Annotated in this window: 170 protein-coding genes, 1 tRNA gene and 1 other RNA gene (1 of these 172 running past the window's edge); 85 read left to right on the top strand and 87 right to left on the bottom strand. The window is 51.0% G+C overall.

The features are described 5' to 3' along the window. Positions 1-2,895, top strand: a 2,895-nt coding sequence (locus BLX24_RS32665) for a coiled-coil domain-containing protein (protein ID WP_177225809.1), incomplete at its 5' end; no start/stop codon positions are given. Positions 2,896-3,175: 280 nt separating this feature from the next. Here BLX24_RS32665 and BLX24_RS09060 read toward each other — a convergent pair. Then, the gene (locus BLX24_RS09060; RefSeq protein WP_071502769.1) at positions 3,176-3,553 is read right to left on the bottom strand and encodes a hypothetical protein; all 378 of its coding nucleotides are present in this window, start codon (positions 3,551-3,553) and stop codon (positions 3,176-3,178) included. Positions 3,554-3,884: 331 nt separating this feature from the next. On the opposite strand from BLX24_RS09060, the gene BLX24_RS09055 reads away from it, so the two are divergent. The 6 genes from BLX24_RS09055 (at position 3,885) to BLX24_RS09030 (ending at position 8,811) form a co-directional block, all read left to right on the top strand. Then, entirely contained in the window at positions 3,885-4,091 is a 207-nt protein-coding gene (locus BLX24_RS09055; RefSeq protein ID WP_071502768.1) for a helix-turn-helix domain-containing protein, read from the top strand. A 127-nt stretch (positions 4,092-4,218) separates the two neighbouring features. Then, complete coding sequence (locus BLX24_RS09050; protein ID WP_071502767.1) at positions 4,219-4,545, top strand: hypothetical protein; 327 nt, start codon at positions 4,219-4,221, stop codon at positions 4,543-4,545. A 160-nt stretch (positions 4,546-4,705) separates the two neighbouring features. Next, positions 4,706-5,044 carry a helix-turn-helix transcriptional regulator gene (locus BLX24_RS09045; protein ID WP_071502766.1) on the top strand — a complete coding sequence of 113 codons (339 nt, stop codon included), beginning with the start codon at positions 4,706-4,708 and terminating at the stop codon, positions 5,042-5,044. 621 nt (positions 5,045-5,665) lie between these two features. Beyond that, positions 5,666-6,283, top strand: coding sequence for a hypothetical protein (locus BLX24_RS09040; RefSeq protein ID WP_071502765.1), 618 nt, complete (start codon positions 5,666-5,668; stop codon positions 6,281-6,283). Between the two features lie 221 nt (positions 6,284-6,504). Beyond that, positions 6,505-7,323, top strand: a complete 819-nt coding sequence (locus tag BLX24_RS09035; RefSeq protein WP_071502764.1) for a hypothetical protein — start codon at positions 6,505-6,507, stop codon at positions 7,321-7,323. A 138-nt stretch (positions 7,324-7,461) separates the two neighbouring features. Next, positions 7,462-8,811: a toll/interleukin-1 receptor domain-containing protein gene (locus tag BLX24_RS09030; protein WP_071502763.1), complete on the top strand. Its 1,350-nt coding sequence runs from the start codon at positions 7,462-7,464 to the stop codon at positions 8,809-8,811. Between the two features lie 224 nt (positions 8,812-9,035). Here the strand turns inward: BLX24_RS09030 and BLX24_RS09025 are convergent, their stop codons facing one another. The 5 genes from BLX24_RS09025 to BLX24_RS09005 form a co-directional block, all read right to left on the bottom strand. Beyond that, positions 9,036-9,440: a hypothetical protein gene (locus tag BLX24_RS09025; RefSeq protein WP_071502762.1), complete on the bottom strand. Its 405-nt coding sequence runs from the start codon at positions 9,438-9,440 to the stop codon at positions 9,036-9,038. Then, positions 9,440-10,567, bottom strand: coding sequence for a hypothetical protein (locus BLX24_RS09020; RefSeq protein WP_071502761.1), 1,128 nt, complete (start codon positions 10,565-10,567; stop codon positions 9,440-9,442). Before BLX24_RS09020 ends, BLX24_RS09025 begins: the two co-directional genes overlap by 1 nt. Before the next feature lie 469 nt (positions 10,568-11,036). Further along, a complete protein-coding gene (locus tag BLX24_RS33600) occupies positions 11,037-13,304 on the bottom strand; it encodes a beta strand repeat-containing protein (protein ID WP_071502760.1) in 2,268 nt (755 codons plus the stop codon). A gap of 83 nt (positions 13,305-13,387) precedes the next feature. Next, the gene (locus BLX24_RS09010) at positions 13,388-15,244 is read right to left on the bottom strand and encodes a patatin-like phospholipase family protein (protein WP_071502759.1); all 1,857 of its coding nucleotides are present in this window, start codon (positions 15,242-15,244) and stop codon (positions 13,388-13,390) included. A 4-nt stretch (positions 15,245-15,248) separates the two neighbouring features. After that, positions 15,249-15,704, bottom strand: coding sequence for a T9SS type A sorting domain-containing protein (locus tag BLX24_RS09005; protein ID WP_071502758.1), 456 nt, complete (start codon positions 15,702-15,704; stop codon positions 15,249-15,251). A gap of 345 nt (positions 15,705-16,049) precedes the next feature. Between BLX24_RS09005 and BLX24_RS32660 the strand changes: the two genes are divergently transcribed. From BLX24_RS32660 to BLX24_RS08965, 10 genes are all read left to right on the top strand, one after another. Next, the gene (locus BLX24_RS32660; protein ID WP_071502757.1) at positions 16,050-16,277 is read left to right on the top strand and encodes a BACON domain-containing protein; all 228 of its coding nucleotides are present in this window, start codon (positions 16,050-16,052) and stop codon (positions 16,275-16,277) included. 124 nt (positions 16,278-16,401) lie between these two features. Next, complete coding sequence (locus BLX24_RS32655) at positions 16,402-16,623, top strand: hypothetical protein (RefSeq protein ID WP_177225808.1); 222 nt, start codon at positions 16,402-16,404, stop codon at positions 16,621-16,623. Further along, the gene (locus BLX24_RS34030) at positions 16,541-16,846 is read left to right on the top strand and encodes a T9SS type A sorting domain-containing protein (protein ID WP_083421872.1); all 306 of its coding nucleotides are present in this window, start codon (positions 16,541-16,543) and stop codon (positions 16,844-16,846) included. Before BLX24_RS32655 ends, BLX24_RS34030 begins: the two co-directional genes overlap by 83 nt. Before the next feature lie 156 nt (positions 16,847-17,002). Then, positions 17,003-18,190 carry a sialidase family protein gene (locus tag BLX24_RS08995; RefSeq protein ID WP_071502756.1) on the top strand — a complete coding sequence of 396 codons (1,188 nt, stop codon included), beginning with the start codon at positions 17,003-17,005 and terminating at the stop codon, positions 18,188-18,190. 496 nt (positions 18,191-18,686) lie between these two features. Beyond that, the gene (locus BLX24_RS08990; protein ID WP_229201744.1) at positions 18,687-19,388 is read left to right on the top strand and encodes an RNA polymerase sigma-70 factor; all 702 of its coding nucleotides are present in this window, start codon (positions 18,687-18,689) and stop codon (positions 19,386-19,388) included. Then, positions 19,385-20,392 (top strand): FecR family protein, encoded by a 1,008-nt coding sequence (locus BLX24_RS08985; protein ID WP_071502755.1) that lies wholly within the window; start codon positions 19,385-19,387, stop codon positions 20,390-20,392. Before BLX24_RS08990 ends, BLX24_RS08985 begins: the two co-directional genes overlap by 4 nt. 37 nt (positions 20,393-20,429) lie before the next feature. Then, entirely contained in the window at positions 20,430-23,915 is a 3,486-nt protein-coding gene (locus tag BLX24_RS08980) for a SusC/RagA family TonB-linked outer membrane protein (protein WP_071502754.1), read from the top strand. A 31-nt stretch (positions 23,916-23,946) separates the two neighbouring features. Continuing rightward, positions 23,947-25,410 carry a RagB/SusD family nutrient uptake outer membrane protein gene (locus BLX24_RS08975; protein WP_071502753.1) on the top strand — a complete coding sequence of 488 codons (1,464 nt, stop codon included), beginning with the start codon at positions 23,947-23,949 and terminating at the stop codon, positions 25,408-25,410. 144 nt (positions 25,411-25,554) lie between these two features. Next, positions 25,555-26,616 carry a cellulase family glycosylhydrolase gene (locus BLX24_RS08970; RefSeq protein WP_071502752.1) on the top strand — a complete coding sequence of 354 codons (1,062 nt, stop codon included), beginning with the start codon at positions 25,555-25,557 and terminating at the stop codon, positions 26,614-26,616. 1 nt (position 26,617) lies between these two features. After that, a complete protein-coding gene (locus tag BLX24_RS08965) occupies positions 26,618-28,327 on the top strand; it encodes an arylsulfatase (RefSeq protein ID WP_071502751.1) in 1,710 nt (569 codons plus the stop codon). Between the two features lie 475 nt (positions 28,328-28,802). On the opposite strand, the gene BLX24_RS08960 is transcribed toward BLX24_RS08965, so the two are convergent. Beyond that, complete coding sequence (locus tag BLX24_RS08960) at positions 28,803-33,032, bottom strand: hybrid sensor histidine kinase/response regulator transcription factor (RefSeq protein WP_071502750.1); 4,230 nt, start codon at positions 33,030-33,032, stop codon at positions 28,803-28,805. A gap of 91 nt (positions 33,033-33,123) precedes the next feature. On the opposite strand from BLX24_RS08960, the gene BLX24_RS08955 reads away from it, so the two are divergent. Both BLX24_RS08955 and BLX24_RS08950 read left to right on the top strand, forming a co-directional pair. After that, entirely contained in the window at positions 33,124-35,856 is a 2,733-nt protein-coding gene (locus BLX24_RS08955) for a PQQ-dependent sugar dehydrogenase (protein WP_071502749.1), read from the top strand. A gap of 140 nt (positions 35,857-35,996) precedes the next feature. Next, positions 35,997-36,854, top strand: coding sequence for a 3-keto-disaccharide hydrolase (locus BLX24_RS08950; protein ID WP_071502748.1), 858 nt, complete (start codon positions 35,997-35,999; stop codon positions 36,852-36,854). Between the two features lie 91 nt (positions 36,855-36,945). Here BLX24_RS08950 and BLX24_RS08945 read toward each other — a convergent pair whose 3' ends face one another. After that, on the bottom strand, positions 36,946-37,191 hold the full coding sequence (locus BLX24_RS08945; RefSeq protein WP_071502747.1) for a hypothetical protein: 246 nt from the start codon (positions 37,189-37,191) through the stop codon (positions 36,946-36,948). 426 nt (positions 37,192-37,617) lie between these two features. Between BLX24_RS08945 and BLX24_RS08940 the strand changes: the two genes are divergently transcribed. From BLX24_RS08940 to BLX24_RS08925, 4 genes are all read left to right on the top strand, one after another. Then, a complete protein-coding gene (locus BLX24_RS08940; protein ID WP_071502746.1) occupies positions 37,618-40,026 on the top strand; it encodes a PAS domain-containing protein in 2,409 nt (802 codons plus the stop codon). 193 nt (positions 40,027-40,219) lie between these two features. After that, a complete protein-coding gene (locus BLX24_RS08935) occupies positions 40,220-42,061 on the top strand; it encodes a 3-keto-alpha-glucoside-1,2-lyase-like domain-containing protein (protein ID WP_177225805.1) in 1,842 nt (613 codons plus the stop codon). Then, positions 42,061-43,632, top strand: a complete 1,572-nt coding sequence (locus tag BLX24_RS08930) for an MGH1-like glycoside hydrolase domain-containing protein (protein WP_229201743.1) — start codon at positions 42,061-42,063, stop codon at positions 43,630-43,632. The genes BLX24_RS08935 and BLX24_RS08930 overlap by 1 nt, the downstream gene beginning before the upstream one ends. Positions 43,633-43,720: 88 nt before the next feature. Continuing rightward, positions 43,721-46,516 carry a glycoside hydrolase family 95 protein gene (locus BLX24_RS08925; RefSeq protein ID WP_071502744.1) on the top strand — a complete coding sequence of 932 codons (2,796 nt, stop codon included), beginning with the start codon at positions 43,721-43,723 and terminating at the stop codon, positions 46,514-46,516. Between the two features lie 61 nt (positions 46,517-46,577). Here BLX24_RS08925 and BLX24_RS08920 read toward each other — a convergent pair whose 3' ends face one another. The 7 genes from BLX24_RS08920 to BLX24_RS08890 form a co-directional block, all read right to left on the bottom strand. Beyond that, positions 46,578-47,972 (bottom strand): sulfatase-like hydrolase/transferase, encoded by a 1,395-nt coding sequence (locus BLX24_RS08920; RefSeq protein WP_071502743.1) that lies wholly within the window; start codon positions 47,970-47,972, stop codon positions 46,578-46,580. 305 nt (positions 47,973-48,277) lie between these two features. Further along, a complete protein-coding gene (locus BLX24_RS08915; RefSeq protein ID WP_071502818.1) occupies positions 48,278-48,853 on the bottom strand; it encodes an outer membrane beta-barrel protein in 576 nt (191 codons plus the stop codon). A gap of 277 nt (positions 48,854-49,130) precedes the next feature. Continuing rightward, positions 49,131-51,770 carry an ABC transporter permease gene (locus BLX24_RS08910; protein WP_218160684.1) on the bottom strand — a complete coding sequence of 880 codons (2,640 nt, stop codon included), beginning with the start codon at positions 51,768-51,770 and terminating at the stop codon, positions 49,131-49,133. Then, positions 51,767-52,102, bottom strand: a complete 336-nt coding sequence (locus BLX24_RS08905) for a PadR family transcriptional regulator (protein WP_071502742.1) — start codon at positions 52,100-52,102, stop codon at positions 51,767-51,769. Before BLX24_RS08905 ends, BLX24_RS08910 begins: the two co-directional genes overlap by 4 nt. A 406-nt stretch (positions 52,103-52,508) precedes the next feature. Continuing rightward, entirely contained in the window at positions 52,509-53,819 is a 1,311-nt protein-coding gene (locus tag BLX24_RS08900) for a hypothetical protein (RefSeq protein ID WP_071502741.1), read from the bottom strand. 620 nt (positions 53,820-54,439) lie between these two features. Continuing rightward, a complete protein-coding gene (locus BLX24_RS08895) occupies positions 54,440-54,790 on the bottom strand; it encodes a hypothetical protein (RefSeq protein ID WP_071502740.1) in 351 nt (116 codons plus the stop codon). Positions 54,791-54,881: 91 nt separating this feature from the next. Further along, complete coding sequence (locus tag BLX24_RS08890) at positions 54,882-55,904, bottom strand: hypothetical protein (RefSeq protein ID WP_071502739.1); 1,023 nt, start codon at positions 55,902-55,904, stop codon at positions 54,882-54,884. A 204-nt stretch (positions 55,905-56,108) separates the two neighbouring features. On the opposite strand from BLX24_RS08890, the gene BLX24_RS08885 reads away from it, so the two are divergent. The 7 genes from BLX24_RS08885 (at position 56,109) to BLX24_RS08860 (ending at position 63,803) form a co-directional block, all read left to right on the top strand. Continuing rightward, entirely contained in the window at positions 56,109-56,483 is a 375-nt protein-coding gene (locus BLX24_RS08885; protein WP_229201742.1) for a type II toxin-antitoxin system HigB family toxin, read from the top strand. A 113-nt stretch (positions 56,484-56,596) separates the two neighbouring features. Beyond that, complete coding sequence (locus tag BLX24_RS08880; RefSeq protein WP_071502738.1) at positions 56,597-56,968, top strand: helix-turn-helix domain-containing protein; 372 nt, start codon at positions 56,597-56,599, stop codon at positions 56,966-56,968. A gap of 214 nt (positions 56,969-57,182) precedes the next feature. After that, entirely contained in the window at positions 57,183-57,758 is a 576-nt protein-coding gene (locus BLX24_RS08875) for an IS5 family transposase (RefSeq protein WP_229201741.1), read from the top strand. 52 nt (positions 57,759-57,810) lie between these two features. Continuing rightward, positions 57,811-57,960: a transposase gene (locus BLX24_RS33595; RefSeq protein WP_229201740.1), complete on the top strand. Its 150-nt coding sequence runs from the start codon at positions 57,811-57,813 to the stop codon at positions 57,958-57,960. Positions 57,961-58,034: 74 nt separating this feature from the next. Continuing rightward, positions 58,035-58,604 (top strand): hypothetical protein, encoded by a 570-nt coding sequence (locus BLX24_RS08870; RefSeq protein ID WP_071502737.1) that lies wholly within the window; start codon positions 58,035-58,037, stop codon positions 58,602-58,604. Positions 58,605-58,843: 239 nt separating this feature from the next. After that, complete coding sequence (locus BLX24_RS08865; RefSeq protein WP_071502736.1) at positions 58,844-62,629, top strand: nSTAND3 domain-containing NTPase; 3,786 nt, start codon at positions 58,844-58,846, stop codon at positions 62,627-62,629. Between the two features lie 340 nt (positions 62,630-62,969). Further along, positions 62,970-63,803, top strand: a complete 834-nt coding sequence (locus tag BLX24_RS08860) for a hypothetical protein (protein WP_071502735.1) — start codon at positions 62,970-62,972, stop codon at positions 63,801-63,803. 68 nt (positions 63,804-63,871) lie between these two features. Here BLX24_RS08860 and BLX24_RS08855 read toward each other — a convergent pair whose 3' ends face one another. Together BLX24_RS08855 and BLX24_RS08850 are read right to left on the bottom strand one after the other, a co-directional pair. After that, on the bottom strand, positions 63,872-64,342 hold the full coding sequence (locus BLX24_RS08855) for a hypothetical protein (RefSeq protein WP_071502734.1): 471 nt from the start codon (positions 64,340-64,342) through the stop codon (positions 63,872-63,874). Between the two features lie 473 nt (positions 64,343-64,815). Next, entirely contained in the window at positions 64,816-66,822 is a 2,007-nt protein-coding gene (locus tag BLX24_RS08850; protein ID WP_083421871.1) for an SUMF1/EgtB/PvdO family nonheme iron enzyme, read from the bottom strand. A 276-nt stretch (positions 66,823-67,098) separates the two neighbouring features. On the opposite strand from BLX24_RS08850, the gene BLX24_RS08845 reads away from it, so the two are divergent. From BLX24_RS08845 to BLX24_RS32100, 13 genes are all read left to right on the top strand, one after another. After that, positions 67,099-68,865: a PA14 domain-containing protein gene (locus tag BLX24_RS08845; RefSeq protein ID WP_083421870.1), complete on the top strand. Its 1,767-nt coding sequence runs from the start codon at positions 67,099-67,101 to the stop codon at positions 68,863-68,865. Positions 68,866-68,889: 24 nt separating this feature from the next. After that, positions 68,890-70,917 carry an auracyanin family protein gene (locus BLX24_RS08840; protein WP_071502733.1) on the top strand — a complete coding sequence of 676 codons (2,028 nt, stop codon included), beginning with the start codon at positions 68,890-68,892 and terminating at the stop codon, positions 70,915-70,917. A 73-nt stretch (positions 70,918-70,990) separates the two neighbouring features. After that, positions 70,991-72,778, top strand: coding sequence for a glycoside hydrolase family 9 protein (locus tag BLX24_RS08835; protein WP_071502813.1), 1,788 nt, complete (start codon positions 70,991-70,993; stop codon positions 72,776-72,778). Positions 72,779-72,859: 81 nt separating this feature from the next. Then, complete coding sequence (locus tag BLX24_RS08830) at positions 72,860-73,852, top strand: DUF8465 domain-containing protein (RefSeq protein WP_071502732.1); 993 nt, start codon at positions 72,860-72,862, stop codon at positions 73,850-73,852. Positions 73,853-73,986: 134 nt separating this feature from the next. Further along, positions 73,987-75,408: a DUF4403 family protein gene (locus BLX24_RS08825; protein WP_083421869.1), complete on the top strand. Its 1,422-nt coding sequence runs from the start codon at positions 73,987-73,989 to the stop codon at positions 75,406-75,408. Between the two features lie 46 nt (positions 75,409-75,454). After that, an RNA gene (gene rnpB / locus BLX24_RS08820) (RNase P RNA component class A) lies at positions 75,455-75,844 on the top strand. A 138-nt stretch (positions 75,845-75,982) separates the two neighbouring features. Continuing rightward, positions 75,983-76,504 (top strand): 30S ribosomal protein S16, encoded by a 522-nt coding sequence (locus BLX24_RS08815; protein WP_071502731.1) that lies wholly within the window; start codon positions 75,983-75,985, stop codon positions 76,502-76,504. A gap of 123 nt (positions 76,505-76,627) precedes the next feature. Next, the gene (gene rimM / locus BLX24_RS08810) at positions 76,628-77,212 is read left to right on the top strand and encodes a ribosome maturation factor RimM (protein ID WP_071502730.1); all 585 of its coding nucleotides are present in this window, start codon (positions 76,628-76,630) and stop codon (positions 77,210-77,212) included. After that, a complete protein-coding gene (gene trmD / locus BLX24_RS08805) occupies positions 77,202-77,909 on the top strand; it encodes a tRNA (guanosine(37)-N1)-methyltransferase TrmD (protein ID WP_071502729.1) in 708 nt (235 codons plus the stop codon). Before rimM ends, trmD begins: the two co-directional genes overlap by 11 nt. Before the next feature lie 198 nt (positions 77,910-78,107). Then, positions 78,108-80,846 carry a putative type IX secretion system sortase PorU2 gene (gene porU2, locus BLX24_RS08800; RefSeq protein WP_083421868.1) on the top strand — a complete coding sequence of 913 codons (2,739 nt, stop codon included), beginning with the start codon at positions 78,108-78,110 and terminating at the stop codon, positions 80,844-80,846. A gap of 33 nt (positions 80,847-80,879) precedes the next feature. After that, positions 80,880-81,734, top strand: coding sequence for an Rpn family recombination-promoting nuclease/putative transposase (locus tag BLX24_RS08795; RefSeq protein ID WP_071502727.1), 855 nt, complete (start codon positions 80,880-80,882; stop codon positions 81,732-81,734). After that, a complete protein-coding gene (locus BLX24_RS08790; protein ID WP_143092620.1) occupies positions 81,715-82,374 on the top strand; it encodes a hypothetical protein in 660 nt (219 codons plus the stop codon). Before BLX24_RS08795 ends, BLX24_RS08790 begins: the two co-directional genes overlap by 20 nt. Before the next feature lie 48 nt (positions 82,375-82,422). After that, on the top strand, positions 82,423-82,911 hold the full coding sequence (locus BLX24_RS32100; protein ID WP_143092619.1) for a hypothetical protein: 489 nt from the start codon (positions 82,423-82,425) through the stop codon (positions 82,909-82,911). Here the strand turns inward: BLX24_RS32100 and BLX24_RS08785 are convergent. Together BLX24_RS08785 and BLX24_RS08780 are read right to left on the bottom strand one after the other, a co-directional pair. After that, positions 82,815-83,477: a thiamine diphosphokinase gene (locus BLX24_RS08785; protein WP_071502725.1), complete on the bottom strand. Its 663-nt coding sequence runs from the start codon at positions 83,475-83,477 to the stop codon at positions 82,815-82,817. The genes BLX24_RS32100 and BLX24_RS08785 overlap by 97 nt on opposite strands. Positions 83,478-83,548: 71 nt before the next feature. Continuing rightward, positions 83,549-84,034, bottom strand: a complete 486-nt coding sequence (locus BLX24_RS08780; RefSeq protein ID WP_071502724.1) for a nucleoside deaminase — start codon at positions 84,032-84,034, stop codon at positions 83,549-83,551. Between the two features lie 46 nt (positions 84,035-84,080). Here BLX24_RS08780 and BLX24_RS08775 point away from each other — a divergent pair, with 46 nt between their 5' ends. Beyond that, entirely contained in the window at positions 84,081-84,914 is an 834-nt protein-coding gene (locus tag BLX24_RS08775) for a hypothetical protein (protein ID WP_143092618.1), read from the top strand. Here the strand turns inward: BLX24_RS08775 and BLX24_RS08770 are convergent. Continuing rightward, on the bottom strand, positions 84,911-85,519 hold the full coding sequence (locus BLX24_RS08770; RefSeq protein WP_071502722.1) for a DUF6992 family protein: 609 nt from the start codon (positions 85,517-85,519) through the stop codon (positions 84,911-84,913). The two genes, BLX24_RS08775 and BLX24_RS08770, sit on opposite strands and share 4 nt — an antisense overlap. 247 nt (positions 85,520-85,766) lie before the next feature. Between BLX24_RS08770 and BLX24_RS08765 the strand changes: the two genes are divergently transcribed. After that, positions 85,767-88,127, top strand: coding sequence for an ABC transporter permease (locus BLX24_RS08765; RefSeq protein WP_071502721.1), 2,361 nt, complete (start codon positions 85,767-85,769; stop codon positions 88,125-88,127). Positions 88,128-88,140: 13 nt separating this feature from the next. Here the strand turns inward: BLX24_RS08765 and moaC are convergent, their stop codons facing one another. Further along, on the bottom strand, positions 88,141-88,617 hold the full coding sequence (gene moaC, locus BLX24_RS08760) for a cyclic pyranopterin monophosphate synthase MoaC (RefSeq protein WP_071502720.1): 477 nt from the start codon (positions 88,615-88,617) through the stop codon (positions 88,141-88,143). Between the two features lie 67 nt (positions 88,618-88,684). Here moaC and BLX24_RS08755 point away from each other — a divergent pair, with 67 nt between their 5' ends. Then, positions 88,685-89,881: a molybdopterin molybdotransferase MoeA gene (locus BLX24_RS08755; RefSeq protein ID WP_071502719.1), complete on the top strand. Its 1,197-nt coding sequence runs from the start codon at positions 88,685-88,687 to the stop codon at positions 89,879-89,881. A 325-nt stretch (positions 89,882-90,206) separates the two neighbouring features. Here the strand turns inward: BLX24_RS08755 and BLX24_RS08750 are convergent, their stop codons facing one another. From BLX24_RS08750 to BLX24_RS08740, 3 genes are read right to left on the bottom strand one after another with little or no spacing between them, the layout of a single operon-like run. Next, entirely contained in the window at positions 90,207-91,310 is a 1,104-nt protein-coding gene (locus tag BLX24_RS08750) for a hypothetical protein (RefSeq protein ID WP_071502718.1), read from the bottom strand. 5 nt (positions 91,311-91,315) lie between these two features. Next, the gene (locus BLX24_RS08745) at positions 91,316-92,065 is read right to left on the bottom strand and encodes a hypothetical protein (protein WP_143092617.1); all 750 of its coding nucleotides are present in this window, start codon (positions 92,063-92,065) and stop codon (positions 91,316-91,318) included. Continuing rightward, entirely contained in the window at positions 92,037-92,594 is a 558-nt protein-coding gene (locus BLX24_RS08740) for an RNA polymerase sigma factor (protein WP_071502716.1), read from the bottom strand. Before BLX24_RS08740 ends, BLX24_RS08745 begins: the two co-directional genes overlap by 29 nt. Before the next feature lie 291 nt (positions 92,595-92,885). Here BLX24_RS08740 and BLX24_RS08735 point away from each other — a divergent pair, with 291 nt between their 5' ends. From BLX24_RS08735 to BLX24_RS08725, 3 genes are all read left to right on the top strand, one after another. Next, on the top strand, positions 92,886-93,980 hold the full coding sequence (locus tag BLX24_RS08735) for a Gfo/Idh/MocA family protein (RefSeq protein ID WP_071502715.1): 1,095 nt from the start codon (positions 92,886-92,888) through the stop codon (positions 93,978-93,980). A 58-nt stretch (positions 93,981-94,038) separates the two neighbouring features. Then, complete coding sequence (locus BLX24_RS08730) at positions 94,039-94,761, top strand: head GIN domain-containing protein (protein ID WP_071502714.1); 723 nt, start codon at positions 94,039-94,041, stop codon at positions 94,759-94,761. A 115-nt stretch (positions 94,762-94,876) separates the two neighbouring features. Next, positions 94,877-95,395, top strand: coding sequence for an acyl-CoA thioesterase (locus BLX24_RS08725; RefSeq protein ID WP_071502713.1), 519 nt, complete (start codon positions 94,877-94,879; stop codon positions 95,393-95,395). A 317-nt stretch (positions 95,396-95,712) separates the two neighbouring features. Here BLX24_RS08725 and BLX24_RS08720 read toward each other — a convergent pair whose 3' ends face one another. After that, positions 95,713-96,135, bottom strand: a complete 423-nt coding sequence (locus BLX24_RS08720) for a nuclear transport factor 2 family protein (protein ID WP_071502811.1) — start codon at positions 96,133-96,135, stop codon at positions 95,713-95,715. 89 nt (positions 96,136-96,224) lie between these two features. Here BLX24_RS08720 and BLX24_RS08715 point away from each other — a divergent pair, with 89 nt between their 5' ends. After that, on the top strand, positions 96,225-97,793 hold the full coding sequence (locus BLX24_RS08715; RefSeq protein ID WP_083421881.1) for a trehalase family glycosidase: 1,569 nt from the start codon (positions 96,225-96,227) through the stop codon (positions 97,791-97,793). A 59-nt stretch (positions 97,794-97,852) separates the two neighbouring features. After that, positions 97,853-98,593 (top strand): hypothetical protein, encoded by a 741-nt coding sequence (locus BLX24_RS08710; RefSeq protein ID WP_071502712.1) that lies wholly within the window; start codon positions 97,853-97,855, stop codon positions 98,591-98,593. Here the strand turns inward: BLX24_RS08710 and BLX24_RS08705 are convergent. The 7 genes from BLX24_RS08705 to pheS all read right to left on the bottom strand — a co-directional run bounded on the left by BLX24_RS08705 (position 98,573) and on the right by pheS (position 105,777). Beyond that, entirely contained in the window at positions 98,573-99,202 is a 630-nt protein-coding gene (locus BLX24_RS08705; protein ID WP_071502711.1) for a class I SAM-dependent methyltransferase, read from the bottom strand. The genes BLX24_RS08710 and BLX24_RS08705 overlap by 21 nt on opposite strands. An 8-nt stretch (positions 99,203-99,210) precedes the next feature. Continuing rightward, positions 99,211-100,470, bottom strand: coding sequence for a DUF418 domain-containing protein (locus BLX24_RS08700; protein ID WP_071502710.1), 1,260 nt, complete (start codon positions 100,468-100,470; stop codon positions 99,211-99,213). Between the two features lie 214 nt (positions 100,471-100,684). Beyond that, positions 100,685-101,584 (bottom strand): TspO-related membrane protein, encoded by a 900-nt coding sequence (locus BLX24_RS08695; RefSeq protein ID WP_071502709.1) that lies wholly within the window; start codon positions 101,582-101,584, stop codon positions 100,685-100,687. A gap of 93 nt (positions 101,585-101,677) precedes the next feature. Further along, a complete protein-coding gene (locus tag BLX24_RS08690; RefSeq protein WP_071502708.1) occupies positions 101,678-103,063 on the bottom strand; it encodes a DUF937 domain-containing protein in 1,386 nt (461 codons plus the stop codon). Between the two features lie 138 nt (positions 103,064-103,201). Next, positions 103,202-103,390, bottom strand: a complete 189-nt coding sequence (xseB, locus tag BLX24_RS08685; protein ID WP_071502707.1) for an exodeoxyribonuclease VII small subunit — start codon at positions 103,388-103,390, stop codon at positions 103,202-103,204. A 45-nt stretch (positions 103,391-103,435) separates the two neighbouring features. Next, a complete protein-coding gene (locus BLX24_RS08680) occupies positions 103,436-104,653 on the bottom strand; it encodes an exodeoxyribonuclease VII large subunit (RefSeq protein ID WP_071502706.1) in 1,218 nt (405 codons plus the stop codon). 86 nt (positions 104,654-104,739) lie between these two features. Further along, entirely contained in the window at positions 104,740-105,777 is a 1,038-nt protein-coding gene (pheS, locus tag BLX24_RS08675) for a phenylalanine--tRNA ligase subunit alpha (RefSeq protein WP_071502705.1), read from the bottom strand. 356 nt (positions 105,778-106,133) lie between these two features. Between pheS and BLX24_RS08670 the strand changes: the two genes are divergently transcribed. Beyond that, positions 106,134-106,562: a LytR/AlgR family response regulator transcription factor gene (locus tag BLX24_RS08670; protein ID WP_071502704.1), complete on the top strand. Its 429-nt coding sequence runs from the start codon at positions 106,134-106,136 to the stop codon at positions 106,560-106,562. A 260-nt stretch (positions 106,563-106,822) separates the two neighbouring features. Next, positions 106,823-107,236 carry a LytR/AlgR family response regulator transcription factor gene (locus BLX24_RS08665; protein WP_071502703.1) on the top strand — a complete coding sequence of 138 codons (414 nt, stop codon included), beginning with the start codon at positions 106,823-106,825 and terminating at the stop codon, positions 107,234-107,236. Between the two features lie 337 nt (positions 107,237-107,573). Here the strand turns inward: BLX24_RS08665 and BLX24_RS08660 are convergent, their stop codons facing one another. Further along, the gene (locus BLX24_RS08660) at positions 107,574-108,260 is read right to left on the bottom strand and encodes a porin family protein (RefSeq protein ID WP_071502702.1); all 687 of its coding nucleotides are present in this window, start codon (positions 108,258-108,260) and stop codon (positions 107,574-107,576) included. A gap of 229 nt (positions 108,261-108,489) precedes the next feature. Here BLX24_RS08660 and radA point away from each other — a divergent pair, with 229 nt between their 5' ends. Next, positions 108,490-109,869 carry a DNA repair protein RadA gene (gene radA / locus BLX24_RS08655; protein WP_071502701.1) on the top strand — a complete coding sequence of 460 codons (1,380 nt, stop codon included), beginning with the start codon at positions 108,490-108,492 and terminating at the stop codon, positions 109,867-109,869. 100 nt (positions 109,870-109,969) lie between these two features. Here the strand turns inward: radA and BLX24_RS08650 are convergent, their stop codons facing one another. The 8 genes from BLX24_RS08650 to BLX24_RS08615 all read right to left on the bottom strand — a co-directional run bounded on the left by BLX24_RS08650 (position 109,970) and on the right by BLX24_RS08615 (position 119,023). Further along, positions 109,970-110,542: a phosphatase PAP2 family protein gene (locus BLX24_RS08650; RefSeq protein WP_071502700.1), complete on the bottom strand. Its 573-nt coding sequence runs from the start codon at positions 110,540-110,542 to the stop codon at positions 109,970-109,972. A 39-nt stretch (positions 110,543-110,581) separates the two neighbouring features. Beyond that, positions 110,582-111,400, bottom strand: coding sequence for an alpha/beta hydrolase (locus tag BLX24_RS08645; protein ID WP_071502699.1), 819 nt, complete (start codon positions 111,398-111,400; stop codon positions 110,582-110,584). 155 nt (positions 111,401-111,555) lie between these two features. Continuing rightward, positions 111,556-112,536, bottom strand: coding sequence for a tryptophan--tRNA ligase (trpS, locus tag BLX24_RS08640; RefSeq protein WP_071502698.1), 981 nt, complete (start codon positions 112,534-112,536; stop codon positions 111,556-111,558). A 107-nt stretch (positions 112,537-112,643) separates the two neighbouring features. Then, positions 112,644-114,911: an NADP-dependent malic enzyme gene (locus BLX24_RS08635; protein ID WP_071502697.1), complete on the bottom strand. Its 2,268-nt coding sequence runs from the start codon at positions 114,909-114,911 to the stop codon at positions 112,644-112,646. 46 nt (positions 114,912-114,957) lie between these two features. Beyond that, positions 114,958-116,028, bottom strand: a complete 1,071-nt coding sequence (locus BLX24_RS08630) for a hypothetical protein (protein WP_143092615.1) — start codon at positions 116,026-116,028, stop codon at positions 114,958-114,960. A gap of 57 nt (positions 116,029-116,085) precedes the next feature. Continuing rightward, positions 116,086-116,820, bottom strand: a complete 735-nt coding sequence (locus BLX24_RS08625) for a DUF8737 domain-containing protein (protein WP_071502809.1) — start codon at positions 116,818-116,820, stop codon at positions 116,086-116,088. A gap of 110 nt (positions 116,821-116,930) precedes the next feature. After that, positions 116,931-117,791 (bottom strand): LytTR family DNA-binding domain-containing protein, encoded by an 861-nt coding sequence (locus BLX24_RS08620; RefSeq protein ID WP_071502695.1) that lies wholly within the window; start codon positions 117,789-117,791, stop codon positions 116,931-116,933. Between the two features lie 8 nt (positions 117,792-117,799). Beyond that, entirely contained in the window at positions 117,800-119,023 is a 1,224-nt protein-coding gene (locus BLX24_RS08615) for an exo-beta-N-acetylmuramidase NamZ family protein (protein WP_071502694.1), read from the bottom strand. A gap of 489 nt (positions 119,024-119,512) precedes the next feature. On the opposite strand from BLX24_RS08615, the gene BLX24_RS08610 reads away from it, so the two are divergent. Beyond that, positions 119,513-124,138 (top strand): beta strand repeat-containing protein, encoded by a 4,626-nt coding sequence (locus BLX24_RS08610; protein WP_177225804.1) that lies wholly within the window; start codon positions 119,513-119,515, stop codon positions 124,136-124,138. 117 nt (positions 124,139-124,255) lie between these two features. Next, complete coding sequence (locus BLX24_RS08605) at positions 124,256-127,513, top strand: RCC1 domain-containing protein (protein ID WP_071502692.1); 3,258 nt, start codon at positions 124,256-124,258, stop codon at positions 127,511-127,513. Positions 127,514-127,609: 96 nt separating this feature from the next. Here the strand turns inward: BLX24_RS08605 and BLX24_RS08600 are convergent, their stop codons facing one another. Further along, on the bottom strand, positions 127,610-128,326 hold the full coding sequence (locus BLX24_RS08600) for a LytR/AlgR family response regulator transcription factor (protein ID WP_229201739.1): 717 nt from the start codon (positions 128,324-128,326) through the stop codon (positions 127,610-127,612). Positions 128,327-128,647: 321 nt separating this feature from the next. Here BLX24_RS08600 and BLX24_RS08595 point away from each other — a divergent pair, with 321 nt between their 5' ends. The 3 genes from BLX24_RS08595 to BLX24_RS08585 are packed head-to-tail and all read left to right on the top strand — an operon-like array spanning position 128,648 to position 132,344. Then, positions 128,648-129,274, top strand: a complete 627-nt coding sequence (locus tag BLX24_RS08595; RefSeq protein ID WP_229201738.1) for an RNA polymerase sigma-70 factor — start codon at positions 128,648-128,650, stop codon at positions 129,272-129,274. A 9-nt stretch (positions 129,275-129,283) separates the two neighbouring features. After that, on the top strand, positions 129,284-130,333 hold the full coding sequence (locus BLX24_RS08590) for a FecR domain-containing protein (RefSeq protein WP_083421865.1): 1,050 nt from the start codon (positions 129,284-129,286) through the stop codon (positions 130,331-130,333). 49 nt (positions 130,334-130,382) lie between these two features. Continuing rightward, on the top strand, positions 130,383-132,344 hold the full coding sequence (locus BLX24_RS08585; RefSeq protein ID WP_143092614.1) for an STN and carboxypeptidase regulatory-like domain-containing protein: 1,962 nt from the start codon (positions 130,383-130,385) through the stop codon (positions 132,342-132,344). Positions 132,345-132,348: 4 nt separating this feature from the next. Here BLX24_RS08585 and BLX24_RS08580 read toward each other — a convergent pair whose 3' ends face one another. After that, a complete protein-coding gene (locus tag BLX24_RS08580; RefSeq protein WP_071502689.1) occupies positions 132,349-133,026 on the bottom strand; it encodes a LytR/AlgR family response regulator transcription factor in 678 nt (225 codons plus the stop codon). Then, the gene (locus tag BLX24_RS08575) at positions 133,019-134,092 is read right to left on the bottom strand and encodes a sensor histidine kinase (protein WP_143092613.1); all 1,074 of its coding nucleotides are present in this window, start codon (positions 134,090-134,092) and stop codon (positions 133,019-133,021) included. The genes BLX24_RS08580 and BLX24_RS08575 overlap by 8 nt, the downstream gene beginning before the upstream one ends. A gap of 196 nt (positions 134,093-134,288) precedes the next feature. On the opposite strand from BLX24_RS08575, the gene BLX24_RS08570 reads away from it, so the two are divergent. After that, positions 134,289-135,419, top strand: coding sequence for a TlpA disulfide reductase family protein (locus BLX24_RS08570; protein ID WP_071502687.1), 1,131 nt, complete (start codon positions 134,289-134,291; stop codon positions 135,417-135,419). A 66-nt stretch (positions 135,420-135,485) separates the two neighbouring features. Here the strand turns inward: BLX24_RS08570 and leuS are convergent, their stop codons facing one another. Then, positions 135,486-138,362: a leucine--tRNA ligase gene (gene leuS, locus BLX24_RS08565; RefSeq protein WP_071502806.1), complete on the bottom strand. Its 2,877-nt coding sequence runs from the start codon at positions 138,360-138,362 to the stop codon at positions 135,486-135,488. Positions 138,363-138,620: 258 nt separating this feature from the next. Between leuS and BLX24_RS08560 the strand changes: the two genes are divergently transcribed. The 4 genes from BLX24_RS08560 (at position 138,621) to BLX24_RS08545 (ending at position 142,807) form a co-directional block, all read left to right on the top strand. Then, complete coding sequence (locus BLX24_RS08560; protein WP_229201737.1) at positions 138,621-140,354, top strand: hypothetical protein; 1,734 nt, start codon at positions 138,621-138,623, stop codon at positions 140,352-140,354. Between the two features lie 221 nt (positions 140,355-140,575). After that, positions 140,576-142,021 carry a Fe-S cluster assembly protein SufB gene (gene sufB / locus BLX24_RS08555; RefSeq protein ID WP_071502686.1) on the top strand — a complete coding sequence of 482 codons (1,446 nt, stop codon included), beginning with the start codon at positions 140,576-140,578 and terminating at the stop codon, positions 142,019-142,021. Between the two features lie 65 nt (positions 142,022-142,086). Continuing rightward, a complete protein-coding gene (locus BLX24_RS08550) occupies positions 142,087-142,386 on the top strand; it encodes a nucleotidyltransferase family protein (protein ID WP_071502685.1) in 300 nt (99 codons plus the stop codon). Further along, entirely contained in the window at positions 142,379-142,807 is a 429-nt protein-coding gene (locus BLX24_RS08545; RefSeq protein ID WP_071502684.1) for a HepT-like ribonuclease domain-containing protein, read from the top strand. Before BLX24_RS08550 ends, BLX24_RS08545 begins: the two co-directional genes overlap by 8 nt. Here BLX24_RS08545 and lpxB read toward each other — a convergent pair. Together lpxB and BLX24_RS08535 are read right to left on the bottom strand one after the other, a co-directional pair. After that, positions 142,804-143,901, bottom strand: coding sequence for a lipid-A-disaccharide synthase (lpxB, locus tag BLX24_RS08540; protein ID WP_071502683.1), 1,098 nt, complete (start codon positions 143,899-143,901; stop codon positions 142,804-142,806). The genes BLX24_RS08545 and lpxB overlap by 4 nt on opposite strands. Before the next feature lie 43 nt (positions 143,902-143,944). Next, complete coding sequence (locus BLX24_RS08535) at positions 143,945-144,361, bottom strand: 6-pyruvoyl trahydropterin synthase family protein (protein WP_071502682.1); 417 nt, start codon at positions 144,359-144,361, stop codon at positions 143,945-143,947. Between the two features lie 246 nt (positions 144,362-144,607). On the opposite strand from BLX24_RS08535, the gene rfaD reads away from it, so the two are divergent. Further along, positions 144,608-145,573, top strand: a complete 966-nt coding sequence (gene rfaD, locus BLX24_RS08530) for an ADP-glyceromanno-heptose 6-epimerase (protein WP_071502681.1) — start codon at positions 144,608-144,610, stop codon at positions 145,571-145,573. A gap of 48 nt (positions 145,574-145,621) precedes the next feature. Here the strand turns inward: rfaD and BLX24_RS08525 are convergent, their stop codons facing one another. Beyond that, positions 145,622-147,151 carry a S8 family serine peptidase gene (locus tag BLX24_RS08525; RefSeq protein WP_071502804.1) on the bottom strand — a complete coding sequence of 510 codons (1,530 nt, stop codon included), beginning with the start codon at positions 147,149-147,151 and terminating at the stop codon, positions 145,622-145,624. Between the two features lie 253 nt (positions 147,152-147,404). On the opposite strand from BLX24_RS08525, the gene BLX24_RS08520 reads away from it, so the two are divergent. The 3 genes from BLX24_RS08520 to BLX24_RS08510 all read left to right on the top strand — a co-directional run bounded on the left by BLX24_RS08520 (position 147,405) and on the right by BLX24_RS08510 (position 149,388). Continuing rightward, the gene (locus tag BLX24_RS08520) at positions 147,405-148,097 is read left to right on the top strand and encodes a DUF2461 domain-containing protein (protein WP_143092612.1); all 693 of its coding nucleotides are present in this window, start codon (positions 147,405-147,407) and stop codon (positions 148,095-148,097) included. Positions 148,098-148,171: 74 nt separating this feature from the next. Next, positions 148,172-148,639, top strand: coding sequence for a RidA family protein (locus BLX24_RS08515; protein ID WP_071502680.1), 468 nt, complete (start codon positions 148,172-148,174; stop codon positions 148,637-148,639). A gap of 122 nt (positions 148,640-148,761) precedes the next feature. Next, positions 148,762-149,388, top strand: coding sequence for a hypothetical protein (locus BLX24_RS08510; protein WP_143092611.1), 627 nt, complete (start codon positions 148,762-148,764; stop codon positions 149,386-149,388). Positions 149,389-149,391: 3 nt separating this feature from the next. Here the strand turns inward: BLX24_RS08510 and BLX24_RS08505 are convergent, their stop codons facing one another. Then, on the bottom strand, positions 149,392-150,414 hold the full coding sequence (locus tag BLX24_RS08505; RefSeq protein WP_071502678.1) for a LacI family DNA-binding transcriptional regulator: 1,023 nt from the start codon (positions 150,412-150,414) through the stop codon (positions 149,392-149,394). A gap of 138 nt (positions 150,415-150,552) precedes the next feature. On the opposite strand from BLX24_RS08505, the gene BLX24_RS08500 reads away from it, so the two are divergent. Then, a complete protein-coding gene (locus BLX24_RS08500) occupies positions 150,553-151,431 on the top strand; it encodes an inositol oxygenase family protein (RefSeq protein WP_071502677.1) in 879 nt (292 codons plus the stop codon). A gap of 131 nt (positions 151,432-151,562) precedes the next feature. After that, complete coding sequence (locus BLX24_RS08495; RefSeq protein ID WP_071502802.1) at positions 151,563-152,171, top strand: hypothetical protein; 609 nt, start codon at positions 151,563-151,565, stop codon at positions 152,169-152,171. A gap of 57 nt (positions 152,172-152,228) precedes the next feature. Here the strand turns inward: BLX24_RS08495 and BLX24_RS08490 are convergent, their stop codons facing one another. From BLX24_RS08490 to BLX24_RS08470, 5 genes are all read right to left on the bottom strand, one after another. Further along, complete coding sequence (locus BLX24_RS08490; RefSeq protein ID WP_071502676.1) at positions 152,229-152,762, bottom strand: dihydrofolate reductase family protein; 534 nt, start codon at positions 152,760-152,762, stop codon at positions 152,229-152,231. Between the two features lie 159 nt (positions 152,763-152,921). Further along, positions 152,922-153,974: a sugar phosphate isomerase/epimerase family protein gene (locus BLX24_RS08485; protein WP_071502675.1), complete on the bottom strand. Its 1,053-nt coding sequence runs from the start codon at positions 153,972-153,974 to the stop codon at positions 152,922-152,924. A 40-nt stretch (positions 153,975-154,014) separates the two neighbouring features. After that, positions 154,015-154,389, bottom strand: coding sequence for a four helix bundle protein (locus BLX24_RS08480; RefSeq protein WP_071502674.1), 375 nt, complete (start codon positions 154,387-154,389; stop codon positions 154,015-154,017). Between the two features lie 55 nt (positions 154,390-154,444). Continuing rightward, positions 154,445-155,590 (bottom strand): Gfo/Idh/MocA family protein, encoded by a 1,146-nt coding sequence (locus BLX24_RS08475; protein ID WP_071502673.1) that lies wholly within the window; start codon positions 155,588-155,590, stop codon positions 154,445-154,447. Between the two features lie 226 nt (positions 155,591-155,816). Next, positions 155,817-156,953 carry a Gfo/Idh/MocA family protein gene (locus BLX24_RS08470; protein ID WP_071502672.1) on the bottom strand — a complete coding sequence of 379 codons (1,137 nt, stop codon included), beginning with the start codon at positions 156,951-156,953 and terminating at the stop codon, positions 155,817-155,819. A 258-nt stretch (positions 156,954-157,211) separates the two neighbouring features. Here BLX24_RS08470 and BLX24_RS31625 point away from each other — a divergent pair, with 258 nt between their 5' ends. Next, on the top strand, positions 157,212-158,600 hold the full coding sequence (locus tag BLX24_RS31625) for an MFS transporter (RefSeq protein WP_083421862.1): 1,389 nt from the start codon (positions 157,212-157,214) through the stop codon (positions 158,598-158,600). Positions 158,601-158,666: 66 nt separating this feature from the next. On the opposite strand, the gene BLX24_RS08455 is transcribed toward BLX24_RS31625, so the two are convergent. Then, a complete protein-coding gene (locus tag BLX24_RS08455; RefSeq protein WP_071502671.1) occupies positions 158,667-159,584 on the bottom strand; it encodes an LEA type 2 family protein in 918 nt (305 codons plus the stop codon). 129 nt (positions 159,585-159,713) lie between these two features. Continuing rightward, a complete protein-coding gene (gene bshB1 / locus BLX24_RS08450; RefSeq protein ID WP_071502670.1) occupies positions 159,714-160,433 on the bottom strand; it encodes a bacillithiol biosynthesis deacetylase BshB1 in 720 nt (239 codons plus the stop codon). 218 nt (positions 160,434-160,651) lie between these two features. Between bshB1 and BLX24_RS08445 the strand changes: the two genes are divergently transcribed. From BLX24_RS08445 to metF, 3 genes are read left to right on the top strand one after another with little or no spacing between them, the layout of a single operon-like run. After that, positions 160,652-161,626, top strand: a complete 975-nt coding sequence (locus BLX24_RS08445) for a nitrilase-related carbon-nitrogen hydrolase (protein WP_310590775.1) — start codon at positions 160,652-160,654, stop codon at positions 161,624-161,626. After that, positions 161,623-162,441: a phosphatase PAP2 family protein gene (locus tag BLX24_RS08440; RefSeq protein ID WP_229201736.1), complete on the top strand. Its 819-nt coding sequence runs from the start codon at positions 161,623-161,625 to the stop codon at positions 162,439-162,441. The genes BLX24_RS08445 and BLX24_RS08440 overlap by 4 nt, the downstream gene beginning before the upstream one ends. A gap of 12 nt (positions 162,442-162,453) precedes the next feature. Further along, positions 162,454-163,413: a methylenetetrahydrofolate reductase [NAD(P)H] gene (metF, locus tag BLX24_RS08435; protein ID WP_071502669.1), complete on the top strand. Its 960-nt coding sequence runs from the start codon at positions 162,454-162,456 to the stop codon at positions 163,411-163,413. A 36-nt stretch (positions 163,414-163,449) separates the two neighbouring features. On the opposite strand, the gene BLX24_RS08430 is transcribed toward metF, so the two are convergent. Further along, complete coding sequence (locus tag BLX24_RS08430) at positions 163,450-164,526, bottom strand: AMP-binding protein (protein ID WP_071502668.1); 1,077 nt, start codon at positions 164,524-164,526, stop codon at positions 163,450-163,452. 6 nt (positions 164,527-164,532) lie between these two features. Beyond that, entirely contained in the window at positions 164,533-164,979 is a 447-nt protein-coding gene (locus BLX24_RS08425; RefSeq protein ID WP_071502667.1) for a QcrA and Rieske domain-containing protein, read from the bottom strand. A 106-nt stretch (positions 164,980-165,085) separates the two neighbouring features. Between BLX24_RS08425 and BLX24_RS08420 the strand changes: the two genes are divergently transcribed. Next, positions 165,086-165,544 carry a DUF2452 domain-containing protein gene (locus tag BLX24_RS08420; RefSeq protein ID WP_071502666.1) on the top strand — a complete coding sequence of 153 codons (459 nt, stop codon included), beginning with the start codon at positions 165,086-165,088 and terminating at the stop codon, positions 165,542-165,544. 79 nt (positions 165,545-165,623) lie between these two features. Further along, positions 165,624-166,448 (top strand): 1,4-dihydroxy-2-naphthoyl-CoA synthase, encoded by an 825-nt coding sequence (gene menB, locus BLX24_RS08415; protein WP_071502665.1) that lies wholly within the window; start codon positions 165,624-165,626, stop codon positions 166,446-166,448. Positions 166,449-166,631: 183 nt separating this feature from the next. Here menB and BLX24_RS08410 read toward each other — a convergent pair whose 3' ends face one another. Then, positions 166,632-167,474, bottom strand: coding sequence for a sugar phosphate isomerase/epimerase family protein (locus BLX24_RS08410; RefSeq protein WP_071502799.1), 843 nt, complete (start codon positions 167,472-167,474; stop codon positions 166,632-166,634). A 217-nt stretch (positions 167,475-167,691) separates the two neighbouring features. On the opposite strand from BLX24_RS08410, the gene BLX24_RS08405 reads away from it, so the two are divergent. After that, on the top strand, positions 167,692-168,900 hold the full coding sequence (locus BLX24_RS08405) for a class I SAM-dependent rRNA methyltransferase (protein ID WP_071502664.1): 1,209 nt from the start codon (positions 167,692-167,694) through the stop codon (positions 168,898-168,900). Positions 168,901-168,975: 75 nt separating this feature from the next. On the opposite strand, the gene BLX24_RS08400 is transcribed toward BLX24_RS08405, so the two are convergent. The 6 genes from BLX24_RS08400 to BLX24_RS08375 form a co-directional block, all read right to left on the bottom strand. After that, on the bottom strand, positions 168,976-169,224 hold the full coding sequence (locus tag BLX24_RS08400; protein ID WP_071502663.1) for a hypothetical protein: 249 nt from the start codon (positions 169,222-169,224) through the stop codon (positions 168,976-168,978). A 126-nt stretch (positions 169,225-169,350) separates the two neighbouring features. After that, a complete protein-coding gene (locus BLX24_RS08395) occupies positions 169,351-170,211 on the bottom strand; it encodes an Rpn family recombination-promoting nuclease/putative transposase (protein ID WP_071502662.1) in 861 nt (286 codons plus the stop codon). Between the two features lie 136 nt (positions 170,212-170,347). Further along, positions 170,348-172,915, bottom strand: coding sequence for a PspC domain-containing protein (locus BLX24_RS08390; RefSeq protein WP_071502661.1), 2,568 nt, complete (start codon positions 172,913-172,915; stop codon positions 170,348-170,350). 29 nt (positions 172,916-172,944) lie between these two features. Then, entirely contained in the window at positions 172,945-173,379 is a 435-nt protein-coding gene (locus BLX24_RS08385; protein ID WP_071502660.1) for a PadR family transcriptional regulator, read from the bottom strand. A 253-nt stretch (positions 173,380-173,632) separates the two neighbouring features. Next, on the bottom strand, positions 173,633-174,886 hold the full coding sequence (locus BLX24_RS08380; protein WP_071502659.1) for a metal-dependent hydrolase family protein: 1,254 nt from the start codon (positions 174,884-174,886) through the stop codon (positions 173,633-173,635). Between the two features lie 49 nt (positions 174,887-174,935). Beyond that, complete coding sequence (locus BLX24_RS08375) at positions 174,936-175,715, bottom strand: LytR/AlgR family response regulator transcription factor (protein ID WP_071502658.1); 780 nt, start codon at positions 175,713-175,715, stop codon at positions 174,936-174,938. 14 nt (positions 175,716-175,729) lie between these two features. Between BLX24_RS08375 and BLX24_RS32095 the strand changes: the two genes are divergently transcribed. Then, entirely contained in the window at positions 175,730-175,942 is a 213-nt protein-coding gene (locus BLX24_RS32095; protein WP_143092610.1) for a hypothetical protein, read from the top strand. Between the two features lie 33 nt (positions 175,943-175,975). Beyond that, positions 175,976-177,130: a dioxygenase family protein gene (locus BLX24_RS08370; protein ID WP_071502657.1), complete on the top strand. Its 1,155-nt coding sequence runs from the start codon at positions 175,976-175,978 to the stop codon at positions 177,128-177,130. Positions 177,131-177,190: 60 nt separating this feature from the next. Here BLX24_RS08370 and BLX24_RS08365 read toward each other — a convergent pair whose 3' ends face one another. From BLX24_RS08365 to BLX24_RS08350, 4 genes are all read right to left on the bottom strand, one after another. After that, positions 177,191-177,601 (bottom strand): hypothetical protein, encoded by a 411-nt coding sequence (locus BLX24_RS08365; RefSeq protein ID WP_071502656.1) that lies wholly within the window; start codon positions 177,599-177,601, stop codon positions 177,191-177,193. Between the two features lie 248 nt (positions 177,602-177,849). Next, the gene (locus tag BLX24_RS08360) at positions 177,850-178,449 is read right to left on the bottom strand and encodes a bifunctional nuclease family protein (protein ID WP_071502655.1); all 600 of its coding nucleotides are present in this window, start codon (positions 178,447-178,449) and stop codon (positions 177,850-177,852) included. A gap of 254 nt (positions 178,450-178,703) precedes the next feature. Beyond that, positions 178,704-179,666, bottom strand: coding sequence for an electron transfer flavoprotein subunit alpha/FixB family protein (locus BLX24_RS08355; protein ID WP_071502654.1), 963 nt, complete (start codon positions 179,664-179,666; stop codon positions 178,704-178,706). Positions 179,667-179,691: 25 nt separating this feature from the next. Next, a complete protein-coding gene (locus BLX24_RS08350; protein WP_071502653.1) occupies positions 179,692-180,429 on the bottom strand; it encodes an electron transfer flavoprotein subunit beta/FixA family protein in 738 nt (245 codons plus the stop codon). A gap of 161 nt (positions 180,430-180,590) precedes the next feature. Between BLX24_RS08350 and BLX24_RS08345 the strand changes: the two genes are divergently transcribed. Then, positions 180,591-180,917: a tetratricopeptide repeat protein gene (locus BLX24_RS08345; protein WP_071502652.1), complete on the top strand. Its 327-nt coding sequence runs from the start codon at positions 180,591-180,593 to the stop codon at positions 180,915-180,917. Here BLX24_RS08345 and BLX24_RS08340 read toward each other — a convergent pair. Together BLX24_RS08340 and BLX24_RS08335 are read right to left on the bottom strand one after the other, a co-directional pair. Beyond that, positions 180,912-181,727, bottom strand: a complete 816-nt coding sequence (locus BLX24_RS08340) for a purine-nucleoside phosphorylase (protein ID WP_071502651.1) — start codon at positions 181,725-181,727, stop codon at positions 180,912-180,914. The genes BLX24_RS08345 and BLX24_RS08340 overlap by 6 nt on opposite strands. Positions 181,728-181,777: 50 nt before the next feature. Then, on the bottom strand, positions 181,778-182,584 hold the full coding sequence (locus BLX24_RS08335) for a phytanoyl-CoA dioxygenase family protein (protein WP_083421877.1): 807 nt from the start codon (positions 182,582-182,584) through the stop codon (positions 181,778-181,780). Between the two features lie 146 nt (positions 182,585-182,730). Here BLX24_RS08335 and BLX24_RS08330 point away from each other — a divergent pair, with 146 nt between their 5' ends. Further along, entirely contained in the window at positions 182,731-183,600 is an 870-nt protein-coding gene (locus BLX24_RS08330; protein WP_071502649.1) for an AraC family transcriptional regulator, read from the top strand. On the opposite strand, the gene BLX24_RS08325 is transcribed toward BLX24_RS08330, so the two are convergent. Then, a complete protein-coding gene (locus BLX24_RS08325) occupies positions 183,597-184,829 on the bottom strand; it encodes a BaiN/RdsA family NAD(P)/FAD-dependent oxidoreductase (RefSeq protein WP_071502648.1) in 1,233 nt (410 codons plus the stop codon). The genes BLX24_RS08330 and BLX24_RS08325 overlap by 4 nt on opposite strands. Before the next feature lie 24 nt (positions 184,830-184,853). Here BLX24_RS08325 and BLX24_RS08320 point away from each other — a divergent pair, with 24 nt between their 5' ends. Continuing rightward, the gene (locus BLX24_RS08320; RefSeq protein ID WP_071502798.1) at positions 184,854-185,930 is read left to right on the top strand and encodes a DNA/RNA non-specific endonuclease; all 1,077 of its coding nucleotides are present in this window, start codon (positions 184,854-184,856) and stop codon (positions 185,928-185,930) included. 99 nt (positions 185,931-186,029) lie between these two features. Here the strand turns inward: BLX24_RS08320 and BLX24_RS08315 are convergent, their stop codons facing one another. Both BLX24_RS08315 and purL read right to left on the bottom strand, forming a co-directional pair. Next, positions 186,030-186,587, bottom strand: a complete 558-nt coding sequence (locus tag BLX24_RS08315; protein ID WP_071502647.1) for a Uma2 family endonuclease — start codon at positions 186,585-186,587, stop codon at positions 186,030-186,032. Between the two features lie 369 nt (positions 186,588-186,956). Then, the gene (gene purL, locus BLX24_RS08310) at positions 186,957-189,230 is read right to left on the bottom strand and encodes a phosphoribosylformylglycinamidine synthase subunit PurL (protein ID WP_083421860.1); all 2,274 of its coding nucleotides are present in this window, start codon (positions 189,228-189,230) and stop codon (positions 186,957-186,959) included. Positions 189,231-189,352: 122 nt separating this feature from the next. On the opposite strand from purL, the gene BLX24_RS08305 reads away from it, so the two are divergent. Together BLX24_RS08305 and BLX24_RS08300 are read left to right on the top strand one after the other, a co-directional pair. Continuing rightward, positions 189,353-189,440, top strand: a tRNA-Ser gene (locus BLX24_RS08305). A gap of 216 nt (positions 189,441-189,656) precedes the next feature. Then, positions 189,657-190,940, top strand: a complete 1,284-nt coding sequence (locus tag BLX24_RS08300; protein WP_071502646.1) for a hypothetical protein — start codon at positions 189,657-189,659, stop codon at positions 190,938-190,940. Positions 190,941-190,998: 58 nt separating this feature from the next. Here BLX24_RS08300 and BLX24_RS08295 read toward each other — a convergent pair whose 3' ends face one another. The 7 genes from BLX24_RS08295 to BLX24_RS08265 form a co-directional block, all read right to left on the bottom strand. Further along, positions 190,999-191,874 carry a toll/interleukin-1 receptor domain-containing protein gene (locus tag BLX24_RS08295; RefSeq protein WP_071502645.1) on the bottom strand — a complete coding sequence of 292 codons (876 nt, stop codon included), beginning with the start codon at positions 191,872-191,874 and terminating at the stop codon, positions 190,999-191,001. Positions 191,875-192,045: 171 nt separating this feature from the next. Beyond that, positions 192,046-192,492, bottom strand: coding sequence for a hypothetical protein (locus BLX24_RS08290; protein ID WP_143092609.1), 447 nt, complete (start codon positions 192,490-192,492; stop codon positions 192,046-192,048). Between the two features lie 329 nt (positions 192,493-192,821). Further along, positions 192,822-193,145 (bottom strand): hypothetical protein, encoded by a 324-nt coding sequence (locus tag BLX24_RS08285; protein ID WP_071502643.1) that lies wholly within the window; start codon positions 193,143-193,145, stop codon positions 192,822-192,824. 2 nt (positions 193,146-193,147) lie between these two features. Further along, a complete protein-coding gene (locus BLX24_RS08280) occupies positions 193,148-193,336 on the bottom strand; it encodes a hypothetical protein (RefSeq protein WP_071502642.1) in 189 nt (62 codons plus the stop codon). After that, positions 193,333-193,560 (bottom strand): hypothetical protein, encoded by a 228-nt coding sequence (locus BLX24_RS08275; RefSeq protein ID WP_071502641.1) that lies wholly within the window; start codon positions 193,558-193,560, stop codon positions 193,333-193,335. The genes BLX24_RS08280 and BLX24_RS08275 overlap by 4 nt, the downstream gene beginning before the upstream one ends. 78 nt (positions 193,561-193,638) lie before the next feature. Continuing rightward, on the bottom strand, positions 193,639-194,130 hold the full coding sequence (locus BLX24_RS32090) for a hypothetical protein (protein WP_143092608.1): 492 nt from the start codon (positions 194,128-194,130) through the stop codon (positions 193,639-193,641). Positions 194,131-194,132: 2 nt separating this feature from the next. Next, positions 194,133-194,711: a recombinase family protein gene (locus BLX24_RS08265; protein WP_071502639.1), complete on the bottom strand. Its 579-nt coding sequence runs from the start codon at positions 194,709-194,711 to the stop codon at positions 194,133-194,135. 196 nt (positions 194,712-194,907) lie between these two features. Here BLX24_RS08265 and BLX24_RS08260 point away from each other — a divergent pair, with 196 nt between their 5' ends. After that, positions 194,908-195,855, top strand: coding sequence for a DUF5677 domain-containing protein (locus BLX24_RS08260; protein WP_071502638.1), 948 nt, complete (start codon positions 194,908-194,910; stop codon positions 195,853-195,855). A gap of 150 nt (positions 195,856-196,005) precedes the next feature. Here the strand turns inward: BLX24_RS08260 and BLX24_RS08255 are convergent, their stop codons facing one another. The 6 genes from BLX24_RS08255 to BLX24_RS08230 all read right to left on the bottom strand — a co-directional run. Further along, the gene (locus tag BLX24_RS08255; protein ID WP_071502637.1) at positions 196,006-196,221 is read right to left on the bottom strand and encodes a DUF6965 family protein; all 216 of its coding nucleotides are present in this window, start codon (positions 196,219-196,221) and stop codon (positions 196,006-196,008) included. 2 nt (positions 196,222-196,223) lie between these two features. Then, positions 196,224-196,868, bottom strand: coding sequence for a heavy metal-binding domain-containing protein (locus BLX24_RS08250; RefSeq protein WP_083421858.1), 645 nt, complete (start codon positions 196,866-196,868; stop codon positions 196,224-196,226). Positions 196,869-196,926: 58 nt separating this feature from the next. After that, positions 196,927-197,457: a hypothetical protein gene (locus BLX24_RS08245; protein ID WP_071502635.1), complete on the bottom strand. Its 531-nt coding sequence runs from the start codon at positions 197,455-197,457 to the stop codon at positions 196,927-196,929. 9 nt (positions 197,458-197,466) lie between these two features. After that, positions 197,467-197,955, bottom strand: a complete 489-nt coding sequence (locus BLX24_RS08240; RefSeq protein ID WP_143092607.1) for a hypothetical protein — start codon at positions 197,953-197,955, stop codon at positions 197,467-197,469. 17 nt (positions 197,956-197,972) lie between these two features. After that, entirely contained in the window at positions 197,973-198,314 is a 342-nt protein-coding gene (locus BLX24_RS08235; protein WP_071502633.1) for a hypothetical protein, read from the bottom strand. A 469-nt stretch (positions 198,315-198,783) separates the two neighbouring features. Continuing rightward, positions 198,784-199,812: the 3' end of a phage tail tape measure protein gene (locus BLX24_RS08230; RefSeq protein ID WP_177225802.1), read on the bottom strand. Its footprint extends 2,268 nt past the window's final position; only the last 1,029 of its 3,297 coding nucleotides appear in the window; its start codon lies off the right edge, out of view; it ends in the stop codon at positions 198,784-198,786.

Below are 199,812 nucleotides of genomic sequence, written 5' to 3'. Positions count from 1 at the left end.
AGTGTCCGGCCAAACAGGACCACCCCAGAAGCCTATGCCGATTCATTGGCGGATATTGAAGAGGCGACAAGAAAAGCCAGCGAAGAGCTTCAGAAGAATCGCCGGGTTGTTGAACTGCACAACAAAGCCACAGATGACACCAAAGGGGTTGTTACGCAGATGAGGGCTCAACTTTCTCTATTGAAAACACAGTGGGCGGGCTTATCCGAAGAAGAACTCAGGAATTTGCAGGTAGGCGGCAAGCTCATAAAGGAAATTAAGGCGCTTAATGGAGTGCTGAAGGCTTATGAAGAAGAAATAGGCGATACCGGCCGCAATGTGGGCAACTATGAAGAAGCGATCAGAAAAGCCCTTGGCGAACACGAAGGTTTCTTTAATAAGGTTTCTTCGGCAATCGACGTTTTAAAAGATTTTCGAGATAGATGGAAAGAGCAGGCGGCAGGCATTAAAGAATATCGTGCCAATATGCTTGCTCAGGTTTCTACTATCCGTGAAACCGTTAAAGGGATGACCGCAACAGAAGCGGCAAGTTTTGCAGCTGGGAAGGGTACGCAATTCTTAGGGCTGGCCTTAAAAGGGCTTGGTATCGGTTTGATTATTGCGGCACTTGCGGGGCTTGTGGCTTTCTTTACAAAGAGCCAGGACGGAGCCGATTATTTGGCCCGCAAAACGGCCGCTTTAAACGCAGTCTTTACGGTTCTGCTTAATCGGGTTGTGCCAATCGGCAAGGCATTAACAAAGGCCTTTACCGATCCGTTGGGAGCGGCTACAGACCTATGGAATATGCTGAAAGACAATGTCATCAACCGGTTTACGGCGTTCAAGGTTCTGGCTGAAGGTATTATCAATCTGGATTGGGGCAAAATGGCCGATGGGTTAATTCAGGGGTTTACCGGCTCCAAAGGTCTGGCAACCGAACTAAAAAAAGCTTCTGACGCTGCACAGGAGACCACAAAAAAAATGCAGGGGCTTCGGGAAGAAGAACGGGCGATTGAGGTACAGCGGGCGCAAAACAGGGCCGCAATTGAAAAGCAAAAGCTCATTGCTGAAGACACGACCAGGAGCCTGAAAGAGCGTGAAGCGGCGGCAAAGAAAGCCTTCAGCATTGAAAACGACTTGCTTAAAAAGCAAACAGATGTTCAGGGCAGAATTCTGAAAAATCTTCAGGATGAGGCAGACCGGAATAAGGTAAATGGAGAGCGGTCGGTAGAGTATCGGGATAAAATTGCTGAAGCAGAAATCAAACTGGCCGAGATTCAGGAAGACAGCCTAGGCAAACAGACAGAGCTTAACAACTCCCTGAACTCCATTCGGCAGGAAGCCGCCGACAAAGCCAAAGAAGCCGCCGACAAAATAGCCGAAGCCGAACAGAAAGAGCTTGATTTGCTGGCCAAAAAACTGGCCCTTCGTGCCGAAATCGTAAAGCTTCAGGGCAAGGATTCTACCAATCTGGAAGTTGAAGCAATCCGCGCCGCTGCCAAGGCTGAAGCCAATCAGTTCAAGGAAAATCAGGAGCTTAAAAAGCTAATTCTTGAAAAGGGAGAAGCTGAAGTTAATAAGCTGATTGTCGAAAAGGAAGCCGAACGGGCGACACTCATTGAAGAAACCCGTAAGGCGGGCATAGAAGCACAACTGGCGCTGGTAGAAAAAGGCACAGCCAAAGAACTTTACTTGCTGCAATTGTCAATCATGGCCGAAGCCGATCTAAAGCGGATTCAGGCTAAAGAACAGATTACGAATAAAGAGCGGTTAGACGCTGAACTTCGTAAGATTGACGCCCAAACCAAACGGTCTTTACTCGACGCCGAAAAGTCCTTCTATGACGATCAGGCAAAAATGGCCGAAGAATCAAAAGAACGGCAGGCCCGTATGAGCAAGAATCTGACTGACCGAATGGCACAGGATTTAGAGCAGCGGGATAAAAATGCACTTGATAGCATTCAGACAGCTATTTTAAACGCAAAAGAGGGAAGCCGTAAAGAACTGGATGAAAAAATAGCCCTGATAAATAAGGAGGAGGCTATAGCACTGGCAAAGGCTAAAAGTGACGAAGAACGGGCACGGATTCGGGCAGAAGCAGAGCGAAAACGAGAAGAAGAGCGGCTTAACTACCAGAAAAAGAAGTCAGAGCTAATTGTCGGCATTGTTGAGGCTACCAACAATGCGATCTCAAAGATGGTAGAAGCACAGGCCCAAATCCAGCTTGCCAATCTGGACAAGCAACAACAGGCGGCTTTAAACAGCGCTGGCCTCAATGCCGATATGCGGGAGAAAATTGAAAAGGACTTTGCAGGAAAACGGGAGAAAATTGAAAAGGACGCCGCCGAAAAGCGCAAAAAGATTGCCATAGCCGAGAGTTATATAGATGAGGCAAGAGCGATCATCAATATTCTTACAACTTCAGCTAAGAACCCGATTATGGCCGCCTTTTTGACCGCGATTACACACGCAACGGCGGCACAGAACCGAAATATTATCCGGATACAGCAATTCGCCGACGGTGGGTTTGTGTCGGATGGTCGCGGGGCAATGGTTCGGGGCGCAGGTACGGGCAAATCTGACAGTATACCGGCGCGGCTCTCGAACGGTGAAAGCGTCATTAACGCCAACAGCACTAAGATGTTTTTGCCGCTTCTCAGTTGGGTGAATGAATTAGGCGGTGGTAAACCGTTCCATCACGGCCCCGATTTGGGCGCGGTCGCAAGGGGGCTATCCACTGGCGGGGTTATTTCGCCGGGGGCTTCAACTGCACAGATAGACCCTGCACTAGCGGAATTGATTGAGACCGGCATGACGCGGGCGCTTGATCACCAGAAGCCGCCTGTTGTTGATGTTCAGGAAGTCACCAATAAGCAGAAGAAGATACAGGCAAGGGAGAGCAGACACGATTTGTAAATGGTAAGGGGCGTCGTTATCTGCGACGCCCCCTGTTTATGTCTTTAACAGTTGTCTTTTAACCAATCAAGGAATTGTTCCTTGGGTATTCCCATACTACGTAGATTGCTTTCGATATGAGTGAACGGGATTTCTTTCTTGTGAGTCCTGAATATTACGGGGCGGATAGTGTTAGGGCACTTCCATTTCTCGTGGGATGCTTCGGTTGACTTATAAGCGCAGCCACAAGATTCAAGAAAAGCAGTCCAGCATTTGTATTTAACCGGCCTGAAATTCCCCATTACACCTCTACAAATTCTTCGTGAATCTTTGTATCTTCTGCAAGGCTGAAGTTTCGCAGGACCCCGTATTTGTCTACATGAGCCGTGCTCTTATATTTCTTCGGGAAAATCCGGTCTTTAGCCCAACCGTATTTCTTTAGCTCATTGTACGCTTCAGTCGGTCCGGCTGCAATAAGCTGTTCGAAGTATTCACCCATGACAACTCGTAGCAGTGAATCTATCGCTTCTTTTGGCGTGTCGCCATAAGAAGAAAGGTCTAACGTAGGAATGTAGGCAATCTGGAATCCATTATCTTCAAAGGTGAAGACCTTGAACTTTCCATGTCCTTTCTTGTCATGGAAAGAGAGCCTAATAAAGTCCGTTGTTGTTGTTCTCATTGATGTTGAAACAGATTCAGACGCGCAATTTATAAGCCAGAGCCTAACTATCAACAATTTAATCTGAAATATTTCAAAATGGTTTTAAAACTCGATCCAACATGCATAACGCCTTTCGAAGATGAAAAATTGCTCTTGCCGTCACAATGCAGATGGATTGAGCACAAACTTTCTAAGTGTATGCCAAGCCGCTTAGGGGCTTAAGAAATCACCGTATACTAAACAGGTGTCATTTTGATCAATCGGCAGCCACCTAGTAAGCTATATTTCTCCTAAAGGAGTAATTTCGGCTGCTTATATCAGATATTGATAATTACAACCTCATCCGAAAATGTCAGAGATTACAGAACAGGTCGGGCAAATGATCCGGAATGCCCGCAAAGCGAAGGGATTAACACAAAAGGAATTAGGCTTAAAGCTTGGCTTGACGGAAGCTACAGTAAATGGCTATGAGGCAGGTAGGCAAAATTTAACCTTGGAAACCCTGCTTAAAGTCTCTGTTGCCTTAGATATGCAGCTTGAAATTAATCTCAAATAATTTTTTTTGCAGTAAAACTTAGGATATATTCTAAGTTTTACTTTACATTGCATTGTCAATCAGACAAAACAAAAGCCCTCTCGCTTACCGTCCAAAGCATAGCGAAAGGGCTATAAACTCAAAAATTATGAGATCAGAGCAAAATTACAGAACAGCAAAGTCTAACACAAGTACTAGGACTTTGCCTCAACAGGCAGGGACCAACGAGCAGTTTATAGAGCCGTTGGCAGGTTTATTCTTTGAGCACGACCCTGAATTTATCAAGTATGCGGTTTTCTGCATTCAAAAGGCATTTGTGAAGCATCCTGAAGCATTTAAAGCGACAGGGCTTGAAGATGAACTATTAAACGTTCTGGAAAACATTTATGGTTTTTGTGACGAGTATAGTACAGAACATGGCAAAAAGTATATTGCCGGCATTATTGAGTCTGGCTTTAGTCACGCCAAACGCTAGCAGAGGTAGCCTTACGGAACGCATTGAGCGGTAGAAATCAATCTGGCGAAACCCCGCCAGACAGCAACGGGACCCAACTAAAACAAAAATTAAGAAGTAATGCCTTGGTATTGATCCGTAGGTATGTCATGCATTATCAAATACTTAATCACTTTGTTTTATGAGTTCGAAGACTCTTGTAGCCGTTGACCCTGATTTTATTCAGGAATTGCAGAAACAGTTTGAAATAGCTGTTAAAGATTATAAAAAAACAGCCGAAGCACTAATTCAGGAGCAGCGACGGTCAAGAGGCCTTGAACTCTTGACTCTTGAAGAAGCCGCTAAATACCTAAAGGTGTCAGAATCGTTGGTTAGATACTACGAAAGGCGCGGGCTACCATACTATAAAACATGCACCAATAGCCGCTGGTATCGGCGATCAGAAATTGACGAATGGTTAGAAAGCGGGGCCGTTAACCGGCATCAACGGAAAAGAAAACTGACCCTTTTTCCCGACTAAAACAAAAATATACATCCGTTCAAAGGCCTTGGCATCAGTCAGGGCCTTTTTCGTTAACCGGTATAACCAAACCTCTGAACTATAACAAATTATGATAAAAATAACATTTATATGAAAATTTGTTTATTATGTTCAATAAGTATAAAATTGCTGTTAATCGCACTAATGTTTCATTCTGTATAGAAATTATAATACAATTGACATCAAAGAGGGGCTAAACCAGACGCTTATTGAATAAACAGGTTTTACCTGACACCTTTATGAACTTCAAAGATCACCTCAAACAACTTGTTGACAGGAGTGACCTTAATAAGACTTTCTTTCAAGCTGAAGAAGTGACAAGGCCGGCCATTATTTTACCTTTTTTGTACCATGTATAGGTTTTATCTGAATTTACTGGCCCAAAATACTAGGTTGATTAACTAATAATAAATATTATAATTAATTTGTTAGTAAACATTCTTAAGTTTTCAAAATTGAGTTATTTTTAAAAGAATATTAATTGTATATATCGTAAATATGTCAGGATATTTTTAACTTAAAATGTAAAATATGAGCAATTGTATTTTAAGTAATTTGTAGCTGTTTAGTGTTTTTTTTAACAATCAAATAATTGAAAATATGTACAAAGCAATCTACAAGGTTCAGGATCAAAATATTGATTCTGCCAATAATAGACTTTTCACGCCTTTTGTTAATTGTTACATTATTCACAGTGCTATTCTATACGTAAATGGTGTAGCTGGAGAGCAAGATGTTGATTTTGTTTTTAATGGGAATTATACAGAAACTAAATTAGGTTATGACCTTTCTGATGATGATTCATTTATACTTGATATTAATTATTTTTATATTAAAGAAAACACAAATATGTTTGATTTTTTAATTCAAAATTCATTTTCGAATAAAGTAAAAAGCAATGAAATTGTATCTAAGCACTACATAAATGGCCAGTTTTCACTTGATAACGGGCTTTATAAAAATGCAGTTATGAATTTTGGTACTGTATTGGAAGGACTATTAAATGAAGGCCTTTCAAAGGCTACATTAGCAACGTTAATAAAAAATTATTCAGTAACAAGTAGTAAGAAAGGATCAGCAGATAAAGCAGATATGGACTTTATAAGAAATTTGAGAAATAAAGTACACGCTAATACAATCAGCGCTACTCAGGATGTTTCTAGGCAAGAAGCAATCGAGGCTAGGAATAAATTGGAACTTATACTTAATAAGTTATAAAAATTATATAATTAATTTTTATAAGTAATAAGATTTTTTAAATAGAATTTTTAAGATTTTCTTCAATGAATTAATACTAAATAAAATTAGAAAAAAAACCAAGCAGATGGCTTATTGTATTTGAAAAATTGTTATTAATTTATGTTATATATTTTCGAATAAAATATTCGTTTACTTTTAAAGTAAGATGTATTAATGATCTTAAATAAGGCGTTTAGATTATGGATTTCGTTATCGAATTTTTGAAGAAACCTATAGTTATAATACTAATAGGAGCAATTATTGCTACTATAGGAGGTTTAATTACTGCTTTAGGTACATATTTAAATAATAAAAACTCATCTGCGAAGTCTTCAAGTATATTGACTGGCGTAAAAACTGGTATTGAAATTGGGACAAATACAAATGCAACAGTATTAAAGCTAAATGATAAAATTGAATCTCAAGCAGAGATAATAGATACGCTGAGATTAAGTAATTCAAAGTTGATAGGTCAAAATACAGAGCTTTTAGATTTAAATATTGAGATTGTGAATTCAAACAAGATTTTGAGTTCACAAAATGAAGGTATGCTTAAAAAAATTGATCAATATCAGTATGATATAGAGGAGCGGAATAAAACTATAGAGCAGTTAAAAGATGATTTGGTCAACGTTAAAGATTATACATATTACGCAACTCGTAATCATGTGGGGCTTGAAAGAGTATATTTTGGAGGTGACTTTACTGGATTTGATAACGATTTGTCTTCAAGAATGAATTTAATTCTATACCAAAAAGGATCAAATTTTGGAGTAATACGTAATCCGGATTTATTGCCAAAAATAAACGAAGTTATTGAGAAATATCCAAAGTTTCCTTTTTCTTATTGGGCTAAATATTTTTTAGAGCGCCAATATTTTCCTAATTCAAAATGGAAAGAATGTCTTAAAAAATGTATAGATATATTAGAGATAACTACAAAAATTGAAGGGCATCATGAAGACCATGATTTATTGCTTAAATTACTAAATAATGATTGGAATGCTCTTGATAAATAAATAATTTAAATATTATACTTTGTCTATGTGTTTTAATTTTGAACTGGGTTTTATATGTCTTTAATGATTATTGCTATTTTTTTATTCTGTAATGATTATTTAAGGCAATTAATATTTTTTAAAAAAAACTAAATTTATATGCCATTTAATGTAAAACATATACCTGAAGACTTATTAAAATCAATAATAAGTAAAAAAGCGGTGGCTTTTTGTGGGGCGGGCCTTTCAATGCCAATCCAACGCAGTAATTCCAAAAATTTACCAAATTGGCCTCAGTTATTGTTAGAATTAATTGAGCTTGCCCATAGAGATAGATATAATTTTTCTGGCTTATTGCCTGAGATTGAACTGGCAGTAAAAAACGGAAACTTATTAGCCGTTGCTCAAGAACTTCAAGAAGTTTTATCAAAACCTTCTATTGCTAAGTATTTGCGTGATATTTTTTTAGATAAGAAATTAAAACCAAACCAAACTCATAAAATTCTAGTACAAATTCCATTTATTGGGATTTTAACTACTAATTATGATACTTTAATAGAAGGAGCTTATACTCTTAAAAGAGATGGTCGCATTCCAGTAGTTCTTACACAAGAAGACCTTGATAAGGTGCCAAATCCTTTAAAGTTAGATGATGAATTCGTCTTTAAAATGCATGGTGATATTAATAGACCTGAAACTATTATATTAGGTAGCCATGATTATCAAAATATTCTTTTTAGAAGTACAGCTTATCGTTCTTTTCTTGAAACATTATTTACAATAAATACGGTTCTTTTTGTTGGTTTTAGTATGTCTGATCCCGATGTTGAAAATCTATTGGAACGATTATCTGGAATTTACTCGAGAAATAATGATTTTCACTATCTACTGGTTGAAAGAGGCCGGCTTAATGAGTTTGAAAAAAAACGCCTTGCCCTAGATAAAAGAATTTTTACTATAGAGTATAATAATCACGATGGAACACATAGTGAAGTATATGATTTTTTATTTCATTTAAATGAGTTGACAAGTTTGGATGGAAAATATAGGCGAGAATACGAAAGTAGATTTTATACTTTGCCTGTTAGTCAAACGAATGTAACTCGTATCAGCGCGTTTATTTCTTATTCTGGACATGATAAAGAATATGCTGTTAATATAGCGGAACTTTTAAGTGAAAATGGTATTCATGTGTGGATGGATGATTTTAATGTTAAAGTTGGAGATACTGTTGTGAGTACTATTGAGTCTGGAATTAAGGAATCAGATTATTTTATTGTTTTGCTATCTAATAATTCAATAAATAGTGATTGGGTAAAACAGGAGATTGAATTGGCGTATATAACTAATCATGAGCGAAACAAACCTAAAATTATTCCTATTGTTTTTGATAGTTTGATTAGAAATAAAATCCCTAAACTACTCATGGATATCAGATGGTTAGTAGTTAATGAAAGTAATATATTCCAAAAAATTCAGCGATTAATAGAGCAACTTAAAGCTTCATGAATTCATTTTTTACGGAGTCATAAGTGGATGAATAAATTTGTATTAAGATTTTTTAGCCTCCTCCTTATGCATTTTAATATACTAAAACTTTAGTATTAAATCAATACTGGTATTATATGCTATTTATAATATATAATATTGAGTTTGTTTTCAGTGAAAGAAAGAATTAAATTTTTTTAGTGGGAAATTTATTAAGAATAAGTATTGTACATAAATCATGTATTTTACTTATTCCTATACGACCATCCCCGCTTTATGGCAGTATCTCTTAGCTTTTGAGCTTTTATTTTTATTTGATTCTTACTCGATATTGCAGTAAAATCTATATAAGAATGACCGTCAAACGGATCATTATCCTCTGCTACTGACAATGGAGTTATCGAATCGCACTCTGACTTACTTATAGATAGGACTCCAAATGATGTAAATTTTTGTGTATAGTGGTCGTAGGCTTGTTCAGGTGTAAACTTATCACCATTATAAACTGATAATTTGTTATTATCAGACTCTTTTGGAACAAATGATAAGGAAGCAACGTCATTTTCCTTAATGAAGGCTTGTGTCGAAACTATTTTGTTTTGTACAAAGTTAGGGTGAATTTGCCTGTGTAGGAGTGTGTTCTCTTTCATTACATTGAAATGTTAATAATATTATTTAGTTTGATCCAATCATTCTGATCGTCAAGATTTAAATTTACTTCTTCAAATAAGTCTTCATCGTTAGATAAAAGAAGTTCAGAGTAGAACCCATTTCTGTATACCTCAAGTAACACTTTTGCTTTAGGTAAATTCCATTCAAGTTGAATATTTCCTTCAAGGGTAGGAAATATTGCTGGTAATGGCAAACTTAAATTATAATATGAAGCAAAGTATTCACCAAATTTCTTCAAGAATTCTACACCAGGCGCTACACCACTTCCTTCATACCAATTATCCTTAATTTCTGATAATTGATTGAGCCTGACTTTTACATCGTATGGATCTAAAATATCCATTGATTCGAATGCATCAATGTTAATTAGTTTATCTTGCTCATTATAAATACCTGTTGCTTTGATCGAAACTAAAGCACCTTTTTCGTATTCATTAAACGCTTGGGTAATTGTTTCAATAAAGTCGAAAGCTGTATCAATTTTACATGGAATAGTTTGATCTTGAATATTTAAGGTAAAAGTGTTATGTTTTTTGTCTATTGCTGATACAGAGGCATTTATTGATATTGAATCAGAATATTCAAATCTCTCGTTTCGAGAGAGTAGAAGTTTTTTTCTTACATTTTTGTCTAAAGTGGCTTTTCCACTGTGATCAAGTGAAAAATCTATAGATTCTCCTTCTTGGAGATTTTTGCCAATCCTATTGAAAAAATTCAAATACTTTTGGCCTAAGAGATTAGAGCTAAGATTGCCTTGTTTTGCATTACTAATTGTATCAATGATTCTATCCCTAGCCTTTTCTATGTAAGTCATTGAGTTAGGATTAGCATCAAGTAATAGCATTGAATTAAGTATAGTCACTAATACGAACTTAGGTATTGTACTACCTTCTTCAATTCCTGATAGCTTTAGACTTACGTTATCAGTAAAACCTTTAGGCACACGCTTTCTGTTTGGATTCTCTTCCAAGAAAATTTGTTTTGCGACCTCAAAAATAAGCTCTTCAAGGGCGGAAAAGTCCTCTAGTAGATTGACTGGTAAGGTATGATCTTCAAACCTAATCCCCTCTAACTTTGGTGCTAAAAAATCTATTTTTTTTTCCATTTGGGTCGAGACTTGGCGCAAGGTACCTATTTTGCTAATTCAGTCCTATGTGTTCATAGACTTTAACAATTTATTATTCAAGTTTATAAGAAATATAATAAATTATTTATCCTATGCATTTTATATATTAATTATGATAATAATTTAATGTATTAGGGGGAAGTTAAAAGTTTCAACTGTATGGGGATTGATACACAAAGAGGGTTAACTTGTATTTCTGGGTATTATTTGTACCGTTAGGGTTAGTAGTTTTACGTAAGTATTTGTTTATCAGTAATTTAGGTAAATTGTTTACTTTCTGTATCGGAAAGTAAGGGCTAAATACAGTCAATAAAAAGAATCATGTTTATTTCATTGTTCCTGTATCGGAGAGCGTTTTAAATAAATCACCACTTAGTTAGAATAAAATAAACAGTAAGTACCGCTGTTACTCGTTTATATTGAACAATAGCGGTACTGATCCTTTGCCTTATTTCTTGTCTAATAATTGCTTGACAAGTTGTTTTAATTGATTTATTTCAGCTTGCTGTTTTTCTGTCTGAATTTGCTGTTGCCTTTTGAGCGTCTGGTTTTCCTTCGCTAACTGAATACTGTATAGTGTTAATTCTTCAATCTTCTCGAGCAACCTGGCATTCATCTTTAGTACATCAACACCTTCCTGTACGACTTCTTCGGCACTTGGCAGGCCCGGTAAATGTTTGTTGGCTTTTACGTAGGCTTCTACTTCGCTTAGTTTACGGAGTTTGTATGCCGGAGAAAACACATAGTCACTCCACTCGCTGCTGTTCTTTACTGCTACCTTGATCCGCTCGGCCAGTAAACCCTGACCAACATACAGGCTGTATCCTGACGGTAGCTTTGTCACTCCTGTACCAACTACAACACCTGTACCCGATACGCTCTGCAATAAATCTCCGCGTTTCTCCCACAATACTTCAGCCGACGTAATTGCTTCCCGTGCTCCTGAACTGTAATTGGCCAGTATTACATTGCCACTCGTATCTACTGTTAAAAATTTGCTGGTACTAACACCCGCAGGGCTGGCGCTGGTCAGGTTTTCTAACCGTAAGCCACTTGTATTGCTTACTCCGGTAGTTACATGCAATTTGGCCGTTGGTGCTGTATTGCCAATGCCAACATTTGCGGCATTTCCTAAGATTACGCTGTTACTTGTGCTTACCAGTGCACCATAGCCAATAGCAGTAGCATTTTGCAGGGTTGGGTTTGATGCAGAAACGCCTGCATTAGTTCCGATAAAAGTATTTTTGGTACCTGTTGTATTTTCAACCCCGGCATTATAGCCGATACTTACATTATCAGAAGCATTCGTTTTGAATCCGGAATTTAACCCAATAAAGGTATTATTTGTACCTGCCTGATTAGAATAGCCGGAACCATTGCCAACAAAGGTATTATATATCCCACTTGTGTTAGAGTATCCGGTTGAAGCACCTATAAACATGTTGTAGTTTCCGTTCGTGTTGGAAAAACCTGCCCGTTGCCCGATAAATACATTGTTTTCTCCAGCCACATTACTGTAACCGCTGTTCAGACCAACAAACGTGTTGAATCGGCCCGTTGTATTTGTGAAACCTGAACCTACACCAAAAAAGAGATTTTCTCTTCCTGTTGTATTGGAGTTACCGGCACTACCTCCGACAAACAGGTTAAATGAGCCGGTAGAGTTGCTTGTACCTGCCCGATTACCCAGAAATGTATTATCTGTTCCGGTTGTATTAGTAAAACCTGCACTATAACCAATAAATGTATTGGTCCCAACCTGATTATTGTACCCTGCCTGCATACCAATAAACGTGTTCTGTGAACCTGTTGTACCTCGTTCGCCGGCCCCTCTTCCTATATAAATGTTGGCTCCTCCGGAAATATTTTCCTGCCCCGCATTGTCACCAATAAAAATATTACCTGTTCCGGTTGTATTTTTAAATCCAGTTGCCCCTCCGATAAAAATATTGTTTCCTCCTAATGTATTATCCCTGCCGGCCTGATTGCCTAAAAATACATTGTTAGCACCTGTACGATTGGCGAACCCGGCCAATAAACCGAGCATGATATTACCACTGCCTGTTGTATTTGAGTAACCGCTTTGGTGGCCAACAAATATGTTATTACTACCATCTGTGTTACTTTGCCCGCTGCTTGTCCCAATGAACGTATTCTGACCGCCATGATAGTTGTTTTGTCCAGCGGCATAACCAACAAATGTATTGCTGCCACCATCCGTATTATTTTGCCCTGAAAAGGTGCCAATAAATGAATTGTTGTTGCCGATCAGGTTATTCTGTCCGGCATTTGATCCAAAAAAAGCATTTGAAAGCCCGGTTACATTAAAATAACCAGCCTGAAAACCAAAAAAAGAATTTTGGGAGGCACTGGTATTGGCTTGCCCGGCATTATACCCTACAAATGCATTGTTTGTACCGGTTGTATTACTTTGCCCGGCATTATACCCTATAAAGGAATTATTTGTGCCTGTTGTATTATTTTGCCCGGCATTATACCCTATAAAAGAATTGTTGTTGCCGGATGTATTTGAATAACCAGACATATAGCCTAAAAATGTATTGTAGCTACCTGTATTAGAAAGACCTGCATTTGGGCCAACAAGCGTGTTGAACGTGCCCGGAGTAGGAGAATTAGGCGTATTGGCTACATAGTTAAGCTGAGCCATGAGTGGATTACTTAAAACAAAAAAGAAGATGTAGAAAAGATTTTTCATAGTTAAATAATTTAAAAAGGTGTATTAATGGAACTCAATGTAAAGTAGCAAAGACTGTTATTTTGTCTTCAAAAAAAATTTCTTTATTTACTAAGCGGGGTCTTCACCAGCCACATCGGATTCTGCTGAAAGGCTTGCCAGTCGGTAAGCATCCGGCGCTGAAGCGCTTGCAGCTGCGGAGAGAGGGGCTGCTTTTGCTCAAGGTTGCATAAGTACAGCAACAGGGAGTAGCAAAGCGTAAACTGACCGGTGGCAATGAGCTTGTCCCGCCGCTCGCCGCTTACTTCGGCGGGGTCAAACCAGAGGGTGGTTGCCATCGCCTGCGCGTCGGCAGCTATTTGTTGCATGAGCGCAGAAGGAGATAGGTTATAGCGGGCCACACAGCTTGCCGTCGACGTGGCTTTTCGGGTGTTTCCCGATGGGGTGGTATAAAACGTGTTCGCCAGCGTATGGAGCATGCACGCAACCCGGCGGTTATCGAGCTTTTTGTTTTCGTAAAAGAGCTGGTAATGCATCCGGCGGATTTGCTTCATATACACGTCGGCGGCCAGAATCACCGTCGACCGGAGGCGGGCACTGATCATCTGTAGCAGCGAACCCACCGGAATCGTAAAGAAATAACCGACGTAGCGCGTCGCCGCCCATCCCCAGGTCCCGTCGTCGCCCAGGTTTTGCAGGGTCCGGTACAGGCCAAAATTCAGGCCGATAACCAGCAATATACCCAAAACGCCAAGGGTACTCAGTACGGTACCGGCCGTGGTATCCCACAGGTAGCCGGTGCCCGTCAGCAGGGCGAACAGGATGCCGGCCGCGAGGCTCCAGAACCGCAGCGACCGGTTCCAGAGTAAACCGGTTTTGGTTTGGGGCAGGGCATATTGGCTCATATACGGGCTGTTGACGTCGCAGGCAATCAGCGTTCCATACCCGTGACCGGTTTCCCGGCGGTGGCGGGCGTCGGCCAGCAGCAGGCTGCCCAACCCCTGATTATCGTCGATGCCGCCATCCATCAGCCCGAACGTAATGGCATCCGCTTCGGGTTGCGAGGCAGCCACAGGCGTTAGCCGGGTCTCCATCGTCAGGTCCAGCTGTTCCTGCGGCGCCAGCTGGTTTTGGGCCTCCGTCGCGTTGTCGTGCAGTTGCCGGGCCTGCTGAACGGCATTGCGGCAGATCAGCGCCCCCGACAATTCGGCTTGTGTCAGACCACCGGCGGGCGTGTCGCCGGTGTAAGTGAAGTCGTTCGGAAACATGATGGGTTCCAGCCCGCTCGGAAAGCAGGACGAAGCCGCCATGATATCGCCCAGCCGGAGCTTATTGGTCACGCTGAGCTGCCTCGGGTCGAGGTACAGGCTGAAATTGCCGACCCAGCCTTGCCGCGAGTCCTGGTCGGGATTCTGGAACCGGAAGGTCAGCCCGTTGCGGAACTCAGTGGCATTGGCGCAAAACTGCCGGAGCGGCGGCAGATGGTCCGGATTGCCGAACAACCCGAGGGTCACGTGTTTGTGCGGCGAGCCGGGCGGCAGGGCGCGGTCAAACAACTGCTGATACGCCAGACTGAAGGCGTTGATCAGGTTGCGCTGCTTATCGGGCGTGGCCTCCCAGGCGGAGTCGGACTCCAGTGTGGCAAATACCTGCGCCAGCAGTTCATCGCCCTTCATAAACTCCCGCAGTGCGTTGTAGAAATCGCCGAATGGCTGTTCGGTGTAGAGATAGGTTGCGTATAGCAGGTTGGTAAAACTCCCGCCCGACGCCGACGCAATGAAGCGCACCCGGCTCAGCAGGGTTTCGGTAGTTGCCTCTTCCGTTTCGATGGTGCAGTGATGCAGATAGGCCAGGCAGCCAAGGCTGAATGATGCGGCGCGGAAGCCCCCGCCTGAGATGGCTAATCCGATGGTTTCGAGCGGCTGAGGGGCTGTGTGGCGGTCGTGGGTAGCAGAGGGCATAGTATCAATAGCTAAAAACTTTAATCGTTTTTGTCCGGGTTGGAGTAATGGCTTTCAGAAAATAAACGCCTGTGGCTTTGCCCGGGGAGACACGTACCCGTTGACGTTCGGTAGGGTGTGTAATGCCCTGCTCGCTGATCAGCTGCCCTTGTGTATTCAGCACCTGAAGATGCAGTATACCTGTTCCTGCCGCCTGTAGCTCAACCTCAATATCGCCTTTGGTTGTCGGATTACCCAGCGGAATCAACTGTATCTCCTCTCCCGAAACGTCAGTTGCCATACGGGCTGCACCAACGGAAAGCGCCACAGGGATGCCCGTCCACATGACCCGGCTTTCCGGCTGGACGGTGATAACGGGGCTACCGGCCGGGGCAGACTGAGCCGCAAGGCGACAAAACGAAAGCGTGAGCAGAAAGGCTGACCATAAAAAACAAAAGCGTGTCGCACAGATAACCAGCATAATGTCAGTGGATGAATGATGTGTAAAGGAAGCGCAAAATACGAACAGAGCTGGTCTTTATAGACTGGTACACTGAAATTTATTGGCGTATATCAGAGCAGGTTTTCGTATGAGTACGTGTAAAATAAAAAGTCAGACTGATAGCTCACTTTGCCGGAACAGATTCGCAATTAAGTATACTTTATTGCCACACTTATCTGTTTGTACCTCATCGGGTCCCTGCCTGTTCTGGCCGCCGGTGGTACTGCATCATCTCTTTCATCCGGAAAAAAGATAATCGGCAGGGCATATACTGAGGAGAGACCCGGGGACGCTGTTCTGGGACTGTCAACTGACAGGCTGACTATGGATGGGTGGAATAATCGGCCGGTTACGCTGACCTTGACAACTAACAGTAGCTGGTCGCTTGTAAATCCGGCAAGCTGGCTGATAACCAGTATTACGTCAGGTACCGGCACTCAGGTGGTTAATCTTTTGTTTTTGGCACCCAATGGTTTACCGGAAGTTGTTAATGTAACTCAGAAAAAACTGGATCCGCCGTCGATTCTGGTACAACCTGTTAAACGGAGTTAATAGTACAGGTGCAGCATCGGCTACATACACGCTTACGGGCCTTGATCGGCTTGCTAATAATGGCAAAACGCTGCGTGTACTCGTTAGTAATCCATCAGGAAGTGTGCTGAGCAATGGTGTAGACATGACAATAACGGATATTGATGACGGGCTTCCGGGAGTAGCGACAATGCCGCTTTACAATTGCCAGACAGGAGCAATGACTTTTCAGGCGACCGGACGGCTTCTGTCGCTTAATACCCAATATCAGGCTATCGGAATAACTGCATGGACGGCACAGCCGGATCATTGGATCGGGCAGGGGTTACGGGACGATCCCAAACCTGTACTGCTGTGTTGCCGGTAACCCGACACTGGACGAGGCTGTAGAGGTGACTATTCCGGGAACAGGATCGTTCCGGATACAAGTATGCAGTGCTTCGGGGCAGGTAATGCATAACCTTGCTATAGACCGGCAGAAAGAGTCCGGCCCGGTTCGTATACTGCCGGGAAAACAGGCTGGTTGGTATTTGCTGCGTGTAGAAACCGGAAACCAGCCGCCAAAAATTGTAAAAGTAATCAGGCAGTAAAGGGCCCGTAAAGCCTGTACTAGCCTGACAGCCGGAATTTGCCGTAATGTCTGAAATGGCTCGGTCGCTTAATCCTGCTGTGAAAGTAGTTGCAGGATAAAAACAATACAAAACTGCCGGCTAATAAGTACGGTGATAAAGAATGCTGAGCGAACTATGAAACGATTCCTTCTCCTGTGTCTGTATGCTTGCGGAGCGTTGTCGTCCGCATCGGGCCAATCCTTTCCGGATGTGCCGGGTGTAGTGATTGACCACCTGCCGAAATCGACCCGCAATTACCTCGGCTCACCCAGTATTGTTATTCTGCCGAACGGCCGGTATGTGGCCTCGCACGATATTTTCGGTAAAGGCCCGACACCGCAACACACCCACGTGTTTGAGTCGGCCGACCGGGGGAAAAGCTGGCAGAAAATTGCGGAACTGGATAGCCTGTGGTGGGGGACTCTTTTTACAAATCAGGGGGCGCTGTACCTGCTGGGTACCACCCGCGAATACGGCCGCATGACCATCAGGCGCTCGGCCGATGGCGGGCATACCTGGAGTACTGTGGAGCAGGGGTATCTTAGCCGCGATGAAGGATATCATTGTGCTTCGGTACCGGTGCAGATATACAACGGCCGCGTCTGGAAAGGGATGGAACGCAATGTGCCGGTTACAAGCTGGGGAAATTTCCGGAGTTTTGTCGCGTCGGCTCCGGTCGGTGCTGATCTGCTTGATCCTGCCAGCTGGCAGTTTACCCCGCAACTGGTTTACAACAAGGATGCCTGGAAGCCTGGTAACGCGTGGCTGGAAGGTAATGTAGTGATGGATCCGGAAGGTAACATCCTGAATATTCTCCGGGTCAACAATCCGGAAGATGATCAGGCGGTGATGTACCGTGTAAGCGCAGACGGGAAAACTGCCGATTCGGCATCCGTCCGGTTTATTACGTTACCGGGTGCCTGTAAGAAGTTCAACATACGCTTTGATGCCAAAACAAAACGCTATTACACGTTTACGAACTACGCCCTGCCAGCATACCGGGCCTATAAGCGTGAACGGGCCCGTAATGCGCAGGTAATGATTTCGTCGCCGGATCTGAAAAACTGGACAATCCGTGGCATTGTGCTGCATCACCCCGATATCGAAAAACACGGATTTCAGTACGTTGACTGGCAATTTGACGGGAAGGACATTGTGATGGCCTGCCGGACGGCTTTCGACGATAACATGGGCGGGGCCGACAACCAGCACAACTCCAATTTTCTGACATTTCACCGCGTTAAAAATTTCCGCCGTTACCGGACGCCCGGCCAGTGGAGCTCTTTACTGGAAGGAATTACAGATTTTACTGTTGCTCAATAGACAATATCTTCTGCGCAATCACTATTTTTTTGCTGAATTGATTTCCTGTTTGCACTTTTGACCCACCAAGGGCCGGTTAACAAACCGGCTATGTTTTTTTTGAATTATACTATAAGATCTATAGGATTTAAGTTTTTTATTGCCGGTGGTGCCGCTGCGGGGTTGTATACCGGTAAATACTTGTGGCATGGAGGTAAAGGGGCAAATACGTGGGCATGGAAGTAAAAGGGCGACTAGGTGGGCATGAGGGCAAAGGGGCGACCACATGGGGGGAGAGAAAAGGGCGACCACATGAGGGGAGAGAAAAGGGCGACTATGTGGGGGGAGAGAAAAGGGCGACCACATGGGGTCGCCCGTACATAGATAGATTGTAAATCAACGGTTTATGGAAGAGGATGAATTGCTGCCTCCGAATAATGAAAAAAAATCTACGAATCAACTAAGGGAAGAGGCGGTAAAGTCAGACTTAGAGATAGGTGATGATGAGTTGACCGTAATGGCAGAAAAACTACCCAACCCTGTAGTATCAACAAATCCGTTTGGCGGGCCGACCGGAGATCAGGTGCTGATGGATCCTGAATTTATGATTCGTCAGGCATTTAGCGAAGATGCCCGCCGTGGCTACGAACTGCTGTTCCGGCGTTATTACCGGCCCTTATGCAGCCAGGCAGTCCGGTTTGTGCATTCACGGGCTATTGCCGAAGATCTGGTGAGTGAGGTGTTTCTCAGCTTCTGGAAAAATCAGGTGCATACGCAGATCAATACCTCGTTTCAGGCCTATCTGTACAGCGCGGTCCGGAAGCGGTCGTATTCACACCTGCGGCAGGAGTTTAATCTGGAAGCGGTACCGGTCGATGACCAGACGGATCGGGACCGGCTGGATGCCGGCCATGTGCAGAATCCGGAGCAGTTGCTGCAATATACCGAGTTGTATCAGCGCATTGAGGAAACCGTGCGCCTGTTGCCGCCGCAGTGTCAGCGTGTGTTTGTGATGAGCCGCTTTGAGGGAAAAAAACACCGTGAAATTGCGGAAGAGCTTCAGATTTCGCCTAAAACCATCGAAGCGCACCTGAGCCGTGCCTTGTCGCAACTGCGGCAAACCCTGCGTATGGGACTGTTCTGCGGGATGCTGCTGCTGAGTCAGCCTTATGAACGGCCGGTTTCGTCTGTATCCACCCTAACCACCTTTGCGGAATGAATAAGGTTACGATGAAAGAAACGTTGTTTGAGCACTTCAGCGGGCGTGCCACACCCTTACAGCGGGCCATGATTGCGGAATGGCTGCAACAGCCGGCGAATCAGCTGACCTATATGGCGTGGCTGGATGAATGGGAACGTCAGCACCTGCAATACCTGGCCGACGAAGATACGGCCTTCGCCCAACTGTCGGCCCGGATTGCGGCAATGAAACCTGAACACACACCCGCCGACTCGCCGCCAGCGCCGGTTATCCGGCGGTTAGGCTTTTTCGGCCCTTCGCGGTGGTTAATTGCGGCTTCGGTCACGGTCATACTTGGTCTCGGTACGTACCTGATGCGTAACCGGATTCTGTTTACCGTGGTAGAAACGACTTATGGCGAGACACGCCGGTTTACTTTGCCCGACGGCTCCGAAGTCACCCTCAATGCCCATTCAAGCCTGCGCCTGCCACGGTTCGGCTTTGGCGATGAATCCCGTACGGTCTGGTTGACGGGGGAGGCGGCATTCAGCGTACGACACACGGCTACCCACCAGCGGTTTATTGTCCATACGCACCGCGGGCTGGATGTCGAAGTGCTTGGTACAGAGTTTAATGTGTATGACCGGCCGGGCGGCACAAAAGTCGTTCTGAGTAAAGGGGCGGTCCAGCTCAATTACCGGAATGCGGCCAAAGCGGTGCAGCAATTGCGGCTTAAACCGGGCGATGCCGTGAGTATCACCGCGTCGGGCAGGCTGGAGCAGAGTCATCTTCCGGAGCCGGCTGTCAGTACGGCGTGGCGCGAACACCGGTTCGTCTTTAAACGTACACCGGTCAGCGAAATTGCCGACCTGCTGCGCGATAATTATAACCTCCATGTGGTGCTGAAAAACCCCGACCTGGCGAACCGGACGGTATCCGGTTCGTTTCAGGCAGATAACGCTGATGAATTTCTTCAGGTGGTGGCCGAACTGCTCGAAATCAACTACAAGCAAAAAGAGAATACCGTTACCTTTTTTGAATAACTAACTGACTTACTTCCCCTTTCCGAATAACTTACTTATGCGTTCACATGTACTTTCATCTGGACTGCCTGTCGTGCTTGTAGGCGTACTGCTCAGTGGTCCGCTGCCCGTCAGCGGTCAGACTATGGCGATGGCCCGGCAACAGTCGCGTATAACAGGCAGTACGCCGGCGGTAGTCACCCACCGGTTGGCAGATGCCTTGAATGAACTGAAGAGCCGTTACCGGGCCGACATTCTGTTTGAAGACCGGACGGTGGCTAACCTTACGGTGGCCGTCGATGCACTGGCTGGTACAACATCACTGGAAGGGGCTTTGGGCCGCTTGCTGAAACCGTTTAACCTGCGTTATAAACAGGTGAAACCCGGCACGTGGGTAGTATTGGCGCGTAAATCGTCAGCTTCGGCTAACGAGGCCCGATTTCCCGCACAAACTGAACCGGATTCCGGCCCGATGGAAGCCAATGCCCCCGCCCACGAAAATACCACCACCAGCGCCATAGCGGCGGCGGCCGAACGCCCGGCTGATGTTACCGTCAACGGTACGGTAACCAGTGCGGACAACAGTGCGCCGCTGCCTGGTGTCAGTGTGCTTGTAAAAGGAACCAGCCGCGGTACTACCACGGATGCTCAGGGCCGTTATTCGCTCCGCATTCCCGAACCGGCGGGTTCGGTGATACTGGTATTTTCCTACGTTGGGTATGTGGCGCAGGAGGTAGCGCTGAGTAACCGGTCGGAGCTGAACGTCCGGCTGAAAGAAGACAACCAGTCGCTGAATGAGGTGGTGGTCGTTGGGTACGGTACCGTGCGGAAAAGCGACCTGACCGGCTCAGTAACGTCGCTGAAAGCCCAGGACCTGACACGGGGCGCTAACGTAAACCTCCAGCAGACGCTGGCAGGCCGGTCGCCGGGTGTGCAGATTTACCAGAAAAGCGGTGAGCCTGGCTCCGCTATGAGCGTGCAGATCCGGGGAATCACGTCGATTACAGGCAATAACGATCCGCTGTATGTGGTAGACGGTTTGCCGGTAAACGATGCTGCCGCCATCGGGTCGGCCAGCGCGGGCGGTACAACCAGCAATCCCAACAACCGGACGCCGCTGAACAGCCTGAATCCGGCCGATATTGAGTCGATTGAGATTTTGAAAGATGCTTCGGCAACGGCTATTTACGGGTCGCGGGGGGCCAATGGCGTTGTCCTGATTACGACCAGAAAAGGGAAGGACGGTAAACTGAAGGTCGAATACAACGGTTCGTACGGGGTGCAGAAAGTGGCGCATACACAACGCTTCATGACCGGTACCGAATACACCGACGTCATTAACTCCATCATTGATCTGGGCAAACTGTCGACGCCGAAGGTGACCGGTACCAACAGCAATACCGATTGGCAGAGCCTGTTGCTGCGCGATGCACCGATTCAGACCCACGACCTGTCGTTTAGCGGGGCTGGTGCCAATACAAAATATTACATCTCAGCGGGTTACTACAATCAGGACGGGATCATGCTGAATTCGGCGACGCGTCGCTACAACGCGCGGGTGAACCTCGAAAACGGAATTGCGAATAAATATAACGTCGGCATCAGCCTGGCAACGGCCTATACCCGCGATTCCTACAACGCAACCGGTGTCGGTCTGAACGATAACGCCAGTGCGTTGTATATGGCTCAGAACTACGATCCGACTGTGCCGGCCTACAACCCTGACGGGACGTACTACCGCTCGTCGCTGATGGCACCCATGGACAGCCCGCTGGCGGTCATCAACGGGCAGTATGGCATGGGTGACACGTACCGGACATTCGGCAATATGTTTGCCGAGTATTTCCTGATGCCGTCGCTGTCGGCCAAAGTACGCGTCGGGGTCGATCTGAATGACAACCAGCGCTATTTCTGGATCGATCCGACAACGCTGACCGGTTTGTCGTACAACGGTTATGCCGACGTACGGGATGGTAAACGCGGGTACTACCTGACGGAAGGAACGCTGAATTACAACAAGGAAGTTAAGAACCACCGTATTACGGCGGTGGCCGGAGCAACCTACGAGCGCTATACGTCCAGCAGTCTGATCGCCAACTCACGGTCGTTCTCGTTGCCGGACCTGACCTTCAACGCTCTGGGCACCGGCGATAACACGCTGAACGGCGTGGGCAGTGGCCGGCAGGAAAACAAACTGGTATCGTTTCTGGGCAGGGTCAACTACGCATTCATGAGTAAATACCTGCTGACGCTCTCGGTTCGGGCCGATGGCTCGGCGCGTTTCGGCCCGAACAAACGGTTTGGCTATTTCCCGTCGGCAGCGTTTGCGTGGCGGGCTATCGAGGAAAACTTCCTGAAAAACATCAACGGCCTGAGCGACCTGAAATTCCGCGCCAGCTACGGGGCTACGGGAAACCAGCCGACGATCAACTATCTCTATTTCTCGACCTTCTCAGCGGGCCGTAACGCGGTGTTCAACGGCAATCGCGTCAGCTCGCTGCAACCATCACGCAGTGCCAACCCCGATTTGCAGTGGGAATCTGCCGTACAGGCCGACATCGGCTTTGACTTCGGGTTCTTCAATAACCGCCTGACGGGCAGCATTGATTACTACAACCGGAAAACCTCGAAACTGCTCTATGACATTCCGCAGCCGGTCAGCACCGGATTTGGCAGCCGGATCGAAAACGTCGGCAGTATGCGTAACACCGGTATCGAGGTGGCGCTCAAAGGGGTAGCCGTCGACCGTAAGGATTTCCGGATTGATGCCGGGTTTAATATCACCACCCTGAAAAACCGTGTGCTGAGTCTGGGTAAGGTATCGCAGTTTATTGGTTCAGGGCCGGGCAGCATCGGTCAGGTGAGCATCCTGAAACCGGGCGAATCGATCGGGTCCTTTTACGGTTACCTTGTAGATGGTGTCTGGCAAACCGGCGATGATTTCGGACAGGCGCAGTCGGGGGTGCGTCCGGGCGATCTGAAATACCGCGATCTGGACGGCAACAAGGTGATCAACGCCAACGACCGCATTATTCTGGGTAAGTCACTGCCTGATTTCTATTATGGCTTTAACACCAGTGTATCCTACAAAACGCTGATTCTGGATATTTTCTTTGAAGGATCGCAAGGGGCTAAGATGTTGAACAGCAGCCTGGTCGATGCCTATTACCCGGTCGATTACCGCCGCAACAAACTGGCGGTGCCCTACCTGAACCGCTGGACCCCGACCAACCCGACAAACGACTATCCGTCATTTCTGCCGAATGATGTACAGGGGCAGCGTCAGGTGACCAACAAAACGGTTGAAGATGCGTCGTATCTGCGGGTGCAGGCTATCCGGTTGTCCTATAAGCTGCCATTGCCGAAAAACCGCTATGTAAACGGCGCCTCGGTATTTCTCAATGGCCAGAACCTGTACAACTTCACGAAGTACAGTGGCTCCGATCCGGCCGCCAACGCGCTTGGCGACAATATCTTACGCATCGATTACAACACGTATCCTTTAACCCGGACATTTACGGCAGGACTGAATCTGCAATTCTAAGCACAACCGTAACGCATAACAATCATCCGACATGAAAAAGGCATACCATTATATCGCTTCCCTCGGGCTGGTTTTCGCCATGATGTCCTGCGAAAAAGCGCTGGAAGTTTCACCCCGCTCTGAATTTTCGCCGGGTAACGTCCTGACGACCGAGAGCGGCATTAAAGCGCTGCTGTTTTCGGCCTACGCCCAGGCCCAGACCCAGACTAATTCGCGGTATGTAATTAACGACTCTGAGGTGTCTACCGATATGGGCTTTAATACAGGCGGAGCCGAAAACGGGCAGCTGATTCAGCTCATTAACTTTACCTGGGACCCTTCACTGGGCACGTTCAACGACGATATGTGGGCTCCGAACTACCGGACCATCCGCGACGCCAACGGAGTTATCGAAAACATTGATAACGTAACGGCTGCCGATGCCGTGAAGAAGCTCTACAAAGCCGAAGCCCGTGTGCTGCGGGCGCAGGCATATGCATTACTGTATAATTTCTTCGGACCCGTACCGCTGCGTACCTCCACTACACAACCTGCGGAATTAGCGCGGGCGACCGACGCGGAGATCCTGGCATTTATCGAAAAGGAAATTACGGAATCGCTGGCTGATTTGCCGGATCCCGGCAAGGAAGAAGCCTATGGCCGCTTTAATAAAGGGGTGGCCAACAGCATACTGGCCAAATTTTTCCTGAATACAAAGCAGTGGCAGAAGGCCGCTAATGCCGCCAAAGCCGTTATGGATTTTAACTATTATGCCCTGAATCCGGATTTTGTCGGGATGTTCCGGATTGAAAACGAAGGAGCAGCCAATAAGGAAATGATTCTGGTGCTGCAGTGCCGTCCGGAAGACCCGTTCGGTAACTGGTATCAGGCCGGCGCCTTGCCCCCTGCCTATAAGAGCAGCCCGCAGTTCCCGAATTTTACCTATAAGGCAACCATGTCGAACTTCGCGACACAATACCGCTTGCGGACGGCGTTTACAAGTAGCTTTGCCGCTAACGACAAGCGGTTGCAGCTGATCTGCACGAGCTACGTCAACAGCAGCAACCAGACCATCGACCTCTCGACGGGCGACAACGCGCGCAGCTTTAAATACTGGGACAACAATACAGTCGGCAACAATAGCGGCACTGACGTACCGGTTTACCGGTATGCCGACATTCTGCTAACCCGTGCCGAGGCTCTGAACGAGCTGAACGGACCGACGGCCGAGGCCACGGCGCTCATCAACCAGGTACGTACGCGGGCGGGGATTCCAAACCTGCCAACGGCCGATGCGGCCACCAAAGAAGCGTTTCGGGCCGCCATTTTACGGGAGCGTGGCTGGGAGTTTGTGTCAGAAGGCAAACGTCGTGAGGACCTGATCCGTCAGGGAACGTTTATTTCGCTGGCACAGGCGCGGGGTGTCGCCAACGCCAAACCCGAGCGGGTACTGTTCCCGATTCCGCAGGTCGAAATCGACGCCAATAAATTGTGTGTACAAAATCCGGGGTATTGAATCAATGAATAATGAATAATGTGAAATGAACAATGAATAATGTGAAATGAACAATGAATAAGGTGAAACGGGATGGAAAAGGATTGATCAGGATTCAGCAAGGCCATTATTCATTTCCCATTATTCATTATCCATTAATTAAACATGCAAAAGATCATTTTAGCTGCCCTGATTGTGGTGTTGACCCTGTCAGGCGTATATGCACAGCCACGGTGGACGGCCGCACAGGCCGATGCGTGGTATAAGAAACAAGGCTGGCTGCGAGGCTGTAACTTTCAGCCGAGCACTGCCATCAACCAGCTCGAAATGTTTCAGGCGGCCACCTACGATCCGCAGACGATTGACCGCGAGTTAGGCTGGGCGCAGGATTTGGGCTTCAACGCGATGCGGGTTTATCTGCACCATGTGGCCTGGACATCTGACCGCGACGGCTTCAAAAAACGGCTGGACGACTACCTCCGGATTTCGGACAAGCACGGGATCAAAACTATTCTGGTGTTTTTCGACGATTGCTGGAACGAAACCTACCTGCCCGGCAAACAGCCGGACCCGAAACCCGGCATCCACAACAGCGGCTGGGTGCGCGACCCGGGCGCGATGCTCGACAGCCATCCCGACAGCCTGCCGATGCTGGAGCGTTACGTGAAGGATGTCATGACGACCTTTAAAACCGACAACCGGATTCTGCTCTGGGACCTCTACAACGAGCCGGGCAATAACGGCCGTGTCAACAAAAGTATGCCGTTGCTGAAAGCCGTTTTTGCTTGGGCGAAGGAGGTAAATCCGTCGCAGCCGATCAGCGCCGGATTGTGGAGCTGGGGACCGAAATTTGACGAACTGAATACCTTTCAGCGTGAGAACTCCGATGTGGTTACCTATCATCATTACGGCTACAGCGATAAACACCGGCAGATAATCGGGCAGCTGCGGAAGCAAGGGCGACCGCTGATCTGTACGGAATACATGGCCCGCCGCAACGGCAGTCTGTTTCAGACCATTATGCCGATGCTGAAAGAAGAAAATATCGGGGCAATCAACTGGGGATTTGTTGCCGGCAAAACGAATACGATCTTTGCCTGGGGAACGCCGGTCCCGGACGGGAAAGAGCCGGACCTGTGGTTTCACGACATTCTCCGGAAAGACGGCTCGCCGTTTAGCCAGGATGAAATAAAAGTAATTAAAACGTTAACCGGAAAACAGAAATAAGATGAAGAAACGGGGTATTGTCTTATCGCTCGCCATCACATCGGCCGCAGCCATTTTGGTTTGTACCGGCTTTTACAAAAAAGAAGAGGACGCACCTGTTGCTGCACCACGGCCGAATATTATTGTGGTGATGGCCGACGACCTCGGTTTTTCGGATCTGGGCTGTTACGGGAGCGAAATCAACACCCCGAACCTTGATTACCTGGCCAGTAACGGGCTGCGCTATACCCAGTTCTACAATACCTCGCGCTGTTGCCCGACCCGCGCCAGCCTGCTGACGGGCCTCTACAACCACCAGGCCGGTATCGGTAAAATGACCGACGACGAACCCGAACCGGGCTATCGCGGCCGGTTGACGGATAATACGGTGACGCTGGCCGAGGTGCTGAAGTCGGCGGGTTACCAAACCGGGATGACCGGCAAGTGGCACGTATCGAACACCATTGTGCAGAAAAACGCGCAGGATCAGCTCGACTGGCTGAACCACAAAAAAGACTTCGGCGATTTTTCCCCCGTTGACCAGTATCCGACCAGCCGCGGCTTCGACCGCTATTTCGGCAATATCTGGGGGGTAGTGGATTTCTTTGATCCGTTCAGCCTCGTGAGTGGTACAAAGCCGGTCACGAAGGTGCCGAAGAACTACTACCATACCGATGCCATCAGCGACACAACGGTTGCCTATATCAAGGCGTTTGCTAAATCGAAATCGCCGTTTTTCCTCTATGTAGCCCACACCGCGCCGCACTGGCCTCTGATGGCGTTGCCGGAAGATATTGAGAAATATAAGGACACCTATAAAGGTGGCTGGGATGCCATCCGGAAAGCCCGCTACGACAAAATGGTGAACATGCAACTGATTGACCCGAAAACTACCAAACTGTCGGCCCGTTTTAAAAACGATCTGAGCTGGGAGGCCAATCCCGACAAGGAGTGGGACGCCCGTGCGATGGCCGTACACGCGGCCATGATCGACCGGATGGATCAGGGCATTGGCCGCATGATTCAGACCCTGCGCGAGACTGGTCAGCTGGATAATACGCTGATTATCTTTTTGTCGGACAACGGTGCGAGTCCGGAAAACTGTGCGGCCTACGGTCCCGGTTTCGACCGGCCGAATCAGACCCGCGACGGCCGCCCGATTTCGTATGATCTGAAAAAACAGGTAATGCCCGGGCCGCAGACGTCCTTTGCGTCGATCGGGCAGCGTTGGGCAAATGTCGCCAACACGCCTTATACATACTGGAAAGCGGAGTCAAACGAAGGAGGTGTGCATACGCCGGTGATTGCCTGCTGGCCGAAGGGTATTAAGGCGAAAAAAGGCAGCTTCAGCGCACAGGTAGGCCATGTCATGGACTTTATGAGCACGTTTGTGGAGCTGGCCGGCGCAACGTATCCGGATACGTACCGTGGCCACGCCATTACGCCCTCAACGGGGGTGAGTCTGGTGCCTTCGTTTGCCGGCAGGCCGGTGGTGGGTCATCCGTGGCTGTTCAACGAACACTTTGGCGCCCGCTACGCCCGTTACGGCGACTGGAAGATTGTGGCGTCGGGTCGCGACACCACCTGGCAACTCTACCATCTGGCCAGCGACCGTACCGAAACGACGGATCTGGCCGCCAGATACCCCGACAGGGTAAAGCAGCTCGACGGCGAATGGCGTAAGTGGGCGGCTTCTCATAGCGTCTTCCCGAAACCGGCTCCGAAGCGGTAAAATCAACTCCCCGTAGTTGTAGCTCCCCGAGGGTTCAAAACTCTCGGGGAGTTTTGGTTTACTCCTCTGCAATCCCCGTTGACCGGTGCTGGCGGGCGTAGTCGGAGGGGCCGACCGCTCAGTCGCGGAACGCAGGCGATAACGGGGACAGGAAACAGCTAACAAAAAAATAGAAGAGTCTACTAAAATACTAAACCCCGACCTTCTTATGATCGGGGTTTTATATGTATAAGTAGTAAATTGCAGTGCCGGTCAACTGTTACCAGCAGCCGACCAGCCCGATACCTCCCCGGAGGTGGAGGCATGTTTCACTCTAAACATGTTACGACCATGAGTAGAGCGAAGAAGAACCGTTCGGTGTCGAAACCACCGAGCTGGCTCAAGCAGTATCAGGCGCCTCATAGAGGGGGGCTATCCTGGTAAGCAACAGTAATATAGCTGTTCAACTTCCCGGAAGGCAGGGTTTCTGTTAATCTCATTCCTCTGCAATCCCCGTTGACCGGTGCTGGCGGGCGTAGTCGGAGGGGGAGAGCGAGAAGATTTTCTGGAACGATTTCCGGAAATACTTAATGTCTTCGATGCCGACCTGATAGGCTACTTCGGAGACCCGCAGGTTGCTCGTGGCTAAGAGCCGCGCCGCCCGTTTCATGCGTACATCGCGGATAAACTCAACAACGGTCTGGCCCGTAATGCTCTTTAACCGGCGATAAAAAACCGACTGGCTCATGCCCATCTCCTGCACCAGCGTCTGGACGTTGAAGGCCGGATTCTGCAATTCGGCCTCCACAATGCGCATGGCCTGCTCCAGAAACGCCTTGTCAGCATCGGGGATTACGACGTCGGTCGGTTCCAGCAGAATCTGCCGCTGGTAGTACTCGCGGAGTTTATACCGGTTCCGGAGAAGAGTCGTCACTTTAGCATAGAGCAGGCGAGGGTTAAAGGGCTTGGCTACGTAGTCGTCGGCACCCGTTTCCAGCCCTTCCAGCTCGTGCATGGCTGCGGCCCGCGCCGTCAGCAATACTACCGGAATATGCATGGTTTTCGGGTGTTGCTTGATGCGCTTGCAGAGTTCGAGCCCGTCGCTGTAAGGCATCATAATGTCGCTGATGACCAGATCAGGTTGGCTGTGCTGCGCTTTTTGCCAGCCTTCCAGACCGTCGGGTGCTGTCATAACGTCAAAATCAGCTTCAAACAGTTGCTGCAGGTAGTGGCGTACTTCGTCGTTGTCTTCGACCAGCAGTATCCGGAGCGATTGGGGCAGCATGGGCTCGGCATCGGGTGCGTCCGGGTCCGGCAATGATGAGGTTCCGGTTGCCGGAAGCTCGTACAGATCGCCCGGCTGTCCGGCCTCCTGTATATCGGCCGGCGCAAAGTGGCTGTGGCCGAATGGCAGCCGCAGGGTAAAGGTGGTGCCCTGCTGCACGGCACTGTCGACGGTAATCTCACCGGCATGATACGCGACAAACTGTTTGACCAGCGACAGACCGATTCCGCTGCCGATCATTCGCAGCGTGCGTGTGTGCGAGGCCTGATAATAGGGATCAAAAATCCTGTCCAGCTCCTCTGCCGGCATGCCCACTCCCCAATCCTGTACCCTGATCTCCAGAAAGTTGTTGGTCAGTTTACCTGCCTGCCGTACCGACTCCTGCTCCGGATGACCGGTGATCGTTGCCGACAGCCGGATTTTCCCTCCGTCCGGCGTGTATTTGAGGGCGTTCGAGAGCAGGTTTGTCAGCACGATTTCGAGTTTGCTGCGATCAAAATAAAGCGGCACCGGCTCCTCCGGAAGCGCCATGCGGTAGTCCAGCGCGTGTTCTTCGGCTTTCAGACGGAAAATAAGGAAGATTTCGGTCAGAAACTCAATGATATTTCCGCGGCTGATCTGTAGCGAAACGTGGCCGCTTTCGACTTTGCGGAAGTCGAGCAACTGGTTCACGAGGTCGAACAGTTTGCGGGTTTGCTGATGCATCAGCACAATGCGGTCTTGATACCCCGTCAGAGGATGCTGACTGGTAGCCAGTTCTTCCATGGGCCCCAGAATCAAGGTCAACGGCGTCCGTAACTCGTGCGAAACGTTGGTGAAGAATGCCATTTTGAGGTCAGTCAGCTCTTTTTCCTTGTCATTTTTAAACTGTTCAAAGGCCAGTTTATTCTTGAGTTCCCGCTGGGTACCGGTTACGCGCCGGTAAACCAGGAGTGCTCCTGTTCCGGCAAGCAGGTATAGCATACAGGCCCACCACGTACGCCACCAGGGCGGCAGCACCCTGAACTGCATCATGGCTGGTTTGGCCGACCACACACCGTCGCCGTTACTGGCTTTGACCAGAAAGGTATAATTGCCGGGGGGGAGGTTGGCAAAGCTAGCGGAGCGTTGTCCCGGCGCAGGCTGTACCCAGTCTCTGTTGTAGCCCACGAGCTGATAGGCATACTGATGTTTTGTGGGATTCAGGTAGTTGAGGGCCACAAACTCCACGGAGAAGTCGTTATCTGCGGCATGGATCGTCACCGTCGGCGAAGCGGCAAATGCACACGGTACCACCACATCGCCATCCCGCGTATCACCGATGCCAATGGCCTGATTCATGATCCGAAGACCGGTAATCTGAACTACCGGAGGGGCAGAGGCCGTTTGCAGGGCAGCAGGCCGGAAATACGTAATGCCGTTGGTGCCGCCGAAATACATGGTACCATCCTGCGCCCGCAGGGCCGCCCCAACCTTAAACGCGTTGCTTTGGAGGCCGTCTGTCACGTCATAGTGCCGCAGTGCTTTGGTTGCCGGTGAAAAGCGGAACAGCCCGGCGCCACCGACCCACAGGTTCCCGACGGCGTCGGTCAGCAGGCTTTCGACGTCGGTTTCCGGCAGCCATTTCTGAAAGCGTTCGATGTGTTCCTGCCCGGCCGGCTGACGGCGTAACCGGTGAAGCCCCCCGCCGATGGTGCCGATCCACAAATCGCCCTGCTGGTCCTTGAGCAGTGGCCAGGTATAATTAGTCGCCAGACTGCTGCTGTCTTTCGGGACATACGCAAACCGCTTCAGTAAGCGTATAGTGTCGGCCGTTATCTTTGTTTTCAGCACGCCGGCGTCGCGGGTGCTGACCCAGAGTATATCCTGCTGCGGCTCGTAGAGCAGCGAGGTAATCTGGCGGGTTTTCAGGACGTTTTCCGCCGGACTCAGGTAGCGGCCTTGCCGGGTATACCGGTGTAATCCGGCATTAAACGACGCCACCCAGATGGTGCCAAACCGGTCTTCGGTAATGTGTTCGATGCTGAGATCATACCATTTCGGGCCCTGAGGGCTTTCCGCAATCCGTTCCGGCTGACGGTCTCTGAACCGGTAAAGGCCATTATACCGGGTCCCGATCCAGAGCGTACCGTCTGACGCCATAAACAGCGCCGATACATCTACCCCGTTCACATCGCCCGACAGCACCCGGCTCAGGTAGTTCTGGTAGGTTTTCCGGACCGGATCATAAGCGGCCAGCCCGTTGCGGGTACCAATCCAGAGCAGGTTATGGGGCTTATCTTCGCAAATCGCATTGATGTAGTTATTGGCCGGTGAGGTCTGACCCAGCAGCTGACGCCGTAACAGCCCGAACGGCTGAGCCTGTAACCGTACCTGATTGAGTCCGCCGGCGGAGGTTGCCAGCCAGAGGTTATGGAAGCGGTCTTCCAGAATATCGTGTACCCGTACGGAGTTGATACTGTAGGGGTCGGTGTCCTGCGGCAGAAACGTTTGCACGCGGGTTTCGGCGACCGGCATCGTTTGCCCGTTTCTGACTCCCGCTTCAACCAGCAGCAGCCCGTAGTTGGTACTGATCCAGAGCCGGTCGGCGGAGTCGAGGTAGAGGCTTTCCAGCCCGGCAAATGTACGTCGGAAGGGCTGCATAATCAGGTTCGGGGCGTGGGCCAGCGCCGGGGCACCGGACCATAGCACCCGATTATCGGTACCGATCCACAGGTCGCCGTGCCGGTCAGCGTGCATGGCCCGGATGGTTGTGTGGCTGAGCTGCGGGATCTGGGCGGCTTGCTGCGGCAGCTTCCTGGCAAGGCCGTCAACCACCCATAAGCCAGTGCCGAAGGTGCCGATCCAGACACGTCCCTGCCGGTCGGTGGCCATGCGGTTGACGGCGGGTTCGTAGGGGGCGGGTTTGGTCAGGTGAACGGTTTGCCAGCCGGTTAAGTCACCGGATTTGCCGAAGGTCAGCACCTGTGGGCCATAGCGCCACGTGCCTACCCACAGGCGGCCAAGCCGGTCGTGGGTAATGGCATTAACGTTAGATTCGCTCAATCGCGCCAGCTGATCGGGAAACGCATCAGCCCCTGCGCGTTCAGCCAGACTGACAAAGCAATCTTTGTCGGGGTCGTACCAGAACAGGCCCGAGCGTTCGACGCCCACCCAGAGCTCGCCGGTGTTGCTTACGTGCAGGCTCCGGATCCGGTTGGCCGACATCCCCGTTTCCGGGTTGATCGGCAGATTGTATTTTTTTAAGGTGTAGCCATCGTAGCGGTCAATGCCCTTATTGGTGCCAATCCAGGTAAAACCCTGTTGGTCCTGGGCAACAGCCATGGCATCACTGTGCGATAAGCCTTCGTTAACCGTGATGTGCTTAAACCGGAACCGGTTTGCAGCATCCTGTGCCGGCACGCGGGTGAAGGCAAGTATAACGATGAGTAAAGAAAAACGGTAAACAACGGTCCACTTCATATCAGACTACTAATTTACCCCCTTTTTTTGACTGATTCCAACCCTATTGTTTATCAAAAGCGCCGTAGCTTTGCCCTATTCGTATACTCTTATGACTTTTAGAATACTAAAAACTTCGTTAGCTGCAGGGGCATTGGCGGGGGCCGTGGCCTTAACGTCTGGCTGGAAGGCGATAACGCCGCAGGCGATGCCGGTTTGGCCGGTGCCGGCCGACACGACAAACCGGCCCGATGAAAACCGGTTTACTAAGGTGCTCTTGTCGAATGACTTGAATGAGCCGATGGAACTGGCCGTAGCACCGGATGGGCGTGTGTTTTTTGTTGAACGTGCCGGTAAGTTTTACATGTACGATCCGGTGCAGAAAAAGACCCGTCTGCTGTATGATTTTCCGGTAAAAGCCGTTGACAAATACCTGAATGGTCTGCTGGGCATGACTATTGATCCCAACTTCAGTAAAAATCAGTTTCTGTACTTTTTTTATACCATTCAGGAAGCCGGACAGACCCGGCAACGGATTGCCCGCTTCCGGATGAATGCCGATAACACCCTGGATGTGGCCTCGGAGAAAGCCATCATTGAGTTTCCGATCGACCTTGAAGTGAGTGCACACACCGGTGGTTCTATGGCGTGGGACGCCCGAGGCAACCTGTTTATTTCGACCGGCGATAATACCGTGCCGTTCGAATCAAGCGGTTATGCGCCGATTGACACGCGCGAGGGCCGGCTGACGTTTGATGCCCAGCGCTCGGCGGGTAACCCGAACGATCTGCGGGGGAAAATCCTGCGGATTCATCCCGAAGCTGATGGTAGCTATACCATTCCGGAAGGCAACCTGTTCCCGAAAGGTATGGCCGGTACCCGCCCGGAAATTTATGTCATGGGGTGCCGCAACCCATACCGGATTTCGGTCGATCCGGCAACCGGCTATGTCTATTGGGGCGAAATCGGGCCGGATGCCGGTACCGACGGCAAGCAGGGACCGCGCGGGTATGACGAAATCAACCAGGCGAAGAAGCCTGGTAACTATGGCTGGCCGTATTTCGTCGGCGACAGTAAACCGTACCATGCCTACGACTTTGCAACCAAACAGATTGGCGAGCTGTTCGATGCCGGTGCACCGGTCAACCGGTCGCCCTTCAATACCGGTATGACCAACCTGCCGCCAGCGCAGAAGGCAATGATCTGGTATCCCTACAATAAGTCCGACGAGTTTCCGCAACTGGGTGTGGGTGGTCGTTGCGCCATGGGCGGACCGGTTTATCATTTCGACCCGGCCCTGAAATCGTCGGTGAAGCTGCCGGCTTATTACGACAAAGCCCTGTTTGTCTACGACTGGATGCGGAACTGGGTGTTTGCCGTCCGGCTGGATGCGCAGCAGAATTACCAGTCGATGGAAGCCTTTATGCCGGCTTCGGGCGATTTCCGTCGTCCGGTTGATCTGGAAGTAGGTCCTGACGGCGCATTTTATATGCTGGAATACGGTTCGGTTTATGGTATTGATAACGAAGATGCACGGCTGGTCCGGATCGAGTTTAATGCCGGTAACCGGGCTCCGGTCGCGAAGATTTCGGCGAAGGATACCATCGGGCTTGCCCCGTTTCAGGTGGCGTTCGACGGGAGCGGGAGCCGCGACTTCGACAAAGGAGACCAGCTGACGTATGCGTGGCAGTTCGAAGGCGGAAAAGTCGGGTCAACCGAAGCCAGTCCGACCTACACCTTTAAAAAGAACGGTATCTATAAAGTCCGTCTGAAAGTAAGTGACCCGCACGGCAAATCCAATACCGATACGCTGACGATCCGGGTGGGCAACACCATGCCGGAGGTAGCCATCAAGGTGGCCGATAACAGCACGTTCTTTACGCCGGCACAGATGCCGCTGTCATACACCGTGTCGGTCAACGACCGTGAAGACAAAGTGATAGATCCGAAGCGGGTAAAAGTAGTGATGAATTACATCCCGAAAGTAGGTAACGAGCCGATTGTGGGCCACCAGCAACTGTCGGGCAGCTTCAGTCTCGGTAAGTCACTGATTGCGGGCTCCGACTGCAAGGCGTGTCACCAGATTGCCGCTAAATCCGTAGGGCCGGCGTTTGTCGACGTGGCTAAAAAATACCGCGAGGACAAAACGGCAACCGCCAAACTAGCCAATAAAATCATCGTTGGCGGGGGCGGTGTGTGGGGCGAACACGCCATGAGCGCACACCCGCAACTCTCGCGCGAAGAGGCAACCGAGATGGTAAAATACGTCTTGTCACTGGCCGATCAGCCGGTCGAAAACCGGATCGCCCCTAAAGGTACGCTGGTCCTTAAAGAACACGTCGGTAAGGAACAGCGTGGGCGGTACGTGCTGACGGCTACCTACACCGACAAAGGAACGGTCTATCCGCTGACCCGCACCGATGCGCTGATTTTGCGGCCAAACCGCGTGTTGGGCAGCGAGGCCGATGTGATTCACAACCTCGACCGGCAGGGCAAGCGGCTGGGCAGTATTCACCATGAGTCTTATTTTGTCCTGAAAAACATTGATCTGAAGGGCATCGACGAACTGACCTACCGGTATTCGTCGCAAAACCGTGATGCGACCCTGAACGTACATCTTGACTCACCGACCGGCCCCGTGATCAGTTCGTTTGCCTATTCGGCAACCGGTAGCTGGGACAAATACGTGGAAGCCAGTACGTCGGTGCAGGCACCGGCCGGTCGCCACGACCTGTATTTTGTGTTCGACAAGCCGCAGCCGCCAAACCAGCACCTGTTCTCGCTCGAGTGGATTGATTTCCACCGCAAAGGCGCGGGTACTGTGTCGGAAGTGAAGGCCAAATAGAAGCGCCCGCTAAACCACAGAGTTTACGGAGTTTCAGCACGGAGTTGCACGGAGCTGTGAAGATCACTACTTTGTGTAACTCTGTGAAAAACTCCGTGTTCTCTGTGGTTATTATTGTCTCTACTAACCTTACCAAACGAATGAAAACAACCGCGTTTTTTTCCGGCCTGGTGGCCGCAGGGCTGGGTATCCTGTTGCTGACAGGAGCATCGGCTCCCCCGAAGAAAGATAAATGGATTCAGCTGTTCAACGGGAAAGACCTGAAAGACTGGTCGGTGAAAATTACCGGTCATCCCCTGAACGACAATTTCGGAAATACCTTCCGTGTGGAAGACGGCAAGATGGTGGTGCGGTATGACCAGTATGATGCGTTCAAGGAGCAGTATGGCCATATTTTTTACAACAAGCCGTTTTCGGCCTATCTGCTGGTGGTCGAATACCGGTTTGTAGGCGATCAGGTGAAAGGTGGTCCGGGCTGGGCCATCCGCAACAGCGGGGCTATGCTGCAGGGGCAGGACCCGAAAACCATGGGGCTGAAACAGGATTTTCCGATTTCGCTGGAAATGCAGTTTCTCGGTGGCGACGGCACGCATGAGCGCCATACTGCCAACCTCTGCACGCCGGGCACCAATGTCTTTCTGAATGATAAGCTGTTTACACCCCATTGCGTGGATTCGCGGTCGAAGACCTACCATGGCGACCGCTGGGTGCATGCCGAGGCGCTCGTGCTGGGCGATTCGCTGGTAAAACACATTGTGGAAGGGGATACCGTGCTGACGTATACCAAACCGCAGATTGGCGGCGGCAATGTGAGTGATTACGATCCGGCGCAGAAAAAAGACGGGCAGCTGATTAAAAGCGGCTATATCTCGCTGCAGAGCGAAAGCCATCCGGTCGAATTCCGGAAAGTAGCCGTATTTGATCTGGGGCCTTACCTGAACAACCGGAAGCAATTGCAGGCTAAACTGAAGGAATTACAAACGCGTAAAACGCCGTAACGCGTAAACACCCTGCATGAACCATGAGCCGGTTGTCTTTTTCAGATGACCGGCTCTTTTTTTATTGGTTTGCAGATCAGAAGTACAAAGACTAGTTCAGAAGTACGCTTTCGCCCAGAACCCAGATTTCGTCCCGGTTGTGAATGTAAAAATAGCCCTCTTCCTGCTCATCATCCTCAACGGTAAATGTCAGCTGAGGAAAGGGTGAGTCTGTGGATTTCCAGCCGGTAAATTCAAATAACCAACGGGCGACGCTCTCCGAAACGGCAATGCCTTCGTGAGCCATAATCATGGGTTCGTTGTTCTCGTACCCAAGGATGAAATACATCTTAACCATTTTGTCCGGCTTGTTTTTATGTACATGAGGCTTTAATGCTGCTTAAAGTAAGCTTTTTCTTGATAAGACAAATTAAAACTGTGAAAAAAGTTAGCCTGTACACAAAAAAAGCATATTAGTTAAGGGATTTTGGCAATAAAGATGCCTTTGTTACTTACTAGTTGCTAACCTGCCTGATGATTTCAGCAAAGTTGTCGCGTTCGTCTGTACTTACCGCAATAAGGAACAAATCGGGAGTGCTACCTGGCTATCGCCTGACTGGCTTATCGCAGCAGCAGTTTTACGAGCCCGTTAAGTTTGTTTTCCGGGGTTATCGGTTGACAACTAGCGCAGTTTGTCTGCCAGTTCATTAAGTAACATAATAAACCACAATATATGCCGTTACGCAGGATTTAGTACATTTACGGTTTCACAAACCGCCTTTGCATGACCGGCATCAATCAGCCTAATCATATGGATATGGCCACGGCCAACGAGCGCTTTGAGCTACTGGCTAAAGCGACCCGGGATGCCGTTTGGGACTGGAATCTGGAAACAAATACCGTTTGGTGGAATGACGGTTTTAACGACTTGTTCGGGTACGCTGTCGATACGCTTCCCCTGGGCCCCGAATCATGGTCTGATCATATTCACCCCGACGACAGGGAAGGCATACTGACAAGTATTCACGATGTTATTGACGTGGGTGGGTCAAACTGGTCGGGTGAATACCGCTTCCGGCGGGCCGATGGTTCATACGCCTACGTCTTTGACAGGGGGTACATTATGCACCGCGACGGGAAGTCGATCCGGATGGTTGGGTCGATGCAGGACATTACCTCGGTGCGGGAGCTGAGCCGTCAGCGCGAAGCCGAGCAGGAAAAATACCGTCTGGCGCTAATGGCATCGGGTTTAGGAACCTGGGACTATAACCTGCAGACGGACGAGCTGATCTGGGATGACCGCTGCCGGGAGTTGTTTGGCGTGTTGCCCGGAGCGCCGGTAACCTGGGATCTGTTTGTCAATGGTTTACACCCGGAAGACCGTCCGATGGCGCTGGAGGCGGTCAGTAACGCATTGACGGGTATTGACGGCGGTCAGTATGACATTGAATACCGGACAGTTGGCCTGCACGACGGGCAGGAGCGCTGGGTAAGAGCCACCGGCAAAGCCTACTTCAGAAAAAACGGTAAGGCATTCCGGTTTATCGGTACGGTGGAGAACCTGACCGAGCAAAAGCAAAAAGACCTGCGGCTACGGGCTTCTGAAGAACGGTTTAAAACGGTGATTGAACAAGCGCCGGTGGCCATGCTCGTGCTGAAAGGGCCGGATATGGTGTTTGATACAGTGAACGAAAGCATGTTATCGCTCATTGATAAAACGCCGGACATTATCGGAAAGCCAATGCTGGATGTACTGCCTGAAATTACGGGGCAGGCGGTAACGGGCATTATGGAGAAGGTATATACAAGCGGTGAGCCTCATTATGCCTGGGAGATTCTGGTAAGCCTGAACCGGAATGGCCGGCTGGAAGATGCGTATTTCAATGTGGCTTACACCCCAATGCGGCAGAATGGCGTCATCACAGGCATCATCGAAGTGGCCGCCGAAGTAACGGAACAGGTAAAAGCCCGCATTGCGCTCGAAAAAAGTGAGCAGCGCTTCCGGACATTTATTGAGGAGGCTCCGTTTGCTATCGGCGTCTATGTGACCGAAGATATTATCATCGAAAACAGCAACAAAGTGCTGTTGAATATGTGGAGTAAGGATACCTCGGTAATCGGTAAACCCATGGAGGAAGCTATTCCTGAACTGAAAGGGCAGCCGTTTATCGATTTGCTGAAAAATGTGTACCGTACGGGTATCACCTACGACGCCATAGAGCAACAGGCTGTACTTCTGGACAACGGTGACCTGAAAGAGTTCTGGTTTAACTTTACCTATAAACCGCTGAAGAATGAGAAAGGCGAGGTTTACGCAATTCTGCATATGGCGGTCGATGTGTCGGCGCAGGTAAAAGCCCGCCAACAACTCAAAAAAGCCGAAGAAGACCTGCGCAAGGCACAGCAGAACCTGGAACGGCAGGTAGAACAGCAGACAAGTGAGTTGCGTACGGCCAATCTGGATCTGAAACGGTCGAACGATAGTTTACAGCAGTTTGCTTATGTAGCCAGCCACGATTTACAGGAACCCCTGCGCAAAATCCAGGCGTTTGGCAGTTTATTGCAGGAACAATATGCCAGAGAGCTGGGCGAGTCGGGGTATGACATGTTGCGCCGGATGCAACACGCCAGCGAGCGTATGTCGCTGCTGATCAAGGATTTGCTGGCGTACTCCCGCATCTCTACGCATACGCAGACCTCTCACCCGGTCGACCTGAATAAGGTCATGGAAAAAGTACTGGATACGCTGGAGTGGCAAATCGGGGATTCTGCTGCCAAACTGACGTTTGCGGCGTTGCCAATGGTTCAGGGAGATAGTTTGCAGCTGAGTCAGCTATTTCAGAACCTGCTGTCAAATGCGATTAAATTCCGAAAACCGGGTGAGCCGCCGGTCGTCACGGTGACCTCCGAAAAAGTAGCGGAGGAGCACTTGCCACCCGTTATCCATCCGCCGCGTAAAACCGAATACTACTACAGGATCAGCGTGGCCGACAACGGGATCGGCTTCGACAATAAATACCTCGACCGGATTTTTGAAGTCTTCCAGCGTCTTCACGGCAAATCGACCTACGAAGGTACAGGCATCGGTCTGGCTATCTGCCAGAAAGTGGTCGCTAACCATGGCGGTGCGATCACCGCCCGCAGCGAAGCCGGTCATGGCGCCACCTTTGACGTGTACCTCCCTGTTTATTGAGTGATTGAGTGATTTGTTTATTGAGTGGCCGCCGCGTAGTGCCCGCTCAACCACTAAATCGCTCAATCACTCAATGTTAAGATACCCGAATAACTCGCTAATTTGCTATAAAATCCTCATAAGTAAATACTCGTTCTTTGTATAGTTCAACTGTGCTCATTCAGAACGAAGAATGGGCCTGATGGTAAGGCATATGCATGAACTAACGAAAAAATGGGTAATCTGCTGGGCCTGCTGGCTATGGCTGGCCGGTTTTACCGCTGCGCAGCCCGCTCTGCCCTATACCCGGATTCCCCTCGATAATATGGCAGCTTTTCAGCGCCCGGCCGCTACCACATGGCGGATCGTGGGTGGCGTAAGCGCTGACCGGTATCGGGAAGAAGACCTTCAGACCACGTCGGGGCAGGGGATTCTGGTGGTGCATCCGGTCGTGACCAACCGCGGGAACCTGTTTACCGGCATGACCCACGGTGATCTGGAGCTGGAGTTCGATTTTCTGATGCCGAAAGGCTCGAATTCAGGCGTATACCTGCAAGGACGCTATGAAGTGCAGTTGCTCGACAGCTGGCGGAAAGATACCCTTACCAACAGCGATTGCGGGGGGCTTTACCAGCGTTACGACGATGCGACCAAAACGATTTTTGGCGGCCATGCACCGATGCTGAACGCCTCGAAAGCTCCGGGGTTATGGCAGCAGATGTACGTCCGGTTCCGCGCCCCGCGATTTGATGCACAGGGCCGGAAAACGGCCAATGCGCTGTTTGAAGAGGTCAGACTCAACGGCGTGCGTATTCACCTGAACAAAGAAGCGACCGGCCCGACCATGTCGGCCGCTTTCCCCGATGAGCAACCGCTCGGACCGCTGATGTTCCAGGGCGACCACGGACCGGTTGCGTTCCGGAACATCCGGTACAAAGCCTTTACGCCGGGCCAGATCCGGCTCTCAAACATGCAGTACAAGGCCTATAAAGGGCTGTTTAAGTCGGTTGAGGCACTGGCGGGTCAGACACCGGTGCGGACGGGGACAGCCGATACGCTGTCGTGGCGGCTCGGCGACCGGAAGGCGCAGCTGGCCGTCGAAGGCGACATGGACATACCGCGTACCGGCGATTACCTGTTCCGGTTTATTTCGGGTGGATGGGGCTGGTTATTTATTGATGGGCAGCCGGTGATTGATACCAAAGGCAATCGTGATTTTGAACGGTCATTTTATGCCAGACAATCCCTCACGGCCGGTAAACACCGGTTTCAGCTGTATTACGGCAACTCCGACGAGAGCCTGGTCTGGTACTACGAAGGCCCTGGTATACCGTGGACACCCCTGACAACGCCCCGTTCATACCGACACACGGTTGAGCCGGAGCCTTTACCGGTTACCGTCGCCGACCGGACAGAACTGGTGCGCGGGTTTATGCTGCATGCCGGTAAAAAAAATGTGTACCCGATTGCGGTGGGGATACCGGGCAAGCTTAACTATGCCTATGACCTGAATACGTTCTGCCCGGTCACAGTCTGGCAAGGGCCCTTTGCCGATGTATCGAATATGTGGGTTGAGCGGGGAGAAAAGCAACTGCTCGTGCCGCTGGGCGCACCGATGGAGCTGGCCAACCGCCCGGCGGTGTGGCAGCTTGACCGCGCCGAAAGCCCTTGGCCTGATTCGGTGCTGATCGACCGGAGCCCGTTTACGCGGTCGGGCTACCGGTTGCAGAACGGGTTGCCGGTCTTTTACTATACCTACAGTAATTGTTCGGTCGAAGATGCTCTTGTGCCGGCGGCCGACCGCAAAAGTCTGGGCCGGACGCTGACGTTTTCATCCACCCGGCCGGTGGCGGGCCTGTATTGCCTGCTGGGCAGTGGCGCTTCCATTGAGGCGCTTGGCGAAGGCCGCTATGCCATCGACGACAAGCGCTACTATCTGGAACAGGTACAAGGCGGTAAACCCGTTGTCCGGAAAACAGGGAAAGGCTATGAATTACTGCTGCCGGTACCGGAAACGACGCGTAAACATACCATCACATACACAATCGTCTGGTAATGAAATTGTTGATTGCTTTAAATAAGAAGGCTGCGCGCTTGCTGGCCACCTTGACGCTGGGGTATATGCTGACGCCGCATGGGGCTGCCGGACAAGGTATCCTGTCGACCGGCAAGCTGAAAACCCACGTAGACTACTTTAATTCGATTGACGAAGAAGCCGTCGTCAACTATGTGCCGAATGCGCAGTCATTTGACTGGCTGTCGAAAAATATTCCCCTGTTCGATTGCCCGGATTCGGTGCTGCAAACCGTGTACGATTACCGCTGGTGGTCGATGCGGAAACACCTGAAAGAAACGCCCGACGGCTTTATTTTTACGGAATTTATCACCAAAGTCAACCACGCCGGTAAGCACAATGCGATCAGCAGCGCGCTGGGGCATCACATCTATGAAGGCCGCTGGCTGAAAAACCAGCGATACATCGATGATTACATCCGGTTCTGGCTTTACGTGGATCCGAAACATACCGTGCAGCGGTTTCACAGCTTCAGCAGTTGGGTGGATGATGCCGTCTACAACCGGTATCTGGTCAACCTGGATCAGGCCTTTATCCGCGAAAATCTCCCGGCGCTCGATGCTGATTACCGGAAGTGGGAAGCCGAACGACAGGTGCCGGGCGGGATGTTCTACCAGTTTGATGTGAAAGATGCCATGGAGGAGTCGATCAGTGGGGGGCGTAAGGAAAAAAACATCCGGCCGACGATCAACAGCTACATGTATGGCAATGCCCTGGCTCTGGTCAGAATGGCAACGCTGGCCGGTAACGATACATTGGTCCGCCGGTATACGGAGAAGGCAGCGCAGCTGCGAAAGATGACAATCGACAGCCTCTGGAATCCGGCCGACTCCTTTTTTGAGGTGAAAAAGGAAAAAGGGGGATTTGCCAACGCCCGCGAGGCCATCGGCTTTATTCCGTGGTATTTTAACCTGCCCGACGACACTCCTGCCTATGCCGCGCAGTGGAATCAGCTAACCGACGAAAAAGGGTTCCGGGCACCATGGGGGATTACCACCGCAGAGCGGCGTCACCCGCTGTTCCGGACGCACGGGTCGGGCCACGGCTGCGAGTGGGATGGGCCTGTCTGGCCCTTTGCCACAACCCAGACGCTCAAAGGACTGTCGAATCTGCTGACAAATTACAGCAACCACGGCAGTATGACGAAGCAGGTGTTTTACGATGAGCTGCTGAAGTATGCGAAGTCGCACACCATGAACGGGAAAATTTATCTGGGTGAATATCAGGACGAAAAGACCGGCGAGTGGCTCAAGGGCGATAATCCCCGCAGTAGGTTCTACCACCACTCGGGGTTTGCTGATTTGATTATTAACGACCTGGTCGGCCTGAAACCGGCGGCAGACAACGTGCTGGCCATCAGGCCACTGATTCCCGACGGGCTCTGGGACTGGTTCTGCCTCGACCGCGTACCGTACCACGGAAAAATGATCACCATCCTCTGGGATAAAACCGGCAGGCACTACAGGAAAGGTAAAGGCTTCCTGCTTTTTGCTGACGGTAAGCTCATGGCCCGATCCAAAAAACTCCAGCCCCTGACCGCCACCCTGAAATGAAAGATGTTCAGTATATTACGCAACAAAATGCCCCAACGAGGCTCAATCGCTAACACAGGGCATCGCCCTGTGCCTCCCTGACCTGACTATGAAACTCTTTCACCAGATCGCCTGCATCGCGCTGGGCATGCTGTTCCCGGCGCTGTCTCAGGCCCAATCCTATACCTTGTGGTATACCAAACCTGCCGAAAAATGGACCGATGCCCTGCCTGTCGGCAATGGCCGGATCGGGGGGATGGTCTTTGGCGGCGTAACCCTCGACCGTATTCAGTTCAACGAAGAAACGCTCTGGACCGGCGAACCCCGTGACCCTAACCACAAAGGGGCGGCGGAGTATCTGCCACAAATCCGGCAGCTGCTGGCCGAAGGCAAACAAAAACAGGCAGATGCGCTGGCCGAAGCACACTTCATGGGGCTGAAAAGCAACGAAGGGCGCCGTGAGCAATGGACCGCCGATATGCTGGCCGGTAAAGGCATTGCGGGCAACCCGGCCAGCCCGGAGTACGACGATAGCCGCTGGAAAACCATGCCCGTGCCCACCTACGATGGCTGGGAATCGGTCGGGCTGGAGGGACTCGACGGGGCGGTCTGGTTGCGGACTACCGTGACGATACCGGCAGACTGGCAAAATAAACCGGTTGTGCTCGACCTGAACCGCATCCGCGATTATGACCGGACGTTCGTCAACGGGAAACTGGTGGGGACCTCCGAAACCCAGGAGCCGCGGAAATACGTCATTCCGGCGGGTGTGCTGGTAGCGGGTAAAAACGTGCTGGCCATTCAGGTACTGAACTACTTCGACAAGGGCGGAGTCGCGGGCTATAAGGATACCTCACGGCATATTGCCCTCTATCCGGAAGGCAAAACGGCGGCAGACGGAGTGCCCCTGAACGGCAACTGGAGGTATTTTATTCAGAATGACGAACCACCGGCTGTCGGAAAGTACCAGGCCGATTATCAGCCATTTGGCGATCTGTACCTGCGTTTTCCGGACCTGACGAATGCGACAGATTACCGCCGTGAGCTGCTGCTCGGCGAAGCCGTCAGCCAGACCCGGCTTACGGCCAATGGTGTCCGGTATACGCGTGAATACTTTGTGAGCCAGCCCGATCAGGTGCTGGTGGTGCGGTTAACGGCCGATAAACCCGGTAGCCTACGGTTCAGTGCGACGCTGGGCAGTCCGCATAAAAAATCGTCGGTACGCCGGATTGATGACCGCACGCTGGCGCTGGCCGTACAGGTCCGCAACGGCGCATTGCGGGGCGAGAGCTTTCTGCGCGTAGAAACGCAACGGGGCACGGCTACCGTTTCCGGCGATTCGCTGGCGGTAAACGGTGCCGATGCCGTTACCCTGTACCTGTCGGCAGCCACGAATTATGTGTCGTATAACGATGTGTCGGGCAATCCGGTGGCGTTGTGTCAGCAGACGATGGCGGGGCTGAGCGGCAAAACCTTTGCACAAATCCGGCAGCGGCATGTGCAGGAATACCAGCCATATTACAAAACATTTTCGGTACAGCTGGGTAGCCCGTCGGCCCAGGCAGACCGGTTGCCGACCAACGAGCGGCTGGCGCGTTTCGGAACCACCAACGACCCGTCGTTTATGGCGCTCTACATGCAGTATGGCCGCTATCTGCTCATTTCAAGTTCACGTCCCGGCACCCGTCCTGCCAACCTGCAAGGTATCTGGAACGACCTGCTGACACCACCCTGGGGCAGTAAATACACGACCAATATCAACGTTGAAATGAACTACTGGCCGGCTGAGGTGCTCAACCTCTCTGCCATGCATGACCCCTTGTTCGGTATGATTAAGGAGCTCTCGGTGGCTGGCCGCGAAACGGCACAGACGCATTACCGGGCACGCGGCTGGGTGTTGCACCACAATACCGATCTGTGGCGGGGTACCGTACCGATCAATGCCGCCAATCACGGTATCTGGGTCACAGGCGCAGGTTGGCTGAGTACCCACCTCTGGGAACACTACCGCTTTACGCAGGACAAAACATTTCTGCAACAGACGGCCTATCCGATCATGAAGGAGGCCAGCCGTTTCTTCGTTGATTTTCTGGTGAAAGACCCGAAAACGGGCTGGTTGATCAGTACGCCGTCGAACTCACCGGAAAACGGCGGGCTGGTAGCGGGTCCCACCATGGATCACCAGATTATCCGGACGCTGTTCCGGTATACGATGGCCGCGGGCGAAACGCTGAACACCGATGCGGCATTCTGCGACACCTTACGAACCAAAATCACACAACTGGCCCCAAACCAGATCGGTCGTTTCGGACAGTTGCAGGAGTGGCTGGAAGACAAGGATGATACAACTAACAAGCACCGGCACGTGTCGCACCTGTGGGGTGTGCATCCGGGCAACGACATTACCTGGGAAACAACGCCCGATGTGATGAAAGCCGCCCGGCAGTCACTGATCTATCGGGGGGATGAAGGCACGGGCTGGAGCCTGGCCTGGAAAATAAACTTCTGGGCCCGTTTCCGCGACGGCGAACATGCTCAGAAGATGGTCCGGATGCTGCTGCGGCCGGTGTCGGGGGCTGGCGGGTCGTATCTGAATCTGTTCGATGCCCATCCGCCGTTCCAGATCGACGGAAACTTTGGCGGGGCAGCGGGCATGGCCGAAATGCTGATTCAGAGCCAGAACAAGACGATTGATTTACTACCGGCCCTGCCGTCTGCCCTTTCAGAAGGGAGCGTCAACGGCATCCGCGCGCGCGGCGGCTTTGAACTGGACTATGCCTGGAAAAACGGACAGGTCACCCGCCTGACGGTGAAATCACTGGCCGGGCAATCCTGCACCCTGAAGGTCAACGGCAAAGAGATAAAACTGACGACGCAGCCAGGGAAAACGTATCGGGTGTTGTAGGTTCCGGAGCTTCCTGGAAGTTTAGAACTTCCAGGAAGCTCCGGAAAGCAATCAGAGTCAGTTACAGCTTCGGCAAACCCGACCGCCAGGCCAGCACCGCCGACCGCATACCGGCCACCCGCTCAGGCTGTTGCTCTGCCAGGTTGGTCGTTTCCGACGGGTCTTTGCGGAGGTCGTATAGTTCCGGATTGGTCCCGTCATCATGGATCAGTAATTTCCAGTTTTCCTGCCGGATCGCCAGGTTCGGGCTCTTGTCGCGGCCGGCCGGATACCGGAACGATTCCGTGTTACGGCCATATTCCCAAAACAGCGTTTTCGTCCGCTGCGACGCCCTGCCCAGTAACACATCGGCCCGGTTTTCGCCATCGGTCCGGGTTAGATCGGGTTTCGCACCCGACAAACTGACGAACGACGGAAACAGGTCCAGCGCACTCATCACCGACTCGTCATCGACTTTGCCCTTCGGGGTTTTGGCCGGATACCGGACCAGAAACGGCATCCGGATGCCTCCTTCGTAGAGCGACAGCTTACTGCCCCGTAAAATCCCCGACCGCACGCCCTGAAACGTGGGCAGAGCCCCGTTATCACTCGTAAAGACAATCATGGTGTTGTTGTCGATACCCAGCGCCTTCAGCCCGTCGAGCAACCGACCTATCTGTATGTCCAGGTCGGCCAGGACTGCTTTAAACTCGCGGGGCTTTTCGGTGCCTTTCGGTGCTTCGTTGAGCGTGGTTTCGTCAGCTACCCATGGAGTATGTACGTCGTCGGGCCACAGGTTGATGTAGCAGGGGTTGCCGGGGTTACGTTTCAGAAAATCCAGGGTTTTGCCAACAAAGTAAGCGGTACGTTTCCAGCGCTTGATGCTGTCCGATTTAGCCCATATCCAGTCGGTCGATGTCAGCAGTGGATCGGGGTCGGGGCTTTCCCAGGTGCTGGCGTATTCATCGAAGCCGTACTGCCGGATGCCGGGCGCATTGTCGACATCGCGGCCACCACCCATGTGCCATTTCCCGAAATGGGCCGTGGCATAGCCCTGCGCTTTCAGCGATCGGGCGACGGTGGGTGCCGACGCATCGAGGAAATCGGCCTGCTGGCAGGTACGGTTGTGTTTGCGGTCGGCCAGAAACGAAGTGATCCGCCATTTGCCTGGCACCGTGCCGGTCGTCAGACCCACACGCGACGGCGAACAGATCGGAGCGGCGCTGTAGTAGTTGGTGAATTTAATTCCTTCCGAAGCGAGCCGGTCGATGTTCGGCGTGGGCGGCAGTTGCGGGCCTGCCTTGGCAGACGCACCGGTTTCCCGATAGCAACCGACATCGGCAATGCCCATGTCGTCGATCAGGATCAGGATGATGTTGGGTTTCCGGTCAGCTGCTTGTCCAGCGGGCTTTGTGGTGAACGCCATTGCCAGCGTGCTGATGAGCAGGAGTGAAACTAAAATTGAGCGTAGGTGCATTAACGTGGTTTGTTTGGGTTGGTGGTAACGCAGGCTCAACGAATGCGCTGCCGGTTCATACGGGATCTACACAAACCAAAAGCAATAGAGGGGTGGGGGTTACTATATTAGAGAGTGAATCGGTTATCCCACAGTTCGCGTCATGTTTATTATTCCACAACAGCAAATCCTGTCGCCCATTGGAGTAATTGTAGAGGCAGGCAACATAGAACAAGGTAGTTTTATACCATTAATTTGTTGTATACAATTCAAAAGGCGCGGGAATTATCCCGCGCCTTTGTGATAATCATAATCTATTCTGGTTACTACCGCTTACCACCACCAATATCAACGCCCACTTTTATTCCTACGTATGAGTTAGTGCTCTCAATGGCTTTACCCGTAACCGTCTCTTTTGTCTTACCTACAATGTTATATTCGGCCCCCATATTAAAGTGCCCGGTTTTAAAGCCAATACGCACCATTAAGCCAGGCTTATTACCAGCGGATACTTCTAAATCAGATGAATTAGTGAACCCAAATTTGTTGGCAGCGTATGAGTATATTCCCAAACCAATCCCTGCATACGGCCGGAAATTATTTACCTGATGAAAATAGGTGCCCGTTAACACATAAGAACCCGAGAATTTAGTTTCACTGCTGACAGGCTGACCGTTAGCGTAAAAAGATTTTGCTATGAGCGCACCTTCAACTCGTAAGCCAACATCAAAATTATCGGTCAAACCATATCTAGGTTCAATTGACATCAGAACTCCACCTTTAGCACCTTGGCCAGTAGGCGCAGCAAATCCAACAGAAAGATTAACCTTAAATGGCTTGTAATCTTGAGCCGATGCTGACAAAGCAGCGCAAGTACATAATAAAGCCAATAATTTTTTCATAGGAAATAAATAATATAAGTTTTTGTTCTGGCAAATAAACATATTAATGGTTTAATATATGAATAAATTCTACTAAAAGGTAAAGGTTCTCTACGTTTTTTTTGTGATTTGTATGCAGTAATAAAATATCATATACAAAAAAGATGCTTTATTTGTTAATTAGGCAACATACTTATAAGTCATCTTTTTCAGGATACCACCGGAAAACCAATGATAAACACCTTGAGCGAGTCAATCAAATGCCGGTCAGAGACTGGTTTAACGCCCGGCGGACTTGCTACTCACTCCGCAACGACCTGACCGGATTCATCAGCGCTGCTTTCAGACTGCGGAAACTTACCGTCAGCAAGGCTACCAGAATCGTTATCAGCATCGCCAGGGCAAACGTGCCTATGCCGGGCTCAATTCGGTAGACGAAATTAGTCAGCCACTTGTTCATAGCCCACCATGCCAGCGGTGCGGCCACCACAAAGGCCAGCAGCAGCAGCCGAGCAAACTCTTTTCCGAACAGCCAGAGAATCTGCCCCGTTGTGGCGCCCAATACTTTCCGTACACCAATTTCCCGGGTTTTCTGCGCTGCCATGAAGGAAACCAGACCGTATAGGCCCAGACAGCCGACAAAGATCGCAATGCCGGCAAAGAGCTGGATGAGCCTTAGCAGCATGTTATCGAGTTTGTAGAAGCGCTCAATGTCTTCATCCATAAACCGGTAGGTGAAAACAGCGGACGGGTATTGGGCTTTCCAGATGGCTTCAATGTCCGTCAGCGTTGACGCCATAGTGTGTGGGTTAAGGCTGATGCCGCAGCTGTTATAGGCTTCACTGCGGGTTGAGATACACAGGGGTTCGATAACGGTCCGGAACGATTTAAAGTGAAAATCCTTCATCACCCCCACAATCGTACCCTGATGATTATCAACGAAAGCCGGTTTCCCGATGGCATCCTGCGCCGAAGTCAGCCCAAGGGCTTTAACCGCTGTTTCATTGAGCAGAAATTCACGGACTGTGTCTGATGGGTTCAGGTTGCGGCCGGCGAGAACGGGAATGCTGAAGGTTGAGAGGTACCGGTGATCGGCCGATTTTACCGAAATATTCCAACGTTCATTTTCCGGACGGGAGTCAAAACGGATGACTGTACTGCCGATGCTTTCGGTGGCAGGCGGGCTGTCAAAGAAGCTTACCTGACCGGCGCCGGGTAATCCCGACAGTTGATTAGCGAGCGTGCTGATCGTAGCGGGTTTATTGTCAGGCAGGGGCAGAATAACAACCGCGTCTTTCCGGAACCCCATGTTGGCCTGCTGCGAATAACGCAACTGACTGGTAATGATCAGGGTGCCGATAATGAGCAGCTGCGAAATAGCAAACTGAGTGACTACCAGCCCTTTCCGGAGAGAAAAGCCGCCAACTGCCCGCTGAGAGAGTTTGCCTTTGAGTGCGGCTACCGGCTGAAAGCGGGACAGGATCAGGCCCGGATAGGCCCCCGAACAGAACACAACAAAGAGCAGCAGCGTGATCAGGAAGGTAGACAAATAAATGTCTGATAACGGATTGATGGTCAGGGCGATGTCAAACCAATGGTTCACAAGTGGCAGGGCAGTGTATGCTAAGCCTAACGCAATGATCAGGCCCAGGCAGGCGATAAGTGCTGTTTCGGTCATAAACTGCCAGAAAAGCGATCCGCGCCGGCTGCCGAGTGCCTTCCGCACGCCAACTTCCTTTGACCGGCCCAGTGCCTGGGCAGTTGCCAGATTGATAAAGTTGACACAGGCCGTAATGACCAGAAAAAAGCCGGTAAGCCCGAACGTCCAGAGGTTTTGCCGGTCGGTCTGCCCACGGAGTTTGGGGTTGAAATGAACGTCGGAAAGGGGCTGTAATTTGAAATGAAACGTTTTGGCCATTTCCTTATCATAGTGCTTTTCCGAAATGGCCCGCAGCAGTTTCGCATCAACCATAGCCGGCGAAACGCCAGGTTTGAGCCGGATAAAACACTGCATTTCCTTGTTGAAACCCAGCCACCAGTCTTTTTCGACCAGCCAGGGACTATGCTCCTGTAAGCTGCTGAAAGGCAGATAAATTTCGGAACGGAAATCGGTATTGGCCGGCAGATCGCGGAGAACGCCGGTAATCTTCACTACCAGCGATCCATCAATGTGAAGCAGCTTGCCAGCCGGATTCTCATCCCCGAAATATTGTTTGGCGATCCGGTCCGTAATCAGGGCGGTGTGTTGCTCCTGTAAGGCAGTTTTCGGGTTGCCCTGCAGCAGCGGGAAGTGAAACAGGTCGAAAAAGGCAGGGTCGGCAAAGGCGATGTTAGCCTCAAACTTTTTTTCCGGCGAAACAGTAATCAATCGTTTGTTCAGAAAGGCAACGCGTCCGATTTTATCTGCCACGGTTGTGCTGTTCCGGAAGGCGTCTCCCATGGGATTTGGCACGCCGGTACTATAGGTGATGTTTTCTCTGTGCAGTTCTGTATAAATCCGGTAGATCCGGTCCTGATGGGCATGAAACGTGTCAAAACTCAGGTGGTATTTCACCAAAGTAAAAATCAGTATGGCACAGGCAATACCCAGACTCAGGCTGATCACATTAATCAGCGTGTAGGCTTTTTGCCGGGCCAGTTTCCGCAGGGCGATTTTAACGTAGTTGCTTAGCATTGTTGTTGGATTGGGTTGTGCATAGTGAGGGGTAGTATACCGTTTGCCGGTTTCGGACTGCCGGCGCCAAAGTCTTGGGTGCAGCAGCAGAAGTAGTTCCAGAACGTACAGAAGCCGGGCATTCCGACGGCCATAACGCTGTACCCGATGTTGAAACAACTCATACAGATCACCCGCAAGTTCTTCGCGCAGGTGAGGCGCGGCAATCCGCATCAGCAGGCGTTCGGCCCACTGCGGCGGTTGGGGAGCAGGGGGCGTTTTCATGGCAAGTGTGTAAACGCAGCATTCGGAATGCCATCCCACAAGTCGTTCCGGATCCGGCGTGCTTCCCGCAAGGCTTGTTCACCCGCCAGCGTGACGGTAAACAGGCGTTTACGCCGTCCGCCGCGTTCGGCCGTTGCCTCCCCGAAACGGGAGTTTACGAGCCCTTTTTCTTCCAGCCGCTGCATGGTCCGGTGTACAACGCCCAGGCTCATGGGGCGTTCCAGCCGATTGGTCAGCTCTTCCACAATGGCCACGCTGTAGGCGTCGTCGTAGAGAAGAGCAATAGCCAGCAGCACGATTTCTTCAAATTCTCCTAATTGAGTACCTTTCATAAACAGATAAACCGGATGATGGGAGTAGACCTATCTTTCTCTTTTGCATAGCAAATCAGGGGCCAACTGTCTGAACCTGTCTCTGGGACCGTAAAAAGGCTGTTTTGTGGCCTAAATACGACAAACCCCGTCCGAAAGCGGACGGGGTTTGTCCGGACCTGGACGGAGCAGTGATCGTTCTATGGTCAATAAAGACAACGGCTTTCGCTTATGATACGGGTAATTGGTGCAATGGTATAGATGACGCTATATTTCATCCCATCGGACTGATTTTCGTTTTAGGTATAACCACAGGATATTAAACCGGCTAGTGGTGAGTATGAGGAACGGTGTTAAATTAGTTAAGCGAATGCCGGTCAGAGACCAGCCAACGGTCGGGCGTAGTTCAGGCTACACCACTGAGTGTTTATTTTGGTTTAGCGATCCGATTGCCGTGTTTTGAAGGATTGCGCGATTCTATTGGAGGAATATAAGCACCCTGCAAATATAATGCAGTCCATCTGGTGGCATAGTATTGCCCTTGAAGAGGAGTAGGAGCGTCAAGTTGTTGTAAGTAAAACCATTTATTCAGTTGTTGATTCAACAATTGACTATGGGCATGAGTAACAGCATTAGCACGCTTATAATTGTAAACAGCAAACCCTGTACACCCGATTATTAAAACATAAATAATATGTATCGAAACCTGGTAGCGCCTGATTATCAGAAAATACATAACAATTAGTATTAGTACGGAATATATTTTATATCGGCTAACGTGAAGCGCATCTTCAAAGTTTCTGTTGAAAGCAATGACTGTTATCGTTAACAACAAAAAAATAAAGTAAGAAAGTAGGAATAGTTGGCTATTGCTGATTTTTTTAAACTCACTCTTTAATATAATTTTTAAGATAGGCCATAATAAATACGCCATTGCTATAGCTATGAATACTCCGGCGACTATAGTAAACTTCCCATATCTCTGCGATTCAAGAAATGAACCAAGCAGGGCGAAGAAGGATAACACTACTCCCGATATAGTACGTTTTATCGCTACTGAGTGAATCTGAGGATTGAAGTCATGCCAGTAGAACCAAAATAAAATACAGCCCAATATTATCCAGATTGATAAGAGATTATACCGTTTTTTTAGTAAAAGAATACCGGCAATTATGGGCACTAGCACTAAGCCATTGGCGCTTGTAAAAACTGCTGAGACAGTTAGCAGGAAGAGTATAAATATTTTTTTAATATCAGTATCATATGTAGATATTTTATATAAAACCAAAGAGCTGACTAATAGAATACCTATATTTTGTATGGAGGCCATACCCCAATAAGTTAACTCTATATAAATTGGCTGAAAAAAAAATAATACTACCGGTACAAAATAAATAAAAGGCTTCTGGTAACTTTTGAAAGATATATAGAAAATGTATAGAACCCCTAACAAAAAACTATTTCCTATCCATATCCACCATCTGATATCAATAATACCTCCCTGTAACCTGGCTAGGATCCAAACTAAAAGTCGTGGATAAAGTAATTTATGCTCATTATGAAAAGCAAAGAAAATGTTTATTTTATCAGTAAAGCTAGAGGCTGTTTGAATATCATATAGATTAGCCATAAAACTCAAATCATCTGCGAAAGGAATATTTTGGCTATTTATAATAACCCATATATAGTAGATCAGTATACTGGAAATACAGAGTATTAAACAAAAGTACTTTAACATTGGTGAGTTGCTTTTAGCGCCTCAAGTTTTTAGTAACTGAAGCTTTAGTTTAGGTAATTACAATAAACGTTTTGACTGCAAAGGGTTATTAATATGAAACAGACTAATTTTACAGTCAGGTTTAGAATTATTTTTTCACACCAAAAGTACATACTTAGGAATGCATTCTGACTTTTTATTTGAAAAAATGTTATTGTGTTATTTTTTTGGGTTGTCCGCAGCTCATCTTCTCGAAAAAGCACACAACTAAGCTTACTGAGGGCGGGCACATAGCGTTGGCCCGTCAGGAATGCCGGGACTTCAGACTTTTAACGATAAAAGTGGCATTTGCCTTTATGAGCATCCGGACGGATTGGGGGCTGTAAGGCCTAAGCAAAACAATTAGTCTCCCCGCCAAAGGGCGGCGTAAAAAACGATAGTTGCCCCGTTTGGGCTTTATTCAGCTTGATAAGACTCATATGGCCAAATAACTTATGAGTCTGGTACTGCGAGATAAACGAATCCTGCTAGCTCAGGAGCTCTCCCATACAATAGCCTGCCGGATGGATAGTGGGTTTGAAAGGGCCGGGGATAGCCTATTTTACTCCTGGGTAAGTCAATTAAAGGCGGTCTCTAACGGGCTAACGCATAGACCTCGTTGAATCTACGCCCGGTGAGGAACCTGCATATGCCGTTTTATTCGCCGGCTGCACTGCCACGGATACCTGTTGCTGACCGGCGTCGACAATGATGCAGCCATGATCGGTCAGTTGGCCGGGCCGTTGTCTGGTACCCTCATCGTTAACGACGTTAACGGACGTCACAAAATCAGGGTTTACCTTGGCCGGGTTAACAATGATTCCGTTTGCCAGACAAAGCGGTGTATTTGACCGGTTGATTTGAGTGGAATCCAGCCAGGAATTTTTGGGGCGAGCCTGTACGGCAAATGACAGGGGAAAGATTGGGCTGTCGGTTAGGGTCAGGTGTTTCATTGGTTTGTGGAATAATTCATTGGCTTGTGGAATAAATTGATTAACAGCATTCAAGGTAGCGAAAAAGCAGCAGTTTACAAGGTTTTTTTATTTATTCCATAATTGTCGTTTGGGTGAAAACGTGCAGCGGCAGGTAAAACTTCATGCCGGTTTGCTGCTGGAGGCCGAGCAAGCCGTTGATGGTTTCGACAGTGCTTAAGCCAAGGGCTTGTCGGCGTTGGTTGGCTTCGTTGAGTTCCTGCCGGGTTAACTTGTCGGCCAGAAACGCCGTGTGTTTGCCGGTGTGGCCGCTTTGGATGACTACATACCATTCCTCAATTTTCGCATAGGCATAGGGCGACATCTGTCCGGACATCACGGCCTGCCACAAATAAGGCTTTAGGGCAGGGTAGAGCGTATCCTGTTGCGCGTGGGCCTGGCTGATGGAGTTATGGTGGCTCAGGATAACAGACGCCCACAGGTCGGTGCCGATTCGTTGCTCGCTCGGATAGCCAACGGTCAGCATGATGTTTCTCAACGCGGCGAGCTGACGCTGGCTGTGGGGCGCAAATCGTTTTATGGCATAACGTTCCTGTGCTTTCGGGCCAACGGTCAATAACGCGCCCAGGGCTTTGCGCTGGTCTTTGCCAAACATCTTCCGGACCTTTTCCCGGACCGGAAGGTTGAGTTTTGCGGTGTATGCCGCCCGCAGTGCGGGATAATCGTCGCGGAGCTGCTTCCACTGCGGATCGGCGGTTAACGGTTTCAGAAAGGCATTACGCGTAACAGACTTCCATGTCCAGCCACCGGCAATGCCTTTTCTGAGGTAGGTAAACGCCTTGTCGCGCTGACCGGTTTGCAGAGCTAGCTGGGTAGCTACCTGATAGTCCCGCAGGAAAATAAAGCTGTACCGGCTGAAAACGGTTTCATATTGGGCCAGCGCCTGATCATACTGCCGGTTAACGATGGCTTCCTGCGCCCCGGCAATCTGCTGATGGTAAAAGCGGTAATCCTGTAAGGTATCTTGATGGTGCTTGGCATGGATTTGCCCGGCAAATCCATGCCAAGCAAATCCATGCCGGGCAAATCCGGGATACGTCAGAAGCAGGCAAAGGAGTAAACGGAAGAGGTGCATGAGCAAAGTAGTTGTTGTTTATTGCTCACCAAGTTAAGGGCATGCATCGCCTGTTGACACTCCGTTAAGATACTTTAACGGAGCAGGGCCCGGACTTCGTTGGGCGTAGTTTGTACTACGTCTGTGCTGGGCAGGCTATTCCCGCGCAGTTGAGGGAGATTTATATAAAAATGAATCATTTTCCCATATTGGGAACTATGGTGAGTGGATACGTTGTTCCCGATATGGGAACATATTGGCAAAGGTGTTTTCATAAAAGTGCATACTATGGGGCAGAAGTATATGCGAGTGATTAAGATCATGACATTGAAGGATTTTTGGGCGAGAGAACCAAATGCAAAAGTCGGTTTACAATTATGGTATAAAAAAATAACAAGTCAGCATTGGTCAAACCCTAACGAAATCATAGCCAGTTTTCCGGGAGCCGACACTGTTGGTAATAACCGGATTGTATTTAATATCCGTCGTAATGACTATAGATTAATAGTGAAATTTGAGTATGAAATACAACAATGTTACATCCGTTTTATTGACACGCATGCTGAGTATGATAAAATTAATGATATAAGTTCAATATAGTAAAATATAGATTATAATAGAAGCTATGTATACGGGTTGCACAGGTTCTGAATGGGGATATTTGCCAATTAGTTCGCTGAAATTTAAGATTTAATACAAGTATACAGAACGCTATGACACAAAAAAAATATATTGCCCGGCCTATTAAAACAGAGGAGCAATACAACGAAGCAATTGATCTGATTGAGACATTAATTGACAGTAAATCCGGCACTCCTGAAATGGAGCTTTTGGAATTACTTGGCATTTTAGTGCACGATTATGAACAACGGGAATTTCCAATTGGTGATGTAAATCCAATAGAAGCAATTAAATACCAAATGGAAGAACTTGGTGTAACGACAACAGAAATGGCAGAGCTTGTAGGCGGCAAAAGTCGCTTATCAGAGCTGTTACATGAGAAACGCCCGCTTTCTGTACGGCAAATCAAAGCCATCTCAAGTCGTTTAGGTATCCCCGTTGACATTTTACTTAAAGCTGCGTAGCGTAACGTCATCTGTCGGGCGTAGTTTGCACTACGTACGTGTGTTAGTCTTAGGCATAGTGTAAACTACGCCCAACTGGAGAATATATATGTGGGCTTATCTTCATAGCTATCGGAGAGCGTTGGAGTTAATATGTAAAAAACTTTAGAGCGTGTTGGGGAATTGAGAAATGTTGAGAGTCGTGCCAACTTTGTAGCGACCAAGCAGCAAAGTAATGACCAAACAGTTCTCTAAACTGACCGACCCTCAATGGGCCGTAATTTCGCCTTTTTTTAATCTTAAACGCAAGCGAAAACATGATTTACGGCAAATCATTAACACCATTTTATGGCTCCTGCGAACTGGTTGCCAATGGCGTAATCTGCCTGAAGAGTGGCCCCACTGGCAAGCTGTTTATTATTATTTTGAGTGTTGGAAGCAGGATGGCACCTTTGAACGTATCAACGCAGCGTTGAATCAACTTGACCGGAGACAAGCTGGTAAAGAAGCACATCCGTCCGTTTTATGCATTGATGCACAGAGTGTTAAGCTACATCCCATGATTTGCGAATACCGGGGCATGGATACCAACAAACGAGTCAATGGACGCAAGCGAGAGTTTGTAGTTGACACACAAGGCCGGCTATGGGTGGTTGCGGTTCATAGGGCCAATGAAGCGGAAGGGCCGGCAGCCATCTCGTTTATCGGTGATATACTTTGGCGGGCTGGGGAACGGTTGGAAAAAGTGTATGGTGATCAGGCGGCATCGGCCGTCCGAATACAATGGCGTTTTTGCCCGGGCATTGGCTGATTGGAGCATCGATTTTGAGAAAGCTTCACGACCAGAATCGGCTCAAGGTTTTGTGCCTGTTGCCAAACGGTGGGTTGTCGAACGGAGCATTGCCTGGACGAATTTCTTCCGGCGCATTGTCAAGGATTACGAGTATACCTTATCATCTTCGGCCAACTGGCTGTATCTGGCTAACATTCAGATCATGTTGCAGCGGATTTGACTTTTTACCAAACAAAATTCCCCAACATGCTCTTATAATGCTACGAATATATTAACTAACATCTCCTTAGATCAATGAAATTAAACTTTCAATTATATGCATTGAGATTAATTGATAAGGAGTCACCGGCAATCAAAAAGGATGCTATTTTGGAGGCTATAAAAAAGACAGAACATATGGGTAAAAATATTTATCAATTTGCCGAACAGATTCACTATTCTGTCTATGCTGTTAACTATTACTGCCACATATTGAAAGACGAAGGTTATATAAATGCTATTGAGATTACATCTAGACAATCTTTTCTTAAAAACGAGTTGATGATCGATCAAATCACTGATAAGGGTATAGTCTTTCTTGAAGACGGTGGCTTTATCAGGTCGGAATTTCGACAGAAAATGAAAGACATGGGTACAACTATTCTGGTTTTAATCACGACCATCAATGCTACTGCTGCTACAGTGATAGCATTACTTGCCTATGGCGCAGCTGATGATACCAAAAAACTAAATAAACAGCTTGAAGAAAAAAACAAGATGATTGATTCCACCAATAGGGTTTTATCTACAGATGCGAAGGCGATCAATCGACTATTGTTTTTAATAGACAGCTTAAAAGTAAAGCAAAGTAAACGTATTAAATGATTCCGTATGAATCCTGCTGTCTGGCCGAAATAAAGGCCTGCTTCAGCATTTCAGCACTCTGCATCGTTTTATCCACCATACCGCTGAACGGATCGTAATCGGTAAGCGAGGCTTTCAGGCCGGTAAATTCATCAGGGATGTTCCGGAAAGTAACATATCAGTTATGAGCCAATACATTTACTGAATATATTTATAAGTGAATTTATCCTCACTCTTCTATACAAAAGATCCTCAGTAAAATGAATCAACGATTAACAGACATTGAAGAAGCCCTTAAACAGATAGATCACACGAATTTTCAATTCTTATGTGACGAGTATCTATATTGCCGGTATGGTAAAGATTTTCGGCAAATAACCAGAACAGGGACACAAGTAGCTAGAATTCAAACAGTTAAAGGCACGCCTGATACCTACATCGTACTACCAACCGGAAAGTATGTATTAATAGAGTACACCAAGCAAGAGAAAGGACTTTTGAAAAAGCTTCAGGAAGATATAGATAAGTGCCTGGACACTAATAAAACAAGCTTAATTTCTACAGATATTGACAGAATATTATTAATCCATACAGGAAAGCTAAGTATTGAAAAGGACAAACAGTTACGTAGCAATTGCCCTGTTACGCTTGAACTGATAGGAATTGATATGCTGGCATTAAGTATTCATAATGATTTCCAACAGTTAGCGCGGCGATATCTCAGAATCAATTTTGGCTCCTTACAGCTTCAGTCTCCGGATGAATTTATCAGCGAACAAGGACGTAAGCAGGTAGACAAAATCAATCCATTAGAAAATCCTTTTAGAGGGCGTGAAAGAGAAGTAAACGACGCTCTTAATAACCTAACAAACTTTGATATACTAGTAATAACAGGCAGTCAGGGGTTAGGAAAAACCCGTTTAGCCCTAGAACTTATCAATAGTTTTTGTGAAATAAATGATGGGTATCAGCCTTTTTGTATTGCGAATAAATACACATCATTGATAGAAGACTTAAATAGCCTTCTACTAAATAATGGCAAATATGTAATATTAATTGATGACGCTAACCGGCAAACTCCAATTTTGCTTGAAACGCTTGGTAATCTTTATGCCAGGCCAAAGATTAAATTTAAACTCATATTGACTGTCCGTGATTATGCATTTGATGTAGTAAGTAAGCATTTAATAGAGTATCGATGGTGCAATATCGTCTTAGAAAGATTTTCTAATGAGCAGCTAGTAAAACTTATAAGCCAAAAGCCCTTCAATATTAAAAATGACCTTTTACAAAACAGAATTATTGATCTAGCGAATGGTAACCCTCGAATAGCAGTAATGGCTGCGTTAGTAGCATTAAAAGAGAATAATATTTTTGCTCTGAATGATGCTACCAGTTTATATAACAGCTATTATAAAGAAAAGACAGATACAGGAGGAGAAGCTTTATTTGAAAATGAAAATAGGACTAGAGTTTTAGGTATATTGTCCGTATTTCGTCAGCTTGATTTATTATATAAACCACTTATTGATAAAATATCTTCAGTCTTCAATGTCTCCTTTAATGATTTAACGTCAGAATTAAATTATTTGCAGTATAACGAATTTGCTGACATGTATGCTGAAGATGACAGTTTATTCAGGATACCTGATCAAAACCTAGCTACATATGCCATATTTTATACCTTTATTGATAAGAAGTTATTAAGTCTAAAGAGTCTAATAGACAATTTTTTCGAAGAATACCCCAATAAAATAAAAGATGCTATTTATGATGTACTAAATGCATTCAATCAAAAAAATATTACCGATTCAATAAAACCTGATTTGCGAGGATACTTGTCATCTATTCACAATAATGACAATAAAATATTTAGATTTATTGATGTATTTTTTGTGGTTATTCCTCTGGAAACCATTCAATATTTGATAGATTTTAATAATAATTTAAAAATAATTCGTAATGAATGGAATACTTCACGTAAGTATAATTTTGGAGATTTTGATAGAGATATTTTGACACCACGTCTAAATGTACTTTTTCATTTTTTTGCTAGTCTCAATGATTATTTTGAATTAGCGCTTGAATTACTTGTCGAAATAATAAAAATAAATCCTGACACAAAAGCAATGGTCATTTCTTTAATTGAAGGTCGTCTTGCTTTTAGACCAGAAGATCAGTATTATACAAAATTAAGGCAAACTTTATTTTTTGAACATATTATTGCAGAAGTCGACAACAATAATGAATCATCAAGAAAATTACTATATGAAATAATACCATTCTTCTTAAAATCAGAGTTTCGTACAACAACAACTAAAGGAAAAACACTAAACATAACTACTCTCCAGTTCCCTGTACGAAAGCCCTTTACCTCATTTCGAATGCTAGTATGGGACTATTTGTATAATCAATTCGATAACTATCCACAAGATTGCAGAGCGGCTTTATTTTCTTACAGATTATATATCTCTAAAAAAGGAGACAAAAGCCTTTTAAAGTTTGACAGAAGGTTCATTATTAAAATAATTAAAGATAAACTACTTAAAGATAACTTTGAGGACTGTTACTTTGTACATAACTACATACATTCTCTAGTAGTATCTGGGAGCAAAATAGGTGATCTAGAGCAAACAAATCTTTCTTTTAGTTGCTCATTATTTAGTTTATATAAAATATTCAATTGGAAATTACTGTATGGAAAAGAAATTGGTATAAGCAGGCTCAGATACAGCGATGAATTCAATAGTGAAAAACGACTTGAAATTTTAGAGAAAATTAAAATTGTGAATAGTGATAATATCCTTGCACTTGCAAATGACATCCGAAGTCTGTTATTAACTAAAAAGTGTCAGCTATATGATATCGAAAGATCACTTGGTATTATACTTAAAAGCCTTCATGACAGGGACAAGGAGTTATTCAAAATAGGCTTGACTGTTTTTTTAACCCTCGAAGAGTTCCCATTAAGTATCCATAATATGATTTGTACAGGCTTTGGCAACGTTATAGAGAGACCCTATGAATGGATTAACTTCTTTTACATTGATTTACAGCAAAGAACTGATTTATTGTTAACTTTTTTTTCGTTAATTAGTGCTGAAAGTATTGATCCAGTATTAACAGGGAGAGTACTGGATTGTTTTAAGAATCAAAATTATGATCAGTTTTATTTTAATTATCATTGGTGGGAAAAGTATAATAAAAAATACCCTCATTTCTATGCTAATATATTGTATACTCTAACAAATAGATATGAAAAAGAAGGGATAAGGTATTTCTTAAGAGAAGATTTTATAGAGAGCAGAATTGACATTAATGCATTTCCAGATACAAGAATAATTGAAAAGTTGTACTTACAGTCACTAGAACAATTCTATTCTAAATATCCGGAACATTATGATTCTGATGGAAGTACTCTTAAATTATTATTAGTACAAAGACCAGATTTTATATTTGATCTTATTAATTTCTATTATGATGTCTTAGAAAAAGACGACATAGGTCATCCTGATATTAATAATTTACACATAATTTGGCACCTTGCAGAATCTCATAAAATAATAATGCAAGTCATTGATTTATTGATTTCGAAAAAGAAATTAGAATTTGCCAAGACCAAATATGATACCTTATTCAAATACAATGGTACCGATTTTGACATTGAAGTAAATTTACTTTTTAAAGCCTTCGTTTTAAAGTACTTCAATAATACATCAGAAATAAGTAATATCATTCAGGCACTTTCAGAGTGCAAAAAATTGAGAGAATGGCATTACTTCATTTATGAGTATGTATCTCAAAAGCCTGATATTAATGAATTTGAGTGTGTAAGTTGGACTCCTACGGTTATGAGTGGCAGTAATGATTATTCAATTAACCAAGGGTATGTAGATATATACACAAAAATTTTAAACATTGTTTTAGAGATGCCTAAAAGGTTATTTTATGTTAATCACATAAAATATTTAGAAGAGAAAATCAGCTATTATAAAGATCAGATAAAGAAAGATCGCAGAAATAGATTTGCAGGTGATGATATTTAGTACAACTAAAGTTTACCCCTGGCGCTATTTACAATATAATGAAAGGTAAAAGCTGGAGCAAAGTAACGGGGATTAGTAGGGTAAAATAGGCTTCCCCTCCTGATACAAAAAAAGCAATATAGAACAGGCTGAAGGCTGGTATTCCTTTTCGTATAATAGCATAGGAGTTCAACACGACTACTACCACTGTGAGTAGACTAAATAAGTACCGATTAGGCACAAGCAGTTGACTGCCGCAAAAAGGGAGCGTTTCGCTCCCTTTTTGTTTACACACTTGATAGACCCCTCTTGACAATCAACACTCTTTTATGTTACCTTTCCGGCAAAACATCATACCATTATGCGAAAGCTTTTACTTTTTCTGTTTTTACTAAGCACGACAACGTTACTGGCCCAGAAGAAACAGATACTGTCACGTTCCTATTACAGAGTAGCTATGTCATGCGAAGTTTACGAAGATTCGTCCTATGACAGCCGCCGCCTGCAGGATATCAGAGAAGGCGAGGTGATCAGTATTTTTGGTAAGTACAATAAAGAAGCTGAGCTGGTCGGAGTTGAACACGGCGGATATAAAGTTTACCTTAAGTCGCCGATGCTTCAGTATATGTACAAAAATCGGTTTATTGGTGAGGCAAACAAACCGGTTGTGTACAAGAATATACTCGACTATCCATCCTTTTACACACAGAATAGGCAACCGCAAAGAAGTATATCCACAAGGCCGGATAGTCCGAATGACCCGTGTAAGGTCAGTAAGAAGGTTGATAAATTCACCGGCGCCATAACCTACACAGTAGACCCGTCATTAGTTATTTCTTTTAATTCGGCTGTTATCCAGTTTGTAAAAAACGTATCTGAGCAGGACACTGTTATCGGCATGGCCATAAGTAACTCAGCCAGAAATGTACCGTCGCTGGAGAACAGGAAAGGCGTCTATTTTCTGTTTGAAGACGGAAGCAAAATTGCCAAACCAGATGCAGAAGTTGATTACAGCGTTAGCAGCGGTTACAGTTACAACACGAAGGCTATTGTTATTCTGTCTGACGAGGATATTGATTTCTTTATGACAAAAAGACTAACGGATGTCCGCGTAGGTCGCAGTGACAGCGAAGTTAATCTGAGACAAGCAGAGAAAATACGAACCGCCATAAATTGTCTGGACAGATATTGGTAACCATAAACCCCTCCGGCATCTATATATGCCAGAGGGGTAAGTAAGAACAAACAACAAAAATAGCTTGCCTACCCGAAAAGCGACTGCCCCGTCATGTCTTTGTAGGCATTAGCCAGCCGCGGAATCAGCGGAATCAGCAGATCCAGCCCGCTGATCCGTGCCTCACCGGCTTCTACCGAAATCCGCTGATCAATACTGATGTTACGGCGCTGGTAATCGGCGGCCGCAGGAGCCGGAACACTGCCGGATGTAACCGGCGAAACCGACGGTGCAGCCAGCTGCGGGTTGATCGTTTTCATGGCCGCTCCCATCAACGGCACAATCTTGTCTACCGGCAAAATCGCCTCGTTACCGGCCTCCCCAACCAGCACCACTCTCGGTCCGGTCGCAAATCCACCTTCGGCCATCGCCGGTATATTATTGGCCAGTCCCTTGATGACCCCCGCCCCCAGCAGCATCGCTCCGCCCTGCGTCGCCATCTGAATACCAAACGGAGCCGTCAGAAAACCGGCACAAAGGAATCCGGACGCTAGTAACATTGCCTTACCGGACGATGATAGACGGTATTAAGACGCTTTACGTGTGTATCAGGCCAATTACCCTTAAACACATATTATTGAACTTTTCCTCGGTTGGGCGTAGTTTGCACTACGTCCGTATGTTAGTCACTTTAACCTGCGTATAACATGCAGAAGACCAGTAGCCATATTTTGGGATAAATCGAATGGCTTGGCTTTCCGCTCAATGTATTACACACCTCCTGAACGGCATGCTTTTCTGTGCTTCTGAACAAATTCCCGTTTTGAACACAGACACAGAACCCTAACCGGATAGCTGGTGGGCCTGAAAACTTTATAAAGTAATGACGGTCAGAGACCGGCAAATGCCTTGGCACAGTGTAAGCTAAGTCCAACGAAAGATACTGCCCACACTAAGCCTGGAATATCTGTTTAAGCATTCTTCGCACCAGCCTCACCCTCTTTCATCGCGCGACAATCGCTCTACCGCTCGTTCACTCTTTAATCCAGCTCAAATTGAACTGATAGTGGAGGCTGCTGCTGAGGAGGTGAATGATGTTGTCGGGTGTCTGCGTGATGGCCAGGTAGCCCTTCGGCTCGGCATGCGTCCGGTCGGTCTGAAACGCACCCGTCCAGGCCCCGCCGTTGAGATAGCGTTCCTTGCCGTCGGTCAGTAGCTTTTTGACCGGCCAGGTCTTGCCCTCGTCGAACGATAAAGCCGCATACATGCCGTAACCTTTAAACACAGAGCCGTCGCGTCTGCGGAAATACATACCTGCTTTTGCGCCGTCGCGTTCGTCGGGGTGGTGGGTGAAGGATACCGCCAGCAGCGGCCCTTCGTTGAGGCGGATCAGAGCCAGCCGCTGCCCGCTCCAGACCGGCGGCAGTTCGGAGGCGGCATATGTCCAGGTGTTACCCATGTCGCCCGAGATACTGACCGGCATGCGCAGGCCCACACTGTCGGGGCCGGGAATGTCGTCTTTGCGGCCCAGCGCCAGCAAGCGGCCATCGCTCAACTGCACCACACCGGCATGAATCCCGGCAATGAGCGCCCCCGAACCGCCTGCCGTAAAGGCCGGTGCCGGTTGTCCTGCCGAGGGCATGGTCCACGTCTTGCCGCCGTCTTTGCTGAGATGAATGGCCGTCCCGCCCGTTGGGCCTGGCTCGGCGTCGGCGGCCTGCACCAGCCACCCTTCCTTGGTTTTAAACATACCGGCAATCACCTGATGGCGTTTGGTGTGCTCCGGACTCACCAGCACCGGTGCCGACCAGGTGGCCCCGTTATCGCGGCTGGTCCGCAGCGCCATGGCCAGATTCTGCCAGTCGCCGTCGGTTTCCACGCCGTTCATGTGATACAGCGTCCCCGCGCCGTCGTGGAACAGCGACGAGCCGGTCATGTTGCGGTCGGGAACCTTGAAAAACTCCGACGGCTGATCCCAGGCTGTAGCCCCTTTGCGTAACCGGCTACCGAGAACGGTCATTTCGCGCCCCGATTCGGCATCGGTCGAAAACCAGATCGCCAGCAGATCGCCGTTGGGACACCAGGTAATCGCCGGCTGGTGGTTGTGGCTGTAGAACGGTACATTGTCCTGGCAGTCGGGTTTGCGGACATACCGCTGCGGTTCGCGGAAAACCGGCTGGTTGTCGGGAACGGGCTTCCAGAGCTGCTTTTGCTGTGAAACCCCCTGAAAAACGGCAGTGGCAGGCAAGGCCGGCAGGGGTTTGGTCGTCACCGGCGGGGCCTGTACCACGCGGAAACCAACCAGCCAGCTTTTATCTTCCGGCAACATCGCCATCCGGTTGGCCGACCGCAGGAACGTCACCGGTGTGCCGTGGCTGCCGCCGCGCGTGACGCGGTAGAGCCCGCCTGCGCGGCCGGTCGGGTCGGTTTGCTCGCCGGGCACATAGGGGCCGTACCAGTCCTGGCACCATTCCTCCACGTTGCCGTGCATGTCGTAAAGCCCCCACGGGTTGGCCGGTGTCTGACCGGTTTTGAGCGAAACCACTACCGCATCGCGGTCGGTCTGCTGGCTTTTCTGATACACCGCAGGCAGGCCGTTGCCGGTCGAAAAGTCGCTGATGGTGCCGGCGCGGCAGGCATATTCCCATTCGGCTTCGGTGGGCAGGCGGTAGGGCTTGCCTTCCTTCTTTGACAGCCATGCACAGAATGCCGTGGCCTCGGCATAGGAGACAAAAATCACCGCCTCGTCATCGTCTTTCGAAAAGCCGTATTTGCCTCGTAGCACCTTATGGGCCGGATCGAACGCTTCATACTGCCGGTTGGTGACTTCGGTGGCCCCCATCAGCAGCGGCCGGCTGATGCTGACGCGGTGCACGGGCGACTCGTCGGCGTCTTTACCCTCCCGCTCCGAACCCATGTAAAAGGTACCGGCGGGCAGCGGAACCAGCGACATGCCGATTGAATTGGTTTGCTGGCTAAAGCCGGTCTGAACCAAACCGGATGTGCAGAAGAGGAACGTCAGAAAGCAGTGTTTTATCATCGTTGAAAAAGAAGAACGGCGGCTGAAATCCGGATTATAGCATAACGATGCGTTCGGAGAACGAACAGGGACGGAACCCTGTATCAATTGGACATAATCCGGAAAATAAAAACGCCCGGAACCTCCTACAATCGCAAAGATTTGCTTTGTTTTGTCGATTAATCTGGCAAATATGGGACAGGTGGAGGAGAAAAGTAAACAGAAAAATGTCAAATTAACACGTAAACACATTTAAACGCTTAGTAACTAATTCGCTCAATAACTAAATTGACATACATGATAAACGTAAAGCGCTGGTTTTCATATAGCAGTGCCCTTGTTTGTTGCCTGAGTGGCTGGTCGGCCCTGGGGCAGGCTGTCGACGAGTCGCTGAGCCCGGTTCCGTCGGGTTCGTTCTCGTCATTACCGTCGGGTTGGACGCAGGCGGGATCGGTACAGATGTCGCCGTACCAGACCGACGTGAAAACTAAATCGGGAAGCGGAATAATCGTCGGGAAGCCGGGTGCACCGGTCACCCTGCTGTCGAATGCGAAGGATGTCCGGCTGGTGCTGGACGTAATGTTGTCGCCGGGAGCAGATGGCGTGCTGATGCTGGGCAATACCGGTATCCGGGTAGCCGACAGCTGGGCGAAGCCGGGTGTGAACGGCAATACGTTCGGGGCGGTCATGGGGACGCCGGTCGATTTGCCGGCGCAGAATGCCTGTGAAGCACCGGGCATCTGGCAGCGGCTGGAGGTAACGCTGCAAAGCGGGAAGCCAGGCAGCGCCGTGCTCGATAAAGTAACCCTGAACGGTATTCTGCTTCATGAAAACGTGGTGGTGTCCGGCGCTCAGGGCGCTTCGGCAGGTACCGTTACCCTCAACGTAACGAGCGGTACGGTGGCGGTACGGCCGGTGGGCTACCAGCTGATTTCGGACCGTAAGGTGGCTAAGCTGTCGAATGTGCGGTATAAGCTGTATGAAGCGAAAACCGAAACCAAGTCGATGAGTGAGCTGGCGAACCTGAAGCTGGTGAAAGAAGACACGGTATCGACCGTAACCTACGAAGTGTCGTATGGTCAGCCGCGCTGGCATGGCATCGTGTTTACGGGTAATCTGGAAGTGGAAAAAGCGGGTGTGTATACCCTGGCGCTGCAAAACGGCGGGTATGCCGGTCTGGAGATCGACGGGAAGGAAATAGTACCGAATACCTACCTCGACCTGGGCCGCATGAATACGGGCAAAGTGAACCTAAGTGCCGGTAAACACGCCTTTACCCTGTTCTTCGGCCGGTCGTGGCCGCGCCCGGGGCTGGGCATGTTCATCGCCGCGTCGGATACAAAATTCCAGCCGCTGCACACGCGTGCCTCGTTGCCGGAGCCTGATCCCGTCGGCACCATTGCGGTATTGGCGAAGGATAAGCCTCAACTGGTGCGGTCGTTTGTACAGATGGCCGGAGAAAAGGGTAAACGCACCCATTGCCTGTCAGTAGGCACGCCGTCGGGCCTGAATTACACGATTGATCTGAGCAAAGACGCGCTGTTACAGGTGTGGCGGGGCAAGTTTGCCGACGTTACCGAAATGTGGTACGAGCGCGGCGAGCCGCAGTTGCTGTTCCCGATGGGCGTAACCGTACCGGTGACCGGTCAGAGCTCGCTGGCCGTATTGACCAGCGCGCAGCAGGCCTGGCCCGACAGCCTGCCGGAAAAAGAATTTGATTACAAAGGCTGGAAGCTGGACGCCGACGGTAATCCGACCACGGAATATGCGTTCTTCGGCGGTAAGGTGGCCGATGCGATCCGCCCGGATGCCGATGGCAAGGGGCTGGTCCGTACCCTGACCCTGTCGGGTGTCAGCCAGCCGGTATACTGCCGCATGGCCGCCGCCGCGTCGGTTGAAGAGGTGAGTAAGGGCTTGTACCGCATTGGCGATAGCCAGTACTATGTCCGGCTGGATGCCAAAGCCAAACCGGTCATCCGGTCGTCGGGCGGTAAGCAGGAACTGCTGCTGCCGGTATCGGGCAAGGATGGTTCGGCCAGTGTAAGTTATTCAATTGTTTGGTAAAAGGAAGGTTGACATAAATTCGGAATGAAACGCTTCATAAGTGCATTAGGATTAGCAGTAGCATGCGGCGTCACGGCGATGGCACAGTCGTCGCGGCCGCTGACCGAAGACGATTATTATCACATCGTAACCCTGCCCGTTCCCGAAGGCGTCAGTCTGGAAGTGGGCGGTATGGCCGTTCTGCCGGACGGTCGCCTGAGCGTTTGTACACGTCGCGGCGAAGTCTGGATGATTTCAAACCCCTACATGCAGGGCACCCGGCAGCCACAGTACAGCCGCTTTGCGTTTGGCCTGCACGAGCCGCTGGGAATGGCCTGGCATAACGGGTCGCTCTATGCCACGCAGCGGGGTGAGGTAACCCGCCTGCTCGATACCGACAACAACGGCGAGGCTGACGAATACCAGTCGGTGGTAAAATGGCCGTTATCGGGCAATTACCACGAATACAGTTACGGACCGGTGTTTCAGCCCAACGGCGATATGTTGCTGACCCTGAACCTCGGCTGGATTGGCCGTGGGGCGAGTCTGGCCAAATGGCGGGGCTGGATGCTGCAGGTCGATAAAAACGGGCAGGTTAAGCCATATGCGACGGGTCTCCGGTCGCCGGCGGGTTTCAATCAGCTGCGCGACGGCAGCATTTTCTACGCCGAAAATCAGGGCGACTGGGTTGGCTCGGGCCGTATGACGCAGTTGGAGTCAGGCGATTTTGCCGGTAACCCGGCCGGTCTGCGGTGGTCGTCCGAACCGGGATCGCCGCTGAAACTAAAAGTAGAAGACGTGCCGAGTACCGGCAAGCCGATGCACGAAGTGGCCAAAACGGTGCCGAATCTGAAGGTGCCGGCCGTCTGGTTCCCGCATACGCTGATGGGTATTTCGACATCCGATATTCTGGAAGACACCACCAGCAGCAAGTTTGGTCCGTTTGAAGGCCAGCTGTTTGTCGGTGATCAGGGACACAGCAAGGTGATGCGGGTGTTCCTCGAAAAAGTAGGCGGTAAATACCAGGGGGCCTGCTTCCCGTTCCGGGAAGGGTTTATGTCGGGTATTCTGCGGATGCGCTGGGGCCTCGACGGGTCAATGTTTGTCGGCATGACCAGCCGTGGCTGGGCGGCCACCGGAAAAGCACCGTTTGGCGTGCAGCGCCTGGTCTGGACCGGTAAGGTGCCGTTTGAAATGAAGGCAATCCGGTCGATGCCGGATGGGTTTGAAGTCGAGTTTACGCTGCCGGTCGACAAGAAAACGGCCGAAAACATCGCGTCATACGACATGAGCAGCTTTACCTATAAGTACCACAGCACCTACGGTAGCCCGATTGAAGATGCGAAAACACTGCCGATTCGTGGTGTAGTGGTATCGGACGACGGGCTGAAAGCGCGGATTGTGGTCGATACGACCCTGCGCGAAGGCTATATCCACCAGCTGAAACTGGAAGGGGTGAAGTCGGCCGCCGGGCTGTCGCTGCTGCACAACACGGGCTATTATACCCTGAACGCCATTGCACCGGGTACGAAGCTGGCCATTGCCGCTCCGGCCAAAACGCAGCACATGCACCACGACATGGGCGCCATGGCGTCAACGAAAGAAACAACACCGGCCGCCGATAAGAAAGGCACGGCCAAAACACCGGCTGCGGCCAGTGCCAAACGCATTACCGCCCAACCGGCCGACTGGGCCAACGGTCCCGATCAGGTTGTAACGATCAGCACCTTGCCGGGGCTGAAGTTTGAGCAGGAGCAGGTGCAGGTAAAAGCCGGCAGCCGCATCAAGTGGGTGTTCCAGAATAACGACGACATGCTCCACAACTGCGTGATCGTGAAGCCGGGTATGGCTAACACCGTTGGGGAGGCCGCGCTTAAACTGAACCTGAACGGCCCGAAAATGAACTATGTGCCCAACAACGCGAACGTACTGTTCCACACAAACATTCTCCAGCCGGAATCAAACGAGGCGATCTATTTCATCGCGCCGTCGGAGCCGGGGAATTATCAGTATGTCTGTACGTTCCCGGGTCACGCGTCCCTGATGCAGGGTACGCTGAAGGTCGTTAAATAATCCTGTATGGAAATCAGCAGCGGGGATGCGGTATGTAAGTCCGTATCCCCGCTTTTTTGTTAAATCCCGGTTTATGAAACACATACTATCCTCCTTAACCTTCTTAGTAAGCCTCGGCTCGCTGGCCAATGCCCAGTCGTTGTCGGAGGCCATCCGTTTAAACCAGGTCGGTTTTTACCCGAATGCGCCCAAGGTGGCGGTGGCCGTCGGTGCCGGTGCCGGAACGTTTCAGGTAATGACCGCTGACAGCAACCGTTCGAGCCGCAGCCGCGCCGTATTTACCGGTAAACTGAGTGAGCCGCGCACCAATGCGATTTCGGGCAAAACGACCCGGCTTGCCGATTTTACGCCCGTAACGCGCACCGGCTCCTATGTGCTGGTGATTCCGGGACTTGGCTATTCATATCCGTTTGAGATTCAGGAAAGTGCGTTGAAGCCGGTGGCGGTCGGCGCTCTGAAAGGATTTTATTACCAGCGTTTGTCCACAGATTTACCGGCGCAGTATGCCGGGCAGTGGAGTCGTCCGGCGGGTCATCCGGATTCGCGGGTGCTGGTGCATCCGTCGGCAGCCACAACTCAGCGGCCGGCCGGCACGGTTATTTCGTCGCCACGGGGTTGGTACGATGCGGGCGATTACAACAAATACATCGTCAACAGTGGTATCACGATGGGAACCTTACTATCGCTGATCGAAGATTTTCCGGCCTATGTGCCGACGGCAGAAGCCGGTATACCGGAGTCGGGCAATGCGGTGCCCGATGTGCTGGACGAAGCCCTCTGGAACCTGCGCTGGATGCTGACCATGCAGGACCCCGCCGACGGAGGTGTTTACCACAAACTGACCAATCCGGCGTTCGACGGCATGATTATGCCCGACAAAGCCACCAAAGACCGGTATGTGATTCAGAAAAGCATTACGGCTACCCTTGATTTTGCGGCTGTAATGGCGCAGGCGGCGCGGGTGTTGCAACCCTATAAACGGCAGTTTCCGAAACTGGCCGACTCCTGCCGGACGGCGGCCGTGCAGGCATGGGCGTGGGCCCGCAAGAACCCGACGGCCCTGTATAGCCAGCAGGCGATGAATCAGGCGTTTGACCCGGACGTGACGACGGGGGGCTACGAAGATAAGGACGCCACCGATGAGTGGATCTGGGCCGCTGCCGAGTTGTATGTGACAACGCGGGATGACGCCTATTTCACCGCCGTCAGTCTCTTCCCCGACGACAAGACGCCGCTCCCGTCCTGGAACCAGGTGCGGACACTGGCATATTATACCCTCATGCGCCACGCCAAAACGCTGACCAAAACCGGTAAGGCCAGCCTGCCCGCCCTGAAACAGCGGCTGACTGACATGGCTGATGTCCTGCTGGCCGATGTCGATAAACAAGCCTATGGTACCGTGATGGGCAAAACGGCCCGCGATTACATCTGGGGCAGCAGTGCCGTGGCCGCCAATCAGGGCATAGCGCTGGTACAGGCCTACCGGCTGACGGGCGACACCAAATACCGCGACGCCGCACTGGCCAATATGGATTATCTGCTGGGCCGTAATGCGGTCGGGTATTCGCTGGTGACGGGCTTCGGCGATAAACCGGTAATGAACCCGCATCACCGCCCGTCGGTGGCCGACGGCATTGCGGCACCGGTGCCGGGACTGTTGTCGGGCGGCCCGAACGGCAATGCCCCGAAGCAGGATAAGTGTAAAGGCTACGCCGAAAACGCCCCCGCCGACGAAACGTTTGTGGATGATTCGTGCTCGTATGCCTCCAACGAAATTGCCATTAACTGGAACGCACCGCTGGTCTATCTGGCCGCCGCTATCGACGCCATTTTCAGTGAGCTGGACCAGCCGGCGAAGTAGCCCGGATGGGTCAAAACAAACCGTACGGCCGGAAATCAGTTAAATGGCTATAATTTTGTGCACTCAAAACCGGATAAGACAATGAACATTGGTGATAAAATACGGATGCTGCGGGCCAAAGAACAGGGGGTAATTACCCGTTTTCTGGCCGGCAATCAGGTAGAAATAGAAATCGAAGACGGGTTCCGGATTCCGGTCATGCGGTCGGAGATTGTGGTAGTCTCACCGATGGAAACCGAGCGGCTCGTGAAACCGGCGGGCATTACGCCGCAGAAACAGGTAACGGCCTCAAACATTGTGTCGAACAATGGGGTGTATCTGGCGTTTGTGGCCCAGAACGACCGCGAGTTTGCGCTCCATCTGGTCAATAACACCGATTGGGACCTGCCGTTTGCGGTTGCCGAAGAACGGGGCAGTATGGTCAACGGGTTGCACAACGGCATTCTGCGCGGAAAAACCCAGGTGAAGCTAAACGAAATGTACTCGTTTTCAACGTTTGATGACTGGCCGACCTTTCTGGTGCAGGTGATCTGGTCGCGGGCGGGCCGGAATGCGTTCCGCCCACCGCTGGTGAAACGGGTGAAGTGCCGCGCACAGACGTTCCATACCAGCAAATCGACGGTGCCGGTCCTGAATCAGTCCGGGCATTTGTACCAGCTGGACGATGAAAAGGAAACGGCTCCGCAGAACGTGCAGACGGCGCGTCCGGTGACGGTGAAACCCGAACAGCTGAAGGCCGAAATGCTGAAACCGAAGGGCGAAACAGCCGCTCCGGTCAGCTTCGAGCGCCCGTCGGCAGTTGTTGACCTGCACGTTGAAGCGTTACTGCCGAAAGGGCAGGGCAACCGCTCAAACGCCGAACTGCTGGAGTTGCAGCTTACCACCTTTGAAAAGTTGCTGGAAGACGCCATTGCAACCGGAATGAACGAAATTACGTTTATCCATGGTGTGGGGAGCGGCACCCTCCGGACCGAAATTCACCGGCGGCTGGGCCGTCATCCGCATGTCCGCTTTTTCGAAGACGCCCAGAAGCAGAAATTCGGCTACGGCGCAACGAAGGTAGCCATCAAGTGATTGAGTGATTGAGTGATTGAGTGATTGAGTGATTGAAAATGGAGGCGAGCAAGTTAAGGCTTTAACTAATAAAACTCTGTGTTCTCCGTGCCAATACTCCGTGAACTCTGTGGTTAAAACCAAACCGTAATAACATGTACAGGGTATTACTCCCAATCGTGCTGCTGTTGGGTTTTCTGGTATCTTGCCAGTCGAAGACCGGCACAAGGCTTGACCCGAAAGCCCCGAAAGAAACCTACTCCCGAACCGCTATGGAAGTCCGTGACGAAAAATATCTGTCGACCGTAAACGTACCCGTTTCTATTTCGATGAAGGACGTGGAGCGGCAGATCAATGCCCAGATCAATGGCCTGATTTACGAAGACAATACCTTTGAGGACAACAATCAGGATAATTTCATGGTCAAGGTCTGGAAGCGGCAACCTATTCTGGTGACGGCTACGGGCGGTGCCGACAGCCTGTTCCATTTCACCGTACCGCTGAAAATCTGGGCGAAGGCGGGCGTGAAGGTATTGGGCTTTATGCAGACGCAGGAAACGCAGTTCGAGATGGATCTGCGCTTTTCGACCCGGTTTTCCATCGATCCCGACTGGGCGGTTTCGACCCAAACCAAAGCCGATGGCTATGACTGGATTACCAAACCGACCATCAAACTGGCAGGATTTAACGTACCGGTGACGAGTCTGGTTGGTAAAATGATTGATAAGAATCTGGGCACCGTTACCCAAACGCTTGATCAGCAGGTACGGAAGCAGATTGATCTCAAGTCACAGGTTCTGAAGGCCTGGAACCTGATCCGGGAGCCGTACCTCATTTCGGAGCAATACCGGACCTGGCTGATGGTGGTGCCGAAGCGCATTCTGATTACCCCGCTGCGCTTTGACAACAACGTTATCCGGTCAACCATCGGGATTGAAGGCTATACACTGACCAATGTCGGGGCCAAACCGGACGTAAAACCGGCCGTGGCGCTGCCAAATCTGGTCGTGGTGCCGCAGGTAAAAGACGATTTCCGCATCGGACTGCTCAGTGAAGCGAGCTATGAAGAAGCAGCTAAACTGGCGGGTCAGGAGTTTGTCGGCAAGTCGTTTTCGTTTAAAGACGGCGCTTACACCATTACCATTACCGATATTGATCTCTATGGCCAGAACGACAACCTGATCATCAAGGCAGGGCTGAAGGGGAGTGTAACGGGCGATATTTACCTGCGCGGCCGGCCATACTATGATCCGGCAACAAAATCGGTGTCGCTGAAGGAACTGGTCTATGATCTGGAAACAAAGAGTTTGTTGCAGCGGGCCGCCAGCTGGCTGCTGCAGGGGACGTTTGCCAAAACACTCGAAAAAAACCTGACGATTCCGGTCGGATCTCAGATTGACGAGATGCAGAAAACACTGCAACTCAAGTTACAGAATAACCAGATTGCCAAAGGGGTGGTACTGAACGGCAAGATCGACGAAATACGGCCCGACCAGGTATATCTGACCTCGTCGGCGCTGCTGGCGGTGGTGTATGCGAAAGGGCGGGTTGATGTTAAAGTCGACGGATTGCAGTAGGGGTTTGGCGGTGGCAGCCGAAAGACCTACCTTTGCGGGGCCTGACCGCCGGAGCGGTCCTATCGCGCCGGCTTGCCGGTGAGGAAAGTCCGGGCAGCACAGAGCACCATACTTCCTAACGGGAAGGAGGCCGGTTGGGAACGACCGGTCGACAGACAGTGCCACAGAAATGATACCGCCCCGCAAGGGGTAAGGGTGAAATGGTGGAGTAAGAGCCCACCGCCCGGCAGGCGACTGACGGGGCAGGGTAAACCTTATGGGCTGAAAGACCAAATAAGCACCGGACGAGGGGCTGCTCGTCTCTGTTCACCGGTTTCCGGATGATGCCGGTGCGGGTAGGTCGAACGAGGTGGCCGGTGACGGTCATCCCAGATAAATGATAGGAGTTCCGGTGAAAACCGGAAAACAGAACCCGGCTTATACGTGCCGGCGGTTCAGGTTTTTTGGCAGCGTATGATGGACAGAAAAAAGGAAATAAAACGCCTGAACCTGTACATCATACGCTGTTTTTTTGTACCTTTGCGCCCACGTTTTACGAGGAGGACGGGTTCCTCTGCAAAAACCAACAAGCAAAATGGCTGTTAAAATTCGTTTAGCGCGTCGTGGACGCAAGAAAAGAGCGATGTATGACATCGTAGTTGCACCTTCAGCTGCAGGTCGCGATGGTAAGTTTCTGGAGAAACTGGGTACATACAACCCGAATACAGATCCCTCTACAATAGTATTAAAGTCTGATCGTGCCGTTTACTGGCTGATGGTTGGTGCTCAGCCAACAGACACTGCCCGTTCGATCCTGTCGCACGAAGGTGTATTGTTGCGCAAACACCTGCAGGTGGGCGTTAACAAAGGCGCTATCACGCAGGAGCAGGCCGATGAGAAATTCAGCGCCTGGAAACAGAGCAAAGACGGTCAGGTTGCCGGTGCTGCCGAGTCAAAACAACAAAGCGAAGCCAAAGCCCGTCAGGAGCGTCTGGACGCTGAGCGTAAGGTTAGCGCCGATCGTGCAGCGGCTCTGGCTAAGAAAAACGTTGTTGTTGAAGAAGCTCCGGCTGCTGCAGGCGAAACAACTGAAGAATCAGCTGAGTCAGCCGAATAATCGCTGGCTTGCCCTGTTATCACAAAAGCCTGTTCCTGTGAGCAGGCTTTTTTTCTATTTATCATCTGCCAGCTACCGGCCGTTCCGAAGCAACAGCCGGCATGCGTCAACTAAAAACCGGACATGACAAAGGATGATTGTTATTTGCTAGGCCACATCACCAAAACACACGGCGTCAACGGTGAGCTGGTCTTCTTCCTGGACGTAGACGATCCGAACGTTTACGAAGAACTGGAATCGGTACTGATCGAGGTAAAAGGTGATCTGTTACCCTATTTTATTGAGTCGATTGCGATTGTTAAGGGCAGCCGCGCCATTGTGGCTATCGAAGGTATTGACACCATTGAACAGGCTAGCCGCCTGATTAAAGCCAATCTGTATCTGCCGCTCGACAACCTTGAGCCAATTGAGGATAATACGCGCTTTTACTTCCACGAAATCGTTGATTTCCGGATCATTGACTCCAATGAAGGCGAGTTAGGCACCGTCACCACGGTCTATAACATGGATACGCAGGACCTGATCGAAATGAGCTATCAGGGAAAAGAGGTGCTGATTCCGATTAACAGTGATATCGTTCATACGGTAGACCGTACCAACAAAACGCTGAACGTCACATTGCCCGACGGTTTGCTGGACGTATACCTTTCTGACGCACCCGACCACACAGACGCGCCGGACGGCGATGAGGCATATGATGAGGATTGACATCATTACCTGTCTGCCGCGGTTGCTGGACAGCTACTTTGCCCACTCCATCTTACAGCGGGCGCAGCAGGCCGGACACGTTGAGGTGGTGGTGCACGACCTGCGCGACTACTCAACCGACAAACACCACCGCGTCGATGACTATATGTTCGGCGGTGGCGCGGGCATGGTGATGCAGATTGAACCGATTGCACGCTGCATCCGGTCGTTGCAGGCCGAACGGACCTACGACGAAATTATCTACATGACCCCCGATGGAGAGCGGCTGGAACAACGCACGTCGAATCAGTTATCGCTGATGCAGAACCTGATCATTTTGTGTGGTCATTACAAAGGTGTTGATGAGCGGGTACGCGAGCATTTCATCACAAAGGAAATCAGCATCGGCGATTTTGTATTGTCCGGGGGCGAACTACCGGCTGCTGTTTTGTCGGATTCCATTATCCGGTTGTTGCCCGGCGTGCTGAACGACGAGACCTCGGCGCTGACCGATTCGTTTCAGGATCATTTGCTGGCTCCGCCGGTCTATACGCGTCCTGCCGAATTTGAAGGCTGGAAAATACCCGATATTCTGTTGTCGGGCCACGAAGCTAAAATTGATGAGTGGCGGTATGAACAGGCCCTGGCCCGCACGCGTGCCCGTCGTCCTGATTTGCTGGACCGTCATTTAGGAACCGGAAACGATAAAATGCCATGAGTGCAAAACGGGAAGATCCGTCATTCGGTATTCTGAAGAAATTTGTCGTCGGCCTGCTGATTATTACCGCCTTTGCGTTACTGGTTGGCTGGCTGTCGAATAATTTTTAGCGAGGGGTATTCACCCGCCGCGCCAAAGCCACGTCTCAACGATTCTCCGGCGATAAGGAACTCTTTCTGACGCCGTTTTTGACGAATCATGAGGACGTGGCTTTTTGTCTATCTATTGTGCCTGACCGCTCAGCCGGTGATCGGGCAGACTATCCGGTACGGAAATGAGTGGATTAATCCCCGACAGACGTACCTGAAAATTCCGGTGGCGGCTTCGGGCCGTTACCGGATCTCGTTTACTACCCTGCAACAGGCAGGTGTGCCCGTGAGTACGCTTTTGCCCCGACAGTTTCAGCTGTTTTGGCGGGGTCAGGAAATTCCGGTCCGGATCGAAGGCGATACCGATAACCGCTTTGATCCGGACGACTACATCGAATTTACGGGACAGGCAAACGACGGTCTGCCCGACTCCGCGCTTTACCGCCCGCACCGCGCCCAACCGCATCCGTTCTACAGCCTCTATTCCGATACAACGGCCTTTTTTCTGACCTGGCGGCTGGATACGCTTTCCGGCAAACGGGAAAGCTTGCTCCGCGTTTCCCCCGCCTATACCCGCGCCGAAAGCCGGACTGTACTGACCACCGACTACCCCGCCGGTATGATCTATCCATTGGGGGCAGGCTACAACAATGGCGTTATGATGAGCCATTACGATGTAGGGGAGGGATGGACCGGACCGGTAGTGAGCGGCGGGAAGCGGGCAGAACAGGCAGTTCGTCTGTCACAGGCAATTTGGCATGATGACGTACCGGCAGAAGCCGAATGGCAGTTTGCGGGCCGGAAAGCCGGTACGCATCGGGTACAGGTCTTTATCGGTGATAGCCTGGTTGGCAACCTTTCCTGGCGGGACTATATGACCGCAACGCTGCGGGTAGTGCTGCAGCCGGACGATATAACTGACCAGCCTGTTTTACGAACGGCCTTCGTTGTCACAGAGACCGGCGATGAAGTATCGCTGTCCTATCTGCGGGTGTTTTACGGGCAGGAACCGGCGGTGAGCTTGCCCGTACAATTCGTTTCGGCGTTGCTGCCGGTGCGTTTCCGGCAAATCGATCCGGCATCGGCCAATTACCTTATCATCACCCATCCGATGCTGCGTGCGCCAACGACCGGCCATGCCGATGCGGTGGAGTCGTATGCTGCGTATCGGGCTTCCAAAACGGGTGGCGGTTATGATACGCTGACAATAGCCATCGGTGAGGTGTTTGATCAGTTTAATTTCGGTGAACGGAGTCCGCTGGCCATCCGCCGGTTTGTCCGGTACATGGCGTCGGGCGGGCGTTTACCGATGCTGTTCCTGATGGGTCAGTCGGTTGATCCGCAGCGGGTGCGGAAGCTGGCGAATGCGGCCCGGACCGACCTGATTCCGAACGGGGGCTGGCCTGGCTCCGATACAGAACTGGTTAATGTATCGGAAACGGAGACGCCCGCCTATGCCATGCCGGTTGGCCGCTTGCCCGCAGACCGACCGGAACAGGTGGCGGCATATCTCAAAAAAGTAAAAGACTATGAAGCGGAGCCGCCTGCCCGCTGGCAAAAGCGGGTGCTGCACCTGAGCGGCGGCCGGACGCGTGAGGAACTGCTCCGGTTCCGGCAATATGTTGAGGCCTATGAGGCGATGCTGGCTTCGTCGGCGCTGAGCCTTACGGTACAGACCATGAGCAAACAAACCGACGCCCCGGTAGAACAGTTGCCGGTGGCCGATGCTGTCAACCGTGGTGTCCGGCTGATTTCGCTGTTCGGGCATTCGAGCCTGGACGTTGCCGATGTCGATTTGGGCTTTGTGAGTGATGACCGGCTGGGGTATCAGAATCAGGGCCGGTATCCGTTTTTGCTGGTCAATGGCTGTGCGGCCGGGAACGTGTTTTTCGGTCAGCCAACCTACGGGACGGATTGGGTGCTGACGCCGGATCGGGGCGGCATTGGCTTTCTGGCGCATACCCATAATGGCTTTTCGGCATACCTGAACCTGTTTTCAACCACGTTTTATGAGGTGCTGACCGACAGCGTTTTTTCGGCTGTGCCGGTTGGCAGGCAGCATCTGGAAACCATTCGCCGGTATCTGGCGCGGAACCACTCGTTTTTCGACCGCGCCAACGCCCAGCAATACCTCTTGCAGGGGGATCCGGCCATCCGGCTTCTTCGCTTCGACCACCCTGAACCCGAACCGGAGACGGCCCGTGATCCGGTGCCGCCGTTACTCGATGTGGCGTTCGACGGCCGCCGCCCGGAAGCGGACGACCTGGTCGCGCCGCAACCTGAGATTACCGTACAGGTCATTGATGATGATCGCCGGCTGGTACGTACCGATACCACTAACCTGCAGCTGTATTTACAGGCAGATCCGGCCCTGCCAGCCAGCCCGTTCCGGCGGCTTTCGCTGCGCAATGCCCGATGGACCGTTTCGGCAGATCATGTGTTTACCCTCAGCTATCGGCCTGAGACGCCCTGGGCAGACGGTACCTATCGCTTTGAGGTGCATGCCCGCGATTTGAGCGGTAACCGGGCAACGCCCTATCGGGTGCAGTTCCGCGTGCTGTCCGGGCCGGAGAGCTGGTCGGTGCAGGTGGCACCGAATCCCGTCGGGCCGCAAACCTGTTTCCGGCTGACAGTCAGCGGGTCAGTAGCGCCTGCTGCTGTGCTGATCCGGATCACTGATCTGACCGGCCGGTTGGTCAGTCAGCTAAGCCCCGGGCTGCACATTGGCAAAAACGAATACTATTGGAACCGGACGAATTTTTCGGGAGAACCATTGTCTGCCGGCGTATATTTGTATCAGATCAGGACCGGGAGCCGCGTGTTTTCCGGGCGGCTGATGCTGGAATGATGCCGGTTATCCGTTAACTAAACTGTAAAAAACATGCGTTACCTTGATCCGAAAAACGATCTGACGTTTAAAAAAGTCTTTGGCACCCATCCGCATCTGCTGCGCAGCTTTCTGAATGCCTTACTGCCCCTGCCGGAAGGTGAGTGGATTGAATCCCTTGAATACCTGTCTCCGGAAATGGTACCGCCCGTACCGCTGCTCAAACACTCCATTGTGGATGTCCGTTGCCGGGACAATAAAGGGCGTCAGTTTATTGTGGAAATGCAGTTGTTGTGGACCGATAGCTTTAAGAGCCGCGTACTGTTCAATGCTTCAAAAGCGTATGTACAGCAGCTGGATAAAGGCAAAGAATACCGTGGCTTACATCCGGTGTATGCGTTAAGTCTTGTGAATGAGGTATTTGAGAAAGAGCTGCCTGCTTTTTATCATCATTACCAGATCGTTCATACGCAGTATCCGGAGCGTACGCTGGAAGGACTTCAGTTTATTTTTGTAGAGCTGCCGAAATTCAGGGCACAGCACATCCGTGATAAGAAATTGCAGGTACTTTGGTTGCGGTATCTGACCGAAATTGAAGACAACAGCGAAACGGTATCTCCGGATTTACTGGAGGTGGACGAGTTACGGGAAGCCGTCGGCTATTTACAGGAATCCGGTTTTACAAAAGATGAACTATTCAGCTACGACAAATACTGGGACAGTGTCAGTACGGAAAAAACATTACTAAGCGATGCCGAACAGAAAGGCCGTGAAGAAGGTTTTGAAGAAGGTCGTCTGGAGGAAAAGCGTGTGCTGGCGCAAAAGCTTCTGAGTAAGGGATTTACGACAGCCGAAATTGCTGATATGACCGGCTTAACGAAACAGGCGCTTGAGACGTTATTGCGTTGATAACCTGTGGCTGCCGGTTATTGCCCTCATACTGCTTTGGCTTATTCTTCTCTGCCTCATTAATCCCAATCACTTTACGTCACCCGATTCGTGGGTATACCTGCGTATGGCAACGTTCCGGGCCAGGTGGGAAAGTACGTTTCCGGTAGGCTACCCTGGTCTGATTGCTGCCGTTTCTACATTGACAGGCATCTCCGGCCTATGGGCGTCGAAACTGGTAAACGGGCTGGCGATCATGGTCTTTGCCGGGGTGTGGTCCCGACGGGTGAGTCGCCTGACGGTAACGCTGATGACCTCCGTTTTTCTGATGGGCCAGTTTCTGCGGATTGCCGCCTATACCTGGTCCGAAACGGTGTTTCTGGTACTGCTCGCAGAATGGGTATGGGCGTATAGCCGGTATCGCACATCAGCTAATGGTCATGCGGTTGTCCGGTTGATCTGCCTTGGGCTGGCGCTGTTTCTGATCCGGTATGTGGGCCTGTTCATGTGGCTCATGCTACCGGTCCTGAACAGGGTTGAAAAATCCCGGACCCGGCCGCTGATTGACTGGCTGGTAGCGGCTACCGGCCTGATCCTGTGTGCGGGCTATTTCTGGCTGAACAACACGCTGACCGGCTCACCATACGGAGGCCCCCGCTGACTGCCGACCGAATCTCTGCCCGGACTAATCCGTGTGTTTGGCCAGTCGATGATGAATGAACTGCTGCTGGTCCGGGACTGGATACCTTCGCAGGGAATTGGTTGGCCTTTATCCGGTGCTTTGGTGCAGATTGGCCTTTGTTTTGCCGGTTGGCGGGCCTGGCAACTAACACCGGTCGTTGCTCCGGTATCGCCGTCGCCTTTATCCCGTTATTTTCTGCAAACCGGCCTTTTCTATGCCATTTGCCTGGTGGCCATTCGTTGTGTCAGCCCGTTTCAGGGGCCCGATGCCCGTACCATGGCTCCGATGACGTTTATGGGGCTACTGGCGTTTGTGAGCTGGCTGGCACTGCAACCGGCCCGGCAACGGGTATTGACACCGTACTGGCTGTTGCTGGTCGTATGCAGCTGGGCGCAGCTGTGGCCGCAACGCACGCCGGTTCAGTCCCAGCACTCCATAATCAGTAAATCACCTTCACCGGCCGAAATCCGCACAAAGCCGTCTGCCGCTGATTCGTTGCTGTTGCCGGTCCGGTAGCCGAGGGTCAGCCGTTCGTTGTGGAGATTATAAAGCAGTCCGCTCGTCACAATGCCGTCAACCACTCCAACCGGAATGAGGGAAATAGGAGTGCCTTTTTCGTACCACTTCTCAAACGTGCCGACCAGCGGGAAAATGCGCGAATAATCATCGTGCAGCACCATTTTGATCCGCTGTTTATACCGAACGATGTTGGTCATGTTCGTAATCGAATGATCGGCCCGCCGACCGGTGGCCCAGATGATGTTTACGGCCGGGAAGCCGCGTTCAATCAATAATTCGATGCCTTTTTCGAGATCGGTTTTGTTCTGATCGGGGGCATGCACGATGTCAATCGGATACTGGCGTTCACGTACGGCGTCCAAATCAACATCGCGGTCGAAGTCGCCAAGCAGTACGTCGACTTTAATGCCAAGTTCGAAGACCCGCCAGATGGCATGGTCGAGCACAACCACAAACGGGCTCCATTCGAGCAACTGGCCCAGTAATTCAGGATCGCAGGCTTCGCCGTTGGCAATCAGCAGCGCGGGTTCCTGTTTGTCACGGACAATGTGATGGGAGGACATGGTAAATTGTGTGATTGAGTGAATGAGCGATTGAGTGCAGGGAGCACCTTTTCACAAACACCATTGGTTAATTAATACAGTGTTTTGTCGCCTTTTTCGTGCCATTCGGCAAAGACCTGGCGGGCTTCGTCGCGCAGGAGCTGTTTCATGGGAATACGGCGTTCGGTATGTTTTTTTTCCAGTTCGTCGTAGATAAACCGGTCGTCGAACCCGGCTTCGGCAGCATCAACATCGGCGGCGGCATAGACAATGCGGTCCGGACGGGCCCAGTAGATGGCTCCCAGACACATGGGGCATGGTTCGCAGGAGGTATACAGGGTGCAGCCATCCAGTTGAAAATGACCAAGCTGTTGGCAGGCGTTGCGGATGGCCACCACTTCGGCGTGGGCCGTCGGGTCCTGTGTTATGGTCACTTCGTTACTGCCTTGCCCGACAATCCGGCCGTCTTTCACGATAACACATCCGAACGGGCCGCCTTTGCCGGCATGCATACCAGAGCGGGCAAGGGCGATGGCTTGTTTTAAAAAGTATTCGTCTGTTGAATGAGTGTTAGTCATAATGCTTAGTTTTGACGCGGACAACGTATCAGGCCGCAAAAATACAATGAAACGGGTAGTTTGGCTTTTTCTCATGGGTAGTTTGCAGGCGTGTGCGCCACAGATCAGCACGTCGGTCAACAAACTGTACCCGCCATTGGCCGAACACGACGTGGTCGTGGTCTTTGATGAGAATGAGTCCTATGATTCTACTTTAGCCGAACGCATCGGAGAGGTAAATGTTTTGGAAGGCAGTCTGTCACTGGGGTGCAGTTTCGACGATGTAAAGAATCTGGCCCGAAACCAGGCACGGATTCTGGGAGCTAATGCCCTGAAAATCTACGAGCATAAGTACCCCAACGTACTCAGCACCTGTCATCGTATCCGGGCCATTGCCCTGCGCTTTAAGGACCTGGCCCCCTATGAAAAGGAAATCAGCTGGCACCCCGACCGCCTTTTGCAGTGGAAGAATTTCAAGGGGCGAATCCGCGAAGCCTCCACGGCACTGGCCGAAACCCGCTGCTCGATTGTGGTGCTGCCCAAAGTGAAAGCCGGCTGGAAAATCCGCGTTGACCCTGAGGTGTATACTTATTTCAATGCCGAATTCTCGTGGGTGCGCCCCGAAGGAAAAAACAACCTGGTGCTGCAGCACGAGCAATTGCACTTCGACATTGCCGAGCTTTTTGCCCGCAAGCTCCGGAAAGCTTACGAAGGGAAAATTAAGGACATGCGCTCGTGGAATCTCTACGGCGAAAAACTGTATTGGGAGCTGATCAAGGAATACGAACGTTTTCAGGACGAGTATGACCGCGACATCTACGCCGATGCAACCCGCCAACCCGGGTGGACCGCTAAAGTCCGTGCCGAAATGGCGGCGCTGAGCCGGTATGCCATCAATTAGCGGATAGGCAACACAACGCCGACGCCGTGTTCGGTAGCCTGAATCAACTGTTGCTGCTGTTTATCCCGGTTTTTGAAAATCAGGTAGTTGACCACATCGAAAGCCAGCAGAAAACCACCCTGAACAATGACTGCTTTACCGAAGCCACGCAACTGGTCGCGACGGGAAATTTCTGTTGGCCGGTTGGCACGTTCGATGAGGTAAGTCCCGCCCATCAGATAGGCAACATCGAGGCCTGCGTTGAGCAGCAGGACCTGTTTCATGTTTTCGTGTTCCTTCACGGCCTCTGCCAGCGATTCCTGCCCCGCCTGTTTGCGCGCACCCAACAGCCCGAAGCCGGCAATCCCGAGGTTAACCAGGTTCCAGTAAACGCCCATGCGGTGGAAATACCTGGTTTCGCCCGTCGTCCGCGATGCGGCGATTCCGCTGGCGGCAATATTGGCCAGTGCATAGCCACCCAGCGTCAGGCCGATGATGCGTTGATGCTGCATCCGCTGGCGCGTAAATTCCGGTAAGTCAATGGGTTTGGGTGTTGTCTGGGCCTGTGCTGCGAAGCCGGCCACCCAGGAGCCCAGGGCCAGCAACAGTCGTCTTCGGGTTGTCATGCAAGTTGGTTTAACGCTACTACCATACAACTCAGAACAATTGGTTGTGTTTCAGCTTTCGGTGATTAACAGCGTAATGCCTTAACAACGGCTTATCGCCTGCCTTCAGGATGTATTGCCGACGAGGCAGCCAATTATACATGATTTGCGCCAGATGTCACATAATCAGGGTAGTTATAGCCAGAGAAGCGTATCTTTTGATTAATCAGAAATCCTGTTAGTCAACACACTCAATCTATATACGTCTATGCTCTATAATTACGTTAAAATTGCCTGGCGAAATCTGCTGAAATATAAGCTGTTTTCCTTTATCAATATTGTCGGGTTAAGCCTTGCTATTCCGTCTGCTTTAATGGCGTTAATCCAGATCGTAAATTATTATGAATACGATAATTTTCATCGGGATAGTGACCGGATTGTGCGGGTTATTACGGATGAAAAAACGAACGATGGTACGATAACAAACTGGGCGTCCAGCCCTATTCCGTTAGGTGCCTACATCAGCGCAAATCTGGCTGGTCTTGATAAAACCACAACCCTGGTCAGGGATTTAGGATGGGTACTAAGCAGCGGCATAAAAACAAAGAATATAAAGGCAATTTACTGCGAACGGTCTTTTTTTGATTTGTTTACTTTTCCGTTAGCCAAAGGGACTTATGCCATTGAACCCAATACGATTGTTTTATCGGACGAGACGGCACAATGGTATTTTAAAGATGCAAATCCTGTCGGCCAGATCCTGGACCATCCGACCTATGGCAGTTTTAAGGTTGTTGGTGTATTACAGCCATTTAATCAGCAAAAAACACAGTTCAGAGCAGATGTTTTTGTGCCGATAGCCAGCTACTCAACTTATAAAAATAAAGAAACAAACTGGTCTGACCTGAAGGCACATACCTTTCTGAAAGTTCCCGAAGGAACGGCTATTGCTAAAATAAATGAGCAATTAGCTGCGATGTCCGCTAACGTCAATACGTTGATTGATGGGTCGACAGGGACTAAACTACATTTTAAAGCACAGGCATTGGCGGATATTTCACCGGCCAGGGATGTTTTAGAGAACGATCCTTATGTTCAGGATGTCAGGAGTATCTATCTTAATTTCGCGTTCCAGCTGTTAATTATCCTGCTTGCGTCCTTGAATTATATCAATCTTACGCTGGCAAGATCAATGAACCGAAGCCGTGAGGTAGGCGTAAGAAAAGTAGCCGGTGCAACACGGATACAACTGGTCTTTCAGTTCCTGACGGAGTCTGTATTAGTCTCCTATATTGCACTCGGTATCGGTTTGGTGTTGCTTTGGCTCATCAAACGTTATGTGGCTATTTCATGGCTTACCTGGGAGATCGATCATACAGGGTATCTTATCCTGTTATTTTTCATATTTAATTTGCTGTTGGGCATAGCTGCCGGTGTGTCTCCAAGTCTGATCCTCTCTTCATTTCAGCCGGTTACTGTATTAAAAGGGACCGTTTTACCGGCTGGTTTCGGGAAAATAGGTTTCCGTAAATCGTTAATCATTGCTCAGTTTACTGTGGCTCTTGCCTATCTGTTTTTTATTGGTCATGCATATCATCAATTGAGCTATATGGCCAATGATAATGAAAATTACCGGCGCGAGAATATCCTTAATATAGCCCTCAGTAATAGCCGGTATAAGCCCTTTGCTAAAGAGATTAATTCGCTGAAAGAGGTGCAGCAAACAGGCTATACATCGCGTAGTTTCGGGAATAAGCCTGCGCAGGCCAGCCTGAAAAAAACAAAGAATGAAACAGCAAATACCGCCTGGTACTATGCCGCAGATCATAACTTTATCAGCAACATGGGGCTAACGATTATAGCGGGAAAAAACCTGCCTGTCAGCCATGCTGAAGAGGAGTCTCCTTTCATTCTGGTCAATCAAAAGGCCGTCGAAAAACTCAGGTTAGGGTCAGAGCAGGAAGCCGTTGGCAAAATGGTTATAGTGAATGATACACTTTCTGCAACCATAACTGGCGTTATTGCGAATTTCTGTCACTATGATTACGAGCATGAACCCGAGCCTGTTATTTTTCAGTATAAGCCCTCATTATTTAACGTCATGTGTTTGAGAACAACACCTGTCGATGACCGGCATTTGCTCGAATCACGCATAAAGGAAGTGTGGGGAAAATATAATCCCCGTCAGGATGTTAATCTGTCATGGCTTGATACCGATATGTATGAACGCTATTATCCCTACGATTTCATGCAGTTAATGGGCATGCAGAGTATGGTGATTTTTGTAATCGCTATACTGGGCTTAATAGGCATACTTACCTATAGCCTTGAAAAGCGCAGAAAGGAAATCAGTATCCGGAAAACGATCGGCGCTACTACGTTCGAAATAATAAAGCTGATGTCAACTGATTTTATCAAACTATTAGCTATTGCCACAATCGTTGCTACGCCAATCGGCGTCGCCATCGGGCTGTACATGAATAGCTACATGAAATTCAACGACGGGCTGAGTTATTTATCCATGTGTCTGTTACTCCTGTTGGTCATCAGCGTTTCTTTAGGCGCTGTATGGTATTTTTCATGGGTAGCCGCCCGGGCCAATCCGGCCACAACCTTAAAAGCAGAATAAGCGGGAGGCCCGATCAGGCTTCCCGCTTGAAATCACGCTTGCCGCCGGATTTTTCCATGAGCTGTGTTGACTTGATAACGATGTCATGCGAGAACGCCTTGCACATGTCGTAGATGGTCAGGGCGGCCACCGATGCCCCGACCAGGGCTTCCATCTCAACGCCGGTTTTGCCCTCTGTCGAGACCGTACAGTCGACAATGGCGTCGTGGCCGTCGGTGGTGATGGTAATCCGGCAGTTGTCGAGACCCAGCGAGTGGCAGAGCGGGATGAGCTCGTCTGTGCGTTTGGCGGCCATCGTACCGGCAATGATAGCCGTCTGAAAAACAGGGCCTTTCTTCGTCTGAATGTCGTTGCTTTCGAGGTGTGTCATCACCTCTTCCGGCAACACAACAAGGCTGCGGGCGCGGGCGGTGCGTTTAGTAACAGCCTTCTGGCCGACATCAACCATCGACGGATTACCTTGTGCGTCGAGATGCGAGAAATCTTTCATATACCTTTGCGGAATAAAACCTTTGGATAGCGAACGTAACCTGCGATAGAACGCACACAAACATACTATGATTTCTGTAATTGACGCTACGGCCACCATCCAGGCACACCTGCTCCGGTTGCCGGCCGAAACGACTCCGCTGGAAGCCGCTACCGGTCGTGTGTTGCGCGAGCCCGTCACGGCCGACCGCGATTTCCCGCCGTTTGACCGCGTGACGATGGACGGAATTGCGTTCCGGTACGAGGCTTTTGCCGGCGGGCAACGCACCTTCCGGATTGAAGGAACGCAGTTTGCCGGTCAGCCACAGCAGACCCTGCAACAGCCCGACGCCTGTTGGGAAGTGATGACCGGAGCCATGCTGCCGGTCGGGGCCGATACCGTGATCCGGTATGAGGATATCAAAACCGCCGATGGGCAGGCGACGATTCTGGTCGATGAACTTACTTCGGGCCAGAACATTCACCGGCAAGGCGTTGACCGCCGGGCAGGCGATGTGCTGATTCCGGCGGGGCAGGTATTGCTGCCCGCCCACATTGCCGTGGCGGCTACGGTGGGGAAGGCAACGGTGCAAACCACCCGTTTGCCAAGGGTGGCCCTGATCTCGACCGGCGACGAGCTGGTGGGTGTCAGTGAAACACCGTTGCCGCACCAGATCCGGCAGTCCAATACCTGGATGATCCGTGCGGTGTTGGCGGGGTTGGGTATTCAGGCATCGCTCCACCATATTCACGACGACCGGCAGACCCTGACAGAGGAACTAGGCCGGTTGCTGGCCGATAATGATTTGCTGATTCTGAGCGGCGGCGTGTCGGCCGGCAAGGCCGATTTTGTGCCGGACGTGTTGACGGTCCTGGGCGTGCAGCGGCATTTCCATCAGGTTGCCCAGCGGCCAGGCAAACCGCTGTGGTTTGGGTCAACGGCCGGCGATCAGCAGGTTGTGTTTGCCTTGCCGGGCAATCCGGTCTCGACCACCATGTGTGTGTACCGCTACATTGTGCCGCACCTGCGGGCATCGGTGGGCTTACCTGCGGCACCGGCATTGACCGCGGCCCTGGCTCGTGACTTCACCTTTAAACCGGCCCTGACGTTCTTTCTGCCGGTTCGCCTCTCTGTTGCTACCGACGGTCAAACGACGGCTGAGCCATTGCCGGGCAGCGGTTCCGGCGATTTTGCCAACCTGATGGATGCCGACGCCTTTCTCGAACTCCCCGCCGATCAGTCATACTTTGCCCGGGGCGAGGCGCTGCCGGTCTGGCGGTTTTAGGTAGGCGCTTTGTAAGGATTTGACTAGCTTTTCCGGTCCCAAACTAACGTTCTGATCTTGTGAGAGTTTTCCTTCCTGAACTAACCCTGTGCTTTAGCTCAGGGTCGCTGACGGATAGTCTCTGAAAACAGGCATGGCGATGATATCGAAGCACGAATGTTATGCTTGACAGCAAGACCTGTAGCGAGGCCGGGCCAGGTCGTTCGAGAGGCTTGCCAGAGGCCCCAAACTGAAGTTTGGGGTTAGGGAATTCGGGCCAAACCATTATAAGATTAGTGCTTGAGCATGACATTTTCTGTCAGTCGCAAGCCAGATTTTTACAAGCTTACAACCCAAAACCGATTTTCAGACCCGGATAGACGTTTTTGAAAAAGCCATTCATGTATATTTCCGGCTGTACCTTGAAAAAGCCTTTGTGGAATAAGGTACCGCTCAGCTTAATGGTATTTGCCTGAAAGTAAGGCCCGCTGCGGTGAACCGGAAAACCAATTGAAAAAGCGGCAATCTGACGGGTAAACGCGGTTGTCGGGCGTCCCTGATTGTGGCCGTAAAAGGCCAGACCCACACTCAGAAAATCATTCCGGAGGGTTTGAATACGGTTATCGGCAGCATTGGCAAAAAAGAAGTTTGACGAATAACCAACCGAGTAACCAACCGTATGCAGCCGGCTTGGAATCAGTTGAACGTCCAGGTTGAAGGATGGTACTAACTGATTCCGGATCAGTCCTGCCCCAATGCCGGGCTGAAAGCTCAGGAACGGCTGGTGTTTAGAGCCCGGATTGATAAAATTGTGCCTGCCGACACCGCTTTCTTCCTTGTATTGCAGGTCGAATGACATGCGTGGGTTGGTCAGGTCATGGCCTTTGTACTGCTTTGCCAGATTAATGGTTTCCTCCACTCTCCGGTTGACGCCCCCTTGTTGTAAAATACCCTCAAGATCGCTTAAGGTGTTGAGCAACAGATAAATGCTGAAATCGTAATAAGGCTGCTTCACAGGACTGGCTGACCAGACGATCTGGATGGTATCCTGACGCGTTCTGACCAGAGAGGGCGCTTCCTTACCCGTCATGAACCGAAAGGTGGCCGACGTAGCCGGTGTTGTCCGTGATTCAATTGTACGACTGATATCGCCAAGCCGGTAATGAATAAAGGCGGCTTGCAGTGGGTCTTGTGTACTATCGGCAATTTTCCGGTAGTCAGGCAAAAAGAGGCGCAGGACACTGTCGATATTTTTATGGGCTTCCACCTGACTTAACTGGCTGAATCCGATGATGACTGCATTGTGCTGGCCCAGGTCAATTTCGATGCGGCTTGTGCCGTCAAAACGGGCTTTATTATTGGCTCTGGTAATGTGCGAGTCGAACCGCTGGGCCATAGCCGTCCCGGCAATGCCTGGCAGGAGCAAGGATAAAAACAAAAGTAAGCGCATGGTAATCAGGGAGTTTTTCGGTTTAACGGCACTGAAAGTGTTGCGGGTGTTTGATTGGACGGATACGCATCGAATGCTCCGGAACCGATCCGTACGAGTCGTTCCGGTTTTTCACCGACGCTGTAGCGTATGCGGTGGGCTTCTTCGGCAAGCGGCAGCTCATTCTCATGAATGACCGCGAACCGACGCTTTTTCGCCACGGGTTTATGGTTGATGACAGCTGTTATCACATGGGTATCGACCGGTTTTTCCGATACAGTATCCGGTTTTTCAGGCACAGTTTCCGGACTTGCTGCTAGCTGCGGACGGGCCTCAGTAGCTGTGATTCCGTCTTTCGTCAGTGTGTCGGGTGGTGTTGCCGGTTTAGTGGCCAGGGGTGGTTGCCGCTGAATGTCAGGCCGTGGCCTGTCGGGAGCATCTGGTTTAGCCGGTAGCTTGTCCGGTGCGTCAACCTGTTGCGACACCAGCGGAGCATGGCTTTCAGGGGACGAATGAGCGGTTTTGCCGTTCTGTACGGGTAGCAGGTATAAGCCTGTTATGCCGGCACCAAACCCGAACAGGATGATGGCTGCGACCCGCCACCATAACCGCCGGTGCGCCGGTACCGGTTTGGGCGTATCCGCCGCCAATTCCGTACGGATACGATCCCATCCCCGCCCCAGCGTATACGACGTATCAGGCGGCAGGGTATGCGAAACCGAATCCAGGGCCTGCCGGATGTTGCGGTCAAGATGTTCGCCGGACATATTGTTCATAACCTTGTACGGATAACCAGTTTTGCAGGAGCGCCCGGGCTTTGCTTAACTGAGATTTTGACGTGTTTTCTGAAATATTCAGCTGCTGCGCAATTTCCTGATGGGTATACCCTTCGATGGCATACAAATTAAAAACGGTACGGTAGCCTGTCGGTAACGCCCGGATAAGGGCATAGATTTGTTCCGCTTCGAGTCCGCTGTCCGGTAATGCCTGATCCGGAACGCTGGCGGTTACGCTGTCATCATCGCGGAAAACGGGCAGGCTACGGGTAGCACGCAGGTGCTGTAGGGCTTCATTGACAACGATGCGCCGCAGCCAGGCGTCAAAGCTGTTTTCGTCCCGATAGGTGAAGGTGTCGAGGCTGCGGAACATTTTTAGAAACGCGTTCATCATCACTTCTTCGGCCACCGGTTCGTTCTGCACATACCGTAAACTAATCCGGTATAACCGGCTCTCATACAAGTCGTACAAGCGCCGTTGAGCGAATGTATTCCCGCGCTGGCATTGTTCGATGAGTTGTGAGAGCATGAGTTACCGGTTGTTTCAGCGATAGAAATACAAAAGTGTGTACAAAGGTTGCCTGAGGGCGGAAAAAAAGTTTGTCGTTAGAAAAAAGCCTTTATTTCAGCCATCGAAAACAGACCGTCAGAACGAGTAAAAACAGGATAAAGGGCATGCTTACAAGGGTATAACTAAACCCGTTTTTCATATAAGCACTAACGGGCGGCATCGCACAGACTAATATTCTTTACGGTATTTGCGGAGAGAATGCTAATTTAGAGACGTGTTGACCCCACTAGCTAAACCCTTTTATATCGTATGTTTTCACGTCGGATTTTCCTCCAGACCTCGCTGATGGGCACGGCGACGGCCTTGTTTTCGCCCAACGTACTGCTGTCGGCAACAGCACCCAAAAAAGAACGCCTGGGCATTGCCCTCGTCGGCCTGGGCTATTACAGCACCGACCTGCTGGCACCGGCCCTGCAACAAACCAAAAACTGCTACCTGGCCGGTATCGTGACCGGTACACCGGCAAAGGCAGAGGCCTGGAAAAAGAAGTTTAACATTCCTGACAAGAACATTTACAACTACGACACCTTCGATCAGATCGCGAATAATCCGGACATCGACGTGGTGTATGTGGTCCTGCCGCCGTCGATGCACAAGGAGTATGTTGTGCGGGCAGCTAATGCCGGAAAACACGTGTGGTGCGAGAAACCAATGGCGATGACGCCTGAAGAGTGTCAGGCCATGATTGATGCCGCCCGTAAAAACAAACGGAAACTGGCCATCGGCTACCGGCTGCACCACGAGCCCAACACGCAGGAATACCGCAAAATTATCCGCGAAAAACAGCTCGGCAATGTGAAAAAAGTAGCCTGCACGGCGGCCTACCGCGATAACCGCACCGACCACTGGAAACAAAAGCGGGAAATGGGTGGGGGCGTGCTCTACGACATGGGCGTGTACGCTATCCAGGGCGCACGGATCGGTACGGGTATGGAACCCATTGCTATCGTGTCGGCAACTACCTCAACCACCCGGCCGGAAATCTACAAAAACGGCCTGGATGAAACGACCACCGCTCAGCTTGAATTTAAGGGCGGGGTGCTGGCCGACATCAAAACCAGCTTCGGCGAAAATTCCAATTTCCTGACCATCAGCTGCGACAAAGGCGATATCAAAATGGAGCCTTATTCGGCCTACGCGGGCGTGAAGGGCAGCAGTCCGCTCGGCATCATCAATCACCCGTACGATCAGCCGGGGCAGCAAATCCGGCAGATGGACGACGACGCCCGTGCCATCATGGACAACAAGCCGATGCTGGTGCCGGGCGAGGAGGGACTGCGCGACATCCGGCTGGTGCGGGCCATCTACGAATCGGCCAGAACCGGAAAGCGGATAAATCTTTAAGACCCCATGCAACGTGGCCGTAAATTCATGCATCTTTACGCAAAACGGTACTAAGAACATGAAAAATTTACAATCTCGTTTCGTCGCATTCGGCCTTGCGCTGACAGTTGCTGCCGGCCTGGCCAGCGCTTCATTTACGAATAAAACTGTGCAGGATGAAGAAACACGCACATTCTCCGTCAACGGCTTCGACCGGCTGGATATGGGCAGTGCTTTTGTTATCCACGTAAAACAGGGTAGCAGCTACAGCGTGAAGGCCACCGGCCGCAAGCAGGATCTGGATGAGCTGGAAGCACAGGTGAAAGGCAAAACGCTCGACATTCACTATGGCTCGAAATGGAACCGCAACCGCAAACGGGTAACGTTTGACATCACGATGCCGTCGCTGCAAGGGATTGATTTCTCAGGAGCGTCAACGTCGGATGTACGGGGCTTCAAAAACCAGGGCAACATGTCAGTTGAGGTTTCCGGTGCGTCGACATCGACCATTGAACTGGATGCTGACAAAATTGAGGTGGATTTTTCAGGAGCGTCAACCGTTAATCTGATTGGGCGTGCCGATCAGATAACAGGCGATATTTCGGGCGCAACTACGGTGAAAGCCTTTGATTTACAGTCGAAAAAGGTGCAGCTGGAAGTATCGGGTGCCAGCGGCGTACGCGTTAATGCCAGCGAGAAACTGAGCATTGATGCCAGCGGAGCCAGCTCGGTACGCTATCGGGGCAGTGCGTCGGTCAGCGCTAACACATCCGGTGCCAGTTCGGTACGTAAGGACGCGTAACACGCCTGCTGTTTACTGATACATGAAGGGGCCTGACTGCAATGCAGTCAGGCCCCTTCGGCTTAGGTGAGTAGCCGGAAAGGCGTATATTTGCAGCCAAATCATCAACTTACGAATGCCGCAGCCTAAATACGCTCACGAGTCGCAGACCATCATGACAGAGATGGTTCTGCCCAATGATACCAATACACTCAATAACCTGATGGGGGGGCGATTGCTCCACTGGATGGACATTGCCGCGGCCATTGCGGCGCAGAAACACTCGAACCGCATTGTTGTTACCGCCTCGGTCGATAACGTGTCGTTTGCCGAACCGATCCGGCTGGGCAACATTGTTACGATGAAAGCACAGGTAACGCGGGCGTTCAACTCCTCGATGGAAGTATTTATTGAAGTTTGGGCCGAAGATATTCCGGCGGGTATCCGGGTGAGCACCAACAGTGCCTATTACACCTTCGTCGCCGTTGACCAGACCGGCCGGCCGATTGAAGTGCCCGCCGTTATTGCTGAAACACCGGAGGAAAAAGACCGGTACGACAGTGCCCTGCGCCGCCGTCAGCTGCGGCTGGTGCTGGCCGGCCGCATGAAGCCGCAGGACGCTACCGAACTCCGTGCCCTGCTCCTGGCCGAGTGATGCTTCTATAGTTATTTATGATTTATGATTATGTACGGGCGACCCCACGTGGTCGCCCTTTTTGCGCTAAGCTTGTAGGGGTTTTAGTCGTGTTTTACCTCACCCCTGCCCCTCCCGAATCGTCGGCCCGGCCTGAAAACAGGAGAAGGGATACGTTTCAGAGCTCTAACGCCCCTCTCCTTATTTCAAGGGGAGGGGTTGGGGTGGGGTACATGGCGTTCGGATCCAGCCAAGTCCTTACTTTTCAAAACCCCTACAAGGTAAGCCCTTTTTATGCAGGATGCTGAACGTTATGGTCGCCCTTTTTTCTGAGAAGGCTAAATCCGCAGCGATTGCCACGTGATCAGCTGCCATTGTTTGCCTTTGCGTTTGTACGCATCTGTATAGCGCAGCTTCAGGTTCATAGGCTGACCGTTGTTAATGGCCTTGATCGTACAAACACCGTTTACCACGGCAATCCTGCCATAAATCCGCACCTTCTGCTCTTCCACATTAATCTGTTCATAGACCATTTTAGCCTCCTTAATAGACTGGATAAACGACTGTTTAGAATCGACCTGACCGCTGGAATGGGTGTAGACCAGGTCATCGGCCAGGACTTTATCGAGTACATTCGGGTCGCGGGTAATCTGGGCGTTAAACCGTTCTTTTTCGGTAGCGATCAGGGCTTTTTCGTCGGCCGACTGGGCATAGAGTAAGTGGAAGCAGACGCTTAATAAGAAAGTAAGGATAAATTTCATGGTTACTGGTTTTAAAACGTTGTTCGGGGTAGTCATCCGGCAACAGGTTGCCCCGGATGGGTAAGTTACTCAACGCAAATTACTACTCGATGACCATTCGCTTTGTCAGTTTTCTTTTTTTATTCGCTTTTTCGGCGACGCACCAGGGCTTTGCACAGATCGATGTTGAACGACAGTACGGCAAGCTGCTGGACAATGTGCAACGAAAAGGGGTATTCACCGATTCGAAGACGTTCCCGGATTGTACGCCCCGTTTTCCAATCACTACTATTTTATCGAACTACGAACAAAAAAGCCGGCAGCGTGATTTCGACCTGAAAGCGTTTGTCGACCAGCATTTTATAGTACCCGTCCTGCCGTCGGTACCACTGACCCGCGACCCTGAGGCCTCGGTGCAGAAATCGCTGGAGGAGCAATGGAAACTGCTGGTGCGGCAACCGGTTTCGTCAAAACAGCAAACTACCCTGATCCCGTTACCGAAGCCGTATATGGCTCTGGAGGCTTCGGGGCAGGATATGGGCTACTGGCAAAGCTTTTTTACCATGCTGGGCTTACAGGCATCGGGTGTTACGCAGGTGGCTATGCTGCGGAACATGGTAGATAATTTCAGCTATCTGATTAATCGCTATGGCTACATACCGGCCGGTAACCGTACGTACTACCTGAGCCGTTCGCAGCCGCCGGTTTATGCGCTGATGGTGAGTTTGCTGAGCGAAATTCAGGGCCGCCGGTCGCTGATTAACTACCTGCCGTATCTGCAGAAAGAGTACGATTACTGGATGGCGGGTAAGGAAAAGCTGGCACAGAACGGCCAGGCCGAACGGCGGGTGGTCCGGCTGTCGTCGACGATCTACCTGAACCGGTACTACGATGACCGGGATACACCACGGCCGGAAGCCTACAAAGAGGATATTGCCGTGGCTGGTCAGCGGCCGGGCCTGTTCAAAAAAGGGCGGCCTGAAACGGAGATCTACCGCGATATCCGGGCGGCGGCCGAATCGGGCTGGGAGGGCAGCAGCCGCTGGCTGAAAGATGGCAAGACCCCGCGTACGATTCAGACAACAACGATTATTCCGGTCGATTTAAACAGTCTGTTGTTTCATCTGGAAGTCACGCTTTCGGATGCCTACCGGCTGAAAGGCAATAAGAAACAGGCCCAACAGTACCTGGAACTGGCCCGTCAGCGCTATAATGCCATTCAGCGGTATTGCTGGAATCCGCGCCGGGCATTTTTCTGCGATTATGACCTGATCACCCAGAAATCGACGCCTGTCAATTCATTAGCGGCCGTGTATCCGCTGGCGTTCCGGGCCGCAACCCGTGAGCAGGCGCAGCAGGTAGCTGCCTTGCTGAAACGCGATTTTCTGAAGCCGGGCGGACTGGTGACGAGCCTGACCGTTTCGGGTCAGCCGTGGGATGCGCCCTATGCCCGGGCCGGACTACAATGGCTGGCCATCCGGGGGCTCCGGCAATACGGCGAAAGCACCCTGGCCGACCAGATCAAACTCAACTGGGTTTCGGACAACCTCCGCGTATTTAAGGCAAACGGCTACCTGCTGTCGACCAACAACCTTGTTTCTCAGTTAAATAAACCGGTTAATACGGTGCCCTACGGCCCGTCCAATGGTGTATTGTTGTGGATGCTGAAGAATAACTGACACATCGCACGTAGATAAACAGTAATTTGGCACCCGGAAAATAGATTATCGGAACAGGCATGCCTTTCAAAAACATACAAATCAGATTCCAGACGGCAAGATCGCTGCCCGCGCCCTATGCCAATTTTTATACCCTAACCGCCCGTCCCGCGTTCAAGGATTTTCTGCAGGTCGATTTTGCTATTACCTATCCTGACCGTGAAGATATTGACGAAGATGAGCTGATTGCTGAAGGCTTTTCGCCCGATGATGATTTCAGCTGGTCGGGGCGGTTGCCGCTTCTCTGGCAGAAAGCTGTTACCGACCTGGTGGATGCAACCAAACTGGCTCCGTTCGATGAAGACGTGCTGGATGAAGATGACGATTTCTGGGAGATAACCATTGAGCGGCCGGATGGCCAAACGCAGAAAGGGATGCCGGAGAATGTCGGCGACTGGCAGTATCTGGCCCAGGAGCTGATTCAGGCGACCTATGAGTCGGCCAAAAAAGAGTTACCGTTTGAGCTTACGTTCATTGACCGCCGGCGCGAAGGCGAAACAGAACTCCGGCTGACGGCTCTGTTTGCCGAACGGACCGTGAAAGCACAGTCGGTACAAAACAAGCGTTCACGTACCCATACGCTGTCGTGGGCAGAGCTGCAAGGTCTCATGAGTGAAATTTATGCGGTTGAGTTTGATCCGGACGAGGCCGTTTACCAGAAACCCCGGCAGGATGGGGCCTGGCTGAATCTGGGTGGAGAGGAGTGGTATTCGCTGCGCCCCTTTCCGGAACTGATTAAGCTATTGAGTGCGCTGGTATAGGTGAGTGACAATAAAGCGGTTCCAGAACGTTTTTTCACGGCGCAGGATAAAGCCCATATCCTGTTTCAGCAGTTTTGGCCAATCGGGCAGTTTCCACGGTCTGACGTTGGCCATGATCTTGAAAAACACATACATGGTGGTACTTAAACCTTGTTGCCACCACGTAGTGGGAGGGGTAAAGTCGGTGATGATGCAGAAGCCGTGCGGGACAAGGGCGTGGTAGATGCGGGGTAAAAAAGTATCCCTCAGTAATGGTGTCGGGAACAGGTCTACCACAAACGGGATCAGAATAACATCGAAACGTTCGTGTATGTCCAGGTCCGCTTCTGTCCCATGCTGAAAGTACACCCTGCCGGCCAGCGGATGTTGCCAGACACGGTCGCGGGCGATGCCCAGCATCTTGCGCGATGCTTCCAGGTAAACCACCCGGCGCGGTGAATGGCTCCGTAAGAGTTCATCAAGCAGCCAGCCGGTGCCTCCACCTATAAGCAGGATGGAGGCATCGGCCGGAAGCTGATACAATAAAGCGGTCTGTGCCTGTCTGAGGGTATTTCCAAACACAAGGCTTGCCAGCCGGTCATATACAGGCGCGACTCGATCAAATGTCATACGGGAAATCAGCGGATCATGGGTTGGGCGTGCCCATAGGTGAGCGAGCGCCAGAGCCATTCGAACGGGCCGTAGCGGAATCGGGACAGCCACCAGCGGCTAAACAAAATTTGCAGGATAAAGATCGGGAAAGCCAGTAATGCTGCCTGCCAGGCATCAATTTCACCCAGCAGCCCAAGGCCGTACCCCATGAAAATCAGGGTGCCGAATACCGTTTGCAGGATATAACTCGTCAGCGCCATTTTACCCACAGAAGCCAGTATGGTAACCATACGCTGCGACCAGACCCGCTGAAAGACCAGGGTCAATCCGGCAATGTAAAAGACGGTCAGCGCTGCACTTTGCGTATCCATTAAAAACCAGAACGTTAGCTCTGCCCATTTAGGCGGCTGCTGAACTGATCCAAAGAGAACCATCAGCAGAATGCCGACCGCTGTCAGCCCTGACACGCCGAAGCCGGTCAGTCTGGTAAGTTTCCGGAAATAAGGCAGTTCGCCGGGCAATTGCTGAAAAAGACGCCGGCGGCCGGCATAAAGGCCAAGCAGAAAAAAGCCGAGCGTCACGTAAATACGGCCGCTGCTGAACTGGAACTCCATTTTGGTTTTAAACCCCCGGTAGTTCGACTGCATCACCTCCCAATAACTACCTTCGGTCAGTTCTTTATACAACGTGTTGGCTTCATTGTCTGGCTGGTTTGTCGCTTTTTGCGCTGTTTTAGCCGGAGCCGGTTGGGGCCGGAAAAAGTCATAGACGTTCATGAGCCGGATCGGGGTATTCAGCACCAGCAGCAGACCGACAGTCAACACCACTTTTTGCGACGCCTGGCTAAACAGGAGCATAAAGAAACCAAGCATGGCATAAATGCTCAGGATATCGCCCCGCCATTGCAGGTGATGTAAAAAACCGATGACACCCAGAATCACCAGCCGCCAGGCAAAGCGAAGGTAAAACGAACGGCTGGAACCGACGTTTCGCGTCAGCATCAGGGCAAAGCTTAGCCCGAACAGAAAGGAAAAAAATGTATAGAATTTACCGCTGAAAAAGATGCCGATAATCATCTGCACAATATTGTTGGCAATACCCTGACTGTGCGTCTGAAAAACAAAAGAAGGTAATGGCCCCGCCGAAAACCATTCAGCCGCATGTACCAGAAGAATACCGAAAAGCGCAAAACCACGGAGAGCATCAACGGTTTCAATACGGACTTTGGGGATGCTCAGCGAGGGAATACTCCCAACGGGGGAAGGGGAAGTAAGTGTTTCTGCCATATATCATTATGTATTGTTGTTGTTACTTGCAATATGGCAGACAATTCGCGCATTTACGCTAATTCGTTGTTTTAATTATGATTTTTTAGGAAAAGGTAAATGATTAACCACGGAGTACACGGAGGAAGGCAGAGCGTTTCACAAAGGTAATCTTCATCGGTTTTGTGTAGCTCTGTGAAAATGCGGTGAAGCTCCATGGTTAATCATAGAACCGCTACGCAGCATCAACCAGTTCGTCGTGGAAGGTTTCGTCTTCGGATGGGGTACTGTTCAGAACAATGGCTTGCGAAGGCGTTGGTTCAGCAGGCCCGACTGGTTTAAAATGGCCTTTAGGCAGCCATTTGGCCAGAATAGCCGTATACACTAAGGCCAACGTAGCCGCGACAGATGCAACGGATTCGTGCTTGTCGCGCTGGCGGGTGGCGATACCGGCAAATGCTGCCACAAACGGGATCATATAGACCGGGTCGTTTAGTTTACGGGCAACGGCATAGCCAAGGGCACCGGTTGCGGCCAGAATACCGGTTGCAATCGGTACGTCGCGTTCTTCGTTTGGTGTCCACCAGCCGAGTTCAAGGAATATATTCGGCGTACCGGCAACGGTAGCAGCTGTTAACCAGCCCGCATACAGACTGACTGGCCACCGCAGGTATTTTTCCGGGCCTTCTACGTCTGTCCGGCCGATTTCCATACTGTTGTGCAGTGCAAGTCCGGCCGGTAAATTCAGTTGTGTGATAACGTTAGACGCTACTATGCTTTCTGATTTCGGGTCAGAGAAGAAGCGTCCGAACAAGGTATTACAGGTGTAGCTGAGGAGGAGCCAGGGCATCGACCGCTTGAAACGGGGATTGTTAAGTTGCTCCGGCAACGCCTGATAGACACTTAAGGCCGTTGTGCCGGCATAAATAGTCGGCCAGATTGCGCCAAATACCCAGCCATCGGGTACGAGGAGGTTTTTCTCAAAAACTTCCTCGTACTCGGGCAGGACATTATCGTTAAATTTAGCTTGTTCTTTTTTGCGTTGCCCCGCTTTTGCCCCGGAGCGGCTGGTATAGATGATACTTCCCAGCACAAAGGCGGCTGTGGCTATCCGCCAGATGGATGTTCGTTGCATGAGACTAGTCGTTTCGTTGAGCTGATTTAGTTTTGCTTACTAAAGCAACTGGTAAAAACGATAGTTGTTTCTGCAACTAATCTTCCGGAACTATTACTTAATGACGACGCGGAGGTCAATTTTAGGCTTGCTGATCCCCGGTTTGGCGACAGACGTTGTATCGCCCGGCTTTCTCGGGGGAACACCGGTACCACGGCCAACAGCATCAATCCGGACATAATCAATCCCTGCCATAATGAGTTGCTGTTTAATCTGATTAACCCGGCGGAACGAAAGGCTTTTGTTGGTCAATGCGCCTTTTGCATCATTGGCATACCCCAGCAACTGAATCTGGGCGGAAGGGTAGGCTTTCATGATGGCAATCAGTTCATTAATAGTTGATTCAGATCCGGTTGCCAGTGAAAGTGAGCCGGGCTGAAACGTGATGCCTGCCAGCGGGAATGAGCGTCCTTTGGGCGCCGTTGCGTCACTCAGATAGGTTTTCAACTGGGCAGACAGTGTACCGCCGCCTGTTACCGGCGCAGCGGGTGTGACCGGTGCGGGGGCTGGCGTCGCTGTTTTACCGGCTACCGCCGTTGTTGCTGCCGTAGCCGGGGTAATGCGTTGGGATGTATCCACGGGTACATCCAGCGAGCGGGCTACGGTATCCGTCGGGCTGGTACTGCCCCTGGTCGAGTCAGTAGGGTCAACAACCTGTGATGCTTCTGTTTCCGTTGACGTACTTTTCGAGTTCTGATAAACAAAATAACCACCAATGCCCAGAAGAGCGGCGATTAAGACACCGACGGCGATCTTACCAACCGGACTATCATTGCCATCCCCGCTACGGTCGTTATCGAAAACCTGGGAGATAGGATTTGGCGCCGGAGCCACTTTAATAGGAGCCGGTGTTTCCTGAATTCGTTTCGCCGGGGCGGCAACCCCTGCCACAATCTGCTGAATGCTAAGCTTTTCGATTAACTGAGGCAGCAGTATCTCCGGCGTTTTCTGTACAAAATTTTCCCGCTGGTCAAACAGAAAGACAGCCAGCCGGTCGGCATCCATTTTCTGTTCCTTAACCTGCTTACCCAATACATCCAGCACCATGGTTGATGTAATACCAAGCAAGGAGATGGCTGAAGAATTCCGGATACCGGCGTATGAAGAAATCATACTGGCAATTGAACTTTTCAGAGCAGGTAGCAAGTGGCTGATCGCATCATTACCGTTCTGGATGAATGCATTAATCTGAGACGGATCTTTTAGCGTACTGACCAGGTTGTCAGACAGGCTTCCGATTTGATTATGCTTCTGTAGGTAATTATATAGTTGATTTACACCAATTTCTGATGTAGTACGTTTCATTAGGCCACCGAAGACCGTGTAAACCAACCCATGAATAGCCTTTTGCGTTTTTTCAGTAGGTTCGTCTACGTACAAGGCTATCTTGTTGGTAGCATCGGTTGTAAATATTCCGTTAATGACGGCAAAAAAATCCATATAGAGCGAGCAAATGATTGGTTGATTCAGGTCTTATCCCACAATTTCTGGTGCTCACAACCCGTAAAACCCGAATCCGTTTAAAATTAGCCAAACTTTATGGCCTATTGCAACTAAATTAACCGCAAAAATAAAACTTTATCGTTTACTAATTCGCTCTAAGGCATCAAGATACTCAACTTCTACCGCACGAAGGCGGTTTTGACAAAAAGCAATCAGGTCTGTAGCCAGCCGGATACGGTCCGGTAGCTCGTCGAGCGGAACGGCTTCGGTTTCAACCTCTTCGACAATTGCCTGTAACTGATTGTAGGCTTCCTGATAAGTCATCACTGCTGGAGTTTTATATGCTTGATGGAATAGTCGACTGAATTTCTATTTTATCAACTGGTTTTCCCGGACCGTGGCTTGTACTGTTTCATCAGCCAGACGGATCTGGATAGTGTCATTTGGATGCAGATGTCCCGCTTTAGTAACGATTTTTCCGTTTTTAATCAGCAGGGCATATCCCCGTTTCAATACGTTTGCCGGATCAAGGTGCCGGATAATGACGGTTTTTTCGGTTAATTCCGTTTGGCGGTTTCTGATAAAGCCAAATAACGCGTAACGGAGCCGGTCAATGTCTGTTTTCAGCGTGTCTGACGCCGACTGCATGGTCTGTCGGGAGGCATTAATCAGGCGGTCCCGTAAATACAGGCATTTTTCTTCAAACTGCCGGTTATGCTCAATCAGAAAGGCAGCCGCTTTGGTGGGCGTTTTAACGCTTGCATGACACAGCAGGTCGGTAATGCTTATATTCCGTTCATGGCCGATTCCTGCCAGGACCGGAATCGGGAAACCGGCAACGGTTTCGCCCATAAGGTAGGTGTCGAAAGAGCCGAAGTCAAGCTGTGAACCGCCACCGCGAACGATCACAACGGCGTCGTAATCAGCGGCTTTTTCGCGGATGCGGGCCAATTGGGCGGCAATGGCTTTTTCGGCGCCCTGCCCCTGAATCTGACTCAGGTACTCATCCACCTCAATCTGATACCCAAAGGCATTGTTGGCCAGCTCGTGCCGGAAATCGCGGAGACCGTCTGAGCCTGGTGCCGAAATAAGGGCAATGCGTTGCCAGACCGTGGGTTGCGGCAAGACCTGGTTGGCAGTAAAATACTGGCCATCCTGCTGCCATACCAGTTCCGGATGGTCCTTTACCAGCGCATCCAGAATCGCCTGCCGTTCCCGTTCAAGATTGCCCAGCGTATAGGAATGATCAATCTGCTGAATATCAAGGCGCAGGCCGTAAACGGCGTTATAACTGACAGCTACGCGCAGGAGCAGCTGGATATTCCGGGCGAAAGCAACGCCGGTTGCCTGTTCAAACGCCCGGATCAGGTGGTACTGGCGGCGCCAGATCGTAGCGTCGAGCCTGGCGAGGGTTTCCCGTTTGCCGCCCGTATCCCGTTCGACCAGGGTCAGGAAGCAGTACTGCCGGTCGGGGTAATTTTTAATGTCACTGGTTTCGGCAATCACCCAAACGGTTCGTCCGGTAAATGCCTCATCCAGCACTGCTTCAATCGTAAACGCTAAATCGGAAAGCCGGATGGGAGACATGAGGCATTGAGTAATTTAGTGAATGAGTGATTGAGCGAAAAAACAGCCTGCTGCCACTCAATCGCTCAATCACTCATTCACAATTATTAAAGTCCCTCGAACTGCCGCAGGAAGCGGACGTCGTTTTCGGTGTAGAGGCGTAAATCGTTGACAACATATTTGAGCTGGGTGATCCGTTCAATCCCCATACCAAAGGCAAATCCTGTATATTCCTCAGGATCAATACCACAATTGGCTAATACCTGGGGATCAACCATGCCGGAACCGGCGATTTCAACCCAGCCGGAATGTTTACAGATGTTACAGCCGACCCCTTTACAGATCTGGCACGAAATATCAATTTCGGCGCTTGGTTCCGTAAACGGGAAGAACGATGGCCGGTAACGTACCTTCGTGTCTTTGCCGAACATCTCCTTCGCAAAATGGTACAGCGTGTCTTTCAGGTCCTTAAACCCGACATTACGGTCAATGTAAAGGCCTTCTACCTGGTGAAACATACAGTGTGCACGGGCCGAAATGGTTTCATTCCGGTATACCCGGCCTGGCATAATCGACCGGATAGGCGGCTTTTTATGTTCCATCAGCCGGATCTGTACGTTTGATGTATGCGTACGCAACAGCATGTCGGTATCCGACCCTTCCCCTTTCTTTTCGATGAAAAACGTATCCTGCATATCGCGCGCAGGGTGATTATCGGGGAAGTTCAGGGCACCGAAGTTATACCAGTCTGATTCAATCTCCGGTCCGTCGGATACATCGAAGCCAATGCGTTCGAAGATCTGGATAATGCGCTGGCGTACCAGCGAAAGCGGGTGCTGGGTTCCCGTCAGATTCGGGAATGTCGGCAGCGTCAGATCCTGTGCAGGGCCCTGAGCATCATTGCCCTGGTGTTCAAGGGCTTCTGAAAATGCCTGGAATCGTTCCTGTGCCTTATTCTTTAATGCGTTAAGCTCCTGGCCTACAGCCCGCCGATCTTCCTGAGCGACTGTCTTCAGCCCTTCGAAAAGCTCGGTTACTACGCCTTTCCGGCTAATGAATCTGAGCCGGAACTGCTCCAGCTGCTCTTTATTACTGACCACAAACTGGTCTATGTCCTGATGTATTTCTTTAACCTTATCCAGCATACCGGTCTTATCGCCAATAGTTGCCACAAAGATACGGAAACTTTACTGAGGATGGGATATTGGGGAGAATTGGGGTGAAAATTACACACATTGGTGAAATTACTCAACATAACGCCACACTCATAAAAGCAGGGAAAAAAGCATGAATGCCAAATAAAATAACATAACACGCTGAAATTAAACGTATACCATATACGATATGGAAATAATTGTCAGAAAAAGCGTATACGGATTGCTTTTTGTACAATACAAATCAATGTTGCCGAATGAGATATATCAGCAACTTACTCAACGTTCATTTTAAATTTTCTCGAAGTTAGAAAACTGTCTTTTCAACCATTCTATCTCAAAACGCTATGAACTCGATGACAGCAGAATCTTTCCTGGATGCAGTGTCAATGCCATTTCCAAAAAGTGTGGAAAAAAACACAAATGCTTCCTGCACACAAAAATTACTCATCCCGTTCTATGACCGCAAACGTACTGTTTCGGTTGATGAAATAGTTCGGCTGGAAGGTTGTGGTAACTATACCAATTTCTTTTTGAAAGACGGTACGCGTATGCTTGTTTCTCGTACGCTGAAAGAATATGAGACATTGCTGGATGGGCAAGCTTTTGTCCGGGTACATAAGTCGTGTATCGTAAACCTGAATTTTGTCCGCAAATTTTATGTAAAAAAGGAAGGGGAGCTGGAGCTTACGGATGGTCAGCAGGTGAAAATCTCACGTCGCCGCGCACAGGTATTCGTTGACCGGATGCGTCAGCAACCGGTTGCCGTTAGCTAAATACCCTGTACTTTGCGTAAAACCGCTTTTGGGATCTGCGTAAAGTTGCTTATGCCTCACTACGTATTTCTACGCAGTTCGAAGAGGAGATATACGGGAAAATAACAGATATTTTTTTTGTTAATCGCCTGATTGTTAGATGGTTGCCTTTGTTTAGGCGCCTCCCGACAATCAGGCGTTTTTTTTTGCCACTCCTGTAAAAGGTAACTTTGTCATGTCAATAATCTCAACGCAAATACAAACGCAAACCTCTAGCAGTAATGGACGCTCTGACAAATCCCCAGCCCTCAGGACTTATTCCGAATTTCCCTGCAACACCGCCGCGTGGCATGCAGCGAATTGCTCTACCTTATCTTAATCGTACGATTACTATCGCGGTTGAAGACATTACTTGCCTGCAAGGGGAAGGAAACTACACGTTTGTATTTACGCGGGATAAAAAACGGTATCTTATCTCTAAAACGCTGAAAGAATTCGAGCGGAATCTGGATGGTGCTCTGTTTTTACGTGTCCATAAATCATTTATGATCAATCTGGCTTATGTTGTAAAAACACGCTTTACAACGGACCGGACCATCCAACTGACTGATGGCCACGATATCACTGTTTCGCGGCGCCGGATCAAAGAAATCAGTCAACGCTTAAGCGCTTATCAGCGAGAAGCTTATAACTAATTTTTTTTCTGTATTCGAAATCTGAACAGCCCTCAAAAACGAATATTTAGTGGGTTAATTATATAGAAACAAATAACCGTTGCCCTTTCCGTTCAGGATGTCGGGCAACGGTTTATTTTTTTAGATGCTGGATGCTGGATGCTTGATACTGGATGGTTCTGGATGAGTTGATTATAGTGCTGGTGGTTGCTGATTGTTTTCTGGTTCAGGACGCTGGATGTTGCGGTGCTAATAAGCGGTGTTAATCGGAGTATAACTAACCAGTATCTAATACAAAAACTGGCGGCACGACTTTAAGTCGTGCCGCCACTACATCCAGACCATCCAGTAACTAAATTTAAAAAATCCGGTATGCGAGTGTAATCTGCCATGAGTTCAGCTTTTGCGAAAACTGCGCTGAGCTGCCGGTAGGCCCGAGGTCGATAGCGGCAATGTCGGAAATACTGCCCTCGCGACGCACGTCAAGACCCAGACGACCCAGATCGAGGCCCACACCCAACTGATAACCGTAGTACGCTTTTGCCCAGGCATCATTGAGACTGCCGGCTGTATATTGTTTCAGGGCATCGCGCAGATTCTGGTTGTCGCCGACTTTGAAGGAGACAACCGGACCGGCTACTACACGGAGCGGACCACCTTTAAGCCCTAACAGGATCGGCACGTCAAAGCTGGTTGTGGTTACGTTGATGGTTTGCGTACCTTCCGGACGCACAATGTCAAACTGCCCTGACTTTGTCGAATACAACAATTCTGGCTGGATATACAGGTTTTTACCGAAGCGGGTATAAATCCCGAACGAAGTACCCGTACGGCTGTCCAGACTCTGCCGGATGTTGTCCCTGATTACCTGTCCGTTGACACTAACTGCCGGTGACCCGTTTGCATTTAGCCGGGTTGTAACAAATTCACCAAATCGAAGCTGCGATAAATTGACACCCCCTTTGATGCCAATCTGAAAGCCACCCTGTGCAAAGGAAACGGCAGGTAAAATCGCTATTAATACCAAAAGAAGGCTCTTCTTCATGTTTTTTCTGTTGTTTCGTCTATGACTGTTGACTTAACGTTTACCCCCATTCTCTGGTCTGCAAAACCAACTTATTTTGAGTAAACGGTGTTTTTCAATTACCGGTAGATTTGGGTTAGGTGGCCAGCAAAACCCGAAAGGCGCCTGTTGGATACAGGTTGCCGGATAAGGTTTAACAGGTCACGAAAAAAATGTATTTACCCCGTTACCGGTAACTAATCACTTGATAATGGCTAAAATTAAAACCACGTATTTCTGCCAGCAGTGCGGGCATCAGTCGCCCAAATGGCTTGGCCGCTGCCCGTCCTGTGGCGAATGGAACACATTTGTCGAAGAACTCGTCCAGAAAGATGAGCCGGAAAAGGGCAACTGGCGGGCATCGACCGGTATCACCAAAACGGCGGCTAAACCCAAAGCCATTCATGCCATTAACTATGAGGAACAACCCCGCACCCTGACCACCGACGGTGAACTGAACCGGGTACTGGGCGGCGGCATTGTTCCCGGCTCGCTGGTGCTGATTGGCGGGGAGCCCGGAATCGGTAAATCAACACTGTTGCTACAGATCGCCCTGAGTCTGAAGGATCAGCGGGTGTTGTATGTGTCGGGCGAGGAAAGTGAGATGCAGATTAAAATGCGTGCCGAGCGGTTGCCATCCGTTCCGGCCAGCGATTGCCACATCATGACCGAAACGTCGACGCAGAATATATTCCGCGTTATCGAGCACTTTGAGCCGGAAGTACTGATTATCGACTCGATTCAAACCATGCACTCGTCGCTGGTGGAGTCGGGGGCAGGGAGTGTGTCGCAGGTGCGGGAGTGTACGGCCGAGTTTATGAAATACGCTAAAGACAGCGGGGTGCCGGTGTTTATGATCGGGCATATTACCAAAGAAGGGTCTCTGGCAGGGCCTAAGGTGCTGGAACACATGGTAGATACGGTCCTGACATTTGAAGGAGACCGGCATACGACCTACCGTATCCTGCGAACAACCAAAAACCGGTTCGGCAGTACGTCTGAACTGGGTATTTACGAAATGCTGGGATCGGGGCTGCGCCAGGTGACTAACCCGTCCGAAATTCTGATTTCGCAGCGGGAGGAAGCCCTGAGCGGTATTGCCATTGGCTCGATGATGGAAGGCAACCGGCCACTGATGATCGAGATTCAGTCGCTGGTCAGTATTGCCAACTACGGGACGCCACAGCGGAGCAGTACGGGATTCGACAATAAGCGGCTGCAGATGCTGCTGGCCGTTCTGGAAAAGCGGGGTGGGTTCCGGCTTGGGCAGCAGGACGTGTTTCTGAACGTAGCCGGTGGGCTGAAGGTCGAAGATCCGGCGATTGATCTGGCAGTTTGTGCGGCCATTGTGTCGAGCTACGAAGACGTGGCCATTCCGGCTTCGGCTGCGTTTGCGGCTGAAGTTGGGCTGGGTGGTGAGATCAGGGCTGTCAACCGGATTGAGTCGCGGATATCAGAAGCCGAAAAGCTGGGCTTCAAACAGATTTTTGTGTCGAAATATAACCTGAAGGGGATCGACGTGAAGAATTATAAAATTGCGGTCCGGCCCGTGACGCGGCTGGACGAAGTGTTTCAGGCGGTGCTGATGTAGTTTTTTCGCCACGAAGACACCATGACGTGAAGAAGCACTAAGAAAGATTTTACGTTTCTTCGTGTTCTACGTCTTCGTGGCAACTGTTTCTTTGTGCTGCTTAGTTACTTTTAGCCTTTGTGGTAGTATAAAAACGGGTATACACCCACACACTCCCGAAAGCAGCCAGCGTACCGATACCGGCTCCGGCCAGTACGTCGAGCGGGTAGTGAGCCCCTACATAAATGCGGCTATAGGAGACCAGTATTGCCCAGACGTATAAATACGCCACCCATGGAGAGCGATGTCGCAGCAGGAGCGTCAGTACCGTTGCCATGGCAAACGTGTTGGCCGCGTGCGACGAGGCAAAGCCATACTGACCGCCGCAAGGCAAGACCGGATGAATGAGTGGTTGCAGGGCTTCGACGTGGCAGGGGCGAAGCCGGAGTGTGAGCGGTTTTAAAACGGAAGACGTAATCTGATCGCCAAGGGCCACGGCGGCCGCAATGGTCAGGAGCATCCAGCCCCCTTGTGTCCGGAATTGCCGGATAAGCCAGCCCGCCAGCAACAGATAAAACGGTATCCACGTATTCCGTTCGGTAAACCAGACCATGACAGGGTCAAGCCAACCGGCATAATGGCGGTTTAAAAACAGAAAAAGATCGGTATCAAATCGGAGCAGCGCGTCAATCATGGTAGCGCAAAGGTAAACAAGGCAAGTGAAAAGACGGGTTTAACGGGCCAATCGGCTATCCAGCCAGCCGGTCATGTAGTTGAAGACCGTTTGCTGTTCCGGCTCATTATGAATTTCGTGATACAGCCCGTCCCAGGTTTTGACCGTCAGTAATGCCTTATTCCCGTTTTCATAAAGGGCTTTTGAGCCGGCTACACCGGCAATTTTGTCGGCTGTGCCGTGCATGATCAGCGTCGGTACCTGTATACCGGCGGCATGGCTGATGGCATATTGCTGCGCTTCGTAGGCTCCGAAAAACCAGCCGGGCGTAATGACGCTATGATTCAGGGGATCGGCTTTGTAGGCGGCCACTACGGCCGGGTCGCGCGAAACAGCCGACACGTCGAGTTTCGACGAAACCTGGATAGACGGCAGGATGTTGCGCATTGTTTTGGCCAGCCAGATCTCAAATTTCGGCAAGGCATAAGGTACGTTCAGCCACGCTCCCTGTACAATCGCGCCCTGGATAGCCGGCTGGCGACGAATCAGAAAGTTGGCCAGGATGTTGCCGCCCATCGAATGCCCGAACAAAAAAACGGGCCGTTCGGGGTATTCGGTCCGGGTAAAATCAAGGAGGGCCTGTACGCTGTCGAGCAACGTTTCATACTGATCAACATGGCCGCGTTTGCCTTTCGTCTGGCCATGTCCGGGCAGGTCGTAAGCCGTTACGGCGTAGCCATGCTGGTTGAGGAACGCGGCCATATGGGCATACCGTCCGGAGTGCTCCCCGAATCCATGCACAATACCGACAACTGCCTTAGGATTATCAATTGGCCAGTGCCGGGCAAACAGATGAGTCTGGTGAAAAGGGAGAAACATATTTTAAAGAGCGAAAGAGTGAAAGAGTGGCCGCTTACGCGGCAAAAGAGCGAATTTTTAACACTATGACCATGAATACCGGAAAAAAAGCCTGATTGATTGTTTTTTACAGCAAAACGTTCGCTCTTTCACTCTTTATTTCTTTCACTCTTTAATTAGTTGTATCCCAGAACGGTCCGGACGCGCTGGATGGTGTGAGCAGCGATGGCCCGGGCTTTTTCTTCACCAGCCCGTAGCTCGTGTTCGAGGGCGTCCGGGTTTTCGTTGTAGTAGTAGTTAAACTGCTCACGCTCGGTGGCAAACCGGGTAATGATCAGCTCATACAGTTCTTTTTTCGCATGGCCATAGCCGTAGCCACCGGCCAGGTATTTCTGCCGCATGGCCTCGGTTTGGTCGGGCGTGGCGATCAGGGCGTATAGCTGAAACGTAATGTCGGTGTCCGGGTTTTTGGGCTCTTCCAGCGGTGTTGAATCCGACAGAATCTTTTTGATGACTTTGTACAGGTCGTTGGCCGGCTGGAAAATGTCGATGTAGTTGCCGTATGACTTGCTCATTTTCTGGCCGTCGATGCCGGGAATGGTCATAATCCGCTCATCAATTCTGGCCTCAGGCACCACAAAAACCTCCTGATTGTAGTGGTTATTGAAGGCGCTGGCAATGTCGCGGGTAATTTCCAGGTGCTGACGTTGGTCTTTGCCGACCGGCACCAGATTGGCATTATACAACAGGATGTCGGCCGCCTGCAGAACCGGATAGGTAAACAGGCCGGTGTTCACGGCGGAGGTAGAACGCTCGGCCTTATCCTTGAACGATGTCGCGTTTTGTAACATCGGCATCGGCGTAAAACAGTTGAGATACCAGGCCAGCTCGGTATGCTCCGGTACCCGCGATTGCCGCCAGAAGGTAGTACGAACGGTATCGAGACCAAACGCCAGCCAGGTAGCCGCAATGGCCCGTGTAAACTCCCGGCGGGTTTCGCCGTCGCGGAGGGTTGTTAAAGAATGCAGATCGGCAATGAACAGAAACGAATCGTTGCCTTCCTGACGGGATAATTCAATTGCCGGTACAATGGCCCCCAGAAGATTACCCAGATGGGGACGACCGCTACTTTGAATACCTGTTAATATGCGTGCCATGTAACGAAAATGAAATGATTAATGGATAATGTAAAATGAATAATGAGGCAGGACTACAGAAAGAGACCATTATTCATTATCCATTCTACATTATTCATTAAAAAAAATTATTTGCCTTGCGCCTCAACAACAGCGATGGCGACCATGTTGACGATTTCGCGTTCTGACGATCCCAGCTGCAATACGTGAACCGGCTTGCGCAGACCGAGCAGAATTGGCCCGATGGCATCGAAACCGGCCGCTTCCGACATCAGGTTGTAGGCGATGTTCGACGCCGACAGGTTCGGGAAAATCAGCGTATTAGCACCTTCTTCGACCAGTTTGCTGAACGGATGGTTCTGGCGTAGCAGTTCGGTGTTGAACGCTAAGTGGGCCTGAATTTCACCGTCGACAATCATGTCCGGATGCTTTTTGTGCAACAGGTCAACGGCCTTGTTCATCTTCTCGGCGTCGTCTCCTTTGGCCGACCCAAAGTTTGAGTAGGTAACGAGTGCGATGCGCGGCTTGATGTTAAAGCGTTCAACGGCGCGGGCAGTCATTTCCGTGATTTCGACGATTTCTTCCGCCGTCGGGTTAAAGTTAACCGTCGTGTCGGAGAAGAACAGCGGGCCGCGTTTTGTCAGCATGATGTACATACCGGCCACTTTCTGAACACCGGGTTCCTTGCCGATCACCTGCAGGGCCGGCCGGATGGTGTCCGGATAGTTGCGGGTCAGACCGGAGATCAGCGCATCGGCTTCGCCGGTTTCGACCATCATTGCCCCGAAGTAGTTGCGGTAGTACATCAGTTTGCGGGCTTCGCGGGCACTGACACCTTTCCGCTGCCGCTTCTGATAGAATCCGTCCGCGAATTTGTTAATCAGCTCTTCCTGCTCAGGGGCCCGCGGATCGATGATCGGTGTATCGCCCAGGTCGAGGTTATTTTGTACGATCAGGTCGCGGATCAGTTCCTGCTCACCCAGCAGAATCGGATAGGCAATCCCTTCATCGCGGACCTGCTGGGCCGCTTTCAGTACTTTCAGGTTTTCGGCGTCGGCAAATACCACCCGCTTCGGATTGGTTTTGGCCTTGTTGATGATTACCCGCGAAATCCGGTTATCCTGACCGAGGCGGCGGGCCAGCTGGCCTTCGTACGCTTCCCAATCGGTAATCGGGTTTTTGGCCACTCCGGATTCCATAGCGGCTTTCGCCACGGCCGGTGCCACGGTCTGCAACAGGCGCGGATCAACCGGTTTCGGAATGATGTAGGTCCGGCTGAACATCAGGTTGTCGGTACCATACGCCATATTTACGAGGTCGGGAACGGATTTTTTGGCCAGTTCGGCAAGCGCACGAACAGCAGCCAGTTTCATCGGCTCGTTGATCTCGGTGGCGCGGACGTCGAGGGCACCACGGAAAATGTACGGGAAGCCCAGTACGTTGTTGACCTGGTTCGGATAGTCCGAACGGCCGGTCGCCATGATGATGTCAGGGCGCGCTTCAATGGCTTCTTCGTAGCTGATTTCAGGCGTCGGGTTGGCCATCGCAAACACAATCGGGTTGTCGGCCATGGTCTTCACCATTGCCTGACTGACGGTGTTCCCTTTCGACAGACCAATGAAGACGTCGGCACCCACAAAGGCTTCTTCCAGCGTATGCAGGTCGCGTGAGGTCGCGAAAATGCTCTTGCGTTCGTCGAGGTCGGTACGGTCAGCGCGGATCACGCCTTTACTGTCGCACATCACCACGTTTTCAACGTTGGCACCAAGGGCAACATACAGTTTTGAGCACGAAATGGCCGATGCACCTGCCCCGTTCACGACAATCTTAACTTCTTCGATTTTCTTCCCGACCAGTTCGAGAGCGTTCAGCAGGGCCGCACCGGAAATGATGGCGGTACCGTGCTGATCATCGTGCATGATCGGAATGTTCAGTTCTTTTTTCAGGCGTTCTTCGATCTCAAAGCACTCAGGGGCTTTGATGTCTTCGAGGTTAACGCCGCCAAACGTAGGTTCCAGAATCTTAACGGTTCTGACAAACTCGTCTACGTTTTTAGTATTCAGTTCAATGTCAAATACGTCGATGTCGGCGTAAATCTTGAAGAGCAGGCCTTTCCCCTCCATAACCGGCTTACCGGCTTCGGGGCCAATATCGCCCAGACCAAGCACAGCCGTACCGTTCGAAATAACGGCGACCAGGTTGCCTTTGGCGGTATATTTATAAACGTCTTCCAGGTTGTCGGCAATGGCAAGACAAGGTTCGGCTACGCCTGGTGAATACGCCAGCGACAAATCCCGCTGGGTATTATACTCTTTGGTAGGAACGACCTCCAGTTTGCCCGGACGGCCTTTTGCGTGATATTCGAGCGCGTCTTCGCGCCGGATTTTCTTCTGCATGGGCACTTAATCAAGGATGGTTTCGTAGCGCGAAGGTACAGAAAAACTAATTGCCCGAAGCGGATTGATTTATCCGGAGAAGGATTTGTCGCATTTGATGACGGTCAATCCAGACCCAACACGTCCAGGCAATTAGCAGGCCGGCAACGGCGCCCAACACCCAGAGAACCGGCCGCGTATGGGTGTCGGCGTGAGGGGGCGTATTTGCCGTTAGCGCCAAACGGGAATCGTTTATGGCAGCCTCAATCCGGAAGACGTTAATTTGAGTAAAGTCGTCGAACTTATCGCCAAATGAAAGGGCATCGGTGCCGGTCAGCTTTCTGGCAAAATCCTGCTCCATGATCGTCAGCTGAACGGTCTGTCCGGTGCGGAGTTGATCCGGTAACGACAATACCTCATCGCCGAATTCTTTTTTTGTGGCCCGAAACGAAAATTGCGGATATTCGTTCAGCCGGAATGCTGCGCCCAACGGCCGGCCTTTGCCCGATTTTATGATCCGGACTTCATCGATTGTTGCCTGTAGCCGGTGTGTCTTGTGGCTTGGCGTTGCCGGGGTGTAGGCGGCATAGCCCAGCCACACCAGTCCGGCAATAAACGCGACATAGCCCAGCACGAAGCCACGTAACAGCCGTGTTTCGCCTCTGTTGAGACCCTGCCGGAAAGGGACCGGTTTCCCGTATTGCGTCAGGCGTTCTTTCAGATCGGCATATCCGGTGAAGTGAGTCTCCAGGATGCTGAACCATTCCGTTTGGGTATAAATCGTCAGCTGCTTTTTCTCAGGGGCCCATTTACTGCCGGCGGCCTGTTCGTTGTAGCCCAGAATATCGTCGAACCGGATGCGGGTGCGCTGACCAAACCCTTTCCGGATCAGCAGATCGTCGCCGGATACCGTGACAGAGACCGTTATAAACACCGGATAAAGAACAAGGCTTGCCAGCAAAGGCAGGAAAAAACCAAGCGGCTTTATAGCAGGCAACAGATTCGGAAACGGATGTGCCGAGAGCGGCATTAAGAACAGCACTACGATCCCGGCAACCGTCAGTAAAAGCAGATAGGTAAACAGATAGCCCGTACGCTTCATGTGATACGTGCGGGGTGGTACGGATAACGCGATCATATGCATGATTGGTCTGGTTTCCCCAAAATTAAGGACCCGGCCTAATCCGCGCAACCGCTACCGGATGGATGGTGAGTGTGTGGGATAACGCCTGGTCAGTTGGCGGATAGCGGCCAGATGGCACAGGGCTACCATCGGTACAACAAAGCCGGGGAGCCAGACAAAGGGGAATTTCAGAATACCGACATTGGGCTGTTCAAAATTGAGCTGCTGCAAAAACGTCGGGGCCGAGAGCAGGGCGATTGTTACAATATTAATCAGCAGGAGCAGAGCAAGCAGGTGCCAGATCAGCAGCACCCGTGTGGGCAACTGTTTGCGGAACACCAGCCAGCCAATGACGGGGGCCGTTATGCCCGACAGTATATCCGGATTTAAGCCTTCGAAGGTCATCATGAGTGGGATTTGCCGGTGCAAAAACAGACCGAATAACACCAGTTCAACAGGAATCCGGATGAGATGGAAATACGTGAGTGGACGAAGCGGCAGCGTATCCAGAAACCGTTTACCTGCCTGCGTCAGCGTCAACGTGATGAGACTGGCAAAAACCGGGACGACTACCAGCATAATACGCGGTGGTATGGTGGCCAGATTCAGAAAGAACTCATTAGCGGCCAGGGATCCGGTCAGGGCCAGCCAGCCAGTGGCTAGTCCCGTAAACCAAATGGCCTTTCGGGGAGAGGTGGTGTGCAGGAGATAGTAAAAAAAGGCGAGGGCGAAAACGGTAACCCCCACAAAACCGGCGGCGAGCCATATCGGGAGTTGTTGGTAAAGCGCTGAAAGATCGGGTGTCATATCGTTGCCGTTTGATTGTGATATGACGGTAAAGCAACTGCTTTCTGGTAGGAATACCCAATTGAAAGACAGGAAGAAAGCTGAATGGTACCGGAATCGGGGCTGAATGGTCAGGCGGTTACCGGGCTTGCCAGCCATTTTTTCAGATCAGCGCTCCGGTACCGGCTAATGGTGACCGGTTCGGTGTTGTGGTCTTTATGCAGGGCCGGCCGAAGCGCAACCTGAAGCTTACGGTTGGTGTCATCCTGTAAACTGGTAATGGCCGACCGGTGGGCAATGATCTGCCGGTTGAGCTGAAAAAAGGTGGATTCAGGGAGTTGCGGGCTAATCCGGGTGAGTGCATCGTAAGCCGTAACGATCTGTTGTCCGTCGGTTTTCAGGAGCAATACCAGCCCGTTAGTCAGGTAAAAATAGGCAATCTCATCGGGTAGCAGGTACAGGGTGCGGTTGCCGGCATCAATCAATAATCGGGCGGGTCCGGCGGGAAAGGGTATGGCGGTTTCGGTAGCTACCGGAGCGGGTGCGTTTTTTGGGGTCTGGAGCAGCCGCACCAGATAACGACCCACATACGCCCCGTTGATAAGGGTGGCCAGGGTGGTACAGACGACGGTGCCTGTCAGTATAAGCGCCGGTGCCGGCCACTGACCGGTGTAAATACGGATCGCCGAGGGGAATACAAGCGAGAAGGTCAGCAGCGTAAGGCTACCGCCAAGACCGATTTGCCAGCGCAATCGTCTGTGAGTACCCTCATAAAACGGGATGCGCCGGTCGAGCCAGTGAAAAAGACGGAAATTAACTTCCCAGCAGCAAAGCATCACCGTTGCCACCGTCAGGAAGTAGGGCAGCGGGAAGTGGTAGCCGGGCTGAAAGGGAAACCGCCTGCCAAATACCACATGCGACACGATGGTGGCTGCCACCGGAATGGCAACCAATCGTAACAGGGTATCTCGCCGGCGGTTAATGGGTTCCAACGCGGTAGTTATTTATAGAGCAGGTATTTCTGCCGCATCTTCTTGTAGTTGGAGAGCCCCGGCTCCCAGCTCTTCCGGATTTCAGCTTCCGGCGTACCGGCCATGATTTGCTTTTTCAGGTTTTCGGTGCCCGCCAGCTTGTCAAAATTACCCATTTGTTTGCTGAAGCTCATGTCGAAAAACTTCTCTTTTTCAGGATAGGCGTTATATAACTCAATCAGCCATTTCAGGTTGATCTGCCGGGTCTGGTAAAACGTGCTGGTGTTATATTCCCGCAGGTCGAGGCCGTAGCAATCGTTGTTCTGGTGCAGCGGTGTTTCGCTCATACCCGGGATCGAAACCGGCTTGAACGAAAACGCATACTTGCCTTTCAGCGCTGGTGCGCCCAGCACAGTGAACGGGAAGTGCGTACCCCGTCCCTGGCTCACAATCGTGCCTTCGAACGGGCACAGGCTCGGATACAGCAGAATCGACTGAGGCGTGTTCAGGTTCGGCGACGGTGGTACGGGCAGCACATACGGCGTATCGTGGGTATAGTTGGCTACCTTGATGATTTTGAGCTTGCATTGCGCCTTATTGGCCAGCCAGCCCTCGCCATTCAGCATCTGCGCAAACTCACCGATGGTCATGCCATGGGTGATCGGAATCCGGTGCCGGCCAATGCCCGACCGCAGGTGATCTTCCAGAATCGGCCCGTCGACGCAAAAGCCGTTGGGGTTCGGGCGGTCCAGAATCATGAGTTCCTTGCCGTTTTCGGCGCAGGCTTCCATGACATATTGCAGCGTGTTGATGTAGGTATAAAAGCGGCACCCTACGTCCTGCACGTCGAAGATCATCAGGTCCACGTCGGCCATGTCTTCCTTGCTGGGTTTGTGGTGTTTGCCATACAACGAAATAATGGGGATACCCGTTTTGGCATCAACCGCATCATCTACTTTGGCGCCATTACTGGCATTGCCCCGGAAACCGTGTTCGGGCCCGAATACCTTAACGATCTTCACGCCAAGACTTTGCAGACTATCAACACTCAGTTTGTTTCCGATAGTGGAGGTCTGGTTAACGAGCATACCCACGCGCTTGCCTTTCAGATAGGGCAGGTATTTAGCCGTTTGGTCAGCACCGGTCACCGGCGCCTTGCGTTGCATCGACTGCGGTTCGGTAAGGGCCGGCGTGAGCGCAGGGAGTGTTGCCGATGCGATGAGCAGGGCCGAAAAGAAAGCGTAAAATTTCATGTTTGTTGCAGAAAAGGAAACAACAAAGGTAAGAAGAGAATACTGAATCGCTGATGAAAGACGATCCTATGTTGTCGGAAAGAGGCATCTGTGGCAATGTGTTCATTGTTTCACAGCTATTTTATGTTTCACATACATAAAAAGGGGGTTTATCTACGGTATCGTTGCTTTCATGGACTTATGTGCATGCTTCTTGGCTGTGCCTATCGCTTTAGATAGCTTTGAAGTTGATTTGACAGGCAAAATGGTCGACAAAGAGACTTTAATGAGCCCGAAAAAGTAACGTACATGTACTCTAACCAACTTTAAATGAACACACAAACTCTACTCGTTTTAAGCCGCGCTTTGATCCATTGGCCGGGCAGGCAAAGGGTCAGGCTGCTCCATTGTCTTCGGTTTATTTGTCTGGCTTTATTGCTGGCTGTTGGTATCCGGCAATCAGCACAAGCACAAACCCAACTCATACAGAGAGTAAAAAAACAGGCAGGTGTGCGGAATACAAATGCCACCCCTTTATCACTGACGATAACCCCTTCTCAGGCTAGTTACACGGAAGGGCAAAGCGTTACCGTTACGTTCTCAGGGGCAACCGTGGGAGATAATTATAATCTTGCGCTGTATGATAACTCAAATGATTACAATAAATTTGATAATGACGTTGATATTCAGGCTAATACGACCGGAAGTAACACGATTTTAGGCTGGGTAAGTACTCAGGACTCTTATTTCGTTGTGAGGTTTAAGTCCGGGTCAGCGGCTTCTGCGAGGATATTAGGCATTATCAACACAAATGCAGGAAAAAGTAACGACTATGGCGATAGCCAGTCGTTTGCGATTGTTGCTCCGGTATCTACGCCGGTTTTCTGTAACACGATCGCTTATGTTACGCCAACGGGAGCAGGTGCCAACGATGGCAGCAGCTGGGCGAATGCCTTGCCCGGTGCGCAACTCGCACAAGCTTTGTCAACAGCCTGTGCCAATACAACGTTCCTGGTCGGCAGTGGTTTGTATAAACCAACCACCGGTACCGATCAGACGGCCAGTTTCACCGTTGCATCCGGAGTACAGGTATATGGCGGGTATGTAGTCTCCGGCAACACTGCCACGCGCGAAACGTTTGTGGTCGGTACGCCGGGCAGCACCACTTTCTCGGGTGACATCGGTACGTCGGCTTCGACGGACAATAGTTATCAGGTTATACAAATCGTTGGTACAACGGCCGGTACCCGGCTGGATGGCATAGTCATCACCGCAGGCTGTAGTAATGCGCTAAACAGTGGGGGAGGGATTTACAGTACCGGAGCCAGCTACACACTGGCGAATGCAACATTGACAGATAATGCCGCTAATCAAGGCGGTGCTGTATTTATGCAGGGCGGAAACCTGTTTGTTACCGGAACGAGTATCACGCGGAATACCGCTAATATGGATGGTGGCGCACTGTATTTTACCGATGCGGCAACGTTCGTAGTAGACAACAGCTCACTGTCAGACAACAGATCAAGTAACAGTAACGGTGGTGCTGTGTATACAGCTGGAAGTCTTACGGTTTCGGTTACCAGCAGTACCATCGGGCAGAACTCCGCTCCGTATGACGGAGGAGCCTTTCGGGTTAACGGAAGCGTTGTCCTTGCCATGACAGGAAGTAAAGTATTTGGTAACGCCTCAGTAAGCAGCAATGGGGGCGTATTTAAAATTTCGGGCGGATTAACAGCGACCATTACCAGCAGCAGTATCAGCCAGAATACATCCAACGTGAATGGTGCATGCTTTGATGTCTCGAATGCCGTCAATCTGACGCTCACCAACAGCGCTTTTATTCGAAATATAGCCCGAAACAGTAATGGCGGGGTGGTCAACAGCAGCGCAGGCCTGACGGCGGTTATTACCAGCTGTAGTGTGAGCCAGAACTCAGCCAGCTACGGTGGGGGCGTTGGTAATCTGTCAGGTGCTGTCAGTCTGACGGTCACGGACAGTGATTTATCCGGCAATAACTGTACAAACAGTAATGGAGGCGTAATTAATACCAGCTCACCTATACATGCGGTTATCAATAACACACATATCCGGCAGAACGTAGCGAGAAATACTGGAGGGGTATTTAATACTAACGGGTCAATGAACCTAATGCTGTCAAACAGCGACCTTTCGCAAAATATCGCCAGCAACAGTAACGGTGGTGTTGTTTATGCAGGCAGTCTGACGGCTGTAGTTACTAGTTGTACGGTCAGTCAGAATTCGGCGAATTCGAGTGGGGGGGCGCTTTACAGCCAGGGAGTAACTGCGCTGACATTGACGAATGGGGATATTCGTAATAACAGTTCATCCAACAGTAACGGCGGTTTTTTATATGCCCAGTCTAGTCTGAATGTATGGATGGATGGGGTCAGGATGGAGCAGAACAAAGCCAATAACTCAGGAGGAGCTGTTTACTCATCGGGTTTTGGGACACTCTCAGCCAAGAACAGCGTATTCAATCAGAATCAGGTTATCCTAAGTGGCAACGGAGGGGTTTTTTACTTTAGTTCCGGTATAGACGCTACCATCACCAGCAGCTCAGTTACCCAGAATAGTGCTCCCAATTCAGGAGCGGCGCTCTATGGCGGCTATGGCGGAACGAGCCACTTCGCGATTGACAATAGTTTGTTCTCCCAAAATCTGGTTTCGCAAGGCGGTAATGGTGGGGTTCTTTACGTTTCTTCTACCCTGGCGGCTACCATCACCAGCACAACCATGAGCCAGAATACATCGCCTAGCGGAGGGGCCGCTATCGCAGCCTCATCAGGGTCAACGACCTTTGTTACGGATAATTCCTACTTCACGGGCAACATCGTCACTCAGGGAGGAACCGGCGGTGCTCTGTATCTGAATGGCGGTATTACATCCATTAAAAACAGCGTTTTTACCGGCAACCGCAGTCCCAACCCCGGTGGGGCTATCTATGTAGGCTCTCCAACCGCGTTGACCGTAGCCAATACACTTATTCAACAGAACAGTGTAGGGCAGGGCGGCCCGGGCGGTGGCATGATGCTGAATGGCGCAACCGGCAGCATCACTAGTACAACCATGAGCCAGAATACAGCGGCCAACGGTGGGGGCGGTCTTTATGTAAGTAGTTCCGGAAGCCTGACGCTGGCTAACAGCCTGATCAGTCAGAACGTTTCGCCTGCCAGTGATGGGGGGGGACTTTATACAACCGGAGGAATTACAACACATCTGACCAACGTAACCATTTCGCAGAACAGTGCTCCTCAAGGGCTGGGCGGTGGCGCTTATGTGTCTACTAACGGCCAGATGACAAACTGTGTTATCACGCAGAATAGTGCCCTGAGTGGCGGAGGGATTGTAAGTGAAGGAAATGAGTTTACGCTGGTGAATAACCTGTTCACCGGCAATGCGGCTTCAGAAAGTGGTGGCGCCATGTTAACAGATGCTGCCATTACCGTGGTCAACCAAACTATTTCCGGCAACAGCGCTCCGACGGGCAGCGCGGTGTCGGTTTTAGGAGGTGGGGTACTCGACCTCAAAAACAGCATCGTCTGGAACAACGCCACACCGGCCAACAGCTTCTCGGTGGACGGAACTGCTTCGCTTTCACTGACCAACAGCATCAGTGATCCGGCAGCGACGGGCTTCGGCAGCGGCGGCAACAACAAGACAGGTGATCCGCTGTTTATGAATGCCGCCACGGGTGACTTTACGCTGAAAGGCTGCTCACCGGCCATCAATGCCGGTGTAGATGCCGTCAACACGACGACTACTGATCTGGCCGGGCTAAACCGGAAAGCATCTACAATTGATATGGGAGCCTACGAGTTCCAGGGCACACCGGTAAGCCTGACCCTGACGGCAACGGCCTCAAAAACGCTGGCCTGTACGGGCGAAATCCTGCCGCTGACGGCCAGTCTGAGCGGCGGCACCAGCCCGTACAGCTACAGCTGGACAACGACGGATACCGGCGTAACGCTGCCGTCGTCGGCCACGGGTTCTCCGTTATCGGTAACGCTGACGGGCGCGGGCCAGAAATCATTTACGGTAACCGGTCAGGATGCCGGCGGTTGTACGGCTACGCCGGTAGTCGTTAGCGTCAGTGTGGTAAATGGGGTAAGCATTACGGCCCAGCCGGTGGCTTCGTCGGCCGTGTGTGTGGGTGTGGCCGTGAGCGTACCGGTCAGTGTGACCGGTGATGTGATCAGTCAGCAGTGGTATAAGAACGGCAGTCCGGTAGCCAGCCAGACGGCTACAACCCTGAGCCTGACTGCTACGACGGCTGATGCCGGCAGTTATCAGCTGATTATACAGACAAGTGGCTGTGGTAGCCTGACGAGCTCGGCGTTTAGCCTTACCGTTAGCGAGGTAGTGGCAATTAGCTCGCAGCCGGCCGGGGCTTCGGCGGTCTGCGTAGGCGCGCCGGTGAGTGTGCCGGTGAGCGTTACCGGTGCGGGGGCGACCTATCAGTGGTATAAAGGCGGTTCGCCGGTTGGCGGTCAGACAACGGCCACCTTGAGCATTCCGTCGCCAACGGTTGCCGATGCGGGTTCGTACTCACTGGTGGTAACCGGTGGCTGCAACAGCGTAACCTCATCGGCGTTCAGTCTGACGGTACATGCTGCGCCTGTTGTGACGATCACACCATCGACAACAACTATTGCCGGTGGGCAGTCGGCAACGCTGACGGCATCCGGTGCCAATAGTTATATCTGGAGCAATAGCTCAAGTCAGACAGCCATCAGTGTTTCTCCGACACAAACGACCGTATATTCAGTAACCGGCACCAGCAACGGCTGTATCGGTACCGCCACAACAACCGTTTCGGTGACCTGTAACAGTTCCGTTGTGGCCGATGCGGTGTCAATGACGCAGAATCTGGTGTTAGGCGGCAGCAACTGCGCGGTTACGCTACAGGGGTATGGTTTCGGCAATGCCTTCACCGTTACGGGCCCTGATGGTTACGTATTCAGTACGGTATACCGCAGACCGGGTTTATACACCGTAAACGCGCTGAACGTTAAGCAGCCGGGCACGTACACCATGAACACAAGCTATACCGACGCCTGTGGCCGTGTAACCAACGATACGGTGACGTATGTAGTGACGGGGGAAGCCTGTAAGTAAGCTAAAATAATTACGGCTATCTGTCAGGTCATGGCAGATAGCCTTATCATAAATGTCAAATCTATAAAGCAAATGTGTACATTTAAACAGAAGTGGTACAGATTTCTTGTTCCGCTAGTGGTCTTCCTTTTAGGTATCGCTGATTCGACCTATGCGCAGACAAAGCGTGATCTGAGAAATTTTAAGGAACCTGTAGTAACGGATCAGAAATCAGCTAAGGCAGAAAGAACAAAGACTGCCAGGCTGAAAAAGGTAGCTTCAGTCGCAAAAAGTAAGTCGTCTATTGTCATTACGCGGTCCTTACCGGCATCACTGGTTGCTGACTTTACCGGATTAGCCGATTCGTATTGTGCGGATCAGCCATCTGTGCTGTTGACAGGCAATCAGGCACCGGCCGGTAAATTCCTGGGTATTGGCGTAACAGACAACGGAAATGGTACGGCTACCTTTGATCCGGCTACTGCCAGCGCTAAAGGAGCTATTACTTATATTTTTTCACCCGCTGTTGTCTGGTCAAAAATTGCTGCTGCCGGCTATAATAACCTGGGCATTAAACCGGATGGGTCTCTTTGGCAATGGGGTACATTAAGTGCAGGCAAAGTGCCTGTACAGGTCGGTACGGATACCGACTGGAAAGAAATTGCTGTCGGCGGAAACTTTTTCCTGGGGATCAAAACCAATGGAACGCTTTGGGCATGGGGATACGGTAATGCCGGACAGCTCGGGATTGGCCAGGCTTCTTTAACGGAGTCACCTGTGCAGGTTGGTACAGATACCGACTGGAAGAGCATTGCTGCCGGCCAGGCGCACGCAGCCGCACTTAAAACAGACGGAAGCCTGTGGTCATGGGGGTTTAATCAATACGGTCAAGTCGGAAATAGTACGAATGCCAATCAGTTAACGCCACTTAAGATTGGGACGGATAACAACTGGACAAAAGTGTTTGCTAATGATCAGCGTAGTTTTGCGATCAAGACAGATGGGACGCTGTGGGGCTGGGGAAGAAATAACTACAACCAGTTAGGTACCTCTGCCGGTGACAAGAATGTACCGACGCAGGTCGGTACGGATACCGACTGGATGACCATTGCTCCGACATTTAGTCAGACGTTTGCGCTCAAAACCGGTAAGACATTATGGGTTTGGGGGTATAACGGTGGACGGTTCGGAAACGGTACGAATACTCAGGCGAGCACGGCAACACCGGTGCAAATCGGTACGGATACCGACTGGAAAGAACTTTCGGCAGGGCATACTCCTACGTTGGTCATTAAAGATAACGGGAGCCTGTGGGGATTCGGTAATAACTACTACGGACAGGTTGGTGATGGCACAGCAACAACAAATGTGTTAACGATTAAACAAATCGGTACCGGAACCGACTGGAAGAAAGTGGCCAATGGTGATTTTCACAGCGTTGGTATGAAAAGCGATGGTACCGTCTGGGTATGGGGCTACAACGGTTCTGATCGTACATTAGGGAACGGGACAAACATAGACAGTTATGAACCGATGCCGATAGCGGCTGCTGTGATGGAAAAAACAGTAGAAGTTGGGCCTGTTGCGAGCGTAACTCTTACCGGATTGAGCACGACATATTGTTCGAGTGCCTCTTCGGTAACGATCACGGGAAGTAAAGCTCCGGCCGGTACCTTTACCGGAGCCGGTATTACGGATAATGGCGATGGAACGGCTACGTTTAATCCGCTGACGGCTGGTACAAGCAGCACCATTACCTATACCTACCTCAACAAGGCCGCCACGTTTGTACAACTGTCGGCCGGTTATTACGCGTCGATGGGTATCAAGTCAGACGGGACGCTCTGGGGCTGGGGGTATAATGGTGACGGCAACATGGGCAATGGCAATTCCGGTGATCTGGAAAGCGCTACGCAAATCGGGAACGATTTATGGAAGCAGGTTTCTACCAGTGGCTATGCGACAACGCTGGGTATAAAACGGGACGGTACACTCTGGGCCTGGGGATATAATAGTTACGGAACGTTTGGGGATGGTACTACAAACAGTTCAAATGATCCGGTGAAAATCGGGAATGATACATGGAAACAGGTCTCGGCCGGTTATTACCACAGTATGGGTATTAAAGCAGACGGTACCTTGTGGGGCTGGGGGTATAATGGGTATGGTGAACTGGGAAATGGAAGTACAACAGATAAAGAGTCACCTACTCAGGTTGGTACAGATAATGACTGGGCCGAAGTGTCTGCCGGCTACTATTATACATTGGCGCGCAAAACAGACGGAAGCCTGTGGGCATGGGGATCTGGTGGAGACGGACAGCTTGGAAATGGCGCTACCGATGATATGTCTACTCCTGTAAAAATTGGTACGGCTTCATGGAAGCAGGTGTGTGCCGGTGAGGCCACTAGTCTGGCAATCAGAGCAGACGGTACACTCTGGGGCTGGGGATATAATGGAAACGGACACATAGGTAACGGTACTTATACGAATACCAACGTTCCTGTACAGGTAGGTTCAGACACAAACTGGGATCAGGTTGTTACCGGTGTTGAGGGTGAGCAGTCACTGGGAATTAAAACAAACGGGACGCTGTGGGGCTGGGGGGATAACGGCTATGGTGGTTCCGGCATTGGTGAGGTGTACGATGTGAATGTACCAACGCAGGTAGGTACGGATACCGACTGGAAATCAGTCGCTGCCGGTAATTATCACTCAATCGGTATTAAAAAAGATGGTATACTGTGGGGTTGGGGCTATAATGAATATGGTGAAGTAGGGAATGGGGTAGCCGATGGAGAATCCTATTATACTCCGATTCTGTCGACGGCTAATACCGGCGGCACGGTTGTCTGTGCGTCAACTGCTAGCCAGACCGTAACGATGAACAGCCCTTCTCTAACGATCACGGCAGCTCCTTCGCTGACTATTGCCCTGGGACAAAGTACAACATTAACGGCAACCGGAGCCACCAGCTACACATGGAGCACATCGTCGACGGATGCGGCTATAACCGCTTCACCAACGGTTTCCACTAATTATTCTGTTAGTGCAACCGGAGATAATGGATGTGTTGGCAGTACATCGGCAACCGTTTCTGTAGATTGTGGTTTAGTGCCGGCTCAGGCAATTTCACCGACTGTAATCGGTATTCTGGGGCCAGGAAACTGTCCGATTACCGTTAATACGACTGCTGTAGGCAATAGCATTGTCTTTGAAGGTCCTGGTGGTTTTGTATTCAGTAACGTATTCAGAAAAGCAGGATCAAACCCGGTGAAAGCTGTCGGTATCAAACAGCCCGGTATTTATAAGATGACAACAACATCATCAAATGCCTGTGGACAGGTCAGCACGCAGACAGTATCCTTTGAAATAACGGGTATAGGTTGTAATTAACCTATATAACGTTCGCATAAAAAAGCGTCGATTGGCAGCATGCTGCCAATCGACGCTTTTTTATGCGTGTTCAGTACGCCGCTGTAGACAAGCCAGCTAATTGGTCCGCGTAATCAGGCCTTTCTGAATATGCCGCCTGTTGAGTGTTGCCCGGTACTGCTCCCCGATTGGTATTGTATGGCCCGAGGACAGTATGAGTTCTGTTTTCCCGATCTGAACAATGGCCGACCGGTTGACCAGATAAGACCGGTGAACGCGCAGAAAGGTGTTGCCTTTGAGAGATTCTTCCACTTTTGAGATGGAAAGAAGCGGCATGTATGATTGGTTTATGGTAACAATGTGAAGAAAATTTTCCTGTGCTTTCATGAACAGTACGTTTTCATAAGCAATCTGAACGTAATTCTGATTTTCGCGGATCAGAAAATAGGGCTCAATATCAGCTTGCCGCAGCAGATCAAACCGGTGACGGGCTTTTTCTACGGCACGTATGAACCGGTCTGGACTGATTGGCTTCAGCAAAAAATCAACCGGAGAAACATCAAAGCAATCCAGCGCTTGCTCACGATGGGCGGATACGAAAATGACCATCGGGGGGTCCTGCAGATTGCGGATAAAATTTAGTCCGGAACCCCCTGGTATATCAATATCACAAATAATTAAATCAACCGCGTGTTCCGCCAGGAGCGCATGGCCCTCAAGTGCGGAAGAACACGTAGCGGTGAGTTCCAGAAAAGGACTTGCCTGTACCATGTGGATGATGGTGGCAAGCCAGTGTACATCATGCTCAATAATCAATGTAGTAAGCTTCATCATAGTCACAAGTCAGAAAGGAACTATATCGGCAAGACAGCATGGTTTGTTAAAAAAACAGCTGGGTTGTCATAGTTACCTGACTGTGTATTGATCGAAAAGGACACACATTTTTACGAAAAAAAATACGCCGGAAATAACGTAAAAGTTAACAGGTTGAATAAAAGGGTCATAGCTTGATTGTTGCTTCAGAAGGCACTTTAGAAAAAGAAAAAGAACCCGTAGGGGTAACCGCTTCCTCAATTGTCATGTACCTGCCAGCCAATCAGGTAACCTATGATTCAGAATTCCCTGTTAGTTTTGCAGTACAACGGCAAACGAACAGTGCAAACAACAGAACAGAACATACTGGAAGCTATCCGCGCAGGCAATGAACGGATTTATGAAGGGGTCTTCCGGCAGTATTACCCGTTGCTGTGTCGATACGCAAATTCGATACTCAACGATTACGACGAGGCCGAAGAGATGGTACAGGCGATGTTCCTGAATGTCTGGGAACGACGGGAAACATTGATTATCAGTACCTCACTGAAGTCATACCTCTATCAGGCCGTTCATAACCGGTGTCTGAATCAGATCAAACACCGGCAGGTGCGGGCGGTTTATCAGCAACAGGCCGAAATCGAGCCTGTGCCAACGGCATTGTCGCCCGCCCACAGTGTGGTGGCCGACGAGCTGAACGCACGGGTACAGGCTGCTATTGGCCGGTTACCGGAACAATGCCGGCGGGTATTTGAACTAAGCCGGTTCGAAGAATTGAAATATCAGGAAATCGCCGATCAGCTCGGTATCTCCATTAAAACCGTTGAAAACCAGATTGGGAAAGCTTTACGCATTTTACGTACAGAATTGGCCGACTATCTGCCGCTTTTACTCCTGCTAAATCATTCGGTAGCTGATTGGTTGTCGCAGCCGGAATCGCTCGACGCCCTAATCAGTGTGATCAGTTAATCAGCAAGTATGATGAACAACGAGCAACTACCGATAGATGATAGCCTGATCGGCAAATACCTCGCCGGCGAAGCCACCGCCGACGAAGCGGAACGGGTGCGCCGCTGGCTGGACGAAGGCCCGGAACAGGCCGCCGAGCTGGACCGGTTCGGACGTATCTGGGACGAAGCCGCCAACGTACCGGCCGGCCGTGTGGTCGATACCGATGCCGCCTGGGCAAAAGTGAATCGCCGGATGAAAGCCCTTCCGGCCGACACGCCGCCGGAGACTGGCCGGGAGCCGGTAATCCGGCCGTTGCATACGCATGCACCGCAACAACCGGTGCGTGACCGGCAACCGATCTGGCGCGTAGCGGCGGCCGTGGTGTTGCTGCTGGGTGCGGGCTGGATCGGATACCAGTGGCTGACACCAGGTCCTGTGCATATGCAGCTGGCCCAAACGCAGGCCGCTAAACAAACCGTTACCCTGCCGGATGGCTCTACCGTACTCCTGAACCGGAACAGCCGGCTGGATTTTCCGGATGCCTTCACCGACAGCACACGGCAGGTAACGCTCACCGGTGAGGCGTTTTTTGACATCAAACCCGATGCCGACCACCCGTTTGTAATCAGCGCCCGGGGCACAACCGTGCGCGTGTTGGGTACCTCGTTTACGGTTCGGGCCTATAGTGATACGGTTCGGGTGGCCGTGGCGACAGGGCGTGTACAGTTTGCGGCCAGAAAACAGCGCATTGTCCTCCGCCCCGACGAAGAGGCGGTGTACCTGGAACGGGAAGATACCATCCGCAAGGCCGCGTTTTTATCGCCGAATGTAATGGCATTCCGGACCAACCGGCTGACGTTCGATAAAACAACCCTGACAGAGGTGGTGCGGTCGATCAGCGAGTTGTATGGACAGCCCGTTACCCTGTCGAGCGATGCGATTAAGAACTGCCGGTATACCGGATCATTCGAAAATGAGAAGCTCGAAGAGGTACTGGAAATCGTGGCTACGTCGCTGAAACTGAAAGTAGAGCGGTCGGGGCAGGGGTATGTGCTGGCCGGAAATTCCTGCCAGTAATAGGGGGAAATACCGGTTGGGGTGTCATGGCCTAAACTAGATTCGGTTTATGAAGTTTTGCCTATACGTATTCGTCTGCTGGCTGATGCTGACTATGGTACTGTCTTCCACGGCATCAGCTCAGGCAATTTCTCCGCTTGAACGTCTTATTTCAGTTGATTTACGGACGGACCGTCTGGAAGAATCCCTGCGGCAGATTGAGCAGCAGGGGCGCTTTACGTTCTCCTATAACCCGACGATTCTGGCCGGATTCCGTCCGGTCACCCTGCGGCTGAATGCACAGCCGGTGCGGGTGGTATTAACGCAGCTTTTCAAAGGATCGGCCATTGCCTTCAGAGCAAAGGGCAACCACATTATTCTGACTCAACAGGAAATTACCGCTACGACCCCGACTCACTTTATCGTTGATGGCTATATCATCGACGAAAAAACGGGACAGCGGCTGGTACAGGCCAGTATTTACGAACGCACAACGCTGGCCTCGGCCGTCAGCAATCCGTTTGGCTATTACCGGCTGCGCCTGCCAACGGCCCTGCCCAATGTCCGGCTTGAGGTGCGGAAGAATACCTACGAAGGCGAAACCGTGCTTATTCCCCGTAAGCAAACGCAGTCGCTCAACATTCAGTTGCGGCCTATTCCGCCGCCGCCGGCCCAAATGCCGAAAGTCGCCGATATCCGTCCGGTACTACCGACCGTGCCCGCGCCCGACACCATCCGTCCGACGGTGGTAACGCCTTCCGTGGATGTACTGCCGGTTCCGGTTAGTGATACCCTGGCAAAACCCGAACGCGTGCCGTTGCAGAGTGTCTGGCGCAGCGCCCTGCTGGATGTAAACAACTGGCTATTATCGGCAAAGCAGATGGCCCACGATATCAACCTGAGCCGCGATACACTGTATCGTGAATGGCAGGTGTCGTTCCTGCCTTTTATCGGTACCAACCACATGCTGAGCGGCCGGCTGATCAACGGCTATTCGCTGAACGCCATCGCCGGTTATTCGCTGGGTGTCCGGCAGCTCGAAGTGGGTGGGGTGCTGAACATGGTGCGGGGCGATGTGATGGGGGTACAGGTGGCCGGTGTCGGAAACCTGGTGGGTGAAAACGTCATTGGCGTGCAGGTCGGCGGGGCGCTGAATACCATCCGGCGGAACATGACCGGTGTGCAGGTGGGTGGGGCGGCCAACGTGGTTGGCGGCCATATGGAGGGCGTACAGGTGGGCGGCGCGTTCAATACGGTTCTCGGCAACATAGACGGGGTGCAGATTGCCGGCGCGTTTAACATGAATACCGGCCATGTTCACGGTGTTCAGATTGCCGGCGCCTTCAATGTGGCGAACGGCGATGTCGTTGGCGGGCAGATTGCCGGCGCACTGAACCTGGCGACACGAAGCGTTTCGCGTGGCTGGCAGGTATCAGGCTTGCTGAACTACGCCCATGCGCTCCGGCGCGGCAGCGGTCAGCTGGGCATCATCAACATCGCCGATTCAACGGCAGCCACATCGATCGGGCTTCTGAACATTGTGCGCCGCAATGGCTACCGGCGGTTTGAACTCGGCATAAACGAAACCCAAATGACCTCCTTTACCATGAAGCTGGGTAGCCGCTGGTTCTACAATGTCTTTTCCGGCGGCACACTGCTGACCAACGGCACACTGCCGACAATCTGGCAGGTCGGCTATGGGCTGGGGACCAACCTGGTCCTGAAAAAGCACTGGGGTATTTCGGTCGATGCCACGGCTCATCACGTATTCGAAGCGGGGAGGCGCTACACCGACCCAAACTGGATGCTGCGGTTTAACCCGATGCTGGAACTGCGGGTTGGCCGGGTAGCGTTCTCGGCAGGCCCGTCGCTGGTGGCTTATCATCCGTCTTCGACCGGAGCCGATCCGCTGGCGGGCCGCAGCCTGTGGCTGTCGAACCGGCCTGCTACCAGCGAGCTGACCTGGTCACACAACGGCTGGACCGGCTGGGTCGGCTTTCAGGCCGGCGTGCGGCTGACGTCGCGGCGGTAATCTGCTACCGGACCGGGAAGTCATTCAGCATGGTCCGGTAGCTGTCTCCAATGGGAATGGTCGTTTCCCCGATCTGGATGTCCTGCCTGCCAACCGCTGTTATATGCCGCAGATTCACCAGAAAAGAGCGGTGTACCCGCCGGAAATGCTGGTTTGGCAATAACTCACTTAAGCTTTTCATGGTCATGTGGATGATGTAGGACCGGTGCGGGGTTTTCAGCAGAATATAGTCTTTTATCGACTGAGCGTACATAATGTCTGCATGCAATAGTTTGACCAACTGGCCATCTACCTTGAAATAGGTATGCGGCACCGGGGGCATAACAGCCGCCGTGCGTTTAAGGAACCGGTCGATGCTCTGCCCGAACCGGTGATAGGTAATGGGTTTCAATACATAATCGACTGCTTCCAGCTCGTAGCTTTCGACGGCATAGTCCGGGTAGGCGGTGGTAAAAATAACGGCAGGCGGTTGTCTGAGTTGACGAATAAAGTCAACACCGGTTAGTAAGGGCAGCTGAATATCCAGAAAAATAAGATCAACCGGATAGTTTGTAACTGCCTCAAATGCTTCCAGCGCGTTTGGGCAGCTTTTTATGAGCACTAAATCAGCTGTTTGCTGTATGTATGTCTCCAGAACCTGACGCGCCAGCGGCTCATCATCGACAATAAGGCACTTAATCATTTGACGATAATAGTAAACGTAACCGGAGAAAATAACAGGTGTTGTCGGGTTGAATACTTAATTCGTGTTGATCCGGATAAAGCAACGCCAGTTGTTTGGAGACGTTAGCCAGTCCGATACCCGGATCAGCCCTGGTGTGCCCTGCTGCCTGAACCATACTGTTACGGGTTTCCAGAATAAGCTCATGGTCTATCAACACCAGCACAATCTGCACAAAGCCGGTACGGATTTCCTGACTAAGACCATGTTTGAAGGTGTTTTCAACGAAAGGCAGCAACAGCAAAGGTTCGATAAATATCCGGTTATGAATCCCCTGCGTCTCAAACCGGATAGATGCTTTATCGGAAAAACGCATGGACTCAACGGCTACGTAATTACTCAGGAAGTTAATCTCTTCATCCAGCGGAACCCGTTTCTTTCTGGCCCGATAAAGAATATACCGCATGATGTCAGCATGACGGGCTACGAGCGAAGCCGTTTTAACAGAACCATGCAACGCCAGTGAGTAGATGGTATTCAGTGTGTTAAAGAAAAAATGGGGCTGCAACTGGGCCCGCAGTGAATCAAGTTCAGTCTGTAACTGGTGCTGACTCAGCTCGTGAAGCCGCTGCTGCTGCCGGACCGATTGCTGGTAATAACCCAGGGCCGATACCATCAGTAGTTCGCGGATGATGTAAACGATGCTGAAATGAAGCAGAACGTTTGAATGGTACCATTTTCGGGCCGACACGAGCATTGTTTCGGGCAAAAACCACAGATTCATCACCAGCCCATACATCACATAATGCAGATAACCATCCAGTAAAAAGAGAAAAACCAGCAGCCGCCAGCCAAATGTCCGGTATCGTTTTTCGAATAGAGCGGGAAGAATCAGTTTGTAATACAGCCAGTACGGAATCGTGCGCAATACGCCATAAATCAATCGTTCCAGCAGCGATAGCAGGGAGGGGAGCCGGCCGGTTTTTTCGTAGAGATTATACTCAAAATCGGTCAGGATCGAAAACAGGATGAATACAATGCCGAAGAAAAGGACTTCCGGCAGGCTTAACTTCAATGATTTGACCATCGTTACGCATTCGTATCCCTGAAAATACAACAGACCTTCGGGGACATCAACTGACGGCGCTGTATTTCGACTAATCCGGCTTTTTTTTCGACCAACAAAAGCTGGTCGATTTTCCTGTCTGCTTCACCGAATCGGATAGACCGGGCAAATACTATGACGCTATTTTTGGGCTTATCAATCGCAACACAAGTTGATTATGAAGCCGTTTTTCCGACAAATCGTAGTATTCCCGCTCCTGTTTCCGGTCAGCCTTATCGCGCAGGATGTGCATCACCTGATAAAGGCTGTTTACGAAAAGCAGGCCTCCCTGACAACAGTAAGTTATACGCTGGAGCGGACCGACACGCTGGTTACGGGGCATGTCCGGCAGCTGAACGGGCAGGCGGCCATACGGCCTGACCGGAATGACCACCGCCTGGGTTTCTGGTTTCGGGCAAAGCAGGACGATATCGCCGGTGAAGTAATCTATGATGGCCATGTGGGGTATGTGACTGATGATCACAAAAAAACATATACCCTCGTCACTGACACAACCGCTTTTGCCAGCCTGCTCTACCAATCGGGGGGGCGGATGGTTGTCTCTGATCTCATCCGGCTGGATACCACAAAAGTTGTCCGTTTCCAGCTGACGCAGGACGATGCGTATTACTTTCTGACGATGCATTACGCTGACATTAAACAATATGACGTAATAAACCGGTATAAGCAGCTACAAATCGACCGTTCTACCCTATTGCCTGTGCGTGTGCGGCAACATCAGGAAACCCTGGGCAAAGTACAGGATCTGTTCTACAAAATCAGCTCAGTTAAAATAAATACGGTTCTGGCCGACAGTCTGTTCCGGGAACCGGCCTTTCTGCAGACCTATCGTCAGGAACTGCCGGTCGTCAATAGTAAGAAACCGGCGGGGCGGTTGGTGGGGCAGCCGGCACCGGATTTCCGGCTGGCCACGCTTCAGGGCGATTCGCTGTCATCAACCGCCTTTGCAGGCAAAGTGACGTTGCTGGATTTCTGGGAGGTATGGTGCGGCCCCTGTCTGGCGTCGATGCCGAAAGTGGAGCAGCTGTACCGCAAGTACAACCAGCAGGGTTTACAGGTTTACGGCATTACGCATGAAGTTCAGCAACTGGATGCGGTCCGGCGGCTGCTGACGAAGTGGCAACTGCCTTTCCTGACGCTAATCGGTTCTAATCAGGTGCGGCAAAGGTATGGGCTTGACGTTATTCCGTTCTATGTGCTTATTGATCGGAAGGGGGTAATCCGGCTGGTCAGTCAGGGCTTTTCGGATGATATTGAGCGGACGGTGCAGCAGTTAGTGAGCCAATAGCCGGTAAACAAAACGGGCGAAGATAACGATTTATCTCCGCCCGTTGTCTATATCAGTTCGCCTGCCTTACAGCACGACGTTGACAATCCGCTTCGGCACCACCACCACTTTTTTCGGTGTTTTGCCTTCCAGCCATTTCTGTACCACGTCATTGGCCAGCACTTCCTGCTCGATCTCCGATGCCGCCCGGTCGGTGGCAAACGAGATCGTGGTCCGCACTTTGCCGTTGATCTGAATCGGATACTCAAAGGCATCTTCGACCAGGAATTTCGGATCGAAAACCGGGAAGCTGGCCGATGACACCGTGCCCGGCTCGTTGCCGAGGGCTGCCCACAGCTCTTCGGTAATGTGCGGCGCAAACGGCGATAGCAACAGGACCAGATCCTGCAAGACAGCCCGCTTGCGGCACTTCAGCGTCGACAGCTCATTGACACACACCATGAACGCACTGACCGACGTGTTAAACGAATAATTATCAATGTCTTCCTGCACCTTTTTGATTGTCTTGTGCAGGATTTTCAGCTCGGCCGGGGCTGGGGCTTCGTCCGTAACGACCCATTTCGACGTACCATCGGCTTTCTCTTCGTAGAACAAGCGCCAGAACTTACGGATAAACCGGAACGTACCGTCGATGCCGTTGGTGTTCCAGGGCTTGGCCTGTTCCAGCGGGCCTAAAAACATCTCGTACAAACGCAGTACGTCGGCGCCGTAACGCTCTACGACCGTGTCGGGGTTCACCACGTTGTACTTCGACTTGGACATTTTCTCGACTTCGGCACCTACCACGTATTTACCATCCGGCTCGGTGATAAACTCCGCGCCATCGGCCAGGTCAGGACGTTGCTTTTTGAACGCCTCAATGTCCAGTACGTCGTTTTCAACAATATTCACGTCAACGTGCAGCGGGGTTACCTCGCGGCCGTTGATTTGGTTCAGTGATACAAATACCGGCGGAACTCCTTCGATTCCTGTCCCTTTAATCCGGTACGCAAAATTCGACCGGCCCTGAATCATGCCCTGGTTGATCAGCTTCTTAAACGGCTCTTCCTGCGTCACATAGCCACGGTCTTTCAGAAATTTGTTCCAGAAACGGCTGTAGAGCAGGTGACCCGTTGCGTGCTCAGAACCACCCATGTACAGATCGACATCCTGCCAGTAGGCGATGGCTTCTTTCGACGCAAATTCGCTGTCGTTTTTCGGGTCCATGTACCGGTACCAGTACCACGACGAACCCGCCCAGCCCGGCATCGTCGACAGTTCGTATTCGTAATTTCCCTCTCCTTGTGAAGGGGAGGGGTTAGGGGTGGGGTTATATTTCCAGCCTTCTGCCCGTGCCAGCGGTGGTTCGCCGGTTTCGGTAGGCAGGTACTTATCAACGGCCGGCAGCTCAAGCGGCAGCTCACTTTCGTCGATCAGGTATGGCAATACGGTTCCGTTGGCATCGGCTTTGAAGTAAACCGGCACCGGTTCGCCCCAATACCGCTGACGGCTGAACACGGCGTCGCGCATCCGGTAGTTCACCCGTGCGCTGCCCAGACCGCGTTCTTCCAGCCAGGCAATCAACGTAGCCGTGGCCTCTTTGTAGGTCATGCCATTGATGATACCCGAATTGATATAGCGGCCTTCTTTGGTATTATCAGCTTGTGTATCAACATCTTTCTGCGTGTCCAGAATGGCCACAATCGGCAGCCCGAAATGCGTGGCAAACGTCCAGTCGCGCTGATCGCCCGATGGTACGGCCATCACCGCGCCGGTGCCATACCCCGCCAGCACGTAGTCGGCCAGCCAGATCGGTACTTTTTCGCCGCTGAACGGATTGAGGCAATAGCTGCCGGTAAACACCCCTGAAACCGTTTTTACGTCCGACATCCGGTCGCGTTCTGAGCGCAGTTTGGCCGCGTTGACGTAAGCCTCAACGGCGTCGCGCTGCTCCGGAGTGGTCAGGCTGCCGACCAGTTCATGTTCCGGTGCCAGCACCATAAAGGTTACCCCGTAGATGGTATCCACCCGTGTCGTAAACACCTCAATTGAGGTCGCCGCATCTGTTTCCAGCGCAAACTTAACCGACGCCCCGACCGACTTACCGATCCAGTTGCGTTGTTGTTCCTTGATCGATTCCGACCAGTCGATGGTATCCAGACCTGTCAGGAGCCGGTCGGCATAGGCCGTGATCCGCATCATCCACTGCCGCATTTTCTTTTGCTCGACCGGATAACCGCCCCGCTCCGAAACGCCGTCTTTCACCTCGTCGTTGGCCAGTACTGTACCCAGTGCCGGGCACCAGTTCACGACCGCATCGGCCAGATAGGTCAGGCGGTAATGCAGGGTAATGGCATGCCGTTCGGTGGCCGACAGGTTGTTCCATTCGGCCGCTGTAAAGGCAGGTGTGTCGGCGTCGCAAACGGCGTTTACGTCGGTAGTACCGTTGGTTGCAAATTTCTCCAGCAGGGTGCTGATCGGTTCTGCACGGTCGGTATCTTTATTATACCAGCTGTTGAACAGCTCCATGAAAATCCACTGTGTCCATTTATAATACGACGGGTCGGAGGTACGTACCTCGCGGCTCCAGTCGTAGCTGAACCCGATCTGCTTTAACTGCTTGATGTAGGTGGCAATGTTATTTTCGGTCGTAATCGCCGGATGCTGACCGGTTTGAATGGCATATTGCTCGGCTGGTAGCCCGAACGAGTCGAAGCCCATCGGGTGCAGCACATTGAAGCCCTTCAGCCGCTTATACCGCGACACGATGTCGGAGGCAATGTATCCCAGCGGGTGGCCTACGTGCAGACCCGCTCCCGATGGATAGGGGAACATGTCCAGGACATAGAATTTAGGCTTTGACGATGCCTGTCCGGCGGCATCCGTGGTAGTGCGGTAGGTCTGGTTTTCGTCCCAGAACCGCTGCCATTTCTGTTCGGTCTCGCGGTGATTGTAGTCAGCCATATTCATGCTTATGAATAATGGACAATGTATAATGGATCATGAACAATTGGTCTGCGGTAGCATCATTGTTCATTCGTCATTATCCATTCTTCATTCAGGTACCTCTTTTATTAAAATTTTTGCAAAAATAGCCGTTTCGGATGACTTTTGTTGTACTCAGTTGAGAAGTAATATCGCATGGAGGATAAACAAACGTCAAATTTTTCCGGGCTTCGTCCAAAAGACCGCCCGCTTGTATGGTCCCGCTGGCTAATAATCGTGACAATTACCGTTTTAGCGCTGATTATTTACGCAGTCGGTGATTTCCGGTTTCCGCTTTCCGACGGCGATGATACCGATCAGTACGAATATGCCGGGTACTATTTTTTTAAGAATATTTCGTTCGGGCTCATTCCTCATCTGAATCTCGATAACGATCAGACATTTTATCCATACGGCACCCTGCAGGTTTTTCTGCCGTGGGGCTTTGAACGTGACTACTGGTATGCGTTCTGTTACTGGCTCAACGACGGACCGGGGCCGTATCTTCAGTTTTACTACGTGTTCAGCATAGTCATTACGGCGATTGGTACGTTTTGGTTGCTTCGTGCGTTTTTTCCGCCGTGGCAGCTGGCCATTGTCAGCCTGGCGGTATCGGTGTTTAATTTCTACGGGCTCTGGAAATACCCCGTACACCTGAACGTTTGTGTCGGCCACTGGACCATCCTTTGCATCGTGGCAACATACCGGCTGCTCTGGCAGCTGTATCACCGGCAGCGGCTTTCGCTGCTGTTTCTGCTGGTATGGGCGTGGCTGCATGTACAGATATTGGGGCTTGAATTAGGCTATGTAGCTGGTTTTGCCCTGACGTTCACTACCGTTGCCGTACCGTTCGGGATGTATTTATTATACCGGAATAATCCCGGAATCAGCCATTGGCCGGTACAGTTAATGGCCTGGGTTTCCCGCGAATACAGGCAGCGATCTACGCTTATTTGGGTAATTGCCGGGTTGATGCTGCTGAACATATACCTGTATGTGCCGCTCACCTTACAGATTGCGTTTACGGCCTGGAAATTTGATTTCAGCGTGATGCCCCCGTCGCGGCTGTGGTCGCATCCGGCCCGATTGCTGATTCCGCACCTGCCGTATCTGAATCAGTATGAGCAGCAATACGAAAAATATTTTAAGGATAGCTATGAAAGTTACGGGCAGACGAGTCCGGGGTTATATCTGGTCTTGCTGGCCATAATCGGTTTCTGGCAGATGCGCCGTCAGATTCCGCTCTGGGGGCCGGTTGTGCTGACACTTGCCTTGTGTCTGCTCTATCATCCGGCGCTGGTGCCGACGCTGAAAGTTTTCCCGTGGTTTAGCTTTAACCGGCACGGCGGGCGCGCCACGCTGATTTACCCCATATTGCTGAGTTTTTTAGCACTTGGTATGCGTTTGCCAACACGTTTACCCGCCAGGATGGCGCTGAGCCTGATCGGCCTATTGATGCTGGCCGAGTGGCAGTTTGGTTATTACTACTTTACAATCTATCACCTGCCACCGTTACCGGCGGATGTGTATACCTACATGGAGCGGGTGCACAAGACGCCGGGCGAGGCCGTACTGGATTGGCCGTTCTGTGTTGTCGGCGCCGATGGGACAGGAATGCAGGAGGGGCTTTGTCCGCATTACGATGCCCAGAATGCGGTCTTCACCTTCCGTCGGTTCTACGACAAGAAAGTCGTCGGACAGTATTTCGGGCGATTGCATCCGGATCAGATCAAACCTTTCCTGCGCGACGGCTGGCCGAAACGCTTATCGCCCGGGTATCTGTTCACCGCTGCCGACTGGACATTTTTTGACAATTACCTGCGGACGAACGACTTTGCCGGTATTAATCTCTATCCTGAACTATTGCCGGCAGGCATGGCTGCGCAGTTTTATGCGCGTTATGGCAAACCGGTCGCCGAAACGCGGTTGCCGTCGGCGGGGCGGGTGCAGTTTCTGGCGTTGAAGCGGTGACGGTTTCAGGTGCCGGTGGTTACTGGTTGCCGGTGGTTTTTGATGCCGGGTAGGAGTTGAGGAAGAGGTAGGTAAAAAATAAAGATTTCCGGACGGGTACACTGTCGTTTGCACGACTCTATTCGTTAAATTTGCAGGTTCCCGTCGGAACGTACCCGGCCATAATGGTGTTAAATCTTTAATACAGGACGAAAAGAAACACTCGACCGACCTAATTAGCTATGAGCAAAGACGTTGAAATCTTAGAGAGCATCACCAACTCGGAATACAAATATGGTTTCGAGACGCTCTTAGAAGTGGATGAGGCTCCGAAAGGATTGAACGAAGATACAGTACGCTTCATCTCAGCCAAAAAGAACGAACCGGAATGGATGCTGGAATGGCGTCTGAAGGCGTTCCGCATCTGGCAGGAGATGACCGAACCAAAATGGCCGAACGTTACCTATCCGCCGATTGATTATCAGGATATTAAATACTACTCGGCCCCTGTTCAGAAAAAGGAAGTTAAATCACTCGACGATATCGATCCTGAACTCCGCCGCACATTTGAGCGTCTGGGTATTTCCCTCCAGGAACAGGAGCGTCTCTCAGGGGTGGCCGTTGATGCCGTAATTGATTCTGTATCAATCGGTACAACGTTCAAAACCAAGCTGAAAGAGTTAGGTATTATCTTTTGTTCAATCTCTGAAGCTATTCAGGAATATCCGGAGCTGGTACGGGAGTATCTGGGTTCGGTTGTTCCGGCGAAAGATAACTTCTTCACGGCCCTGAACTCTGCCGTTTTCTCAGACGGCTCGTTCTGCTACATCCCGAAAGGGGTACGCTGCCCGATGGAGTTGTCGACCTATTTCCGGATCAACGCAGCCGGTACCGGTCAGTTCGAACGGACGCTGATTGTTGCCGACGAAGGCAGTTATGTAAGCTATCTCGAAGGCTGTACGGCGCCGATGCGTGACGAAAACCAGCTGCACGCCGCTGTGGTTGAGCTGATTGCCGCCAAAGAGGCCGAAATTAAATATTCGACCGTACAGAACTGGTATCCCGGTGATAAAGAAGGTCGTGGCGGTATCTACAACTTCGTTACGAAGCGTGGTATCTGCGATGGCCCGCATTCGAAAATTTCATGGACGCAGGTTGAAACAGGTTCGGCTGTTACGTGGAAATACCCGTCCGTCATTCTGAAAGGAGATTATTCGATCGGGGAGTTTTACTCGGTGGCCGTAACCAACAACATGCAGCAGGCGGATACCGGTACGAAGATGATTCACATTGGTAAAAACACGAAAAGCCGGATTGTATCGAAAGGAATTTCGGCCGGTAAGAGCCATAACTCATACCGTGGCCTGGTCGAAGTGATGAAGCGTGCGGAAAATGCCCGTAACTTCTCGCAGTGTGACTCTTTGTTGCTGGGCGACCGTTGCGGTGCGCACACCTTCCCGTATATCGAGGTGAAAAACCCGACGGCAACGGTAGAACACGAAGCTACCACGTCGAAAATCGGCGAAGATCAGCTGTTCTACTGCAACCAGCGCGGTATCCCGACGGAGCAGGCTGTAGCCCTGATTGTCAATGGATATGCTAAGGAAGTCTTGAATCAATTACCGATGGAGTTTGCCGTTGAGGCGCAGAAACTTCTGGAAATCAGTCTGGAAGGTTCAGTCGGTTAATCGAAAGATTTTGATAAATTTAGAGCCTCTGCAATTGCAGGGGCTTTTTTTGTAGTTTCACTGATATGGAACGTGCTGAAATAATTTCGACTCTAAGAGAGGTATTACCTCAGCTGCAACAGGAATTCGGAATTTACAAAATTGGGTTATTTGGCAGTTATGCCCGTCAACAGCATACTGCAAAGAGTGATATTGATTTGGTGTATGAGCTTGAAGAAGGGAAAACGTTAGGGTTTCGCAATAAGCTGGAAGTAGAAAAGAGGCTGAAAAAAAGGCTGGGAAAGAAAAAAATCGAATTCATCAATTATCGGTATCTTAATCCGGTAATCCGCGTGGAGTTACTTAAAGATGTAATTTATGTTTAGCCATTATAACCTGATTTACATTCTGACCAGCTTACAATCTATTGAACAGATCATTGCTTACAGCGAAGATTTTATTGATTTTAACGAGTTTTTGTGGGCTAACAAGCGACTCAACTTTAATGCTACACTGCAACTGCTGATGGTAATCGGTGAGGAAACCAAAAAGATTGATAATGACCTTAAACGGCAGTATGGGCAAATTCCATGGCGTAGTATTCAGGGCGTTCGTAACCGGATTGCGCATGATTATCGTGGCATAGATCACGAAGAAGTCTATGCAATTGTAATCGAAGAACTAAAGCCACTTAAAAAAGTACTGATTGATATGCTCGGTAAGGTAGACTATGAGCAAAGTACGCTTAACGAGGCACTGAATTCTCCTTATTATAGTGAACTGAGTTATCTGAGGAATAAGGATTAACCCAGCAGCGCCTGCACCATAGCGGTTCCGGCGCGCTCCGAGGCACCTGGCCCACCCATAATGTGCTGAATCTCCCGATAGTCAGCCAGTTGCTGCTCTCGTTTCTGACCACCCGGCAAGATCATCGCCAGTTCGCCCGCCACCTGCATCGGCGTACAATCGTTCTGAATCAACTCCCGTACGATTTCCCGGTTTGCTATCAGATTGACCAGCGAAATAAACGGCACGGCAATCAGTCGTTTGGCAATTTCATAGGATACCCATGTTGTTTTATAGCAAACCACCTGCGGGACATGGAACAGTGCCGTTTCGAGGGTGGCAGTACCCGACGTTACCAGCGCGGCCGTAGCCACATGCAACAGATCATACGCGGCATCATTCACCCGGATTACGTCAGGGTAGTCTGTCAGCAGGTTATCATACAGAGACGCATCGAGGTTACTGACCGTGCCTACAACAAACTGACAGTCCGGAAACTGTCGGGTGGCGGCCAGCATCGCGGGCAGAATGCCGGTGATTTCCTGCTTACGGCTCCCCGGCAAAAGGGCCACCACCGGCTTTGTTGCCGGAATCGTTTTCCGGAAATCCGGGTTTGGCGCGAACTGGCTAATGGCGTCGAGCAGCGGATTACCGACATAGGTCACCTCATAGCCGAACTTACGGAAGAAAGCCGTCTCAAAGGGGAAAATAGTAAACATCCGGTCGACATTTGCCTTTATGTTCAGCGCCCGTTTCTGGTTCCATGCCCAGACTTTCGGAGAGATGTAATAAAAGACCTTGATGCCGTGCTTTTTGGCAAATTTCGCCATCCGCAGGTTAAAGCCGGCGTAATCAATCAGGATCAGCGCATCGGGGCGGTGGGAAAGCAGATCGGCCTGGCATTCGCGCATGATCCGCCGGATGGTGCCCAGATTCTGCACCACCTCCAGAAAGCCCATGAACGCCATATCGCGGTAATGCCGGACAAGGTGGGCACCGGCGGCCTCCATCTGCTCGCCGCCATAGGCGCGGATTGTCGCTCCTTCGTTGTGTTGCCGGATCGCCTTGATCAGATTCGCGCCGTGCAAATCGCCCGACCGTTCACCTGCAATCATGTAGAGGCGAAGGGCCGGGCGCTTATGTGGGTCAGTTGTGTTGTTATTCACCGTAGTAGTCCACGAAATTTTTGGGCGTTTCGTAGAGCCGAATCTGATGCAGGCGTGCTTCGGTAATATCGTGCAGTGCCCGTTCGAGAATTTTCCAGATCTCCATCACCAGCACTTCACAACTGGCGAGTTTTCCCTGCAAAAAGTCAACATCCATATTCAGGTTTTTGTGGTCGAGTTTTTCGATCACTTCCTGTTTTATAATCTGGCCCAGCTTTTTCATATCAATGACAAAACCGGTATCCGGATTCGGTTCTCCTTTGACCGTAACAATCAACTCAAAATTATGCCCGTGAAAATAGGCATTGGCACAAGGCCCGAAAACTTCTTTGTTCTTCTCCTCTGACCAGTTCGGGTTAAATAACCGGTGGGCAGCATTGAAGTGTTCAATGCGATTTACGTATACCATAGATCTGGTTTGTTTAGGGCGGTTTTCCAGAAAACGCCGGGATAATGAACTACAAAATTACGGTAGCTTTAGTTCGCACAAAAGTATTCGGCATTAATTATGGCTTATCTTTAAAAAGTTCTATTTATTCCTTAAAACGTCGATAGCACGCTAAAAAACAATCCCGTAACTTTACGCACCTTTTTTGCACTTTATTCACCTGCCCTTCCACTATTTATATAACCAATATATTCAGAAAACGAGTTTATGATCATTGTTACGGGGGCTGCCGGCTTTATCGGGAGCTGTTTAATCAGCAAGTTGAATCAGGAAAATTTCAATTTTATCATTGCGGTTGACGATTTTTCCTCCCCCGAAAAAGAGGCTAATCTGGCTGATAAGCGTATTCAGGAGAAGGTCGATCGCGAACAGTTTTTCGACTGGCTGGATATTAATTATCACGAAGTAGAGTTTCTGTTTCACATCGGCGCCAGAACTGATACGACAGAGTTTGACTATTACGTTTTTGAGCATTTGAATGTCGAATACTCAAAAAAAATATGGCAGAAATGTATTGATTATCAGATTCCGCTGGTTTATGCATCTTCGGCGGCTACCTATGGTCTCGGTGAGTTAGGCTACGACGATAACGAATCCGTGATTCCGGAGTTGAAACCGTTGAATCCGTACGGAGAGTCGAAAAATGTCTTTGATATCTGGGCGCTGGAACAAGAGCGGAAACCGTTCTTCTGGGCCGGTCTGAAGTTTTTTAATGTCTATGGCCCGAATGAGTACCACAAAGGCCGGATGGCATCGGTAATTTTCCATGCATACCGGCAGATAGGTCAGACGGGTCAGATGCGGCTCTTCCGCTCACATCACCCTGATTTTAAGGACGGTGAGCAGATGCGGGATTTCGTTTACGTGAAAGATGTGGTGGATGTCTGTCTGTTTCTGATGCATCATCGCCGCAATTCGGGGATCTACAACCTGGGTAGCGGGAAAGCACGTACGTTTCTTGATCTGGCTACCAACACCTTTCGCGCCATGGGCCTGGAACCCAACATCGACTTTATCGATACCCCAGCCGATATCCGCGATAAATACCAGTATTTTACGCAGGCGAACATGGCCAAACTCCGGTCAATCGGTTACGACAAGCCATTCCATACCCTGGAAGAAGGCATCGCCGATTATGTGAAGAACTACCTTACCGGGGGGGATTATATGTAGGCTTACGGCCCCGGAGAGTTAAATTCCGGGGCCGTAAATGCTTATAAGCTACTCCCAAATCACTTCAATCACTTCCTGTTTCAGGTCAACCGTCGTCTGACGTTCGTTAGACAGGCGTTTCAGCGTTACTTTTCCGTTAATAATCTTTGCCGCTTCCTGCGTCAGCACGTGCATGTTGTCTTTTTTGTGAAAGACAGATGCCAGTGCTTCGCCGCTGCTGACCGGTACCTGCACTGTTTTACCGCTTGCTTTGATGCTGCGGGTAGTGGCGGGCAGTGGCTGCTTTCTGAGCAGCGCCAGCGCTCTCGATGCCTGCGGAACCCCGTAGCCCACATAATTATTGCCGTAAGGGTAAAGGTGCGATGATTTCTCGATGATCTCAATCAGCTCTTTATTGGTCAGTTTCGGATTGGCCTGCATCAGACAGGCGGCAAAGCCGGTTATCACCGGTGCTGACAGGGAGGTACCGTAAAGCGAGAAGCACGAAACGTTGGGTTTCATATACGGCAATGCCTCAGGGCCGATGCTGCTGTAGCCGATCCGGTTCCAGAGTTTTGAGTTGGTCGCACCGACCGACAGTACTCCTTGCGCGTCGGCGGGGGTAGAGATAATCCGCCAGTTACGGTCTTCGCCTTCGTTGCCGGCCGAAACAATAATCAGCATGCCTTTCTTGTCGGCAGCGATCTGCGCCGCGCGGCTGATCAGACTGGTTTTGCCGTCCATCTCGCGGGTTTCATAGTTTTCTTTCGGGTTGCTGAATCCGCGGGCGTAACCCAGCGAGGTGTTCACAATCCGCACACCCAGGCTGTCGAGCCATTCCATAGCCTGCACCCAGTTATCTTCTTCGCCACGGTATTCGCGGTTGCCCTGGTCGGTGCGGGCGAGGTAAAAGGTGGCGTCGGTGGCCAGCCCGTATTGCAGGTTTTCGCGCGGGTCCTGTCCGGCAATGGCGGCCAGCACTTCGGTACCGTGCAGATCCGACATGGTTTCCATGGTGCGGAACAGGTTGTGTTTTGTCTCGTTCGGATGCACGTAGTCGCGGACCTGCCGGACGCCTTTCCGCTCAAAAATGTGCTTAAGCGCATCGGCTGAGTCGGCGGCGAAGAAACCGGCATCCACAACGCCGATGGTCACAAACCGGCCCGTCAGGCCTGCCTTCGCAAAATCGCCGGCCTGAATCTGGCTCATCACCGGAGCGAGGTGAGGTTTTGCCGCATCATCGCGCAGACCGGTGCTCATGATTTTAATCCGGCTGTCAATCGGTTGAATGGCTTTGACGAATGCCAGCTGCCTGAGCTGATTGATCTGCGCTTCCGACAGCATCGCCGAAACGCCGTTCAGCCATCGGGACTGGCAGAGCGGTTCGATGCCGGCATCGTGCAGCGCTTTGAGACAGATACCTGACAGCGGCAGATCCGTTTCGTCAATGGCCAGACCCTGACTGGTGCGGCGGGTCAGGGCTGCCGCTGAGAGTGCAGGTGCCCTGGCTACGTCTTTCGTATTGAAAAGGATCCAGTATTTCGAGACAGGTTTTTCAGGGGTATGGCTACCAGACGCCGTCAGGCAAAAGGCAGTCATGAACAGAAAGAGGAGGGATGAAAGAACGAATCGCATCGATTGTAACTTAAGTTCAGATACCAACAAACGTGGTTTGGGTTGCTTTTGTTAGCTTACCCGATTGACAGGTGTCAATGGATAAGTACTGGTCACTATTACAGCGTGGTATAACTGCTATGGATAGCTAAGTTACATTCTTACTTTGTTTTATCCAAGATCAGTTTTCGCTGAATGGTACGCAGGGTATATAAAAAAGCCGTAATTTTGGGTAAGTATGACAACAAAGGAATTGAACAAACCCGCGATTACTGCGGACACATTTGCGTTTCAGCGTGAGTTGGCGCAAAACAACAACAGGGAATGGCTTCAGGCAAACCGGAAGCGGTATGAAGCCGCAAAAGCCCAGATTGAGCAACTGGTGACGCGAATTCTGGCCGGTGTAAATACCTTTCAGCCATTGCCGAACACGGAGGTGAAAGATTGTATTTTCCGGATTAACCGTGATATCCGGTTTTCGAAAAATAAAGAACCGTATAAGCTCAATTTTGCGGCGGCTATCGGGCCGGGCGGCCGGCATTCAGGCCGTATCGACTACTATATTCATATCCAGCCCGGTAATGAATCGTTTCTGGGAGCGGGAATGTGGCAGCCGACACCGGCTCAGCTGGCTAAATTCCGGCAGGAAATCGATTACAACGTCGCCGAGCTGAAAGGGATTATTGAAGAGGAAACATTCCGGGCCTATTTTCCCGAAATCTGGGGAGAGGTAATGAAAACAGCCCCCAAAGGTTATACGACCGATCATCCCGATATTGACTTATTACGCCGGAAGCAGTTGTTTTTCATGCACCGCTACAGCGATCAGGATGTGTTGCAGCCCGGTTTTGCCGAAGAAGTAGCGCGGGGCTGTCATCTGCTGAAACCATATTGCGATTTTCTGAATTACCTGTTTTTTGAAGAGGAGTGAGGTATAGATAGCATTACAGGATGGCTATCACAAACAAGAGGCGATCCTGTAATCCTGTCCTGAATAAGTTGACAATGAAAAAAAACGGATTATTGATAATAGTGCTGCTGGTGGCCCTGTGTTCCGGAGCGATGGCCCAGACCCAGACGCCGGCCATACGTCAGGGGTATCTCTATAAGGTTGAGACAACGGTGCCGAACCGCCGGATTTATGTGTGCTGCCAGCGGCCGGTCAATGACAGCGGTCAATTAGTGGGTACCGGTAATCTGGAGACCCAGTTGGTGCAGAGTTTTGCCAATATCACCAAAACGCTTGCTACAGTCGGCATGACGCCCGAACATATTGTGCAGGTCACCTACCACCTTACCAACGACCAGAACAAAAGCACGGTGAACAGTGAAATTGTTAATCGGGTCGCGGCTACGTACTTCAATCAGAACAAGGCCGGTGGCATTTCCAGAATCTCTGAACTTAAAAATGTACCACAACAGGTACGCGAAGATGTAATAATTGAGGTTGAGGTAATTGCCATCAAAAACTAGCATAACCCCTGAATAAGTGCTCATACGGCTATTTATTCGATAGGGCCGTTGGATAACACAGCTTCAATAAGCGTATAGTTTGACCGTTTAAAAAACAGGAAAAATTATACTCAACGAAAACTGTGCGACTGGTACTTAGTGTGATGGCGATGCTGTTGGGGCCGCTTACCGGATTGGCGCAACTGAATGGCGGCGTGTCGGTTTCGAGCGGAATAGCCAATATAAAGCAAGGTCGGCGGAACGCAGCGGAGTTGTACACACTGGCGATGCCGGCCAGTGTGGCAATCGGGCATGTGTTCCCCGCATTTCATAATGATCTCTCGCTGCTGGTTTATGCCCGGACCGAATTCGGGGTGGGCAAGGGGGCCGCACTTGGCCCCGGGATGCGGGTCTATTCGACAAACGGACTTGGCGAGCAGTCAAGCCTGAAACCGTATCTGGATATTTATCTTACGTTTGTGCAGTTTGCCGGTCAGCGCGAAATCCCGGTTCAATACCGTAGCTCCAATACGTTTGCTTCAGTCGGGGTGAGCTACAATCTCTTTGATTTTCATACGATTGACATCTTTCTGGGCCTCATTGACCGGATGGACAACCGTGATTTTGCTACGGGCAACCGGCATGGCTCCTACATCGGCCTTGGCTACTCCTTTATTATGCCGTCGGATCATCATCATAACCGCTCGCCGCGTCCTTACCGGCCAAAGCGCCGGAAAATGACCTCATGTCCGTACCGGTATCGCTGGTAGCGGTTAACCGGCAAGTAACTGCGTCGAGCGGCGGGGTATCAGCACTGAGGGGATACATTGTAGGGGGAGCATTGTACGGAGGCTTTTCCGTTCAATAAGGCCGAAGAGTGTCCGGGCGGCGGCCTCGCCCATGTCGAATGCGGGTTGGGTAATGGTCGAAAGCGACGGATTGAGCAGGGGGGCTGTCTCCAGATTCGAAAAACTGATGACTTTAAGTTGTTCAGGAATTGACAGGTGCAGCTTTTCGCAGAGCTGGTAGGTGAGAATCGCTGTTTTTTCCACCGAGGCCACAATGCCGTCAGGCGCCTTCGGACCGGTGAGGAGCTGAGTCATGATGGCTTCCTGGTCGGCAGCATGGGCCGGAAGGGTGAGCATGAGATCCGGTTCTGAAGGCAGGTGGCTGTCTGTCAGAGCGTTGAGGTAGCCCTGTTGCCGTTGCCGGGTAATAGACAAACTGTCTGAAACCGATAAAAACGCAATACGGCGGCACTGCTGCCGGATCAGGTGCTGCGTAGCCAGGTAACCGCTTTCGAGATCATTGGTCGTAATCAGCGGCAAGGTGGTCCCTTCAAAAATGCGGTCAAACAACACAACAGGAATGCCTTTGCGTTCGAGTGCCGTTACATGATCGATGTGTGTGGTCTGACCTGATAACGAGATAATCAGCCCGTCGACGCGGCCGCTCTGGAAATCGTGCAGAATGGTCTGTTCTTTCGTCAACGATTCATAGGTCAGGTAAATCAGGGTGTGGTAGCCCTTTTGCTGCGCGACCACCTCAATGCCTTTCATCGCCAGTGTAAAAAAGCTGTCGGCTACTTCCGGAATGACAACGGCGATGATTTTGCTCCGCTTCCGGCGCAGGCTGCTGGCGTGCGGATTCGGAACGTAATCCAGTTCACGGGCAAGCTGCCAGACACGCTGTTTGGTTTCGGGACTGATTTCGTGACTGTCCTGCAACGCTTTCGAAACGGTGGAGACTGACAGACCAAGGGCGCTGGCCAGTGTTTTTAAATTAATGGTTTGCATGGAGGCCGGTTTACGAAAACGATTTCGTAAATAAAGCAAAACAGATCTTATAAAAGTGCCAATAAAGTCGATTAGCTTAGTGTCCTGAACATAAGACGACGACTTTTAAGCGTTTCACCCTATAAACATACAACAGTCATGAGTACGTTGAGCGCAGCAGAACAAAATCCTTTAGCCAGTCTGGACGTTTGGGAAGACGATCTGCTGGAGCGTTACCCTGATCCGGAAGCTATTGCCCAGGGAAAAACTACTGAAGAATACCGGAACTACGAAAATCCGGGCCGTGATACCGTACGCGAATTTTACCGCCTGAATCATACCTACCAAACGTATGATTTCGTGCTGGAAAAAGAGCGTGAATTCCTGAAGTTCGATAAAAAGGAAATGCCGGTCTGGGATGCATTCACGTTCCTGAATCAGCTGGTTGATGACTCTGACCCGGATACCGATCTGGATCAGCTGCAGCACTTACTGCAAACCTCGGAAGCGATCCGCGCCGATGGTCACCCCGACTGGATGGTGCTGGTTGGTCTGTTGCATGATATGGGTAAAGTTCTTTGTCTGTTTGGCGAGCCACAGTGGGCTGTTGTCGGTGACACCTTCCCGGTAGGCTGTGCGCATTCAGACAAAATTGTGTATCCTGAGTTTTTCAAGGCCAATCCGGATACATACGACGAACGTTACAATACAAAATACGGCGTTTATACGCCAAACTGCGGTCTTCGCAACGTGCATATGTCGTGGGGTCATGATGAGTATGTGTACCAGATGGTGAAAGACCACCTGCCGGAGCAGGGGCTGTACATGCTGCGTTACCACTCATTCTACCCGCAGCACCGCGAAAATGCGTACGACCACCTGATGGACGACCATGACCGCGAAATGTTCAAATGGGTGAATCTGTTTAATCCGTACGACTTGTATTCGAAGAACCCGACGCCGCCAAACTGGACGGAGCTGCGGCCTTATTACGAAGATCTGGTAGCGAAATACCTGCCGGCAACATTGAAATTCTAAGGTGTGTGTTATATAGTAATGAAGCAGCCCCAGCCATTTTGGCTGGGGTTACTTGTTTCAGGGCTATCCGCAAAACCGGATTGCCGGTTACGGGTTTTATGAGTACATTCGTTTTTACAACAAAGCGCGCCATGACTACAATTGTCGTTCAGAACAAACCCCGTCGCCGGTCAAAAATACCGGCCGGACTCATCTACGAAACGCTCAACGGGCGCCCTCTGTACTACAAGGGCTATAAAGAGGTATTATCCGGTCAGAGAACTCCCGAAACCATTATGGGAAGCAGTTCATTACAGGCAGCGTTGGTATCCGTAATTCTTGGCAAGCTTGCGACATTACCTGATCGTGGAAACTATTTGTTAGCCTCCAACAGAGTGATTACCCGGTTAGATCAAAATACTTCTCTTGTTAATGCCGTTGCTGTTTTTGAAAGAAAAGGCCTTACGCTTGGGGATGTTTGTTTTCAGGTGCCGCCTAAAATGACCATTGATGTAGACGTTCAGGTAGATGTACGAGACTTTGCTGCAAAGGAGCAAAGTTATGTGTACGAGAAAACGGAGAAGCTGCTCGGGTTTGGCGTCGGGCAGGTAATCTGGATTACGACACAGCCCCGGAAGGTATTGGTGGCCGGCCGTGATGCGCACTGGATTACCCACAACTGGGACGTGCCGGTTACGTTACTGAACGGCATCGACCTGAATCTGGCCGCTCTGGTCGAGGAGGAAGGGATTCAGTTTTGACCCGCAAAACCATGCCTTAGCGGCTGCACTAAAGCATGGAACGTGTTACATACATCTTTAACTGCGTTTGTAATGCAGCTGCGTCAGCCCCTTCTCAAAAGATTTAGCGCTGATCAGTGTCAGGTTTGTTTTGGCAAACCCCGGTTTAAATAGCGGGATACCATCGCCCAGCAGAATCGGGATGACAGAAATGTAAAATTCGTCAATCAGGCCGGCTGTCAACATCTCATGCACAACTTCAGCACCTCCGTCGACAAAAATATCTTTACCTGCTTCCTGTTTTAACCGGGTGACCAGTTCGATTAGGTTACCGGTATAAAATTGAACTGAGCCAATGGCTTCGCGTGGAGTACGCGTGATGATGTAGGTGTTTTTGTTGGCATGCGGGAACTCACTCACTAAGGTCATCACCTTATCATAGGTTTTGCGGCCAAGAATGACGGTGTCTACGCCCTGCACAAACGCACCATAGCCGTAATCTTCGCCTTCCTGCTCGACAATTGATAAAAACTCAAGGCCATCGTTTGGGGTAGCGATATAGCCGTCCAGGCTCATCGCAATGAAGAGAATTACGTTTCGGGAAGATTGCATATTTGTTGCTCCTGTTGACTGAAGTGCAAAGATAGAATGAACAAATAAGGTAACGAAAGCGGGTAAAAAAAAGGCTGCCGGAACATTGTACCGGCAGCCCTATAGAACGGAATGATATTCCGATCATTTGTATTGTCCCAAACAGAATAACATTCCGTTTTACAGACCCAGTACCTTTTTGTTGAACGCTTCGTCGGCACCGGTGCCGGCAAAGTCGTCGAATGCACGCTCAGTCACACGAATGATGTGATCGGCGATGAACGGAGCACCTTCAGCCGCGCCTTGCTCGGGGTGTTTCAGGGCACATTCCCATTCCAGAACGGCCCAGCCATCGTAATTGTACTGTGCCAGCTTGCTGAAAATGCCGCTGAAATCAACCTGACCGTCGCCCAGTGAACGGAATCGCCCGGCACGCTCTACCCATCCCTGGAAGCCACCGTAGACACCTTGCTTACCCGTCGGGTTGAACTCGGCGTCTTTTACGTGGAACGCGAAAATGCGCTCGTGGTAGAAGTCGATGAACTGCAGGTAGTCGAGGCACTGCAATACGAAGTGGCTCGGATCATAGTTGATACCTGCCCGCTTGTGGCCACCCACAGCGTCGAGGAACATCTCAAACGTGACCCCGTCGTGTACGTCTTCGCCCGGGTGCAGCTCATAGCCAACGTTTACGCCTGCGTCTTCGAACGCGTTCAGGATCGGCAGCCACCGCTGACCCAGTTCCTGAAAGCCTGTTTCGACCAGGCCCGCCGGCCGCTGCGGCCACGGGTACATAAACGGCCACAGGAGTGCTCCCGAGAACGTTACGTGCGAGGTCAGGCCGAGGTTCTGGCTGGCTTTAGCGGCCATGATCAATTGGTCGGTTGCCCAGGCTTGCTGTTCTTTCGGGCTGTTGGCCAGCTCGGCCGGGCCGAAACCGGCAAACATCGGCGCATAGGCTGGGTGAACGGCCACCAGCTGTCCCTGCAGGTGGGTTGACAGCTCGGTTATTTCGACGCCGATCTCCAGTAACTTGCCTTTATAGTCGTCGCAATACGTTTTGCTTTCCGACGCCTGTTTCAGGTCGATCATGCGCGGATCCCAGGTCGGGATCTGAATGCCTTTATAGCCGAGGTCGGCCATGTATTTGGCAATGGACTCCAGACTATTAAATGGGGCCGTATCCCCTAAAAACTGCGCCAGAAATATGGCAGGACCTTTTAGTGTTGTCATGATGTATTGAGTGAGTTGTGATTGAGTGATTGAGTGAACATTAACCACCGCTGTTGCTTCTTGACTTTGCAAGGATTTTCAGCAGTTGTGAACCTTCATCCATTAAATCACTCAAGCGGTTTTCTGGTATAATCCCGGCGAAAACAAAAGTTTCCAGCCAGAAAAGTGATTCATCAAGCTCCTCTATAACAATGCTGAGTTTGGCAAAAAACTCATTCCGGCTTCTTGCCCGTCTAACAGCGCGATAGTTTGCCGCAGCAGATGAAGAGCAGCGCACAAGCTGTTTACCGAAGTGTTGAGCGTCGAATGCCTGGGGAAGTGCACGAAACACATGCAGATTTCGAAGCATAAACGTCTTTAGTCTTTGTTCTATGCCATCGGCAAAGTCACCTTTAGAAAGTCGTTGCTGTTCCATGTGCGTTTGTTACGATGCCTGCACTCAATCACTCATTCGCTCAATCACTCATTAATTACACCTCAACCCACGCCTGTTTGCGGTTGGATTCGAGGATTTTCTCGCAGATGAGCAGCTCGCGGTAACCGTCGGCGAATGTCGGGAATGTCGGGTTTTCGGGCTGCTTGCCGGCGGCAATGGCCTCATAAACCTCCTTGAACATCTGCTTCGAGGTATCCGGGAAGCCTTCGTTGTGGCCGCCCGGGAATGAGACTACCGAACGGGCTTCGGCATGCATCAGCGACGGGTCACGCATCAGCGATTCGTTGTAGCCGTCGCGGTTACCGATCCACATCTCGTTGGGTGCTTCCGAGTTCCAGGCAAAGGTTTTCTTCGAGCCGGCAATCTCCAGTTTCATCTGATTTTTGCGGCCCGCCGATACCTGCGATACGGTAATGACCCCCCGGTTGCCGTTGTCGAAACGCAGCAATACGTTGGCGTGATCTTCGGTATTGATCGGGACGTCTGCATAATCTTCCGGCTGCAGCATTTTGCCTGAGTAAGTCTCAACCGGCTTCAGCGGCTTTTTCCGTGTTTTATGAATCGTATTGAAGTCGGCCATAACCGCTACCGTTTTCAGGCCGGTGATGTACTCGATGATATCCATCAGGTGAGAACCGATGTCGGCAATCGCGCGGGAGTCGCCTGACTTGTCCGGCTCCAGACGCCAGTTGTAATCGGTTTCGTAGAACAGCCAGTCCTGCAGGTACGAACCAATGATCGAATACACCTCGCCAAGGTCGCCTTTTTCCCGCATCACCTTCATCTGACGGGCGAGCGGATAGTAGCGCAGGTTGAAGTGCACGGCATTGACTAAACCGGTTTCGGCCGCCAGTTGTACGAGTTCTTCGGCTTCGGCTAAATCTTTGGCTAATGGTTTTTCGCAGATCACATGTTTGCCGGCCAGCAGAGCGGCTTTCGACTGCGAATAGTGAAGGAAGTTTGGTGTACAGATATGAATCGCCTGAATGTCTTCCTGCTTCAGCAGCTCTTCAAACGTGTACGCCCGTGCGATACCCAGCTGAGCGGCTTTCGCTTCGGCCAATTCCTGGCTTACTTCGCAAAGAGCAGCTACTTCGACATTGGGTAAACGGCGGAGGGCTTCAATGTGTGCAGGTCCGATAAAGCCTGTACCAACAACACCAACTTTAATTTTTGACATGAGTAATGAAAAGAGTGAAAGGGTGAAAGAGTGAAAGAGCGTTTCAGTATTACTTGCTAAAATGTACAGATAGCCTGATTACTACTCATAATAGCAACTAATAAACGGAAATGTCCTTCACACATTTACCATCACTCGCTATTTGGATTAGATGATAAAAATGCAATCAAAAAAGTGAAAGCGTGAAAGAACGCTGACCAACCCGCTCTTTCACGCTTTCGCTCTTTTACTCTTTAAACTTCGTCCACTTCGTCGTGTCGTCCTGCGACGACGCGATAACGGTGTCGATGAACGCCAGACCCCGCACGCCGTCATATACATCCGGGAAATCATAGACCGGGTCAGGCTGCTGACCGTTCATGTGCGCCTTAACCGCGAAAGCGAAGTTGCGGTACAGGTTCGCAAAGGCCTCGAAGAACCCTTCCGGGTGACCCGACGGCATCCGCCAGTGCGCTTTGGCCGACGCCGACAGATCGCCCACGTTCGGACGGATCAGGCGCTGACCTTCCTGCGTTTTGTATTTCAACGTATTCGGCTCCATTTGGTGCCACTCAAGGCCACCCAGCTCGCCGTACACGTAAATTTTCAGGGAGTTTTCTTCGCCGTTGCTGATCTGACTGGCATGCAGCACGCCTTTGGCTCCGTCCTGGAAGCGCAGCAGCACGTTGCCGTCATCGTCGAGCAGACGGCCCGGTACGAACGTGGTCAGGTCGGCGCAAAGCTCTTCAATCTGTAAGCCTGTGATGTATTCAGCGAGGTTTTCGGCGTGCGTACCGATGTCGCCCATACAGCCGGCGGCACCCGATTTCGAGGGGTCTGTCCGCCAGATCGCCTGCTTGTAGTCGTTGCCTTCTTCGTATTTCGACAGCCAGCCCTGCGGGTATTCCACAACCACCTTCCGGATTTTGCCGAGCTTACCGCTCCGTACCATATCGCGGGCTTCCTTCACCATCGGGTAGCCGGTATAGTTGTGGGTCAGACCGAAGACAAGCCCCGATTTTTCAACGATACCAACCAGTTCTTTGGCCTCGGCCAGATTCAGGGTCATCGGCTTGTCACAGATCACGTGGAAGCCGTTTTCGAGGGCCATTTTTGCCGGCGGAAAGTGCATGTGGTTCGGTGTCACGATGGAGATAAAATCCATGCGTTCGCCCTCCGGCAGCTCCTTCTCGCGAAGAATCATTTCTTCATAGCTGGAGTAGACACGATCTTCGGGCAGGTACAGGGCGTGGCCTGTTGCTTTTGATTTGTCGGGTGACTGGCTAAAGCAGCCGCAAACGAGCTCGATTTCATTGTCGAAGCCCGCTGCCCGGCGGTGAACGGCGCCGATAAAGGCATCAAGACCGCCACCAACCATACCCATACGCAATTTTCTGTGCATAGCGTTAATTATCTGATTGTGATCAGCCCGTTAGACGGGAGTTAAGAAGTTAGTTGGAGACCAAAGTGTAAAATCGGCCGAAAAGGTAGCGATTCCTGCCGATTTTATGACCCGAAAATTAGTTATTTTACTTTTTTTACGGAAATTTTGCACGGTTTGGCCATTAGGTTTAGTAATTTATTCGTGATGGTTTCTTTCTTTTGTTGATCATTTTCCCATTAACCCCTTCAGCTTATTCACATGATTAACCAAACACGTTTGTTCAACGCGAGCTGTTTTGCGCTCATTACAACCGCGTTCTCATTCAGTATCCGGGCGGGTATCCTGCCGCAGCTTGGTACCGACTTCGGACTGTCGGCCGAGCAGTTGGGTTTCATCAACTCAATGTGGTTCCTGGGCTTCCCGATCTCGATGATTGTTGGCGGTATCATTTACCACTCAGTCGGGCCGAAAATTATCATGAACGTGGCGTTTGTTTGCCACACACTCGGTATTTTGTTGACCATTTTTGCCGGAGGGTACTCTACACTGCTTATTTCTACCCTGTTTATCGGTATCGGTAATGGCTGTACAGAAGCAGCCTGTAACCCTATGATTGCTGATATGTATTCCGGCGAGAAAATGAACAAGATGCTGAACCGGTTTCACATGTGGTTCCCTGGTGGTATCGTATTGGGTAGCCTGATCTCACTTTTCATGGGTCCTGAGAACCTGAACCTACCGTGGCAGGCGCAGATCTGGATCATTATGGTTCCGACGATTGTATACGCTTTCCTGTTCTTCGGTCAGACATTCCCAAGCGCCAACGCCGCAACGTCAACCCAGCAACTTACGTCATCGGGCATTGCAAAAGGTGCACTTATACTGGCGGCTGCCTGTTTCATGTTAAAACTGGCGAATGATTTTGACTGGATTTCTCTCTCGGACACGCTCCGTCTGACAACAAACGTCGTAGCGCTGGTATCTGCGCTGGTAGGTGTTTATCTGTATTTTGGCGGCTTGTTCCTGTTTATGTTCTGCTGCATGGCCTTTACTGCCATCTCAGAGTTCGGTCCTCAGCAGTGGGTAGGTCTGATTATGAGCAAGTCGGGCGCACAGCCGTTGATCATCCTTGCGTTAACTACCGGTATTATGGCGGTTGGCCGTTTCTTCGGTGGGCCAATCATTCATAAGCTTGACCAGACAGGCGTATTGCTGGGCGGCTCCGTTTTTGCTACGATCGGTATCTACCTGTTCAGTACACAAACCGGTGCCATGGCGTATGTGGCGGCGATCTTTTTCGCCGTCGGCGTATGTTATTTCTGGCCGACAATGGTTGGTTTCGTTGCTGAGCGTATCCCTGCTTCAGGCGCATTAGGCATGTCGATCATCGGCGGTGTGGGTATGTTCTCGACGTCGATTTTCCAGCCAATCATCGGTGGCTGGATTGATGCCGAACGTGCTGAAAAAGCGACAACCGGTTTAGCGGGTGATGCCCTCGAACTGGCTGCCGGTCAGGCCACGCTGGTAAAAATGACCACATTCCCGATCATCCTGATTGTTGCGTTTACGATCCTGTTCATCTGGATGCGCAACAAAAAAGCAGGTCACGCTGACGAAAAAACACTGGCTAAACAGCCACAGCTGTAAGTCATAAATACTCCGGATCGGGGTTGATTGCCGGTTGCAAACGCAAACGGTGGTCAACCCCGATTGTTATTTGAGCTGTCGGGCGGCTTTCATGAACTCATCCATGGTGCCTTCGATCTGCATCGTCATTTTACTGTCTCTGAACAGGTTATTGCCTTCCCGGTCAATGATTTTGCAGTGAAACAGGACCCGCATCGGCGTATCTTTTTTGTCGAACAGCATTTTTCCGGTCAGGCCCAGCAAGGTGCCGGGTTTCAGGGTGAGGGGCAGCACAACCGGTGTTGTCGATTGTTTTTCGATCAGAATTGAATCGGGCTGGTAGCCTTCCGCAACCTCTTTCCCGTCCACAGAAACTACGTAACGGGTATCGAAAAAGCGGATAGGGAAGGCGTTGCGGTTACCGACCGATACGTTCATCGCCAGTTCCGATTCGTTCAGCCCGACCTTACCGATCTTTACCCGTTCGATCTGCATCGTCGGAATAAAAACGGTGGGCAGCTTTCGGTTGATGGTGTCGGTAAAGGTGCGGTTGCCGAGAATCGGTACATCCAGATCAAAGCGGGTACGGACGGTGTAGACGACACTGTCGATGTTGTTTTCGTAAAGGTATTTCAGCTTGTTTTCCAGTGGTTTCAGCGGCACCTCAACGGGAAGCGTAACGGTCGATGAATCGGAGGGCTCAACGGCAATGGTTTGGGGATAGTCGCCTCGGGAGACCACCGTAGAATCGATCAGAAACTCAAAGTACATGCGCCGGGCCTTAAAGCCAACGGGCAGCGGATTATCGATAAGGAGTTTGCCTTTTACTTTAACCACATCGGCATCAACATCCGTAACTTCCCAGGAACTCAGTTCAAGGCGTGGTTTCAGAGCCGTACCGTATGGTTCTTTATCTGCCTCTTTAACCTGTTGCCGGTACCAGATAAACGCAAGTATACCACCCACCAGCAACAAGCCAATGGCAATGAACCATCCTTTCTTCATAACGTTGTTTGTTATCGTTAAACGGATTTGAGATCACAAAGACGCAGAAAACCAAAGGGGCACAACGTTTTTTCTTTGTGCCCCTTTCCGTCTTACAGCCTTAGTGGCCTCTCATCCGCAACTACATAACTAAAACAACTGGAATATGTCTTTAACGCCGAGCATACGGCGGCTGACGAAACCTTCGCCGTATTTAGCACCGATCATGTGGCCGTATTCCTCGGCCCGGGCCTCCAGAAACTCCCAGAACGCTTTACTGGAAATATAGCTTTCCGGCTCGCCGCTGTTCGGGTCGTAAAACTGGCTTTTGTAGGCGGCCACCGACGCCCGTTTCTGATCCCAGTATGTCGAAATATCAACGACAAAAGTTGGTTTCAGCGACCAGTCCTGAATCATGTTATAGACGTATTTCGGTCGCCATTCGGGCTGTGGCTGCCCATCGCGGCCGGTTGTTTTGATCTGACGCAGGCCGGAGTAAAAACAGGCATCGTATACCAGTTCGGCTGCCCGGCCATGGTCAGGATGACGGTCTTCCAGGGTATTGGTGAGCACGATTTCGGGCTGAAAATGGCGGATAACCGGAATCAGCGCCATTTGGTGCGCTTCGTCGTTACGGAAAAAGCCATCCCGGAATCCCATGTTCTCGCGGGCTGCCAGCCCCAGAATCTCACTGGCCGCAGCGGCTTCCTGTAACCGGATTTCGGGGGTGCCGCGCGTACCTAGTTCACCACGCGTCAGGTCAACAGCTGCCACGGTTTTCCCCTGTTCAATCAGGGAAAGAATGGTGCCGCCGGCGCTCATCTCGGTGTCGTCGGGGTGAGCGGTTATGCAGAGTACATCAACTTTCATGCTACGTAAAGAGTGAAAGACAGAAAGAGCGAAAGAGTGGGGTCGCTTTAAGCAACACGCACACGCTCCGGTAGATAGCTAATTGTTTGCGCTAAAACAACCAGAAAACCATAAACGGGCAAAGGAAGTTCTTTATGTTTGCGGTAAGGATGAACTTATCGCTCACCTTCACTATCATCATGTATAAAGCCCTTGCATTGCAGACAAACTGTCGGACGGTGAACGCAAGTTCGGACCGGGACGACGCAGAGGCCATTATGCTGGCTTCACTTGACCAGATTGAACGACAGCTGTCGGCTAGTATTGACCATATCGGGCGTGATGTCACGCTGGTGGTGATGCCGGAAAACTTCCTGACCGGTACGCCCTTGACCGAGACCTTGGTTGAATGGCGCGACAAAGCGGCCCTCGAAATTGACGGTCGTGTGTATGAAGCCATCAGCGGTATGGTGCAGCGCCTACAGATTTATTTTTCCGGCAACGTATACGAAACTGACCCGCACTTTCCGGATCTGTATTTCAAAACAAGCTTCATCATGGGGCCAAACGGCGACCTCATGCTGCGCTACCGGCAACTGAATTCGGCCTATTCACCGACACCACACGACGTCTGGGCCTATTACCTGGAAGCGTACGGTTATGATTCCATTTTTCCCGTTGTTAAAACCAACATCGGTAACCTGGCCTGTATTTCGGGCGAAGACATGGCTTATCCGGAAGTGGCCCGCTGCCTGACCATGCGTGGAGCAGAGGTACTGTTGCACAGTACGGCCGATATAGCCAGTCCGCAGCTGACATCGCGGCGCGTGGCAAAGCTGGCGCGTGCGGCCGAAAACATGGCTTATGTGGTCTCTGCCAATGCGGCTGGTTCTACCGGCGGCCTGTTGCCGGAACAAACCTACGGGGGCAGTTCTGTGGTGATCGATCCACGCGGGCAGATCCTGGCCGAAGCAGGTGCAGGCGAAAGTCTGGCCGCCCATGCCGACATTGACCTGAACGCCTTACGGATTCAGCGCCAGCGAACGGGGCAGGGCAATCTGCTGGCCCGCCAGCGCTTTGAGCTGTATGCCGAAAGCTATGCCCGCCATTCGGTTTATCCACCCAATACCCTGCTGTCAGAAGTGGCTGAACGCAACCATTTTGTCCGGACACAGCAGGCTTCTATTGACAAATTGAAAAAAGAAGTATTTTGAAAATCAGATTATTGTGCCTCTGGCTGCTGTGCCTTTGGCTGATGGTGCCCGTAAAGGCCCAGCAGATTGATTCGGTATACCGGCTGAAGACCAGTCGTGAGGTAGTGTTATTCGGGGTGGGAGCGGCAAGCGGTATCGCCTCCCTGGTGGCCGGTCAGACGCTGGATCCGTTGACGCCACAGGCTATTCAGGCCTTACAGCGTTCGCAACTGGCGGGTATCAACCGTGGAGCAGCCTACCAATGGTCGCCCACCGCCGACCAGCTAAGCGATCTGACCTTTGTCGGTACGGTCGGTGTGGCGGGGCTGGTGGCCTTACCAACGCTCCGGCAGAAAGGCCGGGCGATCATCCCGGTCATGTTTCTGGAAACGGCCCTGCTCACGAACGGTATTCAGCGAACGGTAAAAAACATAGCTCAGGAAACGCGGCCGTATGTTTACAATCCTGACGTGGCTCTGTCGGTGAAAACGGGTAAAGATGCCCGGCGGTCGTTTTTTTCGGGTCATACGTCCAATGCGTTTGCGGCGGCGGTCTTTGCGTCGACCGTATTCAGCCACCTGCATCCCGACTCACGCCTGAAGCCGTTGGTATGGGGCGGATCGCTGGTGCTGGCGACCGGAACGGGGTTGCTTCGCTATAAGGCGGGTCAGCACTTTCCGGCCGACCTGGTGGTTGGCGCGGCATTCGGGTCAGTGATCGGTTGGGTCGTGCCTAAGCTGCACCAGCGGACCGGCAAACGGCAATTATCAGTAGCGCCGTGGGCAAACGGGCAGGCGAGTGGCGTCTATGTGCGCTACGTGCCGGTTTATCGTTAACTTTGCGGCGCGATGACAAAAATTACCGAACATATCCGTAACGCCAACGGCAAGCCTATTTTTTCGATTGAGGTCATTCCGCCGATTAAGGGGGATAACCTGAAAAATCTGCTGGACAACATAGAACCGTTGATGGAATTTAAGCCGCCGTTTATCGACGTAACCTATCACCGTGAGGAGTATATCGAACGGCCGATGCCCGACGGAACCATCAAACGCATCATCACCCGGAAACGTCCCGGAACGGTCGGTATCTGTTCGGCCATTATGCACCGCTTCACCGTCGATCCGGTGCCGCATGTGTTGTGCGGCGGCTTTACCCGCGACGAAACCGAAGACTTTCTGATTGATCTGCATTACCTTGGCATCGATAATGTGCTGGTCCTGCGTGGTGATCCGGCTAAACCCTTCAACACCTTTAAACCGAAAGACAACGGTTATTCCTACGCCAGTGAACTGGTTGAACAGGTGGTGAACATGAATCACGGATCGTATCTGCACGAAGGCGAAACGGCGCTGGCACCGAGCAATTTCTGTATCGGGGTAGCCGCTTATCCCGAAAAGCACCTCGAAGCCATCGACTTCGAGACCGACATGCAGTACCTCAAACACAAAGTGGAGAAAGGCGCTGACTATATCGTCACACAGATGTTTTTCGATAATCAGAAGTACTTTGACTTTGTCGACAAATGCCGGTCAATGGGCATCACCATTCCGATTATTCCGGGCTTGAAGCCGTTGAGCACACGGAAGCAACTGAGTGTATTACCGCGTATTTTTCACCTCGACCTGCCTGAAGACCTGGTAAAGTCGGTCGAAGCCTGCGAGAGCGATGCGCAGGCCCGCGAAGCCGGGATTGAATGGTGTATCCAGCAATGCCGCGAACTGGTGGCCGGTGGTGCACCGGTGCTGCACTTCTACACCATGGGGAAATCTGATAATATTATGAAAGTGGCAGGTGCCATTTTCTGATCATACACCGGCCTGACGCTCACCGTCAGGCCGTTTTTACGCCTGGCCGGTTACCTGTGCTACCGTTTGCTTCCGGTCAATTTTGCCGGTCGGGGTTTCGGCAAACCGGTCGGCACAAATGATTTGTTTAGGCACATGATAGGGGCCAAGCTGTCCGCGTATGGCCTGCTGCACCGCCTGCCAGACATCATCCGGTACCGGTATTCCTTCTACAACCGCTACCAGTTGCTGGCCCAACCGTTCGTCGGGGATACCGGCCACAAACAGCCGTGGATTCAGCCCGTGTGTTGCCAGTTGCTCCTGGATGATCCGTTCTACTTTTTCGGGCTGAATCTTAACACCCCCGCTGTTGATGATCGAATCGGCGCGACCCATGATGCGGAAGGTACGGTAGGGCGGATCGGTCAGAAACTCAACAACATCATTGGTTTGTACCCGCTCAAAATTGCTGGCAGCAGCCGTAATGTGCAGGCAGTCTCGGTCGTCGGTACCGATCTCTACGCCGGTCAGGGCCGTGAAATAGTCGGTTGCCTGCGGGCCGTTGAGTTGGCGGATGGCAATATGAGAAACGGTTTCGGTCATGCCATACGTAGCGAAGACCGGTGCGGTAATGACTTGCAGGGCCTGTTCCAGCGCCGGTCCCGTTGCCGCCCCACCCACCAGAATGGCTTTCATGCTGTTCAGGATAGCCAGTTGCGTCTCGTCCTGCTGTTCCAGAATTGTCTGTAGTTGTAAGGGTACCAGGGCAGTAAAGGCAAACGGAATGGCCGGATGCAGCCCATTCAGCGGGTTACCCGACGGTTCGAGAATGGTCATCGGCAGGCCAAGTTCCAGTCCGCGCACGAGCATCATTACCCCCGCAATGTACCGGACGTTGAGGCATACCAGGGCGTGATCACCGGCCTGTAGCCCGAAGGTTTGGCCGGTAAGGTGTGCACTTGCCTGCATCTGTGTGCGGGTAAGGCTGATCGGTTTGGGTGTGCCGGTTGAGCCTGAGGTATGCAGCACAAATATATCCTGCCCGCTCAGCCAGGCTTCGCAGAAGCGGATGGCTTCGGCTTCGTAGGCGGTTGCGGGCGCGGGCCATCGGGCCGGATCGGGAGGGAGGAACATACTTTACTAGCTATACACCCGTACTGATCCGGCTGTTTTGTCTGCCAGAACGTTATATTTCGTCAGGGCACGGGTAGCGGGGCTGTTCAGGACTTTGCCCTCCGTGTCAAACGCCGAGCCGTGGTTAGCGCAGTAGAAGCGGTTGCTGGCGCTCTGGAACGTAATCAGTGTCCCCTCATGCGTACAGGCTGACGACACGGCAATCAGCTGATCCGCCTGCGTACGGGCGATAATGACCCCGTTATTATACACATAGCCTCCCTTCTGATTCAGGTTTGCATATTTGTTGTCGTTCAGGCTGATGGTAAAGTCTACCGCACCCGCCGGTGTGGGGTCGGCCCCGTTGCTTTTGGTACAGCCTGCCAGACAGCGTGACAGCATTATGGCTCCGACACTGGTGCCTACCAGCCGGAAAAACTCGTGACGATCCATTGTTGTTGTAGTAGCTTCCATGTGGGTAATGTATTTTTGTAGCAAGATGACTAAACCTGACGCGTTTTGCAAGTCTGTTTTTCAGGAACAGAACAAAGCACCGGTCGGGACTGTTTAGCAGTAACGTATGGAAGAAGCAAAAGTTATAAATCCTATCTCACCGGACAAGGTGACTGATTCGCCGGGCTTGCTTGAGTATGCACATACGGCGGGTAGCGCCGTGATCAAGCCGGAAGATAAGGGCAAAATTAAAGGCCGTGCCGTAACGGCCATGCGCGAACAGACTGACCTTCAGCTGGCTCAGCTTTACAAACAGATGCAGCTTCTGGCCGAGCAGGCAACGGCGATCCGGAACCGGGTAGAGGTATCTGAGCGCATCTACAATGCCCAGATGGGGTTTGAGCCGATTGTAGGCCAAACCTATTACTTTTACCAGCGCAAAAACGGAACCGATGTGTTATCGATGATTGCGCCGAACGAGTGGGGGCGTAAGTTCCCCTTCGAGCGCTGCGTCGCGACTGTCCGCATGATGGCCGACCACACCTGGGACGTATTTTATCACGAAACAGATTATACTAATGAGTGATTGGGTGATTTAGTGAATGAGCGAATTATACCGCTCTCATTCACGACTCACTCGTTCGCTCAATCACAATTCACTCAATATGACGAGCAAATATCCCTGGGAACCGATTAAGGAATACCGCGAGATTAAATTCGAGTTTTTTGAAGGCGTTGCCAAAATCACCATCAACCGCCCGCACAAACGTAATGCATTTACGCCGCTGACGGTCAGGGAGATGTCGGAAGCGATGGAGCTGGCGCGGCAGGACGAGCGCGTGGGCGTGGTGATTCTGACCGGCGAAGGCCCCGATGCCTTCTGTAGCGGCGGCGATCAGTCGGTGCGTGGTCACGGCGGTTATATCGGCGAAGATCAGGTGCCCCGCCTGAACGTACTGGACCTGCAGATGCAGATCCGCCGGATTCCGAAGCCGGTGATTGCCATGGTGGCGGGTTATGCCATCGGTGGCGGTCACGTACTGCACGTGGTATGCGACATCTCCATTGCAGCCGAAAATGCACGTTTTGGGCAGACCGGCCCGAAAGTGGGCAGCTTCGACGGTGGTTTCGGTGCGTCGTATCTGGCACGGGTGGTTGGTCAGAAGAAAGCCCGCGAAATCTGGTATCTGTGCGATCAGTACAATGCGCAGGAAGCGCTGGATATGGGGCTGGTCAACAAGGTAGTACCGCTCGATCAGCTGGAAGACGTGACGCTGGACTGGTGCCGGAAGATGCTGGAAAAGAGCCCGATTGCGCTCCGGATGCTGAAAGCTGCTTTCAACGCCGAGCTTGACGGACAGGCTGGTATTCAGCAGCTGGCCGGTGATGCGACCTTGCTGTACTACCTGTCGGAGGAAGCGAAAGAAGGTAAAAACGCATTCCTGGAGAAGCGGAAACCGGACTTCAGCAAATTCCCGAAATTCCCCTAGGGCTATGATTTGAATGATTGAATGACTGACTATGATTACTGACTATGATTTTTTTGATTACGCTGATAGACTATGAATTTTAAAGAGATTAAAAAAGGCTTTCAAAAATCATGTTCATCTGCGAAATCACTTTAATCACAGTCAATAATCATAGTCAGTCATTCAATCATGATAATCACAGTACTAGACCGTCAGTTTTTTCATGTACTCAGCGTCGTTTTTGAGGCTGATCATTGACGACTCAGGATATTCTTCCTGCTCCACCAGATAGTGCTTAATGTTGGTGAAGTCTTTTGCGTAGGCCAGAATCGCCTTGTAATTCACCTGGCCTTTGCCCAGATCGCTCTGGGTGATCTTGTTCCCCGTCCGGTTATAATCTTTAATGTGGCATAGTTCGTAGCGCTTACCATACTTCCGCAGGTGCGCAATCGGGTCCTGACCGGCGGCATCAATCCAGCACATATCCAGCTCAAACATCACGTTTTTAGGATTTGTGTTTTCCAGCAGATACTCCTGTGGCAGCTGACCGTCAAGCGTTTTGAACGAATAGTCGTGGTTGTGGTAGCCAAACTTCAGGCCTGCTTTTGTCACCTGCTCGCCGACCGTATTGAATTTTTCGGCAATGCGTTTCCAGTCATCCATTGACTTCTGCGGCCCGATATACGGGCACAACAGGTACGACAGACCGGCTTCCTTCGCATCGGCAATGCTCTTGTCGAGGTCTTTGTTCATGTCGAAGTGTGTACTGACCATTTTCACGCCCAAGCCGTCCAGAAACGACCGGATTTCTTTCGGCGACATACCCCACAGGAACCCCTGCGGGCCGCCGTAGCTTTCAAATTTCTTGTAGCCCATCTGTGCCAGTTGGGTCATGATGCCCTTAGGGTCTTTCGGCAACACGTCCCGCACACTGTATAACTGAAGGCCAAAATCGTTAAAGGTACCACCCAGTGATGTGGTGTGGGTAAGGGTAACGGCACCGGCGGTAAACAAACCGGCCCGAACAAGAAAATCGCGTCGATTAATCTGCATAAAGCGTTGTAAAGGTTAATGTATTCACTGCAAAGAACGGAACAATCTCCGGTTTATGAGCACTTCCGGCTAATTTTGCCTGCGCTTCAGACCCCAATATGTGTGTGTGGGCCGGCAGATTTATCCCGTATCTCAACGCCGATATTCGGCTGGTAGTATAGTGATCTGGTAATGTGTCGTTAACTTTGCGTTCTTTTTGGAAAAACGCGTAATGCAGCAGGCAAAAATATATTTACAAAAGGGCCGCGACGAAGCGGTCCGGCGGTTTCATCCCTGGGTGTTTTCGGGAGCAATCGGTCGCTACGACGGCGATCTGGCCGATGGTATCTGTGTAGAAGTACTCGACCGCCACGGCAACTACATCGGCATGGGCCATTACCACGATGGCAGCATCGCTGTCCGGTTGTTTTCGTTTGGCAGCATCGACGGCGGACGCATCGTGCCTGACGTTGATTACTGGACCGGGAAGCTGAGCCGGATTCTGGAGGTACGGCGGGGGATTTTTGCACCGGGCTCGGCCATGGGCGATACCAACTGTTTCCGGCTTGTTCACGGCGAAGGCGATGGCTGTTCGGGCCTGGTAATCGACATGTACAACGGAGTGGCCGTGTTTCAGGCGCACTCGATTGGTATGCACCGCGACCGCGATGTGATTGTCGAAGCGTTGCAACGGGTGTTTGGTACGGAGCTGAAAGCGATTTATGATAAAAGCGCTGAGACCTTGCCCGATAAGTACGGACAGACGGTGCAGAACGGCTTTTTGTTTGGCCACTGCGACACGCCGCATGCCGTGCAGGAAAACGGTCACACGTTCCTGATTGACTGGGTGACGGGCCAGAAAACCGGCTTTTTCCTTGATCAGCGCGACAACCGCGCGTTGCTGGCACGGTATGCGTCAGGTAAACAGGTGCTGAATGCGTTCTGCTATTCAGGCGGTTTTTCGGTGTATGCCCTGAAAGCCGGTGCGGCGCAGGTGCATTCGGTCGATGTATCGCAGAAAGCGATTGACCTGACCAACCGCAACGTGGCGGCCAATTTCGGAGAGATTACGACACACGAGGCCTATGCAGAAGACGTGATGAAGTACCTCAAAGCCCATAACCAGCAATACGATGTGGTTGTGCTTGACCCGCCCGCCTACGCCAAAAGCCTGTCGGCGAAGCATCGGGCGGTGCAGGGCTACAAACGCTTAAATGCCGAAGGGCTGAAGCGTGTGGCGAAGGGTGGTATCCTGTTTACATTCTCCTGTTCGCAGGTGGTCGACCGCGGGTTGTTTTATAACACGGTTGTGGCAGCGGCGATTGAGGCCGGTCGGCAGGTGCGCGTACTGCACCATCTGAGTCAGCCCGCCGATCATCCTGTCAGCCTGTTTCATCCGGAAGGCGGTTATCTGAAAGGGCTTGTGCTCTGGGTAGAATAGAACCCATAAGTTATCAAATGCAAAGCCCCCGTTATCGAGAGACAGCGGGGGCTTTCTGGTTGGGTTGATCAGCACTTATTCGAGGTCAATCGGTGCCAGGTAGGGGAGGTATTGTTCGAGCCGTTCGTCGTTGGCCCGGAATGCCGTTGCCTGTAGCATATGGTTGGTATAACCGTCGTAGCGCAGTTCTACAAAGAAATCGTTAAGGCTGTAGAGCAGGAAAATATCCCGGTCACCGTAGCGGTTGGCCAGCAGGCTACCCTTATAATACAGCATATCAAGCTGTTGCTGGGCGGGGAGGTTAACGAAGTAGATTGGTTGCATATCGGCTGTGTCCGTTGGGGAATTACAAAGTACGCAAAAAGCACGGCCCGTGTAAAGAAAAACCGCACAGAAAATTAGTGATGGTACGCCATTGGTGATTTCCTGTGCGGTTGGGGGGATTTTTAATCACAGATGGGCAACGTCTCCTTCTGACAGCCCTGTAAGATCGGCGATGGTCTTATTATCAAAACCTTTGTGTTTCATTTTCAGGGCAATTTCCTCTTTACTTTCTTTTTCTCCCAGCGCGCGTCCTTCTATACGGGCCGTATCCAGAAGACTGACTTCCAGACGACGGTTTTCCATTTGGCGGTAATAGTCAGCACGATCAGCATCAGTAAGGGCTTGTACACGCAAAAATGCGTCAACTTCCTTAAGCCCGCGGGCACTTGCCCCCTGCGGTATCTCATTATTTTTCAGGTAATAAATCCATTCGTCCAGTGAGTCATGGGCTTTATTATTGAAGTTGTTGATTTTAAGTACATAGTATTCCGGAAACAGCCGGAACAACGCATCTTTTTCAAATAGCTCCTTTTGTCTGTCAGACAAACTCAGCGTGTCACCGTTGTGAAGACCGATGAATTCGGTTTTGCCATGATAAACATAATCCTGCCCTTGTCCGAGGTCAAAATAAACGATATTGACGGAATAGACTTTTTTGATATTACGGTAAGGTTCACCTACAGATAAATGTTCAATCGTGGCTTTTGACACACCATATAACATCCGCTGGAAATAATCGACCTGGCGGCTATTCTGTACTTCGATGATGATCAACTCTTGCCGGGCATTTAATGCCAGAATGTCAACCCTGTTAAATTTATCATCACCAGTATCCTGATTCGATTCACTCTCGAGGATTTGCTCGATTTTAATATCATCGCGCAGCAGTTCGGAAAGAAAGCCCTCCAGAATGGCATGGTTTGATTTTTGCCGGAGCAGCCGTTTCATCGCCCAGTCAAAGCGGATCAGCAGATTTTGCGTAGACATACGTTTGCGCGTTTTGGTCAAAGTTACGCTTTTGACAGCTATTGTCCGGAAAGTTACGTCTTTCCTCTGCAAAGATACCCCCACAAAAAAACGCCTCCGGCCCGCAACAGGCCGGAGGCGTTTGATAAGCGTTATCTTACTGATTGCGGCGGGTTACGCGGCTGGCGCCCGAGGTTTCGGTGTCCAGATTCGTAACCGTACCCAGCTCAGCATGGCTGGCCCCGTTGGCGTCGATGTTGGCGCGGTTGATTGTCATGTCAGTCGCGTCGAGGCGGCAGGCGCCGCTCAGATCAGCGTCCAGACTTTCAGCACGGCCGCGCAGCGTAGCTTTTGACGCACCGGTCAGATTCAGTTTGAGGGCATTTACATCGGCATCGGCTACAACGCGGCTGGCACCGGTCAGGTCGATGTCGAGATCATTCAGGCGGCCGAAACCGGTCAGGCTGGCCCGTGAGGCACCGGTGAGTTTCATGCCTTTTACGGTCGGCATCGTGATCGTCAGGCCAACCGCCCGGGCGTTGTTCCAGTTAAAGAGCTTGCCGCGTTTCATCGATACCTTCAATACCCCGCCTTCGGTTTCCACCCGCAGGTCGTCCATGTCTTTTTCGCGGCCGTCGGCAATGATCTTAAACGAATCTCCTTTTTGCAGACGGATCACAAAAGCGCCGGAAGCATCAATGTCGGTAAAGTTGCGGGCATCAAACTGACGGCTATGATCGCCCTGACGGTCGAAATCGTCGCCTAATTCACTGTCGATCGCATTCTGAACGTCATCGGCTACGTCGCCCAAATCGTCGTTATCGTCGTTGTCATAATTGTCGTTGCGTTCGCGCGGGAAGTTGATACACACCAGCCCATCGGCTTTGGTAAACTTCCAGAGGCTTTCCGACATGCGTTCCAGTTCCTTGTTGCCAAACTCGTTACGGATGAAATAAGCAAAGTCCTTGGTCATCCGGAAGGGTTTTTCATACGGAATGTAGAGCTCCATGTGTAGTTCCTGATCGCGGAACGGGGCATTGGCTGTCAGCTCAATATCATCGTCGAAGCGAAGTACGGAGTCCCGCTGTACGTAATTGTAGCGGATCGTCCGGGCGTTGGCTTCGGCATCGGCGCGGCTACGGCCGTGTGCCTCAAAGCGCTGTATTAATTTATACTGTGTTCCGTCGTAGCCCATCAGCTCGATGTTCGGGCGCTGGTCATAATCCGAATCAACATCGTTGATATCGAACGTAGGGACGGCTACCGGAATGTTCAGCAGTTTCTCTTCTTCAACCGTAGCTTCCCGGCGGAAGTTGGCCACCAGCGGCGTAACGGTAGCCGATGTAACAACCAGGGCCAGAATCCAGATGCCCAGCAGGGTAAGCGCTGCACGTGCGCTGATCAGGCTCCGTTTGGCAATCAGCATCAGGCCGACAATACCGAGGGCCAGACACGGCAGGATAGCCGCCACCAGCGCCGCCAGTACCATTGGCGTACCGATGTCCTGACGGAACAGCCGGAGCGGGAATTCCAGATCACCCAGATCACCGCCCATGTTGGCCCCCAGAGCCACACCGGCAGCGGCCAGACACGCAATCATGGTAGCAAACGAAATGATCAGCATAATGACTCCGACAAATACCCGCACGACTGCCACCAGACCGTTCAGAAAGGGACCGAAAGCCCGGGCCAGACCCGTCAGCACTACCGCAATCGCCCGGAAGGGAAACAGCAGCAGCTTCGTTACCGGATTTTCTTCGGCCGTTTCGCTGATATTCAGGCTGCGTTTTACGTTACTTTCAATGTTTGAAAGCGTAATCGGCTGGCCTTTCATTTCCATTTTTTCGGTCAGCGTATTGGCTTCCGGAGAAATGATCCAGAGAACAATGTACGCCAGAAACCCGACCCCGAACAAGACAATACCAAGTACAAACAGGAGCCGGACAACGCCGGTGTCAATACCGAAATAGGCTGAAATACCGGAAGCAATACCGCCCAGTACTTTATCGTCAGGGTTGCGGTAAAACTTCTTCACCGACTTATCTTCCTCAAGCGTTTCAGAGCCGGGAAAAGCAACCCACATCGCGATGTAGGCAATAATCGTAAAGCCGGCCAGGCTGCCGAAGAATTCACCGCCGCCATGCGGGCCAAATACCGGTGGCAGACCCACAACCAGAATGACCATCACCAGCCGTACCCATACCGGGTCGATGTTGAAATAGTGGGCCAGACCGGAGGCTACACCACCCAGCGTTTTCCGGCGCAGATCGCGGAAAATCCGGCGCGGGCCCTGTGGCGGAGGCGTTGTGCCCGGTGCGTTAGGCGTAGGGTTAGGAGGCGTAGTGCCCGGTGCGCTCTGCCCTGTGCTCTGTGCATACTGCGCTTTGCTCTCGGCTCCCTGCTCTTTGCCCAGAAATACTTCTTCTTCTTCAACGGCTTCAAAATCAGCGACGGTACCCATGGCTTTGATGAGTTCGTTCACGTCGTCCAGCGTAATCGCCGAACGTGGCCCGGCCTGCCGCGCTTCTGTATGTTTGTCGCCTTTGAGTTTGGCTAATAGTTTTTCGGCGATCCGATTTTCAATATCGGTCACAATTTCCTGACTGTCTTCGTAACCGGAAAAGTACTGCTGAATCGACGCCAGGTAGTTTTTAAGTTTGTCGTAACCGTCTTCTTCAATGTGAAAGATGACGCCACTAATGTTTATCGAAATGGTCTTTTTCATGACTCTACGTTCGTTTTCAGGCGTTTAGGTTAGTTGAGGGAAGCCGGTTCGTCAGGAGATAAAGGCTGATCCTGATCGGATGGAGAAGTGCTTTCTGCAACGTCAGCATGCCCGTTGGTGGCCGATTTGTGTTGATCCGTCTTGTCGATAATGGCATGTACTGAGGCCGATAGTTCGAGCCACGTAGCATTGAGCGCCTCCAGCGACGTGCGGCCAAGTTCGGTCAGGACGTAGTATTTACGAGGTGGCCCGGAAGTAGATTCCACCCATTTATAATCAAGCAACCCGGCATTTTTGAGTCGGGTCAGGAGCGGGTAGAGCGTGCCTTCCACGACCATGATCCGGGCTGACGTTAGTTCGTCCAGCATGTCGGAGGCATACACCTCGCCCCGTGAGATAATGTGCAGAATGCAGAATTCCAGGATTCCTTTCCGCATTTGCACCTGTGCGTTCTCTATGTTCATATGCTTACGGGGATTAAAAATTTAGTGAATGTGTGATTGAGTGAATTGTGATTGATTTGCGCGTACATTTCACACAATCGCTCAATCACACAATCGCAATTGGTTCAAAGTTATCTGTTGTTTACTGGGTCAAAGGTAGTATAAGGTACTTTGCAATGCAAGGTACTTTGGTGAAAAAGATGACCGACATTGGATGACCGGTCATAATGTGGGTTGAGTGGCTTGAAATCCGGATGATTATTTTCAGCCCGGATCAGGGTTTAACGTCATCACCGCCTTTAAGAACTAACCTGATTTTTTTCAGGGAGTTAATGGTCTGTAACGGGTTGCCTTCAACGGCTACCAGATCGGCCAGCAGACCGGTTTTGATGCGGCCCCGGTCGGTCAGGTGAAAGACATCGGCGTTGGTCGAGGTCACGGATTTTAGTACCTCAAGGGGTTTCATACCGTAATCGACCATCATCTCCAGTTCACGGGCATTATCACCGTGGGTAAACACCCCGACATCGCCGCCGGCGCAAATAGTTACCCCTGCGTCGAGGGCTTGTTTAAACGTCGCCCGTTTTTGTTTGATGCGCTCCGGCTCCGGATCGACGCCTTTTTTCCAGCCCCTGTACTGCGTAATGGCATCACCGGCGGCCAGGGTAGGGCAGAGTGCCGTGCCGTGCTGCTTCATCAGCGCGAAAATTTCGGGTGTTCCGGCGTCGCCGTGCTCCAGGGTTTCGCAACCGGCCAGAATGGCACGTCGCATGCCCTCGGCTGTACCGGCATGGGCTACTACGCCCCGTCCGCTGCTTTTGGCAATCTCCACAATCAGTTTGAGCTCGTCGAGCGTGTACGTAGGCCGTGCGTCGGCCATCAACCCCCAGCGGTAGTCGGCGTAGACCTTTATCACATCCGCTCCCTTGCCAATCTGCCGCCGTACCGCCTGAATAAGCGCATCGTGGCCGTCGGCCTCCTCGGCACCCTGCGGCACGGTGATGTCGGGACTAAAACCTTTTGGCGCATAACTGCCGGTCGCAATCAGGGCGCGGGTAGCCACAACCATCCGTGGTCCGGGAATGACTCCTTTGTTAATGGCTTGTTTGAGGCCCACATCATCGTAGTCGGCCCCTTCGGTACCCAGATCACGGACGGTCGTGAAGCCGGCGAGCAGGGTGTTTCGGGCGTGTACGGTGGCGCGGGCAACCCGTTCGCTGCGGGCTTCGCGGAGAACCTGATCGTCCCAGGCAACTTCATTATAGGGGTGTAAAAGTAAATGCGAATGCCCTTCGATCATGCCGGGCAGCAGGGTGGTGCCTTTCAGGTCAATAAACCGGGCGTCCCCGGCTTTTAGTGAACCGGCCTGTCCGACGGCCTCTATCCGGTTGCCGCGTACCAACACGTCCCACGCTTCATGCATGACTTCCCCGTCGAAAACGCGGTCGGGACGGAGTAACAGGGCAGGTTGCGCACATAGTGACCCAAGGGTCAGCCAACAGATCAGGTAAGTGAGAAGTGTTTTCATATAAGGTTTTAGTACGCTCAAAAATACACGTTTTGAGCAAACGTGCCGGTTAAATCAGCTTTTCGACCTCTTTACGATAGGCGCGGCCGATGGGGATCTGTAGGTCGGGTAGCTCGATCTGTCCGTTCCGTAATGACTGAATACGGGATTTGGGCATCAGAAAGGATTTGTGGACACGAATAAACAGCCCTTGTGGCAGGGTCGCCTCCATGGTTTTGAGCGATCCCTGGGCAATATGCCGGCCGGTTGGGGTATGGACCAGCGAATAATCCTTTAATCCCTGAATAAACAGAATGTCGGCAAGCGCAATCTGAATCCGGCGGGTACCCGATTTAATCCAGATATGGTCCGGCGTCTCTACGGGAACCGGTTGTGTGATTGTTTCGGATACGGGCTGTGTCGCTGCCGGTTGCGTAAGTCGGTCGAGGGCCAGCTTGAGGAGCAGCATGATCACCAGATACCAGCCGGTGGCAATTACATTAAACGGCAGATTAACCAGCAGATTCTGATGGTACTCGTCGCCGATCACAAACCCGTAGAGATACATATCGTAGAGGCCCTGAGCCAGTAAGGTGATGCCTGCCGACACGGCCAGTGCCAATCCATAAAGCAGGAAGCGCCCTGGCTGCCAGAATCGTGGGATAAGTACGTAGAGGTGCCAGTAGGCAAGGGCCATCAACAACCCCACCCGGAACAAAATGCACGGGATCACCTGACCAAGGGCCAGCTTCTGGAACAGGTACTTCCGGTCGTAGGTGAAAACGATCGTAACCAATACCCAAAAGGCAACCTGCCAGTAGAAACGGGATGTCAGCAAGCGGTTGAGCATAGCAGCGATGGGGGTTGAGTGGCTACGAAGATACAACGATTCTGCCTTACCTGCCAGCCTTGCATGCGCCTGAGCACCAGTTGTTTTTCGACCAACGACAGAAAAAGCCGACCAACGGTAGTCCGGCGCTTGTCGTGTATTCGGGTGGTTGGTCGAGTAAAGTTGCGGCTTGTTTGCCCGGCGGTTTGGTTTGTGTCAGAAACCATTCGGGGATGCATGCTCCGTAACCGGATGACAAAACCAAAAAAAAACTTTTTCCGATGAAAACAACCTCCTTTTTGCTCATGATTCTGGCCATCACCGCCTTCTCCTCACGGATGGCGATGCCGCCCGATGAGCCGCCAACCTGCACCGATTGCTTGTTTGACAAACTGCCGGGCCACCTGTCTCACCGGCTGACGATTGCTCCCGATACTGTTCGCGGACAGCGGATACGGATTACCGGGACCGTTTACCTGTCAGACGGCGTGACGCCCGCCGCCGGGGTATTGCTGTATGCCTATCATACCAATGCGGCCGGGAAGTATCCGAAACGGGGTAACGAAGAGAAACGGTCGTATGCATGGTGGCATGGCTATCTGCGCGGCTGGCTCCGGACCGATGCCAAGGGACGCTACGAAATCAATACGATCAAACCCGGCATGTATCCCACCCGTGATGCCCCGGCGCATATTCATGCGGTCGTGAAGGCACCCATGCAGACAAGCGCCTACTGGATCAGTGACTTTGTGTTTCAGGGCGATCCGCAACTGACAGACACGTATTGGTACCGGCTGGAGCAGCGTGAGGGGCTGGTGCGTTATAAGGGCGTGGCGTTGGCAAGAGAGAATGATGGGGTTTGGGAAGGCCACCGCGATCTGGTGCTGCATGCCGGATATGACCGTGATAACCGTTCCTCGGGGCTGGTTGTCGGAGAGGAGTGCCCGGCGTTTGATCCGGTTCATGTGTGGGGACCGGATCAGGGAACCAAAACCTGCCCGATGTGTAAATACGGCCACCGGACAGCCGGTGTAATGGCGTGGCTCTCGGATAACGACTGGGACAATGCGGCGCAGCTGGCCGTGTTTCTGGAAAAGCAGATACAACGCCGTGGTGCCGATCGGTTCAAGGCGTTTCTGATCTATACCAATCCCCGAAAACGTCCCCTGCCCGAAGTAAAGCAGCAACTGGCCGCCTTCTCAAAGCGGTACGGCTTACGGGAGTTGTCGGTGGTCTATGTACCGTCGCTGACGGATAAACCGACGAGCTATCTGTATCAGATCAATCCGAATGCCCGGAATACCATTCTGATCTACAACAAGCGGCGTGTGGCCGATAAGTTTGTTAACCTGTCGGCCACGTCGGGAGGTACCTATGCCGGTCTTGACAAGGTCCTTGCCTCGATCAACCGTGTGGCGGGGCCACCGGCGCGGTAAAGCAGTAGCCCGATGCAGCCGGAACCGGCTTTTTCAGCGTTCCGGCTGCATCGGCGTAACCTACACCTTCTTAACCCGGTTCCGGAAAATGTCGTAAAACCCTTTCGCAAAAACAGCGACGACCAGGGCGGGCAGCAGCATGCCTCCGGCTTTGAAGCCCGCACCTGTCAGCTTATAAACGCCGGAGGTAAACTGCTGGATACTCTGAATCAGCCACAGGATACCCAGCGTCAGCAAAATGGCGGAACCTGCCAGCGCCATCGGGCGGGCCAGCCGGCTGACCAGCAGAGACAGTACGAGGGCTACACCTACGATGGCGGCTACCGTGCCGACCGCACGCGGGAATGTCCGCAGGTAATCGTATTCATAAAACCAGACGCCAAAGCGGCCGATCAGGTTAGGGTGTGACATGAGCCAGCCGTCGAGCACAACCAGGATCAGCAACAGGATATAGAAAAACGGATTTTTCATCAGGTATAGCAGTTAATCAGGCAAAGAAACGCCCTTTCCCCTCCCAAACGTTTTCGGCTTACCCGATATTTTGAGACTACGGATAAAAAGAATCCCCTTCCGCCCTGAAAGGGCACCAGCTGTAAGGCAGGGCACTGCCCTGTCGCAGCGCAGGAGTGATACACCGACCTGGCACAGCGCAGCAGGGCATAGGCCCTACAAAAAAGCCCGCTCACAGAGCGGGCTTAGCAAATGTATAGATTAGATCATTAATTCCGATGGCTGATTTCGTCGCGGATTTTGGCGGCACGTTCGTACTCTTCGTTGGCAAGCGCATCGTCGAGCATCCGTTGCAGTTCGTCAACCGTCATGTCTTTCAGTTGTTCGCTGAACGCACGCGGCGAGCGGCCTGTCGAACGCACCAGTTCTTCCGGCTTCTCCTCCTCTTCTTCGTCAGACGAACTGGCAGTAATACCGGCTTCCGACAGGATGGTTTCGTACGTATAAATAGGCACGCTGAAACGGATACCAATGGCGATGGCATCAGAAGGGCGAGCGTCGATGACGGTTTCCCGAACTCCATCCGAGCAAACGATCCGGGCGTAGAAAATGCCTTCACGCAGGTCAGAAATAACGATCTCGCGTACCGTAAATTTGAACTTCTCAGCAAATTGCTTAAAGAGATCGTGCGTCATCGGGCGATTAGGCGCAATCTTTTCAATTTCAATGGCAATTGCCTGTGCTTCAAACATACCAATAATTATTGGCAAGCGTCGATTGCCATATTCCTCGCCCAGAACCAACGCAAACGAACCCGACTGCGATTGACTGGGTGATAAACCTAATATTTCAAGCTTTATTTTTTCCACAGCGCGAAATTAACAATTTTAGTAGAGACGCAACATCTTGCGTCTCATTTCGCAAGGTTAACATGGTGAATCTGATACCGCAAAATGAGTTTGTGGCTTAGCTTTTTGCTGAATCATCGTGTTAACAGGTTGCGAAAGCGACCGGTCTGCCCCTGATAACGGGCAATATCCTGCAACATACCATACGCTTGCAGCGGCAAGATATGTTGCAGGATATTGTATGTCCGTTTGTAGAAACGCAACTTCCTGCGTTTCTACAGGGCGTTTACTGCTTTAGTCAGCCGTGGCAGAATGTCGAATACGTCACCGACAATTCCGTAGTCGGCTGACTTAAAGAAGGGAGCCTCCGGGTCTTTGTTGATAACCACAATTACCTTCGAGGAGTTCACGCCGGCAAGGTGTTGGATGGCGCCCGAAATACCTGCTGCAATGTAGAGATTCGGGCTGATTTTGATACCGGTCTGACCCACGTGCTCGTGGTGAGGCCGCCAGTCAAGGTCCGAAACCGGCTTCGAGCAAGCTGTTGCAGCGCCCAGCGCCTTCGCCAGATCTTCGACAATGCCCCAGTTTTCAGGGCCTTTCAGGCCACGTCCCGCCGAAACAACAAGGTCAGCCTCAGGGAGTAATACATCACCGGTGGCTTTTTCGGTGTTTGTTACTTTCAGTACAAAGTCACTGTCGTTCAGGGCCGGGCTGAAGGCTTCAACACTGGCTGTTGCTTCTTTCTCCTCCGGCGTAATGGTATTTTTCTTGATCGCCAGAATTTTTTTGTCGGCCGTCAGTTCCGTTTCCGCGAAAGCTTTGCCTGTATAAATGCTCCGTTTTACGCGGAAACCATTTGATAAATTTGGCAGATCAACGACGTTCGCCGCCAGTCCGGCCCGTAGTTTACCCGCCAGACGGGCAGCCATGGCATCGCCCAGTGACGATTTGGCCACTACCACAACGGTTGAGCCTTCCTGCTCAGCCGCCGCCGCCACTACGCTGGCATAGGCCATGCCGTTGGCTTCGGTTAGTTTGCTGTCGGCCGCATGCAGCACTTTCGCCGCCCCGAACCGACCGGCGGTGGCCAGTTCTGCGTCATCAGCCTGACCGATCACAATGGCCGTCGCCGCCGTTCCCAGGCTTTCGGCTACTTTTGAACCATAATATATTGCCTCTTTTGAGGAGCCTTTCAGTTTGCCTTCGTCTAATTCGGCAAAAATTAATACTGACATAATTAATGGGGTTTAGCAGGAATGATTAAATGACTTTTGCTTCGGTACGGAGCAATTGGATGAGGGTTTCGGCTTCTTCGGCCGGAATCATTTTCACCGATCCGCGTGGTGGCGGTAATTCATAGCCAACCACTTTAGTCAGTGTATCATTGCCTGCAGGCGGTATTACTTTCAACGGTTTTGTCCGTGCCGTCATGATCCCCCGCATGTTCGGGATTTTCCATTCGGCAATCGGCTCCTGACAACCCAGAATCAGGGGTAACTGAGCTTCCAGCGCTTGTTTTCCCCCTTCAATTTCACGGGTTAATTTGGCCGTTGAACCATCAATGTCGAGCTGCATAACCGGTGAAATCGAAGGCATTCCCAGCAATTCACCGACAATACCGTGTACCTGTCCGCCATTGTAATCAATCGATTCGCGACCCATCAGAATCAGATCGTAGTTATTTTCTTTTGCGATGGCGGCAATCTGCTCGGCCACGAAAAAGGCATCCGTCGGCTCGGCATCAACCCGAATCGCATCGTCGGCACCGATGGCCAGACACTTACGGATAACCGGCTCTGAGTCGGCAGTACCAACGTTCAGCACCGTGACCGTAACACCGGGTTTTTCCTTCAGTTCAACGGCCCTTGCCAGCGCATAATCGTCGTAAGGGCCTGTGATAAACTGCACACCGGTCTTGTTGAACCGGGTGTTATTGTCGGTGAATGTGATTTTAGTTGTCGTGTCCGGCACGCTCGTCACGCACACTAAGATTTTCATGCTTCTTTGAGGTTTTGTAGTTGAGCAGATAACGGACCGGCAGTTGTTGCGGGTTAAATTGCCCGTTGCGCAAGGTGTCCTGTCCACTATCCGCTATTTTGCGGCTAATTTACAAATCGAATTTAATAATCGTATGCATGCATACTAATTTTTTAGCAACTATGAATACCGATCGTATCCAACAATTACTTCAATTTGTACAGGAAGAACCCGGTGAGCCGTTTAATGTTTACGCGCTGGCTATGGAATACATGCAGGCCGACCCCGGTCAGGCGCTGCATTATCTGGAGACGTTGCTGACGGAACATCCGGGTTATCTGGCCACGTATTATCATGCCGCCGCCCTGTATGCCGAACAGGGGGAGGTGCAGAAAGCGGATATGTTATACGACATGGGCCTTCAGCTGGCGCGTCAGCAGGGAAACGAAAAAACGTTTCAGGAGCTGAAGCGCGCGCAGCAGGCTCTTAGAGATGAAGAAGATTTATAGCGCCTTCACCAGTTCTTTAATCAACAAGGTCAGTTGCGGTTCGGCTTTGGCGGCAGCGGCCAGAATGTGGGCGATGTCGGCCTTGACCAGTGTTTCGGGAATGCCCATATCGGTAATGACCGAACAGCCAAACACGCGGATGCCCATCTGGTGTGCCACCATCACTTCCGGAACGGTCGACATCCCGACGGCATCGGCCCCCCATTGTCGCAGCATCCGGTATTCAGCACGGGTTTCGAGCTGTGGACCGGTCACGCTGACATACACCCCTTTTTGCAGGGCAATGCCGTTGGCGGCGGCAATGGCTTCCGCTTGCTGAATAAGCGCCTTGTCGTAAGGCTCGCTCATGTCGGGGAAACGGTCGCCGAACGCTGGCGGATTCTGGCCCGTCAGCGGGTTTTGGGGGAGCAACAGGCTGATGTGATCATCAATGATCATCAGGTCGCTGGCCTTAAATGCCGGATTCATGCCGCCTGATGCGTTGGATACCAGCAGCGTTTCTACGCCCAGCCATTTCATGACCCGTACCGGGAACGTGATCTGCTGCATGGTGTATCCTTCGTAAAAATGAAAACGGCCCTGCATCACAACGACCGGCTTGCCGCCTAGTTTGCCCAACAACAGTTTACCGGAATGAAACTCAACGGTCGATAACGGAAAATGCGGAATCTCCTCGTACGGGATAGTGGTTTCGACCTCAACTTCATTGGCAAGTGCACCAAGACCGGTGCCTAGGATGATACCAATAACTGGCTGAATGGTGGTTTTCGACTGAATGAAGCGGGTCGCTTCCTGAATGGCTTCGAGCATGCGGTTACTATTCGGATGATGCCCGAAAATACAGATTTATCGGCTTGGTTCTACCCGTAGATGACAGGATTTAACGGCGTATCAATCACCTGACCAACCTGCGCTCCGGCACACCACTTCTCCCAATCCTTGCGCTGGTTCTCATTTTCCGGTTCTTTCAGCACCATGTCTTTGTCCATGTAGATGACCGTCATCACTTTACGGACCTGATCCGTCTGGTTGGCACCTGCGCGGTGAAAGACCCAGCCGGAATGAAAGCTAACCTCTCCTAACTCGTATGGTTCAATGACATGGCGGAAATCGGTTACCCGCAGGCGTTGCTGCATACGGACTTCGCTGTCGTCGCTGATCGATAGTTCGCGCCCTTCGACAATGGCATGGCTGCCGGCGCTGAACTCAAGCGGACCCATGTCGGGTGGGACAGGCTGGAGCGGTATCCAGGCGGTAATGGTTTTGTCGGTAGCCAGCGGCCAGTAATACTGATCGGCATGCCAGGGCGTTATGCCGCCGCCTGCCTCCTTAAACAAGGCCTGATCGTGGTATAGCCGTACCCCGCTGGTCTGCATCAGTTCGGCCGCAATCTGCCCCAGTCGTTTACTCAGGACAAATTCCCTGCAACGGTCATCCTGCTGCCATAGGTTAAACACCTGCAGAAACGCTTTGCCGTACGTATCGCGCTGATCCAGTGGCTGATGTTGCCGGTTTAGCCCGGCTACTGTCTGTTCAATGGCTTCTCCGTAGTAAGCGAGCGTGTCAGCATCCAGCACGTCTTTGAGTTTGATGTACCGGTAGGTCTGATAAAAATTAATGGCGTCGGCCGACAGGGTGAAAGGTTTCTCTAAATAAGTCGTTGTCATATACATAGCTTATTGGATCGCACAAAGTTGGCGGGTTACCGGCGGGTTTGTTTGGAGCCGATTAGCCATTTCTTGTCTTATATTAGCATTATAAGTGGCTAAATGGTAGTATAGGGCTAATATCGCTGACTTTTGCCTTTGACTGTATGCGCGCTGTATTCGAACATCTGACAACCACCGAAAACCACTCGTTTCTGGTACGCCGGTTTACGGTACCGGGCTTTACGGCACCCTATCATTTTCATCCTGAATACGAGCTGACACTGATTCTGCAGGGAGAGGGGCAGCGCTATGTCGGCAAACAGATGGATGCCTTCGGGCCGGGCGATCTGGTATTACTTGGCCCTGACCTGCCCCATTGCTGGCTTAGCCGCGACCGGGGCGAAGACGCACCGTGTGAAGCAGTGGTGATTCAGTTCAGGGAGCTGTTCAATGGGAATGATTTCTTCGGACTGCCTGAATGCCGGCCCATCAGAAAAATGTTGCAGCGGGCCCGTTCGGGGCTGCAACCCGGCGCGGCTGAAAAGGCGTGGCTGGCTCCGGCAATGATTGAGCTGGTAGAAAAAAGTCCGCTGGACCGGCTAACGTCACTATTTACCGTGCTCGACCGGCTGAGCAAAAGCCCCGATTTACAGCCCATCGACAGTATGTTTGCGGAACAAGCCTACAGCCAGCATGAAACAGCACGCTTTCAGCAGGTTTTTGCTTATCTGATTGCCCATTTCCGCGAAGCGGTCTCGCTCCGCGATGTTGCCGAAGTCGCCAACATGAGTCCGACGGCCTTTTGCCGCTATATTAAAAATGTGACGCAGAAAACACTGATGGAATTGCTGATTGACATGCGTATCCATTATGCTGCGCAGTTGCTGACGGAAACAGATCTGCCGATCCAGTCTATTGTATACGATGCCGGTTTTGGCGATGTGCCGTATTTTAACCGTGTGTTCAGGAAGCACAAACAAATGTCTCCGCTGACCTACCGGAAAAAAATGGCCGGTCAGCGGAGTATGTCTTAAAGCCCGATGTGTTTGCCGGCAATGTGGCCGGTGGTCCAGGCATTCTGGAAGTTGAATCCGCCGGTAATGCCGTCGACGTCCAGTACTTCTCCGGCAAAAAATAATCCTTTGTGGGCTTTGCTTTCGAGTGTCTGCGGGTTCAGGCTGCCAAGCGCCACACCGCCGCAAGTCACAAACTCGTCCTTGAAGGTACTTTTGCCCGAGACGGGAAACCGGCTGTTTGTCAGCTGCTCAATGAGCTTGTTCTGCACTTTGCCCGGTAGTTCGGCCCAGCGGACGTTCGGGTCCATGCCCGCCAGTTCGGTAAAAGCCAGCCACAAGCGGTTGGGCAGCCCGAACGGGTTCTGCGACGTTACCTGCTTTTTCGGGTGTTGTTGCCGGAACTGGTTGAAACCGTTGCGGAGTTGCTGCTCGTTCTGGTCGGGGAGCCAGTTGATGCGCAGGGTAAATGAATAATTCCGGTCGGCGAGTTCGCGGGCACCCCACGCCGACAGCCGCAGCACAGCCGGACCGCTGAAACCCCAGTGCGTAATGAGCAACGGACCGGTTTGTTCCTGCTTGGTATCCACAATCTGCACGCGGGCGTATTGTACCGAAACGCCTGCCAGCGGCAGGAGCGGATTGCCGGGTGTATTGAAGGTAAACAGCGAAGGAACCGGCAGGACCAGCGGCTCAGCCTGTTCGGGCATCCAGCCATAGGAGTTGGCCTGCGGATAGCCGCCTGTGGCTAGCAAAATACGGTCGGCCCACAACGATTCGCCTGAAAGCAATTCAATCGACCAACGGTGTTCGCCGGTGGTTGGCGGCAGGAGCCGGCTTACTCCGCAGCTCGTTTCAATCCGGATGCGCAGGTCGTCGGCCGCATCGAGCAGGCAGTCGATGATGGTTTCCGACGAATCGGTGGTCGGAAACATACGTCCGTCGGCCTCCGTTTTCAACAGCACGCCTTTCGACTCAAACCAACGTACGGTTGCGGCGGCATCGAACGTGTTGAGTAAGGGCCGCAGCCAGCGATCGCCGCGCGGATAGTGTTTGACAAACAGTTTGTTATCAAAACAGGCATGGGTTACGTTGCAGCGGCCGCCGCCCGAAATCCGGACTTTACTGAGCACCGACCGGTTTTTCTCCAGTATGGTTACGCGGGCATTGGGAAAGGTTTCGGCGGCTGTGATCGCCCCGAAAAAACCGGCTGCTCCACCGCCAATAACCACGATATGTAATTGTGACATCCCGAAATGCTTAACTTTGTTCTTATGTTTTTCAAACCCAAATTTCGCACAAATTCGTATCACCGCCGCGGGTTCCGGCTGCGGGGGAATACGTTAGTCCTGTTATTTTTCTTTTTTCTGGTCGGATTGTTCCTGCACTATGGCGGAAAGACCAAACCGGTAGTGGCATTCTGGAACGATGTGAAGGAAATCATTGGTCTGGGGCCGTCGAAAAAAGGCAAACAGGGCCATAACCCCTACAAAGCGCCTGAACCTGAGGAAGACGTAGCCTCTGACGACCAGTCTTCCGCATCAGATAATGCGGCACCGGATGAAGCTACCGAAAGCAACGCACCAAACAATCCGGAAGCGACCAGGAAAGCCGGTAAATCGGAGTCGGGCAATAATCGGTTTGCGTTTGAAAAAGAGGTTGATTTTGCATTGCCCGGCTTCAAGGCATCCGACGAAATTGTACGGCATGAGGGGTATACCCTCCGCTTTAAAGATCAATATAAACAGGCCGACTGGGTAGCTTATCCGTTGCTGGCCTATGAAATTACGGGCAATGCCGACCGGGATCGCGAGCAGTTTATGCCCGATCCGATGGTGTCGTCAGGTTCCGCCGTACCGGCCGACTATACCAAATCGGGCTATGATCGGGGTCACCTGGCACCTGCCGGTGACTTTAAGTTTTCGCAGCGCATGATGCGGGAATCGTTTTATATGAGCAACATGAGTCCGCAGGCTCCCCAGTTTAACCGTGGCATCTGGAAATCGCTGGAAGAGCAGGTGCGGTCGTGGGCGTTCCGCGATAAGGGCATTTATGTGGTGACCGGGCCGGTGCTGAAACCGGGTTTACCGACGATTGGAAAGCAGAATGAAGTGGCCGTGCCGGAGTATTACTACAAAGTGCTGCTGTACTGCAATGCACCCGACATCCGGATGATTGCCTTTCTGCTGAAAAACGAAGGCTCCGATGAACCCCTGCAGTCGTTTGTGGTGACGGTCGATGAGGTAGAGCGCCGGACTGGCATTAATTTCTTCCCTAAAATTCCGGACGACCTACAGAAAAAGCTGGAAAGTGCTCCCCCGAAAAAGACGGTAAGCGAGTGGTTTTATTAAGCGGAGCGCGGGGTAGGGGGCGTAGAGCAGAGAGCGAAGGGCGTACACCAATGTACTCTCTGCTCGATACCCTACGCCCTACGCTCCCCGCCCTATGCCTTAGACAAAGAAGTTCTTCACCGGAATGGCCATCTCGAACCGGTCAAACGGGATGAGCTCATCCGGTTGGCGATACGTGCGGCAATGCCAGGCACCGCTGCCGGTGTCCTTCGTGTACACATCAATTGTTTTGTTTTCGGGATCAACAAACAGACAGTACCACAGCGAAATAACCTGCTGGTACTGCTGCCATTTAAAGCCCCGGTCGCGGTCGCGGGAGTCGGCGGTTACGACTTCGGCCAGCATGCGCGGTTGCCGCATGATCGGATTGCCGCTCTTAAACTCCAGAAAATTGCAGGTCACCGACACATCGGCATGCAGGTAGGTGACGTCTGCCTGTGTTTCGATTTTCGTGTGTGTGTGGAAAACCGTGCAGCGCCGTAGTCCTGACTCTGTTTCCAGAGCGTCAGCGACGCGTTTGACCTGCTTTTCGTGCCGGTCTGATTCGGGAGCGAGCGCAATCAGTTCGCCGTTGTGGAAATCGTAGCGCAGCCCGTCGTTGGGTTGGAAAGCCTTATATTCGGTACTGGTCAGTACCGGTGTGAGTGTATCGTTCATGACTATATTTATGTTTTGTTGTACTTTAGCAGCAAAACTAATCATATAACGTAATTGACAAGGGCTAATGTTCGGCTTTGTGGCAAAATAATATTTGGTTAACGTGCGAAAAGAGTGGTGGCACGATCCGACGCGTAGTGGTGGCACGACTTAAAGTCGTGCCACCACTATAACATATATTTACGTTAAGTTATTGACTATGAATGTCTTACTTTGGTGCATCTCACGCGAACATACACCACAAAGAAGTATACCGCTTTACGCAAATAAGAACTTTGTGCCGGATTGGCTAACGAATAAAAAATTACGGGACGGCTGCGGCAGAAACCTGCGCAACCGTCCCGTAAACGTATATGGTCAAATGTCTGGTTAGCTCATTTTAGTACCCAGTGCATTGTCGTAAGCCGCTTTCGCGTCCGCAACGGTCATCAGCGTCGTGCCGTCGATAACGAAGTCGCCGGAAGTAACTTCGCCCAGCTGGCTGAACGCAACCCCGCTGGCCGACAGTGCCGCTTCAAATGCCGCCTGCTGACCGGCCGATACCGAAACCACCACACGGCTCTGGTTTTCGCCGAACAGGAACGCATCCGTGCGCAGACCGGCATCCGTTTTGATGGAGAAACCAACGTTACCCGCCATAGCCGATTCGGCAAGGGCAATAAACAAGCCACCATCTGACAAATCGTGGGCCGAAACAACCAGTTTGTCTTTAATCACCTGCTTCACCGCTGCCTGTACGGCTACTTCCTCTTCGATGTCGAAGGCAGGAGCCGGAGACGCTTTCACGCCACGGAACGAGTACAGGTATTCCGACGACGCAATGTCGTCTTTGGTTGACCCGATCAGGTAGATCGCATCGCCCGCCTGACCGAAGTTCAGCGTCATGCGGTTGTCCGGATTTTCCATCAGACCCAGCATACCGATGGTAGGCGTCGGGAATACCGGGCCATCATCCGAGCTTTGGTTATAGAAACTCACGTTGCCACCTGTTACCGGTGTTTCGAAGCGGCTACAGGCCGCGCCCATGCCTTTAACGGCTTCCACAAAGTGCCAGTACACTTCCGGCACGTATGGGTTTCCGAAGTTCAGGTTATTCGTCACCGCCAGCGGCTCACCACCCGTACAAACGATGTTACGGGCGGCTTCGGCCACCGCAATCTGCGCCCCGGTGTTCGGGTTCGCGTTTACGTAGCGGCTGTTACAGTCGACCGTAATGACGATTGATTTGTCGGTTTGCGGCAGACCCGCGCCTTTCACGCGTACCACAGCCGCATCCGACGGGGCGTTGGTGCTGCGGTTAGCCGTGCCTACCATCGAGTCGTACTGCTCATATACCCACTTCCGTGAGCAGATGTTCGGGTGCGACAACAGGTGTTCGGCCACCGTTTTGAGTTCACCGGCGGTTACGTCGGCGACGGTATTGATATCGAATTTAGCAAATTCGCTGATGTAGGCCGGCTCACGGTATTCGCGGTGATACTGCGGCGCGCCGCCACCTAACACAAGGTCGTGGGCTGGTACATCGGCCACCAGCTGACCCCAGCGGTAGAAATGCAGACGGCCGGTATCGGTAACGGTACCGATCTGGGCGCAGTGCAGATCCCACTTATCAAAGATTTGCTGGATAACGTCTTCTTTTCCTTTCTGAACCACCACCAGCATCCGTTCCTGCGACTCTGACAACAGAATTTCAAACGGCTGCATGTTGGCCTGACGCGTCGGTACGAGGTCCAGATTAACGTCCATACCGAAGCCTTCCTTAGCGCTCATTTCAGAGGTAGAGCAGATGATACCCGCCGCCCCCATGTCCTGAATACCGATAACGTGGCCCGACGCAATGATTTCGAGGGTAGCTTCGAGGAGCAGTTTCTCCATGAAGGGGTCACCCACCTGCACCGCCGGCAGTTTTTCGGTTGATTTTTCGCTAATGTCTTCTGAGGCGAACGTAGCGCCGTGGATACCGTCTTTACCGGTGGCTGAGCCAACGATGAAGACAGGGTTACCGACACCGTGCGACGTTGCTTTGGCAACTTTACCCACTTCTACGATACCGGCCGAGAAGGCGTTCACGAGCGGGTTGGTGTTGTAGCAGTCGTCGAAATAGATTTCACCGCCTACCGTCGGAATACCAAAGGCATTGCCATAGTCACCGATTCCTTTCACGACCCCGCGCAGGAGGCGTTTCGTTTTCGGGAGGTCGATATTACCGAAGCGGAGCGAGTTGAGCTGAGCGATCGGGCGGGCGCCCATCGTAAAGATATCGCGGTTAATACCGCCCACACCCGTTGCCGCGCCCTGATACGGTTCGAGGGCCGAGGGGTGGTTGTGCGATTCAATTTTAAACGAGCAGGCTAGTCCGTCACCGATGTCAACGAGTCCGGCGTTCTCTTCACCGGCTTTTGCCAGCATCCGTTCGGAGTCGCGCGGCAATGTTTTCAGCCAGACGATTGAATTTTTATACGAGCAGTGTTCGGACCACATCACCGAGAAGATACTGAGTTCGGTGAAGTTGGGTTTGCGGCCAAGGATGTCGCAAATACGGTCGTATTCGTCTGGTAATAAGCCCAGTTTGCGGGCAACGTCAACAGTTGGGAGTGAACCTGTGTTCGGAGAATCGACGGGCAAATGATTGGTAGCTTCCACGAATTAATTGTTTTTCCGTGGTGCAAAAGTACGGCTTTTACGCAGAAAAAGGCATTTTTTTTTGGTCAGGTATTGACAAGCCTTAAAAATCGCTATATCTTTGCACCCACAAACCACGACACAGAGAGATGGCGGAGTGGTCGATCGCGGTGGTCTTGAAAACCATTGACTGTAACAGGTCCGGGGGTTCGAATCCCTCTCTCTCTGCCAAAAGGCGCTAAAGCCCTCGGTTTTGACGATGCCACGTTTCACAACGTGGCATTTTTGTTTTTACCCCCTTCTCAAACCGCTCTCATTCTCAGCGCCGTTAAGGCCCGGTCGCACGCCAGGTTACATTCTGACCAAAAGGTTACACTTAGGATATTTATTCGTGTCGGTTTTTTCATTCATTAATAATTCCGACACCCGATGTTCAACATTTCTCAAATGTCACTCCTCTTCTGGTACCGTAAAAAAAAGGACGGCAAGTCCGGCACCATTCAGGCCCGCGTAACCTATAAGGGCGAACGGGAAGAAATCGGATCCACCCACATCACCTGTACCCCCGAACAGTGGGACCGCACCGCCCAGCACATCACCGGCAGCAGCGTCTGGGCAAAGGAACAGAACATGCGGCTCAAACGGATATCTGATCGTATATGGGATATCGAACGGTCGCTGCACGACGAAGGTCTTGATATTACGGCCGCGCTGATCAAATCCCGCTGCATGGATCACGACGTGATCCGCGAACAGGTCCAGATCCAGGTAAAGGGTAAAACCATCACCAAAACCGTTACCCGGCGGCTGGTCTTTACCTTTAGTGATCTGGCCGATCTGCATCTGGAAGCGCAGCGTGCCCGCGTCGCACGGGGTAAGCTCAGCCAGGCCACGGTCGATATTCAGGAGAATTACGTCAAGAACATCACCGACTGGCTCAAATCCATTAAAAAAGACCAGCTGCCGGCAAGCTCCATCACCGAAAAGCAGGCGGATACGCTGATGGATTTTCTGCTGGAAGGGCGGGTTTTCAAGTATTCACACGTCGAAAAACACCTCAAGCACCTCCGCGCCGTGCTGAAGTGGGCGGCAAACGATTCCCGTAAGTACATTAAGCGTAATCCGCTGGCGGGCTACGTGATCGAAGCCGACGACGAGGATCCGGACACTACTCACCTGACCCATGAGCAGCTCCAGCGGCTGATCGACTTTGATTTCTTTGCCCTGGGCCTGCCCGAAAAGTCGGCCATTGCCCTGGACCGGGAGCGGGATTCGTTTGTGTTCAACTGTTTCACCGGCATGCACCATGCCGATTATACCTCCAAAAAATACACCATCGAAGAAGAAAAAGGGGAGTACTGGCTCCAGGGCCGGCGTGGCAAGACCAAAAAGCCTTTTTTTGTCAAGCTGCTGGAGCCGGCGGTGGCCATCTATAAAAAATACGGTTCGGATCTAACGAAGCTGCCGTCCAAATCGAATCAGCGGCGCAACGATCACCTGAAGATTATTGCCGCGCACGTCGGCCTGCCGCCTGGCCTGAGCACCAAGATCTCACGGAAAACCTTTGCCGATATGGCGCTGAACGAGCTCATGGTTCCCATCGAAGATGTGGCCCAGCTGCTGGGGCTGACCACCACTAAACGGCTGCGTCACTACGTACGGCCGCGCCGCAACCGGATCCGTAACCTGCTGACCTCATGGCACGATATCCACCCACCTAAAGCCGCGTAAATGAGTAAGCCCGGGACTGCCGGGCTTTATTTATTCCTTGATAATTACTATTCAAAACCTAGTCCTGGTTTACAGGCTCCCAGTCTATATTATGAAAGTTTTTTAAGTACTGAGAAACATTAATAGCTGCAAAGGATTCTCCTGTTCCATACAATCTCATCAAATCAGTTACCATTTCTTCCGGACTCCGGTTTAATTCCACCATTTTATCCAGGTAATCCTTAGCTCCGATTCCGGGGGTGCCTAATTCCTTCGGCATACGGTATGCTAAAGCCTCAGTCGACAACCGGGATCCCGGATGATTTCTGACCTCGTTAAATAATTGGTTGATATTCATATCCATACCACTTATGCGATTAGCCAGCCGAAGGATATTTGAGGCCAGATCATGCAGTAATTGCTCACTTGCAGGTTTAGCCGGCTCTATTTCAGACTGTATATCTTCAGACTTCGTTTGCTCTATAATTTCATCAAGGCTACTATCAAACTCGGGCCAATACTTTTCGAATGTTCTATTAAATCTATTCTCTTCTAAAGACTTATCAAGAAGAGCGTTGTTTATTGTTCTCATTAATTGTCGTACAGACTCTTTATCTCTAATCACCAGATTGAAGAGTGAAAGAGGCGACCCTACATTTGATACCGTAAGATCAATTAAAAAAGGACACACACGATTCTCCGGAAGACCTTTTGATAAAGCTCCTGTTTCAAACAAAATCCATGGATTGTTCTTATTTTCTTCTGTCAGGCAGACGATACCTATCGATGCCTCGTTTAGGTGAGCAAAAATCTCTTTAGACCACATAGACCCGCGTTCAATATCTGTTGTTGAAATCCAGCATTCGACAGATTGCAGTACCATTGGTATCCAGTCATTAAAAAGTGTTGCTACCTGTTTACTTCTTGTACCTGACCAGCTTATGAAAACTTTCATTATTTGTTTTTATTATGGTGAGTCAACAATTTATGAAAATAGTTACAGATCAAAGAGGCGGGCAGACGGAATTTATTAAGCGTACTACGTAACGATTTGATGAGTGATACTACCTGAAACAGATACTGTGAATATGAGCAAACAGGCTGATCTGGTTTGACTCAACCGAAACTATAAATCCGGATACTCCCGGGTCTTCAGATCATTCAGGATCCGGATAAACATTGCCCGTCTGGCCTGTTCCTCACTTGTCAGATCCGGCCGGTCCAGCTCATCAATCTTTTGGGTAAGCGAGATTACCCGCCGGTCCTGCCGGTAGGCAGCCAGCTGATCATCCCGCTGCGGCTTCGGGCGCGGCTCCTGCTTCGGGGTCACCACCGGCAGTAGTTTGTCGATCACCCGCCGCCGGATGACCAGATTGGCGCAGATCACCTCTACCTTCATGCCTGCCAGCCTGTCACCCTTCACCTTTACCGTCACCCGGAACGGATCCGTCCGGATATGCAGGATCGCCTGCCGCAGTTCCACCAGCACCGTCTCCCAGTCATGCCCGCTTTTCATCACATCCGGATGCCAGCGCCCGGGTGTGCGTTCGAACAGATCTATCACCTCAATCATCCCCCGAACATACAAAAAAAGTCCCGGCCACCCCAGACGGGTAACCGGGATCCTATCCCACCGTAATAAAACATTAGCCAGTAAATATAGCCGCTCCCAGGCCGGTTGGTGCTTTTACGTGATTTGGTGGTGACTGATGTGTCGATCAGGTACCACCAAATCAACACGAAACGCCTGTATGTTTACCGGATCGACATAAAAAGTCCCGGCCACTCATTGATGAATGCCCGGGATCCTGATGCATAAGAACCGAGAATAAAACTAACTGTGCTAAGTTAACCAGGTACTGATCAGGGTGATGCTTTTACATGATTTAGTGGCGCAAACGATCAATCCCATCCGGCAGCTCCGGAATCGCTGCTGCTGTCCCCGGATCTGCCGGAATTATACGATGAATCGCTGTCATACGATCCGCCGGACCCGCCTCCGCCAAAATCACCTCCGCCGAAACTGAATGACCGGTTGTTGTCACTGTCAAGCTGCATCTGCCGGCCGATCATTTCCATTAGCTCACTGTCAAGCCGCTCCAGTTTTTCGCCCACCTCGGCTATGTAGTCAGTAAGCGTCAGCTCGCCCTGAGCAATCCGCTCCAGCTTTTTCGTGAGCTTTTTGTAGAATTCCCGTTTGATTTGAATCTCTTCCAGCCTGGTCATAGCTACGTGTGTAAAACTCTTTGAAATTCCCGCCAGCGGTCAAACAGGATCTGCTCCGCATCGGGTATTGATACGCGCTGCTCTCTGGCAATCCGCCGGGTTTCTTCGTTCCAGCGGAGTCTGGCTTCATCGACGTCAATCCGGTCAGGTTCTTCCGGCTCAAAGCGTGCCCGCGGGTTAATACCTTTCATCCGATAAAATACCCTGTACTTGTCCCGCTATAGGGCTTGGGCAGATACATCCATGCAATAATTTCGTCAGCGTACATGAATGTGTCACCGTCCTTATCAAGCGGACCAATTTCGCTGCATTCTACCGCAGCGGTAAACTCAGTATTATCATGTACCCTATAGACGGAAACGATTACCGTTCCAGCTTTGGGTAGTGGGTAGTTAGATTTTTTGTACCAGTTCATTTTGTTTTAAAGTTTGTTACGCTTAACCATGGTTAGGGTGATTATAGTTATGAGTAATTCAGATCCCGACATGGTTTGTCAGGTTACGATAGTCCGGTCTCTTCTGAAGTTGCCATCATAACGTAGGTGAAGTTGATCAGGAACAGTATTGAAGAAAGCGAAACCAATAGTTCGTTCATTTTCTATAATATATTCAATGGAAGCCAGTGCCTCCATTACATTTTCAGAGATAACTCTTAATTCAGACAGGGTATAGGACTCTTTTATGGGAATTGAGAAGCATTTGCTGGGATGAGTAAGACTTGGCTCATTACTGAAGCTATAGTCATACGTGCCAAGGCAGTAATATTCATGTCTGCCCTTACGAATGCGTCCCTGCGTATGAAGCTCACCGATAATGCCGTCATAAAGCGGAGACGGTTTCAGGTGATGATATCTCGTATTGTTATAAACAGTACGATCAAACAGATCGTCAAACCGATAGCATTTTTCTGTGGATGAGATCGCGGGTGATACAACCAGTACACCGACCCCTCCGATAAGTCTGATAACAAAATCTCTTCTCTTCATAGTTACTGTTCCTGAAATTCAATGCCCCGCGATCGCAGGTATTTGTAGATGGTGACCTTTGATTTGCCCAGCTGGCGGGCAATCTCCTGGATGTGGTGGTTTGCCCGGTAAAGTGCCTCGGCTGTCTTCGCCGTTTTCTCCGCCGCCGGCGAGAGTCCCTTCGGCCGGCCACCGACGCGGCCCTGCTCTCTGGCCGCCTTAATGCCGGCGTTGGTCCGCTCGCGGATCAGCTCCCGCTCAAACTCGGCCAGTGAGCAGAAAATATGAAAGATCAGCTTGCCGCTGGGGCTCGAAGTATCGATCTTTTCCTGAAGGCTGGTGAAGGCTACTCCGCGGTCGGCGAACCGGGTGACCAGCTCAACCAGGTGCGGCAGCGAGCGGCCCAGCCGGTCGAGCTTCCAGACGATGACCTCATCGCCCTGGCGGATGTGCTCCAGCAGGCGGGCCAGTTCGGGGCGGTCGGTTTTGGCCCCGCTGATTTTTTCCTGATAAATCTTTTCACAGCCGGCGGCGGTGAGTGCCGACAGCTGGAGATCCAGGTGCTGGTCTTCGGTGGAGACCCGTGCGTATCCGATTTTCATAATATGCGTTCAGAAAACCCCGCTTTCGGGGCATTTGCTGAATTTAGAATACTGAACGCATTTTATGAACGGAAACGGGCCGACTTCGTATTCAATGGCCCGGGTACAGGAAACCGAGGGTTTTTCTGTACAAAGGTTGTCGCGAAAGAACCTCATTTATTAATATGATGTTACGGGTGTAGTAAACAATAATTTTATGTTTGAAGGAATAGAAGAAATTATCCCCCGCAAGCTTCAGCCGGATGTCAGTGCCGTAGCTGAAAAAGTAAGCAGCACTGTCGATAGCTTTGTCGATATGGGATCCCGCCTGTTAAAATGGGATATAGACAAACAACGAAAAGAGGAATATCACTTACCTGTACTGATGTCTTTCCGGCATACGCTGGAAATGGCGGATGCCGGCTCGCTGCTAATCCGCCATTCCTCAGCAGAACCTGTGAAGGCACTGTTGAGATCTATGTTTGAGACGCATATGCATCTGGCTTATCTTCTTGAAAAAGACACAGAGAACAGGGGGGCGGCTTTTAATCTTTTCCGGTTATTGCGAGTGAAAGACAATCTGGATAAATCAGATCCGTCAACGCAGGAGTATAAGCAGCTCAAGGCAACGTTTGCTGCGGACTCAATAATATCGGGGCTTATACCACCTGTACCTGTGGATCTTGAAGAGCAGAAACAGGAATTAGAACGAAACCTGCAAAAACCGAGATATGCGGATGCTCTTAAGGAATATGACCGTCTCAGGATTGACGGGAACGGGAAAAAGCGCAAACTTACATGGTACACACTTTTTAATGACAGGGAGACGGTTAACAGCATTGAGGAACTGGCTAAGTATCTTAAACTGGCCGGTATGTATGAGGTGCTTTACCGGGGATGGTCAGGGACAATACATGCGACAGATATTTACCATGGTAAGGTAGAGGTAAGTTCTGAAGGGCGTGCAGGTATTATCCAGTTAAGGAATCCGGAGACTATTCAGTTAATCGGGAAGCAGTTATTGATGATGATGCTTACTACTCTGGTATTATATGTTAATACCAGAGTACCGGAAAAGGCATTAGAATTTAAGGCTTGGTGGGGATCGGTTCTTCCTGCTTTTCTTGAAATCACAGGAGAAGACCCATTGTTGACATTTGAGTGATTTCGATGATGCCATTCAGCTAATAGCAAGTAATCTGGTTCCATTAAAAACGGCCGGCTCAATCTGAGCCGGCCGTTCTGCTTGTCCTATATAATAGTAAACCCACTATTTATATATAGGACGGAATACCTGCGGGAAGTAACGGAGCCGCTACCGTGACTCAATAAGTTTCTTCAGCTGACTGAGCTCTGCAATTGCCATTTTTCGAGGAGCTGGCAGGCGCCCTTCAATCAGCCGGAGCGATACCTCGACGAAGGACTTCGTGTCGCTGATACTGGTATATGAATTAAGCTGCACCGGTGCTTCCGGCAGTTCAGCCGTTCGGAAGAATTCCCGGAGCTGGCTGATGATTTCGTTTTCGTCCATACTTATTTCAGCAGATCTTCCTCTGCCAGTTCATCCAGTTTTTTAATAATCTCAACCGATTCGATAATCAGCGGCCGGTTGACCTCCGGAAAATACTCCAGACTTTTTACGCGGATCGCTGTACCGGCCATGCACACCATCAGCATATTGGTGCTGCCGGATCCTACTTCGCTGAAATCAATGTCGGCTGACACAATGGCGTTTGCGCCGGCCCTGGCGGCCTTGATTCGCAGCTCTGTCATGCAGACGCTGGTAGCCGCTGCAATTTTCTGATTACTGGCATTTGAGGTGGTACCAAACAGGTCGTTCCAGCCCCGTGACAGTTCAGTCAGAAAGCCGGTGCCGCTGGTGGTCTGGGTTGTAATCATACCCAGCACCTCATAGTCCCAGTTAACCGGCGCAGGGCTGGTCAGGATCGGGAACTTGTGCAGGATCTGGCGAAGCCTGGTGTCGAGTTCATTTTTCTGCTGCGTCAGGCTTCTGCCGATCTGAGCGTAGATATCCTGCGCACAGACAATGCAGTACCCTTCCTTGTCGGCATTAGTGTACTTGTTAATCGTGGCCGTCTGTTTGGCCGTGGTTGGACTGGTGGCAAACATGCCGGTGAAGGACTTGCCGCAGTTAGGGCATTTCGTGTGGGATGACATATTTTTACGGGGTTTAGGACCGGCAATCTAAATAAAAAACCTGCCGATGTGGCAGGTTTTAATCTTCAGTAACATCCCGAATCATTTTGCAATTGTCAGATAGCATTTCTCGGAATACTGTTTTCATGGAGCTTGGCTGAGAAGGTGCCCTAGTGCCATTTTCCCATATTTCCAGTTGAGCATGTGCATAATTGCAGTGCATAGGATCATGGATGGCATTAAAATAAAGAATACGGGCAGGTATTCTCCCCTGTGCTTCTAACGTGTAAGTTCCTGCTGCACTTCTTATCTGTTTGATCGAAACAGAAAGAATACCGGCATTTGCAAAATAATGACCTGTATCATCAAATAGCACGTCGGATTCATTGCTTAGTGATGACCGGTTATATGAGTCATTTGAAAGCTGAAAAACCTTAGCCATATCTTGCTTGCCCCTTGCTTTCCAGTCCTTTGTTGGCCCCTTTACAAAAAACCTTCTATAAAGCACTTCATCGTCTTGGATATCGGTAGGGGGCCGATCATGTTGATGTAAGTGGACAGGAATAACTAGTGCGCATTCTGGGCAACAGGGTTTTTCGTCGGCGGGCATAGAGTCTTATTATTCAACGTTGTTTATAAGTGTGTCATAAAAAGTTTCTTCATTTAAGTCCCATGTCTTGAAATTATTGCCGTCTTTGATGACGAAGGCAATCTCGCCGTTGGGATAGAAATCAACAATATGTTTTTTTCCGTGATTGTAAAATACAATGGTTAATTCTTCATCAGCTGTATAGATGTCATCAGCTAATATGTTTTTCTGAGAGATGAATTTTATCGTCTCTTTAGGTAAGTGTTCAATCGAGGCAGGGAGCATAGCCGTATTCGCTTGATTCAGGCGTTCAACTTCTGAATTATTTACTTCATCCTCTTCAATGAATTGCTCAAGAAATTGAGGCATATATAAAACTGATACGCCTGAAAATGATGGCTGTCTTACTGCTTTGGCTGTTTGGACGGGAGGCAACACGGTAAGAGGAGCTAGTATCCATATCTTTGCCGAGTTAATTGTTCCGTGTATTGTCGATTGTTTAAAAAAAAGATCTACCATAATGCTTTTATGAGGCTTTATTGGTTGAACCTGTTGAACTCTTCAATTTTATCCGCAAGCCAGATCTGTAAAGCCTGTGCCTGTTGGATACTCATAACAGTTCCTACCTGCAATTCCCTGGTTATGCCTTGCTTTCCAACAGGGTTTGATTCTTCGAGGCGTAATCTTTGCCCGTCCTGAATAGGGGTAATCGTGATTTGCTGGGGAATTGTCGCTCGTTCGGTAAAAAAGTTTACATTCAATAAGCCTTCCGGTGTAAATCCTCCGTATACGCCACTAACATAAACGGTCCTGAAAAGCTCATTTTTTATATAGTGCGCGGTTACACTTTTATACTCGTTGGGAGTTTCTTTATTCATGTGTCTTCGTCTCTCGGAAAGTATTGGTTTACAGATAACTTATTGGTGCACGGTCTCGAATAGACAATACATTGATTGTTGAGGCCACAAAGAATGTGCCTAACCTCGTTGTTTCAACGTTTAATTAACCATTAACTGACTGATTCGTAACAAATAAGTAACTGTATGGGACATTTTAGCTGGCAGTTTCTCAACTGGCAAAAACATAGGTTAGAGTGCGAGATACAAAGGATTTGCGTATACTATCTTTTTCATGGCGATGTAGTTTTGGGTCATGATGTCTCTGGTTTTCACGGGATTTGCAGCGCGAATATGCAACATAGAAAGCAAATAACACTACATACAATACGTTTTTTTACAACAGGTATTGTAAAAAAAAACAATAGGTATCGGTGAAAAGTGCGATAGAACTTAAAAAAGCCCGCACACGAAACTGTACGGGCTTTCATGCTACAGCCCAAAAACAGACTCATAAACTTGTCTGATTCCGGATGTCGCTGATCCGGCCGGTCTCATCCTCCCATGCCTGGTAATGGATTTTGGCGTAAACGGGTCGCTGAGCCGATTGCTGCATATCCTGCCGCATGGCCCGGATCTCAGCCAGCAGCGCCTCGTTGCCGGATCCGGATGGCGAGCTGTTTCCCACAGCCGAATAATTCCCCGAGCGCTGCACCACGTCGAGCATGCGGGCAAAGTTGGCAACCGCCGGCACCTGAAGCGCCCTGTTGTTGATAACAAACTCCGGGCGGCCGTCTTCGCTGACCGAATAATTTTTCCCCGAAAAAAACGTCGGGGTGCTGTAAAATCCGCCGGGCATACCGGTCGTGTCGCGGGTAAAGCCCCCGTCAATAAACTGCGGGGCGTCAAACTTCTGGGCCCGGATCCGGGCCACGGCACCGGCAAAACTCAGCGTCGGCACGGCCGCACTTTTAGCGATCGCTAAAAGGTTGGCCGGGAACGGAATGCCGGCAGCGGCGGCCACGGACTTCATCAGCGCCCGGCCGTATTCGATGCCCGTTTCGGCCAGCGCCCAGGCCTGCTGGGCGATCAGCGCCGCCCTGTAAACCTTGGTGTTTTCCTTAAAAAAGCCCTTGAGCACCATCACCGAATCGTTAAAGATATCGCGGCGACGGTCCATGTGGGCCTTCAGGGCATCTGCCCGGTTTTTTTCTTCCTTCTGCTCCTGCTCGCTGCGGGTTTTGGTCTCAGCCTCGACGATCTCGGATTTGGCCTGCTGCTGGCTGGTTTCGTTTTCCTGAATGGCCGTATCAATCTCGGCCAGCCGCTCCTTTTTCTGGCGGGCGATTTCTTCCAGCCGCTCCGCATCGGTTTTAGCCAGTTCCTGGAGCGTTTCGTAGTGGGCCGTATACAGCAGCCGGCGGGCCTCCAGATATGTCTGTTCGACAACCAGCTGCGCCGCCTTCGCTTCTTCGTCGGTGATTTTGCCCGCTGCCTGATCGGCCTTTACGTCGGCCAGCGCAACCCGCTTTTTAATCTG

It is taken from the genome of Arsenicibacter rosenii (assembly GCF_001870735.1).
Lineage (GTDB): Bacteria > Bacteroidota > Bacteroidia > Cytophagales > Spirosomataceae > Arsenicibacter > Arsenicibacter rosenii.
This window is presented reverse-complemented; position numbering and strand designations above follow the sequence as displayed.

What these genes read in the sequence shown, in the direction of transcription:
- BLX24_RS09060 (WP_071502769.1), bottom strand. Translation starts at nt 3,553, where the DNA reads ATGAGAACAACAACAACGGACTTTATTAGGCTCTCTTTCCATGACAAG.
- BLX24_RS09055 (WP_071502768.1), top strand. Translation starts at nt 3,885, where the DNA reads ATGTCAGAGATTACAGAACAGGTCGGGCAAATGATCCGGAATGCCCGC.
- BLX24_RS09050 (WP_071502767.1), top strand. Translation starts at nt 4,219, where the DNA reads ATGAGATCAGAGCAAAATTACAGAACAGCAAAGTCTAACACAAGTACT.
- BLX24_RS09045 (WP_071502766.1), top strand. Translation starts at nt 4,706, where the DNA reads ATGAGTTCGAAGACTCTTGTAGCCGTTGACCCTGATTTTATTCAGGAA.
- BLX24_RS09040 (WP_071502765.1), top strand. Translation starts at nt 5,666, where the DNA reads ATGTACAAAGCAATCTACAAGGTTCAGGATCAAAATATTGATTCTGCC.
- BLX24_RS09035 (WP_071502764.1), top strand. Translation starts at nt 6,505, where the DNA reads ATGGATTTCGTTATCGAATTTTTGAAGAAACCTATAGTTATAATACTA.
- BLX24_RS09030 (WP_071502763.1), top strand. Translation starts at nt 7,462, where the DNA reads ATGCCATTTAATGTAAAACATATACCTGAAGACTTATTAAAATCAATA.
- BLX24_RS09025 (WP_071502762.1), bottom strand. Translation starts at nt 9,440, where the DNA reads ATGAAAGAGAACACACTCCTACACAGGCAAATTCACCCTAACTTTGTA.
- BLX24_RS09020 (WP_071502761.1), bottom strand. Translation starts at nt 10,567, where the DNA reads ATGGAAAAAAAAATAGATTTTTTAGCACCAAAGTTAGAGGGGATTAGG.
- BLX24_RS33600 (WP_071502760.1), bottom strand. Translation starts at nt 13,304, where the DNA reads ATGAAAAATCTTTTCTACATCTTCTTTTTTGTTTTAAGTAATCCACTC.
- BLX24_RS09010 (WP_071502759.1), bottom strand. Translation starts at nt 15,244, where the DNA reads ATGCCCTCTGCTACCCACGACCGCCACACAGCCCCTCAGCCGCTCGAA.
- BLX24_RS09005 (WP_071502758.1), bottom strand. Translation starts at nt 15,704, where the DNA reads ATGCTGGTTATCTGTGCGACACGCTTTTGTTTTTTATGGTCAGCCTTT.
- BLX24_RS32660 (WP_071502757.1), top strand. Translation starts at nt 16,050, where the DNA reads ATGGATGGGTGGAATAATCGGCCGGTTACGCTGACCTTGACAACTAAC.
- BLX24_RS32655 (WP_177225808.1), top strand. Translation starts at nt 16,402, where the DNA reads ATGACAATAACGGATATTGATGACGGGCTTCCGGGAGTAGCGACAATG.
- BLX24_RS08995 (WP_071502756.1), top strand. Translation starts at nt 17,003, where the DNA reads ATGAAACGATTCCTTCTCCTGTGTCTGTATGCTTGCGGAGCGTTGTCG.
- BLX24_RS08990 (WP_229201744.1), top strand. Translation starts at nt 18,687, where the DNA reads ATGGCAGAAAAACTACCCAACCCTGTAGTATCAACAAATCCGTTTGGC.
- BLX24_RS08985 (WP_071502755.1), top strand. Translation starts at nt 19,385, where the DNA reads ATGAATAAGGTTACGATGAAAGAAACGTTGTTTGAGCACTTCAGCGGG.
- BLX24_RS08980 (WP_071502754.1), top strand. Translation starts at nt 20,430, where the DNA reads ATGCGTTCACATGTACTTTCATCTGGACTGCCTGTCGTGCTTGTAGGC.
- BLX24_RS08975 (WP_071502753.1), top strand. Translation starts at nt 23,947, where the DNA reads ATGAAAAAGGCATACCATTATATCGCTTCCCTCGGGCTGGTTTTCGCC.
- BLX24_RS08970 (WP_071502752.1), top strand. Translation starts at nt 25,555, where the DNA reads ATGCAAAAGATCATTTTAGCTGCCCTGATTGTGGTGTTGACCCTGTCA.
- BLX24_RS08965 (WP_071502751.1), top strand. Translation starts at nt 26,618, where the DNA reads ATGAAGAAACGGGGTATTGTCTTATCGCTCGCCATCACATCGGCCGCA.
- BLX24_RS08960 (WP_071502750.1), bottom strand. Translation starts at nt 33,032, where the DNA reads ATGAAGTGGACCGTTGTTTACCGTTTTTCTTTACTCATCGTTATACTT.
- BLX24_RS08955 (WP_071502749.1), top strand. Translation starts at nt 33,124, where the DNA reads ATGACTTTTAGAATACTAAAAACTTCGTTAGCTGCAGGGGCATTGGCG.
- BLX24_RS08950 (WP_071502748.1), top strand. Translation starts at nt 35,997, where the DNA reads ATGAAAACAACCGCGTTTTTTTCCGGCCTGGTGGCCGCAGGGCTGGGT.
- BLX24_RS08945 (WP_071502747.1), bottom strand. Translation starts at nt 37,191, where the DNA reads ATGGTTAAGATGTATTTCATCCTTGGGTACGAGAACAACGAACCCATG.
- BLX24_RS08940 (WP_071502746.1), top strand. Translation starts at nt 37,618, where the DNA reads ATGACCGGCATCAATCAGCCTAATCATATGGATATGGCCACGGCCAAC.
- BLX24_RS08935 (WP_177225805.1), top strand. Translation starts at nt 40,220, where the DNA reads ATGCATGAACTAACGAAAAAATGGGTAATCTGCTGGGCCTGCTGGCTA.
- BLX24_RS08930 (WP_229201743.1), top strand. Translation starts at nt 42,061, where the DNA reads ATGAAATTGTTGATTGCTTTAAATAAGAAGGCTGCGCGCTTGCTGGCC.
- BLX24_RS08925 (WP_071502744.1), top strand. Translation starts at nt 43,721, where the DNA reads ATGAAACTCTTTCACCAGATCGCCTGCATCGCGCTGGGCATGCTGTTC.
- BLX24_RS08920 (WP_071502743.1), bottom strand. Translation starts at nt 47,972, where the DNA reads ATGCACCTACGCTCAATTTTAGTTTCACTCCTGCTCATCAGCACGCTG.
- BLX24_RS08915 (WP_071502818.1), bottom strand. Translation starts at nt 48,853, where the DNA reads ATGAAAAAATTATTGGCTTTATTATGTACTTGCGCTGCTTTGTCAGCA.
- BLX24_RS08910 (WP_218160684.1), bottom strand. Translation starts at nt 51,770, where the DNA reads ATGAAAACGCCCCCTGCTCCCCAACCGCCGCAGTGGGCCGAACGCCTG.
- BLX24_RS08905 (WP_071502742.1), bottom strand. Translation starts at nt 52,102, where the DNA reads ATGAAAGGTACTCAATTAGGAGAATTTGAAGAAATCGTGCTGCTGGCT.
- BLX24_RS08900 (WP_071502741.1), bottom strand. Translation starts at nt 53,819, where the DNA reads ATGTTAAAGTACTTTTGTTTAATACTCTGTATTTCCAGTATACTGATC.
- BLX24_RS08895 (WP_071502740.1), bottom strand. Translation starts at nt 54,790, where the DNA reads ATGAAACACCTGACCCTAACCGACAGCCCAATCTTTCCCCTGTCATTT.
- BLX24_RS08890 (WP_071502739.1), bottom strand. Translation starts at nt 55,904, where the DNA reads ATGCACCTCTTCCGTTTACTCCTTTGCCTGCTTCTGACGTATCCCGGA.
- BLX24_RS08880 (WP_071502738.1), top strand. Translation starts at nt 56,597, where the DNA reads ATGACACAAAAAAAATATATTGCCCGGCCTATTAAAACAGAGGAGCAA.
- BLX24_RS08875 (WP_229201741.1), top strand. Translation starts at nt 57,183, where the DNA reads ATGACCAAACAGTTCTCTAAACTGACCGACCCTCAATGGGCCGTAATT.
- BLX24_RS08870 (WP_071502737.1), top strand. Translation starts at nt 58,035, where the DNA reads ATGAAATTAAACTTTCAATTATATGCATTGAGATTAATTGATAAGGAG.
- BLX24_RS08865 (WP_071502736.1), top strand. Translation starts at nt 58,844, where the DNA reads ATGAATCAACGATTAACAGACATTGAAGAAGCCCTTAAACAGATAGAT.
- BLX24_RS08860 (WP_071502735.1), top strand. Translation starts at nt 62,970, where the DNA reads ATGCGAAAGCTTTTACTTTTTCTGTTTTTACTAAGCACGACAACGTTA.
- BLX24_RS08855 (WP_071502734.1), bottom strand. Translation starts at nt 64,342, where the DNA reads ATGTTACTAGCGTCCGGATTCCTTTGTGCCGGTTTTCTGACGGCTCCG.
- BLX24_RS08850 (WP_083421871.1), bottom strand. Translation starts at nt 66,822, where the DNA reads ATGATAAAACACTGCTTTCTGACGTTCCTCTTCTGCACATCCGGTTTG.
- BLX24_RS08845 (WP_083421870.1), top strand. Translation starts at nt 67,099, where the DNA reads ATGATAAACGTAAAGCGCTGGTTTTCATATAGCAGTGCCCTTGTTTGT.
- BLX24_RS08840 (WP_071502733.1), top strand. Translation starts at nt 68,890, where the DNA reads ATGAAACGCTTCATAAGTGCATTAGGATTAGCAGTAGCATGCGGCGTC.
- BLX24_RS08835 (WP_071502813.1), top strand. Translation starts at nt 70,991, where the DNA reads ATGAAACACATACTATCCTCCTTAACCTTCTTAGTAAGCCTCGGCTCG.
- BLX24_RS08830 (WP_071502732.1), top strand. Translation starts at nt 72,860, where the DNA reads ATGAACATTGGTGATAAAATACGGATGCTGCGGGCCAAAGAACAGGGG.
- BLX24_RS08825 (WP_083421869.1), top strand. Translation starts at nt 73,987, where the DNA reads ATGTACAGGGTATTACTCCCAATCGTGCTGCTGTTGGGTTTTCTGGTA.
- BLX24_RS08815 (WP_071502731.1), top strand. Translation starts at nt 75,983, where the DNA reads ATGGCTGTTAAAATTCGTTTAGCGCGTCGTGGACGCAAGAAAAGAGCG.
- rimM (WP_071502730.1), top strand. Translation starts at nt 76,628, where the DNA reads ATGACAAAGGATGATTGTTATTTGCTAGGCCACATCACCAAAACACAC.
- trmD (WP_071502729.1), top strand. Translation starts at nt 77,202, where the DNA reads ATGAGGATTGACATCATTACCTGTCTGCCGCGGTTGCTGGACAGCTAC.
- porU2 (WP_083421868.1), top strand. Translation starts at nt 78,108, where the DNA reads ATGAGGACGTGGCTTTTTGTCTATCTATTGTGCCTGACCGCTCAGCCG.
- BLX24_RS08795 (WP_071502727.1), top strand. Translation starts at nt 80,880, where the DNA reads ATGCGTTACCTTGATCCGAAAAACGATCTGACGTTTAAAAAAGTCTTT.
- BLX24_RS32100 (WP_143092619.1), top strand. Translation starts at nt 82,423, where the DNA reads ATGATGAATGAACTGCTGCTGGTCCGGGACTGGATACCTTCGCAGGGA.
- BLX24_RS08785 (WP_071502725.1), bottom strand. Translation starts at nt 83,477, where the DNA reads ATGTCCTCCCATCACATTGTCCGTGACAAACAGGAACCCGCGCTGCTG.
- BLX24_RS08780 (WP_071502724.1), bottom strand. Translation starts at nt 84,034, where the DNA reads ATGACTAACACTCATTCAACAGACGAATACTTTTTAAAACAAGCCATC.
- BLX24_RS08775 (WP_143092618.1), top strand. Translation starts at nt 84,081, where the DNA reads ATGAAACGGGTAGTTTGGCTTTTTCTCATGGGTAGTTTGCAGGCGTGT.
- BLX24_RS08770 (WP_071502722.1), bottom strand. Translation starts at nt 85,519, where the DNA reads ATGACAACCCGAAGACGACTGTTGCTGGCCCTGGGCTCCTGGGTGGCC.
- BLX24_RS08765 (WP_071502721.1), top strand. Translation starts at nt 85,767, where the DNA reads ATGCTCTATAATTACGTTAAAATTGCCTGGCGAAATCTGCTGAAATAT.
- moaC (WP_071502720.1), bottom strand. Translation starts at nt 88,617, where the DNA reads ATGAAAGATTTCTCGCATCTCGACGCACAAGGTAATCCGTCGATGGTT.
- BLX24_RS08755 (WP_071502719.1), top strand. Translation starts at nt 88,685, where the DNA reads ATGATTTCTGTAATTGACGCTACGGCCACCATCCAGGCACACCTGCTC.
- BLX24_RS08750 (WP_071502718.1), bottom strand. Translation starts at nt 91,310, where the DNA reads ATGCGCTTACTTTTGTTTTTATCCTTGCTCCTGCCAGGCATTGCCGGG.
- BLX24_RS08745 (WP_143092617.1), bottom strand. Translation starts at nt 92,065, where the DNA reads ATGAACAATATGTCCGGCGAACATCTTGACCGCAACATCCGGCAGGCC.
- BLX24_RS08740 (WP_071502716.1), bottom strand. Translation starts at nt 92,594, where the DNA reads ATGCTCTCACAACTCATCGAACAATGCCAGCGCGGGAATACATTCGCT.
- BLX24_RS08735 (WP_071502715.1), top strand. Translation starts at nt 92,886, where the DNA reads ATGTTTTCACGTCGGATTTTCCTCCAGACCTCGCTGATGGGCACGGCG.
- BLX24_RS08730 (WP_071502714.1), top strand. Translation starts at nt 94,039, where the DNA reads ATGAAAAATTTACAATCTCGTTTCGTCGCATTCGGCCTTGCGCTGACA.
- BLX24_RS08725 (WP_071502713.1), top strand. Translation starts at nt 94,877, where the DNA reads ATGCCGCAGCCTAAATACGCTCACGAGTCGCAGACCATCATGACAGAG.
- BLX24_RS08720 (WP_071502811.1), bottom strand. Translation starts at nt 96,135, where the DNA reads ATGAAATTTATCCTTACTTTCTTATTAAGCGTCTGCTTCCACTTACTC.
- BLX24_RS08715 (WP_083421881.1), top strand. Translation starts at nt 96,225, where the DNA reads ATGACCATTCGCTTTGTCAGTTTTCTTTTTTTATTCGCTTTTTCGGCG.
- BLX24_RS08710 (WP_071502712.1), top strand. Translation starts at nt 97,853, where the DNA reads ATGCCTTTCAAAAACATACAAATCAGATTCCAGACGGCAAGATCGCTG.
- BLX24_RS08705 (WP_071502711.1), bottom strand. Translation starts at nt 99,202, where the DNA reads ATGACATTTGATCGAGTCGCGCCTGTATATGACCGGCTGGCAAGCCTT.
- BLX24_RS08700 (WP_071502710.1), bottom strand. Translation starts at nt 100,470, where the DNA reads ATGGCAGAAACACTTACTTCCCCTTCCCCCGTTGGGAGTATTCCCTCG.
- BLX24_RS08695 (WP_071502709.1), bottom strand. Translation starts at nt 101,584, where the DNA reads ATGCAACGAACATCCATCTGGCGGATAGCCACAGCCGCCTTTGTGCTG.
- BLX24_RS08690 (WP_071502708.1), bottom strand. Translation starts at nt 103,063, where the DNA reads ATGGATTTTTTTGCCGTCATTAACGGAATATTTACAACCGATGCTACC.
- xseB (WP_071502707.1), bottom strand. Translation starts at nt 103,390, where the DNA reads ATGACTTATCAGGAAGCCTACAATCAGTTACAGGCAATTGTCGAAGAG.
- BLX24_RS08680 (WP_071502706.1), bottom strand. Translation starts at nt 104,653, where the DNA reads ATGTCTCCCATCCGGCTTTCCGATTTAGCGTTTACGATTGAAGCAGTG.
- pheS (WP_071502705.1), bottom strand. Translation starts at nt 105,777, where the DNA reads ATGCTGGATAAGGTTAAAGAAATACATCAGGACATAGACCAGTTTGTG.
- BLX24_RS08670 (WP_071502704.1), top strand. Translation starts at nt 106,134, where the DNA reads ATGAACTCGATGACAGCAGAATCTTTCCTGGATGCAGTGTCAATGCCA.
- BLX24_RS08665 (WP_071502703.1), top strand. Translation starts at nt 106,823, where the DNA reads ATGGACGCTCTGACAAATCCCCAGCCCTCAGGACTTATTCCGAATTTC.
- BLX24_RS08660 (WP_071502702.1), bottom strand. Translation starts at nt 108,260, where the DNA reads ATGAAGAAGAGCCTTCTTTTGGTATTAATAGCGATTTTACCTGCCGTT.
- radA (WP_071502701.1), top strand. Translation starts at nt 108,490, where the DNA reads ATGGCTAAAATTAAAACCACGTATTTCTGCCAGCAGTGCGGGCATCAG.
- BLX24_RS08650 (WP_071502700.1), bottom strand. Translation starts at nt 110,542, where the DNA reads ATGATTGACGCGCTGCTCCGATTTGATACCGATCTTTTTCTGTTTTTA.
- BLX24_RS08645 (WP_071502699.1), bottom strand. Translation starts at nt 111,400, where the DNA reads ATGTTTCTCCCTTTTCACCAGACTCATCTGTTTGCCCGGCACTGGCCA.
- trpS (WP_071502698.1), bottom strand. Translation starts at nt 112,536, where the DNA reads ATGGCACGCATATTAACAGGTATTCAAAGTAGCGGTCGTCCCCATCTG.
- BLX24_RS08635 (WP_071502697.1), bottom strand. Translation starts at nt 114,911, where the DNA reads ATGCAGAAGAAAATCCGGCGCGAAGACGCGCTCGAATATCACGCAAAA.
- BLX24_RS08630 (WP_143092615.1), bottom strand. Translation starts at nt 116,028, where the DNA reads ATGATCGCGTTATCCGTACCACCCCGCACGTATCACATGAAGCGTACG.
- BLX24_RS08625 (WP_071502809.1), bottom strand. Translation starts at nt 116,820, where the DNA reads ATGACACCCGATCTTTCAGCGCTTTACCAACAACTCCCGATATGGCTC.
- BLX24_RS08615 (WP_071502694.1), bottom strand. Translation starts at nt 119,023, where the DNA reads ATGAAATTTTACGCTTTCTTTTCGGCCCTGCTCATCGCATCGGCAACA.
- BLX24_RS08600 (WP_229201739.1), bottom strand. Translation starts at nt 128,326, where the DNA reads ATGATGAAGCTTACTACATTGATTATTGAGCATGATGTACACTGGCTT.
- BLX24_RS08590 (WP_083421865.1), top strand. Translation starts at nt 129,284, where the DNA reads ATGATGAACAACGAGCAACTACCGATAGATGATAGCCTGATCGGCAAA.
- BLX24_RS08585 (WP_143092614.1), top strand. Translation starts at nt 130,383, where the DNA reads ATGAAGTTTTGCCTATACGTATTCGTCTGCTGGCTGATGCTGACTATG.
- BLX24_RS08580 (WP_071502689.1), bottom strand. Translation starts at nt 133,026, where the DNA reads ATGATTAAGTGCCTTATTGTCGATGATGAGCCGCTGGCGCGTCAGGTT.
- BLX24_RS08575 (WP_143092613.1), bottom strand. Translation starts at nt 134,092, where the DNA reads ATGGTCAAATCATTGAAGTTAAGCCTGCCGGAAGTCCTTTTCTTCGGC.
- BLX24_RS08570 (WP_071502687.1), top strand. Translation starts at nt 134,289, where the DNA reads ATGAAGCCGTTTTTCCGACAAATCGTAGTATTCCCGCTCCTGTTTCCG.
- leuS (WP_071502806.1), bottom strand. Translation starts at nt 138,362, where the DNA reads ATGGCTGACTACAATCACCGCGAGACCGAACAGAAATGGCAGCGGTTC.
- sufB (WP_071502686.1), top strand. Translation starts at nt 140,576, where the DNA reads ATGAGCAAAGACGTTGAAATCTTAGAGAGCATCACCAACTCGGAATAC.
- BLX24_RS08550 (WP_071502685.1), top strand. Translation starts at nt 142,087, where the DNA reads ATGGAACGTGCTGAAATAATTTCGACTCTAAGAGAGGTATTACCTCAG.
- BLX24_RS08545 (WP_071502684.1), top strand. Translation starts at nt 142,379, where the DNA reads ATGTTTAGCCATTATAACCTGATTTACATTCTGACCAGCTTACAATCT.
- lpxB (WP_071502683.1), bottom strand. Translation starts at nt 143,901, where the DNA reads ATGATTGCAGGTGAACGGTCGGGCGATTTGCACGGCGCGAATCTGATC.
- BLX24_RS08535 (WP_071502682.1), bottom strand. Translation starts at nt 144,361, where the DNA reads ATGGTATACGTAAATCGCATTGAACACTTCAATGCTGCCCACCGGTTA.
- rfaD (WP_071502681.1), top strand. Translation starts at nt 144,608, where the DNA reads ATGATCATTGTTACGGGGGCTGCCGGCTTTATCGGGAGCTGTTTAATC.
- BLX24_RS08525 (WP_071502804.1), bottom strand. Translation starts at nt 147,151, where the DNA reads ATGACTGCCTTTTGCCTGACGGCGTCTGGTAGCCATACCCCTGAAAAA.
- BLX24_RS08520 (WP_143092612.1), top strand. Translation starts at nt 147,405, where the DNA reads ATGACAACAAAGGAATTGAACAAACCCGCGATTACTGCGGACACATTT.
- BLX24_RS08515 (WP_071502680.1), top strand. Translation starts at nt 148,172, where the DNA reads ATGAAAAAAAACGGATTATTGATAATAGTGCTGCTGGTGGCCCTGTGT.
- BLX24_RS08505 (WP_071502678.1), bottom strand. Translation starts at nt 150,414, where the DNA reads ATGCAAACCATTAATTTAAAAACACTGGCCAGCGCCCTTGGTCTGTCA.
- BLX24_RS08500 (WP_071502677.1), top strand. Translation starts at nt 150,553, where the DNA reads ATGAGTACGTTGAGCGCAGCAGAACAAAATCCTTTAGCCAGTCTGGAC.
- BLX24_RS08495 (WP_071502802.1), top strand. Translation starts at nt 151,563, where the DNA reads ATGACTACAATTGTCGTTCAGAACAAACCCCGTCGCCGGTCAAAAATA.
- BLX24_RS08490 (WP_071502676.1), bottom strand. Translation starts at nt 152,762, where the DNA reads ATGCAATCTTCCCGAAACGTAATTCTCTTCATTGCGATGAGCCTGGAC.
- BLX24_RS08485 (WP_071502675.1), bottom strand. Translation starts at nt 153,974, where the DNA reads ATGACAACACTAAAAGGTCCTGCCATATTTCTGGCGCAGTTTTTAGGG.
- BLX24_RS08480 (WP_071502674.1), bottom strand. Translation starts at nt 154,389, where the DNA reads ATGGAACAGCAACGACTTTCTAAAGGTGACTTTGCCGATGGCATAGAA.
- BLX24_RS08475 (WP_071502673.1), bottom strand. Translation starts at nt 155,590, where the DNA reads ATGTCAAAAATTAAAGTTGGTGTTGTTGGTACAGGCTTTATCGGACCT.
- BLX24_RS08470 (WP_071502672.1), bottom strand. Translation starts at nt 156,953, where the DNA reads ATGGGTATGGTTGGTGGCGGTCTTGATGCCTTTATCGGCGCCGTTCAC.
- BLX24_RS31625 (WP_083421862.1), top strand. Translation starts at nt 157,212, where the DNA reads ATGATTAACCAAACACGTTTGTTCAACGCGAGCTGTTTTGCGCTCATT.
- BLX24_RS08455 (WP_071502671.1), bottom strand. Translation starts at nt 159,584, where the DNA reads ATGAAGAAAGGATGGTTCATTGCCATTGGCTTGTTGCTGGTGGGTGGT.
- bshB1 (WP_071502670.1), bottom strand. Translation starts at nt 160,433, where the DNA reads ATGAAAGTTGATGTACTCTGCATAACCGCTCACCCCGACGACACCGAG.
- metF (WP_071502669.1), top strand. Translation starts at nt 162,454, where the DNA reads ATGACAAAAATTACCGAACATATCCGTAACGCCAACGGCAAGCCTATT.
- BLX24_RS08430 (WP_071502668.1), bottom strand. Translation starts at nt 164,526, where the DNA reads ATGTTCCTCCCTCCCGATCCGGCCCGATGGCCCGCGCCCGCAACCGCC.
- BLX24_RS08425 (WP_071502667.1), bottom strand. Translation starts at nt 164,979, where the DNA reads ATGGAAGCTACTACAACAACAATGGATCGTCACGAGTTTTTCCGGCTG.
- BLX24_RS08420 (WP_071502666.1), top strand. Translation starts at nt 165,086, where the DNA reads ATGGAAGAAGCAAAAGTTATAAATCCTATCTCACCGGACAAGGTGACT.
- menB (WP_071502665.1), top strand. Translation starts at nt 165,624, where the DNA reads ATGACGAGCAAATATCCCTGGGAACCGATTAAGGAATACCGCGAGATT.
- BLX24_RS08405 (WP_071502664.1), top strand. Translation starts at nt 167,692, where the DNA reads ATGCAGCAGGCAAAAATATATTTACAAAAGGGCCGCGACGAAGCGGTC.
- BLX24_RS08400 (WP_071502663.1), bottom strand. Translation starts at nt 169,224, where the DNA reads ATGCAACCAATCTACTTCGTTAACCTCCCCGCCCAGCAACAGCTTGAT.
- BLX24_RS08395 (WP_071502662.1), bottom strand. Translation starts at nt 170,211, where the DNA reads ATGTCTACGCAAAATCTGCTGATCCGCTTTGACTGGGCGATGAAACGG.
- BLX24_RS08390 (WP_071502661.1), bottom strand. Translation starts at nt 172,915, where the DNA reads ATGAAAAAGACCATTTCGATAAACATTAGTGGCGTCATCTTTCACATT.
- BLX24_RS08385 (WP_071502660.1), bottom strand. Translation starts at nt 173,379, where the DNA reads ATGAACATAGAGAACGCACAGGTGCAAATGCGGAAAGGAATCCTGGAA.
- BLX24_RS08380 (WP_071502659.1), bottom strand. Translation starts at nt 174,886, where the DNA reads ATGAAAACACTTCTCACTTACCTGATCTGTTGGCTGACCCTTGGGTCA.
- BLX24_RS08375 (WP_071502658.1), bottom strand. Translation starts at nt 175,715, where the DNA reads ATGCTCAACCGCTTGCTGACATCCCGTTTCTACTGGCAGGTTGCCTTT.
- BLX24_RS08370 (WP_071502657.1), top strand. Translation starts at nt 175,976, where the DNA reads ATGAAAACAACCTCCTTTTTGCTCATGATTCTGGCCATCACCGCCTTC.
- BLX24_RS08365 (WP_071502656.1), bottom strand. Translation starts at nt 177,601, where the DNA reads ATGAAAAATCCGTTTTTCTATATCCTGTTGCTGATCCTGGTTGTGCTC.
- BLX24_RS08355 (WP_071502654.1), bottom strand. Translation starts at nt 179,666, where the DNA reads ATGTCAGTATTAATTTTTGCCGAATTAGACGAAGGCAAACTGAAAGGC.
- BLX24_RS08350 (WP_071502653.1), bottom strand. Translation starts at nt 180,429, where the DNA reads ATGAAAATCTTAGTGTGCGTGACGAGCGTGCCGGACACGACAACTAAA.
- BLX24_RS08345 (WP_071502652.1), top strand. Translation starts at nt 180,591, where the DNA reads ATGAATACCGATCGTATCCAACAATTACTTCAATTTGTACAGGAAGAA.
- BLX24_RS08340 (WP_071502651.1), bottom strand. Translation starts at nt 181,727, where the DNA reads ATGCTCGAAGCCATTCAGGAAGCGACCCGCTTCATTCAGTCGAAAACC.
- BLX24_RS08335 (WP_083421877.1), bottom strand. Translation starts at nt 182,584, where the DNA reads ATGACAACGACTTATTTAGAGAAACCTTTCACCCTGTCGGCCGACGCC.
- BLX24_RS08330 (WP_071502649.1), top strand. Translation starts at nt 182,731, where the DNA reads ATGCGCGCTGTATTCGAACATCTGACAACCACCGAAAACCACTCGTTT.
- BLX24_RS08325 (WP_071502648.1), bottom strand. Translation starts at nt 184,829, where the DNA reads ATGTCACAATTACATATCGTGGTTATTGGCGGTGGAGCAGCCGGTTTT.
- BLX24_RS08320 (WP_071502798.1), top strand. Translation starts at nt 184,854, where the DNA reads ATGTTTTTCAAACCCAAATTTCGCACAAATTCGTATCACCGCCGCGGG.
- BLX24_RS08315 (WP_071502647.1), bottom strand. Translation starts at nt 186,587, where the DNA reads ATGAACGATACACTCACACCGGTACTGACCAGTACCGAATATAAGGCT.
- BLX24_RS08300 (WP_071502646.1), top strand. Translation starts at nt 189,657, where the DNA reads ATGTCACTCCTCTTCTGGTACCGTAAAAAAAAGGACGGCAAGTCCGGC.
- BLX24_RS08295 (WP_071502645.1), bottom strand. Translation starts at nt 191,874, where the DNA reads ATGAAAGTTTTCATAAGCTGGTCAGGTACAAGAAGTAAACAGGTAGCA.
- BLX24_RS08290 (WP_143092609.1), bottom strand. Translation starts at nt 192,492, where the DNA reads ATGATTGAGGTGATAGATCTGTTCGAACGCACACCCGGGCGCTGGCAT.
- BLX24_RS08285 (WP_071502643.1), bottom strand. Translation starts at nt 193,145, where the DNA reads ATGACCAGGCTGGAAGAGATTCAAATCAAACGGGAATTCTACAAAAAG.
- BLX24_RS08280 (WP_071502642.1), bottom strand. Translation starts at nt 193,336, where the DNA reads ATGAAAGGTATTAACCCGCGGGCACGCTTTGAGCCGGAAGAACCTGAC.
- BLX24_RS08275 (WP_071502641.1), bottom strand. Translation starts at nt 193,560, where the DNA reads ATGAACTGGTACAAAAAATCTAACTACCCACTACCCAAAGCTGGAACG.
- BLX24_RS32090 (WP_143092608.1), bottom strand. Translation starts at nt 194,130, where the DNA reads ATGAAGAGAAGAGATTTTGTTATCAGACTTATCGGAGGGGTCGGTGTA.
- BLX24_RS08265 (WP_071502639.1), bottom strand. Translation starts at nt 194,711, where the DNA reads ATGAAAATCGGATACGCACGGGTCTCCACCGAAGACCAGCACCTGGAT.
- BLX24_RS08260 (WP_071502638.1), top strand. Translation starts at nt 194,908, where the DNA reads ATGTTTGAAGGAATAGAAGAAATTATCCCCCGCAAGCTTCAGCCGGAT.
- BLX24_RS08255 (WP_071502637.1), bottom strand. Translation starts at nt 196,221, where the DNA reads ATGGACGAAAACGAAATCATCAGCCAGCTCCGGGAATTCTTCCGAACG.
- BLX24_RS08250 (WP_083421858.1), bottom strand. Translation starts at nt 196,868, where the DNA reads ATGTCATCCCACACGAAATGCCCTAACTGCGGCAAGTCCTTCACCGGC.
- BLX24_RS08245 (WP_071502635.1), bottom strand. Translation starts at nt 197,457, where the DNA reads ATGCCCGCCGACGAAAAACCCTGTTGCCCAGAATGCGCACTAGTTATT.
- BLX24_RS08240 (WP_143092607.1), bottom strand. Translation starts at nt 197,955, where the DNA reads ATGGTAGATCTTTTTTTTAAACAATCGACAATACACGGAACAATTAAC.
- BLX24_RS08235 (WP_071502633.1), bottom strand. Translation starts at nt 198,314, where the DNA reads ATGAATAAAGAAACTCCCAACGAGTATAAAAGTGTAACCGCGCACTAT.